Genomic DNA, 230686 nt, shown 5'->3' with positions numbered 1-230686 from the left:
TCGTCCGCGCCGGCGCGGACGGTCCGGCCGGTCTTGAGGTCGACGAACACGAGCCTGGGGAAGCCGCGCTCGCGCTGCAGGAGGGCCAGGTGGCCGGCGAACGCGTCGAGGTGGGTCAGGGCGACGCCGGGCCGCTCGCCGACGACCTCGCGCCAGCCCGCGGAGGCCGGGTCGTCCTCGGCGGCCGCGACCACGCGGAAGTGCGGGGCGCCGCGGTTGGTGCGGATGTAAAACTCGTCGCCGGCGTGATCGACGTCGTAGAGGTGCCCGGGTTCGCGGGGAGCGATCACGGTCCACGGGCCGGCCGGCGCGCGGGCGACTCGCACCTCGGCGGCGGTGGCCGAGGCGCTGCGGGCCATGAGCCATTCGCCGGAGCGGCTGCGCTCGACGTAGATGTCGAAGCGCGGGTCGGCCTCCTCGTAGATCAGGCGATCGTCGCCGCCGAGCGTGCGCCGACGCAGCGCGTACGAGCGGTAGGTGTCGTCGCGCACGGTGTACACCAGCTCGCGGCCGTCGGCGCTCCACGCCGCCGAGGTGACGCGATCGATCTGCTCGGGGCGCAGCGCGCCGCTCGCCAGGTCCTTGATATAGAGGGTGTAGTTCTCGTCGCCGACGTGGTCGAGCGAATAGGCGAGCAGGGCGTTGTCGGGGCTGAGCTCGAACACGCCGAGGTCGAGGAAATCGCGGCCGCGGGCGAGGCGCTGCAGGTCGAGGACCACCTGCGGCGATGGGCCGGGGGCCACGTCGACGCGGCGGCGGAGGTACACGGGGTGCTCGTCCTGGCGCCGTTGGTGGGACCAGTACAGCCATTCGCCGCGGCGCACCGGGGCGGTCTCGTCGTCGACATAGGCGATGGCCTCGATCTCCCGCTCGAGCGCGCGCATGAGGGCGCGGTGCGGCCGCAGGTGGGCGTCGGCGTGGCGGTTCTCGGCCGCGAGGTGGGCCCGCACGGCCGGGTCGTCGGGGCCGGCGCGCAGCCAGGCGTACTCGTCGCGCAGGGCCTCGCCGTGCAGGGTGATGACCGCGTCGTCGACCGTGCGAGCGACCGGCGCGGGCGCCGGGGCGCCGGCGAGGCCGAGGACGAGCGCGGCGGCGCGGAGCATGCCGAGACGATGCCCGCCGGTCGGGCCGGCTGTCCAGCGGCGGCGCGACGGCGCGGGGTCCAGGGCACACCCCCGACCGTTCGGGCGGACCGCTCGCTGCAGGCCGGGGCGCGCCAGGAACGCCTTCCGAACGTCCGGCAGGGACGACCTCGGGGCCAAGGGCGAGTCTTGCTCCGTATGTCGTGGAGGCGTGGTGCGAGCGAGATGCCGGGTGCGAGCGAGACCTCGGCCGGCGCTCGAGCTTCGCAACGAACGGGCGACGGGCGCCGTACGCGGCGCCTGCCGACGGCGGATGCGAGCTTATTCGCGTCGACGACCATGTTCCTCCTCGGCCGCTACGTGTGCACCGCCTGCGACTGCGCGTCACGGCGGCGATGCGGCGTGGCCCGTGAATCATCGCAGTCCATCGGCCGCGAGCACGCGTCACCGACAGCCCGCGACCGGCCCTCGTCATCCCGGACCCGGGCGTCGCGACGGGTGGGCCGCGACCGGCGATTGGGGTAGGCTCGGGGCCACGGAGGAGGCTGATGCCTTACGACCACGGAGTGGCGAGCCGGCTGCGGACGGCGGTGATGCGCGCGGGGCCGCAGGGGCTCGTGGAGGAGCGCAAGATGTTCGGCGGCGTCGCCCTGCTGCTCGACGGGAGCATCGCCTGGGGCGTGCTTCGCAGCGATCTGGTGATTCGCGTGACCGACACCGCGGCGGCGCTCGGGCGGCCGCACGCGCGGCCGTTCGACTTCACGGGTCGACCCTCGCGCGGGCTCGTGTACGTGGCGCCGCCGGGGTACGCCGAGGCGGCGGACCTCGACGCCTGGGTCGCGCTGGGGATCGCCGGGGCGCGGGCGCCGATCGCACGAAGCGACCGGCTCCGCGCGCGAGGACCCCGAGAGTCGGGGCGCGCCCGCGATGAGGCGGCGGGCCGGCGGTCTCGAGTCGTCGCTGCGGCGGCGCCCCGCGAGCCAGGGGCCCGCGAGGAATACGACCCGCCGCGGGGCGGGTTCGGGCCGCGTGCATAAGTTCGCGCTCGTCCCGTGCCTCGTCCTGCTCGCCTGTGCGGTCACCTACCCGACCGGCTGGCCCGCGCCGTCGCAGCCGTCGCAGGTGCTGCAGGCGACGCGCGGCGTGATGTACGGAGCGGCGCCGCGGAGCTGGGGCCTGCCCGACGGGGCGGCCAGGCACGCGCAGGCGGCCGGCACCCTGCTCCGCCCCGAATGTCGGCAGGGCGAGCTCGAGGCGCACGGACGCCGCCTGTCGCTGCGCCACGGCGACCTGCGCGCGAGCAAGGCGCCGGTCGGCTACGTCACGTGGATCGACGAGCGCGGGCAGGCGCTGCTGGCGGCCGACATCGTCCGCGCGCAGCAGCTCCGCCTGTACGACGGGTCCGCCGAGGCGACCCCCGAGCTGCGCCGCTCGCTGGCGCTGCTGACCGTCGCACTCGCCTGGTGGGAGCAGGCCTCCTCGCCCGACTGACATTCATATGTCCCCAGGCACATGTTCATAAAATCCGACCATCGCTCGTGGTAGTGGTGATGCGCGGGGCCCGGCGACGACAGGACCTGCGAGACATGAATTGCCCCCATCGTCCTCGGCAGATCTGCGGCCCGCGCAGCGCGCTCGCCGGCGCCCGCGATTCCATGACATGTCCTTCGAGACATGTTCCGCGCCGCTCAGCGCGGCCGGCCGTCGACGTACGCCAGGCGGAACTTGCCCGAGCTCGCGGGCAGCAGCTCGGGGCGGCGCGCCAGCTGGACGCGCGCGCCCGGGCCGAGGGCGGCGTGCAGGGCCGCGGCGACGTCGGGCAAGCATTGTTCTGAAAAATCTTCGGCGGGCAGGTAGTCGAGGCGATACGACGCCTCGCCGCGCTGGACCAGGCCATAGCTGACGATCCCGGGGGCGGCGGGGGCGAGCGCGCGGTCGACCGCGCCGGCGGTGAGGCGGCGGCCGTCGGTGGTGCGGATGCTGTCGACCGCGCGGCCCTCGAGGCTGGCGAGCGTGTCGCTCTCGCTCCACGCGCAGGTGCAGGGCGCGTCGGCCGGGCGCGCCAGGTCGCCGGTGGCGTAGCGCAGGAGCGGCATCAGCAGCTTGTCGAGGGTGGTGACGAGCAGCTCGCGGGCGTCATCGCCGGCGGCGTCGTCGCGCAGCTCGACGAGGAAGCTCTCGGGGTTGACGTGATAGCGCCCGGCCTCGCACTGGACCGCGAGGGCGCCGTACTCGGTGGCGCCGTAGGCGTCGAACACCGGGCACTCGAACACGCGCTCGAGGATCCGCCGGTGGAGCGCGCTGCACAGCTCGTACGCGGTGATGACGAAGCGCAGCCGCGGCAGCGGCAGGCGCCGGCGCAGCGCCTGGTCGGCGAACATCGCCAGGTACGACGGGTCGGCCAGCACGTAGGCCGGCGCGTGCTCGCGCAGCTCGGCGGCCATCTGCTCGAGCCGGGCCGGCGGCAGCGCGGCGATGTCGAGCCCGCCGTCGAGCGACAGCCGCGGGCCCCGGGTCCGCGAGGCCCGCGAGGCGCCGCGCAGGTGGCACTCGCTGCCGTCGCAGAACGGGGTGGTGAGCCGACAGAAGCGCTCGCCGCGGGCCGCCTCGATCGTGCGGTTGAGGGCCCAGGTGTGCGGCTGCGAGGCGTCCCAGTCGGCCAGCGAGCGCACCACCTGCTGCCGCTCGCCGGTGGTGCCCGAGGTCGACAGCCAGCGGATCTCGCCGGCCGGCATGCGCTCGGGCAAAAACTCGTCGAAGTGGGCGCGCACCGCCGCCTTGTCGAGCACGGGGAGCTCTTTCAAATTGACGGCTGCCTCGCCGGCCGCCGCCGGCAGCGTGCGGGCGTAGAACGGCAGCGCGCGCAGGCGGGGCAGCAGCGCCCGCAGCTTTTCGGCCCGCGAATGCTCGTAGTGGCGGCGCCGCGCCTGACGCTGGCGCTCGCGCAATTGCTCGAGCGTCAGGCCGGGCGCCTCGAGCAGCCCGAGCTCGGCGAACGCGAGCAGGCACTCCCGGACCAGGGCCTCGTCGACGTCGGCGTCGAGCCATTCGCCGGCGATCGCGGCGGTGCGGGCGACGTCGGCGTGCGCGGCGAATGCCCGCAGCAGCACCGCCTGCGCCGGCGACAGCGCGAACTGCCGCCCGGTGCGCGGGTCGACGAGGAGCGCCCCGTCTTCGGAGGGCGCGTCCCGCCACTGGAGGTCCGCCCGGATTCGCGGCGGGTCCGGCGGCCGTGGGGCTTCAGGGGTCAGACGTCACCGCTGCCGTCGTCGCCGCCGTTGCCGCCGGCGCGGATGTGGCTCGCGATCCGGCCGATGTCGCGGCGGAGCGCGTCAGCGGCCTTCTCGCGGCGCTTGCGGTCCTTCTCGGCCGGCTGGGCCTCGGGGCTCTGGGTCTCCTGAGTACGCGGATGTTTGATCGCCATGCTGGTCTCCTACTCCCGCCAATCGAAGGCGGGCATGCAGCGTACCCTCGCCGCGCGCGGGCCGTCAAACGCGAGCCCGCGGGCCGAATGGCGGTGTATGCACATTGTGTGCGGCGGGCCGGTCGGGATCGCGCGAATCGCTATCGAGCGACCCGCGGCGCGCCCTCGAGGAGCGACACCCACGAGGCCGTCGGCGTCACCCGGCGCAGGCGCAGACCGGCGGCCGCGAACAGCTCGGCGTATTCGCGCCGGGTCCGCTCGCGCCCGCCGTACATCACGAGCATGTGCAGATCGGCGAGGCGATCCGCCGCGGCTCGCCCGCCGGCCGGCAGCACGCGCTCGACCACGACCACCCGCCGGCCACGGCAGTTGCGCAAGATCCGCGAGGCGTCGTCGTCGTCGTAGCAATGCACCACCTCGGCCAGCAGATAGACGTCGTGCCCGGCCGGCAGCCGTTCGCGCGCGTCGGCGACGACGACCTCGCAGCGCTCGCCCCAGCCCAGCGCCTGCAGCCGCGCCCGCGTCCGCCCGGCGACGTGCGGCGCCTCGACGACGACGCCGCGGACGCCTGGCCTCTGGGACAGCAGCGCGATCAGCAGCTCGCCGCCGCCGCCGCCGACGTCGACGATCGAGCGCGCGCCGGCGAGGTCGAGCGCCGCGACCACGGCCGGGTCGCGGCGCGCGGCCCGGCGGGCCCGCAGGGCCTCGGCGGTGGCCATCGCCGCCTCGTCGGTCGCCAGGTGCCGGTGCAGCGAATGCCCGAACGCGTAATCGAACGCCGGCTTCCCGCTGGCCACCGTGTGCATCACCGCGCCCCAGGCGAGGTGCTGCTCGTGGCCGGCGAACAGGATCGCCGCCCGACGCGAGCGCGGGTGGTCGTCGAGCAGCGGCTCGGCCGCGCGAGTCATCCGCCAGCGCCCGTCGCGGCCCCGGACGAACACGCCGACGCTGGCGAGCGCCCGCAGCACCCGCACGAGCGTGGCCGGGTGGGCGCCTGTCTGTTCGGACATGTCCTCCAGCGCCATCGGCCCGGCGGCCAGCAGGTCGGCCAGGCCGAGGCGCGCGGCGACGTATAGCAGTTGCGGCACGACGTAGGCGCCGACGGTGAGGTACAGCTCGTCGTCGCCGGGCGGCGCCTGCCGCCCGGGCATCCGCCGGCTCCCCGGCGCAGCAGGGCCCGCAGGCCGTCGCGCAGGCGCAGCACGCCGTCCCCGGGGTTGCGGCTCACCGGGCATCAGCCGGCTCCCCGGCGCAGCAGGGCCCGCAGGCCGTCGCGCAGGCGCAGCACGTCGTCCTCGGTGTTGTAGAACGCCAGCGAGGCGCGCAGCGTGGCCGGCAGGGCGAGCGCCGCGTGCAGCGGGTGGGCGCAGTGGTGGCCGGCGCGGACCATCACGCCGAAGGTGTCGCTGAGCACGCGGGCCACGTACTCGCTGCCGAGCGCGCCGTCCCTCGCGGTGACGGTCAGCATCGGCGCGCGCGCGGGCGACGGCGAGTGAGCGTGCAGGCCGGGCAGCGTCGCCACCTCGGCGTCGAGCAGCTCGCGCAGCGCGTCCTCGCGGGCCTCGATCGCGTCGAGGCCGATGTCCTCGAGGTACTCGACCGCCGCGCCGAGGCCGATCGCCGCGGCGATGTCGGGGGTGCCGGCCTCGAGCCGCCAGGGCACGTCGCGCAGCTCGTAGTCGAGGTCGAGGCCGACGTGCTTGACGCAGCCGCCGCCGAGGTGGGCCGGCGCGAGCCGCTCCAGCGCGGCGTGGGTGCCGTAGAGCACGCCGCTGCCCGGCGGCGCGAACAGCTTGTGGCCCGACAGCGCGAGGTAGTCGCACTGCAGGCCCTGCACGTCGATGCCGCGGTGGGCCGCGAGCTGGGCCGCGTCGACCAGCAGCGGCAGGCCGTGACGATGCGCCAGCGCGGCCCAGGCCTGGACCGCCACGTAGACGCCGGTGACGTTGGAGCAGGCAGTGACGGCGAGGAGCCGGGTGCGCGCGTCGATCGCGGCCGCGGCCGCGGCCAGGTCGGGCACGCCCGCGGCGTCCAGCCCGACGACGCGCACGCCGCAGCGGGCTCGCCACGGCAGCAGGTTCGAGTGGTGCTCGAGCACGCTGACGACGACGTTGTCGTCGGGCCGGAGCTCGAGCCCGCCGGCGACGAGGCCGATCGCCTCGGTGGTGCCGCGCACGAACACGACCTCCGAGGCGCGCGCCCCGAGGAATCGAGCGACGCGGCGACGGCTGTCCTCGTAGGCCTCGGTGGCGCGGTCGGCCAGCGCGTGCTGACCGCGGTGGACGTTGCCGCTGTACTCCGCGAGGTAGCCGCGCACCGCCTCGATCACCGGCCGCGGCTTGAGCGTGGTCGCGGCGTTGTCGAGGTAGACGATCGGCGCGCGCCCCGAGCCCCGCTGCAGCAGCGGGAAGTCGTCGCGCAGCCGGGCCACGTCGAACAGCACGTCAGGGCACTCTACGGGGCCGGCCAGGCCCCTTCAAGCGCGCCGGCGAGCGCGCGCCCGCGCGGCCGGCGAACTCGCGCGCGCTAGTCCGCGACCGCGACGCGCACCGGCAGGTCGAGGATGTCGCGGAAGATCGGGTGGTTGCCGTAGACCGGCTTGCCCGCGAGCTCGATCGTCGGGTAGCGGGCGAGGAACTGCTGCAGCGCCGTCTCGGCCTCGAGCCGCGCGAGCGAGGCGCCGAGGCAGAAGTGCGGGCCGTGGCCGAACCACGGGCTCGAATTGGTGCGCCGGCGGATGTCGTAGACGTCGGGGTCGGCCACGAACTCGGGGTCGCGGAAGGCGCTCTGCGTGTTGAGGAACAGCGGCTGACCGCGGTGGAACTCGACGCCGTTCCAGCTGAACGGCTCCTCGACGAAGCGGGTGAGCCCGCCGCCGCGGCCGAACGCGTTGTAGCGCAGCGTCTCGTCGAGCGCCGAGCGGGCCAGCGACGGATCCTGGCGCAGGAGCGCCAGTTGGTCGGGGTGGCGCAGCAGCTCGAGGATCGCGTAGGTCGTGAGGTGGACCGTCGTGTCGGAGCCGCCGACGAGCAGACCGCCGATCAGCGACTCGAGCTCGCCGTCGGTCAGGCGATCGGCGTCGTCGCACGCGCTGATGAGGTGGGTCATCAGGTCGTCGGCCATCGGCCGCTCGCGGCGGTCGGCGATCACGGCCCGCACGATCTCGCGGCCGCGCGAGATCGCCGGCATGTACGAGGCGAACACCTCCGGCGGCAGCCCGGGGAAGATGGTGGCGATCAGCGCGTCGGCGAAGGCCAGGAACTCGGCCTCGGCGCCCGGCGGGATGTTGAGCATCGCCGCGATCACGCGCACCGGATAGGTCTGGGCGAAGTCGCGGAACACGTTGATGACGCCGCGCTCCGGCAGGCGGCCGATCACCTCGGCGATGATCTGGGCGACGCGGGGCCGGTGCGCCTCGAGCTGGCGCGGCCCGAACAGCGGGGTGACGAGCTTGCGCACCCGCGCGTGGGACTCCGGCCGCATCATGAACAGGTCGTTCTCCCGGATGGCGACGTAGTCCGGGTAGGCCGCGCGCAGCTCGGGCGAGAAGCCGCCGCCGAGGGTCGGATCGGTGCCGAGCCGCGGGTCGCGGATCAGCGCCATGACGTCGCGGTAACGGAACAGGATGTGGCCCTTGACCTGCTCCCACGCGTAGATCGGCGCCTCCTCGCGGAATCGACGGAAGGTCGGGTACGGATCCTCGACGAACGCGGGGTCGAACGGATCGAACTTCAACTCGGACGTGGCGCTCGCTTCCAACATTGGCCCCCAGGTAGCACACATCCGGCGGAGAATCGACGGACTCCGGCGATCACGGCGGCGCCCGAGAGCGCACGCGCGGCCCGGCTCGCGCGAGCCCACGCCGCGCGCAGCAACCGCTGCGCGCGCGCGAGCCCCGGTGCGCGGCCACGAAGCGGCCACGAAATCAGCGCCCCGGTACACCCCCCATTGTCGCGGCGGGGAGCTGTGTCGATTGGGACCGAGGCGGACCCCGAGCCGGATGACTCACATGTCCCCGAGGACATGTGATTGCGCGCGCAAAGCCGCGGCCGTTCGCCCCCAAGCGCCCGTTCGCCGCTCGCGCACGAGGGGCCGCCCCGACATCCGCGTGCCCGGGCGGGTGCCTCGTGTCGCCGTTCGCCCCGGCGGGCGGGTCAATCCCACCAGCAGAACACGAGGTCACCGACGCGCTCGGGTCGCCAGTGGCGCGCCTGCTCGAGCTCCTGCCCGCTGAGCCGGCGCTCCCAGTCCTGCGGCGTCAGCCGGGTCTCGAGCCGGGCCGCCCCGGCGAGCTCGTGCGGGCCGAAGAACGCGGCGGCCAGCGCAGGCGCGTCGACGAACCGATAATCGAGGCGCTGGTCCCATTCGGCGAATGCGAGCAGCGGCTGGATCGCGTGCAGCAGCAGCCACAGCGGCCGGCCCTCGTGATCGACGCGAGCCCGGTAGTACGCGGCGCTCGCGTGCGGGCCCTCGCACGGTCCGAGCGTGGTGCGTGGCACCGCGCGCGCCATCGCGTGGCAGGCGCTGCGGAACCCGGCCAGGTCCCAGCGCGGGTCGAAGCGGCCGCCGCCGAAGCCGGTCAGTCCCGGGCGCACCAGCTCCAGCGCGCCCGCGGCGGCCCCCCTGCCCTCGTGCCCGCGCGACCTCGCCATCGCCGGTCCAGCATAGCCGCGGTCACGCGCCGTCGCACTTGCCGTCGTGGTCGCCGTCGACCCCGCCGCTCTGCCAGCAATCGAGCCAGGCGTCGAGGAACAGCCGGCGCTCGGCCACGAACGCGCGCATGTCGTCGACCTGATCGAGGTGCTGGTCGAACGTGAACGGCTTGTTCGGGTCGTCGGCCGCGGCCTCGGCGATCTGCGCGGCCCAGGTGTCGAGGCGGCCCTGCAGCACCTCGACGTCGTAGCCGGTCGCCACGGCGAACGCGATCGCGTCGATGTAGCGGGAGAACCACACCGGGTCGGCGGTGGCGATGGCGTAGAACGGCCGGCCGTGGTCGCCCTCCTTGATGTAGGTGTACGGGTCGGTGTCGGGCTCGAGGCGCGTGAAGGTGTCGTCGAGGTCCCACGGGATGACGACGAAGCCGGAGTTCGGGTCGTTGTAGAGGTACTGGTTGAGCCCTCCGCCCCAGGCGCCGTCGCGGTCGGGGATCACGGCCTCGGTCGCCCACTCGAGCAGCGCCTGCTCGAGGTTCATCACCGCCAGCAGGTCATCGACCGTCTCGGCGGCCTCGAGCTGCTCGACGTCGGCCTGGCTCGGGTCCTCCTCGTTGGTCTTCTTGTTCCAGCCCGAGCCGCCGCCGCGGCGCTTGTAGAGGTTGCCGTCCGGATCTTCGAAGGTCCGCTCGAGGAACTCGCTGTCGACCTTCTCGATGTTGGTGAAGAGGCCGTAGTAGGCGCCGTTGACGACGACGCGGGCGTTGTTGGCGCAGGGGGCCGCGAGGCCGACGTCGCGCAGGATCGCCAGCGCCAGGCGGTCGCGCAAGAAGCTGCGGTTGTACTCGGCGGCGTCGAACAGCACGTGCTTGAGGCCCTCGAACCGGCCCTGCTGGTCGTAGGTGTTGAACGAGACCTCGAATTGCATCTTCTTCTGATCGTGCCAGTGCGAGGAGTTGCCGCGCAGCCGCACCGAGGCGCTCGTGATCACGGTGTCGTCGACCTTGAACGCCAGCAGCGGGTGCTCCTGGATGTCGTCCTCGTCGGCGATCGCCCACTCCTGCTCGATCTCCGCCAGCTCGGACGGATCGATCTCGAGCTCCACCGTCGGGAAGCGGTCCTGCGCGTAGAATTCGGGGCAGCCCTTCGGCTGCCACGCCGGCTCGCCGCCGGTCGTCGGCTCGGGCCCACCCGTGGTCCCGGGCGGCTCGCCGCCGGTCGTCTCGCCCGCGCTGCCGGTGGCCGCCGAGCCCGTCGCGCTGCCGGTCGAAAGCGGCTCGTCGCCGGCGGTCGAGGTCGACGTGACCTCCGGGGCGCTGGTGGTGCCGGGTGCGTCCTCGGTGGTCCCCGCTCCGGCCTGCGGATCGGGACAGCCGGCGAGGAGCGAGGCGACGAACAGGGCGGACACGCGGCGCATGCCGACAGGCTGACCCTGCCACCGCGAGCGACAAGGGAGCGGCGTCACGAACGCGCCCCGCGGGCCCCGAACGCGGCTCCGCGCCCGCCGCCGCGGTGTGATGATTGGCCGGCGAATGCCACGAGCGCGCGGGCGCGCGGACGATGGGCTCGATCGATCCGGCCGGGTTGTCGCCAGCGAGTCGCGTCGCCGGGCCATCGCCGGCGCGACGTCCCGGCCGCCCCGACGAGCGACGACGGAGGCTACGCCGCGGGGGCGAGGCGGGCGGCGGGGGTGCGCGCGGCGATCAGGTCGGCGAGGAAATCGGCGAACGGGATGCCGGCGGCGGCGAGCGCGTTGCGGAAGCCGGAGCCGGAGCCGAGGTCGGGGTTGGCGTTGACGTCGATGATCTGGATCGCCTCGCCGGCCAAACGGAGGTCGAACCGGCAGTAGCCGGTCATCCCGAGCAGCGTGGCCGCGCGCGTGCACACCGCGAGCAGCTCGGCGTGCATGGCGGGGTCGAGGTCGGCGACGATCCGGCTCACGGTCGCCTGCGCCTCGGTCGAGGCGTTGTCCCACTTGGCGGTCCAGCCGACCACCCGCCGCTCGGGCGCCAGCGCCGGCGAGAACACGATCTGTCCCGGCGGCAAGGCGACGAGGCCGCGCGGACCGGCGTGGTAGAGCGCGAGGTTGTACTCGGGGCCGTCGACGAAGGTCTCGACCAGCGCGGGCTGGTCGTGGCGGGCCCACACCTGGCGCGCGCGGGCCAGCGCCGCCTCGGCGTCGCCGCACACGCTGCCGGCGTCGACGCCGACGCCCCCGCCCTCGCGCGCCGGCTTGACGATGACCCGGCCCGAGGCGGCGCGGGCGACGAGCTCGCGGATGTCCTCCAGGACATGTTCTTCCGAGCAGCCGGGCGCGACGGCGAAGCCGGCCGGGGTCGGCACGCCGGTCTGGCGCAGGAACTGCTTGACGAACGGCTTGTCCTGGCAGAGCGCGAGGGTCACCGGGTCGCAGCCGCAGCAGGGGATCCCCAGCATGTCGAGGCCGAGCGCCAGGTGGGCCTCGAACTGCGTGCGGCCGACGGCGCCCTCGCACAGGTTGAACACCACGTCGGGCGCGGCGGCGCGGACGGCCGCGAGCGCCGCCGGCACCGAGTCGGCGACCGGCACCAGCGTGCAGGCGTGCTCCGGCGCGAGCGCGGCCTGGACCTCGCGCGCGGTGGCGGCCAGCTCGGGCGCGCCGAGGAGCGCGACGGGCGGATCGAAGAGAGGGGCGACGTGATAGGTGATGGCGATCCGCATCGGGGCTCCGGCGAGGTCGGGGAACTCGCTAATGCTCGGGGGGGGACGATTGCAGGCGGTCGAGGCCGGACCAGCGCTGGGTGGCCGCGCCGATGATGCGGCCGATCAATTGCTCGTAGCTCCAGCCGTGGCCACGAGCGATGATGACGAGGTCGCTGCTGACCGGGTGCAGCCCCGGCAGCGGGTTGACCTCGATGAAGTTGGGGTCGCCGCGGCGGTCGCAGCGGATGTCGATGCGCGACAGGTCGCGGCAGCCGAACACGCGGTGGACGTCGAGCGCGAGCCCGCGGATGGCGGCCAGCCGGGCCTCGTCGAGCCGGCCCGACTGCAGCAGCTCGTCGGTCATGACGTAGCGGACCTGGTTGAGGTAGTCGCGCTTGACCTCGAGCGAATAGACGAAGTCCTGCCCGTCGGGCACCCGCGGGGTCACCTGCATCACGCCGACGACCTCGGCCGCGGCGCCGTTGCCGACCACGCCGACGGTGAACTCGTCGCCCGACAGGAACTCCTCGATCAGCACGGCCTGGCGGTAGTCGCGTTGCAGCCGGGCCACGCGCTCGCGCAGGGCCGCCTCGTCGTGGCAGACCGAGTTCTTGCGGATGCCCATCGACGAGCCCTCCGCGACCGGCTTGACGAACAGCGGATAGGCGAGCTCGACCAATCCGAGGGTCTCGTCGGCGCCGACGATCTGGAACGGGGCGGTGCGGATGCCGTGGGCCGCGGCGAAGATCTTGGCGACCCCCTTGTCGAGCGCCAGCGCCAGCGCGAACGGGCCCGAGCCGGTGTTGGGGATCCCCAGCACCTCGAGCACCGCCGGGATCTGCGACTCGCGCCCGCGGCCGCCCACGCCCTCGGCGAAGTTGAACACGCCGTCGAGGCGCCGCCCCGGCTCCGCCAAAGCGGCCAGGAGCGGCTCGCCCCACCCGAGCCGCTCGACCTCGTGGCCGAGCCCGCGCAGGGCCCGGTCGATGGCGTCGACGGTCTCGACCGAGTCGAACTCCTCGAAGCGATCGATCGGCTCGCCGGGCGAGGGACCGAGCTCGGGTTTGAGGTTGAAGGTCAAACCCAGCCGCATGCGACCTCCGACCGGTCCGCAGGATCCACGGAGACAGGGTCCACGTAGAAAGGAGGGACGGACAAGAAAGGAGGGACGGACAAGAAAGGAGGGACCGACCGACGAATGGTCGCTACGCTGCGACCGGCGGCAGGGGGAGGTTTTGCGGAGGATGCACCCGGAGGTTCCAATGTGACTTCTCGGCTCGCAACCATAGCCACTTCGCCGCCAGGGGAAAGAAAAAACTTCGCCAGGACCGCCGGACGCGGCCGGAACGGGGACCGCCCGTCGACGCCGCGGCGAGTCCCAGGCCCGCGGTCCGAGGTCCGAACCCCTCGCCGCTCCGGTGCGGGTTCGCGCGTATTGCGACACTGCCCGCCGCCGCTTGGCGGGGCACGCGCTGTTGCAATTGCGTACACCGTCGCGAGCGATCGACACGACGTTCTGCGGGCGAATCAATCCGGCTCCGCGGGCGTGCGGCCGCAGTATCGCCGCACCAGCCCGAGCAGGAGATCGAGGTCGATCGGCTTGCGCACGAACGCGGCCACGTCGGCGGGCGCGGCCGCCGGGGACGAGGCCGACATCACCACCACCGGCAGCGCGAGCAGCCGGTCCTGCGCCCGCAAGCGGGCGAGGACCTGCCAGCCGTCGACCACCGGCATCATCAGGTCGAGCAGGATCAGGCAGGGCTCGCGCTCGGCTTCGTGGAGGTAGGCCAGCGCCTGCTCGCCGTTCTCGGCCCCGTGGACGTCGTAGCCCTCGCCGCGCAGCAGCTCGGCCACCACGTCGCGGATGTCGGCGTCGTCCTCGACCAGCAAGATCGGCGGCATCGCGTTCAACGATGTTCGCAGTGGTTCGCGGCGACAAGCCGGTCGAGGCCGCTGCGCACATTGCGACCAGTCCGGGCCCAGCGGCGGGGCGAGGCTGTCGACGACGGCTCCGCTGCGCCTGGTCGCAGCGACCGGCGCGAGCCCTTCGAACACCACACGCTCGAAGCACCATGAGCGCCCTCGATGCCGCCACTTGCGCCGATGACGCCGGACTCGTCTACGTGACCGACGCGCAGCCGGGCATCTCTCGCCGCCGCGCAGGCACCGGCTTCGCCTACCGCGACGCGAAGGGCCGCCCGCTCCGCGACGCCGAGACGCTGGCCCGGATCCGCCGCCTGGCGATCCCGCCGGCCTGGACGGAGGTGTGGATCTGCCCCGACCCGCGCGGACACATCCAGGCGGTCGGCCGCGACGCCCGCGGCCGCAAGCAATACCGCTACCACCCGCGCTGGCGAGAGGTCCGCGACAGCACCAAGTACGAGCGCATGCTGGCGTTCGCGGCGGCGCTGCCGGCGATCCGCGCCCGGGTCGACCGCGACCTCCGCCGCCCCCAGCTCGACCGCGTCAAGGTGCTCGCCACCGTGGTGCGCCTGCTCGACACCACCCACATCCGCATCGGCAACCCCGAATACGCGCACAGCAACGATTCGTACGGGCTGACGACGATGCGCGACCGCCACGTGAAGATCCACGGCAAGCACATCGAATTCCGCTTCCGCGGCAAGAGCGGCAAGCAGCACGTGGTCGCCGTCGACGACGCCCGCCTGGCCAAGATCGTCCGCAGCTGCCGCGACGTGCCCGGGCAGGAGCTGTTCCAGTTCTACGACCACGCCGGCACCCACCACGCGATCGGCTCGGCCGACGTCAACGCCTACCTGCGCGCCTGCTCCGGCAGCGAGTTCAGCGCCAAGGACTTCCGCACGTTCGCCGGCACCGTGCTGGCCGCCGAGGAGCTGTGGCGCGACCCGAGGCCGGAGCAGAAGTACCGGCGCAAGCAGGCGGTCACGCGGGCGATCGAGCGGGTCGCCGGCTGCCTCGGCAACACCGCGACGGTGTGCCGCAAGTGTTACGTCCACCCCTCGGTGCTCGACGCCTACGAGGACGGCGCGGCGCTGCCGACCACGTTGCGCGGACCGCGGACCTACCAGGCGCTGCGCCCCGAGGAGCGCCGCGCGGTCGCCCTGCTGCTCGAGCGCCAGCGAACCGCCGGCCAGCGCACGCTGTCGGCCCGGCTGGCGGCCTCGCTCAAGCAGCGGCGGGCGGCCCGGCACGAGCCGGAGCTGCGCCGGGCCGCCTGATCGGGCCTGCCCCAGGGTCATGCTCGGAAGGGCATGTCCCCCAGGTCATGCCCTTGCGGACATGTCCCCAGAGTCCTGCTCGCTCAGCGGTCGGCCTGCCCGGCCTTGCGCCGCTGCGCCGCCGCCTGCATGCACATCAGCAGCGCCTCGCGCAGGGTCGAGAGCGTGGGGACCCGGCCGAGCTCGACGCCGAGCGAGATGATCGAGGAGGCGACGTCGGGGCGGACGCCGACGACGATCCCGCGGGCGCCGAGCAGCTGGACGGCGCGGACCAGGCCGATGATGTGGTGGGCGGTGCCGGTGTCGACGACCTCGACGCCGGTGAGGTCGATGATGGCGAAGCGGGCGCGCAGGCGGCCGATCGCGTCGAGCAGCAGCTCCTGCATGCGCAGGGCCTGGCCGGTGTCGATCGTGCCGAACAGCGGCATCAGCACCACGCCCTCCCAGACCTCGATGATCGGCGTCGAGAGCTGGCGGATCGCCTCCTGCTGGGCGGCGATGACCTCGAGCTTGTCGCGCAGGCTGGCCTCGGTGCGCTTGCGGGCGGTGGCGTCGAAGAAGAAGCCGCGCCGCAGCGGTGAGTCGCCGCGGCCCTTGTGGACGGCGCGGATGCTGTGCAGCCACATCTCCTCGCCGCCTTCGGCCGTGACGCGGAACTCGAGCTCGCGCGCCTCGCCGCCGGCGGCCGACAGGTGCAGCGCCAGCGCCTCGCGGTCGGCCGGGTGGGTGATGCCGGCCAAGAACCCGGGGTCGCCGGTGAAGCGGTCGCTGCCGTGGCCGAGCAGCCCGGCGATCTGCGAGCCGATGTAGGTCAGGCGCCCGGCGGAGACGTCGGCCTCCCACGGGACCGCGCCGGCGCTCTCGACGAGCTGGCGCAGGCGTTCCTCGCTCTCGCGCAGGCCCTGCTCGACCTGCTTGCGCTCGCGGTTCTCGCGGGCGAGGTCGCCGTACAGCGACGACACCGCCAGCGAGATCGCCGCCTGCGTCAGCAGCAGCTCGAGCACCGCGGTGCGCTGCGGGGTGAAGGCGCCGCTCATCCAGTTGTTCTCGAGGTAGAGCAAGCCGACCAGCGCGCCGGAGCGGACGACCGGGACGCACAGGACGCTGCGCACCTGGCCGCGCGCGAGGTGGGGGTCGGCGGCGAACAGCGGGCTGTTGCGGGCGTCGGTCAGCAGCACCTGCTCGCGCGTGCGGCGGACGTACTGCACGATCGACAGCGCCAGCTCGTCGTCGACGACGACCGGACGCGCCGGCAGGGTGACCTCGACGCCCTGCTCGCCGGTGCGGGCGCCGGCGGCGATCACCAGCCGCTCGCGCTCGAGCAGCAACAGGTGGCCGTTCTGCGCCCCGGCGTGCTCGAGCACGATGTGCATCAGGCTGCTGAGCAGCTTGTCCTGCATCAGCTCGCCCGACAGCGCCTGCGTCGCCTTGACCACCGCGAGCGCGTCGACCGACAGCCACTGCGAGCCGGGCGGGGTGATCGGGCCGAGCTCGGGCACCCGCGTGGCCAGCTGCGTCAGCTTGGCGGTCGCGCCCCAGCGGGCGTAGAGGCTGCGGGCGCGCTCGAAGTAGGCGACGGCGGCGACGCCGAGCCCGAGCGCGCGCGCCAGCTCGCCGGCGCGCTCGCAGGCGATCGCCTCGACCGCGAGGAACGAGTCCTGCGCGGCCACCCGGGCCGCCGCCTCGAGCCGCGGCAGGGCCTCGGCCGAGCGGCCCTCGAGCCGCAGCAGCTCGGCGCCCAGCAGCTCGGCGCGGGCGCGGAAGTTGGCCGGGCAGCGCGCCGCCAGCCGCTCGCTGAGGGCCGCCTGCACCCGCACCCGCTCGAGCATCTCGGCGCGGCGCAGCGGCTCGCGGTCGGCCACGGCGGCCGCCACGAGGGCGCAGTAGAAGTCGCCGTCGGCCCCGAGGAAGGTGCCGAGCAGGCCGCTGCCCTTGGTCGCGGCGAACCGCTCGGCGGCCTGCAGCGCGCCGCCGAGGTCGCCGAGCAGGTAGAGCCGCTGCATGCGCAAGAAGTGGTGGGTGCCGAGCGCGGAGCCGACGATTTTGGGGCCGGGCTCGACGGCGTCGTCGGCGTCGACCCGGGCGCCGCGCAGGCGCGGCAGCTGGGCCAGCACGACGTCGACGGTCATGACCGCGATCTCGTGCTGCATCTGCACGTAGCTGCTGCGGTGGCGGGCCCACTGCTCCTCGACCTGGGCCAGCGCGTCGCCGCGGCAGAGGAGCAGCGTGTCCTGGCCGAGCAGCGCGAACGCGCCGTAGGCCGAGAGGTCGCCGGCCTCGACGCCGGCCTGCTGCCCGGCGCGCAGGTGGGCGAGGATCTGCGGCAGCGGCTCGTGCCACGGGCCGGTGAACCAGCCGTAGATCGTGCGCACCTTGGCGTGCACGCCGGCGTCGGCGATGTGCTCGAGCCGGCGCAGGGTCATGCGCGCGATCCGGCCCGACATGTCGTGCTCGCCGAGCACCGTCACCAGCAGCAGCGCGAACGAGGCGTAGCCGACCACCGAGTCGCGCGTCTCGCCGTGGACCAGCGACAGCTCGACGAGGCGCAGGATGATGATCGAGAACAGGACGATGTCGAGGTAGAAGCTGGACGGCAGCAGGCTGACCAGCACCTGGGCGGCGACCCGCCGCGCCGGGTCGGCGACCGAGGTCGCGTGCTCGAGCGCCTCGATGTCGAGCGCCGAGAAGCGGGCCACCGCCGCCTCGATCATCGGCCCGAACGCGGCCAGGCGCGCCTCGGGGGTGCCCGGGATGTCGACGCCGAGCTCGCGCAGCGCCTTCTGGCCGACGTCGAGGCTCTCCTGCATGCGCCCGACCGAGTAATAGAGGCTGATCTGCAGCGTGAAGATCTCGGCCCGCTCGAGCGGCCCGCGGGCGTGCGACAGCGCGGCCGCGAACAGCTGCTCGGCCGCGTCGTTGTCGTTGCACAGATATGCGCATTCGGACAGGTCGCGGTGGAGGTCGAAGGTCAGCTGGAAGTGGGCGTCCCAGGCGTCCGCGGGCAAGAGGGCCAGCGCGGCCCGCAAGTAGACGAGCGCCGAGGCGTAGGCGTTGGCCTGCTTGGCCCGCCGGCCGGCCTGGAGGTCGAGGCGCGCCAGGTCGAAGCGGGCCGCGGGATCGGTGAGCAGCGGGGCGGCGGCGTTGAGGTGGTTGACGACCGCGAACAGCCGCTCGGGCGCGACGGCGGCGCCGATCGGGCCGCGCAGCTCGCGACCGATCCGCAGGTGGACGCCGGCGCGCTCGGCCTCGGGCGTCAGGCTGTAGGCGGCCTGCTGCACGCGGTCGTGCGAGAACTTGAGCTGCCCGCCGCGCGCGACCACCAGCCCGTCGGCCAGCGCCGGCGCGAGGTCGGCCAGCACCGCGGGCTCGTCGCGGCCGAGCAGCGCGGCCAGGGTCGCCGGCGCGATCTCGGCGCCGGCGCACGCCAGCAGGCTGAGGGCCCGCTGCGCCGCCGCCGGCAGCCCGCGCAGCCGCTCGAGCATCAGCGCGACGATGTTGTCGGTGTAGCCCTTGGCCTCGATCGCGGGCAGGTCCCAGCGCCACGCGCCGACGTCGGGGTCGAGGTACAGCAGCCCCTCGGCGGCCAGCATGGTCAAGAACTGGCCGACGAAGAACGGGTTGCCGGCCGTCTTGGCGTGCAGGAGCGCGGCGAGTTGGTCGGCCGCCTCCGGGCCGCAGCGCAGGGTGTCGACCAGCAGCGCGGCGACGTGCTGCGGCGGCAGCGGAGCGACCGCGAGGTCGGACACCCGCACGTCGGCGCTTTGGATCTCGAGCAGCGCGGCGGTCCACGGGTGCGACGGGCCGATCTCGCCGTCGCGATAGGCGCACACGACCAGCACGTGCTGCACGTCGGGGTGGGTCAGGATGTGCTGGAGGAGCCGGATGCTGGCGGCGTCGGCCCACTGCAGATCGTCGAGGAACAGGATCAGCGGCTGGTCGGGCTGGGCGAACACGCCGATGAACTGGCGCAGCACCCGGTTGAAGCGGTTCTGCGCCTCGAGCAGCGGCTGCGGCGGGACCGGCGGCTGCGGCCCGATCACGAGCTCCATCTGCGGGATGATGTCGATGATCAGCTGGCCGAGGTTGCCGAGCTCGGCCTGCAGGCGCTGGCGCCAGGTCGCCAGGTGCTCCTCGCTGGCCGCCAGCAGCTTGCGCGCGAGCTCGCCGAACGCCTTGACCAGCGTGGCGTAGGGGACGTCGCGGTCGTACTGGTCGAACTTGCCGGCGACGAAGACGCCGGGCTGGCCGGTGTGGCGCCGCTCGAGCCCGTGGACGAGCGCCGACTTGCCGATGCCGGAGGGCCCGCGCACCAGCGCCAGCTCGGGCGCGCCGCGCTGGGCCACCCGCTCGCGCGCCGCCTCGAGCGCCTGCAGCTCGGCGTCGCGGCCGTAGAGGCGCTGGGAGATCCGCAGCTGCTCGGGCACGTCGCGCAGGCCGAGCGTGAAGCGCTGCTCGCCGCCGCCGCGGGCCGCCGCGGCGAGCCAGCGGTCGAGGTCGGCGACGAGGCCCGCCGCGCTCTGGTAGCGCTCGTCGGCGGCCTTGGCCAGCAGCTTGAGCGCGATGTCCGACAGCGGCGCCGGCACCTCGGGGCGCAGCTCGACCGGCGCGCGCGGAGCCTGGGCGACGTGGGCGTGCGTCCACCCGAGCAGGTCGACCGCGGTGAACGGCGCCGCGCCGATCAGCAGCTGGTAGAACAGCGCCCCGAGCGAATAGAGGTCGGCGCGGTGGTCGGCGGCGTGCAGCGTCGGCTGCAGCAGTTCGGGGGCCGCGTAGGCGAGCTCGTCGGGTCGATGCGCGGCCAGCCAGTCGGCGCCTTCGTCCGCGCCGTCGAGCTCGACCACGTCGTCGCCGTCGAGATGGATCCGCCGCGGCGCGAGGTGGCGGTGGACGCGGCCCTGGCGGTGCATCGCGTGCACCGCGGCGGCGACGCTGCGGAGCAGGACGGCGGAGCGCTCCGGGGCGAGCGGGCGAGCAACGAGCTCCAGCAGGGTCGTGGACAAGGACGATCCTTTCGCGTCGGCGAACGCGGGCGCGATCATCGAACAATTGCGGCGAGTCCGACAAGGGTCGAGCGAGCGCAAGAGCGCTCCCTCGCCGAGCCGATCGTCGGCGCCGCGTCGCGAGTGAAACGAGGACGAGCCGCCCGTGCGAGGATGTGCGCGCGCCGCGGACGCGGCCACGCACGTGCTCGGTGGCGCGAAGCGAGCGACGTGAATGACCGAGCACACCGGCGCGGCCCGAGGTCACGCCGATTTCAGCGGCGGCGGCGTCCATTCGCGGTGCGCGACGTCCGACGGCTCACTCGCCGTCGCGGCGCAGCGCCAGCGACTCGCCGGCCACGGTGGCGCCGCCCTCGAGGCACAGCATCCGCACGTGCCCGCTGGCGACGACGCGCTGGTCGTCGTCGCGGATCTCCACGCGCCACACCTGCGTGCGCCGCCCGCGGTGCAGCGGCGTCGCGCGGGCGCGCAGCGTGCCGCCTCGCGTGCCGTGCAAGAAGGACGTCGCGTTCTCGAGGCCGACCGTCGACTGCCCGCGCCGCATCGCCGACAGCGCCGCCCCCGAGCTCGCCAGGCTCTCGACGATCGTCGCGTACACGCCCCCGTGGACGAGCCCGTACGGCTGCAGCAGCCCCGGCGTGACCGGCACCTCGGCCTCGACCGCGTCGTCGCCGACGCCGGTGAACACCAGCCCGATCAGGCGGTCGAACGCGCTGCGGTGGTCGTTGAGGATCGCCACGATCGCCGCCGGATCGGCGGCGGCCGCGACCAGCGCTGCCAGGGCCGGGCCGGCGTCGGTCATCCCCGCCACATTACCCGCGCCACCCTGCGGCTTCAAGGCCGCGCCTGCACCGACGTGTCGACCGTACACCGACACTGGCACATTCGACATGTCCTCCAAAGCATGACCGATCGGGCATGCTCCGGCGGCCAGGCTCAGCCGCGGGCGAACCCGGCCCGCGGGCGGTCGGTGCCGAGGGTCTCGGGGCTGATCGGCGCGCCGATGGCGGCCAGCGCCGCGCGGTGCTCGGCCGGCGGGACCTTGAGCAGGGTGCGCTCGAACTCCTTGAGGCGGGCGAAGCTCGGCAGGGCCAGCACTCGCTCGACCAGGCCGGCCAGGCGGGGCCAGCGCTCGGGGTCGGGCTTGACCTTCGCCAGCCCGGCGTTGCGCAGGAAGCTGGCGACGGCGATGTCGGCGATCGACAGCTCGCCGCAGAAGTAACCCTCGGCCGGGGCCTGCGCCTCGAGGTAGTCGAACACCTGCGGCACGTCGTCGCGCATCGTCCTCTCGATCAGCGCGGTGTCGGGCTGCTGGCCGAACACCGCCGGGCGCACGATCACCTGGGCGAACAGCCGCCAGATGAACACGTCGCCCATGCGCGTGTCGGCGAACTCCTCGAGCCAGCGCGCCCGGGCCCGCAGCGCCGGGGTGCGCGGGAGGAGCGGCGGCGTCGGGTGGACCTCGTCGAGGTACTCGCAGATCACGGTCGAGTCGGTCAGGGTCAGGTCGCCGTCGACGAGCACGGGGATCCGCCGCAGCGGGCTGACGGCGGTGAAGCCGTCGCCGCCGAGGAACGGGATGATCGGGTCGATCGTGTAGGCCACGCCCTTGAGGTCGAGCGCGACCAGCACCTTGCGGACGTAGGGCGAGACGTAATTGCCGACGACGTGGACGGGGGGCTTCACCCGGCGATCCGAGCACCGCGGCGCGAGGCTGTCAACAACGGCGCGGCGACGTACCTGTCTTCGGGGCCATCTCGCCACGCGCGCGGATCTTCGACGCGCGGGGCGGCGCGGAACCTGTCCTCGGGGACACCTCGTCGCGCCCGCCGGCCGTCGACCCGGGGTGCGGCGCCGGACCTGGCGCCCCCGTCCTCCCACGGGCCCGCCGCCTCGTGGCGCGGCGGCGAGCCCGTCCTCGGGGATACCTCGCCGCCCTCGCAACCCACCGCGGGTCCGCCGTTCCGAGGCGCGATCCGGGTCTGTCCTCCGGGACATCTCGCCGCGCCCCGTGGGACGGCTCACGCGGCCGCGCACCCCGCACCGCGGCGGACATCGGTGACGATGGGTCGTGCTCGAAGACCCGCCCCCGCCCACCCTGGCGCAGCTCCGCGCCGCGCTCGCCAGCCCGGAGGCGACCGTGCGCAGCGCCGGCCTGCTGCGGCCCCGTTGCTCCGCCGTGACCTGCTCGGGACCGGTTGCGGCTGGCGTCGCAGCCGGCTCCGAGTGAAGGGACCACCACGCGCCGCCGGCGCGCGCCTCCGGTGCTGCGTAGTCCATGCGCTGCAAGGGGCGAGCCGGGGCACAGCTCCGTCACGGCGAAGCGCTGCTCTCGATCGTGTGCTGGGCCGCTCACTTCGACGCCGAAATGGTGGATCTGCGGGATGTTCGGGTGGCGCAGCGCCGACAGGATCTTCGCCGCGCGGCGGAAGCGGATCGTGTCGTCGTCGCTCGGCTTCGCGTCGCGGAGCACCTTGAGCGCGACCTCCCGCGACAGCTCGCGGTCCGAGGCGCGGTAGACGATCGCGCTCGCGCCGACGCCGAGCACCTCGAGGCGATCGTAGCAGCCGCCGAACAGCTGTCTGGAGCGGGGCGTCAGGGGGTGCGCGGCCAGGATCGCCTCGAGGCCGCGCCGCAGGTGATCGGCGGACGGAAGACGATCGGCCACGTCCGGCTCGAGCGCGGCGAGGAGCAGCCGCGACAAGTCCTGGGGCGCGTCGCTGTCGGGCAGGACCGCCTGGATCGGCCGCAAGTCGTTCGGGTCGGGCAAGGTCCGGGTGCAGAGCTGGTACAGCGTGGCGCCGAGCGAGTAGACGTCCAGGCGCGGCTCGGCAGGCCGCAGACCGGCCTCGGGCGGCAGATACGGGGGCGTGCCGATCTTGGGGCCGAGCTGGGTCTTGTGGCGCTCGGGGACTTGCGAGGCGAAGCGCGCGTCCTGGGCCTCGTGGAACGGAGTGCCCACGCTGGCGAGCCCGAGATCGATCAACTTGGCGACCGCTCGATCGGCGCCGGTCACCATCATGATGTTGTCGGGCTTGATGTCGCGGTGGATGACGCCGAGGTTGTGCAGCGCGTGCAGTGCGCCCGCGATCTGGGCGCCGAGCTCGGCGACCTCGCGCCACGGCGGGAGCCCGCGGGCGAGCCGCCGCGACCACGTCTCGCCCTCGAGGTGCTCGAGCGCCACGTACGGCTGAGCATCGGGCGTGTGGCCGAACGCGACAGGCCGCACGATGTGCGGGTGCTGGATGTTGCTGAGGATCTCGGCCTCGACCTCGAAGCGCCGCCGCGACTCCGGCCCCGTCCGGTGCAGGATCTCGAGCGCCACGTAGCACCTGCGCGTCAGATCCTTGGCCAGGAACACATGGACCATGCCGCCCTTCGCCAACCGCTCGACGATGCGGTAGCGGCCGTCGATCACCTCGCCGATGTAGTCGGCACCGACCTGCTTGTGGATGGGCCACGTAGGGGCCGCCCTCGACACCGGCGTTGGGGAGCTGTCCATCACGACTCAGGTTGCCACATGCGCCTCACTCCAGGTTGGTCTTAACCAACCTGAATATACCATCATGTACGTTTGGCCATGTCGGCGGGGCAGCCTTCGGAGCAAGAGAAGAATGCCGTCGACTTGAACATGCCTGAAAGGGTAGCTTTCCTCTCGAACCGAACGACTGCATGCAGGGCAGGCCCCTTCGTGGGAGACGATGTGCATGCAGTGAGGGGCCGAACCGTGGCTGCTGCCACGCCGACATCGCCCACCCTTCGCGCGGCGAAGAGGCCCGCGAAACCGCACGTGAGGTCACTGCGCCGTGTAGCCGCCGTCCATCGCATAGACCCCGCCGGTGATGAACGAGGCGCGATCGGACAGCAGGAACGCCACCAGCTCGGCGACCTCCGCGCGCTCGGCCATGCGACCCATCGGATGTACCGCCGCGAACGCGGCCCGGACCTCCTCCGGGGATTCGGCGATCCGCGGGGTGTTCACATAACCCGGGGCCACCGCGTTGACGCGCACGCCCCGGGTCGCGTACTCGAGCGCCGCGCTGCGCGTCAGGCCGATCACCCCGTGCTTGGCCGCGGTGTACGGCCCGAGGCCCGCCAGCCCGACCACGCCGTTGGCGGACGACAAATTGACGATCGCCCCGCCGCCGCTCTGCACGATCGCCGGCAGCTGGTACTTCATGCCGAAGAAGGTCCCGCCGAGGTCGGTGTCGATCACCTCGCGCCAGTCCTCGATCGTCGTGTCCGCGATCGTCACCCCGGCGGGCCCGGTGACGCCGGCGTTGTTGACCGCGAGGTGCAGCCCGCCGAATCGCTCGACCGCGGCCTGCACCGCCGCGCGCACGGCCTCGGGGTCGCGCACGTCGGCCTCGACGGCGACCGCCCGCTGCCCCGACGGATCGAGGCGCGAGGCCAGCTTCAGCACCCCCTCCAGGCGCCGCCCTGCGGCCACCACCGCGGCTCCCAGCGCATACAACTTCTCGGCGATGGCCTCTCCCAGCCCCGTGGCGGCCCCGGTGACGATTGCGACCTTTCCCGTGAATTCCGTCATGACCCCGCGAGCGTACGGCACCTGCATACGAATGCAACCCACCGCTCGGCCCGCTCGCACGATGCGAGATTCCCGGGCAAAGTCACCGGAAAAAGCAATGCTCGGACTGTCCCCGCTCGTCCTCTCCTGACCCATGCGAATGCCACCAGGGCCAGATCGGTCGACCGATGCGAGATTCGCTCGGCCCGGGTCACAGGAAAAGCCGGTCGAACCGCCGCGCCGCCGGGCGCGGCTGCAGGTGATGGGATTCGCGCTGGCCGGTTCGCGCGAGGCCCCGCGCGCCTCACTGGCAGCTCGACGGCAGCTCGACCGGCTGCGCCGCCAGCTTGACCGCCGCGAGCGCGTTGGCCCGCTCGACCGCGGCCGCGGCCAGCGAGTTGCACTTCGACGCCGCGTCGAGCAGGCGCGCGTTGTCGGGGGCCGGCGCGCGCGTGGCAGCCTCGACGAGGTCCTGGCAGCAGCGCAGATAATCGATGCGGATCCCGCGGCCGCCGGGGGCCTTGGCCGGCTCGCCCGCCTGTCCCGAACGCCAGCCGAGGGCGATCTTGCCGAGGTCGCCGCGGTTGTGCGGCGAGGCCCCGCGGAAGCGGGGGATCGGCGGCGGCGTCTTCGACCCGGTCGCCAGCGCCGTCAGCATCCCGTCGCGCGCGGCCACCAGGATCTCGTGCGCCCCGTCGCCGTCGACGTCGGCCACCAGCGCCGGGGCCTCGATCGCCCCGCCGAGGCGCGCCAGCTCGCGCCGGCCGCCGTCGGCCGTGAACGCGAGCAGGAGCCCCTTCTCGGTGCCGACGATCGCGTCGAGCTGGCCGTCGTCGCCGAGGTCCATCACCACCGCGCTGGCCGACACCCGGCCCTCGTACGCGCGATAGGCCCGGCTCGCGGCGCCGACGAGCACCACCCCGTCCGTGTCGCCCCACCACGCTGTCGGGGCCACGATCACCCCCGGCTTGCCCGCCAGCGGCACCGGCGTGGCGAACAGGCCCTCGATGCCCGCGCCGTCCATCTGCACCAGCGTGGCCCAGCGCGGCTCGCCGGTCGCGCCGTCGTGCACGCTGAGGTCCCCGTAGGCCCAAGCGGCCAGCACCTCCGGCTTTCCGTCGAGGTCGAAGTCGGCGATCGTCGGCGACGCGTGGATCCCCGAGTCGCGCGATTGTTGCCACAACACCTCGCCGGTCTTGCCGCGGTAGGCCGCGAGGATCGCGTCGCGGGCCCCGGCGACCACGTCGTCGTGGCCGTCGCCGTCGAGGTCGGCGATCGCCGCCGCGGCGATGTAGCCGCGCGCCCCGAATTCGTTGGTGCCGCTCTGCTTCTGCCACAGCGGCGCGCCGGTCTTGCCATTCAGCGCCCGCAGCGTCCCCGACTCGTCGCCGACCACCACGTCGAGCGCGCCGTCGCCGTCGAGGTCGGCCAGCGCCGGGGCCGGCCGCACCTTGCCGCTCGCCTTCGCCGTCCACAATGGCTCGCCGTCGAGCGTCGCGGCGACGATCTGTGAATTGTCGGTCGTGAAATAGATCGTGTCGCCGTCGATCGCCACGCCGCCAACGTCGCGGTCGCCGCTGCCGGGCGTGGCGATCAGCCGGTTCTGCGCGCCGGTCTTCGCGTCGAGCACGTACACGCCGTCGGTCTTGTCGTTGTTGCCCTCGAGCGATTTGCCGTGGGTGCCGATCACGATCTGCCCGTTCACCAGCGCCATCGTCGTGCGGAACGTCGTCTGGCCGACCTCCGTCCGCCACAGCGAGCGCAGCGCCTCGCCCTCGACGCGGCGCACCGGCGGCGTCTGCCGCTGCTCCCGCGGGATCGTCGGCGTCACCACGAACTCGCCGGCCGGCTCGGCGGGCCGCGGCGGCTCGGGCGGCGGTTCGGGCCGGACCTGCTCCTCGACCGGCGGCGGCGCTGCCGGCCGCTCCGCCGGCTTGTCCTTGGCCGGCTCGCTCCGCGTGCAGCCCGCGAATGCGACGAGGAGGCCGAGGGTGGCGATCGAGCGGGCGGGCGTCATGGTGATGCCACGATACGACGCCGCCGAGCCCGGCGGAACACGGACACCCGCGCGCGCGAGTCGGCCGATTTCGCCCCGGCAGATGCACGGGCTGCGGCTCCGGATCATGCTGCGGGGGTGGCCCCCGACGATCCCGACCTGCGTCCGGGCGGCCGGCGCTTCGCCGCGCTGGTGGCCGGCGTCGCCGTGGCGGCGCTGGTGCTGCGATACGCCCTCGCCCTCGTCGGCGCGGGCGACCGCCTCGGGCCGGCGCGGGCCACCGCGCGCTACTTCGGCGAGTTCACCGTCCTCAGCAACTGCCTGGTCGCCCTGACGACCGGGCTCGCGGCCGTCGCCTCGCAGCGCCCGCTCGCTCGCCTGCTCGCGCGCCCGGCCGCCCGCGGCGGCGTCGCGCTCTACCTCATCGTCACCAGCGGCGCCTACTTCCTGGTCTTGCGCCAGCTGTGGCGCCCGCGCGGGCTGCAGTGGTGGGCCGACGCCGGCCTGCACTACGCCGTGCCGCTGCTCTACCTGGTCTGGTGGACATGTTCGATCGACCATGGCCACCTCAGCCGGCGCCACCTGCTGCTGTGGCTGCTGTTCCCGCTGGCGTATCTGGTGTGGGCAATCGCCCGCGGCGCCTGGGCCGGCGAATCCCCGTACCCGTTCCTCGACGTCGGCGCGCTCGGCGTCGCCGCGGTCGCGACCTACGCCGTCGCCGCGCTCGCCGTGTTCGTGGTGCTCGGGCTGGCGGTGCTGCGGATCGATCGCGCCTTCGGCCGCCGCGAGGGCCCCGTCACCCCGCGCGTGGCCAGGCCGCATTGAGGGGCGGACGCGCGCTCGCGCTCCGCTATCCTCCGCGCATGCGCTCGCCCCGGATCGCGTGCCTCGTCCCCGCCGCCACCGACCTCGCCGCGTGCCTGGGCCTCGACGTCGTCGGCGTCTCGCACGAATGCGACCACGCGATCGCCCGCGGCCTGCCGGTGCTGACGCGCAGCCGGATCGCCGCCATGCACCCGCAAGGGCCCGGGCCGGCGGAGATCGATCTGCAAGTCAGCGCCGCGGTGGCCGCGGGCGAGCCGCTGTACGCCGTCGACCGCGAGGCGCTGGCGCGCCTTTCGCCGGACCTCGTGCTGTCGCAGGCGATCTGCGACGTCTGTGCCGCCCGCGCCGAAGCCTGCGATCTGCCCGCGGGGGCCCGCCTGGTCGAGCTCGCCGCCACCAGCCTCACCGGCCTCGCCGACGACGTCCGCGCCGTGGCCGAGGCCGCCGGCGTGCCCGAGCGCGGCGAGGCCTGCCTCGCCGACATCGCCGCGCACCACGCCGCGCTGGTCCGTCCGCTCGACCGCCCGCGCACCCTCGCCCTCGAATGGGGCTCCCCGCCGTTCCTCGGCGGCCACTGGGTGCCCGAGCTGGTCGCCCTCGGCGGCGGCGAGCACCTGCTCTCCGGGACAGGTCAGCCCTCGCGCCGCGCCGGCTGGGACGAGATCGCGGCGGCCGATCCGGACCTCGTCGTGTTCATGCCGTGCGGCTACGACCTCGCCGCGGCCGCGGCCGAGGCCGAGGAGCTGTGCCGCCGGACGCCGCTCGGCCGGCTCCGCTGCGCCCGCGACGGCCAGCTGTGGGCGGTCGACGCCGTGCGCCTGTTCAGCCGCTGCACGCCGCAGAGCGTCATCCACGGCGCCGCCCTGCTCGCGGCGCTGCTCCGGGGGGACCAGCCCCCGATCGCGTGGGCCTGTCGCATCGAATCGACGACCGCGCTCTCGTGAATCGCAACACCCGCCTTTTTCTTGTTCATCGCGAGCGCGCTCGCGGTAGCGTGCCGGCGATGCGCACTGCAGCCATTCTCGTCAGCATCTCCCTCGCCCTCGCCTGCGGCGCGGACGCCGGCAAGGCGGCCCCCGGCGGCGAAAAGAAGGCCGAGGCGCCCAAGGCGCCCGAGGTCAAGGCGCCCGAGGTCAAGGCGCCGGAGACCAAGACCGCCGACGCCGAGCCCGCGGCGCTGCACCTCGACGTAAGCCACGACAAGTCGGGCGTGCTGGCGCGCGCGGCCTCGACGCTCGAGACCTCCGAGGCGGTGACCAGCCCCGCGCTCAAGGAGCACCTCGCCGAGCTGTCGCACCACGCCGAGAAGGGGCCGACCAACGAGGCCCTGTGCGCGCACATGGCCAAGCTGCTGGCCGACAAGGCCCCGCCGAAGGTCGACTGCATCCACGCGCTCGAGCACCAGCGGGTCCACGTCGGCCCGGAGATCTTCGCCGAGGTCGCGCAGTGCGTCACCGAGGCGCAGACGCTCGAGGCGCTGCTGCGCTGCGAGGACGCCGAGAAGGAGGCCGAGCGCGAGCTGCACGTCAAGAAGCGCGGCAGCGGCATCGAGGCCGAGACCTGCACCAAGCTGTTCACGCACTTCGAGAAGCTGGCGATGGCCGACGCCGGCGACCAGGCGAAGGCGGTCGAGGAGATCCTCGAGGAGGTGCGCGGCGACATCCTCGAGGCGTGCGCCGAGCAGGGCACGCGGGCCGAGGTCGAGTGCGCCCTCAATGCCAAGGACATGAAGGAGCTCGGCGCCTGCCAGTCCTCGCTCATGTGATTCGCCGGGCCGCCGACGCGGCCCGCCGGCCCTCGATCGTGTGATTCACCCGACCGCCTGCGCCGGCTCGCCGGCCCCGGCGGTTTGCGATCACGTGATTCGCCCGACCGCCTGCGCGGCCGGCTCGACGGCCGCGAGCAGTCCGCGAGCTCGTGATTCGTCCCCCCCGCCGCGCCGCTCACCGGCCGCGAGGTCCTCGATCTCGTGATTCGTCGCCGCGCCTACGCGGCCGACTCCTCGGCGGTCGCGGGCGCGCGGCCCTGGAGCTCGTCGTGCAGCGTCTCGAGGTCGGGCGCGACCGGCTTCGGGCGGGCGAAGATGGCGAAGATCTTCAACAGCGCCTCGCCCCAGCCCATCGTCCGGTAGGGATAACCCATGCGCTCGCAGAAGGCGCGCACGTGCGGGCTCATCCGCTTGTAGTACACGTGCGAATAGTTGGGGAACAGGTGGTGCTCGATCTGGTACTGCAGGCCCGAGCACACGAACCCGCCGAGCAGCCCCGTGCGGAAGTTGATCGTCGTGCAGGTCTGCAGCGCCAGAAAGTCCTTGGGCCACTCGCCGCGGCGGACGCACCCGGCCTCGTGCGGGTAGTGGGCCGGGGCCAGCACCGCGAACAGCGGGTAGCCGAGGAACGCGATCCGCACCATCGACGCCAGCAGCGCGTCGGAGAACGGGACGAACAGGCTCGGCACCCCGACCCACGCCACCCAGTAGAGCGACATCGCCAGCAGGTCGTACCAGTGGGCCCGCCGCCGCCGCGCCGGGTCGAGCAGCGCCTTCGTCAGGTAGACCCAGCTCGACTTCTGGCGCAGGAACACGTGGATCCAGAGGATCACCGGGAAGAAGTACTTCTGGACGTGGCGGTAGTAGAACCGCGCCGGCCCGCTCGCCTTCTTCATCTCCGCCTCGGTGGTCACGAACCACGGCATGAAGTCGTGATCGTCGTCGATCCCCATCACGTTCGGCGCCGCGTGGTGAATCGTGATATGCGCGTTGCGCCAGTACGAGAGGGACAGGTTGGCGAACAGCGGGTAGCCGAGGTACGACAGCAGGTCGTTGACCCACTTCTTGTCGCTCGTGCCGTTGTGCGTCGACGTATGCGTGTTGGTGACGACCCCCAGCATGCCGTAGGTCGAGATCGCCATGCCCAGCCACGCCCACAGCTGCGATTCGCACGCCAAGAACATCACGTAGCCAGTGATGCAGACGGCGAAGCTGAACAAGAGCTCGGCGATGACCGCGCCGGTGGCCTTGCGGTGCCACCCTCGAACAGCGAACTCGGCCCGAAGCGCCGCGAATTCTTCGAGATCCATGCAAGAACACAGGTACCCCGCCCGGCGCGCCAACGGAAGCGAAGAAGCGTGAGCTTACGAGCGCGCATCGGCTCGCCCACGCACGCGCCGAGGGCCGGCAAACGGTTCGGATCGATCCGCGGCGACCGATCGCCACGGTCGCGTCCGTCGCCGCTGCAGCGCCGGCGCGCGCCGGCGCGCGCGACGACGGGCAATGACCGTATTATGACAGATCTCCTCGCCGGGGGGCGCGCGCGCCGCTCGGGGCGGGCGTGGCCGCAAGAGCACGCGCCGCGACGTCGCCCCGGACCCCCGCGCTCGCCGACCGGGACCTGTATGAACATTCGCCGCGGCGCAGGACGCAATGCATCGACCTGCGAATGCACGCCCTCCCGGGGGCGCGGGCGAGCGATCAGGGCCGGCGCGATTCGTCGTCGCGGTCGCGACGAATCATCGGAGTCGCCGGCGCCGACGATCGCCCGCGCGCCGCGGCCCTCGGGTTCGCCGCAGGTCGCGGCGCCTCGGCCAGGACGAGGCCGTCGACCGCGCGGCCGGCCGGGGCCCACGGCTCCGCTCGGTCGCGTCCGCCGGGCCTCTGAACATCTGCGACAGTCCCTGCTCCACCCACATCAGCACCTGAACTGCGTTTCGCCGGAAAAGATGCTCCGCGATCGCGGAGCGCGGCTCGCATCAATGATTCGAATTCGGTAAAACCTTGCGAACATGGACCTGCCGTCGGACTCGTCCGAGACCACCGAGACGACCGCGGACGGGTCCTTCGACGGACCGCAGGACCCACCGCCGGGCCCGGGCGAATGCATCGGTCCGTACCGTTTGGTGCGCTACCTCGGGGCCGGCGGCATGGGCCTGGTCTACGAGGCGATCGACGACGAGCTCGGCGATCGGGTGGCGATCAAGACGCTGAGCCGGCTCGACCCGTGGCGGCTGTTCCGGCTCAAGCAGGAGTTTCGCACCCTCGCGGGCATCCGCCACGACAACCTGGTCCGCCACGAGGCGCTGGTGGTGGCCGACGGGACGTGGTTCCTCGCGATGGAGTACGTCGCCGGCGTCCGCCTCACCGACGCCGTGGAGGCCGAGCCGTCGCGCCTGCGCCCGGTCCTGGCCCAGCTCGCCGCCGGCGTGCGGGCGCTGCACGCCGCCGGCGTGGTCCACCGCGACCTCAAGCCGGCCAACGTGCTCGTCGAGCCCGGCGGCCGCGTCGTCATCCTCGACTTCGGCCTGGCCCAGAGCGCCGCCGCCGGCGCGACCCCGGCCCGCCGCGGCCTCGCCGGCACCCCCGGCTACATCGCCCCCGAGCTGGCCGAGGGCGCCGCGCCCTCGCCCGCCAGCGACTGGTTCGCCGTCGGCGTGATCCTGTTCCGGCTGCTCACCGGCGAGCTCCCCGGCGCCCGCCGCCGGCCTTCGGCCTGCGTCCCCGCCGTCCCGCCCGACCTCGACGCCCTGTGCGCGGCCCTGCTCGCACCTGACCCGAAGGACAGGCCCGACGGGGCCGCGATCGTCGCCCGCCTCGGCGTCGCCGCCCCGGTCGACGACGCGCTGGCCCCGGTGCCGCTGTTCGGGCGCGACGACGAGCGCCGGGCGCTGTTCGCCGCGATCGCGACGACCGTCGCCGGCGTCCCCGGCTTCGTGCGCGTCAGCGGGGCCTCGGGCGTGGGCAAGACCCGCCTGGTGCGCGAGGTCCTCGAATCGCTCGAGCGCGCCGGGGCGGCGTGGGTGCTCGCCGGGCGCTGCTACGAATGCGAGTCGGTGCCCTACGGCGGCTTCGACGCGGCGATCGACGCGCTGATGCGCCGGCTCAAGGCCGCGGGCCGCTGGCGCGAGGACGACGTGGTGGCCGCCGCGACCGCGTTCCCGGTGCTGTCGGCGCTGTTGCGCGACCCGCAGCCGGGTGACGACGGCGGCGATCGCAGCGCGGCGTTCGCCGCCGTGCGGGCCCTGCTCGCCGCCGCGGCCGAGGGGCGCCCGGTCGTCCTGTTCGTCGACGACCTGCACCACGCCGGCGCCGACACGGCCGGGCTGATGCTCGACCTGCTGCTGCCGCGCGCCGACGGCCTGGTGCTGACGATCGTCGCCACCTGCCGCAGCGACCGCGAGGCCGACAGCGCGTGCCTGCGCGAGCTCCACGCCCGCGCCGGCGCCCGCGGCCAGGCGATCGCCGAGCGCCCCGTCGCCGTCGCCGCGCTCGCCCCCGCCGCCTGCGAGGCGCTGCTGCGCCACCACCTCGGCGGGCGGGCCGAGGGGCGGATCGCCGACCTGGTCCGAGAGTCAGGTGGCAACCCGTTCTTGATCGAGGCGCTGGCCCGCGACGCGCACGCGGGCCCCGCCCCGGCGATCGCCGAGTGGGTCCGGCGGCGCACGCAGGGCCTGCCCGAGGAGGCCGCGCGGCTCCTGGCCGCGGTGGCGCTGTCCGGCCAGCCGCTGCCGCAGGGGGTGCTGCTGCAGGCCGCGCGGGTGAAGAGCCCCGGGGCCGCGCTCGGGGCCTTGCGGGCGCTGTCGCTGATCCGCATGCAGGGCACGCGGCGGTGGGACATCGTCGAGCCGACGCACGACCGGATCGGCGAGGGCGTGGTCGGCGGGCTGGCGCCGGCGCTGCGGGTCCAGCTGCACGGGGCCATCGCCGACGCGCTCGAGCGCGAGCGCTGCGGCACCCCCGAGCTGCGGGCCCGCCACTGGTACGGCGCCGGCGAGCTCGGGCTGGCCTGCGGCGCCGCCGAGGAGGCCGCCGCCGAGGCCGAGCAGGCGCTGGCGTTCGAACGCGCGGGCGCGCTGCTCGGCGACGCCGCCGGCTGGATCGCCGCGCTCGACCGCTCGCGCGCCGCCGACCTGCGCCGCCGCCAGGGCCAGGTGCTGGTCCGCGCCGGCCGCTGCGCCGCCGGGGCCGAGGCGTTCCTGGCCAGCGCCGAACATGTCCCCGAGGACAGCCGCCCCGAGGTCCTCCGCCAGGCCGCCGACGCGTGGATGGCCGCCGGATACATCGACCGCGGGCTCGACCTGCTCCGGCCGATGCTGCGCGCCGAGGGCGTGTGGTGGCCGCGCTCGCCGCTCCTGGCCGTGCTCGCCTTGCTGTGGGCGTACGTGCGGCTGCGGCTGCGCGGCATCGAGGTCCGCGGCGAGGCCGCCCCGACCGCGGCGCAATTGCGGCGCGTCGATCTGTGCTGGTCGGTCGGCATGGGCCTCACCAACACCATGCCGGCCGACGGCATGCTGTTCGCGGTGCGGGCCGTGCTGGCCGCGCTGCAGGCCGGCGAGCCGCGCCGGGTCGGCCGCGGGCTGGCGGTGCTCGGCGCCTTCCACCGCCTGATCGGCCGCGCCGAGGTCGGCGCCCGCTTCGTCCAGCGGGCCCGCGAGATCGCCGAGGCCCGCGACGACCCGCAGCTGCTCGGCCTCACCTACGTGTGCTCGGCCGCCGACGCGATGATCACCGGCGACTGGCGCGAGTGCGTCGCCCGCACCGCCGAGGGCCTCGACGCGCTGTCGGCCCCGCGCGCCGGCATGACCTGGGAGCGCGTGCTCGGGGCCTGCTTCGAGCTCACCGCCCTCGACCAGCTCGGCCGCTTCGTCGACGTCGAGCGCCGCGCCGGCGAGCACCTGCGCGACGCCGAGGCCCGCGGCGACCTCTACGGCCTGGTCGTGTTCAGCCAGTTCTTCGCCCAGGCCCGCGTCGCCGCCGGCGACCTCGCGGCCGCCCGCCACTACGCCCGCGACAGCGTGCGCCGCTGGACGCGGCGCAACTACACCCTGCAGCACTCTACGCCCTGCGCGTCGAGGTCTGCTGCGACCTCTACGACGGCGAGGTCCACCGCGCCGAGGCCCGGCTGCGCGAGCGGTGGAGCAGCATCGTCGGGGCCGGCCTCTTGCGCAACCCGATCTCGCGGATCGACGCGCTGCTCTTGCGGGCCCGCTGCGCCCTCGCGCGAGGCGATCGCGCCGGCGCGCTGCGAACGGCGCGTCGCCTCGGCTGCGAGTCGCGCCCCGACGCGGCCCTGCACGCGCGGTGGATCCGGGCCCGCGCCGCGCCCTCGCGCGAGGGCGCCGACGCCGAGCTCGCGGCCGCCGCGGCCGGATTTCGGGCCGCGGGCATGACCCTCGCCGCGTGGTCGATCGAACATCGCCGGGCCGGCGCCGACGAGACGCGGCGCGCCCCGGCCGAGCGGGCCCTCCGGGAGCTGGGTGTTTCCGACCCCGATCGCTGGCAACGGGTGTTCCTGCCGTGACTGCGATAGCATCGCCGCCCGTGGGCGCGCTTCTGGGGCTCGATACGGGGCGGAAGGAGCTCCTCCCCGCCCGCTGCCTGGTCGGCCGCTCGCGCGCGTGCGACCTGATCCTCGCGGCCCGCGACGTCTCGAGCCAGCACGCCGTCCTGCAATGGACCGGCGCGGTGTGGGAGCTGCAGGACCTGGGCAGCCGCAACGGCACCACCGTCGGCGAGCACAAGCTGGCTTTCGGCGAGCGCGTGCCGCTGCGGCGCGGCCACCAGATCCGCTTCGGCCGCCAGTCGGGCGCGTTCGAGTTCGTCGACGACGCCCCGCCGCGGCCGATGGCGGTCCACCTCGACAGCGGACGGATCCGCGTCGCCGAGGCCGGCCTGCTGGCGCTGCCCGACGACGACCCGCCCGAGCTGCTGCTGTACCCCGACGGGCCCGACCGCTGGATCGGCGAGCGCCACGGCGAGCTCGCGGAGGTGGGCGACCGCGCCGTCGTCCTGGTCCGCGGCGAGATGTGGCGCGTCCACCTGCCGACCGGCGGCTCGGGCACCTGGGAGGAGCACGAAGCCGACGTCACCGTCGCCGACCTCCTGCTGCGGTTTTCGCACAGCTCGAACGAGGAGTACGTCGAGCTGGTCGCGTTCGTCGGCGACCGGCGCATCGATCTCCAGGCGCGCGCGCATCACTACCCGCTGCTGCTCCTCGCGCGCGCGCGGCTGGCCGACCAGCAGCGGGGCGTGCCCGAGCCGGAGCAGGGGTGGATGCAGCAGGACCGGCTGCTGGCGATGCTGAAGATCGAGCCGGGGCACCTCAACATCAGCATCCATCGCAGCCGCGCGCAGCTCGGCCAGGCGGGGGTGGCCGACGCGGCCAGGCTGGTCGAGCGGCGCAAGGGCACGCGGCAGCTGCGGCTGGGGGTCCCGCGGGTCGAGATCGTCCGGGTCTGACGCGGGGGCCGCCGTAACGTCCTGGTAATGTACAGCCCGCTGGGGGTCGTGCGAGGTTTGACCGGCGAATCGGGGGCGGTCGATGAGCTCACCCTATATTTCCGCGCGCGGTCGACTCTCGGGGACCCGGATCGCGGCGAGAGCGGCGATATCCGTAGACGAAGCCGCTCTCGTCGTTCGTCCGGGCTCCCCGGGTCGTATTGCCACTTCGCAGTGGCTCGACCGTCTGATTCGCACCACCCTGGCCGGGCGGCTGACCGAGGCCGCGCTGCTGCGCTTCGGGGCCGACAGCTATTATTTGCCGTCGCGCCGCGAGCTGGCGCTCATCTTGCGCGAGAGCCAGGCCGACCGCAAGGCGCACATGCTCGAGCGCTACGACTGCGACGACTTCGCCTACGCGATCAAGGGCGAGATGACGGCCCACGCCTACGACACCGGCGAGCTGCGCTACGGCCTGTGCGTCGGGCTCGCGTGGGGCCGCTTCGACTGGCGGCCGACCGAGGCGCACGCGGTCAACTGGGCCATCACCAGCGACGAGGCGGTGTGGTTCATCGAGCCGCAGACCGACGACATCTACCCGTTCGAGCGCTGCCTCGGCGGGATCCGGCTGCTCCTCGTGTGAGCGGCGGACGCAGGGGGCCGCAAGCGAAGACCGGGGTTCTGTCGACATTCGCTGTAATCGCGCGGTAACTGCCGCGCCGGCGTCAGCGCGTAGGATCGCCCGCGGAGAGCCATGCCGCCCACCGACCTCCGCGACGTCGACCTCAAGTCCTTGCTGCGCGAGCTGGACCGGCGCTTTGTGGGCGACGGCCCGCCGATCGACCTCAGCGGGGTGTCGTCGCGGGCGCTGACCGAGGCGCTGCTGCGGCGGATGGTCTCGGTGCACGGCTCGAGCGACCTCGTCAACGTGCCCGCGCGCGCCGAGGAGCTGCCGCCGCGGCTCGGCGTGGTGTTCGGCAACCTCGACCTCGACCCGCAGAACGCCGCCGACTACCTGCGGGAGCTGCGGGCCGACGAGGAGGGCGTGGCGATCCTGTTCGACCGCGCCGAGCTCGGCGAAATCGTCGACGACCATTACCTGCTGCGCACGAAGCCGCTGCGCGAGCACTTCGACCTGTGCGACCCCCGCTTCGCCCGCGAGCCGTGCTTGCCGGGCGCGCGCGGCTCGGGCTTTCTGGTCGCGCGGTACCCCCGGCGCCGGCGCAGCCGCTGGCTGGTGACCGCCTCGCACTGCATCGCCCCGCAGCAGATCGCCAGCACCGTCGTCACCTTCGCCTTCGGCCTCGAATCGGTGCAGGACGGCCGGGTGCGGATCCCCGCCGACGAGGTCTACGAGCTGCGGGCCGAGCTCGTGCGCTGCGCCGACGACGACCCGGCCGACTGGGCGATCTTCGAGCTCGACCGCGAGGTCGTGGGCCGCACGATCCGCCCGCTGGCGACCGAGCCGATCGCCGCCCTGCGGCCGGTCCACATCGCCGGTCACCCGCTCGGTCTGCCGCGCAAGCTGGCCGGCAACGCGGTCGTGCGCGACAACTCGGCCGCCGATCACTTCAAGGCCAACCTCGACGCCTACGGCGGCAACTCCGGCTCGCCGATCTTCGACGCCGAGACGCACGCGATCGTCGGCCTGCTGGTGTCCGGCCAGGAGGACCTGATGCCGTCGCTCGGCTGCAAGCTCGATCAATGCATGCTCGACCAGTGCCCCGGCGAGACCTGTACGCGCGCGGCCCTGTTCGCCGATTACGTCCCGTATCCCGAATCGTAAGGAGGATATTTCGTGTTGTTGTATCTGCTCACCGACTTCGCCCGCGACGTCTCCGGCGTCCGCGACCGCTTCGCCAACGACCCCGCCGCGGTGCTCGACGACTACAACGTCAAGCCCGCCGACTACAAGGCGCTGCTCGAGCTGCCCGAGGGCATCGTCACCCTGCTGCCCGTCGGGGTCGTCGACGCCATCCGCGCGATCAAGGACGTCCCGCCGCCGAGCCTCTTGTGGCCGGGGCCGACCCTGTCGATCCGCGGCGTCAAGCCCGATATCGTCGCCGCCGGCGCGCCCGTCACCCTGGCGATCACGATCGAGGTCGACCCGCCCGACGAGTTCTCCGGCGGCCCGCCGTTCACGGTCGAGGTCTATTTCCGCAAGGAGCACACCGTCGTCCGCGGCGCGCCGGTCCTGCCGATCCCCGTGCCCAAGCCGCCGGTCGACGAGGTCACCTTCGACTGCCTGGCCGGCTTCGAGGAGGCCGGCGAGTATCAGGTCGACGTCGCCGTCGCCCGCCTGACGCCGCGGCCGTTCCGCAAGGTCGCCCGCTACTTCGGCACCCTCAAGGTGCGCGAGGGCTGAACGTGCCGCCCGCCCCGCACGAGGTCCTCGCCGCCGTCGCGCCGCACCTCCCCGCCGCCCTGGTCGAGCCGGCCCGGCTGCAGGCGATCGCCGGGTGGTCGCGGCGGCTGCCGCCGGCCTTCAACTGGCTCGGCTTCGAGTGCCGGCTGGCCGAGGCCGACCCGCGCATCGACTTCGCCGGCTGCTGCGAGGCGTGGGACGGCGGCCGCGCGCGCCTGCTCGACGCCCTCGCCCGCGACCCCGCGCTGTCCGGCCCCGGGCCGGCGGCGCTGGTGCGCGCGTGGCCGGTCGAACATGTCCTCCAGGACAGCCCGTCGGTGTGGCTCGAGTTCGACTTCGTCGGCGACGGACCGCCGGCCGCGTTCGCGTTCCTCTGCCTCGACCCGGCCTGCGCCAACACCTTCCGCGCCCACCGCGGCGCCGAGCGGCCGCCGCTGGACCGGCTGATCGCGGCCGCCGAGCGCGGCGCGACCTTGCTCTTGGGGCATGCCCCATCGGCCATGTGCATCGATTCGCTGCGGCGCGCCGTCCTCGCCCTGCCCGCCTCCGGCCGGGCGCTGCACGTCGCCGCCACCCCGCACCGCGGCGGCGACGATCTGCGCGTCCACTGCGCCCTGCTGGCCCGCGACGTCCCGGCCTGGCTGCGGCGGATCGGCTGGCCCGGCGACCTGGCGACCGCCGAGCGGGCGCTGGCCGTGATCGGCGACGAGTTCCGCCAGGTCGGGGTCCAGCTCGCCGTCGGCGAGGCGCTGCGCCCGGCGCTCGGCCTCGAGGCCTACGTGTCGCGCGGCCCCGAGGACTTCCCGGCCTGGCGGCAGACGTTCGCCGCCCTGGCGGCCGAGGGCGCCTGCGACCCGGCCAAGGCGCACGCCCTGCTCGGCGACTGGTGGGGCCACACCACCGTGTCGCTGCCGGGCGCACCGTGGCGCGTCGCCGTCCACCGCCAGTTCTACGTCAAGCTGGTGGTCGACGGCGCCCGCCTGCAGGCCAAGGCGTACCTGGCGATCTTCCCCCGCTATACGCTGCTGTGATCGCCGCTCGCGGCGGCCTTCGCCGCCCCGTCGCGCCTCTAAAGCAGGTAGTAGTCCGTGCACACGAACGGCGAGGACTCGACGAAGAAGCCGCTGTAGAGCTTGCCGCACGCGCGCACGTAGGTGCCGGCCGCGAACTCGACCGAGGGCGTGCTGCTGGAGGAGCGGTCGTAGGCGTAGTCCGTCTTCGGATACAGCGAGACCCAGTTCACGCCGGTCCAGGCCTGCAGCTCGACGGAGATCTCCGTCCACGCCTCGGCCGTGGCGACATGGGTGACGTTGACCCGCGCGTACGCGAGGGTACACGCGGTCTGCAGCTCGATCTCGCCGATCTTGCCGTACGTGAAGGTGCTGAGGTTGCTGACCTTCTTCTGCGTGTAGGGCCACAGGCAGAGCGCGCTGTCGGAGTCGTCGTCGGCGGCGAGCCCGAGCGGACCGTCAGGGCGGAGCGGCTCCGCCTCGGGCCCGTCGCTCTCGTCGATCGCCCCGTCCGCGACGACCTCGGCCGCGGGCGCGAGCGGCTCGTCGTCCGCCTCGTCGGCCTCCGGCTCCTCGCTCGATCCGTCCTCGTCCACCACACCGTCACAGGCGGAGGCGGACACGATGAACAAGGCGCCGAGCGCGACGCGGCCGAGGTACTCGATGTGGATGAAATGTCGCCAGTCTTGCATGATGAACACCGTTCTTCTGGATTGGGTCGCTACTCCGAAAAGGCATGTCCCCGATATTCGGGCGCCTCGCCAGCATCAGAAGAGTGTCGGCCCTGCCGTGAACAATTGCGGCTGCGATGACGAGCGGTTTCGCAGCCGAGCGAGGATCGGGCCGACGACGCATTCGGGCCGCGCAATCACCCGGCGGCCGCACCTCCAGGAAGGAGCCGCCCGCGCGATCGGGCTTGACTCGGACCCGCTCCCGGTCCCGACGGAGCCCGGACCCCTCACCTCCCGCGAAGCCGAGTTCCGACGTGGGCCCGCCGCGATGCCGTACTCATCAGGCCGCGTTCGTGGTATCCAGGCCCGCGCCCCGGGGGAGCGGCGATGATCGAAGTCCTGCATGCCATGAGCGCCGCGCAGATCGATCAGGCCCGCGCGCTGTTCCTCGAGTACCAGGCCTCGCTCGACGTCGACCTGTGCTTCCAGGGCTTCGCCGACGAGCTGGCGCGCCTGCCCGGCGCCTACGCCCCGCCGTCGGGACGGCTCCTGCTCTGCACCGTCGACGCGGCCCCGCAGGGCTGCGTCGCCCTGCAGGCGATCACGCCCGCGGACTGCGAGATGAAGCGGCTGTTCGTGCGGCCGGGGCAGCGCGGCCTCGGCCTCGGCCAGCGCCTCGTCGCCACGGTCATCGACGAGGCGCGCGCGCTCGGCTACCGACGCATGTACCTCGATACGCTGCCCTCGATGACCCGGGCGATCGCGATGTACGAGGCGCTCGGCTTCGAGGACGTCCCGCCCTATCGCCACAATCCGGTGCCGGGCACTCGCTATTTGGCCCTCGCGCTGTGACTGGCGCGACAGCCCGGTGCCCTGCGACCCGCGAGGCGTGCAGGCGATCGGTCCTGGGCCTCCGCTCGCCCCGCCGCCCCATGTTCGCGGGCAGCGCCCCGGTATGCCTCCCCGCCGACAGCTCGCCCGCCCGCGCTGAGCCCGCTGCACCATGCGCACGGTGAGCGGTGAGGCGACGCCGCCGCCGCTCGCTCGACCTTGCCGCCCGGGCTCCCTCTTGCACGCTGCCGGCATGGTCCAACCTTCGCTCCGCGCTCTCTGGTCCCCTCCCGCGCGCCTGGCGTACGCCGCGGCCTGGTCGCTGGTCGGGATCCCCGACACGGCCAGGGCGTCCGCTCCGCTCGCCGACGCGCTGCCGACCGAGTTCTGCGGCTCGGCCCTCCTACGGCTGGCCGAGGTCGGCGAGGCTCTCGGCTATGACCTCCATGGCGAGGGGCCCGTCTCTCGGCGACGCGAGACGCGAGCGAGCTCCGCTGCATCTGCCTGGATGACCTTGTGGTGATCGATCTCGTCGCGAACGACGCGAGCGTCAGCGTCAGCTTCACGCGCGAACTCTCGGGGTTCGCGCTCGAGCTCGCCGGCTCCTTCCCCCGACTCGGCAGCATTCACCATACATGGGTCCTCGACGGGAGCGCCGACCCGTTCACCGGCACGCTCACCTTCGCGGCCGACACGCCCGACGTCGCGGCGTTTGTCGAGTTCGATCTCGCGGGCGGCGTCCTGGCCGCAGACGGCGACGCAGCCCTCGTGAACGAGCGGTTCGCGCCCGTCCTCACCGCTTCGTCGGCCTGGAGAGACGCCCACGCGTTGACGCTCGCGCTCGCCGACCTGCGAGCGCCGGACCTCGACGTGACGATGACCGTCGCGGTGCCGACCCCGCGCTGGTGGGGCGTCAAGAAGAGCATGATCGGTCAGGCGTTCACTTGCGGAGGAGCGGCGATCACGTGCACCGCCGCCGCCGCCGGCTTCGTGCCCGCCGCGGGCAGCTGTGTCCATGCGGCAGGCGGGTGCGCCCTGGCCGTCGCGTGCTCGCTCGTGAGTTGCCTTGATTGAGGAGCTCCAGGTGCAGCCGGTACACGTCCCCTCCGCGCGCCGTCATCTCCTCGATCGGCCCCAGCGACTCGGCCTCCTCCCGACCGTGTGGTTCTGGAACGACCACGAGCGGCAGCGCCTCGTCCTGCCGATCGTGCTGTCGGTGACGCTCCCGTGGATGCCCGTGCTCTTCTACCTCGCGCTACGGCTGCCGCTCCCCTTTTTCGCGCTGCTCACCGTCGTCAACATCCTGACGCCGTACCTGGGCTTGGGGGTGATCGAACGGCACATTCGGCGCGAGCTCCGTCGTCGGGCGCGGCTCGGAGACGCGACCGACGCCCCGCACGTCCGGGCGAGCCCGGCCGAGCGGCTCCCGTCATCGGCCCGTCGGATCTACCTCGCGCTCGCCGCGTCGGGCGGCCTGGGGAGCGCCTTCGCGGTCGGTCAGGTCTGGGGCGCATTCACGGCCGCGCTGTGCGTGCTGGCGCTGACGGCCTTCCTCGCCGCGGTGTGGCGGGTGTCGCTTCGAGCGCCGGCGCTCCCTCCCCCGACGCCCCACGAGTGACGGCGAACGCGGGATACCCCGCCGTCTCCTGCTGCCGGCGCATGGACGACACTCCAGCACGATCGATCGCGCCCGCCTTCGCCCGGAATCACCGCACGCGATCGCGAGCGAACGGCGCACGGCGAATCGAGCCGACGGTCTCCACATTCACGCCACCCCCGGCGGCGGCGCGAATGCCCTCATCCACGCCCCCTCACGCCGGCCGCTCCTTGCGCCCGTCCGCGTGGATCGCGAACCGCCCCTCCTCGCGCGCGTGCACCGGCCCGTTGCTGCGCCACGGCCAGCCGCCGAAGCGGGTCCGCTGGTAGTCGCTGAACGCCTTCTGGATCTCCGCCTGAGAGTTCATCACGAACGGACCGTACGCGACCACCGGCTCGGCGATCGGGCGGCCCTGCAGCAGCAGCAATTCGCTCGCCTCCTCGCCGTTCACCAGCTCGGCCGCTGCCTCCGCACGCAGCTGAATGCAATGACCGACCCGCACCGCGCGCCCGCCCGCCCGCAGCTCACGGCCGCGGAAGAAGTACAGCGCGCGGTTCGTCCCCGGCTGGGCCGCGGGCAGCGTCCAGCGGGCCCCGGGCGCCAGCTTGATCGTCGCGATCGCCACGTCGGTGTCGGGCCGCGCGGCCCACGAGTTCGGCGGCGGCGCGGGCGGCTGCGCCTCGGCGAATCGGCCGGCCACCACCGTCACCTCCGTGCGTCGCCCCTCGGCGTCGACGGCCACGTGCGTCGGGATCGTCTCGCGCCACAGCATCGAGAAGTGCGGCGGCGCCAGCTTGTTCGCGCGGGGTAGGTTGAGCCAGATCTGGAACAGCTCGGCCGGGTTCGGGCCCTCGCGGTCGAGCAGCGGGAACATCTCCGAATGCACGATGCCGGCCCCGGCCGTCAGCCATTGCACGTCGCCGCCGCCGAAGCGGGCCGCCGCGCCGAGCGAATCGCTGTGGTCGATGAGCCCGCGGCGCACGATCGTCACCGTCTCGAAGCCGCGGTGCGGGTGGGCCGGGAATCCGGGCACCACGTCGCCGTGGTACATGCGCCAGCCGTCGATGCCGGCGAAGTCGTGGCCGATGTCGCGACCGGCCAAGGAGGCCGCCGGACCGAGCGCCTCGTTGCCCGCGGGATACGCGTCGTCGTGGTGGACGCAGAAGAGGAACGGATCGAGCGTCGGCCACGGCGGCTGGCCGAGCGGGATCACGCCCAGCACGGCGTCGAGGGTCGAGGTGGAGGAGAGGTCTTGCTCGCGCATCACGTCCCGAGTATGCAGCCGTGGCGCGAGAGCATAAGCCTGGACATTGGAACGAGATGTTGCCGCTCCGGCAACAATGCGCTGGAGCGCCCCGTACACCCGTCCGCAGGCGCCTGCGCGCGTGCTGCCCCGGACCCGCACCCGCAGGTTTCGCGCGCCCTGCGCGGCGCTTGTGACGGGCTCGGGCGGCGCGTACTGTGCCCGCATGCACTCCCTTACGACTCGCGGTCCTCGGCTCTGCGGCCTCGCTGGAGCCGCGCTGGGGTTGCTGGCGGCTTGCGGCGACGACGGCCGCGACACCGGCTTCGCCAGCGCCAGCGCCGGCATCACCACCGTCCCCGGGCCGACCACGGCCCCGCCGGGCACGACCACGGGCGAGGCGACCACCGGCACCAGCGACGACGGCACCGGCACCACGACGGACGCGGCGGGCACGACCGGGCCGACCACCACCGACGCCTCGAGCACGAGCACCGGTCCGGCGACGACCACCGGCGCGGCGAAGTTCGACCTCGGGGCCATGCCGGACGTCGGCATGACCGAGTGCGTGGATTGCTCGCTCACCATCGATTCGCAGCAGTCGGGCACGCTGGCGATCCTCGGCCAGAACATCTTCGCCACCGCCGAGCTCGAGGGCGAGATCGTCTACGCCCTGGGCAACGCCGGCCCCGGCCGCTTCATCGCCACCGCCGACAGCAGCCTCCCGTTCAACGAGCAGTCCGACTGCCCGATCCGCGAGTGGCTGGCCGGCAGCCCCGACCCGAACCCCAAGCTGTTCTGGTGGGGCTGGGGTCCGTCGGACGGTCCCGCCAATTGGAACTACCCCGGCGATTCGTCGGGCATCCACCTGCCGCCGCAGTACGTCGGCAACCCCGCCCAGCTCGCCGCCGACTACGACATCGTGATGTACCTCGAGGGCTCGGGCCAGTTCGACGGCGGCGAGCAGCCGACCGACGAGGAGATGCAGACGCTGCTCGAGTACGTCACCGTCCACGGCGGCGGCGCGTACATCAGCTCGGAGTTCGCGGGGTATTTGCAGCCCGCCGACTACGCGAGCATCAATCGCGTGCTGATGCCGCTCGGGGTCGAGGCGCTCCAGGTCAACCTCAATTGGGGCGACGTGAACGGCCAGATCGAGTTCACCTGCTTCCCCGCCCCGGTCGGCTGAGCCCGCTGACGGCAGCGCGCGCGACCTGCTTGGGGCGAAGCCGACGTCGGCTTGGAGCCGGCCGCGCCGCGGTGTTATCCTGCGGGTCGAGGCCTCGGTGACCGATCCCCACGACCGTCCCCCCGCCGAAGCGGTGCTGCCCCCGATGATGGACGCCGTCGCCACGCTCTTGCGCGGCGTCGGCGAGGACCCGGCCCGCGACGGCCTCGAGCGCACGCCCGAGCGCGTCGCCAAGGCGCTCCGGTTCCTCACCAGCGGCTACGACCAGTCGCTCGAGACCATCCTCAACGGCGCGATCTTCGACGTCGGCCACGACGAGATGGTGCTCGTCCGCGACATCGACCTGTTCAGCCTGTGCGAGCACCACATGCTGCCGTTCATCGGCCGCGCGCACATCGGCTACATCCCCGACCGCAAGGTCGTCGGCCTGTCGAAGCTCGCCCGCGTGGTCGAGATGTTCGCCCGCCGCCTGCAGGTCCAGGAGCGGCTGACGCGGCAGGTCGCCGAGGCCGTCCAGGAGGTGCTGCAGCCGCACGGCGTCGGCGTCGTCATCGAGGCCAGCCACATGTGCATGATCATGCGCGGGGTGCAGAAGCCGAACTCGTGGACGGTGACCTCGTCGATGGTCGGCGTGTTCCAGGACAACCTCAACACGCGCCAGGAGTTCCTCAACCTCATCCGCCACAAAGTGGTGTTCTAGCGCGGAGGGTCGCCGATGGAGATCTTCCGCGTCTACCACTTCGAGGCCGCGCACCGCCTGCCCGCCGTCCCGCCCGGCCACAAGTGCAGCCGGCTGCACGGCCACTCGTACGCGATCGACGTGCGCGTGCGCGGCCCGGTCGGGGCCGACACCGGCTGGATCATGGACCTGGGCGACCTCGACGTCGCCTGGGAGCCGCTGCACCGGGTCCTCGACCACAACTACCTCAACGAGGTCGAGGGCCTCGAGAACCCGACCAGCGAGCTGCTGGCGCGGTGGATCTGGCGCCGCCTCAAGCCGTCGCTGCCGCTCCTGTGCGAGGTCGGCGTGCGCGAGACCTGCACCTGCGGCTGCATCTACCGCGGCGAGGACGAGGACGAGCGCCGGCCGGCGACCTGAGGTCCGCGATGACCGCGAGCACCGGCGAACGCGAGCTCGTCACGATCGAGCTCTACAAGGAGGCGATGAAGTTCTCGGCCGGGCACTTCACGATCTTCTCGGCCGACCGGCGCGAGCGGATGCACGGCCACAACTTCGCGGTCCAGGTCAGCATCACCGGCGAGCCCGACGACAACGGGATGATGGGCGACTACGGCCAGTTCAAGCGCATCGTCTCGGGCCTGTGCGCCGGCCTCGACGAGTGGTTCCTCCTGCCGGGCCGCTCGCCGCACCTCAAGCTGCGCGACGACGGCGAGTGCGTGTACGCCGAATTCGCCGGCCGGACGCTCCCGTTCTTGCGCAGCGAGGTGCAGGTGCTGCCGATCCGCAACATCACCGTCGAGGAGCTGGCGCGGTACCTGTGCGCCCGCCTGGTCGACGACGGCCAGGTCCTCGCGGTCGCGCCGATCCACGCGCTCACGGTCAAGGTCTCGTCCGGCCCGGGTCAGCTCGGCGCGGCGAGCTGGCGGAGGGGCGCGTGAGCGCGGCCGCCGACGCCGTGGTCCTCACGGGCGGCAGCGCCGGCATCGGCCAGGCGATCGCGGCCCGCTCGCGCGCCGACGGCCGGCGCGTCATCAACCTGTCCCGCAGGCCATGTCCCGTCGACGGGGTGGAGAACCTCGCGGTCGACCTCGGCGACGCCGCGGCGGTCGCCGACGCGGTGGTCCGCGTGCGCGACCTCCTCGGCGCCCGCGCCCGCGTCCACCTGGTCCACAACGCCGCCTTCCCGATCGCCGACGCCGTCACCGAATTCGACGCCCGCGCCTGCGAGCAGGCCATGCGGATCAACGTCGTCACCCCGGCCGAGCTGACCGCCGGCCTGCTGCCGACCATGGCGCCCGGCTCGTCGGTGATCTTCATCGGCTCGACGCTGTCGGAGAAGGGCGTGCCCGGCCGCCTGACCTACTGCGCCAGCAAGCACGCGCTGGTCGGCCTGCTGCGCGCCACCGTGCAGGACCTGTTCGGCGCCGGCATCCACGCCGTGTGCGTGTGCCCGGGCTTCGTCGACACCCCGCTACTCGACCCGCTGCGCGCGCGCGGCCCCGAGGTCATGCGGCAGGTGCTCGGCATGATCTCGTACGGCCGCCTGCTGACCCCCGAGGAGGTCGCCGACATCGTCGCGTTCTGCCTCGAGCGGCCGTCGCTCAACGGCGCGATCATCCACGCCAACCTCGGCCAGCGCGAGAGCTGAGGCTCAGGCGCCGAACACCGGGCGGAAGATCATCGCCGCGAGGATCCCGAGGATCAGCGCCGCGAACGCGACCACGTGGAGGCGCCCTGCTCCGCGCTCGGCCGCGCTCACGACCACCACGTGGGCCGCGAGCGACAGCCCGAGCCCGAGCAAGATCCACAGCTCGGTCAACGGGATCGCCGACAGCGTCGCCAGGGCGAACCCGCCGCACCAGGCGATGAACAGCCCCGTCGAGGCGATCTGATGCGTCGCCCGGCGCCGCTCCTCGCGGGTCTTCGCCAGCAGCGACGCGCCCGAGCCGGCGATGAACAGCATCACGCCGGCGAACTTCGCCAACAACACGAGATGAACGGCAGGCGTCTCCACCCCGCGAGGATAACCGAGCGACCCCGGCGGCGCGCCCGCGACGACGGGTCGCAGCACTATGATCAATCGGCGGCGCGCCCGCCCCGCCGACGGATTTGCGAGGAGCGCGGCCCGGTTGCGACCGTGCGTCGCAGGGCCGCGACCGGTCGCCTCGTCGCGGGAATCGCGAGCCGCCCCGCCGCGGGTCGCGGTCGGACCCATCCTCGCGGGCTTGCGAGCGCACGCCGCGGCTGTGCGTCTCGAGCCCCGCACGCCAACGCATCACCGCCGGCTTGCGGGTGCGGAACTCGCTCGACCCCATCCGCAGGAGGACACGAGCTCACGCCGCGACTGCGCGTCTCGGCTCCTGCGCTCACTGCATCATCGCGGGCTTGCGAGTGCACTGATCTCGCGCTCGATCCCCATCCCCGCGAGGACGCGGGAGCGTCGCCACGACCGCCGTCTCGATTGTCGCGCTCGAGCCCATCACTCCGCGATCGCAAGCACCTCACGAATGCAGGTCCCAGTCGAGCGAGCGACCCCGCGTCAGGGATTGCGAGCGCCGACCATCACGGCGCGCCTGCGATCGCGCGCTCGATCACGCGACTGCTCGCTGGCCGAGCGTCCTGACCGTTCGGGGCCGAGGCGACAGCGAGGATGTACGACGAGCGCGCGTCATGGTTCAGCCTGGTGCCCCGTTCGCGCTGCGCTCGGGCGCATCGGACTGTGGGCCCCGGACGATCGGCGGACCGGTGACCTCGGACCGCGACCGCGAGCCCGCAGCGGGTCGCCCTTGGGTTACACTGCGGTCGTGCACGTCGGCGCGAAACCTCTCGAGGCCGCCACCTCCGTGTATCGCCAGACCACGCGCGGCCAGTGGCTCGTGTTCGTCGGCGTCGTGCTGGCGATGGTCTACAGCCCGACGAACGCGACGGTGCAGGAGCTGCAGGCCCGCGGGCTCGCCGTCGAGAGCTGGCAGATGTTCGCCGTCGGTCTGGCAGGAGCCGGGGTGTACGTCGCGTCCGCCTGGCCGCTGTGGTGGGTGCTCGACGCCCTGCCGCTCACGCCCGGGCGGCGCGCGCGACACGGGCTGCTCCGCGTGCTGCTGGGCGTCGGCTACGTCGCGCTCGACGCGGTCGTGACCCTCGCGTTCCTCGGCCTGGCGGTCGCGCTGCTGGGCGCGGACCCGGGCGTGATCGCGGCGCACATGCAGCCGGGCGAGGTCGTCGTGCGCGGGACGGCCGGCTTCGCCGTGCTGGTGCTCGCCCACGCGGTGCTGCAGCGGGCCCACGAACGGGTCGAGCGCGAGGTGCTCGCGCGCTCGCTGGCGCGAGCGAACCTGCGCGCGCTGTCGCTCGAGCTGCGCCCGCACTTCCTGTTCAACACCCTCAACGGGATCGCCGCGCTCGTCCGTGACGACCCGCGGCGCGCCGAGCGGATGCTCATCGGGCTCGGCGACCTGCTGCGGCTGACGCAGCAGGCCGGCGCGGAGGGGCAGGTGCCGCTGCGCCGCGAGCTCGAGCAGGTCGACCTCTACCTCGAGCTGCAGGCGATGCGCTTCGGTCCGCGGCTGACCGTCGTCCGCGACGTCGATCCCGCGGTCCTCGGCGCGCGGGTGCCGGGCATGCTCCTGCAACCGCTCGTCGAGAACGCGCTCGCCCACGGCATCGGCCCGCGTCCCGGTCCGGGGCGGCTCAGCCTCGGCGCCCGTCGCGAGGGCGAGACGCTGGTGCTGCGCGTCCACGACGACGGCGTCGGCCTGGCGCCGGAGCGGCGCGAGCGGACCGGCGTCGGCACCACGCGAGCGCGGCTGGCGGCGATGTTCGGCGAGGCGGCCCGCTTCACTCTGGCGCCGGCCGACGGCGGCGGCACGGCGGCCGAGCTGCGGCTCCCCTTCCAGCCCTGGCAGGCGGCATGACGGCGCTCCGGGTCATCATCGCCGACGACGAGCCGCTGGCGCGCAGCCGGCTGCGGGCGCTGCTCGCCGATCACGCGGACATCGAGGTCGCGGCCGAAGCCGAGGATGCCGACGCCGCGCTCCAGGCGATCCGCGGCGAGCGACCCGACCTCGTCCTGCTCGACATCGAGATGCCGGGGATCGACGGCGTCGCGCTGGCGCGGCGGCTCCACCTGACGCCCGCGCCGCTGATCGTGTTCGTCACCGCGTACGCCGACCACGCCGTCGACGCCTTCGAGACCGGCGCGATCGACTACTTGTTGAAGCCGTTCGACGAGGCCCGCCTGGCGACCGCGCTCAACCGCGTCCGGACGGCGCTGGCGGCCCGACGCGCGCTCGCCGGCGAGGCCGCGCCGACCTACCTCGAGCGCGTCGCCGTCACGCTCGGCAAGCGGACGATCTTCGTCGCCACCGCCAGCATCGACTGGCTGGCGGCCAGCGCCAACTACGTCGAGCTGCACGTCGGACCGGAGGTCCACCTGCTGCGCACGACCCTGAGCGCCCTCGAGGCCCAGCTCGACCCGCGCGTGTTCGTGCGGATCCACCGCTCCTACGCGGTCCGGCTCGACGCGGTCAAGGAGCTGCGCAGCGTCGGCGCCGGCGAGTACCGGCTGCTCCTCACCGGCGGCGTCGAGCTGCCGGTCAGCCAGCGCTACCGCGACCGCCTGCCGTGAGCGCAGCGGGGCATCCGCCCCCGTCCCACGCGACCGCCTGCCTTGAGCAGAACACCGACCTTCTCCCGGAGGCCGAGGCGTCGTGCCGTGAGCGTGACCTGCGCCCGTCCCACGGGCGGCCGCGTTCGTCCCGGAGACCCCGGCGTTCGTCCCACCCGGGCCGGCGCGTCGCCGCCGGTCGCGTAACTTTCGCCGCACACGAGGTCGGGCGATGTTGCAGAGATCGGCGGAGCGATTGTTCGTAGTTGCAGCGGCGCTGTCGCTGGCGTGTTCGACGAGCGACGAGTCGATCGTCGAGACCGACGCCGGTCGCGTGCGCGGCACGCTGACCGACGAGGTCCGCGTGTTCCAGGGCATTCCCTACGGCGAGCCGCCGGTCGGCGAGCTGCGCTGGCAGGCGCCGCGTCCCGCCAGCGCCTGGACCGAGGTCCGCGACGCCACGCGCCCGGGCAACCGCTGCCCGCAGGTCGGCACCGTGTACGTCGACATCGACAGCGACACCGAGGATTGTCTGTACCTCAACGTGACGACCCCGCGCGGGCCGGGCTCCCCGCGCCCGGTGATGGTGTGGATCCACGGCGACGGCGCGATCGGCTCCGGCGACCTGTTCGACGCCCGCCGGCTCGCCCGCGAGGGCGAAGTCGTGGTCGTGACGATCAACTTCCGCCTCGGCGTGTTCGGCGGGTTCGTCTACCCCGGCCTCGAGGGCTCGGGCACGTTCGGCCTGCAGGACCAGCAGCTCGCGCTGCAATGGGTCCAGCGCAACGCCGCGGCGTTCGGCGGCGACCCCGACAACGTCACGCTGTTCGGCGTCTCGTACGGCGCGACGGCGACGACCGCTCACATGACGTCGCCGACCGCCGAAGGGCTGTTCCACCGCGCGATCCTGCAGAGCGGCGAGGCGCTGATGGACGTCGTCCCGGGCGGCATGGGCCCGCAGGTACCTGCCGATCCGTGGCTGATGTGGGCCACGCGCGAGGAGCAGGAGCCGCTCGGCCTCTACGTCGCCGAGCAGCTCGGCTGCACCGATCCGGCGACGGCGCTGGCGTGCCTGCGCGGCCTGTCGGTCGCGCAGATCCTCGCGGTCCCGGCGGTCATGCACATGTTCCAGCCCTACGTCCCCGGCGACGCGATCCTCCCCGAGAACCCGGGCGAGGCGCTGCGCGCCGGCCGGTTCCGCGCGATGCCGGTGCTCGCCGGCCACACGCGCGACGAGCACCGCCTGTTCATCGGCCTGTTCCACGACGGCGCCGGCGCGCCGATCACCGCCGAACAATACCCCGACCTGCTCGCCACGGCCTTCGGCGAACAGGCCGAGGCGGTCGCGGCCGCCTACCCGCTCGCGGACTACCCCTCCGCGGGCGTGGCCTGGGCGCAGGTCTTGACCGACCGCATGTGGGCGCGGACGACCTTCGAACAGAACTCTGCGTTCGCCGAGCGCGCCCCGGTGTACTTTTATGAATTCGCCGAGGCGAGCGAGCACGACCTCCCGTTCTCCGCCGAGCTGCGCACCGGAGCGCTGCACGCCGACGACACCGAGTACCTGTTCGGCGACGGCTCGTCCTTGACGCCGGCGCGGTTGCGACTGTCGGAGCAGATGATCCACTACGCGGCGAACTTCGCCCGCACCGGCGATCCGAACGGCGAGCAGGTCCCGACCTGGGACCGCTTCACGGCGGCCAGCCCGAACGTGCTGGCGCTGGCGGCCGGCGAGGGCGGAATCCGGCCGATCGATCACCGGGACGAGCACAAGCTCGACTTCTGGGCGACGCAGCCCTGATTCGCGGTCGCGTCCAGGAGCGACGGACCGGGGGCCCGGCGAGGGGCGTGATTCAATTTCGGCACCCATTGCAGCAGCGCGTCGTCCTCGTCGGTGTTGGCTCCGTCGCGCTCTTGCGAATCGACAGGCTCATGATCTGCTGATAATCTCGCGATCGACTTGCAGGCACCGATCCCTGGTGGACAGCCGCGGGCAATCATCGCCCCGCGGCCGCCCCCCGACGCCGCGCGAATCGCAGACACACCGCGGCGCGTCGGAGGGTCGCGGACGGCGATCACCGCCCGCGACCGCGACGCTCAGAATTTCAGCGTCGCCACCGCCCCGATCTGCGCCTTGCTCACCTTTTTAAACGTAGCACGCATCAGCTCGCCGGCCGCGCAGTTCGCCAGGGCCGGGTTGCCCGCGTCGTCCTGCGGCGCCGAAGTCAGCACCGTCCCGTCCGGGCCCGCGATCGACAGCTTGATCGTCACCTTCTCGCCGCCGCGCGCGTGGACCCGGCAGCGGTCCAGCGCCGCGGCCTTGGCCGCGCGGGTGCCGTCGGCGATGTCAACCGGCTCGAGCTTCTCGGGCAAGCTGTCCCCAGGGACAGACGACGACGGCGGCTCGACCTTGGGCGGCGCGGCCGGCTTGGTCTTGCACTTGTCCGGCGAGAGCAAGCACTCGACGCTGTCCGACGCCGGCCCGGACGGGGCCGCCGGCGTCACCGGCTTGCTCGGCGCGGGCTTGTCGGCGCTCGGCGTCACCGGCTTGATCGTCGGCTTGCGCGGGCGCTTGCTCGACCCGGGCTCGGGGGTCTCGGCCGCGACGGCCGGCGCAGCGGGCTCGACCGCCTCCGGCTCGGCCTCGGGCTCCGGCTCCGGCTCGGCCGCCGACGCGACCACCATCGGCGCCTGCGAGATGTGCCGCTCGATGATCACCGGCGCCGGCGTCGGCCCGCGCGTCGCCAGGAACCCGGCGAGTCCCATCATTCCGAGCGCCACCACGCCGAGCAGCAGGTACAGCGGCATCGGCGGCGGCGCCGTGGTCGCCCGCGGACGCACCGGCGTCGGCGGGATCACCAGCGGCGCGGCCGTCAGCTCGCTGAAGCGGGGCGCTCGCGCCTGCGGCCGCTCGGCCTGAATCACGGCACCGAGCGCGCGCACGTCGATGAGCCCCGAGCCGTCGGTCGGCTCCGGCGCGGGTGCCGGTCGCTTCGCCACCGCCAGCGGCGCAGGCGCATCGGCGGCGGGGCCGGCCTCGAGCGCGCGCAAGCTGGCGAGCGAGAACAACACCGAGTTTTCGTTGCGGGCGCCCATCATGCGGCCCGCGCCTCGAACCTCACGGCCGGCGATCGACTCGCCGCACCGGCTGCACCGCGGGGTCGAGGACGCGCCCGCGGCGGACAAGATCAGGGCACCATGGTGATCGCATACGAGGGTCATGACGGCGTACCTTCCATTCGCCGCGACTCCCCGCGACGGACAGGACCGTGGGACCGCCGTCGCTGGAGCGTGCGCCGAGGAAATGAGGCTGCTTCCCCGAACGACCGCGCGGCGCGATCGATCTACGCCGCGAGGTCGACCGCCCCCGCCGTCACCGGGGCGGCAGCTGGAGCACCACGAATTCCTCGTCGTCGGGCCGCCCGTCGCCGCGGTGGCGCCCGACGCTGAACGGAAGATTATTGTCGTTGGCGACCAGCATTCGGTCCTGCGGGAGCAGCACCAGGCTCTCGATGGTGACGAACGGCATGGCGAAGCGCCCCTCGCCCACACCCACATCACCCGCGACCGCCGGCGCGAGCCCGTGCGGATCGGCGATCGCCAGCAGATCGACCTGCGTCACCGCCCGGCTCGTCGCGCCCGCGGCGCCGAGCTCGAGCGCGCGGACCGCCTTGAACCCGCCGAGCTCGCCCTCGCTGTCGTCGCGCTCGATCACGAACCCGCGCCCGCCCGCGTCGAGCTGGAAGTCGGCCGCCGCCGCCGCGCGCGGCTCCAGGCGATGGATCCACCGCCTGTCGGTATATGTCCTTTGCGACAGGTCATACTCGAAGACCCACACCTCGCCCGCGGGCGCCCCCGCGACCGGCTTCTCGAGCATCGGCAGCAGCGCCGGCGGCGAGCTCTGCAGCGCCATGCCCTCGAACCCGCCGCTGGACGCGACCTGCGGCGGCTCCGTTTGCTTCGTCACGCCGCGCGTCCAGGCGAGCCCCGCCAGCCACGGCCTCCGCTCCCACGGCCCGCGCGGGAGGTTGACCCCGTCGGCCAACAAGAACACCGTGCCGATCGCCGGCGCCCGGTCCTGTACCTGCAACAGGGTGCGAAAGTCGAAGCTCTGCACCCACGCCCGCTCGGTCACCCCGGCGGCGACGATCGCTCCGCTCACGCGCTCGGCGAACCGCGCCGCGAATGCGTCCTCCGGCGTCAACTTGGTCTCGACGCTGAATCGCACCTGCCGGGCGTTGGCCGCCCGCCGCGCCGCCTCCGGGTGGCTCGCGCCTGTCCCCGTCGCATAGTGGTCGGCGTAGGCCGCGACGAAGCGCAGCCACTGCGCCAGCGTCGGCGGCGTGTACGGATCGGCGAGCCCCTCGGCGGCGGCGAACGCGACCGCCACCGGCGACAGCGCGCGGTCGTGGGTCTGTTCGGGGCCGCGCACCAGCCCGTCGCACACGAACCGCCGCTGCAGCTCCGCGGCCGTCAGCGCCCGCACCTGCCGCGGCACCTCGCCGCCGAGCGTGTCGCGGCACTTGTGAACGTCGAGCGCCGGATCGTGCCCGAGCACCGGCACGTCGTCCGCGGTCAGCACGACGTCGGTCTCGAGCGTCGTCACCAGCTCGTCGAGCGCCGCCTCCATCGCCGGCAACGTGTTCTCCGGCCGCAGGTCGCGCGCGCCGCGATGACCCTGCAGATCGATCTTGTCGCGCCGGACAAGGCCGTCCGCGCCGATCAGCTCCGGCAGCCCGTCGCCGTCGCCGTCGAAGCTGCGCGCCGCCTGATACAGTAGATCGGGCCGGTCGGAGAGGATGCCGTCGACCCCGAGGCGCATCAGCGCGTGGATGCGCGCGACCTCGTTGACCGTCCACACCACCACCGGGAAGCCGGCCGCGCGCAGCGAATTCACGTCGAACAGCTCGCGCCCGAGCTCGACCGGCGCGTCGTCGACGACCATCGCGTGGTGCGGCGAAACCACCGGCGGCCGCGTCGCCCCGCGCTGCGCGGCGCGCCAGCCCACCGCGTTCATCAGCCGCAGCGCCGCGTTCTCCTCGTAGTCCGGGCTCTGCGGCGAGCGCAAGGGGAGCCCGGGCTGCGCGACGTCCGGCGACGCGATCGGGGGCTCCAGCAAGGCCCCGTCGGCCGACGTGTGGAGCAAGAACGGCCCGAACTCGTCGCCGAACCACAGCGTCCCGTCGGGCGCGCGCTGCATCGACTCCGGGTCGAAGTCGGCGCCGGTCAGCACCCGCGCGTCGCTGAATTGCTGGACGATGGGGAACCCGACCTTGCGCTCCGGGTCGCGCAGCTCGAAGTACCCGACCACCTCCACCGCGCCGCTGCCCCCATTCGCCGTGCGCGAATCGATCCGCAATGTATAGACCCGCAGGTGGAAATCCGCCGAGTTCTCGATCTTCCCGTAGCCGTTGTCCGCGAGCGCCAGGTACGTCCCGTCGCCGTTCGCCACCAGCGCCGAGAACCCCTGCACCGGCTGCGACCCGAACGGCGCCTGCTGCCCGTGGATCGGCGCCGGACCGAGCCGCGCGCCCGAGGGCGGCCCGGGCGCGAACGTGGCCGCCGGCAGCACCGCGCGCCCGACCAGCGTCGCCGGGGGCCCCGGGACCGGCCCGCCGCACGCGCACGCGAATGCCAGCACCAGCGCGCGCCGCATCCCTCAGCCCCGCGTCTCCTCGGCCATCCGGGCCGCGTTCCCGGCGAGCTCCGCCGCCTGCGTCCACGGCAGCCGCGACCCCACGGCCTCCTCGTCCACCGACGCCGGCGCACCGATCCTCGCCGCGAACACCTCGACCTGCGGGTGCGCGCGCCGACCGGCGACCGTCGCCTCGAAGCGCTCGCGGAACCTCGGGGTGCCCGTCATGAGCCCGCGCGATTTGGCCCGCGCCGGCGACCCCTGTCAAGCAGGCTCAGGCCGCCATCGCCGCCGTGCGCACGTGCTCCGGCGTGATCCCGAAGTGCTCGCGCACCTGCTCGATCGGCCAGGTCAACATCGCCGCCCAGTCGGCCCCGAACAGCGGCCGCGTCGCCTTGCCGAGGCGCCAGCCGCGGGTGATCGCCTCCATCCGCCGGTCGCCGTCCTCGTGGTTGAACAGCATCCCGTTGAGCAGCCCCGCCGACAGCAGCAGGTGCCCGAGCGGCGACTGCAGCTGCGCGATGTAGAACGCCTGCAGCCCGAGCTCGCCGGCCACGTCGGTGTCGAAGCCGAGCACCGTGTGCCACAGGTCGTGGCTGCGCTCGAGGTGGCGCTTCAGCTGCGCCGTGTCGTCGGAGGTGTCGAGCGCGCTGTGATAGACCCCCGTCGGGTCGAGCTTGCGCTCGTCGAGGAACCTGGCGAATTCGCGCCCCAGGCTGCCCTCCGGCAGCGCGCGCAGGTCCGCGAGCTCGAGCTGCAGCGGCGGCAGCGGGCGGGCCAGGTACGCCTTCACCTCCGGGCGGCCCAGCATGCGCCGCAGGCCGGGCGATTCGTCGACCGAATCGGCGAGGGCGAACACCAGGTCGAGGCGGTCGGTGTCGCGGACGAGGCGGACGTAGGTGCTGGCGAAGCGGAACAGGCCGACGATCTTGCGCATACGAGTCACTCCTTGCGGGGCTTGCGGAGAAGATGAGCCTTTGCTCAGATCCTCGCTACTCGCTTTTGTCCCGTGGCCACCACCGCCCGCAAGAAGCCCGTCAAACGCCGCCGCAGCCCGATTCAGAGCCGGGGCCAGGCCACCGTCGATGCCATCGTCGAGGCGGCCGCTCAGATCTTGGCGCGCAAGGGTCCGGCCGCCGCGACCACCAACGCCGTGGCCGCGCGCGCCGGCGTCAGCATCGGCACCCTCTACCAGTACTTCGCCGACCGCGAGGCGCTGCTGCAGGAGATCGGTCGTCGCCACGTCGCCGAGATGCAGGCCGTGCTCGCCGGCGCCCTCACCGGTATCGACGGCCTGGCGCTGCCGGCCGCGGTCGATCGCCTCGTCGCCGCGATCGTCGCCATGCACCGCGTGGCCCCGCGGCTGCACCAGGCGCTGCACCAGTCGCTGGCCCGCGATCACCTCGACACGATCGACGCCTTCGAGGTCGCCGTCGAGGGTATGGTCTCGCGCGCCCTCGAGACCCGCGACGAGCTCGACCTCTCGCACCCGGAGCTCACCGCCACGGTGCTGGTCCGCGGCCTCGGCGGCCTGATCCGCACCACCATCCGCCGCGAGCCCGAGCGCCTCGACGACCCCGCCCTCGCCCTCGCCATGCGCGCGATGATCCTCGGCACCCTCGGCGAGAGCCGCCGCCGCGCGTGAGCCCCGCGCATTCGAAACACGTCCCGGAAGACATGTCATTTTAGCCAGGATGATGGATGGAGGGGCCGGCACCGGCGCTCCTTGCCCTCACTTCATGAGGACATGTCGCCTTCGACATGCCGTTCCAGTCATGTCCTTATAAACATGCCTGATTCGCCATGCCCCTTAGAACACGCTACCCACCCGCGCGCCGCAGCACGAACAGCCGCGCCGCCGGGGACGCGGTCGGCCCCGGCAGCGTCGACGCCGCCTCGCGCTCGAGCGCGAACGCCGGGGCGAACAGCGCCGCGATCGCCTCGCGCGCGTACGGCGTCACCCCGGCGGCCGCCTCGGCCAGCGTCTTCACGATCAGCGCCCCGCCGGGCCGGATCAACCGGGCCATCGCCGCCGCGTGGCGCTCGGCCTCTGCGCCCGCCAGCAGGTGCAGGCACGCGCGGTCGACGGCCGCGTCGAAGCGGCCGCGCAGGCGCGTCTCGGTGATGTCGTCGCACAGCCAGATCGCCCGGCTCTCGGGCGCGCGGGCGCGGGCCTGCTCGAGCGCCGCCGCCGAGATGTCGGTAGCGACCACCGTGTGGCCGCGCGCCGCGATCGCGGTCGCCAGCGCCCCGAGCCCCGCCCCGACCTCGAGCACCGCCAGCCCCGACGCGCCCTCGTGCTCGAGCGCCGCCAGCAGGTCCGGATCGGCCTCCTCGCGCTGCCACGGCAGCTCGGCGGCCGCGTGCGTGCGATACAGCCGGTCCCAGCCCTCGGCCCCGCGCGGCGCCTGCGACAGGGTCGCGCTCGCGCGCTCGCGGACGATCGCCTCGAGCAGCTGCACCACCACCTCGGGCGGCGGCGCCCCGCCCAGCATCGGCGTGCGCGTCGCCGGCGGATCGGCGATCTCGAGCGCGCGGGCCGGGTGCGCCACGTGCAGCCCGTCCTCGACCAGCCGGGCCAGGTTGCGCTGCACCGCCGCCTCCGCGTACATCGCCGGGTTCATCGACGGCACCACCAGCACCGGCGCGCGCGTGGCCAGGGCGATCGCCGCCACCACCGACGCGTGGTCTCCGGCGGCCAGGCGCGCGATCGTCGTCGCCGCCGCCGGGCACACCAGCACCGCGTCGGCCCACTGCGCCAGCTCGATGTGCGGCACGCGGAGGACCTGGCTCTCCGGCCAGATCGCGCTCACCACCGGCGCGTGCGTCAGCGCCTCGAGCGCCTCGGCGCGGACGAACCGCAGCGCGCTGTCGGTGACCGCCGTGCGCACCTCGAAGCCGCGCGCCTGCAGCCGCTGGATCAGCGCCGGCGCGTGCATCGTCGCCGCCGCCCCGGTCAGCCCCAGCACCACCCGGGGCCCCGCGGCGCGCGTCGGCCTCGCGAGGCCCGCCGTCGGCGCCGCCTCGAGCGCGCGCGCCCGCAGCAACAGGCCGAGCAGCTCCCCGATCACCGCGGGTCGCTCGATCGGCGCGCCGGCCAGCGACTCGACGTGCGCCAGCACCTCGGCCCCCGTGTGCGGCGCCTCGAGGAACGCCAGCACCGCGCCCGCGAGGGCCGCCGAGTCGCCGGCGAGCGCGTGGCCGTCGCCCTCCGGGGACAGCACCACCATGCGCTCGCCGCATTCGTAGATTCGGACCACCGACGCGCGGCGGAGGTTCCATTCGGTCCAGCGCTCGGGGTCCGTCATCGTTCGTCCTGGTTCTGCTCGCAGCCCGACCGGGCCGCCCGGGATGCTATCATAGGATCAAGAGGCGGCACTGGCCGTCGATCCACGCGCACAATTGATGCACGCCGCAGACCGCCTCGTCGGTGATCTGCTCGCAGTCGACGATGCACTGCTCGAGCTCCGGCGGCCAGGCGCACAGCGGCGTCGCCTCGCAGGTCGGCTTGTCCTCGATCGCGCGGCAGTCGGGTACGCCGTCGGTGTCGGCGTCGGTCGTGACCGATGTCGCCGCCGTCGGGTCCATCGTCGTCCCGGTCGGCTCCGTGGCGGCCGTCGTCGTCCCGGTCGTCGTGCTCGTGCCTGTCGTCGGGCCGTCCTCGGACGTCCCGGTGGTCTCGGTCATCGTCGTCTTGTCGGTATTGCTGCAGGCCGGCGCCGCGGTCACCGAGGACACCGCGAGGATCGCCGGCACGTACAGTCTTCGTCCGATGTCGGGTCGCACGCCCGCAGCCTACCACGCCCCGTCGCGCGCGGATCGCGGGCGCTGCGGCCCCTGCCCCCCAGATCGACCGCGCTCGCTCGAGCTAAATTGCCCCCGAGCCCCTGGGGCCGCCCCGGTGTCTTCGCCCGAGTCGAAGAGGACATGGCTCCGAAGACATGTCCCCATCCACAGGTCCTTCACGACATGTCCACGAGCACCAACGTCCGCGCCGCCGAGGTCGTCCTGCCCTGCGCCGAGCTCGAGCCCACGCTCGCCTTCTTCCTCGACGCGCTGGGCTTCCGCCTCGACGCCATCGCCCCGGCCGACGCGCCGCGGACCGCCCTGCTGAGCGGCCACGGCCTGCGCCTGCGGCTGGAGCGGAGCGGCGGCGGCGCGCCGGGCCTCCTGCGGCTTCGCTGCGACGACCCTGCGCGCGTGGCCGGCGGCGCGACCGAGCTGGTCGCGCCGAACGGCACCCGCGTCGAGCTGGTGCCCGCCGAGCCGCCGCCCGGGCTGCCCCCGCTGGTGCCCGAGCTGGTGCTCACGCGCGCCGGGGACGACGCCCATCGCGGCGCCGGCCGGGCCGGCATGCGCTACCGCGACCTCATCCCCGGGCGCCTCGGCGGCCGCTTCATCGGCTCGCAGATCGGCATCGTCGCCGGCGGTCCGGTGCCCGACTACGTGCATTACCACATCGTCCGCTTCCAGCTGATTTACTGCCTGCGCGGGTGGGTGCGCGTCGTCTACGAGGATCAGGGCCCGCCGTTCGAGCTGCACCCCGGCGACTGCGTGCTGCAGCCGCCGCACATCCGTCACCGCGTGCTCGAGAGCTCGCCCGGGCTCGAGGTGCTCGAGGTCAGCAGCCCGGCCGAGCACGAGACCTTCGCCGACCACGCGCTCGCGCTGCCCACCGCCGAGCTGCGGCCCGAGCGTGACTTCGGCGGCCAGCGCTTCGTCCGTCACCAGGCCGCGAGCGCCCGCTGGGGCGATTGGCGGTTCCCCGGCTTCGCCGCGCGCGACACCGGCATCGCCGCCGCGACCGCCAAGATCGCCGACGTGCGCGTGGTCCGGCCGCACGGCGCCGACGCCACCCCCGTCGCCCAGCACGACGGCGAGCTGCTCCTGTGGTTCGTCCTCGCCGGCACCGTCACCTGGTCGGGCCCCACCGCCGAATCGCTGGCCGCCGGCGATTGCGTGGTCGTCCCGCCCGCCCTGCCGCACGCCCTCACCGCCTGCTCGCCCGACCTCGAGCTGCTCGAGGTGCGCCTGCCGGCCTGATCGGCGGTCCGCGCTCGTTCCGGGCGTCTGACGGCCTCGACCGTGAGCCGCCGCGGCCTGCGCCGGATCGCCCGCGCGCCGCCGCGGGCGCCGAGGCCCGCGAGCGACGCGGCCGCGGCTGGGCGATTCGCCGGTCGTCCGTACACTGATTGCATGCGCAACGACAACCCGAAGCTCGGCCCGCGCGAACCCGACGCCCCTTCCAACCTCGAGAAGGACCCCGACGATTGGGTCACCGGCGACGAGCGGATGACCGACGCCCAGGCGTCGTACCTGAAGACGCTGTGCGAGGAGGCCCACGAGGAGTTCGACCCGCACCTGACCAAGGCCGAGGCCTCGAAGCGGATCGACGCGCTGCAGCAGGTCACCGGCCGCGGCCGTCACGACGACGCCCCGCGCGAGCCGCCGAGGCCGCCCTCGCGCGGCCGCCCCGAGGAGGACTACAACCCCGACGACCTCGACGAATGAACCCGGGGCGAGCGCCTGAGCCCGCATGCGAGTTCGATCGCCACCCCTCACAATCGGGGCATGACCGCCGCCAAGAAGATCCGCGGGCCGCACGACCCGAAGAAGATCGACCTCAACCACGACTGGGAGCTCGACTACTGGACGCGCGAGCTCGGCGTCACCGAGCTCGAGCTGCGCGAGGCGATCCGCTCGGTCGGCACCAACGACACCGAGCGGGTCCGCAAGCACCTCATGGGCGCCAGGCCGGAGCAGATCATCACCCGCAGCGCGTGACGACCTGCCCCCTCGGACAGGCGCGCCGACCGTGATGATCGCCGGCGCGACGGCCGTCAGCGCGCCCCGGCGATCGACTCGCTGCAGTAGCGCAGCGCCTCCTGCAGCGAGCGCAGCGTGTGCAGGCGGCTGAGGTCGAGGCCGAGCTCGGCCATGGTCCGGGCGATCGGCGGGCGGATGCCGGTGATGACCGCCTGGGCGCCGAGCAGGCGCACGCTGTGGATGATGCGGATCAGGTGCTCGGCGGACGTCGGGTCGACCGTGTCGACGCCGGTGAGGTCGAGGATGGCGAAGCGCGCCCGCTTCTGCACGATCGCCTCGAGCAGCCCGTGCATGATGATCGCCGCCCGGTGCTCGTCGATCGACCCGACCAGCGGGACCGCCAGCGCGTCGTGCCCGACCTCGATGATCGGGCTCGACAGCCGCAGGATGGCCTCCTTCTGCTCCTGGATGATGCGCATCTGCGACCGCAGCAGCTCCTCGATGCGGCGCTGCTCGGTGATGTCGGAGGCGATGCAATAGGCGCCGGCGTTGTTGCCGTGGGCGTCGCGGCGCGGCAGCGTGGTCTGGCTGTAGAGCGAATCGCCGAACGCGAACTCGATGACCCGCGTCTCGCCGCGGAAGGCGGCGCTCATGGCGTCGGCGAGGTCGGGGATGGTGGCGCTGTAGGCCTCGAACACGTTGACGCCGACGTTCTGGCCCGGCTTGAGCCCGATCTGTTTCAGCAGGCCGCCCTCGGAGATCTCGCAGACCCCGCGGATGTCGACGGCGAACACGTTGGTCGGCACATTGTTGACGAGCTCGCGGAGCATCTGCGCCTGGCGCACCGTGGTCAGGTCGCGGGTGACGTCGATCGCCAGCATCGCGGCGCCGACGATCGCGCCGTCGGGCCCGCGCAGCGGGTAGAACGATAGCAGCCAGCACGCCTGCCCGTACATGCGCTCGACCCGCGAGCGCTCGCCCCGCAGGCTGCGGCGAAAGAGCTCGATCAGCTCGGCGTGCCCGGCGAACGCCGCCGTCAGCGGGGCGCCCACGGTCGCGGTCGCGGCGACCCCCATGGCTTCGAGCCCCCTGCCCTCGGTCAGCGTCAGCACCTCCCCGACGTCGATGCTGATCAGCGTCGTGCTCTCGGACTCGAGCAGCCCGGTCAGGACCTGAAACTTGAGAGCAGGATCTGCGGTCGCCATCGGGCGGCACTATATCGGAGGCGTCGCGCCGCCGCACCGGCCTCTACCGGGCGGAACGGCGCTCGGAGCCGGCGCAACGGCACGTGCGCGATCCCGGCGCCGTCGCCGATCGTGCCAGCACGAGACCGCGAGGACCCATTCCGGGCGGAACCGCGCCTCGCCGAATTCCGCCCGGGGTCTTCATCCGACGGCACTGCTCACGCCCGCGTCGCCGCTCCTCGTCAGGGGCACTCGTCGCCGTTCAGCGTGCCGTCGAGGTCGCGGTCGATGCCCACGCGGCGGCCCGAGCCCGGCGGTACGCAGGTGTAGGTGAGCTCCTGCTGGGACAGGGCGGCGCGGGCCCGCAACTGGCTGTCGGTGAGCGTCGGCTTGCCCTGCTCGTCCTGCAGGAACGCGGTGCCGTTCCACAGGTAACCGTGCCTCTTACCCGCGTAATAGCCGTGGGCCACGAGGTCGCACTCGCCTGCACTCGCGCGGGTCTTCAAGAGCGTGATGCGCGAGCTGACGGTCGTGGCGTTGGTGCTGGTCAAGGTGATCTGCTGACCGACGATGGGGGCCATGTTGGAGTCGAAGGCGAGCACGAACGCCTCGACCTGGCGGCGCTCGGTCGGGGTCTCGGACTCGAGCCCGCCGGGGTTGAAGACCGGGTCCTCGACGAAGCCGATCTGGCTGAGGAAGCCGAACACCGAGTCCATCGAGCCCTCGTGCGTGTAGCCGAAGCCGCGGATCTGGTCGCCGAGGAACGAGTCGTCCTCCTGGGGGTTGATCGACGCGTTGCGCGGCAGGCCGAACTTGCCGATCTTCGTATAGGCGTTGCGCAGGTGCGGGACCTTCATGGTCTGCACGAACTCGGTGCCGACGTACGAGCCGTCGGAGCCGAAGAAGCCGGGGCGGTCGACGCCGTACTGGGCGTTGCCCGCCGGGTCGAGCACGTGACAGAAGTTGCAGGTCATGCCGAGCGTGGCCGGCTTGTTCATGTAGAGGTCGCGGCCGGCCTGCTGGAAGGCGGTGAGCGAGTTGTCGAGGTTGCGCACGGGGTTCGGCGGGTAGGTCAGCTGCAGCGCGAAGTCGGTGAACTTCTGCATGTCGTCGGCGGGGAGCTCCTGCGTCCGGCCCATGACCTCGACGAAGGTCTTGTTGAACTGCTTGAACGCCATCACCTCGTCGAACGAACCCTGGTTCGGCTGCTCGTTGGGCGGGAAGTCCGGGCTGGTCTTGTCGCCGCGCCAGTGCATCGCGCCGTGGTTGGCCATGCCGCGCAGGCTCTGGGTCGTCATCGGCCCCTTCATCGGGTGGAAGTCGATCGGGGATTCGGGCAGGAAGATGGTCTTGAACGGCCCGGGGGCGACCGTGACGTCGCCGTCGGGGTTGCCGAGGTCCCACGCCAGGTGGTCGACGTCGCCGTACACGTGGCAGGTCGCGCACGCCGAGTCTCCGCGGCCCGAGGTGTAGGTCGCGTCATAAAGGAAGCGGCGGCCCTCGGTCACGCTCGCCGGCTCGGGGTTGTGCATCGGCAGGTGCTGAATTTCGTCGCCGTCGAAGGTGTCGAGGATCGAGACCGCGTTGTCGAAGCGGGTCATCACATACAGACGGTTGCGCGACTCGTCGAGCAGCACCGCCGTCGGTCCGCCGCCGCTGACCTGCAGCTGCTCGGCGGGGTCGGGCCAGAAGGCGCCGTTCTCGAGCGTCGCGGTGTCGATCACGCCGATCTTGTCGGACCCGAGCGCGGCGACGTAGAGGGTGTCGCCGTCGTCCGAGATCGCCATACCCTGCGGGAGCGCGAGGCTGAGCTCGGCGTCCTCGTTCGGCAGCGGCTGGAACGGCGCGTCGTAGTCGAGGTGCGGGTTCAGGTGGTGGCTCGTGACCGTGTGGCTCTGCGGGTCGAGGACGGTGATGTTGTTCTCGGCGAAGTGGCCGTTGACGTTGGTCTCGGCGAAGACGCCGGGCCCGGAGAAGCGGACCTCGTTGCGCGCGGAGGTGTTGGCGACGTAGATCTTCCCGCTGACCGGGTGGACGATCATGTTGTAGAGGATGGCGCCGACGCCGGTGTAGAAGCCCGTGGGGCCGGTGATCTGGGCCGGCGTGGTCGCGTTGGCGTCGATGACGAACACGTCCTTGTCGGGCAGGCTGAATTTGACGTTCGCGTCCCACTGGGTCCCGAGCTCGTCGACCCAGTGCTGGCCGTCGTACTTGACGATGAGCGGATTGTCGGGCGCCTCGACCCCGGCGTAGTTCTCGTTCGGGGGCGGGGTGTTGCCGGCGACCAGCACGGAGTCGATCGTGGTCGTGCGATTGCCGGAGAAGTGCGCGGCGGCGTACACCTTCGAGCCGTCGGGCGACGTCGCCAGCGCCCGGGGGGTGTCGGCGAACAGGGTGATGACCGTCATCGGCGTGCCGCCGAGCGTCGTGCCGAGGTTGGCCGCGTCGAACACCCAGACGTCCGCGCGCCCGACGCCCGGGGTCGTCAGTTGGGGGTCGAAGCCGATGTTCTGCCCGCGGTGCGCGGTGGTGATGAAGGCGCGGCTGTTCCCCGGACCGGCGAAGACGATGTCGCGCGGCTCGTCGCCGACCAGCAGGGTCCGCGTCACGCGATTGGCGGCCCCGGTGCCGACATAGACGACGCTGACACTGTCCGACACGTGATTGACGACCCACACCTCGGTGTTGCTGCGGGCCGCCACCGCGACCGGCTCGACGCCGACCGGGATCGACGTCCGGTGGTACAGGCCCCACCAGGTGACGTCGTAGACCTCGAGCCGGCCGTCCGGCGTGTTGACCGCGAATAACGTCTTCTTGTCGGGGGAGAGGGCAAGCGGACGGACCTGTCCGCTTTCGAACAGGGTGTACGAAGGGGGCGTCGCCTCCGCCGCCCCCGCCGTCCCCATCACCGCCGCGAGACCCACCGACCACGAAAATGCGCGCGCGCTTATCGAGAGCATCCCCCACCTCCAACTGGCGCCGATCAGAATTGTCAACGATCGTCCCCCCCCGGGTCCGACCTCGATTGTTGCGTGTCCGAAACGTCGGCGCCGGGCGCGGCGCCGTCGTATTAGTGTATGTTAGCAGGTCAAAGGATCCTAGGGCTACGATTAATTAATTAATTCGTGGCCGCCTCGCGCCGCTCCGAGTATCCCACCGCACCCGACCCACGCCTCGGGGTCTGAAGACCGCGCGCGAAGTCTGTATGTACAATCGCCACACCGAAGGGCGCCGCGTCCTCACAATTGAGAACCCGCCGAGCGAGGCTGCGGCGGGGCGTCGCGGGCGGGGCCCGAGCAGCGAACGGGCGTCAGGCCGGCGTCATCGCGATCGGCAGCGACTTGAAGCCGCGGACCATCATGCTCGGCAGCCACTCGAGCGGCGCGTCGCTCTCGAGCCGGAGCTCGGAGAACGTCCGCAACAGCGTTTGAATCGCAATACGCCCCTCGAGCCGCGACAGCGCCGCGCCCGGGCAAGTGTGGATACCAGAACTGAAGGACAGATGACGCGTGTCTCGGCGCTCGATGTCGAACCGGTCGGGCTCGGGGAATCGATGACCGTCGCGGTTCGCGGAGCAGAGGACGCTCAGTACATAGTCGCCCGCGGGGATCTTGCCGCCCGGGAGGTCGGTGATGTCCACGACCGCGCGACGGAAGGTCCCGAACGTCGGGCTGTCGTAGCGCATCATCTCCTCGAGCGCGCCGTCGATGAGGCGCGGCTCCTCGCGCAGCCGCTGCGCCTGGTCGGGGTGGCGCACGAGGGTGTTCACCGCGTTGGCCACCATATATAGTGTAGTCTCCTGGCTGGCCAGGAACAGGGTCACGCACATCGCCACGAGCTCGGTGTCGGTCATCCCGACGCCGTCGACGCGGGCCTCGACCAACTTGCTCAGCAGGTCCTCGGTCGAGCGGCTGCGCCGCGCGGCGATGTGCGCGTTGAAGTATTCGTAGTAGCTCATCACGCCGCGGTACGCCGACTCGACGCTCTCGGCGGTGGCGATGCCGGCCCCGAACAGCGACATGACGATCAGCGCGTCCTCCCGCAGCCGCTCGCCGTCCTCGCGGGGGACGCCCATCAGCTCGCTGAACACGATCATCGGCAGCTGCGCCGCGAAGTCGGCCACCACGTCCATGCGCCCGCGCGGGCGCACCGCGGCCAGCAGCTCGTCGACCGCCTGCTGGATCCGCGGCCGCAGCCGCTCGACCGCCTGCACCGTGAACGCCTTGGCGATCAGCGCCCGCAGCCGCGTGTGGTCCGGCGGGTCCATGAACGCGACCCAGCTCGAGACGAAGTGGTTGAACACCTCGAGCTTGTCGCGCACGCTCTCGGGCGCGCCGAGGCCGTACTGCTCGACCTTCGAGTTGGAGAACTCCGACTTGCTGTCGCGGAGCACCCGCTGGACGTCGGCGTAGCGGGTCAGCACCCAGCTCTTGAGCACGGGGTGCCAGAACACCGGGTCCTCCTCGCGCATGCGCCGGAGCGTCGGGTACGGGTCGGCGAAGAAGGCTGGGCTGAGGATGTCGTACTTGACTGCAGGCGCGGTCGGCTGGAGGGACATCGACGAGGGCTCCGGGATCGTCCTGGCGACGGAACGGCCCGGCCCGCCGCCGACGGCAAGATGCTTGAGCATACATCGCCGCGCGACGGCCGAGAACCGAAACGCGGGGCCCTTCTGCGAGTGCCGCGGTGCCTGACGCTGGCACACGATCGTTCGCGGACGTCGTGCGGATGGTGCAACGCGCGGTTTCGTGCCGACCGCGCGCCAGAGCCCGCGGACGAATGTTCGGGGCTCCAGCGGCGCGTCATCGCCGCCAGGGCGAAGGCCGACCTCGCCTGCGGGCGTGGCCCCTGCGCGCCGCGCGAATGCAGGGGTGACGACGCGAGACGCAGCGGCGCCGTGAGACAGTATGATACGCCTGTTCGGCTCAGCGACGCTCGACATGGACGGCTCTCCACGGTTCTCGCTCAAGCAACGGCTCCACGAGGGGCAGAACTCGATCATCTTCCGCGGCGTCCGCGAAGACGACGAGCAGACCCCCGTCGTGATCAAGGTGCTGAAGGGCGAGTTCCCGAGCCCCCGCGCATTGAGACAGCTGCGCCGCGAGTACGTCACCCTGCGCGAGCTCGACGTGCCCGGCGTGGTCCGGGTCTACTCGCTCGAGAGCTACGGCAACGGCCTCGCGCTGGTGATGGAGGACGACGGCGGCGTCCCGCTCAGCGACGTGATCCACGGCGAGGCGCTGCCGCTGCGGCGCGCGCTCGAGCTCGGGCTGGCGCTGGCCGACACGCTGGCCCGCCTGCACGAGCGGGCCATCATCCACAAGGACATCAAGCCGCACAACATCCTCGTCAATGCGACGACCGGCAGCGTCAAGCTGATCGACTTCGGCATCGCCACCAACCTGGCCCATGAGACAGCGCAGGTGTCGAGCCCCGAGGCGCTCGAGGGCACGCTGATGTACATGTCGCCCGAGCAGAGCGGGCGCGTCAACCGGGTCGTCGACCAGCGCACCGACCTCTACTCGCTCGGCGTCACGCTCTACGAGATGCTGACGGGCTCGGTGCCGTTCAACGCCAACGACGCGATGGAGCTGGTCCACAGCCACATCGCCCGCACGCCGGTGCCGCCGTGGGTGCGCACGCCGACGATCCCCCGCGTGGTCTCCGACATCGTCATGAAGCTCCTCGCCAAGGGGCCGGAGGACCGCTACCAGCACGCGCTCGGCCTGTCGGCCGACCTGGCCCGCTGCCTCGCGCAGCTCGACGAGGCCGGCGAGATCGAGCCGTTCGAGCTCGGCCAGCGCGACCGCGCCGACGTGCTGCGCATCCCGCAGAAGCTCTACGGCCGCGAGGCCGACATCCGCGCGCTGACCGAGGCGTTCGCCCGCGTGCAGGACGGCCGCCCCGAGCTGCTGCTGGTCGCCGGCGGCGCGGGCGTCGGCAAGTCGATGCTGGCGCACGAGGTCCACCGCGTGATCGCCCGCAGCGGCGGCCGCTTCGTCACCGGCAAGTTCGACCTGGTCCAGCGCAACATCCCGTTCAGCGCGCTCGCGTCGGCGCTGTCCGAGCTGGTCCGCCAGCTCCTCACCGAGTCGTCGCGCACGCTGGCAGAGTGGCGCACCCGCATCCAGCTGGCCGTCGGCGCCAGCGGTCAGCTGGTCGTCGACCTCGTGCCCGAGCTCGAGCGCATCATCGGCAAGCAGCCGCCGCTGCCGCCGCTGCGCCCGACCGAGTCGCAGAACCGCTTCGGCCTGGTCATGCAGAACTTCGTGCGCGCCCTGTGCCCGCGCACGTCGCCGCTGGTGATCTTCCTCGACGACCTGCAGTGGGCCGACGCCGGCACGCTGTCGCTCCTGCGCCTCGTCCTCACCGACCCCGACGGCGGCCACCTGCTGCTCGTCGGCGCCTACCGCGACGGCGAGGTCGACCTCGGCCACCCGCTGCGCGCCGCCGTCACCCAGCTGCGCAAGGACGGCGTGGCCCTCACCGAGCTCACCCTCGGCCCGCTCGACCGCGCCAGCGTGCGCGCGCTGCTGGCCGACACGCTGACCCGCGAGCGGCCCGGCGTGCCGCCCCCGCGCGAGGAGGTCGAACGGCTCGAGGGCCTCGCCGCCCTGGTGTTCGACAAGACCCACGGCAACCCGTTCTTCCTGACGCAGTTCTTGACGACGCTGCACCGCAACGGGCTCGTCCGCTTCGACGCCGCCGCCGCCGGGTGGACCTGGGACCCCGACGCCGTCGCCGCCGCGCCGATCACCGAGAACGTCGCCGAGCTGATGTCCGAGCGGCTGCGCGAGTTCCCGCCCGCCACCCAGCGCCTGCTCGCCGTCGCCGCCTGCGTCGGCCACGAGTTCGACGTCGTCACCCTGGCGCGGATCGCCGAACGCACCCCGGGCCGCGTCGCCGCCGAGCTGTGGCCGGCGCTGCAGGCCGGCCTGGTCGTGCCGCTCGACTCCAACTACCGCCTGCTCGAGGCGTTCGACGACGGCGCGGCCGAGGCGAATGAGACAGTGGAGCTGGTGGTCGCCTGCCGGTTCCTCCACGACCGCGTGCAGCAGGCCGCGCTGTCGCTCAGCACGGCGGAGGCGCTGCACGAGGCCCACCTGCGGATCGGTCGCAGCCTGCAGGCCGCCCACGTCGGCGAGCTGCGCGGCGACGCGCTGTTCGACGTGGTCCGCCACCTCAACGCCGGCGCGCCCCGCCTCACCGACCCCGGCGAGCGCCTGCAGCTGGCCCGCGCCAACCTCGAGGCCGCGCGGGCGGCCAAGCGCGCCACCGCCTACGCCGCCGGCGCCTCGTTCGCCGCCGCCGGCGTCGCCGTGCTGCCCGACGACGCCTGGGACTCGCAGTACGCGCTGACCCTCGGGCTCCACCGCGAGCAGGCCGAGTGCGACTACATGTGCGGCCGCGTCGACCGGGCCGACGCCGAGCTCGAAGACCTGATCCGCCGCGCCCGCTCGCCGCTCGAGCAGGCCGACCTGTACGCCCTGCGCGTCATGCTGCTGTCGTCGCAGGGCCGCTTCACCGAGGGCCTGGCGGCCAGCCGCGTCGGCCTCGCGCAATTCGGCGAGCTCTTGCCCGAGACGCCGGAGGCGACGATGGCGACCTTCGGCGCGGTCTACGGCGAGATCGAGGCCAGCCTGGCCGGCCGCACCGTCGAGTCGCTCGCCGACGCGCCGGCGATGCGCGACCCGGCCCACGGCGCGGTGCTCCGCCTGCTCAACGAGGCGTTCGGCGCCGGCTTCGTGGTCGACGCCCGCCTCGGCTCGGTCGTGATCCTCAAGCACGTCCTGCTGTCGCTCACCCAAGGCCCGAGCGAGCTGTCGGCCTTCGGCTACGCGACCTACGGCTACCTGCTGGCCGGCCCGCTCGGCCGCCCCGCCGACGCCCTGCGCTACGGCCGGCTCGCGCTGCAATTGCTCGAGCGCTTCACCTCGACCGAGGTCGCCAGCCGCGTCCACTTCATGGTCGGCTTCTACACCGGCCACACCCGCCCGCTGCGCGACAGCCTGCACCACCTGAACCAGGCCCGCGTGCTCGGCCTCGAGACCGGCGACTTCATGTACGCCTCGCAGGGCGCCGTGTTCCACGCGCTGGCCAACCTGCGCCGCGGCGAGGACCTGTCGGCGGTCCGCGAGGAGATCGAGCAAGGCCGGGCGCTGATGGTGCGCACGCGCGACGCGATGTCGACCGCGCAGATGGTGCTGCTCGGCGAGGTCGTCGACGCGCTGCAGCACGAGCGGTGGTTCGGCGGCCCGCTGTTCGGCGACAACCAGGCCGAGGCGGACTGGCTGCGGACCGTCGACGCCACCGGCCTCGTGATCGTGCGCTTCCTGCACCACGTCAACAAGCTGCTGGCGGCGACGCTGTTCGAGGCGTACCCCGAGGCGCTGGCGCTGAGCGCCGCGGCCCAGCCGCTGATGGCCGTCGCCGTCGGCGGCCCGTACACCGCCGACCTGCCGTTTTACAGCGCGCTGGCGCTGGCGGCCAGCCACGCCGCCGCCACCGACGAGGCCGAGCGCGCGTCGCTGATGGCCCAATTGCTCGAGCACCGCGCCGTCACCGCCCAGTGGGCCCAGCTGTGCCCCGAGAACGAGCAGCACCGCCTGCACATCATCGACGCCGAGATCGCGCGGATCCGCGGCCAGGACCTGGTCGCGCTCGACGAGTACGACCGCGCGATCGAGTGGGCCCGCCGCAGCCAGTTCATCCACCACGAGGCGATCGCCAACGAGCTGTGCGGCCGCTTCCACCAGGCCCGCGGCCGCGCCCAGATCGCCCGCGTCTACCTCGGCCAGGCCCGCTACGGCTACGAGCGCTGGGGCGCGCTCGCCAAGGTGCGCGCGCTCGACGTCAAGTACCCGCACCTGGCCGCCCGCGCCGAGAGCGTCGGCGCGACGATCACCGCCAACAGCAGCCGCGCGCTCATCACCAGCTCGCTGTCCACCACCGGCAACCAGGGCCTCGACCTCACGAGCGTGATCAAGGCCGCGCAGGCGCTGACCGCCGAGATCGCGGTCGAGCCGCTGCTCGAGAAGATCATCCAGATCATGATCGAGAACGCCGGCGCCCGCCGCGGCGTGCTCCTGCTCGAGCTCGACGGCCAGCTCAGCGTGGTCGCCGAGTCGTCGGTCGACACCGGCTCGTACACGCTGAAGCAGCCGCTGCCGCTGTCCGAGGCCGCCTCGGTGCCGGTGTCGATCGTCAACTACGTCGTCCACACCACCGACAGCGTGGTCCTCGAGGACGCGGCCCGCGCCGGCCCGTTCACCACCGACACCTACGTGGCCCGCAGCGGGATGCGCTCGATCCTCTGCACGCCGCTGGTCCACCAGACCAAGCTCACCGGCGTCCTCTACCTCGAGAACGAGCTGATCCCCTCGGTGTTCCCCGAGGCGCGCCTGCACACGCTCAAGCTCATCGCCTCGCAGGCGGCGATCTCGATCGAGAACGCCAACCTGTACGCCAACATGGAGCGGCTGGTGCAGAAGCGCACCGACGAGCTGCACCGCGTCAATCAATCGCTGACCGCCAGCAACGCCGAGCTCGACGCGTTCGCCCGCACCGTCGCCCACGACCTCAAGAACCCGCTCGGCGCGATGGTCGGCTACTCCGAGTACCTGCTCGAGCACATCGACGAGGTCGACCTCGAGGAGGTCGAGCGCGTGGTCGAGAACATCCGCCGCGCCTCGCACACCGCGACCAACATCATCGACGAGCTGCTGCTGCTGGCCGGCGTGCGCAAGCAGCAGGTCCAGTCGGCCCGCCTCGACATGGCGGCGATCATGCGCCAGGTCGAGCAGCGCATGGCCTACATGCTGCGCGAGTACGGCGGCGAGATCGCGGCGCCGGAGACGTGGCCGGCCGCGATCGGCTACGCCCCGTGGATCGAGGAGGCGTGGACGAACTACATCAGCAACGGCCTGAAGTACGGCGGCTCGCCGCCGCGCCTGCAGCTCGGCGCCGACGTGCAGGACGGCAAGGTCCGCTTCTGGGTCCGCGACAACGGCCGGGGCATCGACCAGGCGGCGCAGGAGAAGCTGTTCGCCGAGTTCTCCCGCCTCGACAACGTCCGCGCCGAAGGCCACGGCCTCGGCCTGTCGATCGTGCGCCGGATCATCGAGCGCCTCGGCGGCAGCGTCGGCGTCGAGAGCGAGCTCGGCGCCGGGAGCCTGTTCTTCTTCACGCTGCCGACCGCGTGAGCGGGGGCCCCCGGTCGCGGCCCGATCGGCGATGTGGTTTCATGCGGGAGCGCAAGTCCGAGGCACGACGCGGAGCATCGTCATGACCCACGAGAGCCCTGGCAGCGAGGTCGCCGCGCTGCAAGCACGCCTGGCCCGGCAGCTCGAGCAGAACGGCCTGCGGCTGGTGAGCACCTCCGGCGAGGTCGAGCTGGTGCGGCTGGAAGAGGCGGACGCGCCGCGGCAATTCCGGCTGATCGAGGAGAACCGCCAGCACCTGCGCGAGTGGCTCGGCTGGCTCGACGTCACGATCCAGGCCGAGAACCTGCGCGAGTTCATCGCCGACGCGCGCAGCCGGACCCGCGACGAAGGCGCGATCGAGTGGGCGATCCGCCATCGAGGCGAGCCGGTCGGGGTGATGAGCTTCCACGAGATCGCGTGGCCCGAGCGCCTGGCGTCGATCGGCTACTGGCTGGCAAAGCCGGCGACGGGCCGCGGCCTGGCGACGACGGCGCTGCGCACGGTGGTCGAGTTCGCGTTCGACACGCTGGGGCTGAAGACGCTGCGGGCCCGGATCGCGCCGGGCAACGTCCGCAGCGCGGCGGTGGTGCGCCGGCTGGGCTTCCGCGTGGTCGGCGTCATCGATCCGGGGGAAGAGCTGTACGGGCGCACGGTGGCCCACGAGGTGTTCGAGCTCGAGAATCCTGCGGGCTGAGCTTTTGGTCATGTCCTGTGGGGCATGCTGTTGTCGGCGCGGAGGTCTGGCTACAGTCGCGGTGGCTTGCGTCTCGGGCGCGCGGGGGGCCTGGCCTGGTGCTTCGCGAATTGCCGACTGCGCCTCGCTCGGGGTCCGGGGAAGGGCCGGCCCGCCGTCGTGGGCTTCGATGTGAGGATGTCCTGAAGGACAGATCATGAGCGGCAGTTCGACGGCCAGGGCTGGCCGCCGAACAACCGCCACTTCGCATCCTTTACGGCGTGTCATTCCCGGGCCGCGAGGTGCGTCCGCGACGGGCCGCGAGGTGCGTCCCGCGGGGATGCTGAACGGCATGCCGCGGCGGATCAGGCCGGCGAGGCGGCAGGCCGATCGGCATGCGTGCGCCGGCGTCAGCGTCAGCGGCCCCGGACGGCGTAGAGGAAGCGGGCGTAGCCGATTTCCGCGGCGTTCTTCATCAGCTCGATGTTGGCCCACGCGACCACCTCGGCGAACGGGCGGTCTTGAAACGGCCAGCGGGTCCGCTGCGGCGAGCGCAGGTCGTCGTCGTCGAGCGCGTCGATGGCGGCGCGCCAGCTGCCGTGGAGGCGCTCCAGCCACTCGCGCACGCCCTCGGCGTCCCCGGGCCATCGCACGTGTTCGCGCGCGAGGGTGCCGGCGCCGAACGAGTGGTCGAGCGCCATGGACCACCAGAACCCGATGTGCCAGGTCAGCCAGCCGATGCTCGGCGGGCCGATGTCATAGCCCTCGTGCTCGGGCCAGTCCGCGCTCCAGCGGCCGTCGGCGTCGCGGTGGACGTGCAGCCCCACGTGCGCCGGGCGCCACAGGCACTCCTCGGTGGCGAGCCCGTCGAGGTGGTACTGCGTCAGCATCCACGCGGTGTCGAGCTGCCGCAGCAGATAGTCGCGCGCCTCGGTGGTCATCGCCGGGATCTTCGAGAAGCGCGCGGCGGATTTCAAGGTCGTCGCCAAATCTGTCTCGAAAGACAGGCTTCCCCTCACCGGCGACCCCGAGCACGTGAGAAACCCGTCGCCGGCCCGACCTGCACCCCCGGCTCGCGCCGTCCGCCCGCGCGCGAGGCGACATCGGAGGTCCGACCAGCCACCGCCCGACCGTCAGGCGCCCGCGCCTCATGGCCCTCACCCGGCCGTCCCCGAGTCCCCGCGAGCGAAGGATGGAGCCGCGCCCGGATAGGCGAGGCCGATCCAGCCGGTCGCGGCCCGGAGGAGCCGCGGACACATCCCCGCATCCCGGGACCCGCCACGAGCGGCTGCGGACGCGAGCCTCCGCAGCCGCTCCGCTCAGGCGCGCCGCGGCAGCTCGCGGGCCAGGTGGCGATCGATGAGGCGCGCCAGCGTCTCGACCCATGGCTCGTCCATCATCGTGAAGTGATCGCCGGGCGTGCGGTACAGCGAGAACTCGCCCTCGACCAGGTCGAGCCAGTACATCCCCGCGTGCGTGTCGCGGGCGTCGCGTTGTTCGCTGGCCGCGAAGTAGACCACCTCCGCCGAGATCGGCCGGGGCTTGTAGCGCTGCTCGGCCAGGCACGTCGCCAGCACGATCTGGCGCAGCGCCTCGTCGGTCTCGAGCGCCGCCACGAAGCTCTGGTACGACGTCGACTCGCACGACGCGAACGCCTCGTGGCTGCGGAGGAAGTCGTCGATCGTCGCGATCACGTCCTCGTACACGGCGGGCATCGACGGCGCGTCGAGGATCAGCAACCGGACCGCGTGGCCGCGGGCCTCGAGCTGGCGGGCCACCTCGTAGGCCGTGATCCCGCCGGCCGAGTGCCCGCCGACGGTGTACGGCCCCTCCGGCTGCACGCGCAGGATGTCGGCCACGTAGCGCTCCGCCATCGCCGGCACCTCGTCGAGCACCGGCTCGCCGGGGTCGGTGCCCGACGCCCGCACGCCGAAGATCGCCGCCCCGCCGGCGTCGAGGTGGCGGGCCAGCGGCAGGTACGTGTAGACCGTGCCGCCGATCGGCTGGACCAGGAAGATCGGCCGCGTCCCCGGGCGGCCCGGCCGCAGCTGGACCAGCAGCGACTGGCCGCGGACCTCGTCCTGTTTGCCGAGCAGGCTGCGCAGCGCCGCCACGAAGTCGGCGAAGTTCGGGTGCTCGAGCAGCGCGTGGACCGGCGTCGTCACCCCGAAGCGCTCGCGGACGCGGGCGCGGATCTTCACCGCCGTCAGCGACGTCCCGCCGAGGTCGAAGAAGTTGTCCTCGTCGCGCACCCGCGCGACCCCCAGCGCCTCGCGCCAGATCTCCGCCACGATCGCCGCCAGCCCGTCGCGCGGCGCCTCCTCCATCCCCTCGCTCGCGCTCTCCGGCTCCTCCGGCGGCGGCGGGGCCAGCACCAGCGTCGGCGCGGCCGGGCGCAGCTCGAGCGCGTGGCGGGTGCGGGCGAACGGGTACGTCGGCAGCGGCACCTTGCGGCGGCGCTCCTCGCCGGTGAACGCCTCCCAGTCGATCGTCGCCCCTGCGCACCAGAGCTGCCCGAGCGCCAGCATCAGCGCCTCGAGCTCGCTGCGACCCGAGCGCCAGTGGGCCATCGTCGCCACCACCAGCCGGTCCGGGCCCGCGTCCGGGTGGTTGCGGATGAAGCTCGCCAGGTGGCCGCCGGGGCCGACCTCGAGGCACACGAAGTCGGGGTCGGCGTGCAGCGTCGCCACCCCGTCGGCGAAGCGGACCGTCTGGCGCAGGTGGCGGCCCCAGTAGGCCGGGTCGCGGATCTCCGCCTCGATCCACGCGCCGGTCACGCCCGAGATCATCGCGATCTGCGGCGCCGCGAACGCGACCTTGCGGGCCCGCTCGACCAGCCGCTCGACCAGCGGCTCCATCAGCTCCGAGTGCGACGCCGTGGCGATCGGCAGCCGGCGGGCCTCGATGCCCTCCGCCTGCAGCGCCGCCACGAACGGCTCGATCGCCGGGGCCGCGCCCGCGATCACGCAGTCCTCGGGCCCGTTGATCGCCGCCACCGACAGCCCCGGCGGCAAGCGGGCCGTCACCGCCAGCGGCACTGCCACCATCGCCGCCGGCGGGGCCGCGTCGCACAGCGCCCCGCGGGTGGCCACCAGCGCGACCGCGTCGGCCAGCGAGAACACCCCCGCGATCGCGGCCGCCACGTACTCGCCGAGGCTGTGGCCGAACAGCGCCGCCGGGCGCAGGCCCCAGCGCATGAGCTGCAGCGACAGCGCGTACTCGACCGCGAAGATCGACGCCATGTTGCGCGACGGCGCCAGCAGCCGCTGCTTGGCCGCCTCGAACCCGCCCGGCGGCGGGAACATCGACGTCCGGATGTCCTCGCCGAGCTCGCGCTCGAACAGCGCCGCGCACTCGTCGAGGGCCGCGCGGAACACCGGCAGGTGGGCGTACAGCTCGCGGCCCATGTCGACGTGCTGGCTGCCGCCGCCGGGGAACACGAACACCACCTGCGGCGCGCGGGCGCGCACCTGCCCGCGGACCACCTGGCCCGGGCTGCGGCCGCTCAGGGCCGCCTGCGCGCCCTCCGAGTCGCGGCAGACCACCACGCAGCGCGCCGGCGCCAGCGCGGCCCGCCGCTGCAGCGTGTACGCGACGTCGGCCAGCGGAAGCGACGGTCGCGCGCGCAGGTGGGCGGCCAGCCGCTCCGCCTGCGACGCCAGGGCCGCGCTCGTACGCGCCGACAGGGGCAGCAGCGGCCACGGTCGCCCGGGCCCGCTCGGCGCCGCCGCGGGCGCCTCCTCGAGCACCACGTGCGCGTTCGTCCCGCCGACCCCGAACGCGCTCACGCCGGCGCGCCGCGGCCCCGCGCCCGCCGGCCAGGCCACCGGCGCCGTGTTGACGAAGAACGGGCTCTCCTCGAGGTGCAGCTCCGGGTTCGGCCGGCGGAAGTGCAGCGTCGGCGGGATCTGCCCGCGCTCGAGCGCCAGCGTCGCCTTGATCAGCCCCGTCACCCCGGCCGCCGCGCTGAGGTGCCCGAGGTTGCTCTTCACCGACCCCAGCGCGCAGCTGCCGACCGGCGCCTCCGCCCCGCGGAACACCTGCGTCAGCGCGGCCACCTCGATCGGGTCGCCGAGCCGCGTCGCCGTCCCGTGGGCCTCGACCAGCGCCACGCTCGCCGGCGACACCTCGGCCGCCGCGTAGGCCCGGCGCAGCACGTCGACCTGGCCCTGCAGCCCCGGCGCCGTGTAGCCGACCTTCTCGGCCCCGTCGTTGCCGATCGCCGAGCCGCGGATCACCGCCCGGATCGCGTCGCCGTCGCGCAGCGCGTCGGCGAGGCGCTTCAGCACCACCACCCCGACCCCGCTGGCCGCCACCGTCCCGCCGGCCTCGGCGTCGAAGGGCCGGCAATGGCCGTCGGGCGACAGGATCGACCCGTCCTCGTGGACGTGGCCGAGCACCGACGCCGGCGCCACCGCGGCGCCGCCGGCCAGGGCCACGTCGCACTCGCCGGCGCGCAGGCTCTGGCTGGCCAGGTGGACCGCCACCAGCGACGTCGAGCACGCCGACAGCACCGTCACCGCCGGCCCGCGCAGCCCCAGCTTGTAGGCCACGCGCGACGTCAGGTTGTCGGGGATGTTGGCCACCCCGCGCTGGAACTCGTCGATCCCCCCGGCCGAGCCGCCGAGCGCCAGCCAGTGGCGCGGCGCGTCGCAGCCGCCGAACACGCCCACGCGCAGCGTCCCGCGGGCCGGGTCGCAGCCCGCGTCCTCGAGCGCCGCGAACGCCGCCTCGAGGAACACCCGCTGCTGCGGGTCCATCAGCCGCGCCTCCTGCGGGCTGTAGCCGAAGAACGCCGCGTCGAAGCAGAACGCGTCGTTCATGCGCCCGAACGCCGGCACGAACCCGGGCGCCGTGCGCAGCGCCGGGTCGACCCCCGCCGCCGTCAGCTCCTCCGCGTCGGCGAAGCGGATCCCCTCGACCCCCGCGAGCAGGTTCTGCCACAGCGCCTCGACGTCGTCGGCCCCCGGGAAGCGCCCCGCCATGCCGACGATGGCGATCGCCTCGCTCGCGCCCTCCGGCCGGGTCGCCGTCGTTGCAGCTGCAACCTCCGCCGTCGCCCCCGCGAGCCGGCCCGCCAGGCTGCGGATCGTCGGGTGCTGGAACAGCTCGACCATGTCGAGCCGCCGCCCGAACCGCGCCTCGATCGCCGTGCGCACCCGCGCCAGCAGCAGCGAGTGCCCGCCGAGCTCGAAGAACGGCTCGTCGATCCCGACCTGCTCGAGGTTCAGCACCTCGCGCCAGATCGCCGCCAGCGCCTGCTCCACCTGCGAGCGCGGCAGCGCGAGCGCCCGCGCCTCCGCCCGCGGGCTGCGCTCCGCCAGCGCCCGCACGTCGACCTTGCCGTTCGGCAGCGTCGGGAACGCCTCCACCACGACCACCGCCGACGGCACCATGTGCCCCGGCAGCCGCGCTCGCGCGAATTCGCGCACCGCCGCCGACAGCCTCGCCTGGGCCGCGCGCGGCACCACGTAGGCCACCAGCTCCTGGCGCGCCGCCACCACCGCCGCGTCCTGCACCTCGGGGTGGGCGCGGACCACCGCCTCGACCTCGCCGAGCTCGATGCGGAAGCCGCGGAGCTTGACCTGGCGATCGAGCCGCCCCGCGAACTCGAGCTGCCCGTCAGCCCGCCAGCGCACGCGGTCGCCGGTGCGGTACAGCCGGGCCCCGCGCACGCCGGAGAACGGATCCGGCACGAACCGCTCGGCCGTCAGCGCAGGCCGCCCGAGGTAGCCGCGGGCCACGCCGGCGCCGCCGACGTACAGCTCGCCGAACACGCCGACCGGCGCCGGGTTGCCGGCCGGGTCGAGCACGTAGACCTGCACGTCGACGAGCGGCCGGCCGATCGGCGGCGGGCCCTCGCCGGGCTCGCACGGCGCCGCGGTCGCGCACACGGTCGTCTCGGTCGGCCCGTAGGCGTTGACGAACCGCCGCCCCCGGCCCCACCGCGCCACCAGCTCGGCGCTGCAGGCCTCGCCGGCCGCGACCACGTGCACGAGGTCGGGCAGCGGGTCGTCGGCCATCGCCGCCAGCACCGACGGCGGCAGCACGCACATCGACACCCGCTGGCTGCGCAGCAGCTCGCTGAACTCGGGCCCCGGCACCGGCAGGCGCGGCGGCAGCAGGCACAGGGTCGCGCCGACGCCCCACGCCAGCAGCAGCTCGAACACGAACGCGTCGAAGCTCAGCGCCGAGAACTGCAGCACCACGCTGGCCTCCGTCAGCCCGAACAGCGCCCGCTGGGCCCGCGCCAGGTTGACCGCGCTGCGGTGCTCGACCACCACCCCCTTCGGCCGCCCCGTCGAGCCCGACGTGTAGATCACGTAGGCCGCCCGCGCGGGATCGTCGGCCACGGTCACGTCCGTTGGATCCGCATCGATCGCCGCATGATCGGCGTCGAGCCGGATCACCTCGCGCCCGGCGAACCGCTCGGCCAGCCGCGCCTGCGTCAGCACCACCCGCGCCCCGCTGTCTTCTAGCATGAACGCCAGCCGCTCCGCCGGATACGCCGGGTCGAGCGGCAGGAACGCCGCCCCCGCCTTGAGCACCGCCACCACCGCGATCACCAGCTCGAGCGAGCGCTCGACGCTGATCGCCACCAGCGACTCGGCGCCCACGCCTCGCGCCGCCAGGTGCCGCGCCAGCGCCCCGGCGCGCCGCTCGAGCTCGGCGTACGTCAGCCGCTCGTCGCCGAGAGTCACCGCGACGCGCGCCGGGTCCTGCGCCGCCGCCCGGGCCACCAGCGCGTGCATCATCTCCGGCCGGCCCGGCGCCGCCGCGGTCCGGTTCCAGCGCGTCACCACGTCGGCGCGCTCCTCCGGCCCGAGGATCGGCACCTGCGACACCCGCCCCTGCGGCCGCGCGATCGCCCCGCGCAGCAGCGCCAGCAGGTGCTCGCCCATGCGCTCGATCGTCGCGCGCTCGAACAGGTCGGCGCTGTACTCGAGCGACGCCGCCAGCTCGCCGGCCTCCTCGGACACGTACAGCGTCAGGTCGAAGATCGCCCGCGGCACGTCGGCCTCGACGCTCTCGACCTGCAGCCCGGCCAGCCGCAGCGCGCGGGCCCCCGGCGGCTGCGGCGCGAAGCCGACCTGCACGATCGGGTTGTGGCTCAGCGTGCGCTCGGGCCTCAGCTCCTGGACGATGCGGTCGAACGGCACCGCGTCGTGGTCGTAGGCCGCCAGCGTCGTCTTGCGCACCTGCGCCAGCAGCTCGAGGAAGCTCGGGTCGCCGGCGAGGTCGACGCGGATCGGCAGCGTGTTGACGAAGAACCCGACCAGCCCCTCGAGCTCGACGCGGTCGCGGGCCGCCGTCGGCATCCCGAGCACGATCACGGGCTCGCCGGTGTAGCGGTGCAGCAGCGCCGCGAACCCGGCCAGCAGCACCAGCGTCGGCGACAGCCCGGCCGGCGCGCCGATCCGCCGCAGCGCCGCGCTGACCTCCGCCCCCGGGCGCAGCGCCACCGCCCCGCCGCGGAAGCTCTGCGTGTTCGGCCGCGGCCGGTCCGTCGGCAGCGGCAAGAGCCGCGGCGCGTCGGCCAGCGTCTCGCGCCACCACGCGATCGACCGCTCCAGCCCTTGCTGCAGGCGCCCGCGCTCCCACGCCGCGTAGTCGGCGAACTGCAGCCCGAGCGGCGCGAGCGAGGCCTCCTCCCCGCGCACGTCGGCCTCGTAGAGCGCCGCCAGCTCGTCGAGCAGGAGCCGCATCGACCAGCCGTCGGTGACGATGTGGTGCAGGTCGAGCAGCAGGAAGTGCTCCTCGTCGGCGAGCTGCACGAGGCACCCGCGCACCAGCGGCCCGCGCTCGAGGTCGAACGGCCGCCGCACCTCGACCGCCAGCCTTCGCTCGAGCTCGAGCGCCCGCAGCTCGTCCGGCAGGCCGCGCAGATCGAAGCGGCGCAGCGGCACCGCGCCGCGGGCCGCGATCACCTGCCGCGCCTGCCCCTCGACCTCGAGGAACGTCGTCCGCAGCGCCTCGTGACGCGCCACCAACCCGTCGAGCCCGCGCTGCAGCGCCGCCGCGTCGAGCCGGCCGCGCAGGCGGAACCCGTGCGGGCAGTTGTAGGCCGTGCTCTCGGGCGCCAGGCGGTGGAGGAAGAACAGCCGCTCCTGCGCCAGCGACAGCGGCAGCGGCCCGTCGCGCCGCGCCGGCTCGATCGGACTCGCCTCGCTCGCCGGCGCCCGCCGGGCCCGCACCAGCGCCGCCAGCCCCGCCACCGTCGGCCCCGCGTACAGCTCCGCCAGCGCCAGCTCGACCCCGAAGGTCCGCCGCACCCGCGCCAGCACCTGCGTCGCCAGCAGCGAGTGCCCGCCGAGCGCGAAGAAGTCGTCGTGCGCGCCGACCCGCTCGACCTTCAGCACGTCTTGCCAGATCGCCGCCAGCGACACCTCGAGCTCCGAGCGCGGCGGCACCGACGTGCCCGCCGTCGCCTCGTCCTCCGGCCGCGGCAGCGCCCGCTTGTCGATCTTCCCGTTCGGCGTCAGCGGCAGCTCGCGCAGGCCCACGAACGCCGTCGGGATCATCGCCTCCGTCAGCGAGCGGCGGAGGAACGCGCGCAGCTCGATCGCCACCTCGCCGGCCGCCTCGCCCTGCGTCGGCACGAAGTAGGCCACCAGCCGGCGCTCGCCGGGCGTGTCCTCGCGGGCGATGACCACCGCCTCCTGCACCCGCGGGTGGCGGGAGATCGCCGACAGCACCTCGCCGAGCTCGACCCGGACCCCGCGGATCTTCACCTGATCGTCGCGCCGGCCGAGGTACTCGAGGGTCCCGTCGGGCCGCTGGCGGGTGATGTCGCCGGTGCGATAAAGCCGCGCCCCCGGCTCCGTGGCGAACGGATCGGGGACGAACCGCTCGGCCGTCAGGTCGGGCCGGTTCCAGTAGCCGCGGGCCAGGCCCTCGCCGCCGAGGTACAGCTCGCCGGGCACGCCGACCGGGCACAGGTTCATGTGCGGGTCGAGCACCCGCACGCGGGTGTTGGCGATCGGCCGCCCGATCGGCGGGTGCGGCACCCACTGCGAGCGCGCCTCGGGCAGCGCGAACGCGGTGACCACGTGGGTCTCCGCCGGCCCGTAGTGATTGTGCAGGGTGCAGTGGGGCAGGCGCTCGAACAACGCGATCACCGGCGCGGTCAGGTGCATCTGCTCGCCCGTCGTCGTCACCTCTTTGAGGCTGCGCAGCACCTCCGGGCGGTCGGCGAACTCCTCCGCCAGCTGCTGCAGCACCACCACCGGCAGGATGACCTTCTCGATCGCCTCGGCCTCGATCACCGCGCCGAGGCGGGCCACGTCGTGGCGGACCGCCTCCTCGATCATGTGGACCGAGCCGCCCGTGCGCCAGGCCGTGAACATCTCGTAGAAGCACACATCGAAGCCGAGCGCCGCGAACTGCAGCGTGCGCGCCCCGCCGAGCAGCGCCTCCGCGTGCCACTCGATCAGGTTGACGAGCGCCGCGTGCGGCATCCCTATCCCCTTCGGCCGGCCCGTCGAGCCCGACGTGTAGATCACGTACGCCAGGTCGCCCGGGTCGGTGCGCGGCAGCGGCACCGGGCTGGCCTCGAACGGCGCGTCGACCAGCACCGGCTGGGCCTGGCACTCGGGCAGCGCGGCCGCCAGCGCCGAGGTCGTCACCATCGCCACCGCCCCGCTGTCGGCGACGATCCATCCGACGCGCTCCGCCGGGTACGCCGGGTCGAGCGGCACGTAGGTCCCCCCGGCCATCAAGATCGCCAGCACCCCGACCGCGAGCTCGAGCGAGCGATCGAGGAACAGCCCGACCGGCACGTCGACGCCGACGCCGAGGGCCCGCAGGCGCCAGGCCAGCCGGGTCGCGCGGGCGTGCAGCTCGCGGTACGACAGGCGCACGCCGGCGCCCACCACCGCCGGCGCCTCGGGCGTGCGCGCGACCTGGGCGGCGAACAGCCCGTGCAGGCAGTCGGGCCCGACGTGGGGCGCGTCGGTGGCGTTCCACTGGTGGACGATCGTCTGCAGCTCGGCCGGCACCAGCAGCGCCAGCTTGGCGATCGGCCGCGCCGGCTCGGCCAGGCCCGCGACCAGCACCATCTCCCAGTGGCCGAGCAATCGCGCCACCGTGTCGGCCTCGAACAGGTCGCGGTCGTAGGCGGCGACCAGCAGCCCGTCGCGCAGGTCGATCGACAGCTCGAGCTCGTGGCCCACCACCCCGAGGTCGAGGGCGACCGCCGACGGCTCGGCGCACGTGCCGTGGAAGTAGACCTGGCAACCTGGCGCGCGGGTCGTCATGGCCGCGACCAGCGAGGCCAGCGCCCCGTGCTCCTGCGCCGTGGCGATGGCCGCCCGCGTGCGCTCCAGCAGCGCCTCGAAGCCCTGCGCCGGCGCGACCGTGACGCGCAGCATCCAGCGGTCGGCCACGGGCCCCAGGCGCAGCTTCCCCGCCGGCCTGGCCGCGCGTGCCTCGACCACCAGCTCCGCCTGCCCGGTGTAGCGATGCAGCACCGCCAGCAGCCCCGCCAGCGCGACCGTCTCGACGTCGACGCCGGCCCGGGTCGCCGCGGCCGTCAGCGCCGCCGGCAGGTCGTCGCCGACCCGGCGCGACACCCTGCCCCCGGTGCGGGCGGGCACCGGCGAGCGCGGGCGGTCCACCGGCAGCTCGAGCAGCGCCGGCGCGCTCGCGTGCTGGGCCTGCCACCACGCGATCGCCCCGCGCGTCTGCGGCGTCTCCAGCGACTCGGCCTGGGCGCGCAGGTGTTGCGTATAGACGCCGGTCACCTGTCCGGCCATTGGACCGGTCCCCTCGACCAGCATTTGCCATTCCTTGAGGAGGGACTCCGCGTCGCTGTCTGCATCGGCGAGCAGCGCGTGTACGACCAATACAGCCAGGTGACGGCCGGCGCGCTGGCGGATCAGGTAGATCCGCCAGGGTGGCTCGTCGCGGGGGTCGAGGCTGCTGCGGGCCGCCTCGCCGGCGCGGCGCAGCACCTCCTCCTCGCTCCAGTCGCCGCCCTCGATGCGGACCAGCCGCTGCGACGCGGCCCCGGCGATCACTTGGTACAGCCGCGGTTCGCCGTTCTCCTGGGACTGCTCGCGGAAGGTCGTCCGCAGCAGATCGTGGCGCTCCCCGAGCCGGAGCGTCGCCTGCTCGACCCGCGCCGCGTCGACGGGTCCGTCGATCCATGCGCCGGCGCAGCGGTGGTTCACCGGCGACGGCCCGAACAGCCCCAGGCGCAGCCATACCAGCGCCTGCTCGCACGAGGCCGAAATTGTGTAGCCCGCGACAGGGCCCTCCCGATGCGGTGGGCCGACGTCGACGCAGTCAACTCCCGTGTATACATCCGAGCGACGAAGGTGCACATTTCCCCCTTTATGCGCGAAGAGCACGCGCTAGAGCCCGTCCCAGCCACTTCTCTCGCGCGCGGATATGTATCGCCGAGGAAATGCCCGTAGTCGTGGAGCCAAATAAAGACTATGTCCCGTGTAGCGGGTATGAATAGATATACACCGCGGCAACTCGCCGAGTAATCCGAATTCTACCGGCCGGACAGCTGTCCGCCATTCGCTTCGCGAATGTCATTCGCCGAACCATGTATTTCGAGGTGTCGCGACGCCGGGCAACGAATTTTCGCGCCGGTGCAACGACTTCGTGCGGCGCGGGGAGATCTCCCGGGCGAATGACATGGTGAACCATTCACGGCTCCTGCAGCGAGCGGCTCGCCGCGCGATGTGCACACCCTGGTGTGTTTCTCGGACGCCGCCGACACACTACAGGAAAGGTCAGCATCGCGCGCCCTTGGATGTGCATCGGTCTGTCTCCACATTTCGCGACCGCTGCGGACGCGGACGCTCTCCGGCCGTGAGGTCGGCGACTGCTGCTTGCACTGGACCCCGATGAGGCCGCCCGGCGGCCCGACGGTACGTCGACGCCGAGGGGATCGCTCGACGAATCATACCACCCTTGCGCGTCGTGCCGACAATCGATCCAGCGCACCTCCCCGCTCGCCGACCGGACTGTCCCGCGCTCGTGCGTCGCGCGACGGCGTGGCCACGCTCGCCGACCCGGACTGTCACGACCCCGAACACGGCGCCGCACGATCGGGTCCGCTCGCCGCGCGAGACCGCCGCGGTCACCGCTGCGAATCACAGTTCGGCCCACCACCGCCCCCCGGAGCGCATCGGCGGACCGTCGGCACTCACCGACGCGGCCACCACCCTCCCCGGCGCGACCAGGCCGCGATCGACCGCACCCGCGATCGCCCGCGCCCTGCCCGCTCCCGGGGCCGTGAATCTCGAGACCCGCCGCGAGCCGACGACGCCGCCGAGCTGCGAACAGCTGTGATTGCAACCCACCGCGATCGACGAATGCCGCGCAAAGAAAAGCCTTGCCTCGTCCCGGCTCGCCGCGGGTCGATGCACCGGCACCGGGTCCGGATGAAAACACCGCGCCCGACGGCGCGAGCCCGTCCTCCCCTCCGACCACGATTCGCCGCACCGCCGCCCCCGCCGCCGCTCCTTCGCTGGCCGCGACTTTCGGCAGCACCTCGCCATCCGCCGCGATTCCCCGCACCGCCGCCCTCGCCGTCGGCCCAATCATCACCGTGCCGCTCTCCGGCCTCGGCGACGCCGATCCTCGAGCAGGCGCCGAGGCGGTCGTCTGGCGCGTCGCCCCCTCTCTCACCTTCCTCTTGTTCAAGAAACAGAGACGGGCCCGCACCTTCCGACGGTAACCGGCGGGCCCACCAGCCGCAACCGGGTCGCCCTGCCACCAATCTTCGAGGACGCCCGAATTACGGCCCGCAGCCAGCGCCTGCTCGATCCAGCGGCGGGCCGCCGTGAATCATGCCTCGCGTGCGGCGTCCCGCGGTCGATCGACCGCATGTTTCAAAAGACATCCCGTGGGCAGCCCCGCGCTGCGACAGATCGCCGCCTCGGCGAGCACCCGACGGCGAGCTGCTGCGACGGCCTACCGTCGATTCCCCTGCGCAACCGCGGGACGGTCCCGTGACCGCTCGGGTCCGCATTCGACGCCCCGGCCGGACGGTGGCCGCTCGCCGCCGCCTCGCCGCACGAGTCACGTCCTGCGGTCACCCCCGCAGTGGACGACCCGCCGCGAGCGCTCCTCGGTGCCCCGGACTCCGACGCACGCGGTCCTCCCATTGCCCTGTCGCTCGCACGCACCGGCGAGGATCACGAGCCCCTCGGTCGCGCCCTCGGTCGCCCCCGCCCCCTCACGCGTTGCGCTCGGCGATGTGGATCGCGCTGGCGACGCTGTGCGCCACCGCCTCCTGCAGCAGCGACGAGAACAGCGAGTACGCCGCCTCGTGGCCGTAATACAGCCCCACCGCGCGGCGCTCGTCGATGCGGAACCCGTGGCGCCACGCGATCGCCCCCCTGTCGGCGCGCCGGATCTCCACGTCCAGCTCCCCCTCGAACGACAGGAACGTGAACGGCGCCCCGAGCAGCGCCAGCACGCCGAGGGGCACCGCGTTGCTGTGGAGGCGCAGGTCGGTGCGGCGGATGGCGCCGTCGATCACGTAGGCCGCGTCGCCGCCGGCGCGGCAGCGTTCGGGCGAGGCCGTGACCTCGATCGGCCAGTCGGGCCGCGCCTCGCGGATCGTCGCCGCCAGCAGGTCGGGCAGCGCCGTCTGGAGGTCGCCGGTGCGGACCAGCGGTCGTCCGTTCTTGCTGCCCGCGAACCCGCCGCGGTCGACGTAGTGGATCGTGTTCCCCATGTAAAGAAGATTGGGCCCGGGGACCAGGCCGATCGGCGAGGTGGTCATCAGCCGCTCGCCGCGGAGGTCGTCGAATCGACACACGAGCAGCGACACCGGCGGGCCCGCGGCCTCGGGCAGCGCGGGCAAGGCGACGGGCGCGTCGTGAAGCGGGGACAGCTGGGTACTACAGCCCGCCGCGACGAGCGACGCGACCATGACCCCGCGTGAGAGCATGCGACGATGAACTCGACGAGCGGCCGCATATTCCCGCCCCGAGGACGATCCTCGCCGCGCGAACGAGCGCGCCGTCGACGACGCCGCGACCCCGGTCCCGCCCCGCCGCTCTGCTCGCCCGCTCCTCACCCCATTCACCGTCCGCCTTGCGCTCGCCCTGTTGAGCATCCGCCTGCCTCGTGGGGCTGTCACCCCATTGGACACTCCTCCCCTCCACCCCGAGCTCGGACGACCCGGCGGTGAGCCCCCTGCCTCGCGGCTCCCCTGCACGACGTTCGTCGTCCACTGATTTCGCCGCATGGATCATCACTCGCCTTCTCTGCGAAAGCGCCGGGCCGCCCGCCCGCCGCCATGCCACGCTCACCTCATCGGCCGTTCGCTCGCCTTCTCGGCGCGGACCGCCTGCTCCATCGCCTGCACGACATTCGCCAATCCGCGGCTCACGCCCCATCCAGTCATTCGCGTCCTTGCACCCCGCTCTCCGCCGGCTCGCGCCGACCCGTGCGCAGCGCCCCTCGGCCTCGCTGCGAAGCCGGGTCGCAGCGCCGTGCCCGTGCGTCAGCGGCGGGCCCTGATGACGCCGGGGCAGGTCGACGTCGCGCGTACATGCGGCGCGACGCCTGTCCGTCCCGCGCACGGATCCCGCAAGTCTTGCCGGCACGACTCGCTGGTGTCGCGTATCGCCGGTGATACAGTGCAGTGCATCGATTGGCTGTCGACCGGAGAATGGCGGTGATGGAGCCCATACGCGCGTTGCGCCCCCGATCTACCGAGCTCCTGCGCGGGGACCTGCGCGACGTGAGCCTCGTCTCGTTATTGCAACTGGCGCAGGTCGAGGCGATAAGCGGGTGGCTGCGCGTCGAGGGCCGCGGCGAGATCACCTTGCTCAAGGGTCATGTGGGCGGCGTCGCCTGCGGTCGGCTGAGCGGCGTCGAGGCCCTGCGCGAGCTCGCGTTCCACGACCGCGGCCGCTTCGTGCTGGCCCGCGGCGAGCCGGCCGGCGATCGCTGCGGCGACAACGTCACCTTCGCGCTGATGGACGCCTATCGCCTGCGCGACGAGTGGAAGCGGCTCGCCGACGCCGTGCTGCGGCGGGTCGACGACAGGCCGTGGAAGCCCACGGGCGGCCCGTTCGACCCGATCGTGCTCGAGCTCGACGGCCACCGCACCCTCGCGGAGCTCGTCGATCCGGCCCTCGGGATCGTCACCCTCGTGATCGACGCCGCCCTCGACGCCCTGCGCCTCGGCCTCGTCGAGCGCGTCCCCGACGCCCAGCGGCGCCCGCCCCCGCGCGCCGTGGTCGACAGCGAGGACTTCGACGACCTCGTCGACCGCGGCCGCGCGCTCGCCCGCCGCGGCGACTACGACGCCGCCGAATCGCTGCTCCGCCGCGCCCTCGCCCGCAGGCCGGACGATCGCGCGGTCCAACAGAACTTGCGGGCCCTCGCCCGGCGCCGCGCCGCGGCCGGGCCCGACGCGGAGGAATTCCGATGACCCGTTCCGAACAGATAAGCAAGCTGCTGCGCAACCTCTCCACCACCACCCCCGACATCGAGGCCGCGGCCGTCGTCGACAACGACGGCCTCCTCATCGCCTCGGCCTTGCCCGCCGACGTCGAGGACGACCGGGTCGCCGCCATGAGCGCCGCGCTCCTCGGCATGAGCGAGCGGATCGTCCGCGAATTGGCGCGCGGCGAGTTCTCGCTGGTCATGGTCCGCGGCTCGCAGGGCTTTGCGATCCTCGCCCGCACCGGCGCCGACGCCGTGCTCACCGTGCTCGCCACCGAGGCCGCCAAGCTCGGCCTCGTCTTCCTCGACATCTCGCGCGCGGCGAAGGAGATCGGCCGCCTGCTCGGGTGAGGCCGATGCACGGGGTCGAGGCCCAGCTCACCACGCTCCTGGGCGGCATGAACCGCGGCGGCGGCTACCCGCTGTCGCTCGTGTGTACCGACCAGGGCCTGCTCGTCGCCGCCGCCGGCGAGCACGCGCGCAGCGACGTCGCCGCCGGGCTCACCAGCCTGTTCGACGACATCGTCAACCGCGCCGTCCGCGACCTCGGGCTCGCGGGCGTCGACGAGCTCACCCTCGCCGCGCCCGACGCCGGCCGTGTCGTCATTCGCCCGCTGGCGCGCGACTGCGTGCCGCGGCTGTTCCTCGTCGTCTTCGTCCCCGGCGGCCGCACCTGGCGGCGCCACACCAATCACATCACCCGCAAGCTGCTGGCGCTGCTCGGCCCCTGGCTGACGCGCGCCGCGACCCCGCAGGAGCCCCCATGACCGACTCGTCCGAAGTGTACGCCGCGATCTGCCGCTTCATCGGCTTCGACGCCGACGACGCCGCGCGCCTGCGCGACCTGGCCCCGCTGTTCGCGGCCCACGGCCCCGCCCTCACCGACCGCTTCTACGCCAAGCTCGCCGCCGACCCCGAGCAGGCCGCGCTGATCGCCGGCCGCGTCGACGCGCTCAAGCAGACCCACCTGCGCTGGCTGTCCGAGCTGTTCGCCGGCGACTACGGCGAGCGCTACTTCGCCGAGCGCTGGCGGATCGGCCTCGCCCACGTCCGCGTCGGCGTCCGCCCGTGGTGGGTCGAGGCCGTCACCAGCTTCCTCCGCGGCGAGGGCCTCGCGCTGCTCGAGGCCAACCTCGACGACCCCGAGCGCCGCGCCGCCGCCGCGCGCAGCCTGCTGAAGATCCTCGACCTCGACCTCATGATCATCAACCTCGCCTACGCCGACGACCGCGTCGATCGCCTGTGCCGCTTCACCGGCATGAGCCGCAAGCTGATCGAGCGCTGCATCGCCCAGGGTCGCTGACCGGACGCGCAACCGCCAGGACGCGCCCGCAGTTGCGTTCGATCGGAGCGGCAGGGACGCATGATACACGCTCCATCGCCCGCGGGTCCGCGCCCGAATCGATACCCGCACCCGCGCCGGCCAGCGATGAGCCGCGACGTGCCGTGCTCGCCCGAGCTCTCGGCCGCGAGCGCCCCCGGCCCCGCAGGGTGCTTGCGCGTTTTGCGCAAATATATTCTCTTGCAAGCATATACTCGTTGGGCCACGCTGTTGGCGTGTCCGAGGCGTTTCAAGTCCTGGCCGAGCCGGCGCGGCGGCAGATCCTCGACCTCTTGCGCGAGCGTCCGCGCCTCGTCGGCGAGCTGACCGAGCGGCTCGGCTTGCCGCAGCCGAGCACGTCGAAGCACCTCAAGGCGCTGCGCGAGGCGGGCCTCGTGCGAGTCGGCCGCGACGGCACGCGGCGCTGGTACCGGCTGTGCCCGGAGCCGCTGCGGGCCATCGATCGATGGCTCGCCCCGTACCGCCGCATGTGGGAGAGCAGCTTCGCCGCGCTCGAGCGCCACCTCGATTCCATGCCCGACGACGACGACGACCCCCCGGCGAAGGAGCCCACATGAACGACAGCTTTCACACCATCGACGGACGTCACGTCCTCCGCATCGAGCACCGGCTGAAGCACCCGCCCGCCAAGGTCTGGCGCGCCCTCACCGAGGCCCCGCACCTCGTCGCGTGGTTCCCGGCGGCGATGGACATCGACCTGCGGGTGGGCGGCGCGATCCGCTTCACCATGGGCGACCACGTCGACACCGGCGTGGTGACCGACCTCGAGCCCCCGCGCGTGTTCGGCTTCACGTGGAGCGGCGATCACCTGCGCTGGGAGGTCCACCCCGACGGCCCGGGCAGCCTCCTCGTGCTCGTCCACACCTTCGACGACCGGGCCGGCGCGGCCAGCTTCGCCAGCGGCTGGCACGTCTGCCTCGACGCCCTCGAAGCCGCGCTGGAGGAGCGCCCGTTCGTCCCGCCCGACGACACCTGGGCCGCGCACGAGGCCTTCGTCGCCGCCTTCGGCCTGGCCGAGGGTCGCGCCGAGGCCACGCCCGACGGGTGGGTCGTCCGCTTCGAGCGGCAGTTCCGCCGCCCCGTCGAGCGGGTCTGGCCCGCCCTGCTCGCGGGCGCCGGCGCCTCGCTGGCCGTCGGCGATCCGCCCCCGGCCGCCGCGACCAGCGAAGTCGCCCCCGCCGGCCCGATCACCGAGCTCGCGCCCTCGTCTGTCCTCGAGTACAGGTGGCTGCGCGACGGTCGCCCGGTCGGCCGCGTCCGCTGGGAGTTGTCGCCCGGGCCGGGCGGCGCCCGCCTGGTCCTCACGCACACGGGGCCGCACGCGCTCGCCGAGCTGCGCCCCGCGGCCCTGGCCGCCTGGAGGGACCACATCGAGCGCCTGGCCGTCGCCACGCGCTGACGATGATATGTCCCGAGGACATGTCCGAGCGCGGCGCCACCACCTGTCCTTTCGGTCATGGCATCACCCACGGTCCCGCGGACAGACTCGCCGTGACGCGCCGCTCGGACCCGTCACCAAGCCCAGATGCGTCGCCCGAGCCACTGACGGCGGGGCGCTCGGTCCCGCGGGACATACTCGCCGTGACGGGTCCGCTCGGGCCCGTCACCGAGCCCTGACGCGACGCACGAGCACACCGACGGCCGCGGCGCTCGGTCCTCGGCGCCCGACACCGCGTGCCCGGCCGCCTCGCGCCTGGCCGCGCCCCGCAGCGACATGTCCTTCCGGACACCTCGCTGGCCGCGACGCCGCAGCGCCTGCGGTCGTCTCGCGGCCGCTCACTTGTAGCCGCGGGTGAGCAGCATCTTCGCCGAGGCGTCGAACGACGCCTGCGGCGGCACCTCGAACTCGAAGGCGTCGGCCAGGCGCGTGATCACGTTGAACGCGAACGCCACCATCAGCGCGTCGATCACCCCCTGGCGCGACACCCCGGCGGCCAGCACCGGCGCGACGTCGGCGGCCGTGAGCGACTCGCGGGCGCGGGTCACCTTCGTCAGCAGCCGCAGGGTGGCCTTGACCTTCTCGGGCAGCGCCGCGGCGTCGGGGTCGGCCAGGGCCGCCGCGACCGTCTCGTCGCCCATCACCTTCGACGCGACCGCGCCGTGGGCCCGCGTTCAAAACTCGCACTCGTTCTTCTTCGCCACCCAGGCGGCGAACAGCTCGCGCTCGCCGATCGACCACTCGGACGGCCCGCGCAGCACCTCCTGGAACAGCGCGCCCATCGGCTTGCCGAACATCTCCGGCCGGTAGCGCAGGGTGCGGACGACGTCGGGCGCCCGGTGCCCGCTGAGCACGCGGATCAGCCCCAGCATCAACTTCTCCCGCAGGCCGCGCGGCGACTCGATCGACGGGATCCGCATGTCAGCCCTCCCTCTCCGCCAGCGCCGCCACCAACGCCGCCATGCCCGCCTCGAACTGCCGCGTCGCCTCGCCGACCGCGGTCGCCACCGTGAGCTCGAAGATCGCGTCGTCGTCGAGCCCCGCCTGGCGCACCGCCGCCATCATGTCGTCGTCGACGCGGTCCGCGTTGCGCTGCACCGTCGCCACGTACTCGGCGATCGCCCCGGGCGAGCCCTCGCCCTCGTACGCGCGGCGGCGAGTCGCGCGGTCGGTGGCGCCGTCGCGGGTTAAGATCGCCTGCTGGACCGCGGTCCGCAGCGCGCTGAAACGGTCGGCCTCGTGCATACCGCGAGCATGCCACAGCCGGCCCGAGCTGGAGGAGCCGCCGCGAGGCGGCCCATGCCCTGCCGGCCCGAGCCCGCCCCGCCGCTCCGAGACCCGCTCGGGCATGCGGGGCGCGCTCGCGCCCACGGGACCTACTGAACTTCAGGACATGTACTTCGGAGCAGAACTCTGGGTCGACACCGGAGCCGCTCGAGGGGCGAGGTTCGGCGCAGCCGGGCAGGTCCGGCGCGGCCGTCGTGCGGCGCCCGTCGAGGAGCGCCGCGGGGCCGGTCCGCGCTGCCAGGACGAGGGCCCTGGACGCGGCGGTGGCTCAGCTCGTGTGCGCCGACGCCGACGCCGACACCGCGGCGGACTGACCGCCCCGACGCGGCCACTCGAGGCCGAGCTTGATGATCCGCCGCTTGAGCGCGTGCCGGGTGATGCCGAGGAGAGACGCCGCGCCGACGATGTTGCCGGCGGTGGTGAGCGCCTCGTTGCAGAGGCGGCGTTCGGCGTTCTCGAGGTTGAAGTCTTCCAAAATCATCTGTGGCAAGGTCCGTACTCCGTGACGATGTGTATATCGCAACGGGGTGTTCTCGCGCGGATCAAGCGGAGCCGCGGCGGCAACTCACGACCCCTCCAGCGCCGGTTTTACAACCGATTTGGGCCGGCGTCGCGGCCGCGAGGGCCCGCCCACGAGCGGCCTTCAGCCGGCCCTCCGCGCCCCTGCAGGCGACTTTCACGAAGATTCATCGCCGTCGCGACGGTCCGATCGCCGTCCTCGGTCGCCCGCGAGATCGGTCGAGCCCGACACCCACGAGCTTTGGCGACACGCGCGATTCTGCGCGGCGTCCATCCACGATGACTTCAAGCCCGAACCGGCGGCTCTCGAGGGTCCGACGCGGCGGTGAGAGCGGCTCGCAGGCGCGTGGCGATGTCGTCGGCATGCCTACCGCAGGGCGGTCGTCGAGGTGGTCGGAGCGGCATGCAGGGCACGCCTGCATGCGACCTCCTTCTCCATCACGCCGCGGAGCTCCGGCCGTCGAAAGCTTGCCGTGCTGCTGGCGCCGGACGTGGTGATGGCACTCAGGACAGGTCGGGTTGTCGGCGGCTCGTGTCGTGCCGGTGACCGGCAACGACGCGCGTCGGCTCTCGCTCGCAGCGCGTCCGACCCTGGATGGTGCGAGTGGCCGGCACGCCGATGACCTCGCCGCCGCCTGCGTCGATGGTGGCGCCGAGGCGCGTGGCGACGTCGAGACGGCCGCTCACCACGCCGCCGCACTGCGGGGTCCGCAACTGCCACAGCCCGGGCGCTCCGAACCTGCAGGGTCGTGCCATCGGCCCCGCTGCCGCGTGCAGCGGCCCCCGCCGGCGACGAGCACCCGCCGCAACCCGCGGCGTCGCCGGCCCGCGCGGATCTGCGCGCCAGCGAGTCACCGCCTCGCGACCGAGGCGCGAATTCTACCTGTCACGCCGGCGACGGCCTGTCTCGTCCCGGCTGCATGAGTCACGCGACCGACCCTTCCCGCGACGCCGCGCGCGAGCGCGCGCTCATCCGCGTTCAGGCCGCCAGCGGCGCCCTGTTCGCGCTCTTCCTCCTCGCCCACCTCGCCAATCAAATGTTCGCTGCCGCCGGCCCCGAGGTGTACGACGAATTGCAGGGCCAGCTGCGGGCCGCCTACCAGGCGCCGCTCGTCGAGCTCGCGTGCGTCCTCGGCCCGCTGGTGGTGCACGTCGTCGTCAGCGTGTGGCGGATGGCGCGACGGCGACGACGCGGCCAGAAGCCCGCCGGTAACCCGCGGGCCCGCTGGCAGCGGATCACCGCGATCGTGCTGCTCGTGTTCGTCTTCGGCCACACGCTCGCCACCCGCGGCGCCTCGCTGGTCTACGGCGTGTACCCCGGCTTCGACGGCGTCGCTTACACGCTGGTGTGGGCCTTCGCCTATTTCTTCCCCTACTACCTGCTGTTCTCGCTCGCCGGGCTGTATCACGGGCTCAACGGCCTCGCCCTCGCCCTGCCACGAATCGGCCTGCGCGGCCCCGCGGCCCTGCGCTCGGGCCGGGCCGTGGCAGGCGCCTGGCTGGCCGGCGCGGTGGCGCTGACGCTCGGCATGGCCGGCCTCGCCGGCGCCTTCCACGACGTCCGCGAGCGCGCCGTCGCCAGCCCGTACGCCCGCCTGCTGGTCGACCTCGGCGTCTCGAGCGGCCCGGCCGCACCGTCGCAGCCCGCGCGCTGAGACGACCTCCAACGATCGTCGCCCCGCGGTCACGGCGAAACCTGCGTGGCCCGGCGATCCAGGATCGCGAGGATGTCCGCAGAGCGACCCGGCGGCAGACGTGTCGCGCCGGGCGAGCGGGGGACGGGACCCGAGCGAGCGAATAGACATTGTCGGGGTCGACGCATGAATGCTCGACGCGCTCCGTCGCCGATCTTCGGCCGTGCGAGCGATCGGCCGGCGACGAGCGTCCTCGTCAGAATCTTCGCCGATTCGCACGAGGCTCTGCTCGCTGCCACGGATCGAGCGGCGCCGGTCCCGACCCGCCTCGCGGCGCTCCCGACGCCCGCAGCACCCGGCTCGCCGGCCCTCGTGGCGCCTCGTTCGCGGTTGCAAACTCGCCGAAGCTGCCCACAATCGCGGACGATGATTACCAAGTCCTCTCCGCTTCCCCTTCTCGCCCTGCTCGGCCTCTTTGCATGCAAGGAGGGCGGCGCCGCGGCCGACTCAGCCATTTCCGGCCTGCCCGAGAACAAGAACGTCTCCGAGCTGACCATGGCCGAGCAGGAGCAGCTCTGCGAGGGCGCCCTGGCCTACACCAGGCGCGAGATCACCGATGCCGAGGCCAATCGCGCCCTGTGCTCGCTCCAGGGCATCGTGCTCTCGTCGACGCTGCACGACGGCAGCGTCGAGGACTGCATCGCCGCCCGCGACGAGTGCCTCGCCTCGATCAAGGAGGAGCCCGTCCAGATCGAGGAAGCGAGCGAAGCCTGCCGCAAATACGATTGGTCCGACTGCACGACCACCGTCGGCGAGCTCGATGCGTGCATGGAGGAGGTCGTCACCGAGCTCAAGACATTCTACGAGGACCTCGATTGCGGCAACATCGGCCAGTTCAAGGACGAGATGCCGATGAAAGAGCCCGAGGTCGGCGAGGCCTGCAGCCGCGTGCAGAACGAGTGCCCGGGCTTCGTCCCCGGCGACCTGCTGACCCAAGCCAAGCCGCCGGAGCGCGCTCCCTGAGCGCGCTCCGCGACCACGAATCGCCGGAGCCGCTGCCGCGCGGGTGGCGAAGCAAGATCTGCCGCGAGAGCGGATCGCTCCGCGCGGTGACCCCTGCGTCTGTGGCTGAGCAGCACATGACTCCGCGCCACGCTCGTCCCATGAGGACGCGGTCGCCTTCATGAGACGGCGGGCCCGGCGCGGACCGTTCGGGCGCCGCCAGCGCCATCGCGACATGGCGCGACATTCCGGGATCTCGGGCACCATTTTCGCTTTACCATCGTTCGCGTGCAGGAACGCCTCGCGAAGGAGAGCATCGGAACTCTGCTTGCGCTCGCCGACATGCTGCCGGGCGCGCTGTACCGCTGTCGCAACGATCCCGACTGGACGATGGACTTCCTCAGCGCCGGGATCCACGAGCTCACCGGCTACTCCGTCCGGGAGGTCGTCGACGAGCGCGCCGTGTCCTACGGCACCGACATGATCGTGGCGGAGGATCAGGCGCGCGTCTGGGAGGTGGTGCAGGCCGGACTCACCGCCCGCAGCAAGTGGGAGATCGAGTACCGGATCCGCCGCCGCGACGGGCAGGTGCGCTGGGTCTGGGAGCAAGGCCACGGGGTGTTCTCGGCCGACGGCTCGCTCGAGTTCCTGGTCGGGTACATCCTCGAGATCGAGGACCGCAAGCGCGCGGAGGCGCTGCTCGGCGACCGCGAGGCGGAGCTGGCGCGCAAGAACGCGGAGCTGGAGGCCGTGTCGACCCCCGTGCTCGAGGTCGCCGACCACACCCTCGTCGTGCCGCTCATCGGCGAGCTGACGGCCAGCCGCGACGCTCGCCTGCTCGAGGTCTTGCTGCCGGCGATCGTCCAGCACAAGGCGCGCTGGCTGCTCATCGACATCACCGGCCTCACCGAGGTCGCAGCCGCCTCGGCCGCGTCGCTGGTCAAGCTCGTACGCGCGGCGTTGCTGCTCGGCGCTCGTTGCATCCTCACCGGCGTGCAGCCGCGAGTCGCCCGCGTGCTCGTCGGGCTGGATGTCTCGCTCGGCGAGCTGCGGACCGCCGGCTCGCTCAAGGACGGCCTCGCGCTACGCCAGGCGTAGGCTCGCGTCCGACCGGGGCCATTCACCGCAGTCCCGGCGCTCGCCCGGCTCCGTCGCCGCGCCGACCTGGCCGTACGAACACGCCGTCGCGCGCGCAGGGCCGCGATGGCCGCGGCCGCCCCCTCGCCCGGGGTGGCGCAACGCGCGGCGGTCGGAGAGCACGGTCCTGCGATTGGGCCCTCACGCGCGAAGCCGGCGCCCCTCGTCGCCGCCGACGTCGCAGCCCCGCGGATCGCCCTGGGAAAACTCCGCGACGAGAGCCCGCGCGCTCCCACGGCGTCGCACCGCCGAACCGAGGCGAACACCCTCTCCGCCCGGTCGAACGCCGCGATCGTCGCGAGCCGCCGCGCTCGGCGAGAATGCTGGGTCTGGCTGTACGGTTTGCTGACGATCGAGTTCACGCTCAAGCTCGCGCCCACAAACGATGCGCCGCCGCTGGAGCGCCACGCGGCGGGCGTGTGGGAGGAGACGTCATGCCAAACAGGGATCAAGACCGGCAGCGAGACGAGAGACAGACGAACCGTCAGGAACGGCGGGAGGAGCGGCAGGAGGAGCGTCGCGACGAGCGTCCGCGCGACCAGCGTGACGAGCGGCGGGAAGACGAACGACGCGGCGAGCGCCAGCAGCAGAACCGGCAAGAAGAGCGCCGCGACGAGCGGCGCGAGCGACAGTAGTCACCGCCGCACCGGAGCCGCGATCTGCGGCTCCGGCTCGCCCGCCTTCGTATCGACGATGTCCTCGCGGCTGAAGGTCGATCGCGTTGAAGACGATCGCAGTCCCACGAGGGCGCGGGGCCTCGCGCGAACGCTCGCTCAACCACCTCGCACGGGGACGCGGACCTGGCCGGTGGCGATATAGCGCTGAATCGTGCGTGTGCTGATCCGCAGGCGAGCCGCCGCTCGGCGCGTGTCGCCGCCGGCCTGCGTCAGCGCGGCCTCGACGATCTTGAGCAGCATCGCGTCGAGGCCGTCGTCGAGCGAGAGGACCAGCGGCTCGCCCGCAGGTGCGACGTGCTCGCGGGGCCCCTGGCTCGCGTAGAGGTGCTCCGGCAGGTCGTGCAGACGGACCTGCCGGCCGCCGCGCAGCAGGCAGAGGCGCTCGATGAGGTTGCGGAGCTCGCGGACGTTGCCCGGCCAGTCGTACTGCAGGAGCATCGCCCGGACCGAGCGGGTCAGCCGGGGCGGCTCGACCCGGTGTCGCGCCGTCGCCTCGGCGATGAATTGGCGGATCAGCGGCACGATCGCCGATCGTCGCTCGCGGAGCGGCGGGACGTGCAAGGTGACGCCCTCGATGCGGTAGTACAGGTCGGCCCGGAACCGTCCCGCGCGGACGTCCTGGGCGAGGGGCCGCAAGGTGGCGCACATCAGCCGCACGTCGGCCTCGAGCTTGATCGTCCCGCCGACTCGCATGAATCGTCGGTTGTCGAGGAAGCGCAGGATCTTCGCCTGCATCGGCGCCGGCATCTCGCCGATCTCGTCGAAGAACAGGGTGCCGCCGTCGGCCGCCTCGATCTTCCCGCGCGCGCGTTCGCTGGCGCCGGTGAACGCGCCCCGTTCGTGGCCGAACAACTCGCTCTCGAACAGCGACTCCGGAATCGCCGCGCAGTTGATCGGCACGAAGGGTCCGTGGCGCCGCTCCGACAGCTCGTGCGCGCGGCGGGCCAGCACCTCCTTCCCGACCCCGCTCTCGCCGATGAACGTCAGCATGACCTGCTTGTCGGCCACGGAACGGAGCACGCGATCGAGCCGCCGCATGGCGGCGGACTGCAAGATGGGAGGAAAACCGGCGACAACTTGTCGTTTCTTCGCCATGACCTCGACAAGATACGCTCCTCGCCCTCGTCTCGTCCCGCGAAAGCGGCCCAGAGGGCCACACGGGGCCCAAAGCCCAGAAAGAGACCCGTGGCACACATCCTGCAGTAACCCCCATCGCGTGACCTGCGTCCAAGCCACCAAGACGACCCCCGGCGCGGTGCTGCTGATCAGCGCGGCGGCCAGCCTGACCCACGTGGGGGCGTTGCTGCGCCGCTTCGGCTTCGCGGTGCATGAGCTCTACCGGGTGCCCACCCCCGGGCAGATGGTCGACCACCACGGCCCCGGGCTCCGGCTGGCGATCGTCGAGGAGGCGCTGTGCATCGGCGCCGGCGTCGACCCGCTCACGCTGCTCCTCGACATGCCGTCGCAGGCCTCGATCGTGATCGTGCCGCAGGCCGACTCGCGCCGGGACGAGCCCTCGACGGCCCGTTGCCGCTACCTCCCGCCCAGCTTCTCGCCGCTCGACCTGACCTTGACGATCGTCGACGCGCTGAAGTGGCGAGCCGGCGACGCGAACTGACGCGCCGCCGCGATTCAGGCGCCCGATTCAGGAGCGCCCATGATGTCAGCCGGGCGGTGCTCGACGGGCTATGTTCATAGCCCGCGATTGACCGCGCGGAGCACCGCCCGCGCGCAGGCGTTGCCGCCGCGGACCGCCCCCTCCTGCGAGCCGAAGAACACCTGCTGCGTCCAGTCGCCGGCGAGGAACAAGTTCTCGACCGGAGTGGTCTGCATGGGCCGCCGCGTCATCGCCCCCGGCAGCGGGCGGATCAGGTGGCGCTCGTGCTTGAGCACCACCTGCTTGACCACCTTCGCCGCCGCGATCTGCGGGTTCGCGGCGCCGAGATCGGCGTGGACGTGGGCGACGATCGCCGCCTCGTCCCAGTCCATCAAGGGGTCGGCGGGGCTGACGATCACCGAGATCCGGCTGCCCTGCGCGTACGGATAGGTGCGCCGCGACTGGTCCTGATACACCGCACAATTGCTGCCGGCCACCAGAATGTAGCCGTCGCGGCGCGTGACCACGCGATCGAACCACAGCTGCACCGAGATCGCCGGCGCCGTCGGCAGGTCGCGGATGTTGGCGAAGAACGGCTCGTTGCGCAGCGGCTGCGGGATCTTCGGCGCGAACACCCACGCCGGCAGGGCGACCACGTAGATGTCGGCCGTGAGCAGCTCGCCGCCGACGAGCCTGAAGCCGGCGATCCTGCCCGTGTTCGCGTCGTACTCGATCTCGTCGACCTCCACCTGCATGCGGATCTCGACCCCGCGCTGCTTCAGGTAGGCCGCGAGCGGGGCGAAGATCTGCGGGTCACGCGCGCCCCGATAGCCGCCGAGCCGCGCCCGTAGCGGCCGGATCAGCGTCTGATGCGCCCAGCCGAGCAGGTTGTAGGCCGAGAACTGCTCCGCGTCGGTGAACTGGATCGCGCGGCAGAACGGCCGCAGGACCCGCTCCAGCACCTGCTTCGAGCCGCTCGCGCGCCGCCACCAGTCGACCACCGTGAGGCGATCGAACCGGCGCAGCAGCTTCTCCGGCAGCACGGCCGGGGCCAGCAGCGGGAGCAGCGACAGCTTGGCCAGCGGCCCCAGGTACTTGTTGTTGCCCAGCCCGCCGAGCACCGTGCGCAGCGGCGCGTACACCGGGTTGGTGCCGAACAGCGCCGACGGTCCCGAGGGCGACTCGAACTTCAGATCGTCGGTCCAGTACAGCACCTCGCGCGGCGGACGGCCGATGTCGCGGAGCAGCGCCCGGAATTGTGCATATGCCCCGAGGAACAGGTGGAGCCCCTGCTCGACCCATTCGCCGTCCTGGTCGAGGAAGGTCGACGCGCGCCCGCCGAGGTACGGCAGGCTCTCGAGCACCGTGACCGGCAAACCAGCCTCGGCGAGCTTCTTGGCGCAGGCGAGGCCGGCGAGGCCGCCGCCGGCGATGACGACGCGGGGGTTTTGGCGCGGAACCATGAACCGTGGGTGTGCGCGAGGATGGCGGCGCGACAAGCCGCGGGCCGGCGATCGGCGAGGGCGCGGCGTGGTCGTCACACTCGGCGCTCGGTTCCGCGGCGGCATGTTTGCCGCGCCGCGCCGCGCGACCTCGTAAAAACCACGGTCCACGCGGCCCGAGCTCGATTTCGCGCGATTGGCGCGAACAGCGGCCCCGGCGGTTCGCGCGGCCCTCGGGCGGGCCGGCCGCGGCGCGAGCAGGGTCTGCGGCGCGACCGGCCGCCCCGCGCCGCCGCCGCGTTGCCGGTCGCGCGAGATGTTGCATGACAGCGGCGAGGACCGCCGCGATGTCCGACGCGCCCAACCTGTCCGACGACGACGAGAAGGGATGCCATCATGCGCTGCTGATCATCGACATGATCAACGGCTTCGACTTCCCCGACGGCGAGCGGCTGAGACCGCAAGCCGAGGCGGTGGCCGAGCCGATCGCCGCGCTGGCCGCTCGCGCGCGGGCGGCCGAGGTGCCGGTCATCTACGTCAACGACAACTTCGGCCGCTGGCGCTCCGACTTCCGCCGCGTCATCAAGCACGTCCGCGCCCACACCCCCGGGGCCGCGATCGCCGAGCGGCTGGCCCCGCAGGAGCGCGACTACTTCGTGCTCAAGCCGCGCCACTCCGGCTTCCTCGGCACCTCGCTCGAGGTGCTGCTGGGCCACCTGAAGACGCGCTGCCTGATCCTCACCGGCATCGCCGGCGACCTCTGCGTGCTGTTCACCGCGGTGGACGCCTACATGCGGGGCTACGAATTGCGGGCGCCGGGCGACTGCATCGCCTCGGTCGACGAGGCCAACAATCGCCGGGCGCTCGAGCTGCTCCGCGAGTCGATGCGCGTCGACACCTCGCCGGCGGAGTCGATCGACCTCCGGCGCGAATCGTAGGACGGCGCCGCCGGCGTCGAGGCGACGCGCGGCGGGCCGCTCGCGGACCTCACGGATCGATCGGGTCGCCCCAGGACGCGACGTTGCCGAAGCCGACGGAGCCGCTCTCGTCGTCGCCGACCTTGACCTCGTTGAGCAGCTCGCCGCCGAGGGCCGCGCCCTGGAGGATCGCGCCGATCTCGATGCCGGTCACGACCCACTGCGGGTCCTCGTCCTTGTAGAGCGAGGCCGGGTCGAGCGAGCCGTTCAGGCCCGGCGGCAGCAGCTCGACGCGCAGCTGGGCCGACTCGGCGTCGAACACCTGCAGCACGCCGTCGCGGTGCTCGTCGAACTCGAGCCCCTCGGTGACGAAGTCGAAGCCGACGTCGATCTCGAGGCGGTCGGCACATTCGCTCGGGATGCCCTCGCCGCCGAACTCGGGGTTGATCTCCGAGTCGATCCAGCGGACCTCGCCGGCCTCGTAGCGCAGCTCGACCGTGAGCGGCAGCGTCACGCCGCGCCACGCGTCGGACAGCGACAGCGGCTCCTCGCTGAAGGTCAGGAGGGTCGAGCGCGGGCCGAGCTTGTCGGCCAAGAACGCCTGGGCGGAGATGCCCAGCGGCGTCTCGGCGTCGACGGCGAGCACCGAGGGCGTGTCGATGCACGCCGAGCTCTCGCCGTCTACCGGGCCGGTGGTGTCGCCCGGACCCTCGGTCGGGTCGCCGGTGGTCGAGTCGCCCTCGGTGGTCGAGTCGGTCGCGACCGGCTCCTCGCCGGTCGGGTCGCCGGTCGGATCGCCCGCGGTCGAATCGGTGCCGGAGCTCTCGGTGGTCGGCTCGTCGGTCGTGCTGTCGATCGGAGTCTTGTCGGGGTTGCAGGCGAACAGCACCGCCAGCGACAGGGCCATGGGGGACAGGATGGGCTTCATCATGACGTGCATTTCAGGGGAGTGGTTAAGCAGCGAACGGTTACGAAATGACGATAGCATCCGGCCACCGGGGGACGCAAACACCAACCGGTGTGATCGACGCCTCACGGGGTCCGTGTCGGCCGAGATGCACCCGCGCGGGGAAGCGCGCCGACGTCTGCGCGTGCGATGGGCGTGCCGCGACTTCGAGGCCATACCGCGGCAGAAATGTCGTGCCCGCGAGGCTGGCCCCAGCGACCTCGCGATGCCCCCATCACGGTCGAGCCCGTCACCTCGTCGAAGCTATGTACATTGTCGTCCTGGGCCCGAACACGGCGGGGCCTCGCCGCAAAAAAATCGCAGGTGCGTCGATCGATCCTGCGGGCTCCGGGGCTGCCCGCAATCCGGGGTCACGAGGGCCGGCGAGGCTGCGCCGATCGACGAGCTCCCGGCCGCGGCTGGTCCCGACGCGCGAAGTCGACGCGGTCCACCTCGCCCGCCGGCGCCCGCGGCCGCCGCACGCGCACGAGCCCGGCGAGCGCGCTCGGGATGGGGCGCCCCGGCGAGCGAGGGACCGCGAGTGGGTCGCCGGAGCGGCCTGAGCGGCCGCCGACGCCGACGCCGGGCTCGAAACGCGCCGAGCACTTCTGCGCGACGCGGCTCGCGCAGGGCGTGGTGCTACCATTGAATCGCATGCCCCGGCGAATCGCAGGACCCCCGTTCCGTCGCTCGCTCCGGGTCCTGGTCGGGTTCGCGGCGTGGTCGGCGTATTCGGCGCCGGTGGTCGCGGCGGCCGAGCAGCCCGAGGTCGTCGAGTTCCCCTCGGCCGACCGGCAGCGCACGGAGCTCTCGGGCTACCTCTACCGGCCCGCCGGTCCGGGGCCGTTCCCCGCCGTGATCGCGCTCCACGGCTGCGGCGGGCTGTTCGCTCCCGGCTCGCGCGAGCGCTTGTCGCCGCGCCACGACGACTGGGCCGAGCGGCTCGTCCGGCAGGGGTATGTCGTGTTCTTCCCCGACAGCTTCGGCCCGCGCGGCGTGCGGAGCGTGTGCAAGATCCGCCCGCGGCCCGTCACTCTGGGTCGCCGCGCCCGCGACATCCAGGGCGCGATCGCCTGGCTCGCGCGTCGCTCGTTCGTCGACCCCGACCGCCTGGCCCTGCTCGGCTGGTCGCACGGGGCGACCTCCGTGATGAACTTCGCCGGCAAGCGGAGCGTGCGGGACGCCGACGTGCGCCTCGCGGTCGCGTTCTACCCCGGATGCCAGCGTTTTTTCGACGATCCGAAATGGCGGCCGAAGATCCCGCTGACCATTCTGATCGGCGCGGACGACGACTGGACGCCCGCCGAGCCGTGCCGCCGGCTGGCGCAGCGGTTCCCGCGGAAGATCACCCTGGTCGAGTATCCGGGCGCGGTGCACGGCTTCGACGCGCCCGACCAGCGGGTCCGCCTGGTCAAGGGCCTGGCGTTCACCGCCTCGGGCACCGGCGAGGCGCACACGGGCACCGAGCCGGAGGCGCGCCGCGAGGCGATCCGCGCCGTCAAGCTGCAGCTCGGCGAGGCGTTCGGGCGCGATTGACCGGGCTGTTCGCGCGCGTCACCGCGACCCCGGCGAGAGGCCGCGCGATCGTTCGTTGCGATGACGACACGAGCGCCGCTTCCGCGGCTCCTTGCGCGCAAATTCCGCGAGATCGATCGCAACGAGCCGACCTCGGCGAGCGTGCCTCGCTCGATTCCTCGTCGCCGAAGGCCGCGCAGGAAATTGCCCGGTGCTCACGGTCGATCGCGTCGTCGCGTCAGGGCTCGCACGCGACGGCCTGCGGCGTGACGGCGACCACGTTGGTGTTCGCGCTGATCCCGAAGTCGATCATCCCCGTCAGCGTCTTCGTGGCGAGGTCGATCTCGTAGACCCCGTCGTTGCCGGGGATGTCGCCGGTCGGCACGTAGGCCCGCGCGTCGTCGCCGCTGATGTCGACGTCGCGCGGATCGGCGCCGGCGGGCAGGGCCAGGCTGGTCGTCGTCAGCGCGCCGGTGTCGATGAAGTGCACGGTCGAGTCGTCCTCGCAGGCGACCACCACCAGCGCGCCGTCGGACGTGATGTCGATACCCCACGGGTCGTTGCCGACCGACACGCTGGCCTGCACCTCGAGCGTCGCGACGTCGAGCACGTGGACGACGTCGAGCCCGCGGTCGGTCACGTACAGGGTCGAGCCGGAGGGGTCGACCCGCAGGTCCCACAGCGAGTCGCCGAGCGGCTTGCTCGTCATCGCCTCGGTGATCGGGTCGAAGCGGATCAGGTTGCTCTCGTACCAGTCGACCAGATGCACGACCCCGGTGCACGGATCGAGGGCCGTCTTTCCGCCCTCCATCCCGGGCGGCACCGCGATCGCCTCGATCACCGAGTACGTGGCCGTGTCGATCAGCACCAGCGCGCCGCTGTCGCGCGCGCTGACGTAGGCGCGCGAGCCGTCGGCGTTGAACGACACGTCGACCGCGTACTCGCCCACGCCCGTCAGGCTGATCTGCTGCGTGAGCTGCCCGCTCGCCGTGTCGAGCACCTTGACGCCGTCGCCGACCGCGCCGACGACCCACACCTCGGCGCCGTCGGGCTTGATCATCGCGTCGTACGGGTAGCTGGCCTCGGGCAGCAGGCTGACCGGCGCGCCGACGACCTGCTGCGCCTGCGGGTCGAAGATCACCAGCGAGTTGTTGCCCGACATCCCCGCGTAACCGAACCCTTCCTCGACCGGGCCGCCGGTGTCGGTGTCGGTGGTCGTGCTCTCGCCCGTGTCGGTGCTCGTCGTGCCCGTCGTCGTGCCCGTCGTCGTCGTGTCCGTCGTACCGGTCGTCGTCGTCTCGTCCGTCGTGCCCGTCGTGCTCGTCGTGCTCGTCGTCGTGTCCGTCGTCTCGCCCGTGCTCGTCGTGCTCGCCGTGCTCGTCGTCGTGTCCGTCGTCTCGCCCGTGCTCGTCGTGCTCGTCGTGCTCGTCGTGCTCGTCGTCTCGTCGGTGGTGGACTCGGTCGCCGACACCTGCCCAGTGGTCGGGTCGGTGGTCCCGGTGGTGGTGGTGCCGGTCATCCCGGTCGTGGGGACGCCGGTCTCGGTCGGCGTGACGTCGTCGGTGGTGGTGCCGACCCCGGTGGTCGAGCCGGTCGAGGTGGACTGGCCGTCGCTGTCGGTGACGACGACCGAATCGTCGCCGCAGGCCGCCGCGAGGGCGACCGAGAGGAGGAGATTTCGTTGAATGCGCATGCCTTCCTTCAAGGCGCCCAGCATAGGGCGCCCGTCCCGGCGATGGGGAGGGTGCGGCACAGGCGTCGATCGCTGCGCGGCCTGCGAGGCATCGCCGCAAGCGTCTCGGGATCCGTCCAGCCCGAGCTGCGAAGAGCGCGCTGCGATCCCGAACACGCGGCCCGGACGCCGGCGACGTGCCGTCGAGCTCGCTGTCGGCTGCAGAGAGCGCCTGGGGCCGCGAAGACCCACGCCGTCGCCCAACGCCCCCGCCCGCGATCCCGGGCACACCGCGCTCCGCTCGCGGCTCCAGGCCGGCGATCGAACTGCACTGAAAGACATGTTTTCATGGACATGTCCAAATTACCAGATGATGAAGCGATTCGAGGCAGCACGAGGCATCGCGGACGAATGAGCCGTCGCGGCTCCGCGTACGGCTCGCCGGTCCAGCGCGCGTTCGTCGATGGGGACCGTCTTCGTCCGCGGGCCTTCGGGTCGTCATTCCCTCCGGCCGCAGGTCGGCTTAACGTCGACGTGTGCCGAGCGACCGACGTTCCGTGAGCCCCTGGATCGCCCTGCTCCTCGCGGGCGCCGCGACGACAGCCTCGGCAGCCGAGCCGCTGCACGAGCCGTTCCGCGTGATGACGTACAACGTCCGCCAGGTCAACGCCGCCGACACCGGCGCGTACACCTGGGAGAACCGCAGCCCCGGCGTGATGCAGGTGATCGCGGACAACGACCCCGACATCTTCGGCGTCCAGGAGTCGAGCAGCGAGGTCATTCAGGACGACCTCGTCGCCGCCTTCGACGCCGCCTACGATCGGTTCCAGCCGACCAACGGCAGCCCGAAGACGATCTTCTTCCGCCGCGCGCGCTTCGAGCGGCTGATCGCGCCCCCGGAGGACGGCCAGGGCATCATCACGATCCCCAACCCGTACGCCGAGGATCACGCCTGCTTCGACAACGCCAACGGGCGGACCGCCGCGTGGATCAAGCTGCGCGACCTCGTGTCCGGGCGCGGCTACCTGATCGTCAACGCCCACGTCGCCCACGGCGCCGACTGCTACCAGGCCCGCAACATCGCCGCGAACGCCCTGCACGAGTTGATCGCCGCCCAGTCCGAGGGCCTCGGCGTGGTCCTGTTCGGCGACCTCAACGCCGATCCGCAAAACCCGGGCGCCTCCGACGACGACGACATCGTCGAGCTGCTCGAGGCCCCGCAGCCCGGCTACCGGCTGGCCCGCTCGGCCCGTCACTCCGGCGACACCACCGCCGACACCGCCACCTTCAACAGCGCCTGGAAGGGCCCGAGCGACAATTTCTCGCGCCTCGACTACATCTTCACCGCGATCGCCGACGCCACCACCTATCACCAGAGCGTCGACCGGCGCGAGGTCGATGGCATCACCCCGTCCGACCACTTCGGCGTGGCGGCGACGATCCGGACCGCGCCGTTCAGCCCCGACCCGCTGCTCGACGACCGCGGCGACGGGCCCGGGGCCTCGCTCGCCTTCGCCGACGTCACCGGCGACGGCGCGGCCGACAAGCTCGTGTGGGAACTCGGCGGCGACGCCCTCTTGCGCGTCTATCCCAGCGACGGCGCCGGCCGGTTCGGCGACCCTGTCGTCGGCGGCGACGTCGACGGCGGGCTGTGGTTCGCCGACGTCGACGGGGACGGCTGCGCCGACCGCATCGATCGCGACCCTGACGACGGCGCCCTCCGGGTCGGCCGCGCCCTGTGCGACGGCAGCTTCGACGCCTCCGCGGCCCGCGGCGACGTCGTCGCCGGCGCCGGCGCGCGGCTCTACTTCGCGCGCCTCGACGCCGACGGCTGCGCCGACCGCATGGCCTGGGACCCGGGCGGCTCCGGCGGCAAGACCCGGGTCGCGCTGTCGCGCTGCGACGGCGGCTTCGAGCCCGAGCTCGTCAACGACGACCCCGGCAGCAGCACCCACGAGGACGCGCGGATGGACCTCGCCGACGTCAACGGCGACGGCCTCGCCGACAAGATCGTCTGGGACCCCGAGGCCGTCGAGGGGCGCACGCGGGTCTACGCCGGCCTCGGCGACGGCAGCTTCGCCTTGCTCGCCGAGCACACCGGCGGGACCAGCGGCGTCGCGGCCTCGCGGTTCTTCCACGCCGACGTCGACGCCGACGGCCACGCCGACAAGCTGTTCTGGCGCCACAGCTTCCGCCAGGGCCACCCGCAGCTCTACCTCGGCCGGTCCGACGGCTTCGACCCGCACCCGATGATGGTCAACGCCGGTCCCAGCGAGTCCGCCGACAACCGCTACTTCCTCGCCGACATCGACGCCAGCGGCTCGCACGACCTCATCGCCTGGGACGCCGGCGAGGGCGGCGCGACGCGGGCCTACCTCGCCCTCGTGCATGCCCCCGCCCCGCCCGACCCGCCGCCCGACGACACCACCGGCGACGCACCGGCGACGACCGGCGACGCACCGACGACCGGCGACGCGCCGACGACCGGCGACAGCACCGAGAGCGCGGGCGAAGGCGGCGAGCCGCCGACGACCGACCCGAACCCGCCGGGGACCACCGACGCCGCGAGTGGTACGGGCGGCGCCAGCGACGGCGGAGCCACTGCCGACGGCAGCGACGCTGGCTGCGCCTGCACACAGACCCGGCGACCTGGACCCATCGACGCTGCGTTGCTGCTGCTGTTCGCGCTCGGAGCACAGCGTCGACGACGTTCGCGGTAATTACCAGCGCCGACCGACGACTCCCTCGATCCGCCTCCGGCATCGCGGCTGTTGCCACGGCTCGCGAACCGAGAAGCACATCTCGAGCGCCTGGCCGACGACCCCGCGGAGGACGAACATCAGCGCGCGGTCCAATTCATCGTGGCGGATGCGCATGCTCCTGAGCGCTCGAATTCACCGCTCGCTGCGCTGTCGACGGCCCCATGGGGCGCCCCGGGCCTGCCCCTCGGGCCAGGCTCCGGCACATCGCCGGCCGACTCGCGGAACTCCACGACAAATTCGAGGCACGTCGGTTGCTGCCGGCGCCCATCGACGGACGCATCGACGAGCCGCGCGCGGATGCCCTGCTCCGGCCTCGCCGCTGCACCTCGAACATCGGACCTGAACATGAAGACCAACTCGAGCATCCACCCTGGTGCGATTCGACGCACGCTCCCTGTTGCCGTCGCCATCGTCGCGGCCGCGGCTGCCTCTGAGGCCCGGGCCGCTCCGACGCTCCAGTGGAGCACCTACTACGGCGACAGCAGCGCCGAGTTCGCGCATGATGTCACTTTCGACAGCAGCAGCTCGCTCGTCACTGTCGGCTCCACATCTTCGACGAACGGGATCGCCGGGGCCGCGAGCGGCAACGTCGCCCACGACGCGTCGTTCAACGGCGTCTGGGACGGCTTCGTCACCAAGTTCGACCTCGCCGGCAACCGGCTGTGGGGCACGTACTACGGCGGTAGCGAGTACGACGACTTGACCAGCACCGCGACCGGCGCGAACGACCGCGTCGTCGCGGTCGGCTTGACAGAATCGAGCAACGTCAACAATCAGGTCGCCACTGTCGGCGACACGACGCTCGGCGGAACGCAAGACGCATTGATCGTCGTCTTCAACGCCAACGGCTCCCGCGCGTGGGCGAGATACCTCGGGGGCAGTGGGATCGACGGGGCGACGGGTGTCTGCGTCGGCACGGATGGCGCGATCTACGTCGTCGGCGTGAGCTCGTCGACCGACCTCCCCACGACGGCCGCGTCGCACCAGGCGAACATCGCCGGCATCCGAGACGCGTTCATCGCCAAGCTCTCGAGCGCCGGCGCGCTGCAATGGGTCACCTATTACGGCGGCCCGAACCACGAGACCGTCGCCTCCGACTGTGCCGTCGACGCGTCGCACAACGTCTACGTGGTCGGCTGGACCTCCGCGAGCAGCGGAATCGCCGAAAACGGCTGGGATGAGACGTTCACGGGCGTCTACGACGCCTTCCTCGCCAAGTTCGACACCTTCGGGGCACGCGTCGAGGCGACCTACTACGGCGGCTTCCACTCCGATTCTGCCCATGCGGTCGACCTCGACCCCGACGGCAACATCTACGTCGCCGGGATGACGCAATCGCCGGACACCGACCTCGACCTGATGGACACGATCGGCACCTCCCTGCAGGGCGCCGAGGACGGCTTCGTGGTCAAGTTCGACGCGGACATGGATCGTGTGTGGGGTCGCTACTACGGCGGTGCCGGCGAGGACCGTCTCCACGACCTCGACTACCAGGACTTCGCAGTGCTGCTCAGCGGCCATACGAACTCGAGCGACAACATCTCGACCCCGGACGCGTTCTCGCCCGACCTCGACGGTCCGGTGGACGGCATGTTCGTCGGCCTCGACGCCAGCGACGGCGCCGAGTTCTATGCCACGTACCTCGGCGGCGACGGCGATGAAGGCGGCTACGGCGTCGCCGGGACGTGGGCACACGCGGCCGTCACCGGCTATACGGGCAGCACCGGCCTCGCCACGGCCGGCGCTCACGACACGACCTACAGCGGCAGCTCGGACGTGTTCTTGATGTTGATCCAACTGTTCGCGATGTAACCTGGTGGCAGGTGCACCCGGCCGCGCTCGTCGAGGTCGACGAAACCCTTCCCAAGGTCGATGCCGATGGCCACGCCGACGAGCCGTCGTCCCGTGTTCCGTCGCAGGGTTGGATTGGGCCGGTCTCCGAGCCAGTCTTGACAATCGCAATTCGCCCGCCTCACGGATCGACGCGGACGATCTCGTTGGCGCCGGCGTCGGCGTACCACAGGTCGCCCGCCGGGCCGATCGTGATCCCCATGATGCGCTTGGCCGGCGTGGCCATGCGATCGATCTCCTGGCCGTCGAGGTCGAACGCGATGATGTCGCCGGTCCCGTGTTCGGAGACCAGGAGCCGGTCCGCGAGCAGCGCGAGGCCCGACGGTTCGTCGAGGCCCTCGACCAGCACCTTCACCTCGGCGCCCTCGACCCCGGTGTACTCCGCGCCGTCCCAGTCGCCGGGGAGCGTGCCGATGTTCGTGCCGCTGGCGGTGTCGAGGCGGAAGATCCGTCCTGCCCCGGTGTCGACGACGTAGAGCATCCCGGTCGCGTGATCGAGCTCCATGTGGCCGGGGATGTTGCCCGTCCTGGTCACGGTCACGTCGACGTAGCGCGTGATGATGCCGTCGGAGTGGTCGCCGCCGCCGGGCCCGTGATCGCTCTGGAAGTCGTAGCGCACGATGTTGCCGTGGTGGCCGTCGAAGGCCCAGAACGCGTTGCCGGCCTCGTGGGCGATGCCCATGCACAGCGGGCTCTGGTGCAGCATGTCGAGGTGGCTGCCTTCCTGCTCGCCGGGCGGGAACGCCTGGCCGACCTTGGCGAAGATGTCCAGGTCGGCCGGCCACAGCGCCGGGCCCATGAAGTCATCCGGGTCCTGCGGCCCGACATTCCACTCGTTGCGCGACTCCTGGCAGGTCGCGAACGTGTTGTCGTCGGTGAACGCCGCCGACGACACGTACGCCATGAAGTGCTGCCCGTAGGCGTCGATCCGCTCCTCCGACGTCTGCTGCGCGGTGCCGGGCTCGAAGTAGATCACCACCCCGTGGCTCAGCATGTTGAACGTCCACAGCTGCTCGGGCGCGGCCGGGTTGAACTCGAGGTCGCGGACCGCGTTGAGGCCGTCCGCCGCGGTGCCGATCACGGTGAACGTCCCGCCGAACTCGGGGACCACGTGGGCCTCGCCGGTCGTGCCGCTGGTCGTCGGCTCGGTCGTCGGCTCGGTCGCCGTGCTCGTGCTCGTCGTGCCGGGCTCGCCCGTGGCCTCGGTGCCGCTCGCGTCGTCGCCCGGGTTCGGGTCGCCTCCACAGGACGCGAGCGAGAGCGAGAGGAGGAGCGAGAGCGAGAGGCGCGGCGACATCGCCGGGAGCATACACGACGCCCGCGAACGCTCGTCCCCTCGGGCCGCCGAAACCGCCGATCGAGGCCGGGGGATGCGCGGCGCCGCGGGTCGACTCCGGGCTGCGCGGGCGACGGGCCCCGCTGGGCCTGGTGCAGCGAACGCGCGCGAGCCCACAGCCGAGCCCGGTGCGCGACGAGCCCAGGGCGACCGATCGACTGTCCGAAGAGACATGTGCGGGCCGACTCGACGATCGCCATGACGTGTCCGAAAAGACATGTAGAGCATCGACCTCATCGCCATCGGCGACCTCGAGGACCCCGCGCGGGCGTGGGGAGTGGACCGCCTCGCCGCCCCTCGCGCTCGCATGCTTCCTCTCGGAAGACCGCGCCCGCGCTCATCGCGCCGCCTATTTTACCCGGAGGATATTGACCGAGAATATTTTCCGGGTATTATTCTCGCGTGGACCCGGAGCGCACCTATACCGCCTTCCTCGGCCCCCGCCGGATCGCCTCCGGCAGCGCGCGAGAGGTGCTGCAGCGCCTCGGCGAGGTCGGCGCGTGCGACGGGCCCGTCCTCGTCTTCGACGACCTCAGCGGCCACCAGGTCGAGCTCGACCCGCGGCTCGTCGCCGAGGAGCCGCCGGTGCGCGCCGGCCCTGGCCGGCCGAAGCTCGGCGTCGTCTCGCGGGAGGTCTCGCTGCTCCCGCGGCACTGGGAATGGCTCGAGCAGCAGCCGAGCGGGATCTCGGCGGCGTTGCGGCGGCTCGTCGAGGAGGCGCTCCGGCGCGACCCGGACGAGGAGCGGACCCGTCTCGCGCGGGAGGCCGCGCACCGGGTCATGACCGCGCTCGCCGGCGACCTCCCCAATTACGAAGAGGCCGCGCGGGCCCTGTTCGCGCGCGACTCGCGGCGCTTCGCGCAGCAGATCCGCCGCTGGCCCGCCGACATCCGCGACCACCTCGCTCGCCTGGTCGAGCGCGCATTCCCGTCAGGAGACGACCCATGAGCTCTTCCACGCCGGCCCGGACCCGCGCCGAGCAGAAGCGACAATACCGCGAGCAGCCGCGGCAAGCCGGGATCTACCTCATTCGCAACACCGTCAGCGGCAAGCTGCTGCTCGGCAGCAGCATGAATCTGCACGGCCCGCTGAACCGCCACCGCTTCATGCTCTCGATCGGGGCTCACCCGAATCGCGCGCTGCAGGACGACTGGCGCCGCCTCGGCCCCGACGCCTTCGAATTCACGGTCGCCGAGGTCGTGACCCCGCAGGACGAGGAGGCCGGCCCGCACGAGGACGAGCTGTGGCTGCTGGAACAGGTGTGGATCGAGCGGACCTCGCCGTTCGGCGAGCGCGGCTACAACCTCCACCCGCGGATCCGCGACGCCTGAGCGGCGCGGGGCTGCAGCGCGAGGACAGCGTCGACGCATGGCGATGACGCGAGCACGCCCGCGTCCGCCGGCCGTACGATCCGCGCGCGGCGACAGCGAGGGGTTCCTCGCCGGGCGGCGCCCGACCTGTTCGCGCGCACGATCGTGCCGGCCCGCGAGACCACTCGCGACGAGGGCCGCGATTTCAGTTGTCGCTGCCGCGCCCGTCGTGCTTGCATGACGGGCCATGCGTCGATATTTGCTGTGTTGGCCGTCCTTCGTCGTGTCCCTCGGATGGAGCGCGCTCGTCGCCTGCGACGGCGAGGACGGCGGTGATCCCACGATGGAGCTGCGCGACGGCCTCGGCGCCGAAGAACCTCCTCAATCGAAGCCGAAGCCGCCGCCGCCGACGCGCTCGCTGCCGCCGCGGCTGGCGAACCGCAAGTGGAAGCTCACCTTCAGCGACGACTTCAACGGGTGGGAGCCCGGCAAGGACCCGGATTGCTACGACAGCACCATCACCCCCGCGCGGTGCATGCAGGAGGGCTGGTACACCGGCCCCTGTGACCCGCAGTACCAGGCGCAGCTCGCCGACCTCGACAAGTGCGTGTGGATGGTCCACGACCGCTACAACCATTGGTCCTACCACGGGCCGAACGAGAACGGCGTCAACAAGCTCGATCCGGGCCTCGTCGCCGTGCAGGGCGGGAGCTTGTGGCTCGACGCGAAGATGGTGGCAAATCCGAACCTCTCGGCGCCCTGCAATGAGGCCAACCCCGACAACTGCCCGATCCTCTCCGGCGGCATCGAGAGCGCGGCGACCGGCGAGTGGGTCGGCCCCGAGTACGTGCTCGATCCCGAGTGCGACGTGAACGGCTTCTGCCAGAAGTACGGCCGCTTCGAGATCCGCGCCCGGATCCCCTTGCAGCCGGGGGCCTTCCCGGCCCACTGGCTCCTCCCCCAGCACGGCGACTACGTCGAGGACATCGAGATCGACATCATGGAGTCCGTGCACGACGGCGCGCCGCAGGTGCACAGCAGCGTCCACATGGATCCGGCCACCGCGCCCGGCGTCGACTATCGCATGCACTCGAAGCACTTCCACGTCGTCGAGCACGAGCAGCGCTACGCCGAGGAATTTCACACGTACGCCGTCGAGTGGACCCCGCAGTCCATCGCCTTCTACATCGACGATCTCGAGACCGGCCGCATGAACTACGGCGAGCCGCACCTGACGTACGTCGACGGCTCGAACCCCATCCAGTGGGTGCAGGACCACCTCAGCTACGCCCCGACGAAGCCCTTCTTCTTCATCCTCAACACCTCCGTCCTGCGCGCCCGGCTCGGCAAGAACCTCGCGAGCTTCACGCCGATGACCCACGAGATCGACTGGGTCCGCGCCTACGAGGCGTGCCCGCCCGACAGCGCCGATCCCGAGTGCAAGGTCATCGGCACCGGGTCGGCCGAGATCACCAACGACTCGTGGATGACCGTCGCCAAGTGGAAGCAGGCCCTGCGCGTCCTGGTGAAGGGCGACTTCAACGGCGACGGCGCCGACGACCTCCTGCTGCAGCCGCGCGCGCTGCCCGGCCACGCGACCTATCGCCTCACCGCCGACGGGCGCGGCCGCTTCGGCAACGAGGACAACCTCACCAACCTCTCGTGGATGAACGAGGCCAAGTGGTACGCCGGCTACCGCCAGATCCTCGCCGGCGACTTCGACGGCGACGGCGACCACGACCTGCTCCTGCGCCCCACCGGGCCGGGCCACGCCGCCTACCTGCTCACCGCGCTCGGGAACGGCTTCTTCGCCGACGAGCAGACCGTCACCAACAGCTACTGGATGAACGAGTCCAAGTGGTCGACGCAGTACCGCCAGGGCCACGTCGTCGACTTCGACGGCGACGGCCGCGACGACCTCCTGCTCGTCGGCGTGAGCAGCCCCCATCACACCTACCTCTTGCGCGGCCTGACCGGCGGCGGGTTCGCCAACGAGCAGACGCTGTCGCTGCAGTTCGGCACGGGCCTCGGCCACTGGACCGCCGACAACCACGAGACGGTGCTCGGCGACTTCAACGGCGACGGCGCGACCGACGTGCTGCTGCGCGGGCGCACCGGCGCCCAGAGCACGTTCTTGCTCAACAGCGACGGCGCCGGCGGCCACCTGCCGGTCGTCGACGTGACGAGCGCGTCCTGGATGAACGCCGCCAAGTGGGCGGACGCCTATCGCGAGGCCCGCGTCGGCGACTTCAACGGCGACGGCTTCGACGACCTGTTGCTCCGCTCGCGCCAGGTCGGCCACTCGACCTACCTCTTGGTGGCCGACGGCACCGGCGGCTTCCACCACGAGGTCACCCTCGACAACCAGTTCTGGATGACCCCGGTCCTGTGGTCGCACGAGCTGCGCGACGCCCACGTCGGCGACTTCAACGGCGACGGCGCCGACGATCTCCTGCTCCGCGGCCGCGAGTGGTACCCCGACAGCGGGCACGCGACCTACCTCCTGCCGGGCGGCGGGCCCGACGTGTTCCGCCACGCGCGCGACATCACCGACGAGCAGACCCTCAGCTATCGGCAGTGGTCGTCCCTCACCCACGAGCTGACCGTCGGCGACTGGGACGGCGACGGGACCGACGACATCCTGCTCCGCGGCCGCCAGGGCGAGGTCTTCTACGACGCGGCCATGAACCCGCAGGACATGGTCCGGATCACCGACGAGACCAGCGATCAGAGCTACGTCGTGTATCTCCCGCCGGCGCTGTTCCAGTGACGGGCTGCGCCCGTCGAGCGAGCGCGTGCGTCTCGCGGTCGACCCCGCGAAGGGCAGGATCGCCGACGGACGACGCCGAGCTCGCCCTCACGGCGCCGCCGCGAGCGCGTCGAGGCGGGCCTGCGTCTGCGCCGTGTCGGGGTGCGACGCGCCGAGCGTGCGCCGGCGGATCTCGAGCGCGCGGACCAGCAGCGAGCGCGCCGGGCCGAGCGCCCCCGCCTCTGCCCGCAGGGCCGCCAGGTGGCCGACCACCGTGGCCACGCCGAGGTGATCGGGGCCGAGGGTCGCCTCGGCCAGCGCCAGCGCTCGCTCGAGCTCGCGGCTGGCCGCCTCGCGGTCGCCGCGGCGGGCGTGGACCAGGCCGAGGGCCGTGCGCAGGCGGACCTCGATCGGGTCGCCGGTGTCGCGGCCGAGCGCGTTGAGGGCCAGCGCGCCCCAGCGCAGCGCCTCGTCGGTGCGGCTCTGGCCGTAGCCGATCGCCACCACCAGCTCGGTCCGCGCGCGCACCAGCGCCGACAGGTTGTTGCCGCGCTCGGCCGTCAGCGCCGCCGCGAACAGCGTCGCCTCGGCGGCCGCGAACTCGCCGGCGTGCGACTGCAGCGAGCCGAGCAGCACCAGCGCCTCGGCGGTGGTGAAGTCGTGGCCGAGCAGCTCGGCCTGGGTCGCCGCCTCGCGGGCGCGGGGCAGCGCGCGCTGGACCTCGCCGGCCTTGAGCAGCGCCGCGATCTCGTCGAGCCGGCCGCCGAGCGCCTGCACCTGCACCGCCACCGCCGGGTCGCTGGGCGCCACCTGCAGCGCCAGCTCCGGGCGCTCGCGGCAGGCCGACAGCGGCCGCAGCTTGACCGCCGCCTTGACCGCGTTGCCGAGCACCCCCTCGGCGTCCTCGGTGAACGCGACCACCAGCGCTCGCAGCTCGCCGAGGCCGCGGTCGAGGCACGCCAGCTCGAGGTGCACCTGCTCCTTCGCACCTGTCCCTTCCGCCTCGTTGGCAGCGCGGCAGGCCTCCTCGCGGGCCTCGGCCCACTCGCCGGCGTAGGCGTCGAGGCGGGCCGCCACCTGCGACCACGCCTCCACCGCCTCGGGCCGGCCGGTGGCCAGGAACGCCTGCCGCACCGCCGACCGCCGGCCCTCGCCCCACACCGCCGCCACCTCCGAGCCTGCATCCTTGCACAGGTCCTCGTGAACATGTTCTCCGCGCCAGGAGCCGATCGCCCCCGCCAGCAGCGCCGCCGAGCCGGCCCACAGCGCCACCGACCGGCCGCGGCGCCGCCCGGCCCGCTCGAGCGCGGCCAGCAGCGCCGCCATGTCGGGCCAGCGGCGGGCCGGATCGACCTGCAGCCCGCGCACGAGGATCCGCCGCAGCGACGCCGGCGCCCGGGCGCCCTCCGGCGACGGCGCGATCGCCCCGGCCAGCACGCGGGCGCGCAGCTCCTCCGCGGTCGCGCCGACGAACGGCCGCTGGCCCTGCAGCGCCTCCCACAGCGCCACGCAGAAGCTGAACTGGTCGCTGCGGGCCGACGCCGGCTCGCCGCGGTGCTGCTCGGGCGACATGTAGGGCAGCGAGCCGACCAGCGCCCCGGTCGCCGTCGAGATGCCCCCGAGGGCATGTCCTTGCAGCAATGTCCCGCGGGACATCGACGACGCCACCGCCTCGGCCGCCGCGTGGGCCAGGCCGAAGTCGGCCACGCGGGCGCGGCCGTCCTCGCCGACGAGCACGTTGTCGGGCTTGAAGTCGCGGTGGATGAGCCCGGCCTGGTGGGCCGCCCGCAGCCCGCGCCCGGCCTGCAGGAACACCTCGACCACCTCGCCGAAGCCGCGGGGCGCCTCGCCGAGCCACTGCGTCAGCGTGGTGCCGGCCACGAACTCCATGACCACGAACACCTGCTCGCCCCAGGTCCCGGCCTCGTAGACGGTGACCGCGTGCGGGCTGGAGATCCGCGCCATCGCCTGCGCCTCGCGCAGCAGGCGCTCGCGGCCCGAGCTGCCGACCCCGACGCGGTCGGGCCGGACCAACTTGATCGCCACCTTGCGCCCGAGCTCCGGGTCGAGGCCGGCGTAGACGACCCCCATGCCGCCGGCCCCGATCCGCTCGCCCACCACATAGCGCCCGAGCCGCAGCGCCGGCGCCGGCTCGCCGAGGAGCCGCCCGCGGACCTCCGCGAACAGGCGCTGGAACTCGAGCGGTCGCTCGCCCACGCGCGCATCAACGCCGTGATGGTTCGGCCCGGTCTCGACACCCATAGCCCGAGGACTCAAGACCATGCCTACCACCACGCACGAACCATCGGGTCTCATCGCCATCCGCGCGCTCGTCGACATGGAGCGCGAGCGACAGGACCGCGAGCGAACCGCCGCCGCCGCCCGCGAGGCCGCCGAGGCCGCTGCTCGCGAGGCCGCGGCGGCCCGGGCCCGCGCCGAAGAGGAGGCGCGGGCCCGGGCCGCCGCCGAGGCCGCCGAGGCCGCGCGCCGGGCCGAGGAGCGCCGGCAGCACGAGGAGCGGCTGCGCGCGGCCGAGATCGAGGGCCGGCTGCGCGCCAGCCAGGCGGCTCACCTGGCGCAGGTGCAGGCCGACCTCGACGCCCGCACCCGGTCGCGCTCCGGCGGCGCCGTCGGCCTGTGGACCGCCGGCGCGCTCGGCCTGGTCGGCCTGGGCCTCGCGGTGCTGCTCAAGGCCACCGCCGTGACCGCGCCCGCGCCGGTGCTCGCCCCCGCGGGCGACGACCCCTCGATCCGCGACGCCCGCCAGGCGATCGCGGACCTCCGCGCGGGCATCGAGGACATCGAGCGCCAGACCGACGCCGACCGCCGCGCCCTCCAGGACGCCCTCGCCCGCGCCGCGGCGCCGACCGTCGAGCTCCCCGCGCCCGCCGCCCCCGGGCGCCCGCGCCCGACCCCGCGCCCGACCGCCAAGCCGGGCGACAAGCCGGTGGTCGGCAAGCCCGGCGGGATCAAGATCTGCGACACCGACGACCCGCTGGCCGAGGACTGCTGAGGCGCCATGGAGACATGTCCGTCCGAACATGCTTATCGGAGCATGCGCGATCGGACATGCCCAAAAAAACATGTCCTCGCGCACTAGTCCCGCTTCGGCAGCCCCCGGGCCGACAGCTCGCGGACCCAGTCGTCGAGGCGGTCGACGGTCGACGCGCGCAGCGCCGGCGTCTCCGCCAGGCGCTCGCAGGCGGCGACGACGAGCAGCCGGGCCTTGCGCAGGCGGCCGTACATCCCGGGCTCGGACAGCCCGTACATGCGGGCCAGCTCGCCGGCGGTGGCGCCCTCGAGGTGGTAGAGCTCGAACGCGATCTGCAAATCGATCGGCAGCTCGCGCAGCGCCTGCAGCAGGATCGCCTCCTCGCGGCGGTGGGCCAGCGCGCTGGTGGGCGACGGCCCGAACCCGGCCAGCGAGTGCTCGATCGGGTCGAGGTGGTCGGCGTCGCGGCGCTTGCGGCGGAGGTGGGCCAGCAGCACCAGGCGGGCCGTGCCGAGCACGTAGGTGCGGAACGCCGACTCGCCGCGGAACCGCTCCTTGCCCTCGCACATCGCCAGGAAAGTTTGCTGGATCAGGTCGGCCGCCGCCTCCTCGCCGACCTTGTAGTAGAAGAAGCGGCACACCGCGTCGAAGTGGCGGGCGAGCAGCGAGTCCCCGGCCGCGCGATCGCCCGCGCGCCAGGCCGTGAGCAGCTCCTCGTCGCTCGTCATGATCGGCCTGCAGTATAGCGGCGCCGGCGGACGGCCGTCACGCCGGCTCGCGCGGCGGTCGAGCGGCTCGCGCTCCCCGCTTCATGCTGCCGCCGGCTCGATCCCGTACTCGCGGCGCAGGTCCTCGACCTGGCGGTCCATCACCGCCCAGAAGTCCCAGTGGTCGGTGAAGTCGACCGTCACCCGCGCGCCGCGGGCGAACGCTCGCACCACCTCGTCGATCGCGCCGGGCTTGTCGTTGTAGAAGCCGCGGGCCGGGTCGGCGAAGGCGGTCAGGCGCAGGCCGTGCTGGCCGTTGAGCAGCAGGAACACCAGCACGCTGAACGGGTCCTGGCGCTTGTAGCCGGCCTGGAACGCCAGCACGAGGCCCTCGCTCCGGTAGTCGGTGCCGTAGCCGCCGAGGATGTGCGACAGATCGTGGGACAGCAGCGATTCGGGCGCGCCGTGCTTCTCGCCCGGGAACTTGAAGGCGTTGGCCTCGTAGAAGCGCCACAGCTCCTTGCCCAGCGAGCCCTCGGGGTAGTGTGCCAGCGCCCGGTAGCGCTCGGCCACCGCGCGGTTCTCCCACAGCCCGGCGAAGCTGCCGAGGTTCTTGACGACGCCGAGGAGGCCCTGGTCCTCGTACAGCTGCCCCAGCGCCGGGCCGGCCAGGCTGCGGCGGACCACGTCGAAGCGCAGCGCCATCAGCCGCTCGGTCTGGAACTTGCGGAGCTGCGCCAGCGTCACCGACTCGACCGCGAACGCGGCCGCGAAGCGCTCGATCGCCTGCTGCTCCTCGTCCGCCACCGTGTCGCAGGTCAGCGTCAGCGTCACCATGCCGCCGATCAGCTGGGTGCGCAGCGCCGGGTCGTCGATCGCCGCCGCCAGCTCCTCGGGCGTGATCGGGCCGAGCGCGTCGAGGTCGTGGTCGGTGCGCAGCAGGTGCTGCTGGATCGCCCCCAGCGCCTCGCGGCGGATCGGCGTCAGCGGTCCGGCCGCGGTGAGTACGGTCTTCATGGCCCGGAGGCCGGCGCGGGCCTGCTCGTGCGTGGGAATCAGAAACGACATGGCGTGTTCTCCGTGCCCCCATGGTGCGCCCGCGCCGTCGCCCGCGCCTTGTCGCCGCGCGCCAACGATTTGTCGTCCCGCGTCACTCGCCCGCGCGCCCTCGATCTGCCGTCGAGGCCTTGTTCCCGTCACGCGCCCGTCCACGCGCGAGGGACTCGCCGTCACGACCCCTCGCGCTGTCGCCAGACCGACGGCACCGAGCCGGTCCAGCGGCGGAACGCGCGGGTGAACGTCGCCACCTCGGTGAAGCCGAGCAGGAACGCGATCTCCGACACCGTGCGCTGGCCCTCGCGCAGGTACCCGAACGACAGGTCGCGGCGCACCTCGTCGACCAGCGCCTGGTACGTCGTGCCCTCCGCCTGCAGCGCCCGCTGCAGCGTGCGCGTGCTGGTCGCCAGCGCCTTCGCGGTCGCCTCGAGCGACGGCAGCTCGCCGGGCAGCGCGCGGACCACGTGCGTCTTCACGCGATGGACCAGGTCGTCGCGGGCCGGCAGGCGGGCCAGGAGCTCGTCGGCGTGGCGCTCGAGCAGCGCTGCCAGCGACGGGTCGGCCCCGCGGACCGGCGCCTCGAGCAGTTCGGCGCGGAACTCGAGGCCGCTCCCGACCTCGCGGAACGCCAGCGGCGCGCCGAAGATCCGGCGGTGCGGTTCGATGTCGGCCGGCGGTCCGTGCTGGAACCCGACCCGCCGCGCCGCGAACGTCGGCCCGACCAGCGCCCGCGCCCGCAAGAACCACGTCGTCACCGCGTACTCGGCGAAGTGGCGCGGCGCGCAGGCCGTCCCGCGCAGGCGCAGCTGCAGCCGCGCCTGCCCGTCCGCGATCGTCAGCGTCAGCTCGGCGTCGTCGTGGTGGAGCCGTTGATAGCGCAGCATCCGCTCGATCGCCTGCCGCAGCGTCGGCCCCTGCGCGCACACGTAGTCGACGACGTCGAACGGCGCGTCGCACAGCAGCTCCGCCGCCCCCAGGCCGAAGCTCGGAGCGCCGCACAGCGCCGGCACCTCCTCCCACGCCCGCAGGAACAGCGCGTGGGGCACCCGCACGTGTGGGTCGACCAGCAGCGCCGGGTCGAACTCGAGCCGGCGGGCGAGCTCGTCCGGGGCGACGCCGAAGCGCGCCGCGCCGAGCACGCAGCTCCGGATCGCCTTGATGCACGCGGTGGACGGGGTCATGTCCACCGCCACTTCAGCGCCCCGGCGCGCGGCCGTCAATCGCCCGCGCCCGCCCTCTCGCGCGCCGCTCCTCGGAGCGCTGCAGGTCCGGCTCGATCGGCTCCGGCCGTCGGCCCTCGGCGCGCCGAGGCCCGCGTCCCTGGCGCGCAGCCGAGCGCGAGCGCCCGCCCCGGATCGCTCCCGGCCGCGGACCCCGCGACGCCCCATCACTCCAGGACATGCCCCGGAAGACATGCCCTGTAAGACATGCTCATTGCAGCATGTCCCTCAGAACATCCTCACACCACCGCCGCGGCACGCCTCGGCTCGCTGCGGCCACTACGCACTCGGGCCCGCGCAAGGAACCTCAGGCGCAGCGGCGGCCCGTGCCGCGGCGCGACGGGCGAAGTTCGTGGCTCACGTCGTTTGCCGCCGCAATTTGCCGACCGCGGAGGAACGAACCATGCAGAACGACAAACATCACCACCGCGGGCGCCGCCGCGGGCACCGCGGGCGGCGAGATCTGGGCGAGACGCGCGGCCTGCTGGCGCGGGCGATCGATCGCGTGCGCGCGTGGTTCGGCGACGAGGAGGCCACCTCTCGGCTGCGGCTCGACGCCAGGCGCAGCCGTCGCGACGCCCGGCTGCAGGCCCGCGCCGAGCGACGACAGCAGAAGCTGCAGCGGATCGAGGAGCTGAGGCGCAGCGGCAAGCGACGTCGGCGCGAGCGCACCCCCGAGGTGTTCCCGCACGAATTCGTGCCCTCGCCGCAGGTATGGCCGTGGCAGTTCATGGGCCGCGGCGCGCCGTGGCCCCCGAGCCCCCACGCGTATTATCAACAGGTGTTGCCGACCGGCGTGCGCGGGCGGCCCTTGCACCGGCGCGGGCGCTTCTCCGGCCACGGCCCGCGGGGCTACACGCGCCCCGACGCGCGGATCGTCGAAGACATCAACGAGGCGCTGACCTACAGCCCGCACATCGACGCCAGTGACATCGAGATCCGCGTCGACAGCGGCGACGTCGTCGTGACCGGCACCGTCGACGATCGCTACATCAAGCGGCTCGTCGAGGACCTGATCGAAGACGTCTCGGGCGTGCGCGACGTGCAGAACAACCTCCGGGTCGAAAGGCGCGACCTGCAGGGCGCCGGCGGCATGAACCGGGCCTCGGGCAGGCGCGACGACTTCGAGGCGACGCGCCGCGACATGACCGTCGGCCAGGACTTCGAGGACCTCGAGGTCAGCAACCTCAACACCGGCCAGGAGAGCTGCTCCCGCAAGGAGCGCGGCGGCAACGTCTCCGGCACGTGACAGCGTCCGCTGTTCGACCCGAACCGCCCGCGAGCGCCGAGACGGCGGCGCTGCGGTCGTCGCGCGGCTCATCGCCCGGCGCATGAAATCCCCGCAGCTCACGGCGCGGTCTCCCGGCGTATGAAGTCGAGATACGCCGCCGGCGCTTCGGCCTGCAAATAGCCGTCGTCAAGCGCAAGGCGATCGCTGAGCACCAGCAGGGCTGCCACTTGCTGGATGGAACTTTGGATGTTCCCCCGCTCCTGCATGCGCGTTCGGAGCCGCGCCAGATGCAAGGTATCAATTTTGCCTACCGCGATCTTTCCCACCACCGGATAGGATCGTTCTCCCACGCGATGCGGTAGCCTGATTGCGTGGAAGCTTCTTGCGAGGCTCGTTCTCCGCCCCCAGGAAGCGGCTCCCGGTGAGGGCCTGGTCGCGTACGGAGAGCAGCTGGCGATGCTCGTCGCGCCGCACCTTGTCGACGGCCTTGTTCATGTGCTGCATGACGTGAAACTGGACGATGACGATCTTCGACTCCGCGCTGGGGACGCATTCAGGGTCGCGCTCACGTACGGCGACCCCATGTCCATTGCGACAACTTTGATGCCCGCGAGCTGCACCGGCGACAGCGTATCGTAGAAGCCCAGGAGGCTCTCTGGCTGGGCCCTGGCAGGTATCCAAATGCCGCCACCGACGCTCCTCCGCGTGGTCATGCAGCGCGCAGGGCTTGCCACGCTCGGGGCACGGCAGCCGGACGTCGTCCTGATCGACGTGAATCAGGATCTCCCCCTCCGTGAGCCGAAGGTCGACGGACTCCACCCGCCAGGGGTCGCTGAGGCCGAGAACCTTCCCGTAGAGCTCCTCCTCGTTCATGAAGCCATGCTGCGCGAAACGCTCACGATGGCAAGTTCCCACCGGGAACTCGAAAGACCACACCCGCATGTTCGAGTGGCGCCGCCGGCCCATGACCCTGCTCATCGGGCCCAACCCGTCGCTGGCCGCTCGCGTGCGGACGTCGTCGCCATCGGCGGCATGTCCGACACCACCATCGAGTTCCCCGAGGCGCCGATGGAGACGATTGAGGCCGCCGCCGCGCTCGGCCTGCCCCCCCGCCAAGCCGGCCGCGCCCGCGCCCCGCGCGCCCACCCGTGCGCCCATGTACCCGCCGCGCCACCCGAGCATGAGGACATGTCCTCATGACCATCCTTCAAACCCGCGCCCGGCAGGCGCCGCGGCGCTCCATCGATCGTCCGATCGACTCGGGGGACCCCGACCCCAGGCGAGTCCGGGGGTGGATGGGGTCGAGCGATGCTGATATCTCTCGAGCCCATGTCCTGCCGCTTCCGACTCGGTGCACACGTCGCGTTCCTGGCGGTCTGCCTCGCGGCCTGTGGCGATGACCGCAGCAACGGCAACAGCGCCGGTAGCACTGGCGACGACACGAACGGCACGTCCGGCGGAGGGGGCGGGCAGTGCTCGGGTCCGTTCGCGTACGAGATGCAAGACATCTACGCCTGCCGCGGGCTCGAGCGGGCGGGCGGCAACGACGTCATCGTCCTGAACTCTCGCGGGCTGCTCCGCGTCGACGGCGGCGGCGCCGAGGTGTGGCAGCGCGAGCTGCCGCCGGTGGGCGCGATGGCGCTGGGAGTCAACGTCGACGCCGGTCTCGCCGCGGTGGTGTGGGAGACGACGATGGGGCTCGAGCTCCCGGAGGGGCCGAGCTTCGCCGGGGCGGCGGGCGGCTCCGCGATCGTGACCACCTTCTCGCTCGCGTCCGGAGAGCTGGTGAACGCCGTCGAGCTGCTGCGGAGCGAGGACGCCGGTGCCTCCCTTGTCGATCCCGGCATCGCCGCGGTCGGCGACGGCTTCGCGCTCGCGGTCGGGATCGGGCACGCATTCGTGTTCGCGCCGGGGACTCCCGACGAGGCCCTCATCGACATGCCGGGCTTGACGCACGTGCTGGCCCGGCTCGACGAGACGGGCGCCGTGACGTGGTCGCAGCTCGACAGCGGACAGGGCCAGCTCCACGTCGCGGGCGCGGCGGACGGCACGATCGTGACCGCAGGGCCCACGTCGTCGCGGGCCGTCGCGCTGCGCCAGTACGCGCCGGATGGCGTGCTGACGTGGGAGCGCGAGTTCGCGGCGCCGCCGGAGAGTTCGGCGCAGCCGCGAAGCCTCGCGCTGGCGCCCGACGGGACCATCGGCCTGGCGCTCTCGTTCGAGGAGGCGCTCACCGTGTACGTCGGTGACGCGTCCGAGCTGACGCTCACGGAGGCGGCCGGCAGCGCGGCGTACCTGCGGATCGCCGGCGACGGCGCCCGCAAGTGGGTCGTCCAGGGCAGTGCAGCGCCGAGCGACCTGGCGTTCGCCGACGACGGGCGGCTGTGGCTGGCGATGCGTTCGAGCGCCGACGTGACGCTCGGCGAGCTCTCCGCGGAGCGGGAGCACTCCAGCTCGTCGTGCGACGACGGATTGTACAACTGCTCGGGTACGTTCCTCGCCGCGCTCGACGCCGAGGGGGTGCCCACGACAATGCGGCAAGTCGGCGACCGCAACGGCGCCGCGGTTCTGGTCGCCGCGCCCTGCGCCGAGACCGTCGAGCTGTGCATGGCGACGGGCAGCGTCGTCCTCGAGCCCGGCGACTCCGACGACTACCTCGGAGAAGTGCTGGCGAACGTACGCCCGTAGGGCATCCCTTCATCGGCCCTCGCCCGTCGACCGCCCCGTGCAGCCGAGCGCCCTCCGCCGTGAACCGGCGAGTTCCTACTTCGCGAGAGAGCTCGCCGTGCACGTGGTCCCTGCCCCGTCTGCACGCGCCGCTGCCGTCCTCCGTACAAAAGCTGGTGCCGGAAGGGCATCCGTCGCACCTCGTGCGAGACCTGGTGAGGGACGGTCTCGATCTCTCGGAGATCTTCAAGGCATATCGACGGGAGCGCGGAGCCACGCCGTTCAACCCCCCCGATGATGACGGCGCTGCTGTGGTACGCGTATACGCAAAAATTTTGGCTCTTCAGGGTTGAGGGTGGCGCAGGTTGCGCGCGAAATCGCGCCGTGATATCGTGCGCGAAATGGCAGAGACCGAACTCTACGCCCGAATTCTCGGTATCGAGGCTCCCTGGAGAGTTGCTGCGGTGAAGCTGCAGCTCGGGCAGGGGCAGATCGTCATCGAGGTCGAGCACGACCCCGATGTGCCGACGACGTGCCCGGAGTGTGGCCAGGCTGTTCCCCGTCACGATACGCGGACTCGCCGATGGCGGCACCTCGATACGTGTCAGTATCGGACGATCATCGAAGCCGGCGTACCGCGGACGTCGTGCCCGAAGCACGGTACGCTCACGATGCGCGTCTCATGGGCGGACGGTAGCGCTCGGCTCACCGCGCTGTTCGAGGCGCTCGTGATCGACTGGCTCCGCGATGCGCCGATTGCAGTGGTCGCGGAGCGCCTCGGGCTCTCGTGGGATCAGGTCGCCGGCGTCCAGGAGCGTGCAGTACAACGCGGACTCGAGCGCCGCGAGGTCGCGCTGCCGGAGATGCTCGCCGTCGACGAGACCTCCTTCCAGCGGCGCCACGAGTACGTCACGATCGTGCATGACCCGAAGTCCGCCAGCAAGCGGGTCATCCACGTCGCCGACGGACGCGGCAAGGGGGCCCTCAAGGGCTTCCTGAGCGGCTTTTCGCGCCCAGAGAGGGCTGCGGTCTCCGTGGTCGTCATGGACATGCACGAGCCCTACATTCAAGCTGTCCGCGAGGCCATCCCCGATGGCGACGCGAAGATCGCCTTCGACAAGTACCACGTCGCCGCGCGCCTCGGTCAAGCCGTCGACCACGTGCGACGCGAGGAACACCGCGCTCTCCACGGCCTCGGCGACAACCGGCTCAAGGGCACCAAGTACCTCTGGCTGCGCAACCCCGAACGGATGAGCAAGGAGGTCTGGGACGACTTCGAGGCGCTGCGGACGAGCTCGCTGCGGACGGCCCGCGCGTGGGCGCTCAAGGAGGCGGCGATGGAGGTCTGGGAGCACACCTCGCCGAGCAACATGCGGGACCAATGGGGCATGTGGTACGATTGGGCTATCCGCTCTCGCCTGGAGCCGATGAAGGCCGCCGCGCGCATGGTCAAAAATCACCTCGGCGGCATCATCCATGCAGCCACCGAACGGATCACCAACGCCTCTGCCGAGGGCCTTAACTCGGTCATCCAGAAGCTCAAGTACGTCGCCCGCGGCTTCCGTAACCGCGACCGCTTCCGAGCTGCGATCTACTTCCACCTCGGCGGCCTCGACCTCTATCCTGCCGGGATCACGCGCTGAGTCAGCGGTATCCACCACAAACCCTGAAGAGCCAAAATTTTCGGCTCTTCAGGGTTGAGGGTGGCGCAGGTTGCGCGCGAAATCGCGCCGTGATATCGTGCGCGAAATGGCAGAGACCGAACTCTACGCCCGAATTCTCGGTATCGAGGCTCCCTGGAGAGTTGCTGCGGTGAAGCTGCAGCTCGGGCAGGGGCAGATCGTCATCGAGGTCGAGCACGACCCCGATGTGCCGACGACGTGCCCGGAGTGTGGCCAGGCTGTTCCCCGTCACGATACGCGGACTCGCCGATGGCGGCACCTCGATACGTGTCAGTATCGGACGATCATCGAAGCCGGCGTACCGCGGACGTCGTGCCCGAAGCACGGTACGCTCACGATGCGCGTCTCATGGGCGGACGGTAGCGCTCGGCTCACCGCGCTGTTCGAGGCGCTCGTGATCGACTGGCTCCGCGATGCGCCGATTGCAGTGGTCGCGGAGCGCCTCGGGCTCTCGTGGGATCAGGTCGCCGGCGTCCAGGAGCGTGCAGTACAACGCGGACTCGAGCGCCGCGAGGTCGCGCTGCCGGAGATGCTCGCCGTCGACGAGACCTCCTTCCAGCGGCGCCACGAGTACGTCACGATCGTGCATGACCCGAAGTCCGCCAGCAAGCGGGTCATCCACGTCGCCGACGGACGCGGCAAGGGGGCCCTCAAGGGCTTCCTGAGCGGCTTTTCGCGCCCAGAGAGGGCTGCGGTCTCCGTGGTCGTCATGGACATGCACGAGCCCTACATTCAAGCTGTCCGCGAGGCCATCCCCGATGGCGACGCGAAGATCGCCTTCGACAAGTACCACGTCGCCGCGCGCCTCGGTCAAGCCGTCGACCACGTGCGACGCGAGGAACACCGCGCTCTCCACGGCCTCGGCGACAACCGGCTCAAGGGCACCAAGTACCTCTGGCTGCGCAACCCCGAACGGATGAGCAAGGAGGTCTGGGACGACTTCGAGGCGCTGCGGACGAGCTCGCTGCGGACGGCCCGCGCGTGGGCGCTCAAGGAGGCGGCGATGGAGGTCTGGGAGCACACCTCGCCGAGCAACATGCGGGACCAATGGGGCATGTGGTACGATTGGGCTATCCGCTCTCGCCTGGAGCCGATGAAGGCCGCCGCGCGCATGGTCAAAAATCACCTCGGCGGCATCATCCATGCAGCCACCGAACGGATCACCAACGCCTCTGCCGAGGGCCTTAACTCGGTCATCCAGAAGCTCAAGTACGTCGCCCGCGGCTTCCGTAACCGCGACCGCTTCCGAGCTGCGATCTACTTCCACCTCGGCGGCCTCGACCTCTATCCTGCCGGGATCACGCGCTGAGTCAGCGGTATCCACCACAAACCCTGAAGAGCCAAATTTTCTCCTCGCGGAAGATCGCGATCGTTCATCGCTGGCTCAGGGGGGTCGCCAGCGAGGCGATGTTCGACCTGTTCAACGACTCGGCAAGCGCCCCTGAACAGCTTGCTTGTCGTATCCTCCTGTGCGTGCGGCTCGAGACCTTGCTCGTCTTCGTCTTTCCCGCGTTCGGTCTCGGGTGCGCTCCGCGTCCACCAGGGTCCTCGACCGATGCGACCGGCCCGCGCGTCTCCGCCACCTCGCCTGTGCATGGAGCGCAATCCGCTTCGACCACGCCTTCGTTCACGAGCCCCCAGCAACGGGTTTGCGCCGACGTTACGTGCGGAGGTCCGGGCGCTGTCGTGCAGCAATGGCACGACGGGAACGGGACCCTCTCCCGATGGGAGATCGTCGAGAGCCCTCGCTGCCCGCACCTGGCAGGGCTGTTCTATGACCGAGATGGGCAAAACCCCGTTCTCTTGCCATTGCCATTTTTCCCGCCCGGGAAGCCGGACGAGCAGCGAGCCGTGCGATCGATGCACGACGCCGAGACTCGAGGCCTCACAGCCGGGGCTCGTATCGTGTGTGAGCCGTGAGCGTGGGCTCCGGCCGTGTGAGCGGCGAGGTCGGCGCGTGCGTCGTCGGCGAACGCGCTCGCCTCGGCCTTGAGGCGCGGCGGAAGGCCCTCGCGCGCCTGCACGCGCTCGGCGGCCGTGAGGAGCTGACACAGGTGGATTGCCGCGCCGGTGCGCTGGTACGCGACCTTGCGCGCCGCGGCGGTGAGCCCGAGCAGGTCCGCCACCTGCCCTGGCTCGGCTGCCGTCTCGAGCCTCGCCTTCTGGCGGCAGACCCTCCAGCAAGAGGACACTCAGCAGCGCCTCGCCGCCAACGTCTTCCGCACGGTCACGCTCGCCGATCATGGACCCGCTGTGTAGCCCGCCGCCGATGCTCCCGCTCATGGGGCCTTCAGCGTCGAAGGACATGTCGACATAGACATGTCCTTCGTCGCTCAAGGCAGCTCGTAGGCACCGAGGTCGATCGCCGCGCCGGCGACGCGCGCGAGGCCGTCGAGGTCGAGAGGGATGGTCTCGTCGAAGTTTCCGTCGGCGTCGAGGTCGGCGACGTCGGAGGGCAGCGCGGCCGCGTCTCCGGCGTCGAGCAGCGGCGAGCTCGGCTGGAGGCGCAGATCGCCGGGCGGGTTTTCGAACTGCGGGGCGAGGTCCGTGGTCTCGCCGCAGACCAGGCTGCTCATCGGATCCTCGACACAGCCGCCCCCGACATTGCTGCGGTCGACGTACAGCGTGGCGGGCTCGACGAGGTTGCCGACGGGCGCCGCCGGTGATCACGAAGCCGTCGAGACGCGAATTGTCCGCGGCGACGACCACGTGATGGCTGTTGTCGTTACGATCGCCGGGGATCCCGATATCGCCGGACAGGGTCGTGACGTGGGCGACCCAGTCGCGCTGGTCGAGCAGCAGCTCGTCGCCGGCGAAGCCGCCGTAGATCCAGACGTTGGGGCGCAGCACGAAGCTGGCGGTGCGGTCGTCGCCGGCGGTCGGGTAGTAGGTTCCGGCCGCGACCCAGATCTCGCAGGGCTCTCCCTTGGCTTCGGCCGTATCGAGGGCGGCGCCGAGGGTCGCCTTGGCGTCGAGCCAGCTCAGACCGAGGAGCGCATCGTCGCCGTCAGGCTTGACGCGGATCATGCAGCCCTCGGGCTCTCCGGTGTCGGTGCCGGTGTCGGTGTCGGTACCGGCTTCGGTGCCGGCTTCGGTGCCGGTTTCGGTGCCCGCGTCGGAGTCGGTCCCGGTCGGGATCCCGGTCGTGCTCGTCGGCGCGATCGTGTCGCTCGTCTCCGTCGTCCTGCCGGTGCCCGTGCCGGCGCTGGTGCCGGTCTCACCGCCGGGATCGGAGCAGGCGAGCAGACAGACAGGAAGCCAACCAACGAACTCGGCCCGGCCCCCTCGGTTCCTGTTTCCCCCCCGACCCCCGGTCGCCTTCTCGAACGCCTCACGGAGCGCGAGACGCACTCCTGCGTTCTCGAGTTCGCTGCGCAGGAGCTCGCTCTCGCTCGCGCGCCCGACCTCGTACAGCGGTGCGACGAGTGACCACAACGCTGTTCTGCGCGAGATTCTTGGTAATGTGGTATACAACCGCAGCTAGCTAGTGTCCTGAGTCTCGAGTTCACGCAATTGAGTTCGACCCTGGAACGCTCCGGTTCACGTCCGCCGAGCCCTCAACCCCTCGATCGTCCTGTTGAGCGCGATGACGAAATTGGCATTGAATCACACCTCCGCCCTCTCACCATTCACACCGGACACTGCCGACCCGCTCGGGCCAAAGCACGCCAAGCTGCTCGCGTTCCTCGCCACGCGCGGCCAGGTCGCGTTCGACCTCAAGCAGGTCAAGCGTGCGCGCCAGTTGATCGCGGCCGCGCGCGCGGAGCTGCTCGGGCCCCTGCCCTCGACCACGACCGCGACCATCATCGATGGCTGGGTTCGTCGGATCACGCTGCCGTGCCGCGAGGCGCGCGCGCTATGGCCCGCGCTCGCCGCGTGTCCTCCGGCGCTGATAGGACTCGAGGAGATCGAGGTCGTGTTCGATGACGAGCTGGAGGCGTGGATCGAGGTCGCGGCACGACACCCGCTCCGTGTCACCCGGTTCTACCTGAACGCCGAGTACGTCGACCCCGAGACCGGCAGGTTCTTCGACCTCAGCGACGGCTCGGCGCGGATCGCCGCCGCCACGACCGCGCTGGCCTATGCGACCGACCTGGCGATCGAGGTCCACACCGCCGCGACGTCGTCGTTCGCCGCGCTCGACCTCCCGGAGCTCCAGACCCTGGCGGTCCTCTCGATGGGGCTCGCCTCGACCGACCACGATTCGCAGGTACTGTCGACCCTGTGGCAGGCACGCTGTCCGCAGCTCCGTCGCGTAGCATGGGAGTGCTTTGGGCCGCTCGATCCCGCCGCCGCGCTCGCCGCTCCGCGGCAGGTCACCGAGATCGGCGTCTGGGGCCCGAGCCACGCCGCCGTGCTCGCGGCGCTCGCCGCCCGGCGGCCCTCGCTCACGGCGCTCGGCGTGGCCCACCGCGACGGCGACGACGACGACGACCTCGACGACGATGCCCTGCGACGACTCGGCGAGGGCCGGCGTCTGTTCGGCCCGCGCTTCCACTACGTGGGGGGCTTCAACGCCGGGTTCCGGCTGCATTACCGGCTCGAGCGCCGCGCCGACGCCGAGGCGCAGTTCGCCACCCTGCGCGCGCGCGTCACGGACGACGCGGACCTGCACTTCCAGTACGGCAACGCCCTCGACGACGACCATGCGACGATCAACGCGTACTGTGCAGCTCTAATCGTCGATCCCGACCACGGCCCGTCGCACTACAACCTGGGCGACGTCCTGCTCCGGCTCGGTCGGCCGCGCGTGGCGATCTACCACCTCCGGCGCTATCTCGCCGTCGAGCCGGGGTTCACCCACGGCTGGCGCGACCTAGCCAGGGCGCACCGCGAGCTCGGCGAAGAGACCGAGGCGCTCGCCGCCGAGGCCAACATCCCACCGGAGTAGCCGAGCGGCTCGCTCACGACGAGTCGAACGAACCCGCCACGGTGCCGTCGGTACCCGGTGATCCCAAGGCCCGCCGCGTCGAGTGGGCCGCTCTCCATGGGCAAGAGTCCTGCCCCGATCGCCGCCCGCGACCCCAAGCCGCACGAAACCCGCTGCGAGCCCGACGACGACGCTCGCGGACATCGCCGACGCCCCGCAAGAGCTCGGTCGGGGCGGGCATGTCCTCGAGGTCACGAGCGGCGCTTGACCAGCGCCAGCCCGAGGCCGAGCACGAACAGCAGGAAGCGGCCGGCATCGCCCGGGTCGCCGCCGTTGCTGCTGCACGCGCAGCCCTTGTCGCCGTCCTCGCCGCCGGTCGCCCCGCCGCTGTCGGTGTCGCTCGAGCTGTCGCCCGTCGGATCGCCGGACGTGTCGCTGCCGCCGCCCGTGGTCGGGGCCGTGTCGCTCGAGCTCGCGCCGGTGTCGGTCTCCTCGCCGGTCGTCTGCGGCTCTTCGCCCGCGCACGGGCTCCCGGGCACCCCGTCGACCTCGCTCCACTCCGGCTCGGCGGGCGTGTCGACCCCGTGCTCGATCGCGTCGGTGCGGGCGAAGCAGGCCGGGCACAGCTCGAACGGCTCGGCCGCGTTGCCCGCGGCGTCGAACGCGGTCACCTCGAGGCAGACCTCGGTCAGCGGGTCCTTGCCGCCGAACTGCTCGGTCACGAGCGACAGCGGGATCACCTGGGCCCCGGTCGGGACGCGCACGTTCCTGCGGAAGCCGGCGTCGCCCTCGCCGTCGGGATCCCAGGCGATCGTGACCAGCGTCGGCTCGCCCGGCGGCGGGCTCATCTGGCTCAGGTGGACGTACAGCGTCAGGTCGCTGTCGCTCATGCAATCGCCGCCGCTCGACAGGAAGTCGGCGTGGTCGTACACGGCGAAGAACGACGACTCGACGATCGGCTGCGGCGCCTCGACGTCCGCTGGGCCGGCCGTATAGGTGATCGTCTCCGGCTCGCATGCGTCGCAGAAGGGCCCGGACACGACCACGGTCTGACCGGCCATCGGGGTCGGCTCCACGACCACGGCGTGGCCCGACACGAGGTCGTCGAACGGCGCCGGCACGAGGGTCGCCGGCTCGCCGTCGACGGTGACGGTGACGCCGTCGAGGCTGATCGAGAAGCCCTCGAACAGCAGGGCGGCGTTGCCGGGATAGATCGCGCCGTCGGCCGGCACCGAGCTCTCGAGGCCCGGCTCGGGCGGCGCGCAGGCCTCAGCCGGGCGCGCGACCAAAACAGAAAGGGCACACGCGCTCAGCAGCGTGGTGCCCTCGAGGAGACGACGGAGGCGGGAGGTCTTGAACATGACGGCGGCCGTACTGCAAGAGTCGAGCACCCGTTGCGATCCCGAGGAATTTCCGGCAGTTGCGGGCGGAGCACGGGGCCCTTGGTGACGTGCCGCATGGCGCCGCTGTCCCGGTCGCGACGCCCACGCCGGAGCTCGGCCGTCCGCGCGCGCACCTCCGAGGCCCCCGAGAGCGACCCCGTCGCGCGCTCGGTAGACCTGTCCGATGAGACAGACCGCTCGCCGGCGGGCGCGTCCGCGCCGACAACGTCGCCTGCTCGCGCGCCGTGGCTGGCTCATCCGAGGCCCGACCATTCGCGGGAGCTCGCCGAGCCGCGGCGCGAGCGTTGCCAGCCGTGAACGGACATGCCCGATCGGCCATGCCGCTTTCGGCATGCCCGATCGGGCATGTCCACACGGTCACGAGCGGCGCTTGACCAGCGCCAGCCCGAGGCCGAGCACGAACAGCGAGAAGCGGCCGGCGTCGCCCGGGTCGCCGCCGTCGCTGCTGCACGCGCAGCCCTTGTCGCCGCCCTCGCCGCCGGTCGCCCCGCCGCTGTCGGTGTCGCTCGCGCTGTCGCCCGTCGAATCGCCGGACGTGTCGCTGCCGCCGCCCGTGGTCGGGGCCGTGTCGCTCGAGCTCGCGTCGGTCTCGGTCTCCTCGCCGGTCGTCTGCGGCTCGACGCCCGCGCACGGGCTCCCGGGCACCCCGTCGGCCTCCGTCCAGGCCGGCTCGGCGGGCGTGTCGACGCCGTGCTCGATCGCGTCGGCGCGGGCGAAGCAGGCCGGGCACAGCTCGAACGGCTCGGCCGCGTTGCCGGCCGCGTCGATCGCCGTGATGTCGAGGCAGACCTCCGCCAGCGGGTCCTTGCCGCCGAGCCGCTCGGTCACCAGCGACAACGCCAGCACGTGCGATTCGCCGTCGACGCGCAGCGTCCGGCGGAAGCCCACCTCGCCCTCGCCGTCCGGGTCCCACGCCACCGTGAACAGCGTCGGATCGCCGGGCGCCGGGCTTTGCTGGCTCAGGTGGACGTACAGCGTCAGGTCGCTGTCGCTCATGCAATCGCCGCCGCCCGACACGAAGTCGGCGTGGTCGTAGACGGCGAAGAACGACGACTCGACGCTCGGCGCCGGCGCGGTGACGTCGGGCGGGCCGGCGGTATAGGTCAGCGTGAGCGGCTCGCAGCCGTCGCAGACGCTGCCCGACACGACGACGACCTGGCCGTCGGTCGGCGCCGGCTCGACGAACGCCGCGATCTCCGACAGCCCGTCGGCGAAGTCCGCCGGCACCAGCGCGGCCGGCTGGCCGTCGACGGTGACGGTGAGGGCGTCGATGCTGATGAAGAAGCCGTCGAACAACAGCGCCGCGTTGCCCGGATAGACGGCGCCGTCGGCCGGCAGGGTGCTGTGCAGGAACGGCTCGCCGGGGTCGCACGCCTCGGCCGGGCGCGCGACCAGAACAGAAAGGGCACACGCGCCGAGCAGCGCGGTGCCCTGGACGAGGCGACGGAGGCGGGCGGACTTCGACATCACGCCGGCCGCCCCTGCAAGGCGCGGGCGCTCGCGGCGATACGAGCAATTTTCGTCGCTTGCAGCGGAATTCGGCGACGCGGGTGACGTGCCGCATGGCGCCGCTGTCCCGGTCGCTACGCCCGCGCCGGTCCGCGCCGCGGGTCCGGGCGCCCCCATGACGGCGCCGTCGCGAACGTCCTCATGTCCGAAGGGACATCCCGCGCGGCGCTCGCCGACACCTGGGCCCGCGTCACTCGAACAGCTCGCGCAGCCGCTCGGCGAACCCGTACCAGCCCTGCTGGTAGTCGCTGCGGTCGACCGGCGCGCCGAAGCCGTCGTGCACGATCGTCAGGCGGGTGCCCGCGCCGCTGGCCAGCGGCTCGAGCAGCCAGGTCACGCGCGTGCTCGGCTGGTCGGGCTCGCCGCGCCAGTCGGTCCAGTCGGTGACCAGCTTCTCGTCCTCGACGAGCTCGACGATCCGCGTCGGGCCGCCGTCGACGCTGCGGCCCTCGACCTCGTAGCGCCAGCCGTACGAGTACGTGCGCCGCTCGAGGTCGACCTGCGCGGCCCCGCCGAGCCAGCGGTTCATCAGCGTCGGGTCGAGCAGCGCGCGGAACACCCGGGCCGGCGGCGCCTTGATGTCGATCGACACCCGCACCTCGGTGCGTCCGCCGGCGAAGTCCGGCAGCACCACGCCGTCTGTCCTTTCGGCCAGGTGATCGCGGAGGTTGCCGGCGTGCAGGCGCCACAGGTCGTCGATCACGTGGCGCGGCCGCTTGAACGGCAGCGCGCCGCGGACCGCGTGGACGACCTCGAGCGTGCTGGTCGCGGCGTCGTCGGTCGGGACGACCGACCAGCGCACCTCGGTGTCGACGCCGTGGATCTTCCAGGTGAAGGCCAGCGCGGCGCCGGGCTCGAACGCGACGAGGCGCCCTGTCGCCTCGTCCGCCCCCGGGGCGCCGAGCGTGGCGCGGCCGTGGAACGCGAAGCGCCCGCCGACGCGCGGCTCGACGGCGACGTGCTCGGCGAACCACCGCGACAGCTCGGACGGCTCGACGAGCGCGCGGAAGGCTCGCGGCGGGGGGACGGGCAGCTCGAAGCTGGCGCGGTGCTCGAATACGGGGGGATGCTCGCTCATCTCGTGCTCCTCTTGTCGCGGGTCGTCGGCGCCGGCGTGCGTGCCGGCGCGGGGGGGTCGTCGTCGGGCAGGGATTCGACCAGGTCCCGGAGGTCGCGCAGGCGCGCCGTCCAGAACACGCGGTAGGCGTCGAGCCACGCGGTCGCGTCCGCCAGGCGCGCGGGCGAGAGCGTGTACACCCGCTCCCGCCCGCGTCGCCGCTCGACCACCAGCTCCGCCTCGCGGAGGATCCGCAGGTGCCGCGAGACCGCCGGGCGCGTGACCGCGAACCCCTGCGCCAGCGCACCCGCGGTCTCCTCGGCCCCGCGCAGCCGCTCGAGCAGGCCGCGGCGCGTGCGGTCCGACAGCGCGAAGAACACGGCGTCGAGCGTGGCGGCGGTCGCTGCGGGCGTACAGGCCATGTGTAAAGGAACGGTTACACGTTTCCGGGAGCGCGTCAAGAGTTGGTTACGCGTCGCGCCTGCGGCCCGCGGGGCGCTGCCTTGGCCGCCTTCCCCCGCCGCCGCGCGACTTCTGGCTACTCTCGCCGCCGTGCCCCGCCCGCACGCCCCGCTCTGGCTCGCCGGCCTCGCCCTGTGGGCGATCGCCGCGCTGGCCGCCCCGGCCGCGGGCCTCGTCCTCGCCGCGGCCGAGTCGGGCACCCCGGTGATGCTGCCCGCGCTGCTGGCGATCGCCGCCGACAGCCTCGTCCTCGCGGCCGGCCTCACCGCCCTGGCCCTCGCCCTCGCCTACCCGCTCGCGCGCGCGGTCACGGCCCCGTGGCTGCTGCTGTTCGTCATGATCGCCCCGCTGGCCCGCGCGATCGGGGCGCTGGCGCTGGGCCTGTCCCCGGGGACAGGTGCCGTCGCGCTCGCGCGGCTCGCCGGCGACGTCCCGCTGGCCGCCCTGCTGCTGCGCGCGCGCCTGCGGACCCGCCCGCGCAGCTGGCTCGACGCCGCCGCCGACCTCGGCGCCGGCCCGTGGCGGCGCTTCGTCGCCGTCGAGTGGCCGCACCTGCGCCCCGCCTACCTGCTCGCCGCCGTCTGCCTCGCCTTGCTGGCGATGGGCGACGCGACCATCGCCGCGGTCGCCGGCGGCGGCAAGCGCTACACCCTCGGCCTCGCCCTGCGCGAGGCCGTCCTGCTCGACGCCCACCCGCGGCGGGCCGCGGCGATCGCCGCCATCTTCGCCGCCGTCGCCCTGCCGTGCGCGTGGGCCCTGGCCCGCGGGCTGCGGGCGGCGGGGCAGAGCCGCGAGGGCCGCGAGCCGCCGGCCGCCCGGGCGGGCCTGGCGATCCTCGGCCTGTGCGCCGCGCCGATCGCCGCCCTCGTGGTCCCGGCCGTGACATGGCCTTGGGGACAGGGTGACGCCCTCCTGCGGGCCCAGCTGCCCGCGACCCTCGCCACCGCCGGCGCCTCCGCCGTGCTGGCCGCCGCCCTCGGCTGCCTCACCGGCCTGGCCGCGCCCGCGCGCTGGAGCCCCGCGCTGCTGCTGCCGCTGGCGCTGCCGCCCGCGGTCTACGGGGCCGCGTGGCTGGTCGCCGCGAGGCAGCTCGGCTGGGGCCCCGGCGACGCCCTGACCTTTGTGACATTGCTTCCGGGACAGGTCGCCATCGCCCACGCCGGCGCCGTCGCGGCCTTCGCCGGGGCCGGGCGGCTGGCGGACGCCGCCCGCGATCTCGGGGCCGGCCCGGTCGCGCGGGCGCGCTGGCTGTGGTGGCCGCTGGCCTGGCCGGTCGGCGCCGCGCTGGCGCTGGTGGCCTTCGCCCACGCCGTCGGCGACGCCGGGGCGGCCGCCTTCACCTCCGGCCCCGGCGGCAGCACCCTCGCCGTCGGCCTCGAGATCCTCGGCCGCGGCGGCGACCTCGGCGCCGTCCCGCGCTGGGCCCTCGGCCTCGGCCTCGTCCCCTTGCTGGCGGCGGCGCTTGCTGCTCTCCTGCGCCGGCGATGACGCTGTCGCTGCGCGCGCTGACCAAGTCCTACGCCGGGCGCCTCGCGCTGGCGGACGTCGGCGTCGAGCTGCCCGCCGCCGCCTACACCTGCCTCATGGGCGCCTCGGGCTCGGGCAAGACCACGCTGCTGCGGATCGTCGCCGGCCTCGAGCGCCAGGACCGCGGCAGCGTGCTGCTCGACGGCCGCCCGCTCGACGGCCTGCCCGCCGAGCGCCGCCCGGTCCACACCCTGTTCCAGGACTACGCGCTGTTCCCCCACCTCGGCGCCGCCGACAACGTCGCCTTCGCCCCGCGCCTGCTCGGCCTCCGCGGCCCCGAGCTCGGCGCGCGCGTGCGGGCCCTGCTCGCGGATGTCGGTCTGGACATGTCCTTCGAGACACGCAAGCCCGCCGCCATGTCGGGCGGCGAGCAGCAGCGGCTGGCCCTCGCCCGCGCCCTGGCCGGCGAGCCGCGCTGGCTGCTGCTCGACGAGCCGCTGGCCGCCCTCGACCGCCCGCTGCGGGCCGGCCTGCGCCGCCTGCTGCGCGACGTCACCCGCCGGCGCGGCCTCGGCTGCCTGCACGTCACCCACGACCCGGAGGAGGCGCTCGCCCTGGCCGACCGCCTGCTCGTGTTCGGCGGCGGCCGCCTGCTCGCCGCCGGCGCCCCGGCCGAGCTGTACGCCGCCCCGCCGTCGCTGGCCGTCGCCCGCCTGCTCGGCGAGGTGACCCCGGAGCCGGGCGGCGACGGCTGGCTGCGCCCCGAGCACCTGCGCGTCCGCCCCATCGGCGAGGGCTCGCTCGAGGACATGTCCCCAGAGACATTTCCAGGAAAACATGTTCGAGAAGACATATCCAATGCGACATGCCATCGGCCGGACCTGTCCCGTGAGACGGTTGGCGATCGCCCGGCCGCCCGCGGCACCGTGCGGGCGATCGCCTGCCTCGGCGATCGCTGGGAGGTCGAGGTCGAGATCGCCGGGCGCGTCCATCTGTCGCGGCTCCCCCACGCGCCCGCCTGCGCCCCCGGGCAAGCGGTCGGCGCGGCGTGGGACCCGCGGTGCGTGCTGCGGTTCGCCGCGCAGGACGCCTGAGCTTGTGGCATCGTCCCGGCCATGTCGGGCTTGAGCCGCCGCTCGTTCCACCGCTTGCTCGGCGCCGGCGCGTGCGCCACCGCCTGCTCGGGCGGCGGCGCCACCCTGGCGCTCTACAACTGGGGCGACTACCTCGCGCCCGAGGTCCTCGAGCGCTTCACCGCGGCCACCGGGATCCGCACCACCCAGGACTACTACCTCGCCGAGGCCGAGCTGGTGGCCAAGCTGGCCGGCGGCGCCGCCTACGACGTCGTGTTCCCGATCGACTACGTGCTGGAGCGCATGCGCAAGCAGGCCCTGCTGGTCCCGCTCGCGCGCGACAAGCTGCCCGGGCTCGCCCACCTCGACCCGCAGTTCGGCCCGTGGATCGCCGCCGACAACCAGATCTACGCCGTCCCTTACCTGTGGGGCACCACCGGCATCGGCTACGACAGCGACCACGTCGAGGCCCCCACCTCGTGGAAGGCCCTGTTCGACCCGCGCTACGCCGGCAAGATCAGCGTCATCGACTCGAAGGGCGACGTCTTCGACCAGGCCCTGCTCGCCGCCGGCCTGGACATCAACAGCACCGACAAGCCGGCGATCCGCGAGCGCGTCTACCCGATGTTGCGGGCCCAGAAGGAGCTCCTGCGCGCCTACGACAGCAACCCCGCGCGGGCGCTCGTCTCCGGCGAGACGTGGATCGCCCAGATCGACAGCGGCGACCTGTTCCGGGCCCAGAAGCAGCGGCCGAGCCTGCGTTACGTCATCCCCGAGGAGGGCGCGGTGCTGTGGATCGACTACCTGGCGATCCCGGCCACCGCCCCGCTCCCCGGGGTCGCGGTGCGCTTCATCGAATTCCTGCTCGACCCCGAGATCGCCGCCCTCAACGCCAACGCGCTGCGCTTCGCCACCCCGAACCTCGCCGCCCTCCAGCGCGGCCTCGTCGCCGACGCCGGCGACCCCGCGCTGTATCCGTCGGCCGCGACGCGCAAGAAGCTGTTCGTGTCCGAGAACTGGTTCGGCCAGACCGAGGCCGTCGTCGACGAGCTGTGGCTCGAGCTGCGCCGCGCGTGATCCTCACGCAGGCGCCCGGCGCCTGCGGCTCGAGCCGCTGCGTCGCGCCGTTCGTGAAGGAGCAGGTACCGCGCGCCGAGCCCGTCGTCGACGCGCCGTGGCTCGACCCCCTGCGCATGAGCCTCACGGATCGCAGAAGCCCGGCTCCTGGCACTGCTGCTCGAGCTGCTGCGTCTGGCCCGCGCTGAGGTGATCGCGGCAGGCGCAGATCTTCGCGCAGCACAGCTCGCCGATCGAGCTCACCGGCACGCACGCCACCCCGGTCTGGCAGCCGGGGATGTCCGGGCACTCGGCGTCCGCGTCGCACGTCTGCGTGCAGCGCGACGTCTCGGCCACGAACCCCTGGTCGAGCAGGCAGTGCCCCCCGTCGCAGGTCGACCAGGGCGCGGGGCAATCGCTGTCGTCCGCGCACCACGGCGGCGCCTGGTCCCACATGAACAGGCAGATGCCGCCCTCGCAGTCCGGCTGCGGCGACACGGCCTTGGCCTCGATCGGCCAGTCGAAGGCGAGCTCGCACGGCGCGCCGTACTCGCTCTCGCCCGGCACGTAGCTCGTACCGTTCGACGTGCTGACGGCCGCCGTCGTGCTCGTCGCCGAGGTCGCGCTGCCGTGCGAATCGTGGGACTCCGTCGTCGCGCTGACATGGGTCGCCGAGCTCTCGGTGCCGGCTGAATCGATGGACTCCGTCGTCGCGCCGGCGCTCGTCACGATGCCGTCGGTGGACAGGCTGTCGCCGACGATCTCGGGCGTGAGGACGCAGCCGGCAAACAGCAGACTCAGGACGGGAAGGAGAGATGTGCAGTGGCTCATGCTCTGTTCAATCTCCGGCCCCTGCCCCCGTCGTCGAACAATCGCCGGGCCCATTTGCACCCCTCGTTTCACTCCCCGGAGGCCGTGTCCGGCCGCGACGGCTCCCCGCCCGGGCACAACGGCCCCGCCTTGCGCGCCAGCGCCGGCCGCTCGCGCGCCAGCCGCTCGACCTTGGCGCGGGCCGCCTCGACCTGTCCCGAAGCGCAGGTCGCCACGATCTGCGACAACCACCGCTCGTCGCGCAGCGTCCCGTCCGGGAACTCGATCGCGTGCGCGGCCAGCAGCCCCAGCGCCCGGTCCCACGCGCGCTCGCGGATCGCCCGGCGCGCCGCGCCGATGAGGCCGGCCTCGCGCGCGAGGTCGTTCGCCGCGTCGGCCGGCGTCGTCGCGTCGCCGGCGGCCGGCTCGCTCCCGCGCGGGCGCGCCGCGGTCTCCAGCAACGACATGTCCTCGGGGACAACCTCGAGCCCCGCCGCGCTGGCCCCGGACTCCGGCCTGTCCTCGCGGACAGCTTCAAGCCGCCCCTCGCCCTGCTCCGCCTCGCCCGCGCGAGCCCTGACTTTCGACCTGTCCTCCGGAACAGCCACACCGGACGCCCGCGAGCGCACCATCCGTCGCCCATCCCGGCCGCGCGGCACCCCCCCCTCGGCGAAATCGGCCGGCTCCACCGCGGCCTTCGCGCGCGTCCCTGACCTGTCCGCGCGGACAGCCCCGCCCACCTGCCCCCCGCGGCCCTGCCGGCCCGCGGCTGACGCGTCACCTCCGCCCGGCCGCCTGAGCGCTTCCTCCTCACCCTGCCGATCCCCGGCGACGTCGGCCGCGATCGCCTCGACCCGCGACCTGTCCGAACGGCCATCTTCGCCCCGGACCCGACCGCGCCCGCCAGCGCTCCCGCCCACGGCAGCGTGCGGCCGGTCCCGACCGCCGACTTCTCCCTCGCCACGGCCCTCCGTCCCCTCGCCGGCGCGCCCGACCGCGTCCGCCGCGCCCGTCGTCCCGCTCGACCCGGGCGCACCGCCGCCTCCCTCTCCGAAGCGCCCCTGCCCACCCTCGTCCTCTCCTGCGCCTCGAACTTCGTCCTCGGCCGCTCCTCGCAACCTGTCCTCGGGGACATCCGCCTCGTCCGCCGCCTCCCGTCGGTCCTGACGCGCCCCGACCGGACTGACCTCCGCCGCCCCGGCCCGCGCCCGGCCGGCCTCGAGCAGGGCTGCCCCGCCTCCGAGCACCCCGAGCAGCACGGCCGTCAGCGTCGCCACCTGCGGCGCGCTCACCACCGCCGAGACCGCGGCGAACAGCCCCCCGCCCTGGGCCGCCGGCGTCGCCGAGGCTGCCCCTGCGGACATGCCCCAAAGACCAGGAACCAGCAGGGCCGCCAGCACCCGCTCGCGCGTCGCCAGCGACGGCTCGTGGGCGCGGCGGGCCCGGCCGAGCAGCGCCTCGCGCTCGACCACCCGCTGGTCGCGCAGGCGGAGCCGGGCGCAGCTGCGGTCGAACTCCTGTCGGGCCGCGCGCAGCCGCGAATACACCGTGTTCTCTTTGATCCCGAGCACGCTGGCGATCTCGCCGGCCGTCTGCTGCTCGAGCTCGGCGAGCACGAACACCGCGCGCTTGTCGTCGTCGAGCTGGGCCAGGAACCGCTCCAGCAATTCGGCCGCCTCGCGCTCCAGCAATTGCGCGTCGTCGTCGCCGACCACGATCGGCTCGTGGGTCAACGCCTGCACCAGTCGGTCGCGCCGCGACGCCCCGCGGCGGAAGCGCCAGGCGATCCGCCGGACGATGCCGAACAGCCAGCCGCGCACGTTCGTGATCGGCGCGTCGGCGCGGCGCAGCACCACCAGGAACACCTCCTGGGCCGCGTCCTCGACGGCCGCCGGCGGGACCCCGAGCCGGCGCAGGTTCTGGTGGACGTAGGTGTAGTAAGCGCGGAAGAACGCGGCGAAGGCGGCGATCCGGTCGGGCGGGCGGGAAGGCATGGCTGGAGGTGAAATCTCCGGCAAACGCGGCGGTCGTCAGAAAAAGAACACCGCCACCGACGCCCCGAAGCGCAGGCCCACGGGCGGCACCCGGTACAGCAACGCCGGGTCGTCGGCCGCGGCGTAGCCCCGGCGCGTGAACGCCACCACCGCCTCGACGTCGGCCCCGAGCGAAAACCACCGCCGCGGCCGCCACTGCGCCCCGGGGCCCGCCACCGCGGCTGCCCACAATCCCGTACTGCGAGCATTGTTGGGGAAGCCGAAGCCCCGGGCCGTCAATGCCCCGAGCTCGAGGCCGGCGCACAAATGCAGCGACCACGCCCGCCACGACCACCGCGGGCCGCCGCGGGCCGCCGCCGCCGAAAGCTGCAGCTCGGCCCCCGCCGCCGGCGCCGCCGCGAAGCGCAGCGGCGCGGCGAAGGTGTGGTGAAACCGCAATTCGAGCCGCGCTCGCGGCCACACCACCAGCAGCCCGGCCTGCAGCCCCGGCGCCGGCCGGCTCGGCGGACCGACGGCCCCGACCGCCGCCACGAATGCGCCGACCGCCGGCGGCGCGCGAACCTCCGGCGGCGGCGTCCGCCGCAGGCCCGGCGGGATCTCCTCGTCGCGAGCCGGCCGGCTCGCCCCGCTCCCGGCCGGCTCGGCCGCCACCGCCACGATCACCGCCGTCGCCTCGGCGAGCGGCTCGCAGCGGACATTGTGGGCGTGCCGCTGCTCGACGCCGTCGGCGGTCTGCACCGACAGCGCGAGCGAATAGCCGGTGTCGTCGACCGTGATCGCGGCCGCGGCGACGACCGGACGGCGGCTCTCGGCCGGGGCCAGATGTTCGGCCGCGGCCGCGACCTCGGCGGCCGTGGGACATTTCGCCACCTCGGGCCAGCGCAGCTCGAGCCAGCCCGGATCGGCGACGAGGAGCAGCGCGAGCGCGGCGGGGGGCACGTCGCATCAGTATGCCCGCGAATGCGAGTCGGCGCTCCCCGGACGCCGGCGCGGATCCGACCGGCCGGCGCGGACCCTCCACATTGCGTCGCGGCCCCGCTCGGCGAAGCGCCCAGTCGCGAGCGTGCGCCCCCCGATGATGCGTGGCCCGACTTCGTCGATTACGAGCCCTCGCGTCGAACCATTGGGGTCACCGCTCCTCGCCGCGAGGCCCCATCTGCGGCCGGAGCACTGCGGTCAAATGGCGCGCGAATCGACGCCTTGACGCTATTTCCCGCGCAATGATAAGGCCGCTGCCATGGCCATGACCATGCGAAATTGGTGGTTCGTCCTGCCTTCACTGTCGCTCCTCGCCGCCCCCGCGTGCGGCGACAACGGCGGCTCCACGACCGGGAGCACCGGCACCGACGGGACGACCGAACCTGCCACCACCGACGGCACCGCGACCGACAGCACCAGCGAGCCGAGCAACCCGAGCAGTCCGGCCACCTCCGACACCCCGACCACCGACGGCACCACGACCACCACCGATCCGACGGTCGGCACCACCGACGCGCCCGGCACCACCACCGAGGCGCCGGGCACCACCACCGACGACACGACGACGGGCACCACCGGTCCGGTCGAACCTGGCCCGGAGGACATCCCGGAGATCCCCGACGACGGCATGCCCTCGTCGGCCCACTTCAAGAAGGTCCCGCTCGGCATGTCCGACGCCGCCCAGGGCTACTGGGAGTACACCCCGCCCGGCTACGGCGGCGGCGAGAAGTACCCGCTGATGATCTTCCTCCACGGCATCGGCGAGAACGGCAACGGCGACAGCGAGCTCGACAAGGTCCCGAACAACGGCCCGCCGAAGCTGCAGAAGAACGACCAGTGGGACACCTCGCTGCCGTTCGTCGTGCTCTCGCCGCAGCACCCCGGCGGCGGCTGCCCCGGCCCGGGCGAGGTCCACTCGTTCATCGAATTCGCGCTGACGCACTACGACATCAACCCGGCCCGCGTCTACCTCACGGGCCTGAGCTGCGGCGCCATCGGCTCGTGGAACTACCTCGGCGAATTCCTCGACGAGCAGATCGCGGCGATGGTCCCGATCGCCGGCGACGGCAAGGGCGCCTTCAACAAGGCCCAGTGCGAGCTCGGCCGCGTCCCGATCTGGGCCTTCCACGGCGACGCCGACCCGACCGTCAACGTCAGCGGCACCATCCAGCCCGTCGAGGGCCTGCAGGCCTGCGACCCCAAGCCCGACGTCGAGATGGTCATCTACCCCGGCGTCGGCCACGACTCGTGGACGAAGACCTACGACCTCTCGGCCGGCCACGACATCTACGCGTGGATGCTCGAGCGCTACAAGCAATAGTCCGCCCGTCGTTCGCCAATGATCATGGTCGCGGGGCCGTCCGGTCCCGCGACCCTCGTCCGCCCGGCTTCTGCACCAGCGGAGGCCGGCCGCGGGTCGCTGCGCGTTTTCACGCATCTGCGCCCTGGCCTCGCCATTGATATGCTCGACGGCGGTGACGGAGCCCCCGCCTCAGGTCCCCGACGTCGACGACGCCGTCGCCGACGCGCGCACGCGGGAGGTCCCGCCCGACCCGCCGATCGTGCAGGCCCGGCCCGGCCGCACGCGCTCGCACCCCCGCGTGCCCGAGGCCGAGCCGGCCATGCCGACGCGGATCCGCCACTTCACGGTGCTGCGCCAGATCGGCCAGGGCGGCATGGGCGTGGTCCTCTCGGCCTTCGACGACGAGCTCGATCGCAAGGTCGCCATCAAGCTGATGCGGCCCGCGGGCGGCGACAGCCTCGGCCGCGCCCGCCTGCAGCGCGAGGCCCAGGCCATGGCCAAGCTGGCCCACCCCAACATCGCCCGCGTCTACGAGGTCGGCGAGTTCGAGGGCCGCGTCTACATCGTCATGGAGTACATCCAGGGCGAGACCCTGCGCGCCTGGCTGCGCCGCGGCCCGCACCCGTGGCGCGACGTGGTGGCGCTCTTGCAGCAGGCCGGCCAGGGCCTCGCCGCCGCCCACGCGGCCGGGCTGGTCCACCGCGACTTCAAGCCCGACAACGTCATGGTCGCCGAGGACGGCTTCGTCCGCGTCCTCGACTTCGGCCTCGCCCGCGCCGTCGATGCCGGCGACGCGCCGTCGGGCGCCGACCCGCGCCTGTTCGCGCCGGTGACCCACAGCACCGGCTCGCTCAGCGAGCAATTGACCGAGGCCGGCACGCTGGTCGGCACGCCGCCGTACATGTCCCCCGAACAGTTCGCGCTCCAGCCGATCGGCGTCGAGAGCGATCAGTTCAGCTTCTGCGTCGTGCTCTACGAGGGCCTCTACGGCGCGCGGCCCTTCAAGGCGCGCACCGCCGACGACCTCCTGGCCCAGATCGCGGCCCTCCAGCGCAGCGAGCCCCCGCGCGGCGCCCGGGTCCCGCCGCGCCTGCGCCGGATCTTGCTGCGCGGGCTGTCGGCCCAGCCGCAGGACCGCTGGCCGTCGATGGCGGCCCTGCTCGCCGAGCTCGCGCGCGAGCCCGGCAAGCGCGCCCGCCAGTGGTTCGCCGGCGTCGGCATCGCCGCGCTCGCGGCCGGCCTCGGCTACGGCCTCACCCCGCGCGCCGCCGCCCCGCTCGACCTCTGCAAGGACGCCGCGACCCGGTTCGCCGGGATCTGGGACGACGCCCGCAAAACCGAGCTGCGCCAGGCCCTGCGCGCCACCGGGGCCGCCGGCGCCGACGACGTCGCCCGGCGCGTCGAGGCGCGGCTCGACGCCTACGTCGCCGCCTGGATCGCCATGCACACCGAGGCCTGCGAGGCCACCCACGTGCGCGGCGAACAATCGCCGCAGCTGCTCGACCGCCGCATGGAGTGCCTGAGCCTGCGCCGCACCGAGGTCGACGTGCTCGTGCAGGGCCTCCACGCCGCCGACGCCGCGATGCTCGATCGCGCGGTCCAGGCGACCATGAACCTCGGCCGCCTCGACCGCTGCGCCGACGCCGAGGCGCTGCTGGCCACCTTGCCGCCGCCCGACGATCCGGCCCAGGCGGCCCGGGTCGCCGACGTGCGGGCCAAGCTCGCCCGCGTGCGCGTGCGCGGCAACCTCGGCCAGTTCGAGGCGAGCCGTTCCCTGGCCGACGAGATCCTGCAAGAGGCGATCGCTCTCGGCTATCGCCCGCTGCACGCCGAGGTGCTGGCGCGCCACGCCCAATTGCTCGAGTACGCCGGCGACGCCGCCGGCGCCGAGAAGGCGATGCTCGACGCGTACTTCATGGCCGGCGCCGTCAAGCACGACGAGGTCCAGGCCGACGCCGCCCTCGCGCTGACCTTCATCTACGGCGTCGAACTGGCCCGCTACGACGACGCGATGCTGTGGGACCGCCACGCCGCCATGCTGCTCGAGCGGATCGGCGCGCGGCCGCTGCTGCAGATCACCCGCCACACCGGCCTCGGCGGCGTGCTCGAGCGCTGGGGCAAGTACCCCGAGGCCCGCGAGCACCTCGAGCGCGCGCTGGCCCTCGCCGAGGCCGACGAGGGCCCCGAGAGCCTCAACCTCGCGACCGTCGCCCACAACCTCGGCGGCGTCTACCTGGCCCAGGGCGACCTCGCCGCGGCCGAGCAGATCTACCAGCGCAGCCTCGACATCTACGTCGAGCTGCTCGGCCCCGAGAACCTCGCCGTCGCCGACACGCTCAACAACCTCGCCATGACCGCGCAGCAGCGCGGCGACCTGCCCGGCGCCCGCGACCGCCTGCTGCGCGCGCTCGTCATCTACGAGCGCAGCATCGGCGTCGAGCACCCGCGCCTGTCGATCCCGCTGTGCAACCTCGGCAGCGTCGCCGCCGCCCGGCGCGACTTCGCGGCCGCCCACGAACACTACGAGCGCGCCCTCGCCGTCACCGAGAAGGCGCTCGGCGCCGACGACTTCGAGGTCGCCGAGCCGCTCGGCGGCCTCGCCGAGCTCGCCGCGCTCGAGCGCCGCTGGGACGACGCCGAAGCGCTGGCCGGCCGCGCGCTGGCCCTGCACGCGCGCGTGCAGGGCCCCGCCCAGCCGGGCCAGATCCAGCCGCTGTGCGCCCTCGGCGAGGTCGCCCTGGCCCGCCGCGAATACGCCGACGCCCGCGCCCACTTCCAGCGCGCGCTCGAGATCGCCGAGGCCACCTACGGGCCGCAGGACATCGCCGCCGCGACCGCCCTCGGCGGCCTCGCCCGCGCCGCCGTCGGCGAACGCAAGCCCGAGCAGGCGCTCCCGCTGCTGGCCCGCGCGATCGCCATCCGCGCGCAGCCGCGCGGCCTCCCCCACGAATTGGCCGCGCTTTATTTCGTCGAGGCCCAGGCCCGCCAGCAGTCGCGCGACCCGACCGCCGCCGACGCGGCCCGCCGGGCCCTCGCGCAATACATCGCCGCCGGCGAACGCTTCGCCGCCGAGCGCGCCGAGGTCGAATCATGGCTGGCCGCGCAGCGCTGATGCACGACATCGACTGCGACGCGCGCGACCCCCGACGCCCCACCGGCCCTCGCGCAAGCCACCGCCGCCGGCCCACGCTTCCCGCCGAGCGCGCCGAGGTCGAATCATGGCTGGCCGCACAGCGCTGATTCACGACATCGACTACCGACATCGACAGGACCTCGCCGTGGCCTGCCATCATTGCCGGCAATCCTTGCAGCCGCCCTTCCAACCCCGCCCCGTTGCGGCAATCGCGCCCACCCGATCGTCATGACGGATCGACCGCGCATCGTTACTACCGGGACGATGGACCAGTCCGAGCGGCACGAGGGCGAGGTGCGGGCGCTGTTCGCCGCCTGGGCGCAGGCCGAGAGCGATGAAGTCGCGCTGGCCGGCCTCGCCGCGCTGCTGGCGAGCCCCGACGACAGCCCGGCCGGCGACCGTCTGCGGCGCCTCTGGCCCACGCCCGTCGCCCCGCTCCGGCCCGCGCCGAGCCGCCCGCGGGACCCCGCGCTCGAGCGGGCGCTCGCCACCGCGAGCGCCTGCGTCGGCCGCCTCGAGTCGATCGATTCCGGCAGCGTCACCGTCCTCGCCACCGCCTGGCTCGTGCGCCCCGAGTTGGCGGTGACGGTTCGCAAGCCGCTCCTGCCCTGCCTCGCGCAGCTGACCCGCGGCGAGCGCGGCCTCCAGCTCGACCTCGGCGGCGGCGCCCTCGTGGCGGTCCGCGAGGTCCTCTACATCGCGCCCGACTGCGACCTCGCGCTGGTGCGGGTGGCCCCGCAGGCGAGCTTCATCGCCCTCGCCCCCGGCGTCGCCCACGGTCACGAGCTGGCCGCGATCGACCGCGGCGACCCGCCCGCGCCGCAGGACGGCGAGGCCCGGCCCGGCGACCTGCGCCTCGTCCCCGGCCGGGTCCAGGAGGTCTCGGCGGCGCTGCTGCGCCACGACTGCCTCGGTCGACCGGGCGGCGTCCTCCTCGACCTCGCGTCCGGGCAGGCGATCGGCCTCACCCTCGGCGGCCACGAATCGGTGCCCGGCTGGCTCGTCCGCGAGCGAATCGAGCGACTGTTGCGATGACGTCGACCCGCCTCAACGCGCCGGCAGCAGCTGGGCCCGCAGCCCGGCGGCCCACTGCTCGAGCCCGGAGATCGTGCTCTCCATCTCCGACGCGCTCGCCTCGAGCCCGCGAATCGCCGCCTCGAGCTGCTGCTTGGCCCGGCGCAGGCGGCTGCGGGCCGTGTCCTCCGGCACCCCGAGGAACGCCCCGAGCTCCGGCCCGGTCATGCGCTCCCAATAATACAGCTCGAGGATCACCTGCGAGGCCACCGGTATCTTGCGCAGACCGTGCAGCAGCAGCCGCTGCTCCGCGTGCGCCGCCAGCAGCGACGTCGGGCTCGCGCCGAGGTCGACCAGCGACATCTTCTCGAGGTCGAGCTCCTCCGGCGGCCGCCGGTTCCGGCGCAGATGGTCACGTAGGACATTGTGCGCGATGGCGAACAGATACGTGCGAAACGAGGCGTCTCCGCGGAACCGGTCGCGGCCCTCGACGCAGCCGATGAAGGTGCGCTGCACGAGGTCTTCGGCCTGGTGCTCGACCTTGTTGCGAAAGAACCTGCGGACGGCGTCGAAATAGCGGTCGAACAAGATACTGCCGGCCTGGCGATCGCCCCCACGCCAGGCGGCGAGGAGCTCCTGGTCGCTCGTCATGGCGCCACTTTACCACGGAGGCCAGGCCGCGAAACCGGCTGGCTGACGGGCCCGGGCCTCGGAGACACTACCCCGGCCATGGACCCGCAGCAGGAGCACACCTGGCCGAACCTCGAACGGCTCGGCTCCGACAAGCGCGACCTCGCGGACGAGGCGATGTATCGCAGCCTCAAATCGAAGCTGTTCGACGAGGCCCATCCGCCGGTCCAGCTCGGTCGGTTCCGCGTCGTGCAGACCCTCGGCCAGGGCGGTATGGGCGTGGTCTATTCGGCCCAGGATCTGCAGCTCGATCGCCTGGTGGCGATCAAGGTCATCCGCGACGACCGCCTGCGCGAGGGCGCCAGGGACCGGGCGCGCCTTCTGCGAGAGGCGCAGATGCAGGCCAAGCTGTCCCACCCGAACGTGGTGCAGATCCACGAGGTCAGCGAAGCCGAGGGCGGACTCTTCATCGTCATGGAATTGGTGAAGGGCTTCACCCTCCGCGAATGGCTGGACCGCGAGGCGCGCCCTTTGGCGGCGATCCTCGAGCGATTCGTCGAGGCGGCCCGCGGCCTGTCGGCGGCCCATCAGGTCGGCATCGTCCACCGCGACTTCAAGCTGGCCAACGCGCTGGTCGGCGAGGACGGCCGGGTCCGGATCGCCGACTTCGGCCTCGCCGTCGCCGACCAGCGCCACCAGGAGACCGAGCCCGACCGCCCCGCCGGCCCCGCCTCCGGCCACACCAGCAAGTACGCCGGCACGCCGACGTACATGTCGCCCGAGCAGGTCCGCGGCCGCGAGTGCGACGCCCGCAGCGATCAATACTCGTTCGCCGTCGCCCTGACCGAGGCGGTGTTCCGCCGGGCCCCGCCCCCCGCGGTCGAGCGCCTGGCCGATCGGACAGGCGCCCCCCTGGCGCTGCCGGCCGATCCCCCCGCCCCGCAATGGCTGCGCCGCGCCCTCACGCGGGCCCTGTCCCTCGACCCCGCCGACCGCTTCCCGACGATGGCCGACCTGATCGACGTGCTGGTCGAGTCGCCGAAGCGCCGCCGCCGGCGCGCCCTCGCGGCCGGCCTCGTCGTCGCGTTGACGAGCGCCACCGCCCTCGGGGCCACGCTCTTCACCGCATCAGCACAGACGCAGTGCTCGCAATACAAGGACCGCCTCGCGTCGACCTGGAACGAGCGCAAGCAGACGCTGCACGACGCGTTCAAGGCCACCGGCGTGCCGTACGCCGAGAAGTCATGGCAGCGCGCGAGCAGCATGCTCGCCGAATACGTCCATGACTGGGCGGAGGTCGCCGCGAACAATTGTCAGGCCACGCAACCCGCGACGCCGACGCTGGAGCGGCTGTTCGCGCGGGGTGCGGCCTGCCTCGACCGCCAGCGCAGCGCCTTCGACACCTTGCTCGACCAGTTCGCCAAAGCCGACGCCGCCCTCGTCGCCGACGCGGATGCTGCGGTCGCCGGCCTGCCTCCGCCCGCGCGATGCCGCGTATCCGCAGACATGCGGCTCGAGGGCGCTCCCGTCGGACCTACGACCCCCAGGGTACGCGAGCTCCTCGACCGGGGCGAACTCCTGACGAACATCCAGAAGGGCCGCGACGCCGTGGCGGTGCTCGACGACGCATTGTCGGAGAGCCGCGGCACGGCCGACGCCGCCGGAGAGGCCGAGGCGCTGCTGTGCCTCGGCCGGGCCCGAGGGCGGCTGCTCGGCGACGGTCCCGGCGCGACCTACTTCCTCCATCAAGCCTACGATCGAGCGAACGCCGCCGATCACCCGTCGCTCAAGTGGGAGATCTGGAACGAGCTCGCGTGGGTCCAGGCCGTCGTCTTCGACGCGCCCGGCGAAGCGCGCACGTCCATGGACCACGCGAGGTCCGAGCCCCATCCGGATCCGCGGACCGCCGAGGCCGCGATCGCGGCCGTCGAAGGGGAGATCTTGATCGCCGAGGGCCGGGCCGAGGAGGCCGTCGAGCGGCGAAAATTCGCGCTCGCCACGTTGAGGGCACTCTACCCCGCGGATCATCCGGAGGTCGTGCTCGCCCGCAGGGCGCTCGCCGCCGGCCTCGGCGAGGCTCGACAACAGCAGCTGGCGCGCGAGCTGAACGAACAACTGCTCGCAGATCTGCGGAGAGACTACGAACCAAGCCACCCGTGGCCCGCGCGCGTCGAACTCGACCTCGGGCTCGACCTCTATGAGCTCGAGCAATATCCCGCGGCACGGGAACACTTCGAACGCGCGCGCGACACCCTGCTCGCGGCATACGGCGAGCGGCACCCCTGGGTTGCCAAGGCCGAGGTCGCGCTGGCGCGACTCGACGTGGAGGGCGGCGCGATCCCCCAGGCCATCGAGCGGCTCGACCGGGCGCTCGCCACCTTCGACGACCTCTACCCGCCGGCTCACGCCGAGCGGATCAATGCCCTCATCATCCTTGCGGACGCCCACCTGACGAGCGGGCAGACCGCCCGGGCCCTCACCGTCTACCGCGAGCTCCTCGCCATCCACGAGGCCGCTCCGGCCCACAGCACGGTGGACGAGCCCGGCGTCGTCGCCAACATCGGCGACGCCCTCTGCACCCTGGGCCGATGCCCGGAGGCGCTGCCGTACTTCGCGAGTCTGCTGGCGCACGAATCGACGGCGTCCGACCCGGCGCTGAAGGCAGCCGCACTGCGAGGATTCGGGCTCGTGCACCTGGCGAAAGGCCAACCCGAGCTGGCGGTCGCCCCCCTTCAGGAGGCCTTGAGGCTCTTCGAACAGGCGCCCGGCGACCGGAGCGGCATCCCGGCGATGCGGGTCGCGACCATGCGCGAGCTGGCCGATGCGCTGACCGCGACCGGGCGCAGCCCGGAGAAGGTCCGCGAGCTCCGCCGACGCGCCGCCGAACTCGAGTCGGCCGGGTAGATTCAGCGCAGGCGCTCGAGCTGCTCGAGCCGCTCCCGCACCACCCAACCCGGCACCCCGAGGTTGAGGCGGCGGTCGCGTGATTCGCCGTAGTTGAGGCCGATCACCGCCCCGCGGACGAGGTCGACGACCGCTCCGCCGGAGCTGCCGCCGAGCGTGGTGCAGTCGTGCTCGAGCAGCGCCGCCGACGTCGACACCACGCGGCCGAGCGAGATCCGCTTGTAGCCGCGGCCGTCGCGGTCGAACCAGCCGTCGCCGAAGCAATGCTTGTACTCGGCCTCGGGGTACCCGCCCTCGGCGTGGCTCGGGAAGCCGATCACCGCCACGGGGTGGCCGGCGACGATCGCGTCGACCACGGCGAGCCCGGCGTGCGGCGTCCGCTCCTGGGACACCTGCACGAACGCGAGGTCGTGGATCGGGTCGATGTACAGCACCCGGCGGACCGGACAGCGTCGGTCCGCCGGCGCGTCCGCCTCGGCGCACAGATCGACGCGCAGCGTCCGGGTCCCGCGCTGCAGGTCGTCGAGGAGCGATAAAATGTTGTGCCGATTGGTCACCGCGACGTCGTCGCGGACCAGCCAGGCCGTGCCGCACTGCGACAGCGGCCCGAGCTCGGGGCATTCGAGCCGGCCGACCGCGCCGAGCATCGCCTCCAATTGCGGCCTGGCCGCGCGGACCACGGCCTGCCAGGCCGGCTCGGGCGGCAGCGAGAAGGTCCCGGCGCGGACCGTCAGCGGGCACGGAAACCACTGACTCACGAGCTCCAGCGCCGACGAGTCGGCCGCGGGCGCCGCCGGCGGCTCGGCCGGCGCTGTCGACAATCCGACCTCGTGGCCCTCCAGGGTGTCCTGAGACGTCATCGTTTGCATCGCTCCCTCGGCCTCGCGCCGCGGATTGATAGTGGCACGAGCGCTCCTTTCCGTGCATCTGCACCGCCGGTCGATCATCGTCGCGTCGAGGTGACCGGTTCGGCACGTCCCGAACACTACCGCTGGGACGCGACGGGGTCGGCGATGTCCGCCGGGCCGACGCGCGACAGGAGTTGCATCGTCATGGCAGTCACATGGACCTTGAAGGACGGCTCGGGCTCGAACCTCGCCACCCAGCCGACCTCGACCGGCACCCTCGCGCTCTACTTCAACAACAGCGGCTATCCGTACTACGCTGTCGGCGAGATCGTCACCGAGGTGCTCGCCGAGGTCGACAGCACCGGTCCCGTCACGATCACGCTGTCGCCGCAGAATGAGGGCTACTCCCTCGACGAGGTCCGCAGCGACCCGCAGGAACTGCCGTCGCCGCACGGCGGCGTGATGACCTGGACCCAAAGCGGCCCCGTCACCACCCTCGCCTTCACCGCGCCCGGCACCGTCAACAACGAGTGGTCGTGGGGCTTCGGCGGCCTCACCCCGCCGCTCGGCCTGAAGATGAAGGCGCGTATTCGCCGGACCTGACCGGTCCTCGGTCGACCGCGCCGCGCGACCCGCACCTGGCTTTTCCGCCAGGTTTCGTCCGCCTCGCGCGCGCCTCGCCGAGCTCTGCTAGCATCCGCCGGTGTCCGCGCTGCCGGTCCTCGACCTCACCCCGCTCCGCCGCGACGCCGACCCGGTCGGTCGCGACGGGCTCGCGCGGGCCATCGCCGCCGCTTGCCGCGACAGCGGCTTCTTCTACCTCGTCGGCCACGGCCTCGACCCGGCCCTGCTGCCGCGCCTCGAGGCCCTGAGCCGCCGCTTCTTCGCCGCCGCCGAGGCCGACAAGCAGGCCCTGGCCATGCGCCACGGCGGCCGGGCCTGGCGCGGGTGGTTCCCGCTCGGCGGCGAGCTCACCTCGGGTCAGCCCGATCTCAAGGAGGGCCTGTACTTCGGGACAGAGCTCCCCGCCGACCACCCGCGCGTGCGCGCCGGCACCCCGCTGCACGGCGCCAACCTGTGGCCGACGTGGCTGCCGGAGCTGCGGCCGACCGTGCTCGCCGTCATGGCGCAGCTCGCCGACGTCGCCCAGGTGCTGCTCACCGGCGTCGCCCGCAGCCTCGACCTCCCGCCCGACTATTTCCGCGTCCACTACACGGGCGACCCGACGCTGCTGTTCCGGATCTTCCACTACCCGGCGACGTCGCAGACGGGCTGGGGCGTCGGCGAACACACCGACTACGGCCTGCTCACGCTGCTCGCCCAGGACGACGTCGGCGGCCTGCAGGTCAAGACCCCGCGCGGGTGGATCGACGCCCCGCCGCTGCCCGGCGCCCTCGTGTGCAACATCGGCGACATGCTCGACCGCCTCACCGGCGGCTGGTACCGCTCGACGCCCCACCGCGTGCGCAGCTCGGCCGGGCGCGATCGCCTGTCGTTCCCGTTCTTCTTCGATCCGGCGTGGGACGCCGAGATCGTGCCGCTGCCGCGCCGCGCCGCCGACATCTCCGACGACGCCGCCGAGCGCTGGGATCGCGCCAGCGTCCACACCTTTCGCGGCACCTACGGCGAGTACCTGCTGGCCAAGGTCGCCCGCGTCTTCCCCGCCCTGCACGCGGCGGTGCAAACAGGCACGTGACCAGGCGCCCGCCCCGCCGCTCGCGCGCACAGCCGGCCTCTGCCGTGCTCACATTGGCGGGAGGCGACAATGAACAATGTACAGTGGTCGCTCAGTGGTGTTTCCCTACGGTGTGAAATCGCGGAGGAAACAGCCATGCGTGCGAAGCACCACATCAACGACCCCGAGGGCGCCCGCGCCGACACCGACGCGGAGGCCCCGTTCGAGGAGTTCATCGGCCCCGGCTTCCGCTCGCGCGGCCTCTACGGCGACGTGACGTGGCCCGACCGGGAGCCGCAACCGTGGCCCTCGGCGCCGCGCGCCCGCGAGGGCGACACGCTCGCGGGCGGAGAGTCCGGCCGAGGTCGCTACGTCGGCTGCGGCCCGCGCAGCTACCGCCGCTCCGACGCGCGGATCGCCGAGGACATCAACGAGGCCCTCACCTGGCACCCGGACATCGACGCCAGCGAGGTCGAGGTCGCCGTCGAACAGGGCAACGTCACCCTGACCGGCCTCGTCTACGACCCGCAGACGCGCCGCTTGATCGTCGAGCTGGCGCTGCAGACGGCAGGGGTGGCCGAGCTCGACGATCGCCTCAGCGTCGCCGGCGGCAAGGCCTCGAGCGCGTGATCCTGTCCTCTGTCCTTGGGGACAGCCGGGATCGCACGGCTCGATCTCGCGCCGCTCGGGAACCATATCGGACCTCGCCCTCGAGAATCAGGCAGACCGGCGAATGTCGCTGATTTGCACCGCGAGCGAGCCCGAGGGGCGAGCCGGCCGGCGGCTCGACCGACGAGCCCCGCTTGGTGCCCGGGGCCGCGGCTGATACGCTGGGCCGAGCCGCATGCCTCGGAAAGTCCGCATCACCGCTGCTCCGCCGACCCGCAAGGAATTCGAGGCTGCGCTGCGAACGCTCGGCTACGCCGCGGCCGAGCCGTTCCCGTACGAGGCCTGCGGGCACCGCGGCCGCCGGCGCTGCGCCGTGTACACCATGCCGAGCGCCGACTGTCGCCACGAGCCGCGGAGCTTCGGCGACCTCGGCTGGCGGGTCTACGAGGGCTGCGAGCAGTGCTGCATGGAGGTCGGCGGGGTGCTGTTCTGCGGCGGGCTCTACGAGCACGTCCGCATCTTCCGCGGCCAGGTCGACATCACCGGCACGACCGGGGTGGGGCTGTTCGAGTTGCAGCCGGCCGACGAGCCGCTGCCGTGACGGCGACGACCGGCGCGGGGCTCCTCGTGGCTCCTCTTGCACGCCGCGTCGCGGTCGCCGCGGACACAGCCGCCGGCGCTCGCTGACGCCGGCGGCGCTCCGCGTCCCCCTCAGCGCGAACGCCGGCGGCGCAGCGTCAGCAGCAGCAGCGTCAACGCCGACAGGCCGGCCCCGCCGGCGCCGTCCTGGCGGCAGCCGCAGCCGCTCTCGTCGGTCGCGCTGCCGCCCGAGTCGCTGTCGGTGTCGCCGGCCGTCTCGGTGTCGCCGGTGGTCTCGGTGTCGCTGGCGTTCTCCGTGTCCGAGCCCGGCTGCTCGCCCGTCTCCCCCGGCCCGCCTGTCGTCGGCACCTGCCCGCTCGAGCCGTCGGAGTCGGTGTCGCCGCCGCTCGTCGAGGTCGGGTCGCCGCCGGCGAGGCAGTTCGCCTCGCAGCCGTCGCCGGGCTCGGTGTTGCCGTCGTCGCACGCCTCGCCGCCGTCGACCACCCCGTCGCCGCAGCTCGCCGCCGTGCAGTCGGTGCGGCACGCGTCGGCCTCGGTGTCGCTGTTGTTCGCGCCCTCGTCGCACTCCTCGCCGGCGCTGACGATCCCGTCGCCGCAGATCGCCGCCGGCGCGTCGACCACCCCGACCACGCACAGCGCGTCGAGCGTCCAGCCGCCCATCTCGAGGCCGCCGTCGCTGCGCAGCTCGTACTTCAGCGTCACCGCGTCGTTCATCACCGACGGCGTCAGGTCGACGTCGTGGAAGCGCCACTCGCGGTCGGTGTGGTGCGTGGTCGCGTCGTTCATGTTCGGGCTGGCATGGTTGGCCCACACCTCGACGTCGTTGGCGAAGATCCGCGCCCGGTCGAAGTGACCGTCCTCGACGTTGAGCCAGCGGCGGTACTGCAGGCGCACCTGCGAATAGCCGGTCGTGTCGATCACCGGCGACTGCGCGTAGTTGGTCTTGTCCGACTGGTACGTGCCGTTGTAGTTGCCGCCGCCGAGGTCGTTGCCGAACACGCGCGAGCCGGCGAACGCCGCCTGCGGGTCGCCCGACGCCGTCGGCGCCATCGGCTCCTGCCACATCCAGTCGTCGGCGCCCTCGCCCTGCATGCCCATCGTCAGCCCGTGCGTCCAGCCGTCGGCGGCCGGGTCGGTCTCGAAGTCGGTGCAGTAGATCTCCTCGACCGCGCCGACGAAGAACTCGTAGAACGGGTCGGCCGGGTTCTCCGGGTACTGCAGCGCGGTCGCGTCCTGGAACGTGATCTTGATCTGATACTGCACCACGCTGCCGGCCGGCTGCTGCGGGATCTGTCCGGTGATCTGGTCAGGCGCGATGTCCATCGCGATCACCCCGCCGACGTCCGGCTGCTCGCGCAGGCGCCAGGTCAGCTCGGCCGACTCGATCGCCCCGCCGCTGCACTGCCCGCCGCTGCCTTCGACCGCGACCGACACCGTGTACTCGGCCAATTGCGGCAGGGCCACCGCGGGCGCCTCGACGTCGACGCCGAGCTTGAACAGCCCGTGCTTGGCGAACGCCGCGTTGATCAGGCACTGGTTGGGCGTGCCGTTGGCGAGGTCGCCGTCGTCGTCGTCGGCCGCGAGCGCCTCGAAGTACATGCTCGGGATGTCGACCGCGCGGCGGATCGACTCGTAGTAGATGTGATCGGCCCAGGCCACCGCGCCGGGGCCCTGCTCCTCGATCAGCGCCTTGCGCAGGTCCCACAGCGCGCCGGCGATGATGAGGCCGGTGGTGTGGGGGTCGCCGGCGATGTCTTCGGGCCACACCGCCTCGCTGCCGTTCGGGTCGATGTGGCGCAGCGGCCCGGGGTCGTTGAGGAAGAAGCCGATGCCCATCGCCGGGTCGTCGACGATCGTCGCCGCCAGGTAGTCGCTGACGCCCTCCGACAGCGCGGGGTCGAAGTTGCCGACGCCCTGGATGATCGCGCGGTCATGCACCCCGTGGCCGTACTCGTGGTAGACGATGTCGGCGACCCGGCCGGTGTTGTTGCACTGGTTGCTCTGGCGGAAGAAGTTGATGTTGCCGTCGTAGTAGGCGTTGCAGCTCTCGTCGATGTTGACGGTCGCGGTGAGCTGCTGGCCGAGCCAGCCGAAGTCGGGGTCGATCTGGCGCACGTACTCGATCACGCGGTTCGAGTGGACGAACGCGCTGATCTGGGCGTCGACGAACTCGTCGTTCGGGACGCTCCACACCGCCGTCTGGTTCGGCTGCAGGTTGAGGTTGCCGGTCGCCTCGCCGCCCGCCTCGTTGTTGACCGCCACCTGCGGACCGGTCGCCCGCGCCGTCACCGTCGTCGCGTTGTTGCCGTTCCACGTCACGTCGCCGGCCTCGGTGCTGGTGACGTTCACCCCGGCCACCGTCAGCGACGCGCGGTTGGCCGGCCAGTCCTGGCGCTCGCCGCCGGGCTCGCGCAGCGGCGCGTCGTAGGCGACCTTGCCGCTGGCGAACAGCAGCGTCTGCTTGCGCGCCACCGGCTCGCCCGTGGCCGCGTCGACGTAGACGCGCCAGCGCCCGCGCGGCGCCGTCGTCGACAGCTCGACCGGCACCACCGTCGCGTAGTCGACCTTGCTCGCGCGCACCAGCGGCAGCACCACCGCCTCGTGCGCGGCCTCGAAGGTGACTGTCCCCGGGGACAGGTCGCGCTCGAGCCACGCGCTCGCGGCGGCCCGCGCCTGCGCGGCGCCGACCGAGCGGACCGCCGGCGCCGGCACGTGCGGCAGCGCCTCCGAGCCGATCATGAACAGGCGGTCGTTGCGGAAGCGGAAGCTGACCTGCCCGCCCTCGACCGCCACGCCGCGGACCCGCTGCACGAACCCGAGCGTGCGCATCCCGCCGCTCTCGACATTCGCCACCAACGCGAAGTCGGCCGCCGAGGCCCCGGGTGCCAGCAATGCGACGTGCCGGCTCAGGAACGCCCGCGCGATCCGCTCGGCCGCGACCGGCGAATTCGCGCTGCCGGGCGCCGCGATCCCGGCGCCCCAGATCCGCCTGACCACGTCGGTATCGCGGTCCCACACCGCCCACGTCTGCGGACCCATCTCGGCGACCAGCCGCGCCCACGCCCGCGCGTGCCCGGCCGGCACCCGATGCCAGGCGAGATCGCCGGCCACCCGCACGGGAGCGCCTTGCGCGACCTCCAGGACGGGCCGCCGCGCGTGTGCGGCGGGAGTCTGAACCGCGCTCGCGGTCGGGCTGACGGCCAGGATCGTGGCCGCGGTGAGGGTGGCAATTCCGTGGGCGAGTCTCATCGGTCCTCCGCGGGTGCGCCAGAGCGCACCACGCTGGCACCCTACCAAAACGCAAACCGCTGCAGGTATGTTTGTGTCTAGCGCGTGCTCACAGGGCAAGGCCCTGTCGCCGCTTGACCTCGCGAGCTGCCCCCAGCGGCTGAACGCGGCAGCGAATGGCTGCACTCGGCCGAGCTCTCGCCGTCCGCGAGCGCAGGCAGTGCTGCCATTCGTCCGAACGCGTCGACGGCAATCGGAGGACTGCGGCCGCCTGACCCTTGGCACATGCTCCGAACGACATGTTCAGCCTCTGCTCGCTCCGTCGCGCTCGCCCCGGTTCCCCGCGAACTCGACGCGACCGACACGGCTCGAGAAGGTGCATTCATTCCCGCCTCGATCCAAATGGCACGACTCTCCATGCACCGAGCCGCCGGATCGCCCGATCCTCCGCTGCGCACCGGAGCGCGCGAGCCGGCCCGCGCTCTCGCGCGCGTCTCAGCGCGAGCGCCCGGCCCATGCCGGCGCGAGCCGTGCTCCGGGCGACGGTTTCGACTATGCTGGAGCCGCATGTCCGTGATTCCTTATGGCGGCTCGTTGGAGCAGGTGTTCGCCGAGCTCGAGCGCGTCGACTTGCTCGTGCGCATCCAGGTCGCCCGGCTGCGGCACAGCAAGCGGGACGACAAGTTCGAGGGCCTCTACGTCTCCGAGCAGGAGATCGACGAGCACCTCGCGCGGCCGCTCGGCGCCCCGCGCTGGGCCGGGGAGCCCTCGCCGGTGGTCGGAGCGCAGCTCGAGCGGCTCGACGCGCTGCGGCGCGGCCTGGTCGCGCGCGCCGAGGCCACGCGAGCGGCCGGTCTGCGGCTGCGGCTCGACGAGCTCGTCGCCGCGTTCGGCCTGTCCGACTTCGACCGCGACGTCGTCCTGCTGTGCCTCGCGCCCGAGGTCGCCCCGCGCTACGAGCGGCTCTACGCCTACTTGCAGGACGACGTCACGCGCCGCCGCCCCGGCGTCGACCTCGTGCTCGAGCTGCTGCGCCCCGCGCTCGCCGACAAGCTGGCCGCGCGGGCGCGCTTCGCCGCGAGCGCGCCGTTGTTGCGCCACAACCTCGTCCAATTGTTCGACGAGCCGGCCCACCCCTGTCCGACCCTGCTCGGGCGATTCTTGCGGCTCGACCCGCGGGTCGCCGCATTCCTGCTCGACGGCGACGAGCTCGCCGCGGAGCTCGACGGTCTCGTCACGCGACTCTCGCCCCGGCCCGCGGGCTCGCCAGGCGCGGCGGGCGACGCTCGCGCGCGGCTCGCCGGCCGCTACGACCCGCGCGAGGGCCTGCTCGTCGACCTCGTCGGCCCCGCGGGCAGCGGCAAGAAGTCGTGGGCGCGGGCCCTGTGCGCCGACCTGGGGCTCGGACTCCTCGTCGTGGACGCCCCGAAGCTCCTCGGCGCCGGCCCGCCGGCAGAGGCCGCGCGGCGACTGTCGATGGTCGCGCGCGAAGCAGTCCTGCAGCAGGCGGCGATCTACTGGGAGGGGCTCGGCGAGCTCGGCGAGGACGACCACGCGGCGGCGATGGGCGCGCTGCTCGGGTCGGGCTCGCACCCGCGCGGGTTGACCTTCGTCGCCGGCCCGCGGCCGTGGGTGGTCGCCGAGCGCGTGCCGGGGCTCCGGTTCACTCGCGTCGAGCTGCCGCGGCCCGGCGACCAGGAGCGGCTCCGATTGTGGCAGCGCGAGCTCCCGGCCGCGCTGCCCGACGACGTCGCGGCCGAGCTGCCGGCCCTCGCCAGCAAGTTCCGCTTCACCGCCGGGCAGGTCCGCGCCGCCGTTGCGAACGCGCGCGAGCGGGCCCACTGGCGGGCCGGCGAGCCCGCGCTGACCGTCGCCGATCTGTACGCCGCCTGCCGGGCCCAGCACAGCAGCAAGCTCGGCGAGCTCGCGCGGCCGATCGTCCCGCACTACACGTGGAGCGACATCGTGCTCCCGCCCGACAGCCTCGCGCAGCTCCGCGAGGTGTGCGACCGCGTACGCCTGCGCGGGCGCGTCCACGAGGAGTGGGGCTGGAGCGCCAAGCTGTCGTTGGGCAAGGGCATCAACGTCGTCTTCTCGGGCCCGTCGGGGACCGGCAAGACGATGGCCGCCGAGATCCTCGCGCACGAGCTCGGCCTCGACCTCTACAAGATCGACCTCTCCGGCGTGGTCAGCAAGTACATCGGCGAGACCGAGAAGAACCTCGCCAGGATCTTCGCCGAGGCCGAGACCAGCGACGCGATCCTCTTCTTCGACGAGGCGGACTCGCTGTTCGGCAAGCGCTCCGAGGTCAAGGACGCGCACGACCGCTACGCCAACATCGAGACCAGCTACCTGCTGCAGCGCATGGAGGAGTACCAGGGGCTCACGATCCTCGCCACCAACCTGCGCAAGAACCTCGACGAGGCGTTCGTCCGCCGCATGGCGTTCGCCCTCGCGTTCTCGCTGCCCGAGGAGGCCGAGCGGCTCGACATCTGGCGGAAGGTGTGGCCGTCGGCCGTCCCGCTCGATCCGGCGCTCGACCTCGAGTTCATGGCCCGGCAATTCAAGCTGAGCGGCGGCAACATCAAGAACATCGCCGTCGCCGCGACCTTCCTGGCCGCCAGTCGGGGCGTCCCCGTGTCGACGGCGCACCTGATCCTGGGCACCCGGCGCGAGCTGCAGAAGATCGGCCGCATGTGCGTGGCGGCGGACTTCGGCAAGTACGCCGCGCTCGCCGAGTGAGCGGCGGGCGTCGCGGCGGCGCAGCGCTCGCGGTCCATCGTCGAGCGCCGCGAGCTCGGTCTCCGCGCCGTCGGTGAATCGCCGAGCCCGGGGCGGCGATTCCCGCGGGGCCACGATCGACCGCGCGACGAGACGTCCGCGCGACGCCTCGTGCGTGGGACGTCGCGGGCGAGCGCGGGTGATTCGCGCGGACGCGTCGCGCATCGGCGAGACCGCGCCACTGTCGGGAGGTGCGTCGCGCGGCGAGCCGTCGCGGCCCTTCATTCTTAAAGGACTCCGCCGCGTCGCGACTCGCCGAGACGTCGACGGACGTCCGCGCCTCGATCCGACGCGCCCTCGATCGCCGATCATGGCGCTCGCGCCGCGATCGGCGGCGGGCGGAAATGATGCGACCCGGGCCGGCGGGCCGCGTCGGCGGTGCATAAAATAAATTCAATTGACGAGGCAGGGAGCGACACATAGTATTCGAGGCGTTGCGATGGCAAGACCGCGCGCCTGCGTGCGGCCGGCGGGCCGCGGGCGATCCGCGGCGTTCGGGGTGGGCGATGATTCTGGATCTGGACAACACCATCAAAGAATTGCTCGAGACCTTCGCGCCGGCGAATTCCGAGCTGGCCGGCGCGACGATCTCCTTCGACCTGCCGGACGCCAATTGGCGGGCGCAGCTCGACGCCCTGACGGTCAATTGCTACCTGTACGACATCCGCCAGAACCTCGCGGCGGCGACGAACGAGCCGATATTGGTCCAGAGCGCCGACCAGAAGAAGCGGGCGCGGGTGCGGCCGCCGGCGCGGATCGACTGCTCCTATTGCATCACCGCGTGGAGCCCGGCGCTGACCGGCGCGGTGTACGAGGAGCACCGCCTGCTCGGCCAGGTCCTGCAGGTGTTCCTGCGCTTCCCGAAGATCCCGCAGGAGGTCCTGCAGGGCGCGCTCGTCGGGCAGATGGCGCCGTACCCCGGCATCGTCGCGTCGCAGGACGGCGTGCGCAACCTGCCCGAGTTCTGGAGCGCGCTCGACCAGAAGCTGAAGCCGTCGCTCAATTACGTGATCACCCTCGGGATGCTGCCCGAGGCGGTGCCGACGGACGCACAAATGGTCGACAAGCCGATCACGATCGAGGTCGGCGTCGATCAACCGTGAAGACCAGCGCGATTCGGCGGCCTGCGGGCCGCGGCTACCCACGGCCTGACCGGCCTGAAATGGAGAGAGGTGATGGCGAACATTGGAATCAATCTCGTAGAAGTCGATGGGCGGGCGACGCCGAGCATTCAGGGGGCGGCGACGTCGGTGGCGGGCTTCATCGTTCGCACCAAGCGCGGCGTCCCGGGCAAGGTGCGGATGGTCACCAACTTCTCCGAGTTCCTCGAGCACTTCGGCGGGTTCATGCCGAGCGCCGCAGCGCACGACAATTACTTCGGCGCCTACGCGATCAAGGGCTTCTTCGACAACGGCGGGGCGATCGCCCACGTGACCCGCGTCTTCGGCACCGGCGTCGCGGCGACCGCGACCTCGACCGACGGCGACGAGAACGACGGCCCGCTGACCGTCACCGCCGGCTACCGCGGCCAGGCGGACCCCGGCGCGTGGGGCAACAAGATCTCGGTCGACATCGTCTACCGCGCCGCCGGCCAGCCGGACGTCGCGGCCTCGTTCGACATCACCGTCAAGTACGACGGCCGCCAGGTCGAATTCTGGGACCACCTGCCGCCGGGCCCCGGCGCGGTCGCCAAGGTCAACGACGAGTTCAGCGGCTCGAAGTACATCACCATCGCCTTCGACCCCGCGGTCAACGGCGGGGTGCTCGTCGGCGAGTCGCTGACCCTGGGCAGCGGCGCCCAGGACAGCCCCGACGCGGACGCGCTGGAGGACCTGTGCATCGCGGCGCTCGGCCTCTACGACACGATCGACATCCAGCTGCTCGCCTGCCCCGACTGCACGACCGTCGACTTCGCCGTCGCGGGGACCGACTATTGCGCGCTCCGCGGCGACTGCATCTTCGTCACCGACGCCGGCGACGTCGACGTGTCCGGGGCGCAGGCGTTCACGCCCACGCTGCGCGGCAACAACATCTACGGCGCGGTGTACTGGCCGTACATCCGCGTCAACGACCCGATCGGCACCAGCCGGTGGGTCCCCGCGACCGGCCACGTGCTCGGCGTCATGGCCCGCACCGAGCGCGAGCGCGGCGTGTGGAAGGCCCCCGCCGGGGTCGCCGCCCGCGTCCAGGGCGCGCTCGACGTCCGCCACCACATCTCCGACCCCGCGCACACGACCCTCGTCAAGGGCTCGGGCGTCAACGCGGTCCGCTTCATCTCCGGCCAGGGCATCGTCGTCGACAGCGCGCGCACCCTCAGCACCAATTCGCTGTGGCAGTTCATCAACGTCCGCCTGCTGTTCAACTTCGTCAAGAGCTCGCTCAAGAACGGCCTGCGCTGGGTCGTGTACGAGCCGAACGACGAGGTCCTGTGGAACAAGGTCAAGCACAACGCGGTGACCCCGTTCCTGATGAGCCTGTGGCGCCGCGGCGCGTTCGGCCCGGGGTCGCCGGAGGACGTGTTCTCGGTCAAGTGCGACGGCGAGAACAACCCGAGCAACAACGTCCAGGCGGGCATCCTCAACGTCGAGGTGTACTTCTACCCCTCGCGCCCGGCGGAGACGTTCATCATCACGGTGGGCCAGCAAGAGGGCGGTCCGACTGCGAGCGAAGGCTAATACGAGGAGAGGAGCGAGGTCATGGCAAACGTAGCGTTCACCGAGGCGTACCGTACGCACGAATTCGTGGTCGAGATCGAGGGGATCGAGAGCCCGGGGGTCACCAAGGTCAGCGGGCTCTCCGAGGGCGAGATCGACGCGATCGATCAGCCCGACGGCGGCTCGAACGTCGTCCACAAGATCAGCTCGGGCATCGTCAAGTACGGCGATCTGACCCTCGAGCGCAACATGGACGGCACCGCGGCCGACGCGGCGTTCCAGAAGTGGTTCCAGGAGATGTTCAAGCTCGACGGCACCGGCGTCGGCTCGAAGCTGCGGCGCAACGGCTCGGTCGTCAAGCGCCAGTTCGGCAAGGAGGTCATGCGCTTCGCCTTCGAGGGCGCGTGGATCAAGTCGTCGCGGTTCTCCGACCTCGACGCGTCCACCTCCGGCCTGATGAAGCAGACGATCGTGCTGGCGATCGAGCGGATGTACCGGGTCTGAACGGCGCGACGCGCGGCGGAGGAGCGGGACCATGAGCCTACCGAGGCGAGAATTCGAGGTCGAGCTGCCGCTCGGCTGGGTGGACGACGCCGGACGGGTGCATCGCCGGTGCGTGATCCAGAAGATGCGCGGCCACGAGGAGGCGCTGTTCTACGACCCGAGCCTGTCCGCCGGTCGGCTCGTCACCGAGCTGATCAAGGGCTGCCTCGTCCGCTTCGTCGACGGCCCCGAGGCCCCGGCCCCGCTGGTGGCGCGGATGTTCTCCGCCGACCGCAACTTCCTGGTGGTGCAGATCCGCCGGGTCACCCTCGGCGACGAGGTGGCCTGCCGCTACACCTGCCGCGGCTGCGGGGCCGACATCGCGGTCACCGAGGACCTCGGCCGGCTCGCGGTCCGCCGCGCCGGCGACGGCCCGCTCCGCACCGCGCTGCGCGTCGAGCTCGCCGACGGCTACCGCGACGGCGAGGGCGTCACGCACCAGGCGCTCGAGCTCCGCCTGCCCCGCGGCGACGACGAGGAGTTCGTCGCCCAGATGACCGACGATCCGCTGCGCGCCCGCGACGCCCTGGTCCTGCGCTGCATCCAATCGTTCGGGTCCCTGCGCCGGGCGACGCTGGAGGCCTACGGCCTCAAGATCCTGCGCGACCTGACCCTCGGCGATCGCCGCGCGATCTACCGCGCGCTCGACGACGACAGCCCGGGGGTCGACTTCCGCCGCACGGTGACCTGCGGCCGCTGCGGCGATTCGTTCAAGACGACCCTCGAGGTCTCGGGTTTTTTCGACCTCGGCTAGGTGGCGGCGTTCGCCTCCGACAGGAGATCTTCTACCTGGCCTATCACCTCCACTGGCCCTACGGCGAACTGATGGCCATGGAACCGAGCGAGCGGCGCGCCTACGTGCAAATGCTCGCAGAGCGCATCGAGGCGAACAACGCCGCGATGGAAGAGTTCAACGCGCGATGGGAGAGGCGGTGAATCGTATGACGAGCACGGACGACAGCACGCACCGGCGCGCCCCGGTCGCGGCCGACCTCGACGCGCCGCTCGCCAGCGCCGGCCTGCTGCTCCTCGCTCGTCGTCGCGGCGCGGCGAAGCCGGGCCCGCGCAGGCTCGCGTGCCTGCCCTTCCTCGGCCTCGCACGCGCCGCCCGCGGCCGCGCGCCGACCGTCGAGGACGCCGCGCTCGCCTGGGCGTCCCTGCCGCTGGCGTCGCTGCTGTTGTGGGGCCTGACGCCCGCCGACGGCCCCAGGCCGCCCGCCCTCGCGCCCACCAGTCCTTCGGGACAGGTCGCAGAGACGCCGCAGGTCGGCGCGAGCGCCGGGCTGCCGCTGCGCCCCGCCACCCCGCCGGTCCCCGGTTCGTCCGCGACGCCGCACTGGTCGGCGATGCAGCGGCAGCCCTCGACCACGCCGGCGCCCTCGACCTCGCCGGCGCCCTCGATCTCGCCGGCGCTCGCGCCCGCGCCCGCGCTCGCGCCCGCGCCCGCGCCCACGGCTGCCCCTGCGCCCGCAGGACCGGCCGCGCCCCGTCCATCCTCGGACGGGCCTGCCGCGGGCCCCGGCGCCGTCCACACGCCGCCTGGGGAGCCACGGTGGGCCCTCCCGATCCCCGCGAGCGCCGGCCCCGGCGCCCTCGGCCGTGCCCCGGCCGGCGCCCCACCCCCGCGCGTCGATCACACCTGGCCGGCGCTCCCTCGACCCGCCGCCGCCCCGCCGGCGGCCCGCGCGGTCTCCTCGCGCCCCGCCTCCCTCGCGGCGGCCGATGCTCCAGCCCCCGCGGGCACCTACGGGGCCGCGCCGCCGGCCTCGTCGGCCCTCGCCGCCACGCCGCGCCCGGGCGTCGCACCCGGCGCGCCCCCGCAGTTCCTGGCGCTGCCGGCCCTCCCGTGGGCGGGCGGGGGCGCGACGGCCATGCGCGAGGCCTCCCCTGCGCTCCAGGGCGAGCCACCGCTGCGTCCCTCGCTGGCGAGCGCGCCGGTCGACCTCCCGCAGCTGCTGCGCACGATCGGTCGGGTCGTCGAGCGGACCGTCGGCGAGCAGGTCGCGCGGGTGTTCCCGCCGGCGCAGCCGCAGCCGGCCCCGGCGGCCGCGCCCGGGCCCGGCGGCGAGGTCTTCAGCGAGCAAGCGGTGCGCCGGCTGATGGTCATGATGCGGCGCATCGAGCAGTACGAACGCCTGCGCGGCGGCGACATCGCATGAGCCCGCGAATGTGAGGACGTCATGGAACAGCTGCAAGTGCTCCGCGGATTCATCGCCAACATCGACGTGATCCCGCCGCTGGTGTTTACGTTCCAGTACAACCCGCAGTCGGTCAGCGACAACAAGAAGGTCAATTACGTCGACCGCAATTCGTCGCTCTGCGGCAACGCTCCCGGCAAGTTCTACGTCGGCGGCGGCGATCGCATCATCTCGGTGTCCTTCAAGCTCCACGGCCTCGAGCAAGGGCTGAACGTCATCAACCCGAGCGGGGTCGACAACGGCATCAGCACCGAGCTCGCCAAGCTGCGGTCGTTCCTCTACCCCAAGGCCGACGCGTGGGCGACCTTCTCCGGCGGCGCCCCGGGCGGCATGAAGCTGGCCGCGCCGCCCACCTGCTACTTCGGCTTCGGCACCAAGATCCTCGAGGGCACGATCATCGAGATGCAGATCAACGAGACGCAATTCAACAGCGCCCTCGCCCCCGTGCGCGCCGACGTCACGGTCACGATCGCCGTCGACGAGTCCGACGGCAACGCCCTGTACGAGCTCGACAAGCAGCACCGCAACGTCCTGGCGGCGCTCGGCCTGCAAAACATCAGCCTGTTCTAGGAGCGCCATGCCCGTCTCGGTCACCTCCCGCTATCACCGCCTCGACGTCCTGGTCGACCCCGAGCGCGGGCCCTACGTCGCCCAGCGCCCCCCGCCCCCGCCCGGCCCCCGCCCGGCAGCGTCACCCACGTGCTGGTCGGCGAGGAGACCCTCGATCAGCTGGCGAAGCAGTACTACGGCCGCGAGGACCTGTGGTGGCGGATCGCCGACGCCAACCCGGCGCGGCATCCCGCCGACTGGCGCGCCGGCGACGCGCTCGTGATCCCCCCGCTCACCGCCGCGCTGGCCCCCACGGAGTGACGCATGGCGGACACCCTCTTCTATCAGGTCCTCGTGACCAGCGGCGGGGCGAGCTACGACCTGTCGCGCGACCTCGCCTCGTTCACCTGGGAGCAGGACGACACGCGGCCCGACCAGCTGACGCTGCTCGTGCCCGACGGCCACAAGGTGTTCAGCCACGCGCTGCAGGAGGGCATGAAGGTCGAGCTCTCGTTCGGCACCGACGTCGAGCACGCGGTCGTCTTCCGCGGCCGGATCTACGGCGTCGACATGGTCGTCCCGCGGGCCGGCGCCCCGGAGCTGACGATCCGCGCGCTCGATCGCTCGGCGGAGATGGGCACGCACCGGGTGACGCGCCGCTGGGACGAGAAGCCGCTGTCGACCGTCGTCAAGGACGTGCTCGCGCCGTACGCGTTCGCCGATCCGGCGATCGAGATCGTGCCCGACCCCGACGTCAAGGCGGTCCAGGAGGGCACGACCGACCTCAAGTTCCTGTCGCAGCTCTGCGACGAGTACGGGTGCGTCCTCTACGTCGAGCAGCGGCCGAGCGACGAGCGGGTGCATTTCGTCGGCAAGGCGCAGATCGTGCAATCGGAGCCCGAGCTGCAGCTCTATCACGGCCGCTGCGGCGTGCCCGACGTCCTCGACGAGTTCGACGCCACCGTCGACGCGCGCCGGGCCGAGATCCCCTACGTGCTCACCGGCGTCGATCGCAAGACCGGCAAGCCGCTCGACCCGATCACCGTCGAGCCGCGCTCGCCGGGCGTCGTCGACGATCCCTTCCTCGCCGAGAACCTCGCTGCGATCGCCGACCCGACCAAGCGCGCGCTGCTGCAGCAGCTCATCGACGCCGCGCCGACCGCCGCCGCCGAGCTCCGCAAGCTCCGGCTCGCGGAGGACGGCGTCGAGCACGACCGCTCCAAGCCCGCGCTCACCACCACCGCCGAGCTGCGGCTCAAGGCCGACAACTGGGTCAGCACCCACGCGCTCGGCATGTCCGCCACCGGCGCGTCCGCCGGCCTGCCCCGCCTCCGCGCCCGCACCCTCGTCGAGCTCCTCGACGTCGGCGGGCGCTTCTCCGGCCGCTGGTACGTGTCCCGCGTCAAGCACAGCGTCGGGCTGGGCGGCTACCGCACCGAATTCGACTGTCGGAGGTGAAGCGATGTTCGACGACTTGCAGCAAGCTCTCGGCGCGCAGGGGCGCGGGCAGCACCACGGAAAGTACCCGGGGACGGTCAAGGACAACGCCCCGGCCGACGCCGAGGTGCCGGGCTCGATCGTCGTCCAGGTCGCCTACTTCCAGGAGCGCGACCCCGGCAACCCCGCCGCCGTGCGGCCGATGGAGTGCATCGCTCGCCCGTGCCTCCCGCCCGGCGCGTTCATCGTCCCCGACATCGGCGCCTCGGTATGGGTCGAGTTCGTCGCCGGCGACCTCACCCACCCGATCTGGACCGGCGCGTGGTACCCCGAGCAGGCCGCGCCCGCCAACCCCGAGGGCGAGCAGCCGACCCCCGACCAGCGCCTCCTCCGCAGCGTCGCCGGTCACGTGCTCTGCCTCGACGACACCGCCGGGTCCGAGCGCGTGGTCCTGCAGGACCCCAACGAGCACGTCCTGACGATGAACAAGGACGGCGTCGAGCTGAAGTGCGGCGCCTCCGTCTCGCTGCAGCTGAAGAGCGACGCCATCGTCCTGACCTGCGGCACCAGCAAGATCACCCTCGACAATCAGGGCATCACGCTCGAGGCGGGCGGCCACCACTTCATCATGGAGGCCGGCGGCACCACCCTCAACGGCCAGTTGGTCGTGCTCAAGCCGCTGATCGACTGGCTGACCACCCACGCGCACGCGCCGAACGCCGCCGCCGTCCAGGCGCCCCAGCTCGTCGCTCCGATCTACGTCTCGCAACTGCCGGGGTGACCGCGCCGCGCGCGACCGAGGAGTCTTTCTTATGACCGCAACCATCCGAGGATTCGCCTTCCCGTTCCGCATCGACCCGGACTCCGGCAGCGTGGCCGCGCAGGCCGGCGACGACAAGCTGCGCGAGAACATCGCCCACATCCTGCTCACCGGGGTGGGCGAGCGGATCATGCGGCGCGGCTACGGCGGCGGACTGCAGCAGCTCGTCCACGACCCGAACAACGAGGTCCTGCGCGGCGTGGTGCAGCACCAGGTCGCCAAGTCGCTGGGGCGGCTGGAGCCGCGGATCATCCTGCAGGAGGTGCGCGTCGTCCAGGACGGCGAGACCCTGCTCCTGCGAATCAAATACATCGTGCGCAGCACGAGGCAAGTCCAGACCTTCTCCGTGCCCTTCGGGACGGGCGTGCTCTGACCGACGGGAGATGCACCCATGACGACCAAGCCACGACCGCGGATCGACTACACGAGCCTCGACTATGAATCGCTGCGCGCCGCGCTGCTCGGGCTGGCGCGCGAGCGCCTGCCCGAGTGGACCGACCACTCGCCCAACGACCTCGGCGTCGCCCTCGTCGAGCTGTTCGCGGCGATGGGCGACGCCCTGTTCTACTACCTCGACCGCGTCGCCGGCGAGAGCTACCTCGAGACGGCGCAGGAGCGACGCAGCGTCGTCAACCTGCTGCGCCTGATCGGCTACGAGCTGCGCCCGCCGCAGCCGGCCTACGCCGACCTCACCCTGCTCTTCCACAAGGACGCCGCCGGCCAGGTCCAGATCGCCAAGGGCGCCGGCTTCGCGACCACCGCCAAGGCCACCGGCACCCCGGTCGTCTTCCGTTATCTGCGCCCGTCGCTGACGCTCGACGTCGGCGCGCTGCCGCTGACCACCGTCGACGGCAAGCAGCACCGCGTGTTCGCCCCGCTGCCGGTGGTCCAGGTCGATCAGCTGGTGACGGGCGAGGTCCTCGGCTCCTCCGACGGCAGCCCGCGCCAGCGCCTGCCGCTCGCCCGCAAGCCGCTGATCGACGGCACGCTCGAGATCGCCGTGATGCAGCCGTTCCAGAAGATCTGGCGGCGCGTCGACACCCTGCTCGACAGCGCCGGCACCGACGAGCACTACGCCGTCCGCCGCGACGAGAACGACGTCGCGTGGATCGAGTTCGGCGACGGGGTCCGCGGCAAGCCCCCGGCGCGCGGCCGCAACAACCTGATCGCCAGCTACGCCGTCGGCGGCGGCGCCAGGGGCAACGTCCCGGCGCGCACGATCACCGACGTGTCGCCCGCGATCCCGCAGCTCGATCGGGTCTTCAACGAGGCGCCGGGCACCGGAGGGGCCGCCAGCGAGGCCGTCGCCGACGCCGTGCAGCGGGCGCCGCGGCAGTACCGCTCGATGGGCCGGGCCGTCACCGCCGCCGACTTCGAGGCCCACGCGCGCAGCTTCGGCGTCGCCAAGGCCCGCGCCCGGGCGCTCGGCAACCGCGTCGAGCTGTGGATCGCGCCGGCCGGCGGCGGCTACCCCAACGATCTGCTGAAGGACGACCTGCGCGCCTACCTCGACGGCAAGCGGATGCTCACCACCCTCCTCGACCTCCGTGACCCCGTCTACGTCCCCGTCGCCCTCGCGGCCAAGGTCGAGGTCGAGCCTTACTTCTACCGCAACGAGGTGCGCGCGCGGGTGAAGGAGGCCATCCGCGCGCTGTGGAGCTTCGACAACGTCGACTTCGCCGACACCCTGTACGTCAGCAAGGTCTACGAGGCGATCGAGTCGATCGAGGGCGTCGCCGGCGTGACCGTGACCCACTTCGGCGTCGCCGGCGGGCCCAACAACGCCGGCGGCGCGCTCAAGTTCGGCTACGGCGAGATCCCGCTGTCGACCGGCTTCGCCGACCAGGACCTCGAGGTCACCGGAGGCAAAAGCGATGTCCTTTGAGGTGCAGCAAGACCTCCACGCGCGTCGGCTCGCCGTCCGGGCCGAGCACGCGCGCGGGTACCTCGATCCGTTCCCCGGCGTCCGCGTGGTCCGCAAGCTCGACCACGCCGCCGCCGCGGCGAACGGCGGCCTCGTCCTGTTCGACGCCCACCGCCAGCTCGGCGATCCGGCCGCGCCCGCGCTGTTCTGCCGCCGCCTGCGCGGCCTGACGGCCAACGCCGCGGTCGACGGCGGCCTCGTCGAGTTCGAGCTGTGGGAGGCCCACCCGACCGAGCCGCCGCCGGACGTCCCGTCGACCTCGCCGACCCACGTGCACGTCGACATCTGGAACGGCGCCGAGCTGCGCTCGTTCCGCTTCGCCGGCGTCACCAACGCGGCGAAGTCGGTCCAGCAATTCGGGCCGTTCACGATCTTCGCCACCGACTATTTCGCCGGCGACGATCACCTCGGTCGCGCCGCCCTGTGGATCGAGCCCGGGCAGCCCAAGCGCCTGACCTTCACCCCCGACGGCCTCCCCCCGATCACCGTGTACTACGACGTCGAGGAGGAGTGGCGCGCCGACCTCGTGCTCGTCGGCGGCGCCCAGGGCCAGTACCAGGCCGACTTCACCTGGACGCGCGGCGACCAGACCGTGCTGACCGGCACGATCCGCAACCTGTTGCACGTCGACAGCGGCTCGCGGTCGGTGGCGGTCGAGCTGGCCGACGCCGCGCCCTCGCGCCCCGGCGCCCCCGCCGGGCTCGACGGCCAGTCCTATTATTATTACGCCCTCTTCCTCGACGCCCAGCCGGGCCCCGACGGCCCGCAATACGCCGCGCCCGCCGCCGTCGCCTCCGCGCTGGCGACCGGCGAGTTCGGCGAGGCCGAGCGCCTCTATCGCCAGCTCCCGGCCATTCATCGCAGCTACGACGAGCCCGACCCCGCGGTCCAGGGGCAGGGGCAACTGCGGCGATTCCTGCAGGTCTTCGGCGGCGCCCTCGACCAGGCCCGCGGCAACGCCGACGGCCTGCGGCACCGCAACGACCTGTTCCAGGTCGACACGGCGGCCCTCCCGCGGCTCGCCCGCTGGATCGGCTGGGACGTCGACCGCACCAGCGCCGGCGAGGTCCAGCGCAACGACGTGCTGTTCGCCAGCGAGATCTTCGCGCGCGTCGGCACCGCGGGCAGCCTCAAGGCCCTGATCCCCCGCGCGCTCGACTGGTCGTTCACCGTCCGCGAATTCGTCGCCAACGTGTTCTTCACCAACGCCCGCCCGACGCGCGAGTGGGACGTGTGGACCGGGAGCAGCCCCGACGGCGAGGTGTTCGGACAGGCCAGCGCCGTCGTCAACCCCAACCCGGCGCGGCTCGCCGGTCGCCCCGCGCTGGTGATCGGCGACTTCGGGCTGATGTGGATGTTCTGGCACCAGCTCGCGGCCGGCGGCCGGCGGGAGATTTGGGTCCGCTGGCCGCTGCAGGGCTTCGCGCCGCAGCGGGTGGCCGTGTTCGACGGCATCAGCGACCCGCAGATCGCCGACGAGTGCCCCGCCGTGCTCGTCGACGGCGCCAACCTCCGCCTGTTCTGGAGCTCCAACCGAGGCGGCTCGTGGGACATCTGGACCCGCACCTTGCCGAAGAACTACCAGGGCGGGCAGATAAACCCGATCGGCGCCGCAGAGCGGCTGACCGATCACGCCGCGGACGACCGCAACCCGGCCGCCGTGATCGAGCCCGGCGGGCGCCTGTGGCTGTTCTGGCAGTCGAACCGGCGCGGCCCGTGCGACATCTGGGCGCGCACGCGGGTCGACGGCGTGTGGAGCGAGCCGCGGCGGATCACCACCGCGGCCGTCGCCGACCAGATGCCCGCGGCCGCGCTCGACCAGAACGGCGCCGTCCACCTGTTCTGGAGCGCCGCCACCCGGGACGGCTGCAAGCTCTACGAATCGGTGCTCGGCGTCGACCTCCAGGGCGAAGATCAGTGGAGCGCGCCCGCCGAGGTCCCGGGCCCGCCCGGCCTCGCCTGCCGCGACGAGGCCCCCTGCGCCGTGCTGTTGCAGAACCGGCTGCGCCTCTACTGGCACTCCAACCGCCGCGGCAGCTGGCAGATCTGGACCAGCGAATTCCTCGGCGGCGCCTGGACCGACCCCGTCCAGGTCGAGCAACACATCAACGGCGCGCCGCACCCGAACAAGCACATGGTCGCCGCCAAGGAGCCGGCCGCGGTCCCGTGGAACCTCGGGCTGTTCACCGCCTGGCGGTCGCAGCACCGCGCCGAGGCGTTCGCCTCGCGGACCTTCAACACCGCCGATCCGGCGGCGATCGCCGCCCTCGGCACGCTCACCGACTGGAATCATTACACCTACGACACCGGGCGCGAGCTCGCGGACTGGTACGCGACCGACACCGTCGGGGTCCACTTCACCGTCCCGCAGGACGACCCGCTCGTGGCCGACAAGCTGCAGCGCGTCCGGGACTTCATCGAGCCGTACCGTCCGGCCACGGTGCGAATCGTCTGGTTCGCCGGCATGGACCCGGTCACCTGAGCCGAGCGCGGCCGAGAGCGACACGAAGGAGAGACAATGGGTAACTTTTCGAGAGACCCGGACGAGGTGCTGGCGGCCAACCTGGCGAAGGGCTACGTCGGCGTGCGGATCGAGCAGAACGTCCCGCTGCTCGACCGCGACGTCAACCTGCTCGGCGATCTGGTCGGCGCCAGCCTGCGCAAGATCATCCAGGGCTACGTCGGCGACGGCGTCGCCCCGGGCGACGACGGCTCGTTCCAGATCACCGCAGCGAACCCCCAGGGCACCAACTTCCAGATCGGCGCCGGAACCATGCTGGTCGGCGGCTTGCAGGCGCGGACCGGCCTCACCAGCTACGCCGCGCAGGCAGGCGCGCCGCCGCTGACCAGCCCGCCGGTCGGGCAGGTGCGCGTCGACGTCGTCTACCTCGACGTGTGGCTGCAAGAGGTCGCGACCGACGCCGACCCGGCGATCGACCTCGGCAACCTCGCCGACATCGGCATCGCCACGTCCGTCCGCCTCCAGCCGGCGTGGCGCGTCGAGGTCGCCGAGGGCACCGACGAGGTCCCGCCGGCGGCCGAGGGCCACGCGCGCTGCCCCCTCGCGCTCGTCACCCGCGACGGTCCGACGGTGGTCCAGCTCGAGGACCTGCGGGTGCGGCGGCTCAACCTCGCCGACCTCGTGCAACGGGTCGAGGCCCTCGAGGCCGACATCGCCGTGGTGAAGACCGCCCTCCAGCCGAGTTTCTCGCCGACGCGCCCGTTCGACAAGCCGAGCAGCTATCCGACCCGCACGGTCGTGCTGTACGGCAAGAACTTCGACCTCGGCAGCGTCGGCGTCAAGATCGGCAACTTCGCCCTGCCGATCGTCGGCCAGCCGCTCGCCAATGCGATCACCGTGCGGATCCTCGAGACCGCGCCGAAGGGCGACGTCGCGTTCACCGTGACCACCGCGCTGGGCGCCGTCACCAGTCCGGTCCATCGCATCTTCGGCGCCGCCGCGATCCAGATCGCCAACCCGTTCTCGCCCAACCCGGTGCCGTCCGGCCAGTCGTTCACGATCACCGGCACCTTCCTCGACGCGCCCAACGTCGAGGTCCAGGTCCAGCCGTGGAACGGCGGCACCTGGAGCGCGCTGTCCGTCAGCGGACCGACCCCCACCACGATCGCCGCCGTCGCCCCCGGCGCCGGCCAGTACAAGGTGCGGGTCCGCAGCGAGGTGTCCCCGACGTGGTTCACCAGCAACATCATGCTCACCGTCAGTTGAACGCCCATGCCGATCTTCTCCAAGGATCCACAGATCTCGCTCGCGGCCAACCTCGCCAAGTCCTACGCGGGCGTCCGCCTGATGCAGGGCGTCCCCGTGCTCGACCGCGACCTCACCCTGCAGGGCGACCTGCTCGACGCGACGCTGCGGCGGGTGCTCCATCACCACCTCGGCCAGGGCACGCCGCGGGGCCCGGCGGATCAACTCAAGATCGCGCCGCTCGTCCCTGCCGCCAACGACTTCACGATCACCGCCGGTCGACTGCTGGTCGGCGGCATCGACGTCGAGAGCGCGACGATCCAGTATTCGAGCCAGGGCCTCCCGGCGCTGACGCCGACGGGCGGGGCCGCGCGCGTCGACGTCGTCTACCTCGACGTCTGGCTGGCCGTGATCGACTGCACCGGCGACCCGTCGCTGTTCCACCCCGACGACTACGAGCTCGAGACCTCCGTCCGCCTGCTGCCGCGCTGGGTGGTGCGGGTGGCGGAGAACACCAACTCCGTGCCCGCGCCGCAGGCGGGCCACGTGCACTACTTTTTGGCCCGCCTCACGCGTCCGGCCAACACCTCGACCATCACCGCGAGCATGCTCGCCGACCAGCGGCGGACCCACCTCGACCTCGCCGGCGCGACCGGCCGGGTCGCGCTCGCCGAGGCCGCCGCCGCCGCCATGCAGTCGGCGCTGTCCCCCGCCTTCGCCGCGAGCCCGTACAGCCGCGGCTACGCCTACCCGGGGCTGTGCCTGAAGATCCGCGGCCACCACTTCCTCGCCGGCCAGGTCGCCGTCGAGCTGCGCCGCATCGACGCCGCCGCGGACGCTCCGTGGGTGTCGGCGCCGCTCGTCGGCGAGGTCGAAGCGAACGCGCTCACGGTGCGGATCCCCGCCGGCATCGCCGGCTCGCTCGCCGTCGCGGTCACGAACGGGGTCGCCCGCAGCGAGGCCCCCGCGCCGCTGTACGTCTACGGCCCGCCGACCTTCGCCACCTCCGGGCCCCAGATCACCCCGCAGACGACCGACATCGGCGCGACCGTCACCCTCCACGGCGAGTTCTTCGACATGCCCGGCGCGGTCGTCGAGCTGGCCAGGGTGACCGAGCCGGCCGTCTGGAAGGCCGCGACGATCGTCGGCGCGACGAGCGACAAGCTCTTGCTCAAGGCTCCCATGACCGGCGGCGAGCACATGGTGCGCGTCCGGACCCTGGCGAGCGACCTCCCGGCCGTCAGCCTGGAGACGCTGACGCTCTGGGAGATCTAGCCCACGACGCACCCTTCACCCACCTCGAGGCCATGATGATTTCGTCCACCACTCCCAGATCCGGCAACATCCCGCTGATCCTCCTCGGCTCGGAACGCGTGCAGAACCTCGACCCCACGCTGGAGTATCCGTACGCCTTCAGCACTTGCAATGCGCAGGGGATCCCGATCGTCGAGACGGTCAGCCTCCACGCCGAGAACTCCCAGAAATCGATCGCGCTGTGGCTCCCCACCCCGCTCCTGCCGATCGCCGAGCAACCGGAGCGCAGCTTGACGATCGTGTGGGCGTACTCCAGCTGGGGCATCGGCAACGGCACGATCCACGATCCCACGTTCCAGGTGATCCTGCGCAGCCGGCCGTCGCGCCCCGCCGGCAGCGCCATGCGCTTCACCTCGAAGGCCGAGCAGGTCTTCCAGCTCTCGACCGAGGTCGCCGCGCCCAACCCGTCGGCGTTCTTCGACCACTGGGTCACCACGATCGAGGGCATCAAGGGCGCGGGCGAGCTGGCCCCGCACGGCGAGGACTTCCAGTGCTACCTGCGGGTCAAGCTGCCCGCCCGCGCCTCGGGCAGCCCGACCTCGATCCGCTGGCAGATCCACGGCCTCGCGGTCGATCAGTGGTGACCGCAAACATTTGAGGACGGGCGGTGGTGTCGTGAGCAAGGCAGGCACTCGTATGAATCGAGCGGGCGAGCGGACCGGCAGCGCCGGCGAGCGAGCCCACGACGTGAGGACCCAAGCCGAAGCGGACCGGATCGGCGCGCACGAGGCCTTCGCCGGCAGAGCCGCGCTCTTCGGCGAGGGCGCGGCGCGGGTCGATCCGCGCCGCGCCCTGGCCCTCCAGCGCGCGCTCGGGAATCATCAATTCTCGCGGCTCGTGCCCGATCGAGCGCCGCCCGAGCGGGTCGTGTTCCGCCAGCCCGTCGAGGGCTTCGCCGGCGAGCCCGGCCGCGACGCCGAGCAGCGCGCCCTGTCCCTGCCCGAGGGCGGCGCGCCGATCCCCGCCCCGCTGCGGAGCGCGCTCGCCGGGGTCGTCGCCGTCGACCTCGAGGCCGTACGGATCCACACCGACGAGCAGGCCGCCGCGACGGCGCGCGAGCTCGGGGCCCGCGCGCTGACGGTCGAGCACGACATCTCGTTCGCCGCCGGCGAGTACGCCCCGCACACCCCCGAGGGCTTGCGGCTGCTCGTGCACGAGCTCAAGCACGTCGAGCAGCACGCGCGAGGCCTGCGTCCGGGCACCCTCCCGGGGCGGGCGATCGGCGACCCGCACGACGCGCTCGAGCAGGAGGCCGACCTCGCCGCCCAGCGCGTCGCCGCCGGCCCACTGTCACTTTCGCCCACCGCCCCGGCTCCCGCGCCCGCGCGTCCGGCCGCTCGCCCGCGTCGGGCCGTCCGCGGCGCCTCGCCCGTGATCATGCGGCAGCCCCGGGCCGACGCCGCCGGCGATCGCATCGAGGTGATCGAGGACCGCGCGAAGCACAAGCTCCGCGTCGTCCGCGTCGACAAGACGGGGCGCATCGTCGCCGGCCTCGCCGAGATCACGCCGCCGAAGGGCGAGTCGCTCGAGGCCGCCAAGGTCGAGGCCAAGCTGCACGAGACCAGCCGCCTCACCGACGCCCGCGGCACCTACAAGATCAAGCTGCCGCCGCGTTACACCGCGACCACCAACCCGAAGGAGACCGTCCAGCTCAGGCAGACGACCGCCGAGGAGCTCGCGCGCAAGGAGGCCGACCGTCAGAAGGTCGAGGCGTACCTGGCGGCCCAGGACGAGGAGTTCGGCACCAACCTCGCGTTCCTCTACGCCGCCGACCTCGCCGACGAGGACAAGGTCGCCGCGCTGATGCGGACCGAGGGGTACCAGCAGTTCGCGCAGAAGCGGGCGGAGAAGCAGTACTGGACCGAGGTCCGGCGGCTGATGGAGCTCGACCGCGAGAGCATCAAGGAGGGGTACCTGGCCGGCGGCGTCGTCCTCAGCGACCGGGAGGCCGACGACACGTGGGTCGACCGCGAGCTGGAGAAGCCGTGGGACGAGCAGAACGACCGCCCCAAGCCGCACATGTCGGCGCTGCAGCAATGGGAGGCCCGCAACCGGGCCCGCATCGAGGAGCGCCTGTACGTCCAGGGCAAGCGGGCGCAGGCGCGGGGCTTCGCCGAGGAGCAGGCGCGGATCATGGCCCACCGCGTCGAGCCCGGCGCGACCAGCTCCGCCGCCGAGAAGCAGGAGGCCCGCGAGTGGGCCGCCCTCGCCGGTCACGACCTCGCCGACGACGACGCGGTCGCGCGGCAGATCAACGCCCAGGTGCGAGCGCACCAGGGCGACCTGCTCGAGCTGGCGACGAAGGAGGCCGCGTGGGCCGCCATGCACCACGGGCAGGACAGCCCCGAGGCGCGGCGCTGGCGGACGATCCTGAACGCCCACGCCGCCGCCATGAAGGCCGGCGGATTCGACGCTCCGTGGCGGCCCAACATGGCCCAGGAGGCCCGGCAGGACGCCGAGGACGCCGCGCTCCGCCAGCAGTTCGCGCGGCTGTTCCCGGGCTTCGAGGAGGGGCTGAGCGTCAAGGAGATGCGCGAGATCTTGCGTCGCGGGCGGTCGCGGGATCAGCTGTCGTCGTGGGAGCGCGAGCACCTCGACAAACACGGCAGCTTGCCCAACGAGGTCACCGACGAGCGCGGGATCCTCCAGGGCTACAAGCTCTATTCGTACGAGCAGCTCGGCCTGAACGGCGGCGTCGGGCAGGTCACCGAGGAGATCGTCGACGTCGCCGGCAAGCGCGTCTCGATCACCAAGACCGTGACGCTCACCCCCGCCGTCGCTTTCTTCGAGGACCTCTCGCGCAGCCTGCCGTACATGAGCACGGCGATCAGCGCCCTCGAAGCCTTGACCGGTCGGAGCATGCGCCTGCGCGACGCCTACTCCGAGACGGGGCGCGAGCTGAGCGTCGGCGAGCGCCTGGAGGCGATCTTGAACGGCCTCCCGGCGGGCGGTCCGTTCGCCAAGGTGGCGCATTACGCCGGCCGCATCATGCTGGCCAAGGCCGCGCTCGAGGTCACCACGGGCATGGACCTGTCCGGCCCCGGGCTCGACGCCATCATCGCCGGCAAGCCGCGCTGGCTCACCGCCGACGAGCGGGCCCAGCGCGCCCTCCACGGCGCCGCGATGCACATCGCCTATTCGGCGCTCGGGGCGATTCAGGGCACCGTCGCCAACCGCAAAGCGATCGATCAGACCTTCCGGGCCGAGCCGCACCAATGGCGAGACCCCGGCCGGGCGCCGGACGCGTCGGAGGCCGCGGCGTTCGGCACGATGGGCCGCACCATCGTCGACAAGGCGGCGCGCCTCGGCGAAGCGCTGCTGACCAGCGGGATGCGTCCCGGCGCGCCGCAGCTCGTGTACCACGAGGGCGCGCCGCTCGTCGCCGAGATGCACGAGGGCGCCGCCCCGGCACGTCGCGCAGACGCCGGCGGCGAACCGCCGGCCGCGCGCGACCTCACCGTGGAGCGCGGGGTCGAAGGCGAGAACGGTAGACCACCCAGGGCGACGTACCGCCGGGAGCCGACGGCCGACGAGCGGGCGGAGGCCTGGCAGCAGGCGGACGCCATGGCCGCGTACTGGGAAAAGCGAGGGGTCGCGCCGCCCGAGTTCACCGCGAACATGGATCATCCGACCGCGTGGATCCACGAGACGGACGGCAGCCCCACCCAGCTCCGGCGGATCAACCTCGGCTACAACCTCGCGCCGGCCCGGGACCCCGCCGGCGTCCCGCTGGAGCACCGGGCCAACGCCGCGCTCTCGCCACGCGCCGCGACCGGCCACGAGGGCGGCCACTACGAGGCCTTCGTCGCCGACAAGGTCCATCCGCTCCACGAGGAGACGCAGGCCAGCCTGCGCGGGGCGATTCACATGCCGGCTCTCCCGCTCTCGGATCGCAGCGCGTTGATCCGCGACGCCGCCGCCCGGCTCGGCCACCACGAGCAAGGCACACCCGTCGCCGGCCGCGAGCACCTGCGGTCTCGCTGGCAGCGCCCGACTCTCGTGCTGCCGCCCGGCCTCTGGCTCGAGGCCATCGACTTCCGCTCCCTGCCGCCGCGCGGTCCGGCGCCCGCCGCGTCGGGCCCGAGGGGCATCGAGGTCCGGCACGTCGAGTCGTCCCGTCGCCGCGGCCCGCCGCCGCGCGCCGCAGCGCCCGCGGACAAGGCCGGACAGCCGTCGCGCTCCGCCGCCGAAGAAGCCCGCGATGCCTTCCGGAGGGCGGGCGAGAAGCTCGCCAATCTCGAGCAAAACCCCCCGCCGCGACAACCCACCCCCCAGCCGCAACGCTCCCGGGGCGCGTCGCCGCCACCTCCGAAGGAAGCACCCGCCCCGTCGCAGCCGCGCCAGCAGCCCGCGCGATCGGCCGACGCGCAGCGCAGCGAAGACAGACCGCCGCCGGTCAAGCTCAGCCCCAGGGAGCGGGCGGACCTGGACGCCAAGATCGTCGCGGCCTGCAAGCAGCTGCCGTACCTGTCGAAGCAGCTCGAGCTGTCGCGCAGCCGGGTCCTTTACTACATGAAGCGGATCGAGGCCGGCGAGCCGGACGCGCAGCCGTCGGTCGTCAACAACGAGCTGACCGACGGCCACCACCGGCTCATCGCCAGCCTGATCCTCAAGAAGCCGGTCGAGGTCTCCCGCCGCTCCGAGGATCCCGCGATGCGCCAGCTCAGCAAGGCGGCGCACGAGATGGCGGTGCGGATCGCGGAGGCGCTGGGGACCCCACCGCCAAAGGTGAGGCCGCTGCGACCGATCAAGAACGCGGACTTCGTGCTCGTCGATTGACGGCGCGCGCAGGGCTTGCGACGAACCGGATCGGTCGCCGGCGAGCGCCACACCTCCGCCCCTCGCACGATCGGCGAGGCCACGCCGCGGCTCGCCCGCCGACGCCGCGTCAGACCGCCGTAATTGCTGTCTCTTGAGACATGTCCATTCAAACATGTCTCCAGAGACACCATGCCGTCAAGCCGCCAGCTTGCGCTCGACCGCCGTGAGCACGCCCTTGCGCGCCTTGTGCTGCTGCTCGTAGCGGCGGACCTCCCGCAGCTCCTTGCGGTCGAGGTCGTCGAGCTGGCGGGCGATCTGGGGCACCGTGAGCTGCTCGTAGTCCGCGATCGCCAGGCCGCGGTCGGGCGAGCGGCCGGCGCGGTCCTTCGCCCGGGCCGCCTTCGTCTCGCCGTACTCGCGCCGCTGCTTGTTGACGATCCGCGCCGCCACCTCCTCCTCGCGGCCCTCGTAGCGGCCCTCCTGTTTGAACTCCCGCTTCAGCGCCTCGTACTCGCGCTCGCGCTTCGGGCTCGCACCTCGTGGCATGGCTGCGCTCCTCCTTCGCCCGACCATGAACGACCTCGCGTCCGCGACAAGCGAGCCCGGCCCGGTTCGCGCGACCGGTGCGCCACGAGCCTCGCGCCCTCCGTCGAGCCCGGCCGCCCGCGTCGACGGGCAGCGTCCGGCGTCGTCTGCCGGCAGTGTAGGGGCCCGCGCCGCGCCTGGTTCGCCGCAGGCACGTGTCCGGCGCCCGCGATGCCGACGCGAGTACATGATCGTCGGCGACACCGTGGACCTCGCCGCCCGCATCGAGCAGCTCAACAAGCCATGCCGCACCCGGATCCTCGCCTCCGAGGCCGTGGTCGCCGCGCTCGGCGACGACCCCGGCCTCGCCACCCGCTGCCGCCCGTCACGGTCCGCGGATTGGACGCGCCGATCCGCGTGTTCCGCCTCGACGCCGACGAATGACGGCAGTCGCGCCGCGCCGCTTCACGGCGCGAACGACCACAGGCGGTGCTTGGAGGGGTCGGCGTTGGCGTGCAGCAGCAACAGATCGCCGCACTTGCCGCCGCGCGCCGGCGTCAGCGTCCGGCTGCCCGCGGTGAAGTCGGGGAGCGGCAACGGCGTGTCGTCGAGGATCGCGCCGTCGAAGCCCAGCCGCACCAGCGAGACCGTCAGCGGGTCCGCGCTCTCCCCCTTGAAGTAAGGCGTCGGCCCGCGACCGATCGGCAGCACCAGCGCGTCGGGGTCGAGCAGCGCGCGGCCGAAGCCCGGCGAGCCGGAGTCGTCCTCCATCGCCACCTGCGTGTCCCAGCGCGCCTCGCCCTGCGCCAGCCCGATCGCGTGGGCCCTGACCTCGGCCGGCCACACGTACTGCATGATCGCCACCACCTGATCGCCGGGCGTGACCACCAGATCGACCAGCTCGTTGTTGCGCACCGGCTGCTCGAGCAGGTCGGTGGTCCACAGCACGCTGCCGTCGTCACCGAGCCGCCAAACCTTGAATTCGTCGTGGTCGCCGGCCTTACCGTGGGCCGCCACGATCTCGCCGTTCGGGCCGACGGCGAGGTGCAGGCCCAGGACCGGGTGGACGCTCGGCAGCTCGACCTCCCACTCGAGCGCGCCGGTGGCGAGATCGATCCGCGCCACCCACAGCTCGAACGGCGGCATGTCTGCCTCGGGGCCGCGACCGATGATCAGCGCGCTGTCGCCGAGGATCTCGAAGTCTTGCGGCCAGACCGCGTGGCCGAGATCGGCGTCGACCACGGTCGCGGGCGACCCGTCGGCGGGGATCCGCGTCATTCGCATGAGGTGCTGTGTACCCTCGATCGTGAAGCCGAACGCCACCAGCGAATCGTCCGCGGCGCGACGCAGGGCGTGCGGGTCATAGCCTTGAGGGTCGCCGGGACCGAACGACCAGCCCTCGGTGCCGCCGTCCCAATCGACCCACGCCACGCCGGCGTTGGTGTTCAGGCCGTCCCAGTTGCCGGCGCCGACGGCGATCCGGCCGTCGCTGAGCGCCACGAGGTTGTTGGTGAGAAACTGCGTGTCGGGATCGAGCTCGAACTGCACGGTCCACATCGGCGACAAACTCGGCTGGCCGTCGGGGCACAGCAGCTCGCCCGGGTCCTCCTCGGTGTCGGCCGCGGTGGTCGGCACCGCGGTGCCGTCGCCGGGCTCGCCGGGCCCCGCCGACGTGGTGGTCCCGCCGTCGCCGGACGCGCCCTCGGTGGACGCGCCGGGGTCGGCGCCGCCGCTCGACTCGACGCCGCCCTCGGTAAAGACCCCGAGGTCGCCGTGGACGTCCAGGCAGCCGGTGATAGCGAGCGCGCCGGCGACGAGGCCGAGGCGCGGGAGGATGAGTGCGGACTTGATGTCGGTCATACGCGGGTGGTTTCCCGCCGCGTCGCCGAGTCCGTGAACCTCGCCGTCGAACCCCATCGGACCCCGATCCGACCTCGCTCACGCCGCACGCGACCCCTCCTCACTCGACGATGACCTTGGCGCTCCACCCGCGGCCGAACGTCTCCGGGTGGTACATCTCCTCGGCCTTCGGCGGCGGCACCACGAACACGCCCGGCGTCGTCGCCAGCGCCACGTACGTGTACGTGTGGACGCCCTCCCACAGCATCGACGTGAACGCCTCGGCCCGCTCGTCGCGCAGGTTCTGGTGCTCGAACCACGGCCGGTTCCACCACCACCAGGGCGACCGCTTGCTCATCGCCTGCGGGTCCTCGGGCAGCGCGCCGGTCGTCATCAGCGCCGGGTTCTGCGGCTCGAGGCCGGCGGGCAGCGGATCGACCAGGGCCACGTGATAGCGCCGCGTCGGCGCGACCATCGTCAGCCGCACCCGCACCCGCGCCCCGCCCCTGATCCGCCACGTCCCGTCGGCGTCGCGCGACACGTCCTTGGGGTCGTCGATCGCCTCGTACGCGCGGTCGACGACGAACCCGTGGTCGGTCGGCGGCATCCGCATGTCGCTCGGCGCGTAGCGCATGCCGATCCGGTAGTACAGCCGGCCCTTGCCCTCCTTCTGCAGGATCAGGTCGCCCGACCCGATCTCGGCGACGTCGGCCATCGGGATGTCGATGCGCCGGCGGTCGGTCTGGCGGCCGACGAACTTCTGCTCGCCGGCGTAGCGCGGCCCGAGCCACGCGCGGGCCACGAAGTCGGGCTCGACCTTCTCGTAGGTGTTGAAGTAGCGGTCGAGCGCCACCAGCACGAACGCGTTCTCCTGCGTGCTGCTCCACCGCCCGGCCTTGCGGTGCGCCAGCAGCCCCTCGACCAGCTTGGGGATCAGGTCGCTCTTCGGCTGGTCGGCGATCAGCGCCTCGAGCATCAACGCGTCGACGCGCCGGTCCGAGTGCAGCAGCACGTGCCCGCCGTCGCTGTACGACGTGACGAAGTGGGCCGCCCCCGCGGTCTCCTCGGCCCGGTTGCGGACGATCCGCCGGATCGCCTCGAGCTCGGCGGCCGAGGCCGCGTCCACCTGCAGGGCCGAGTACAGCCACGCGACCGCCTCCATGCCCATCTTCTCGACCCCGCCGGCCTCCTTGATCAGCGCCCGCGCCTCCGCCGGGTCGCCGTGCCCGAGCTGGCGCAGGGTGTAGAGCGCGTAGGCCCGCAGCACCTGCTTCTCGACCGGCCCGTACGAGTCGGGGATCCGGTAGCGGATCGACTGCAGGTAGTTGACTGCCTTTCGGGTCATGTCCTTGGGGACAGAAAATCCCTTGGCGTCGGCGCGGGCCAGCGCGTGGGCGACGTGGATCGACAGGTACGGGTACGAGCGCTCGCCCCAGCGCCAGAAGCCCCAGCCGCCGTCGTGGTTCTGCAGCTTGCCGAGGCGCAGCAGGTCCTGGCGCACGCTGGCCTCGAGCTCCTTCGGCGGCGGCAGGCCCTCGGCGGCGAACGCGGTCAGCACGTCGCGCAGCGACGCGATCGCCATCACCCGCGACGACACCTGCTCGGCGCAGTCGAACGGGTAGCGGACCAGGTACAGCAGCGCGTCGGTCAGCCCGGCCACCGCGGTCGACGTCGTCGTCACCTCGAGCCCGCCGAACTCGCGCCACACCCCGGCCGGCGCCTGGACCGGCTGGGCCACGGCGCCGCCGTCGAGCGCGCCGTAGGTCGCGAACGCCTCGGTGGTCGCCGGCGTCCACACCGGCAGCGACAGCTCGGCCGCGTCGGCGTGCTTGCCGCTGGCGGCCGCGAACTGGAACCGCGCCGTGCCGGCCATCTCGGTGGTGGTCGGGAACCGGACCTCGACCCGGTCGCCGGCCGGCACCTGTACCTTGCGACCTGTCCCTGCGGTCAGCTTCGCATTGGCCGCGCGGACCGCCACCTCGACCGTCAGCGCCTTCTTGCCCTGGTTCTGCACCACCACCGGCAGCTCGACCTTGTCGCCGAAGTTGAGGAAGCGCGGCGGCGACGGCCGGACCATCAGCGGCCGGCTGGCGGTCACCGTCGCCTCGCCGCTGCCGAACGCGTTGACGCCGCCAGCGGCGACCGCCATCACCCGGTAGCGGGTCAGGTTGTCAGGCAGCTTGAGCCTGACCTGGGCCTTGCCCTTGCTGTCCGTCGGGACAGCCGCGGCGAACAGCGCCAGCGCGCTGAAGTCGGTCCGCAGCGCGATCGCCGAGTCCTCCTGCGCGCCGCGGTCGTCGTCGGCCTCCGCGGAGGCCTCGTCCTTCTTGGCGTTCTCGCGCTGGGTCTCCACTGGCGCCATCGGCGGCTCCGGCGCGGCCATGCCCGGGCTCGCCTTGGTCTTCCGCTTCGACACCGACACCTCGCGGTCGTGGCCGCCGTCGTCGCGCGTGCCCCCGGTCGCGCCCGTCGCCTGCAGCTTCGCCAGGTCGGGCCGCGCCAGCAGCAGCAGCTCGCGCAGGTGATGCTCGCGAACCCCCGCGTCGCGGTCGACGTAGAACGTCGCCACCGGGTCGGGCCACTTGTAGCCCGTCAGCGACAGCACCGCCTCGTCGACCACCGCCAGCGCCACCTCGCCGCCGGCGACCGGCTTGCCCTCGGCGTCCTTCAGCTCGACGTCGACGACGGTCTCCGCGCCCGGCGGCAGCTCCTCGTCGCGCGGTTTGGCCGTCAATTGCAGCGTGCGCCGGCGCGGCGGGATCCGCAGGTTGACCGCGCCCGCGGCGTAAGCGGGCCGCGGGGCCAGGCTCGGGTCGACCGTCCCGTCGTCGCGGGTCCGCGGGGCCGCGCCGACCAGGTCGACGTGGACGTGCAGGTTCGGCACCTGGCCCTCCTCGATCGGCACCCGCAATTTCGCCGCCCCGTCCTCGACCTTGAACCGCTCGCTGCGCACCAGCCCCGAGCGGCGGATCGTCAGGATCCCCTCCGCGCGCGGCCACGGTGACACCACCAGCAGCTCGGCGACGTCGCCGGCCGCGTACTCCTTCTTGTCGGCCAGCAGCCCGACCTTCTCCTGCTCGATCGTGCGGGAAGGCGGCGTGTCGCCGCCCGCGACCCACACGTCGGTGCGCGTCACGCTGGCGCGCCCGCGGTCGTCGGCGACCGTCGCCTCGAGGCGCAGCGTCCCGCCGCGCCGGGCCACGAAGTCGCAGCGCGACGCGCTCTTGCTCGAGCGGATCGGGCAGGTCTGGGTGTCGACGACCTTCTCCTTCCACTGCCCGCGCTCCTGCACCCACTCGAATTGCTGGGCCAGGATCGTCGCCGCGCGGCCCTCGACCAGCTCGCCGTCGAGGTCGGCGACCACCGCGTCGACGCTGAACGTGTCGCCCTTGTTGAAGAACGGCCGCGGCGTCTTGAGCCCGACGTAGAGGTCGGCCGGGTGGACCACCAGGCGCGTGCGGCCGGTCCACTTCTGGCGGTTCACGTCCTGCGCCGAGCCCTCGGCCGTGACCGCGTAGGCGCGCGCCGGCCGGCTCCACACGAAGTCGGCGCGGATCCGGTGCTCGCCGGCCCCGTCGGTCTTGCCGGTGAACATGACCTCGCGCCCCTGCGGCCGGGCCTCGCGGCGCCACCAATACCAGCTCTCGGTGAAGCCGAAGCTGTACTCGTCGAGTCCCGGCGGCGTGAACGTGGCCGGCTCGCTGCGCACGCGCCAGTCGACGTCCGCGCCCGCGAGCCCGCCGCCCGAGAAGTAATTGGCGCGCAGCGTCAGCTCGGCGCTCGTCCCGACCAGGTGCGGCCCCGGCGACGCCTCGACCTTCACCTCGTACTCCGGCCGGCGGAACTCCTCGATCTTGAGCGTGTGATAGTGGTTGCGCCCGCCCGCGTCGATCCGCAGCGACGCCGACCCGGTGTTGACATTGCCCGGCAGCGCCAGCGTCAGCTCGAACCCGCCGGCCGCGTTGACCGGCGCCTCGCCCTTCAGCACCTCGCTGCCGCGCGGGTCGTACAATTGATACGAGACGGTCTTGACCGCCGCCGGGCCGATGTCACCGCGCTCGCCCCCGCCGACGCTGCGGATCCACCCCTTGATTTTGGCCGTCTCGCCCGGCTTGTACAGCCCGCGGTCCTCCGCCACGTAGAATCGCAGGTCGTCGAACGGCGAATACGCGCTCCAGCCGGACGAGTCGGGCGAATAGTAGTACATGTTCTCGGGCACGAACGCGACGTCCCCGCCCTTGGTGGCGACGAGCATCTGCCCGCGATCGCCGAGCGGCAGCGTCACCAGCCCGTCGGGCGCGCTGCGGCCCGAACCGCCGCTCGGCGCGATCTTCACGTCGACCCCGGAGAGCGGCGCCCCGTCGGCCAGGTTCGTCGTCCACGCCACCATCTCGCCGTGATCGACGAACGCCGTCAGGCCGATGCGGGTCACCTGCGCCCACGCCATCACGTACTCGCGCTCCCAGCAGCTCCGCGGCTGCCGCGGCGGCTCGACGAACGCGATCACGTTGCCGAGCCCGCCCTTCAGCGCCGGCGACAGGTCGATCGCCGTCTCGACCAGCGCGTCGGGCCGGTCGTCGATCTTGACCGTCCGCGTCGCCACCAGCCGCCCCGGCGGCGGCGGGATCGGCCGCCCGTCGCGGCAATCCATGTCGCGCCGGTAATTGAGGTAGCGCCCGTAGTCCTCCGGCGTGACCGCGTACAGCCGCACCTTCAGCTTCGGCCGGTTGATCGTGAACACCGACAGCTTGGGCCCGCCGCTCGGGTCGAGCACGAGGAAGTCGCGGCTCGGCCCCTGCAGCTGCGGCTCGGCGCGCGTGGTCGTGAACTGCGACACGGCTGGCTTCTCGGACACCTGGCCGAACACGTCGCGCAGCCCGGCCTCGACGGTGACCGAATACATCGTGCGGCCCGCGGTCGCGCCGGTGACGACGATCTGGTTGCCGCTGGCGCTGATGTTCATGCCCGGGATCGACGGCTCGACGTGCACCGTCTTCGGGTCGAAGCGCTCGGCGTCGATCGCGTTGCTGAAAATGACGTGCAGCGGCATCAGCGGGCGGCATTCGTCGTACCAGCCGCACTGGGCGTCGGTGTGGACCATCGGCCCGTAGGTCGCGAACGAGAACGTGTAGCCGGTCTTCGTGCGCCGCGGGCCCTCGGCCGACGGGGTGCCCGGCCCCACGGTCACCGCGACGCCGGTCCCGCGCGGCAGCGGCTCGACCGTGCGGAACGCCACCGTGCGCCCCGGCTCGCTCGCCGCGACCTCCTGGCGCGCGCGCTCGTCGGCCTCGATCTCCGCCGCCGTCGCCAGCCGGCTCGCCCGCTTGCCGCCGGCGTCGACCGAGATGACCTCGAGGACCGCCTGCGGATCGATCTTCTGATCGAACCGCACCACCATGACCGGCTGGAGCTCGTGCGGACCGCCCTGCGGCCACGCGCAGAGCACCGTCGGCGGCGGGGTCGAGAACGTCCACTCCTTGGCCTGCGCCAGCGCCCCGCCGACGCTCGACCTCGTCTGCGTCGGCACCCGCACGCGGTAGTCGGTCGCCATCGGGAACCGCCCCTCCGGCTCGAACATCACCGTCTTCGCCCCGACATAACGCCACGTCCCCGGCGGCTGCGGCGACAGCTCGACCGGCACCTTCGATTTCGCCAGCTCGGCGTGGCTCGTCACCGCCACCATCGGCTGCGAGAACGACACCGACAGGTGCGGCGCCAGCTCGACCTCGCCCTCCGGCATCGCCCGCGTCACCGCCAGCGGGCCCGCCTCGGCCCGCTCCGGCGCCGGCGCCTCGGCCGGCGGCGGGAACGCCTGCGTCACCGTCTTGCCGGGCCGCGGCGCCGGCAGGCTCTGCTCGCGCAGCGCGAACGATCTCTTGTCACCTGTCTCTTGGGTCAGCGCGGGCAGCCGCGCCAGCAGCTTGGCCGCGCGCGCCTCGGGCAGCGGCTCGGCCCTGGCCGGCGGCTGCCCGACCGCGCCGATCGGCCGCGGCTCCTCGCTCGCGCGCAGCCGGATCTCCAGCCCCTCGGGCGCGTCCTGCGGCGCGTTCAGCAGGTCGATGTCCCGCGTCCCCGACGCCACCGCCACCGCGTCGCCGATCACCGGCACCACCACCGCCGAGCCCTTCGTCGCCGGGCAGCTCGTCAGCAGCGCGAGCGACAGGTTGGAGGCGCAGACGATGCGGAGCGGACGACCGAGGCGCACGGCGGGATTGTATGCGCCCGCAGTCGGCCCCGATACGCCCGTCGTCGGGCGATTTCGGGCGGCCCGCGGCGGCTGGGCGGCCTCGCGACGGCCCCTCGCGGCGGCGGATGTCCTCGCGCCTCACGGCGATCGCGAGCCCACCGGGCGCGGCGACGGTCTGCTCGCGCCCGCCGTCGATCGCGATGAATCATGCGACGGCTCGCCGATCTCCGCGCCGCGCCGGATCAATCGTCGGCGGCGGCGGGGACCAGCCGGCGTGCGAGCCATTGCAGGCGCGAGCGCGACAGGTGGACCCACGCGACCCGACCCGCGTGGAAGAACACCCGCCCGACCGCGGCGCCGCAGCGGAGCAGCAGGTCGCCGCCGGGGCTGGCGTGGGCCTCGGCCAGCGCCGCGGGGAGCCCGGGCGTCGCGCTCGCCAGCGCCAGCGCGCGCTCGGCCGCCTGCACGCGCGCCACCACCTCCACGCTCGACAGCGGCTTGACCAAGAAGTCGTCGGCCCCGGCCGCGAATCCGTCGAGCATGTCGGCGTGGCGGTTCCTCGCCGTCACCAGCACGGCCGCCGAAGCCTCACCGCGCGGCGCCGGGCCCGGTGAAGCGCGGCATGTCCCGTGTCCAATCGTCGGCGTACGGCTGTCCGACGACATTCGTCAAAGGAAAGGACAAGGTCTGCACATTCCTGGCGGGCGCCATTGGCCGCCGACGGCCGCGAATCACGCGTGTGCCACCGCGGCCGGCGCGGCCGGGCGGACGACGTCCGCATAATCCTTGAGCACGAACGCGTCGTGGAGTTGCACCGAGCTGCGGCCGAGCCGGGCCAGCGTCCGCAGCCACGACACGGGCACGCGATCGAACAACCACGCCGATTGCGCGAACAGCCACAGCGCCAGCGGGCTGCCGGGGATCAGCTTGCGCGCCGCGGACAGCGCGAAGGCGCGGCTGTGCATCACGTACTGTTGCAGCGTCTCCTCACAGTTGCGGAAGCCTCGCACGTGGTCGCCGCCCGCCGCCGCCAGCTCGCCGGCCAGCACGTAGGCGCCGACGATCGCCAGGCTCGTGCTGCCGCCCACCGCGGCCCCGGGCGAATAGCCGGCGTCCCCGGCCAGCGTCACCCGTCCGCGCGTCCACGTGTCCATCCGCAGCTGCGTGATCGTGTCGAAGTAGAACACCTGCGCCCGCCGGGCCTCCTCCAGCAGCCGCGGCACCTCCCAGCCCATGCCGGCGAACGCCTCGGTCAGCAGCTGCTTCTGCCGCGCGACGTCGCGGTGGTGGTATTCGAGCTCGCGCGGGCTGCGGAACAGGAACACCACGCGGGCGTCGTCCATGTGCCGCGCGCTGTAGACCCCGGCCAGTCGGTCGACCCCGCTGACGAGGATCGTGCGGTCGCGCAGATCGAGGTAGTTCGGGATCGACGCCACCGCGAGGTAGGCGCCGATGGGGTGCGAGAATTGCCGCTCCTCGCCGAACACCAGCCGGCGCACGTTCGAATGCAGCCCGTCGGCCCCGACCACCAGGTCGAAGCGCCGCGGCGCGCCGCGCTCGAACGTCACGTCGACCCCGGCGTCGTCCTGGCGCAGCGACGCGATCGAGTCGCCGTAGACGTACTCCACCTCGCCCCGGCTCGCGCCGATGAGGACCTCCGCGAGCTCGTCGCGCATGATCTCGCAGTGGCGGCGCGACACCGTTTGCAGGATCCGCTTCACGTCCACCTCGACCGCCCGCTTCACCCCGTCGCGCCGCAGCGTCAGGTGCTCCGTCCCCGTCGCGCGGGCCTCGATCTCCGCCAGCACCCCCATCTTCTCGACGATGTCCATCGCCGGCCGGAACAGGTCGACCGCGTGCCCGCCGGTCTTGCGCAGCCCCGGCGCCCGCTCCACCACCGTCGGCTGAAACCCGTACCGCTTGAGCCAGTACGCCAATACCGGCCCGGCGACGCTCGCGCCGGAGATCAGGATCTTCTGCATCACGCCTCCCTTACTTACCGATAGGTAAGCACGCGAGCCCGGCACTTTCAAGGCGACGGCGGCGTTTCCGGCGATATCCTCGTCCGGTGACGCGAGCCCGGCCCACCGACACGAAGGCGCGGATCCACGCGGTCGCCCGCGAGCTGTTCATGCAGCAGGGCGTCCAGCAGACCAGCCTGCGCCAGATCGCCGACCGGCTCGGCATCACCAAGCCCGCGCTCTACTACCACTTCGACTCGCGCGAGGCCCTGGTGGCCAGCATGTTCGAGCCGCTCGTCGCCGACATGGAGGTGCACCTCGCCGCGCTCGAGGCGGCCTCGCCGGCCGACCCGCGCGTCCTCCTCGGCGCCCACTTCGACCTGCTCACGCGCCACCGCGACCTCATCGTCATGATGGTGCGCGACCTCAGCATCCTCGCCGAGCTCGACCTCGCCGCGCGCATGTTCGCCTGGCGCCACCGCCTCACCGCCCTCCTCATCGGTCCCGCGCCGACGCTCGAGGCCCGCGTGCGCGCCGTCGTCGCCATCGGCGGCATGGCCGACACCGCCGTCGAGTTCTCCGACGTGCCGATGGAGCGCATCAAGGCCGCCGCCGTCGAGGCCGCCTGCGCCGCGCTCGGCCTGCCCCCGGCTCGCCCTGCAGCCGCCAAGGCCGCGGCTGCGAAGCGCTCCCGCCCGCGCCGCGCGACCTGAGTCGCCGCGTGACGGCGGCGTCGCGCTCGCGAGCGACGATTCGTGGGCGCCAGGCGCAGCTCGCCGCGGCGGCGCGAATCCAGCGCGACAATCGCCATTCGCGCAGACGCACCCGCGATCCGACGGGAATCCATGGACATGTCTCGAAGGACGTGTCCTCGCCCGCCGCTCCCGCGCCGCGCGACCGCGCCCGCGGCGCGATCCGACATGTCTCATCGGACATACGGATCATCCGCGCGATCCCACGCGGCGTTCGGGCTCGTGGGCCGGCGAGCCCGTCCGCGGGCCGACGTCCCCCGGGCCCGTGGGCGGCCCGTATCGCTACGGACGGCGAGTTCGGTGAGGCTTCCATGTCCCCGGTCCACAAGCTCTCGGCTATCGTGCCCGACATGTCGACGCGTCTCCGACCGCTCTCGCTGCTCCTGCTCGGCGCCCTCGCCTCGCCCGCCTGCCAGGGCGGCGAGGGATCCACCGACGGAGCGACCGGCGCCACCACGGGCACCACCCACGACACCGCGGGGCCCGCCACCCACGCGACCACCGGGGCGAGCGATCCGACCGGCGATCCCGCGGACCCCACCACGTCGACGACCGGACCGACGACGACCACGACCTCGGTCGGCACCACGGAGCCGCCGACGACCGCGAGCACGGACCCCTCCGACAGCGACACCGGCGCGCCCGGCCTCGCCTGCCCGCTCGGCGACGGCCCCGGCGTGCAGCAGCTCGCGCTCGCCCCGGCCCTGTTCAGCGCCGGCGACGACCCTTCCGACTCGCCCGCCTGCGCGATCGTCAACCCCGAGCGCGGCTTCCACGGCTTCACCAACCTGCGCAACCTCGACGGCGGCATCCTGGCGAACCACGCCGCCAGCGGGTTCTCGGTCGTCTACGGCCAGGTGCTGCTGCCCGACTACCGCGAATCCCCGCTCGACGCCGACGTGCTCGCCGAGCTCGCCGCCAGCTTCGACCTCGTGCGCGAGCACGGCATGAAGGTCGTCCCGCGCTTCCATTATTCCAACGCCGAGGGCGAGCCCGACGCCGAGCTCGAGCGGATCCTCGAACACATCGAGCAGCTCACGCCGCTGCTGCAGGAGCACGCCGACGTGATCCTCACCCTGCAGGCCGGCTTCATCGGCCTGTGGGGCGAGTGGCACGGCTCGATGCACGGCCTCGACGCGCCCGGTCCCCGCAAACAGATCCTCGACGCCCTGCTGGCCGCGTTGCCGCCCGAGCGGACCGTCACCGTGCGTCGGCCCTCGTTCAAGCAGCAGGCCTACGGCGGCCCGCTGACCGAGGACACCGCCCACGACGGCAGCGCCCTGGCCCGCGTCGGCCACGTCAACGACTGCTTCCTCGCCTCCGACGACGACTTCGGCACCTACCAGGAGCCCGGCGAGAAGGACTACGCGGTCGCCGACTCCGCGTTCGTGCCGGTCGGCGGCGAGACCTGCGCCGTGAATCCGCCGCGCTCGGAGTGCCCCTCGGCGCTCGCCGAGCTGGCCCTGCACCACTGGACGCACCTCAATACCGCCTACAAGGTGGAGGTCCTGCAGAGCTGGCAACAGGACGGCTGCTACGCCGAGATCGCCTGCCGCCTCGGCTACCGCCTCGCCGTCCCCACGCTGCGCTGGGCCGACAGCGGCGCGCCCGGCGGGGCCCTGCCGGTCGCGCTCGAGCTCGTCAACGACGGCTTCGCCGCGCCCGTCAACCCGCGCCCGCTGGTGCTCGTGTTCGACGGCCCCGCCCGCGTCGAGGTCACCGCCGACGAATTCGACGTGCGCACGCTCCAGCCCGGCGAGCCGCAGACCGTGTGCGTCGACGCCGTCCTGCCGGCCGACCTCCCGTCGGGGACCTACCGGATCGGCCTGCGCCTCGCCGACCCGGCCCCGAGCCTGGCCGACGACCCGCGCCAGGCGATCCGCCTCGCCAACGACACCGGCGTCGAATGGACCGACGGCGTCAACTGGTTCGAGGCCAGCTTCGTGGTGAACTGAAGGACAGGGCGCCGAGGACATGTCCGAAGCGCCCTGTCTTTTCAGACATGTCACCAATCACGGCAGCAGCGCCCCCGCCGTCAGGTCGAACGTGTAGGGCATCGGCGAGTCGGCGCCGTTCAGGGTGATGTTGAACTTCCAGCCGGCGATCTTCTCCTGCATGCAGGCGAACAACCCGTCGTGCTTCAGCGTGCTGCGCTGGGGGTCGAACGTGGTCTTCTTGACCTTGCCGTCGCCGTCGACCACGATCGTCGCCTTGACCCGCCCGGTCGGCGCCTCGGGGGCCTTGCCGGCCGTGTCCTTGTAGCAGGCCACGATCTCGCCGACGTGCTCCTCGACCGTGCGGTTGAAGTTGGCGACGTCGAGGTAGGGCGACTCCTCCTCCTCCGCGGCCGCCGGCGCCGCCGAATCGGTTGGCGCGGCCGTGTCGCTCGCCTGGGCGGTCGGCGGCGGGGTCGACTCCGCCTCTTTCTTGCAACCGAAATGCAGGAGCAGGGCCGAGGCGAGCGCGAGCCGGAGCGAGGGCGAGGTCATGACGGCGACCGTAACACGGCCGGCCAGGCGAGGGCAGCGTCGTCACGCGCGTTCGGGCCCGGGTCTCCTCGCCCGCAGCCAGCAGGCCCGCCTCGCAAGTGCCCCGGGAGATGCAGCTCTGACCGGAGATGCTCGACCTCGAGGCCGCGGAGCTCGCCGAGGTCGACGACAAGACAATGACCCGCGCCTGCGCGCGCTCGGGTGCACCTGCAGGGACCGCGCGACGTCGTCCAGCTCGCCGCCTCGCCGCGCTCGACGGTCGCCGCGACGACGCCCGGGCCCGGGCCCGCCTCGGCCGCGAGCTGCTCGCCGCCCCCGCCTGGCCGCCCTGGCCCACCACGAGCGCAGCTTCCTGTTCGAAGAACTCCTCGCCGGCGACTTCGACCCGAGCTCCACCGCGGCCGAGCGGGCCGAACGGGACCGCGGCTTCGCCGGGCGTGACCGATCGCGCATGTCCTACAAAACATGCCTTTCACGACATGTCCTCGTCACCATCTCCTACGAATCCGCCAGCCCCGGCGGCAGCTCGCCGGACCACAGCGGCACCCCGCGCTCGCGCAGCGCCGCCGTCAGCGCCGCGGCCTGCTCCTGCTGCCACGCGAGGCTCCCGGCGGCCGCCCAGCGCGGGTCGGCGAACTCCTGCGTCGCGCCCTCGACCCCGTGGAGCACGTCGACCCGCACCGACCCCGCGCGCTCGGCCAGCGCGTCGGCCAGCGGCGCGACCGGCCCGGGCAGCAGCGGCTGCACGACCGCGAACGTGCGCAGCCCCGCCGCCTTGCAGGCCGCCAGCGCGGCCAGCCGGGCCGGGATGCTGGCCGCGCGCGGCTCGAAGTGACGCCGCGCCGCGTCGTCGAGCGTGGGGATCGAGATCCCCGCCCACGCATTGGCGATCGCCGGCAGGACGTCGAGGTCGCGCTCGATCAGCGCCGCGCGGGTCAAGATCAGCACCCCCGCCGCCCACCGGGCGTCGCGCAGCGTCAGCAGCATCCGCCGCGTCAATTCGTGCCGGCGCTCGATCGCGTGGTACGGGTCGCTGACCACCGCGCAGAACTTGATCGGCGCCGGCGGCACCGCCTTCAGCTCCGCCGCCAGCACCTCCGGCGCGTTGACCCGCACGTCGACGTACGAGCCCCACGGCGCCGGCGCCAGGCCCAGCAGCGCCCGCGTCTCGGCCACGTGCGACTGCGCGTAGCAGAACTTGCAGCCGATCAGGCACCCGACGTACGGCGTCACCGTGTAGTAGCGGCCGCCCTCGGCGCGCTCGAGCAGGCGCTCGACCGTCACCTGTCGCACGCGCGCGCCCGGCTCGTCGCCTGTCTCTTCGGCCATCTCCGCGTCGCGGGCCAGCGCCGCCAGCACCGCCTCCTCGCGGCCCGCCGCGGCCGTCGCCACCGCGCGGCAGACCGCGACCCCGAGCGCGCGCCCGTCCGCCGAGGCGGCCGCGTCGAAGCGGTACGACAGCCCGAGCCGGCGCGTCTGCACCGCGCTGCGGCGGCCGGGGGTCAGGCGGGCGACCTCGACGTGGACCCGCGTGCCGCCTGTCTCGAAGGTCAGGCGCGGCCCGCACTCGGTGGTGACCTCGGCCAGGCGCAGCCCCGGCGCCAGCTCCTCGCCCGGGGCGAGGCCGCCGACGAGCGCGCGCAGGTGGACCTCGAGGTCGCGGGCGCCGGGCATCGCGAACTCGCCTATACCACGCCCCGGCGCCGGCCGCCGGTCACGGCCGGCCGGCGACCCCGCCGATCCGCCGCGGGTCGGCGGCGCCGTATTGGTTCCCGCTCTGCGGATACGTCATCACCGCCTGGACCGCGCCGATGTCGCTCACGTCGACGAACGCGTAGCCCAGCCGCTCCAGCGTGGCGCGCACCGAGCTGCTGAAGCCGGCCTCGATCTCGGTCTCGGCCGATCTGCTGGCCCGGTCGAGCGCGATCCGCGGTGACGCGATCGACGACCTCAGCGAGCGTCGATGGTCGATCAGGTTGAGCGTCACCTGCAGGAGCGCGCTGATGAGGCCGGTCCCGCCCGGCGAGCCGTACGCGGCCACCAGCTCGCCGTCGAGGAACACCATCATCGGCGAGATGCTCGCCCGCGGGCGCTTGCGCGGCGACAGGTCGTTCGCCCCCGGGTCGTACGGCGCGTCGTCGGCCCGCGGCGCGTCGTTGAAGCTCGTCAGCTGATTGTTGAGCATGAAGCCGAAGCCGCGGACCATCAGCCCGGTGCCCCACAGCCGCTCGATCGTGCTCGACACGCTGACCGCGTTGCCGGCCCCGTCGATCACCGTGAAGTGCGTGGTGTCGGCGCCCTCGGCCTCCGCCTCGGCCGCCAGCGTCGCCAGCGCCTGGGCGGTGCCCGGGGGCGGCGGCTCGAACGGCCTGGGATCGCCGGCCGCGACCTTGCTGCGCCGCCGGCCGGCGGCGATCAGCGCCGAGCGCGAATCGATGTAGTCGCGGTGGAGCAGCCCCATGACCGGCACGTACGCGTGGTCCGGATCGCCGAGCCACATCGCGCGGTCGGCGAACGCCAGCCGCATCGCCTCCATCATCACGCCCAGCGTGTCGGCGGCGCCGAAGCCGAGGTCGTCGCCGCCGATGTCGAAGCGCTCGAGCATCCCCAGCATCTGCAGCACCGCGATTCCGCCCGACGACGGCGGCGGCGTCGTCACCACCTCGTAGCCCCGGTAGCTGCCGAGCAGCGGCCTCCGCACCCGCACCTCGTAGCCTTCGAGGTCGGCGCAGGTCATGCGGCCCTTGCCGCCGGGGTTGTCGGAGCGCGTGGCGAGCTGGGTCGCCACGATCGCCGCGGCGATCCCCGCCGAATGATCGCAGTCGTAGAACGCGGCGACCCCGTGCTGCTGGATCAGCGCCAGCGTCCTGGCCAGGTCCGGCTGGATCAGCAGGTCGCCCTCGGCGAGCGCCCGGCCGCCCGGTCGGAACACCGCGCGCGCCTCGTCGTAGGCCGCCACGCCGCCCTCGAGCTCGAGCCGCGAAGAACCTGTCTCTTCGGCCAGGCGTGCACCGACGCGGAAGCCCTGGCCGGCGGCCGCGATCGCCGGCTCGAGCAGCTCGCCGAGGGCGCGCGTGCCGTAGGTCTGCAGCGCGTACGCCATGCCCCGGAGCGCCCCCGGCACGCCGACCGCGTAGCCGCTCGACGACTTGACGTCGGCCGAGTGATCGGTGGCGAACATCGCCGGCGTCACCGCGGCCGGCGCCGTCTCGCGGAAGTCGATCACCACCGTCTCGTCGGGCGCCCAGCCGGCCAGGTGGATCATCATGAACCCGCCGCCGCCGATCCCCGACGACTGCGGCTCGACGACGTTGAGCATGAACTGCACCGCCACCGCGGCGTCGACCGCGTTGCCGCCCGCGGCGAGGACCGAGGCGCCGACCTCGGCCGCCAGCGGCTCGGTCGTCGTCACCACGCCGCCGTGGAACGCCGGGCTCGGGCCGGCGACCGGCGCGCCCACGTCATCGGGCAGGATCGCGTCCGGCAGCGCCCCGCCCGAGTCGTCCGCCCCGACGCACCCGCTGACCGCCGCGAGCCCGATGGCGAGCGCGGCGCGGCGGCCATGCACATAGTGGCGGAGCGCACGAATCGACATACACCATCCCTCCCGCGGCCGCGCGGCGGCGAAACTGCGCGCCGGGCTCGCCCGCCGCGGGCCCGCCCAAACGTAACACGCGTCGTCGCCGTCGCCGCCGCGGACCGTGCGCCAGTTGGCACGTGCCAGCGCCGTCGCCCGTCACTTGCCGCGGCTTTGTGGCCTACCCCACGGCAAGATCGCCGGAGTCGAGGTCCATCGCCCCGACCTGCCTCGCGGTCGCGTGCGCCCGGCGACAGCGCCGTCGCTCCGACGATGCCACGAATGTCGCACGCAGGGCCACGTCTGCGCCGATTCCCGGCGGCAGCGATGCGCACGGAGATCCTGCCACCGCTCCCACCCTCGCCCCGACACGGCGCCTCGCGTCGCCCCGCGCGCTTCCGCGGACCGCAGGCTCACGACCCACTCGCCGTCCTCACGACATCGCGACCCTCCACGGCGCGACACCCCGCAAATCAAGCTCGAGGCTGCGCCACGTCCTCCGCCGGCGCGATCGAGTTCATCAGCGCCCGCGCGCGCTCGGTCAGCGCCGGTCCGGCCAGCTCGGGCGTGCCGGCGGCGAACGGCGGCGCCGGGTCGTACTCCATCATCAACTGGATCAGCCGGGCCGTCTCCTCGCCGCGCAGCTGGGCCAGCAGCACCAGGCCGAAGTCGATGCCGGCCGTGACGCCGCCGCCGGAGATCCGGTTGCGATCGACGACCACGCGCTGCTTGACCGGGATGGCCCCCAACGGCGCCAGCGCGTCGTGCAGCGCCCAGTGCGTCGTCGAGCGGTAGCCTTGCAGGAGCCCGGCGGCGCCGAGGATCAGCGCGCCCCCACAGACCGACGTGATGCTCCCGGCCCGCGCGCCGCGGTCGGCCAGGAACGCCAGCACCTCGGGGTCCTTCATCACCGCGAAGGTCCCGAAGCCGCCGGGCACGAACAGCACGTCGAGGTCGCGCGGGCAGTCGGCCAGCGTGCAGGTCGGCACGAGCTGCGCGCCCGAGTCGCTGGTGACCGGCGCCATCGTCTTGGCGACCAGATGGGTGGTGCCCGCCCAGCTCAGCACCGCCTGCGGCCCGATCAAGTCGAGCATCGTGAAGCCAGGGTACAGCAGCATGGCGATGGACAGCGGATCGATCCCGGGGATGGTCAGCGTGATGGTCATGCCGCGACGGTCGCATCCACGGCCCGGCTCGACAAGCGGCGAGAACGCCAAACACCGCTCGCTTCTCGCCACGGCGCGCGAAGCCGCGGTCCGCGACCGATCGTCGCGGCTCCCCGGCGCGCATTCATTAGACATGCCTCTCGGGACATATCCTTGAACTTCATCTACCTCGCGCCCGCCGCGGCCGTCACGGGCGGAGCACCACCTTGATGCAGCCGTCCTGCTTGTCGCGGAACATCTTGTACGCCTCGGGGCCCTGCTCGAGCGGCAGGCGGTGGGTGACGACGAACGACGGATCGAACTCGCCCGCCTCGATCTTCGCCAGCAGCGGCTGCAGGTAGCGCTGCACCGGGGTCTGGCCCATGCGGAAGGTCAGCCCCTTGTTCATCGCCGGGCCGATCGGCAGCTTGTCGACCGCGCCCACGTAGACCCCGGAGATCGACACCGTGCCGAACTTGCGACAGCACATGATCGCCTCGCGCAGCACGTAGGCGCGGTCGGTCGTCAGCATCATCGCGGCCTTCACCTTGTCCATCAGCGCGTCGACGCTGCCGAGCCCGTGGGCCTCGCAGCCGACCGCGTCGATGCAGCGGTCGGGCCCGCGGCCCCTCGTCAGGTCCATCAACTGCTCGTAGACCCGGGTCTCCTCGAAGTTGATGGTCTCGGCCTTGCCGGCCTCGGCCATGCGCAGGCGCTCGGGGACGCGGTCGATCGCCACCACCCGGCCCGCGCCCAACATCCAGGCGCTGCGGATCGCCATCTGTCCGACCGGCCCGCAGCCCCACACCGCCACCGTGTCGCCCCGCTCGATGCCGCACAGTTCCGCCGCGAAGTAGCCGGTCGGGAAGATGTCGGACAGGAACAACACCTGCTCGTCGCGGAGCCCCGACTCGATCTTGACCGGCCCGACCTCGGCGAACGGCACGCGCAGGTACTGGGCCTGGCCGCCCCAGAACCCGCCCATCATGTGCGAGTAGCCGAACAGCCCTGCCGGCGAGTGGCCCATCAGCTCGCGGGCGATGTGCGCGTTCGGGTTGCTGACGTCGCAGCCGGTGTGCTCGCCCCGCTTGCAGAAGAAGCACGAGCCGCAGGCGATCACGAACGGGACGACCACGCGGTCGCCCTTCCGCAGCCGCGTGACCGCCGACCCGACCTCGACCACCTCGCCCATCGCCTCGTGTCCGAGGACGTCGCCGGTCTTCATCGTCGGCATGACGCCATCGAACAGGTGGAGGTCGGACCCGCAGATCGCGGTCGCCGTGACCCGGACGATCGCGTCGCCCGGGTCGAGGATGGTGGGATCGGGCACCCTGTCCAGACGGACATCACGCGGGCCGTGCCAGCAGATCGCTTTCATGACTCGTTCTCCAGTGCCGGGGTCTTCCGCGGCGACCGGTCCGGCTGGAGCCGGCCGCCTCCGAGCTAACCTGAGCGCTCACGGAGCCGCCGCAAACACATCCGAAGACAACGAACTCCCGCGCCTACCCGCGCCCGGCGGCGCCGCCGCGGTCCACGCGACGGACCTGCGGACCGCGGCCGGCGGCCACCCCCGACCTCGCCCGCCGGGCGGGCTCGGCCACGCGTCGCCGCGCGACCGACCTCGGGCGGCCGCCCTCGTGGGCCTCGCCGCGCGAAGCCCCGTCGCCAACGACGACGCCTCGGGTCACGCGCGGCCATCATGCCGCCTCGTCGCGGCACGGCCCTCGCGCCGTCGCCTCGACGCCCGCCTGCAGCTCTGCGCTCGCGGTGCTCGCGACGGTCGCACGCAGGCGCCGCCGGAACGTCGCCGATCTTCGGCGACCTCTGCGCGCCTCGCGACCTCGCGGCACGCGAGGGGGCGCGCACGTCCTGCGCACTCGCAACGAAGCGGGCGCAGCTCGTGAGGGCCGCGGACGCGGCCCGCATCGTCGACGCGGCGACCTCTCGATCGCCGCGCCGCCGTCGGTCCTGTTCGGCGTCCGCGGCGGGCCGCGGACGGGGGACGGGGTGCGACGAGAACGACCTGGCGGCCGTGGCCGCCAGGTCGTCCTGAGCATCGTCACCTCGATTGGGCTAGCGAGCGAGTCCCGCGCTCGCGTGGGCGGCGTCGGACGGCCGGTTCGCGGGGCGCGGCGGCCATTCGATCGCCAGCTTGATGATGCGCCGCTTGAGCGCGTGGCGAGTGATCCCGAGCAACGCGGCGGCGCCGACGATGTTGCCGGCCGTGCTGAGCGCCTCAGTGCACAGGCGCCGCTCGGCCTTCTCGAGGTTGAAGTCGTCAAGGATGAGTTGGGCCAATGAAACCTCCGGTTCCGTACTCGCGGGAACGGGCAAGATAGTCCCGACGAGCTCCAGTTGCGAACCGCGACAACTCACGGCTGCGCGGCCCCCACGATCCGCGCGTGGAGGCCGAGATCGCGCATTGACGTGTGGCCCCGGGCCCCCTGCGAATCGACAGCGCTGTTCATATTCTCAGTCCATTGACGATTGCCCGGCTCAATGATCCGAGTGGCGCGAGGTAGGTGTCACCGCCCCGCGCGTCCACCCCCGAGCGCCGCCCGCGCCACGATCCGAAGCCCCCCGGGCCGACGCATACGTGGTGTCGAGGCCGCAACCCCGCGGCGCCGGACCTCCCGGGCGCGCGTGCGGGGCCGCGGCCGCGTATGCCTCGCCGTTCGGCGAATTTCCTATCGAGTGACCATGACCTTCGACTATCAACAGTTGAAAATTCGCCGGCCGACCATCGTCGGCGCCGGCGCTTACGTCCCCGAAGTCCGCATGTCGACCGCGCGGATCGCCGCGCTCGTCCCCGGGTGGACCCCCGAGCGGATCATCGACCGCACCGGCATCCACGAGCGGCGCTACCTGTGGGACATCGACGACGCGACCGGCAAGGCGATCGAGCCGGCGCCGGGCGAGGCGCCGGCCACCGGCGTCGACATGAGCGAGATCGCCCTGCGCAAGGCGCTGCGAATGGCCGGGCTGCGCTCCGCCAGCCTCGACGCGATCTTCGTCGTCACCTGCACCTCCGATCGCCCGAGCTTCAGCCAGGACGCGATGCTGCTGCACCGCCGGCTCGACTGCCGCGCCGACTGCTACGCGCTGGTGTTCGACAGCGGGTGCGGCGGCACGATGTACGTATTCGACATGGTGGCCAAAATGATCGCCTCCGGCGCGATCCGGACCGCCGCGATCGTCGGCAGCAACTTCACCTCGTCGATGGTCGATCGCGACCTCTACACGCAATCGGTGCCGCTGGACGGCAGCGACAAGAGCATCGGCGCCTTCCTGTCGGTCTACGTGTTCGGCGACGGCGCCGGCGCGATCGTCCTCCAGGGCGAGGACGACGAGGAGCGCGGCGTGGTCGCCTCGATGGCCGGCAACGAACACCTCGACCTCGTGCTGCGCCCCGGCGGCGGCTCGCTCCTGCCGGCCCACGCCGCCCGCACGCGGCCGGTCGACCTCGCCTACGTCGTCAACGGCGCGCTGGTGCAGCAGAGCTACCTGCGGTGCATGCAGCAGAGCCTCGAGCACGTGCTGGCGCGCGGGGGGTCCGCCGCGGACGCCGTCTCTCGCTATTATCTGCACCAGCCCAACCAGCGGCTGCTGGAGCGCTTCGCCGACGCGATCGGCCTGCGCCGCGATCAGCTGGCGGCGAACGTCTCGCGTTATGGCAACACCTCGTCCGCGGGCATGCTGATCCTGCTGGCCGAAGACCTCGAGCGCGGCACCGTCGCGCTCGGCAGCGGCGACCTGATCGCCTTCGCGGCGATCGGCGCCGGCGCCCACCTCGGGGCCCAGCTCGTGCGCCTGTGAGGCGGGCCCCCTCGCGCCCCTGCCCCGATTGAAATCACCACAGCGCGCGAGGGCCCGCGCGAATCGCCGCGGTCCGTCACCCCGGATGTTGCCGACCTCCGGGTCGCGCGCCCGACAACATCACATCCGCGTCACAGCCGCGCGGCGTCGCGGTGAATTCCGCCGCAGCGCCGCGTCGATGCGTATTTCCGGGCCCGCGTGTACGCTCGAACGGTCCCCCGTTCGCCATGCCCGCCTCGATCCTCGTCGTCGAAGATGAGCGCGATCTTCGGTCCGCGATCTGCCACGCGCTCACGCGCGAGGGCTTTCATCCCCGCACCGCCGACACGGGCGCGCAGGGCCTCTTGCTGGCCCGCAGCGAGCCGATGCCCGACCTCGTGCTGCTCGACCTGAACCTCCCGGACATGTCGGGCATCGCGGTGTGTCAGGCGCTCCGCGCCGACCCTGTCACGCGCGCGCTGCCGGTGGTGATGGTGAGCGCGCGCGCCGACGAGATCGATCGCGTGCTCGGCTTCGAGGTCGGCGCCGACGATTACGTGACCAAGCCGCTCAGCCTGCGCGAGCTGGTGCTGCGGATCCGCGCCGTGCTGCGGCGGCGGATCCAGCCGGTTTCGGCGAGCGAACGCGTCACCTGCGGCCGCGTGCGCGTCGACGCGGGCGCCCAACGGGCCTGGCTCGACGACCGCGAGCTCACCCTCACCGCCCTCGAGCTGCGCCTTTTGATCCTCCTCGTCACCCGCCACGGCCGCGTCCACACCCGCGAGGCGCTGCTGGCCGAGGTCTGGGGCCTCTCGCCCAACGTCACCACGCGCACCGTCGACACCCACGTCCTCCGCCTGCGCGGCAAGCTGGGGCCCGCGGCCGGCCAGCTGCAGACGCTGCGCGGGGTCGGCTACCGCTTCGCCGAGGACATCGACGGCCCCGCCGACCCGGAGTGATCCCGCGAGGCTCGCGGCGCGCCCGGGTCCGCGCTGAACGAGCAATGGGGGCGCCCCCGGTCGCGCCTCCTGCCGGCGCCGTCGGATCTCGCAACCGCGCGCCGCGGCTCGGTCGAGCCGCGAGCCGCGCGACGTCAATGCGTGACGAACCGGTCGCTGTCGCGGAGGCACGCCTGCAGCGCGTCCTGCAGGTTGCGGTGGCTGATGAACGGGCTGATGTCGACCCCGAGGTTGGTCATCGTCTGGGCGATCGCGGGGTTGAGGCCCGACAGCCGCACCTGCCCGCCCAGCAGCCCGACGGCGCGGATGATGCGGTAGAGCTGCTCCGCCGTGGTCGTATCGACGCTGTCGACCCCGGTCATGTCCATGATCGCGTAGCGGGCCCGCAGGCGCACCACCTCGGCCAGCAGGCGGTCCATGATCTCCGACGCCCGCTCCGAATTGATCGTGCCCACCAGCGGCAGCGTGATGATGTTGTCCCACAGCTGAATGATCGGGGTCGACAGGGCGCGGATCGCCTTCTGCTGCCTGGTGATGAGCTCGAGCTGATTGCGCGCGGTCTCCTCGGCGAGCTTGAGCGCGGTGATGTCGCGGACCACCCCGATCGCGCGGATCTTGCCCTTGTTGTCGGCGTCGGGCATCGAGTCGCCGAACACCTGCCACCAGCGGATCTCGCCCTGGCGGTTCAATACGCGGTACTCGGCGAAGATCGGCTTGCCGGTGATAAAGTGATCGGCGATCGCCTTCGACGAGGCGCTCAGGTCCTCGGGATGAATGGCGTCCCACCAGCTGCTGGCGACCTGCGGGAATTCGCCGTCGTCGTAGCCGAGGAGCTCGGGGAAGCGCTCCGAATAATGCACGGGGATGTTGCGGTGAAACGCCTGCTCGGGATCGATGGCCGGGTACTCCCAGATCCCGTCGCCCGAGACCGCTACTGCCATTGCATATCGCTCGAGAAGACGGCGGATCTCCTTCTCGTCATTCGTCATCATCGCCCCTGTCCTCCGCGCTTCACCCTATCAGCCGGGGCCGTCGGCGGAAAGTGGTATCGTCCCCGACGACGCAATCCACAAATAGGCGAAATCAGAGCGTTTTCGCCCGCCCCTCGGTGAGGCCCGGGGCCGTCCGCGCAGCTTCGAGCGGACACAACCAGGCGATTCACCGGGCTCGCGTCGGTCATCCGACCGACACCTACACGCACAGCCCAGCCGGCGCCAGCGGCGCCGATGTGAGTCTCCGTTCCCCCGCTTCTCCGCGCACCCCCTTCCACGGCTCCGGCCGGCGTGGCATAGACGAGACCCAATGATGGCTGCACCCTGGTGTAGCCATTGGGCCGGCCGTCGAGGACGGGGGGATTGATATGATCGAGACCGAAGCCTGGGTGCTCTATGAGCGATCCGGCGCCGCTTTGTCCGCGCTGGATTCCGGCGATTTTCGCCTCGAGAAGTTCTCGTTCCCCGCGCCGGCCGGCGACGAATTGCTGGTCGAGCCGCTGTTCGGCAGCTGGGAGGGCAACATGACGCATTCGCTGCAGCGGCGGCCGATCGACATCTGCAGCCAGCGCCGCGAGCGACGCGTCGTCATCGGCAACGGCAGCGTGCTGCGAGTCTTGCGGGCCGGCGCCGACGTTCGTGGGATCCACGAGGGCGATGTGGGGATTCTCTATGGCGGTCACGTGCAGGACGAGTTCGGTTACACCGTCTTGGTCCAAGGCTACGACGCGCCGGGCACGGTCGGCGTCCTGGCCAAGCGGACCAAGATCGCCGCGCGCAATTTCTTGCCGCTGCCGCTCGAATCTCGCCACCGCCTCGAGCAGTGGGCCGCCTTCTCGGTGCGGTATTTGACGGCGTGGTCGAATTATCGGGTGGCCCTCGGGGCCTATCGCCTGCAGGTCGAGGAGCACCAGGACCCCGCGCCGTTCGTGCTCGGCTGGGGCGGCGGCTCGACGCTCGCGGCCCTCGATCTGGCCCGCCGGGCCGGTTGTCGCGCCGCGATGGTGACCGGCAGCCCCCAGCGGCTCGCCGAGCTCGAGCGCGGCGAGATCGCCGGCATCGACCGTCGAGCCTTCGCCGACATCGAATTCGACGAGGCTCGCTATTCCGCCGACCCCGCCTACCGCGACGCCTACCGCGCCTCGGAGCAGGCGTTCCTCGCCACCGTGCGCGCGTGGACCGGCGGACGCGGCGCGGCGATCGTGTTCGATTATATCGGCGCCCCGGTGTTCCGCGCCAGCGTCAAGGCGCTCGGCCGCCAGGGCGTCCTGGCGACCGCCGGCTGGCTGCTGGGGATGCAGATGACGCTGAACCGCGCGATCGAGTGCATCGGCCGCCACGTCCACGTGCATTCGCACTACATCCGTCACGGCGACTCGCCGGTCGCCATGCACTACGCGGAGCGCGAGGGATGGATGCTGCAGGTCTCGGAGATCTATCCCTGGGAGGAGATCGACCGCCTGGCGCGCGACGCCGCCGCCGGGCGCCTCCGCTCTTACTTCCCGGTGTACCGCGTCAACCCGGTCTGATCGGGGTGCCGCGGGGCCAGGCGCGTGGTCCTCGTACCACGGTGATTGCGCGAAAGGAGTGACGTCATGAGCTCGGGGCAGCCCCTGGACGATTCTCGGCCCGCGTCGCATGATTCGGCCGACGCGCCGCCGCCGCTGCCGCCGGACGAGCGCCGCCGCGTCCTTTACGAATGGAACGACACCGCGATCGAGCTGTCGGGCGAGGTCTGCCTGCATCGACGGATCGCGGCCCAGGTCGCGCGCAGCCCCGAGCGAATCGCCGTCGTCGCCGAGGCCGGCAGCTGGACGTACGCCGAGCTCGACCGCCACGCCGACGCCGTCGCCGCCGAGCTTCTCCGTCGCGGCGCGCGGCGAGGGTCGCTCGTCGCCGTCTGCGCCGACCGCTCGCCCGAGCTGCTGGCCGGCCTCCTGGGCGTGCTCAAGGCCGGCGCCGCCTATGTGCCGCTCGACCCCGATCACCCGCGCGAGCGCCTCGCGTTCATGCTCGAGGACTGCGGCGCGCGCCTGATCCTGGCCCAGCGGCGCCTCGCCGAGGCCCTGCCGGCCCCCGCGGAGGCCATCATCGTCCTCGACGAGCGGCTCCCCGCCGTCGCGCCCGCGCCCGTCGACGTCACGCCCGACGACCTGATCTACGTCATGTACACCTCGGGCTCGACCGGCCGGCCCAAGGGCGTCATGAACATCCACCGCGGTGTGGTCAATCGCCTGCTCGACCTGCAGCGGACCATCCCCCTCGGCCCGGACGACCGGGTGCTGCAAAAGACCCCGTGCGGGTTCGACATCTCGGTCTACGAGTGCTTCTGGCCGCTGCTGGCCGGCGCCACCGTGGTGATGGCGCGACCCGGGGGCCACCGCGATCCGGCCTACCTGCTCGAGGCGATCCGCGCCCACGCGATCACGACGATTCACTTCGTGCCGCCGATGCTGGCCGCGTTCCTCGAGCACGTCGACCCGCGCGCGTGCGCGTCGCTGCGCCGCGTGTTGTGTAGCGGCGACGTCCTCCCGCCCGCGCTCGTGCGCGCCTGTCATGCGCGGCTGGACGTCGAGGTCTACAATTTCTACGGCCCGACCGAGGCCGCCATCGAGGTCACCGCCCATCGTTGCGAGCGCGGCGGCGATCCGGCGACGATCCCGATCGGCCGCCCGATCGCCAATTGCACGCTCTACGTGCTCGACCACCGCGGCGAGCCGGTCCCGCCCGGGGTCGCGGGCGAGCTCCACATCGGCGGCGTCCAGGTCAGCCGCGGCTACTGGGGCCGACCTGCCCTGACCGCCGAGCGCTTCGTACCCGACCCGTTCGCCGCGACGCCGGGGCAGCGCCTGTATCGCACCGGCGACCTGGCCCGCTGGCGGAGCGACGGCGTGCTCGAGTTCCTCGGGCGCCTCGACCAGCAGGTCAAGATCCGCGGCGTCCGCGTCGAGCCCGGCGAGATCGAGGCCGTCCTGCGCGAGCACCCTGCGGTCCGCGACGGCCTGGTCGTCGTCCACGACGCGGGCGGCGATCGCCGCCTCGTCGCCTATGTCGTGTTCGGCGACGAATCACCGCGCTCCACCGAAGCGGCGATCGCCGAGCTGCGCACGAGCCTGGCCGCGCGGCTGCCCGCGGCCATGGTCCCGGCCGCGCTCGTGCCGCTGCCGGCGCTCCCGCTGCTGCCCAATGGCAAGCTCGACCGCAACGCCCTGCCTCGCCCCGAAGCCCGGCATTTTACCCGATCACGCGCGCGCGTCGCCCCGCAGAGCTCGCTCGAGGCCGAACTCGCCGCGATCTGGTGCGCCGTCCTCGGCGCGGACGACTGCGGAGTGACCGATGATTTTTTGGCGATCGGCGGTCATTCGCTCCACGCCGCGCAGATCGTCGCTCGCATGAAGCGCGCGTTCGGCAGCCGGCTCTCGCTGGCGGAGTTCTTCGCCCACCCGACGATCGCCGGCCAGGCCGCGCTGCTCGCCGACCGTCGCCCCGCCGAAGACGTCGCCATCGCCCGGGCCGCCGGCGCCGGCGAGCTGTCCTTCGCCGAGGAGCGCCTGTATTTCCTGCACCAGCTCGCGCCCGAGAGCCCCGCGTATCACTGCCCGCTGGCGTTTCACATCACCGGCGCCTGCGACGAGGCGCGCCTCGACGCCGCCTTGCGCGCGCTGATCCGCCGCCACGAGATCCTCCGCACCCGCTACGTCAGCGACGGCGGGGCGCCGCGGCGCGTGATCGATGCCGGCGCTCGCCTCGACCTCGCCCGCCTCGACCTCACCCACCTCTCCCCGGTCGACCGCGCGAACGCCCTCGACGCCGCCCTCGCCGCCGAGGCCGGCCGCGCCTTCGATCTCGCCGCCGGTCCGCCGCTGCGCGCCGGCCTCGTCCGGCTCGCCGCCGACGAGCGCGTGCTGTGGCTGGTGCTGCACCACATCGTCACCGACGGCTGGACCGAGGCGTTGCTGCTGCGCGACCTCGGCCGGCTGTACGAAGATCCCGAACTCACCGTTGATGCTTCCGCCCCGAGCTACGCGGATTACGCCGCCTGGCAGCGCCGGCGAGCCGACGACCGCCACGCGGCCGCCCTGGCCCGCTGGCGAACCCGGCTCGCGGGCGCGCCCGCGCTGCTCGCCTTGCCCAGCGATCGACCCCGCGGCGCTTCACCGGCCCGTCGCGGCGCGCGCGTGGCGTTCGCCGTCCCACCGCCGGCGCTGGCCCCATTGCGCCGCCTGGCCCGGACGGCCGGCGCGACCCTGTCGCAGGCCGTCCTGGCCGTCTTCGCCGCCGTCCTGCGGCGATTCTCCGATCAGGACGACCTCGTGGTCGGCTTGACGGCCGCCGCGCGCAGCCGGGTCGAATTGGAGGAGGTGGCAGGCTTCTTCGTCAACACCCTGCCGATTCGCCTCGATCTCGCCGACGATCCCGGCCTGTCCACATTGCTCGCCCGGGTCCGCGACGCGGTGCTGGCGGCCCACGAAGACGAGGACGTCCCGTTCGAGCAGATCGTCCGGGCATTGCGAGCGCCGCGCGACCTCGGGGCTTCGCCGCTGGTGCAGGTCGCGTTCGCGCCCCAACCACCCGACGAGGCCGGCCTGCGGCTGCGCGGCTGCGCCGTCCGTCCGCTCGACCTGCACGCCGGCGGCGCGATCTTCGACCTCACCCTGCTCACCCGCGAGACCGCGGAGGGGGGCCTGGAGGCCACGCTGGAGTACGCCAGCGACCTGTTCGACCGCTGGCGCATCGAGCAGCTGGCGCGGGCGATCGAGGCCGTGCTCGCCAACCTCGACGCCCCGGCGACGCCCGTCGGCGCCCTGCCTCTCCTGTCCGCCGCCGCGATGGCGCAACAGTTCCAGCTCGCCGGCGGCCCGCGGGTGCCGCTCCCCCGGACCGGCGGGGTGCATGCATTCGTCGAGGCGCAGGTCGACCGCACGCCCGACGCCGTCGCCATCGTCGACGGCGACGAGACCCTGACCTATGCGCAATTGGACCGCCGCGCCAATCGCCTCGCGCACCGCTTGCGCGCGCTCGGCGTCGGCCGGGGCAGCCTCGTCGGCGTGGTCGCCAATCGTACGATCGCCACCTTCGTCGCCGTCCTGGCGATCCTCAAGGCCGGGGGCGCCTACGTCCCGCTCGATCCGTCCTATCCCGGGCAGCGCCTCGCCTTCATCGTCGAGGACGCCGCGCTGCGCTGGATCGTCGCCGATCCGGCCGCCGTCGCGCGCTTGCCCCCGCACACGGCGCTGCTCGTCGCGCCCGACGCCCATCCTTTCCCCGAGGACCGACCCGCTCTGGAGCTCGACGCGGACGACCTCGCCTACGTCCTCTACACCTCCGGTTCGACCGGCCGGCCGAAGGGCGTGGCCATGACGCACGGCCCGCTCGCCAACCTCGTCCACTGGCACCTGCGTGACGCCCGGCTCGGACGGCCGGCGCGGACGCTGCAGTTCGCCTCGCTCCACTTCGACGTCTCGGCCCAGGAGCTCCTCTCGACCTGGGCCGCCGGCGGCGCGCTGATCCTCGTGTCCGAGGAGACGCGCCGCGACGCCCGGGCCTTGCTGGCGCTGCTCGAGCGGCAGGCCGCCCAGCGGCTGTTTCTGCCGTTCGTGTTCCTGCAGCACCTCGCCGAGGCCGCCGCGGCGACGGGGCGCGCGCCGGCGACGCTGCTCGACGTCGTCACCGCCGGCGAGCAGCTCAAGGTCTCGCCGGCGATCCGCGAGCTCTTCGCGCGCCTGCCCCATGGTCGGCTGCACAATCATTACGGCCCGACCGAGGCGCACGTCGTCACCGCGCACGTGCTGGCAGGACCGGCCGAGGCGTGGCCGCTCCTGCCGTCGATCGGCGCGCCGATCGACAACACGCGGATCTACCTGCTCGACGCCCACCACCGCCCGGTCCCGCCGGGCGTCACCGCCGAGCTGTACATCGCCGGCGCGGCGCTCGCCCGCGGCTACCTCGGCCGGCCGGCGCTGACGGCCGAGCGGTTCGTCCCCGATCCGTTCGTCGCCGGCGAACGGATGTACCGCACCGGCGACCGCGCCCGCCGCAACAAGGACGGCGCCCTCGAGTACGTCGGGCGCGCCGATTCGCAGGTGAAGCTGCGCGGGGTGCGGATCGAGCTCGGCGAGATCGAGGCCGTCCTGGCCCAGCACCCCGCCGTCGCGGCCGCCGCCGCGGTCGTGCGCGAAGATGTCCCCGGGGACAGGCGGCTCGTCGCCTACGTCGCCGCTCGCGGCCCGCTCGACCTCGCCTCCCTGCGCGCGCACCTGCGGGCGCACCTGCCCGAGCCGATGCTCCCCGGCGAATTCGTCGAGCTGCCGCGATTGCCGCTGCTCCCCAGCGGCAAGCTCGATCGCCGCGCCCTCCCGCCACCGCAGGGGCGCGCCCCGCGGGCCGCCTCGCCGCCGGCCCCATCGCCCGGCACCGCGCTGCAGCAGCAGATCGCGGCGATCTGGCGCGACGTCTTGCAACTCGACGAGGTCGGCCTCGACGATCGCTTCTTCGACCTCGGCGGCCACTCGCTGCTGCTCGCGCGCGTGCGGGCCGACCTCGAGCGCGCGACCGGCCACACGATCGGCATCGTCGAGCTGTTCCGTCATCCGACGATCCGCAGCCTCGCCGAGCACCTCGGCGGTGCGCCGATCGACGCGAGCGCCCCCTCGTCGTCCCCACGACGAACCGGTCCGCTGGCCGCCGACGACCGCGCGATCGCCATCATCGGCATGGCGGGCCGGTTCCCCGGGGCCGCCAGCGTCGACGCGCTGTGGGAGGCCCTCGTGGCCGGGCGCGAGCTCATCACCTTCTTCACCCGCGAGCAGCTGGAGGCCGCCGGCGTCGATCCGGCCCTGCTCAAAAACCCGCGGTTCGTCCCTGCGATCGGCGTCATGCCCGACGCGATGTGCTTCGACGCCGCCTTCTTCGGCTACAGCCCGCGCGAGGCCCGGCTCATCGACCCGCAGCAGCGCGTCCTGCTCGAGGTCGCCTGGGCCGCGCTCGAGCACGCCGGCTACGCCCCGCGCGGCCTCGACGGCGCCGTCGGCGTGTTCGCCGGCTGCGACGTCCCGCGCTACTGGCTCGAGCGGATCGGCAGCCCCGGCGGTCCGCTCAGCATCGAGGAGTACGAGGTCGGCTTCGGCAACATGAGCGACACGCTGGCCACCCGCGTGTCCTACGAGCTCGGCCTGCGCGGCCCCGCCTTCACCGTGCAGACCGCCTGCTCCACCTCGTTGGTGGCGGTCCACGTCGCCTGCCAGAACCTCGTCACCGGCGAATGCGACGTCGCGCTCGCCGGCGGCGCCCTCGTCATGCCGCCCGACCGGCTCGGCCACGTCTCCGAGGGCGGCTCGGTCGTGGCCCCCGACGGGCATTGCCGGCCGTTCGACGTCGACGCGCAGGGCATCGTCGGCGGCAACGGGGTCGGCGTCGTCGTGCTCAAGCGGCTCGCCGACGCCGTCGCCGCCGGTGACACCATTCACGCGGTGATCCGCGCCACCGCGATCAACAACGACGGCGCGCGCAAGGTCGGCTTCACCGCCCCGAGCGTCGCCGGCCAGTGCGAGGTGATCGAGCGCGCCCTCGCCGTCGCCGGCGTCGACCCGGCGCAGATCGGCCTCGTCGAGGCGCACGGCACCGCCACCCGCCTCGGCGACCCGATCGAGGTCGCCGCGCTCACCCAGGCCTATCGCCGCCGCACCGCCGCGCGGGCCTCCTGCGCGCTCGGCTCGATCAAGGGCAACATCGGCCACCTCGGCGCCGCCGCCGGCGTCGCCGGCCTGATCAAGGCCGCCCTGGCGCTCGCGCGCGAGGCCATCCCCCCGACCCTGCACTTCCGCGCCGCCAACCCCGAGCTCGCCCTCGACAGCAGCCCGTTCTTCGTCAACAGCAATACGATTACATGGCCCAAGAGCCATGTACAGCGATTCGCCGCGGTCAGCTCGTTCGGGGTCGGCGGCACCAACGCGCACGCGATCCTCGGCGAGGCCCCCGCAGCGGCGCCCGGCGATCCGTCGCGGCCGGTCCAGCTGCTCGTGCTGTCGGCGCAATCGCCCGCCGCGCTGACGGCCGGCGCCGCCCGCCTCGCCGACGCCCTGGCCCACCCCGACGCCCCCGCGCTGCCCGACGTGGCTTACACCCTCGCCCGCGGCCGCACGGCGATGCGGCGCCGCCTGGCCGTGGTCGCCCGCGACGCCGAATCGGCCGCTCGGGCCCTGCGCGACGGCGATCGGGCCCGGGTGGCCGAGGGCGTCGCCGGCGATAGGCCGCCGCGGGTGGCGTTCCTGTTCCCCGGCGGCGGCACCCAGTCGGTCGGCATGGGCCGCGAGCTCTATTCGGGCGATCCGGCCTACCGCGCCGAGTTCGACGCGGCCGCCGACCGATTCGTCGCCGAGCTCGACGTCGACGTCCGCCACCTCCTCCACGCCGCCGACCCCGACGAGGCCGCCCGCGCCCTGCTGCGACCCACGCGATTCCTGCCGGCGATCTTCTGCTGCGAATACGCGCTGGCCCGGCGCATGATGGCGCTCGGCGTGGTGCCGGCCGCGGTCACCGGCCACAGCCTCGGCGAGTACACGGCCGCCGCGATCGCCGGCGTCCTCTCGCTCGCCGACGCGGCCCGCCTGCTGGCGACGCGCGCGCGCTTGCACGAATCACTCGCGGTCGAGGCCGGCCTCTTGGTCGTCGCGCTGCCCGAGGCCGCGCTCGCCCAGCGGCTCCCGCCGGGCCTCGACCTCGCCGTCGTCAACGCCGTGGACAGCTGCGTGGTCGCGGGGCGCCTCGACGCGATCGAGGCGTTCGAGGCCGAGCTCGCCCGCGACGGCGTCGAGTCTCGCCGCTTGCCCGTGGCCGGCGCCTCGCACTGCGCCCTCGTCGAGCCGCTGCTGCCGCCCCTGGTCGCGTGCGCCCGCCAGCTCTCGCTCGCCGCCCCGACGATCCCGATCGTCTCCAACGTGACCGGCGACTGGCTCGGCGACGACGACGCCCGCGATCCGCACCATTGGGGTCGACACCTGCGCGGCGCCGTGCGCTTCGCCGACGGCCTCGGCCGCCTGCTCGCCGAGAGCGACCTTTTGCTCGTCGAGGTCGGCCCCGGCCGCACCCTCGCCGGTCTGGCCCGCCGCCACCCCGACGCCGGCGCCAGGCCGATCCTCTCGACCATGGCCGCGCGCGGCGGCAATCGCACCGACGCGGAGGAATTCACCCACGCCCTCGCCCAGCTGTGGTGCCGCGGTGTCGACATTCGCTGGGACGCGCTGTTCGCCGGCGAACGCCGCCGCCGCGTGCCCCTGCCGACCTACGCGTTCGAGCGCGTCCACCACGAGCACCCGGTCGCGCCGGCGCAGCGCGGTCGTCCGCCTCGCGTGGTGCCGCCGGCCCCGGACGCGCCCATGCCGACCACCGCCCCCGGCGAGGGCGCCCTCGCCGACCCGATCGAGCACGCCCTCGCCGGCGTCTTCGCCGACGTGCTCGGCGTCCCCCCGCCGGGCCCCGGCGACAACTTCTTCGACCTCGGCGGCTCGTCCTTCCTGGCCCTGCGCGTGCGGGTCCGCGTCGAGGAGCTGCTCGGCGTCAAGCTGCCGGTGCACGCATTCGTCGAGCACCCCACGATCGGCGGACTCGCGGCATTCCTCCGCGCGCGCCTCCCCGCGCCCGCCGCCCCCGCGCCCGCGCCCCCGCGCGAGCGGCTCACCGTCAGCTTGCGTCCGGGGCCGGGCCCTCGCCTGTTCCTGATCCAGCCGATCGGCGGCACCGTCTTCACCTACATGCCGCTCGCGCAGCGGCTCGCGCCCTCGCTGCACGTCACGGGCGTGCGCGCCTCGGGCATGGAGCCGGGCGAGCCCGTGTTCGCGCGCATGGACGAGCTCGTCGCCCACCAGCTCGCCGAGGTCCGCGCCGCGCAGCCGCGCGGCCCGTACCTGCTCGGCGGCCACTCGGCGGGCGGCGTCATCGCCTTCGAGCTCGCGCGTCGGTTGATCGAGGGCGGCGAGCGCGTCGACCTGGTCGCCATGCTCGACACCGCCACGCTCGCGCTGGCGCGACGGCTCGTCGTCGCCGGCGACGACGACGTGTTCCGGATCGCCGAGCGCATGCGCAGCGACTCCTCGCGCGCCTATGAACAATTCGCGGCGACCCTGCGCGACGACCCGGTCTTCCGCGGCCTCGTGCGGGCGACCTGGAGCGCCCTCGCCACCTGCGAGCCCGCCCCGCTCGCGGCCGACGTCCTCTACGTCAAGGCCCGCGTCCAGCCCGACCCGGACGAACGCCACGCCGACCGGGCGTGGATGGAGCTGGTGGACGGCTCGTTCACCCGGGCCAGCGTCGACGCCGATCATTTCTCGATGATGGACGAGCCCGCCGTCGCCACCGTCGCGTCCTTGCTCGACGCTGCGATCGCGGCGCGTCGCAGCGGCGATCCGCCGTGACGCCTCCGACCCCCGCCGCAGTGCGATCGCCGGGCCGCGCGCCGCTCGCCGCCTTGGACGCGAGCGCCCGGGCCCGAGGTCTCCGGGACATGTCCTCGGGGTCATTGTGCGCAGCGCCACGCCCCGCCCGCGTCGGCCGCGCCGCAGGCGAGCGGCGCGCTGCCGGCCGAGGCCGTCAAGGCCGCCGGGGGCCTGTTTTGCGCGTGCGGGAAGCCCATGCCACGCCGTTTGCCGCCGCGGGCTGCGCCACTTGGCGCCGTGCATTCGTCCGCGCAAAATTCGGCGCATGGCGGACGCCTCGCACCTCGAAGCGCGACTCGAGCAACTGATCGCCGTCGTCCAGGAGCTGTCACTGGCCCGCTCACTGAACGAAGTCACGGCGCTCGTCCGCCACGCCGCGCGCGAGCTCGTCGGAGCCGACGGCGCCACCTTCGTCCTGCGCGACTGCGGCCAGTGCTTCTACGCGGACGAGGAGGCCATAAGCCCGCTGTGGAAGGGCAAGCGGTTCCCCATGGACATCTGCGCCAGCGGGTGGGTCATGAAGCACGCGCGGCCCCTCGTCATCGAGGACGTGTTCGTCGACCCGCGGATTCCGGGCGACGCCTATCGGCCGACCTTCGTCAAGAGCATGGCGATGGTGCCGATCCGTCGGGCCTGCCCGATCGGCGCCATCGGCACCTACTGGGCCCGGCACCGCGTCGCCGGCGACGACGAGCTGAGGCTCCTGCAGGCGCTGGCGGACAGCACCTCGATCGCGCTCGAGAACGTCGAGCTCTACAACGACCTCGAGCGCCGCGTCCGCGAGCGCACCGCCCAGCTCGAGGCGCTCAACGACGAGCTCGGCGCGTTCGCCTACGCCGTCTCGCACGACCTGCGCGCGCCGCTGCGGGCGATCGCCGGCTTCAGCCGCGCGCTCGACGAGGGCTACGGCGCGCAGCTCGACGCGCGCGGCCACGACTGGCTGAGCCGGGTGCGCCGCGGCGCCGCCCGCATGGACCGCATGATCGACGACATGCTCGACCTCTCGCGGGTCGGCGGCGGCGCCGACTCGCCGCGGCGCGAATCGGTCGACCTGTCCGAGCTGGCGCGCAGCGTCGCCGCCGAGCTGCAGGCCGGGCAGACCACCCACCGCGTGCGCGTCATCGTCCAGGACGGCCTCGTCGCCGTCGCCGACGCCGGCCTCCTGCGCGTGCTGCTTCAGAACTTGATCGGCAACGCCTTCAAGTTCACCCGCCCGAGCGCCGAGCCCATGGTCGAGGTCGGCGCCGGGGTCTCGCCGGCCCGCGAGCTCGTCTTTCACGTGCGGGACAACGGCGTCGGCTTCGACGGCTCGCGCACCGACGAGCTGTTCGGGCCGTTCCGCCGCCTCCACGCCGCCGGCGAGTTCCCTGGCGACGGCATCGGCCTCGCCACCGTGCAGCGGATCGTCCGGCGCCACCGCGGCCGGATCTGGGCCGAATCCGCGCCCGGCAGCGGCGCCACCTTCTTCTGGACCCTCTCGCCCGCGAGCGTCGATCCTGTCCCGCAGGACCTGCAACAAGACTCGGACGCGCGCCTCCGCGGCGGCGCCGAGGCGGCCCTGGTAGGCGCCCAGTGACTCGCTCGCTCGCGGTCATGGTCGTCGACGATGACGAGGAGGACGCCATGCTCCTCGTCTACGAGCTCGAGCGCGGCGGCTTCGACGTCCGCTGGGTCTGCGTCGACACCGCCGAGGAGATGCGCGACCAGCTCGAGCGCGGCGGCTGGGAGCTCGTGCTGTCCGACTGTGCCATGCCGCGGTTCAGCGGCCGCGAGGCGCTCGCCGAGCTCCACGCCTCCGGCCTCGACCTGCCGTTCATCGTCGTGTCCGGCGCCCTGCGCGAGGAGGACGCCGTCGACGCCCTCCGCGCCGGCGCCCACGACTTCATCGTCAAGGGTCGGCTGGCGCGGCTCCTGCCCGCGGTCGAGCGCGAGCTGCGAGAGGCCGAGCTGCGCCGGCGCCAGCGCGAGACCGAGGCGCGGCTGGCCGAGTCGGAGAAGCTGCGCGCGCTCGGGCTCATGGCCGCCGGCATCGCCCACGACCTGCGCAACATCTTCACCCCGCTGACCCTGCACACCGGTCTGCTGCGGCGGATCCTCGCCGACCACCCGGTCGCGCTGCGCTCGCTGACGAAGATCGATCACGGCCTGGCGATCGGCGTGCAGGTGATCGATCGCCTCAGCGGCTTCAGCCGGCGCGGGGGCGGCGTCGAGACCGTCACCGGCGCGCTGGCCGAGCTCGCCCGCGAGGCCGTCGAGCTGTGCCGGCACCGCTCGCCGCCGCAGGTCCGGCTGATCCTCGACGAGTCCTCGCCGACGCCGCCGATCCGGATCTGCCCCGGCGAGTTCACCTCGGCGCTGGTCAACCTGATCGGCAACGCGCTCGACGCGGTCGAGACCAGCGGCACCGTCACCGTGCGCACCGGCGCCGGCGCCGACGGGGCTTACGTCGAGGTCGTCGACGACGGCCCCGGCATCGCCAAGGAGGTGCAGGCGCGCATGCTCGAGCCCTTCTTCACCACCAAGCCGGAGGGCACCGGCCTCGGGCTCGCCATCGTCCGCGCCTTCGTCGACCGCCACGGCGGCAAGCTGTCCTTCGAGACAGCCCCGGGCGCCGGCACCTGCGTGCGCATGTGGTTCCCGACGCCCTTGCCGGCTCAGGCCGCGCCCTTGACCGGCGCCGCCGGGGCGGCCTCGGGGATCCCGTAGTAGAGCCGGGCCGCCAGCCCGCCCTCCTGGACCACGCGCTCGGCCGCCGCCCCGGCGACCAGCTCGATCTTCGCGCCCGCGGCCATCGCCAGCTCGGGCAGCTGCGCCCGCAGCTCGGCCTCCGCGAGCGGCCAGGGCACCAGCAGCAGCTCGACCTGCTTGTTCTGCAGGCACTGGAGCACCGTGGCGATCCCCAGCGCCCCGCGGCCGCCGGCCTTGGCCAGGTCGACGACCTCGTCGACCAGCGCGCTCTCGTGGGCGCGCTCGTGCTCGAGCGCGTGCGGCATCAGGAGGTCCCAGGTGGCCTGATCGCTCAGGTGCAGCGGCGTCGGCACGATCCCGATCACGGCCTTGCGCACGGTGTCGTGCATGAGGCCCTCGACCGCGTGGGCCGACGTCTCCATCCCGCCGAGCAGGATCCGCTTCGAACCTGTCTCTTCGAGCAAGTGCCCGCATTGCTCGGCGACCTGGCGGTAGAACCGGCGCGTGTGGTCGTCGATGAGCGCGTCGAAGGCGTCGCGGTTGTTGCCGCCCTTGGTGTAGCCGCCCTGACCGGCGTTGGTCGACGGCAGGTACTTCGGCGGGAAGTCGTACTCGAACACCTCGTTGTAGCGGGTGCCGCCGAGGCCCGCGCGTCCGAGCCGGGCGACGAAGAAGCGCGCCTTCTCCGAGTCGACCAGCACCACCACGTACGGCTCGTACTCGTCGAGCAGCCACAGCAGCGGGGCCACCGCCGGCCGACCGAAGTGGCACTCCGGCTGGACGATCGGGACCTGCAGCCGGAGCACCTCCTCGGCGCTCGGCGTGAAGAAGGCCGCGATCGCCTTGCACTCCGGCCGCAGCGTGCCGAAGAAGTGCTCCGCCCGCGCGACGAGCTCCGCGACGACCGGGTCCTCGTGCGCCGCCTTCAGCTCGCGCAGCGAATTCTTGACCCAGATCCGCCAGCCGGGCGTCCGCCCCTGGTTCTCGAACAGCGAGGGGTCGACCTGCGCGTAGATCGACAGCGTCTTGTCGGCCGCCGGTTGACTGAGCACGCGATTGACATCGGTAAGCTTGAGCATGCAGACCTCGTTGTTGCGAAGTCTGGGCAATCGGCGCGCTCGTGCAAACCCTCGGGCGGCCTCTGCCGCGCCTGTCGGCCGGGCTCCGGCATTCGGGCAGACGCGGCCGCCGCGACGCGAGGCGAGCGCCGGCCCGGCGCGACACGTGCGCACGATCGATTCGGCGGTGGCGACGGCTCGCCCGGCTCCTGCGAGCACCACGGTTCCGGAACGCTCATTCGCCGATCACGTCATGACCGCGCGAGCGAGCTCGACCGTAATCTCCCGCGCGGGCGCCCGGCGAATGCCGCGACCCGAGACTCTTATCGCCTGCGCCGGCGCCGGGCGAAGGCCATCCATCCTGCCACCATCACCAGCGCGTCCGGTCGCCCCCCCGAGTCGCAGGCGCAGCCCGAGCCCGGCGTCTCGTCCTGCCCGCGCTTCGCGTCGCTGTCGCTGTCCCCGGCCGTCCCCGAGGCTCCCGTCGACTCCCCCGGCGTCCCCGTCTCGCTCGTCGGGCCCCCGCCGGTCCCCGTGGTCCCCGTGGGCTCCCCGCCCGTCCCCGTGTCGCCCGTTGTCACCCCGCCCGTCCCCGCGGTGCCGCTCGTCGGCGCGCCGGTCACGTCCTCACCGCTCTCCGTCGCACTCGTCGTCTCCCCAGCGGTCCCCGTCGTCCCCGTCGTGTCCCCGTCGGTGCCCGTCGAGCTCGTCGTGTCTCCGTCGGTGTCCGACGTGCCCATCGTGTCCCCCATCTCGGCCGGCCACGGGCTGCACGCGTCGGGCTGCCAGACATCATCCTGGACGTTGCACTCGTACGCCGGGCCCGCGCACAGCTCGGCCAGCACCGGCGACGGATCGATCTGCTGCTCCCCGAGCGATCCGGCCACTTCGTCCCCCACGCATTGCGCCTCGGACAGGACCGTCTCGCCGCTCGCCAGGTTGCGCACCAGCACCTGCGTCCACACCGGCGCGAGGCTGGACAGCGTCGGATCGGCGCCGACGAACGTGGCCCCGGGCACCCCCTCGACCACCAATCGACGCGACGTCATCGCCAGCGTCGACGCCGGCACGCCCTTCGTCGTCACCGTCACGTCCAGCCGGCCCTCGCCCACCAGCGACGCGCACGCCCCCTGGTTCCACTTGATCTCGTACTTGCAGTCGTCGGTCTCGGTGCCGAACGGAATCGCGTCGTCGCAGCAGACCAGCGCGTCGAGATCGGCGATCTGCGGCGTGATCGTCACCTTCCCCTTGGGCTCGGTCGTCAGCGTGGCCAAGGGCGCCGCCGGCCCCGCGTCGGCGTGGAACTCGAACACCAGCGGCAGCAGATCGGGCCCGCACTCCTCGCCCTCCGGATCTTCGTCGGGGTTGTCGAGCGCGCCCTGCACCTTGTACGTGGCCCCGGGCACGAGCGGCGCCGCCGGGCGCCAGATCAGCACGTCGTCGATCCCGGTCGTCTCGAGCGCCCCCGCCACCGGCTGCCCGTCGCGCGTGACCGTGAACGTGATGTCGTCGAGCCACTCGGCCTCCGGCGACGGCCCCGTCTGCGCGCCCTGCAGCACCAACACGCCGTCGATCGGGATCGCCGCGGCGTTGACCGGCGCCAGCGAGGCCCATTGATCGGCGTAAAAGCACGGCCCGTTCGGCGGTCCGGGTGAGCAGGCTGCGACCTCGGCGGGCATCAGCGCCGCGACGGCCAGCGGGATCGAGGCGGACAGTGCAAATAAAGCCATGCGCATGCCTCGTCTGTATCCGAAGTCGCCGGTCCCGGGAGCCGGCGTTCTGCCATCATCGCCGGCCTCCGCGGCCCGCCGCCGCTCTCACGCCTCGGCGGGGAAGCTGACGATCTCCGCGATTTGCCCCGCGGGCGCCAGGCGCAGCAGGTTCTCGCCGCGGAACATCACCGCCCCGCCCGGCGCGGTCACGGCCCAGGGCACGCGCGCGAACCCGTGGATCAGCTGGGGTGTGCCGGCCAGGGTCGACACGGCGCCCCCGAGGTGACGCAGCCCGTTGGCGATGTAGCCGCTGAACTCCTCGCGGGTGTCGGCGCAGGCGAACGGGGTGCGCACGCGGATGTCGGGCGTGCACGCGCGCGCCAGCAGGGCCGCGCGGGCGGCCTCGTCGGCCTCGTTGCAGGCGGCGAAGTAGTCGCGCAGCGTCGCCTCGAGGTGGGCCTGATGGTGCATGTGCGCGGCGGCGACGGCCAGCTGCGACAGGCAATGTCGCCAGCCCGCCTCGTGCCCGCGGGCGATCGCCGGGCTCATCGGACCCGAGTGGCGCAGCGTCACGCGCGTGCCCTCGGCCACCGGCTCGAGCGAGATCTCCACGCGCGAGGCCCCCGGGCCGAGGCCGCTGTCCCCGCGATCGGGCGCATAGCCCCACGTGAACACCAGGCGGTGGGGCGGATCGAACTCCACCACCTCGCCCTGCGCCTCGCTGCCGTGGGGCATGACGATGCAGACCCGCCCGCCCGGTCGCGGCTCGAACGCGCTGCCGCGCGGCGCCGGCGAGCCGGGGACGTACGACATCCAGGCGAGGAAGCGCGCCTCCTCGGCCAGAAATGTCCACACCGTGGCGGGCTGCGCGTTGATGGTGACGGCGGTGGTGATCGATGAATGGGGTCCGGCGGTCATGTCGATTCCTTCGGGTCGTCGAGGGGGCGCGAAGCACAGCTGTCCAGCCGCCGCTGCTCGGCCTCGGCGAGCCGCTTGAGCTCGCCGAGCTTGTCTGCCCACATCTGTTCGAGCACCGGAGCGAGCGGTCCGAGCGCGGCGTGGTCGGCCGCGTACCACCGCTCGCGACCTGCCCGCCGCACGGTCACGAGACCGGCCGCGCGCAGGACCGAGAGGTGCTGCGACACCGCGCCGAAGCTGACGGGCATCGCCGCCGCGATGTCCCCCGCCCGCCGCTCCTCGCGCCACACGAGGCGCAAGATCTCGACGCGACGAGGCTCGGCGATGGCGGCCAGCGGCTGCACGGCCCATCATTTAGCGTCAACTAAAATGAGCGTCAAGGGGAGTCTGCGAGCGCGTAGGCGAAGGTTTTAAAGAGAGGGCGAGGCTCCCCTTGCGCACCTTGCGCAGCCCAAGATCACCTGTCTTCGGGGCCAGCTCGCCCGCCGCGATCACACGTCCCTGAAGCCATCTCGACGCCGCCGCCTCGCCAACCTCTCGTCGCCGCACGTCGAGCCCGTTCACCGGACCCGCCTGGCCATCGCTCCACACGCGACACGTCACCTGCCTCTCGGGACAGATCGGTCTCGCCGGCGCTCGTCTTTGCAACCTGCTCCGCGAAACAGGTCCGCGCCGACGCGCCCCCGGCGCCGGTCCACATGCCTCTCGGGACAGCTCGATCGCGCCGGCGCTCGGCATCGCCGGCGTGCAACCTGCTCCCCGGGACAGGTGCGGGCCGGCGCGCGCCATCGCGCCGGTTCACATGACTCTCGGGACAGCTCGATCTCGCCGGCGCTCGGCATCGTCGGCGTGCAACCTGCTCCCCGGGACAGGTGCGGGCCGGCGCGCGCCATCGCGCCGGTTCACATGACTCTCGGGACAGCTCGATCTCGCCAGCGCTCGGCATCGCCGGCGTGCAACCTGCTCCCCGGGCCGGTTCGCGCCGATGCTCCCCCCCCCGCGCCGGTCCACATGCCTCTCAGGACAGCTCGGCCTCGCCGGCGCTCGTCCTCGCTGCATGCAACCTGCTCCCCGGGACAGGTTCGGGCCGGCGCTCACCCGCGCGCCGGTCCACCTGCCGCTCGCCACAGCCGGGCCTCGCCGCCTCCTCCCGGCCTCCGCGACCTGCCTCGCAGGACAGGCACCGACGGCGCGAGGCCCGGCGCTACCGCTCGACCGGCCCGAGCGTCTCGGCGAGGAACCCGTCGATCGCCTGCTGCGCGCGGCGGGCCGCGCTCGGATCGTACAGCAGCCCGCGCTCGGGCATCTGCGCGCCGGGGACCGTGAACGCGTGCATCGCGTGGCCGTACGCGTGGAGCTGCCAGTCGGCGCCCGCCGCGGTCAGCTCGCGGGCCAGCCCCAGCACGTCCTCGGGCGGCGCGACCGGGTCCTCCCAGCCGTGCAGCACCAGGATCTTCGCCGCGATCTTCGGCTGCTCGGGGAAGCCGGGCGGCCGCAGTACCCCGTGGATCGACACCACCCCGCGGACCCCGCCGGCGTTGCTGCGCGCCGCGTCGAGCGCACACAGGCCGCCGAAGCACCAGCCGACCACCACCAGGCGGTCCGGGTCGACCAGCGGGTGCTGTCGGGCCGCGGCCACGCCGGCGATCAGGCGGTCGCGCAGCAGCGCGCGGTCGTTCAGCAGCGGGAACATCAGGCGCGAGTTGTCGCCGGTCTCCTCGCCGCGCACGCCCTTCCCGTAGACATCGAGGGCGAACGCCACGCGGCCCTCGGCCGCGAATTCCTCGGCGCGGGCGCGGATCGACCCATTCTGCCCGTCCCACGCGTGGGCCAGCACCACGCACGGGCGCGGCCGCCCGGTCGCCCCGTCGTGCGCCACGTACCCCTCGGCCACGATGTCGCCGGCGGAATAATCGACGAACTCGGTGACGATCGATCGGCTCGCTGCTGCGGTCATCGGCACCCATTGATTCGCACGCGCGGCCCGGCCCGACAAGCCCCGCGAAAGATCACGGCCCCGGCTTGTCCTCGCTCGCAGGCGTACACGTCGCCAGCGACGGCGGCCGCGCCGCTTGCAGGCGCTGCGCCGTCGCCTCCGCCGCCCGCAGCGCGCGGAGCAGGTTGCGGCCGGCGAGCTTCTCCAGCTCCTCGTCGGTCCAGCCGCGGCGGGCCAGCTCCGCCAGCAAATGGGGGTACTTCGACACGTCCTCCAGGCCGACCGGCACCGCCGACATGCCGTCGAAGTCGCTGCCGAGGCCCACGTGGTCGACGCCGGCGACCCGGCGCACGTGCTCGACGTGGTCGGCCACCTGCGCCAGGGTCGCGCGCGGCTGCGGCTCCGCGTCGATCTCCGCCAGCCGCGCGGCCCTGGCCGCCGGGTCGGCCAGCTTCGCCGCCTCCGCCCGCGCCTTTCGCCGCGCCTCACGGGCGTCCCCGGCCGCCTGCGACACGTAGGCCGGCAGGAACGTCACCATCACCACCCCCCCGTTCGCCGGGACCCGCCGCAGGATGTCGTCGGGCACGTTGCGCGGCGTGTCGGCGAGCGCCCGCGCCGACGAGTGCGAAAAGATGACCGGCGCCTCGCTCACCCGCAGCGCGTCTTCCATCGTCGCCGGCGACACGTGCGACAGGTCGACCAGCATCCCGAGGCGGTTCATCTCGCGCACCACCTCCTCGCCGAACGCGGTCAGCCCGTCGTGGCGCGGCGGCAGCACGGCGCAGTCGGCCCAGTCGGTATGCACATTGTGCGTCAGCGTCAAATAGCGGACCCCGAGCGCGTGATAGGCCCGCAAGGTCCCCAGCGAATTGGCCAGAGTGTGCCCGCCCTCGGCCCCGAGCAGCGACGCCACCCGCCCGGCCCGGAACGCCGCCTCGACCTCGTCGGCGGTCAGCGCCAGCGCCAGGTCGTCCGGGTATTGCGCGATCATCCGCCGCGCCAGATCGATCTGCTCGAGCTGCAGCCGCACCAGCTCGCCGGCCGGCCGATCGCCCGGCACGTACACCGACCAGAACTGCGCCCCGACCCGCCCCGTGCGCAGCCGCGGCAGATCGGTGTGCCCCTTGGTGGCCGCGCGCAGATCGTACGCCGCGACGTCCCCCGGCGCCTCCTTGGCTTCGCGGATCGTCCACGGCAGGTCGTTGTGCCCGTCGATCAGCGGCACGCGAGCCAGCACCGCGTGGGCCCGCTGCAGCGCCGGATCGGCCGCGATCGACGGGTCGATCGCGGACGAGGCCATCGGCGCCGCTGCCGGCACCGCTGCTGCCGGCGCCGCTGATGCCGGCACCGCCGCCTCCGTCGCCGGAGGCGACTGCCGCTCCGTGAGCGACGGCGCCGCGCGCTCGGGCTCCTGCTGCGGAGGCGCGGCGCACCCGAGCGCCACGAGGGCGAGCGTCCACGTCGACGCGCGCGCGTGCAGGAACGGCCGCAAGCTCGGAATCACCCGGGGAGTCTATCACGGGCCCGCCCGCCCCGGGCCGCTGCCGGCCGCGGCGCCGCGCTCGCCATGGGCCGCGCAACAGCGGCACGCAACAGTCGGCACGAGGTCGCCGCCGACGAGCGGCCGCGCCTCGTCATCGCCCGCCGAGCGCCGCGTTCACAGCGGCGACGGCGACGGCGACGGAGGGGGCTGCGGCGCCGGCGAGGGCGGGGCGGCTGCGGCGGCGGCATCGGATTGGGGGGCGGCTGCGGCTGCGGCGACGGCGGCTTCGGCCCCGGAGTCGGCGGATTCGGGTTCGGATTCGGGTTCGGGTTCGGATTCGGCGGAGGCGTCGGATTCGGCGTCGGCGACGGCGGAGCCGGGGACGGCTGCATCGTCGCGGCCGAGACCGCCGCGGCGGCTTCGGGCGCTGCCATGGCCACGAGCGCCAGCGCGGCGACCGAAGCCAGCGCGGACTTGAGGATGCGAGTCAGGATGCGGTCTTTCATGGTTTCAACCGTAGTCACCTCCAGACGTGCGTCCAGCGGAGCCGCGGCCATTGCTCCACTCCCCACATTCGCTGCCGGGCGCGCAACTCTCGCCGGAGCCGCCCCGTCAGCGAGGCCAGGCGTGCCCGGCTGCCACCATTGCCGCGCAACGCGGAAAACGTGGCCGCGCCGCTTGCCTCGATCACGCGCGGCCCTCTCGCCGCGCCTCGCATTGCGCCGGCGCGTCGAGCCCCGCCGCGCCGCCTGCGCGACACGGCCGGGACATCACGACGTACTGCGATTCACGGCCCGTCGATCGGGCGATGTTCCAGCGCCCGTACCTACCGGCGCGAACCGTAGAGCCGCCGCGCGTATCGAACAATTGCCGGCCCGGCCCTCCATGGTCCGGCGCCGTCGCAGCCCCGACGGACGAGCGGACCCCGAGCATCCCGTACGGCGCACGCCCGCGCCGCGAGCATGCTCGAATAGACATGTCTGATTCGACATGTCCTTTCGAACTACCCTTCGGCCAGACCCAGTCGCTCCGGCAGGTCCACCCATGAGGACGCCCAGGCCGGCTCAGAAACTCCACCCGCCGCTCGATTTCGCCCTTTCCTGCCGCTCGCGCGCCTCCCGGGTCCCGCCGCCATCTCCAGGAACATCGTTCAAGTCGGCATTCTTCACAGTTTGATGACACTAAAGTTTTAACTTGACCGTCCAGCCCGCCCGTCCAATACTCAAGTCCATGCTTGACCAAGGCGCCGTCGACCGGGTTTTTCATGCGCTCGCGGATCCGTCACGACGCGCCATGGTCGAGCGGCTCAGTCGAGGGCCGGCTTCGGTGAAGGAGCTGGCCGCGCCGCTGGCGATGAGCCTCGCGGCGGTCGTGCAGCACGTGCAGGTGCTCGAGCAGAGCGGCGTCATCCGCACCGAGAAGGTCGGGCGGGTCCGCAGCTGTCGTCTCGACCCGGCCGGGCTGAACGTCGCCGAGCGGTGGATCGTGGAGCGGCGCGCCCTGTGGGAGCGCCGCCTCGATCGCCTGGGCGACCTCCTGGCCGAGCCTGAGCCGTCGAGCGAGCAGCGAGCGCCAGACCGAAACACCACGGAGGAACAGTCATGATCACGGAGTCCGTCGTCCACAGCACCATCACGATCGAGCGTACCTACCCCGTCGCCCCCGCACGCGTGTTCGCGGCCTGGGCCGACCCCAGGCAGAAGCGGCGGTGGTTCGCCGAGGGCGAGGGCTGGAGCGTCCTCCAATTCGACCTCGACTTCCGTGAGGGCGGCCGCGAGACTGCCCGTTTTCGCAGCGAGAAGGACAACACCGAGTTCCGCAACGACGGCCACTACGAGGACATCGTCCCCAATCAGCGGATCGTCCTCGCCTACACCATGAGCGCCGGCGACAAGCGGATCTCCGCCTCCCTGAGCACCGTCGAGCTGCGCCCGCAGGGCGACGGCACCCGGCTGGTCTTCACCGAGCAGGCCGCCTTCTTCGACGGCGCCGACGGCCCGCGCATGCGCGAGCAGGGCTGGCGAGAGCTGCTCGAGCTGCTCGCCAAGGAGCTCCAGGCCGCCCGCTGAGCGCCCTGGACGTCCGCCGAGGCGCGCGCCTGCGATTCACCGCAACGGCAATCGCAGCACCTGCGCCGGTCCTTCGCACCGCGGACATCCGCCCCGGCGCCGCCCTGCGATTCACCGCAGCGGCAATCGCAGCACCTGCGCCGGTCCTTCGCACCGCGGGCATCCGCCCCGGCGCCGCCCTGCGATTCACCGCAGCGGCAATCGCAGCACCTGCGCCGGTCCTTCGCACCGCGGGCATCCGCCCCGGCGCCGCCTTGCGATTCACCGCAGCGGCAATCGCAGCACCTGCGCCGGGAACAGCCGCTCCGGCGGGAAGATCTGTCCGTCCTCGAAGCTGCGCAGCTGCGAGTTGGCGATGTAGACCAGCGAATCGCCGTCCAGCACCCCGGTGGTCGGAATCAGGAAGTCCGGGTGCCCCGCCTCGAGCACCTCGACGCGGACGATGCTGTCGAACGTCGGCGCCAGCGCCAGGCGCACGATCCGTCCCCCGCCGGCGCCGTTGTCGACCCCGACCAGCGCGCCGCGGTGGAAGTACAGCCCGTCGAAGCCGTGGGTGGCCGCCCCGCGCGGGCGCGGCAGCACGCGGAGCTGCCGGGTCGCCAGCGGGATCGCCGTCACCCCGCGCACGAAGTCGGCCACGAACAGCACGCTCCCGTCGTCGGACAGGGCGATCCCGTTGGGGTAGCCGAATTCGCCGGCGGGGGCGACCGACTCGAATTGCGCGCCCGGGCCCGGGCGCAGCATCAACACCTCGCCGGCCCCGCTGTCGGTGACGTACAGCGCGCCGTCTGGCGCGATCACCAGATCGTTGAGCAGGTGCGGGCCCGGCGACTCGCGCGGATAACGGGCCCGCGACTGCCCGGTCGACGGATCGAGCTCGTGCAGCGCCGCCTTGCCGCGGTGCTCGGCCTCGACGTAGCCCTGCATCTCCGGCAGGCCCGCGCTGGCCACCCACAAAGAGCCGCGGCGCGCGTCGAACTTCATGCCCAGCGGGCTGTACAGGCCGTTCGCCGGGTCGGCGACCGCGAGGTCGCGCGCCGCCCCCTCGCGGTCGACCGCGACGATCTTGCGCTTGTAGATGCTGCCGACGAAGAACGTGCCGGTGCCCGGGTCGTGGGCGATGCCCTCGGGGATCAGCGCGCGGTCCGCCAGCGTGAACGCGCGAGCGCTCGCCGACGCCGGCAGCCGCGCGCGCGCGGCCGCGGCCAGGCGATCGAGCTCGGGCCCCGCCAGCTTGGGGAAGTCGTGCGGCTGCGGCACCAGCAGGCTGCCCGCGGCGTCGAGCCGCTGCAGCACCGCCAGCGCCTCCTCGCCGCGCCCCGCGGCCGCGAGCAACGAGGCGCGCCGGTAGTCGATCGACTCGTCGCCGACGTCGATCGCCGCCGCCGCGTCGAGCGCGGCCAGCCCCGCCGCGAAGTCCTGGCGCCCGAACGATCCGCCGAGCTTGCCGTACGCCCCCGTCAGCGCGCCCATCTCGGCCTCCGACAGCATCACCGGCGCC

General features: G+C 72.8%; 172 protein-coding genes and 1 pseudogene (2 of these 173 only partly in view). 95 read left to right on the top strand and 78 right to left on the bottom strand.

The window, feature by feature from the left end:
- Nucleotides 1-1103 carry the 5' portion of a prolyl oligopeptidase family serine peptidase gene (locus NAEX_RS34435; RefSeq protein ID WP_096331720.1) on the bottom strand. The gene continues 1000 nt to the left of window position 1, outside the view, so the window shows 1103 of its 2103 coding nt (coding positions 1-1103); the start codon lies at nt 1101-1103; its stop codon lies beyond the left edge, outside the window.
- Nucleotides 1104-1630: 527 nt separating this feature from the next.
- On the opposite strand from NAEX_RS34435, the gene NAEX_RS34430 reads away from it, so the two are divergent.
- The gene (locus NAEX_RS34430) at nt 1631-2119 is read left to right on the top strand and encodes a TfoX/Sxy family protein (RefSeq protein WP_096331719.1); all 489 of its coding nucleotides are present in this window, start codon (nt 1631-1633) and stop codon (nt 2117-2119) included.
- Nucleotides 2112-2573 carry a hypothetical protein gene (locus NAEX_RS34425; protein ID WP_096331718.1) on the top strand — a complete coding sequence of 154 codons (462 nt, stop codon included), beginning with the start codon at nt 2112-2114 and terminating at the stop codon, nt 2571-2573. The genes NAEX_RS34430 and NAEX_RS34425 overlap by 8 nt, the downstream gene beginning before the upstream one ends.
- A 197-nt stretch (nt 2574-2770) precedes the next feature.
- On the opposite strand, the gene NAEX_RS34420 is transcribed toward NAEX_RS34425, so the two are convergent.
- From NAEX_RS34420 to NAEX_RS34380, 10 genes are all read right to left on the bottom strand, one after another.
- Nucleotides 2771-4192 carry a phenylacetate--CoA ligase family protein gene (locus tag NAEX_RS34420; protein WP_096331717.1) on the bottom strand — a complete coding sequence of 474 codons (1422 nt, stop codon included), beginning with the start codon at nt 4190-4192 and terminating at the stop codon, nt 2771-2773.
- A 137-nt stretch (nt 4193-4329) separates the two neighbouring features.
- Nucleotides 4330-4506 carry a hypothetical protein gene (locus NAEX_RS51150; protein WP_170136236.1) on the bottom strand — a complete coding sequence of 59 codons (177 nt, stop codon included), beginning with the start codon at nt 4504-4506 and terminating at the stop codon, nt 4330-4332.
- 140 nt (nt 4507-4646) lie between these two features.
- Nucleotides 4647-5657, bottom strand: coding sequence for a methyltransferase (locus NAEX_RS34415; RefSeq protein ID WP_170136235.1), 1011 nt, complete (start codon nt 5655-5657; stop codon nt 4647-4649).
- Between the two features lie 83 nt (nt 5658-5740).
- Nucleotides 5741-6949: an aminotransferase class V-fold PLP-dependent enzyme gene (locus NAEX_RS34410; protein WP_170136234.1), complete on the bottom strand. Its 1209-nt coding sequence runs from the start codon at nt 6947-6949 to the stop codon at nt 5741-5743.
- A gap of 83 nt (nt 6950-7032) precedes the next feature.
- On the bottom strand, nt 7033-8268 hold the full coding sequence (locus tag NAEX_RS34405; protein ID WP_170136233.1) for a cytochrome P450: 1236 nt from the start codon (nt 8266-8268) through the stop codon (nt 7033-7035).
- A gap of 392 nt (nt 8269-8660) precedes the next feature.
- Nucleotides 8661-9158, bottom strand: a complete 498-nt coding sequence (locus tag NAEX_RS34400) for a hypothetical protein (RefSeq protein ID WP_096331713.1) — start codon at nt 9156-9158, stop codon at nt 8661-8663.
- 22 nt (nt 9159-9180) lie between these two features.
- Nucleotides 9181-10575: a CotH kinase family protein gene (locus NAEX_RS34395; RefSeq protein ID WP_170136232.1), complete on the bottom strand. Its 1395-nt coding sequence runs from the start codon at nt 10573-10575 to the stop codon at nt 9181-9183.
- Nucleotides 10576-10817: 242 nt separating this feature from the next.
- Nucleotides 10818-11858 (bottom strand): D-alanine--D-alanine ligase family protein, encoded by a 1041-nt coding sequence (locus tag NAEX_RS34390; protein ID WP_096331711.1) that lies wholly within the window; start codon nt 11856-11858, stop codon nt 10818-10820.
- 28 nt (nt 11859-11886) lie between these two features.
- Nucleotides 11887-12933 (bottom strand): D-alanine--D-alanine ligase family protein, encoded by a 1047-nt coding sequence (locus NAEX_RS34385; protein WP_096331710.1) that lies wholly within the window; start codon nt 12931-12933, stop codon nt 11887-11889.
- Between the two features lie 434 nt (nt 12934-13367).
- Nucleotides 13368-13742 (bottom strand): response regulator, encoded by a 375-nt coding sequence (locus NAEX_RS34380; RefSeq protein WP_096333818.1) that lies wholly within the window; start codon nt 13740-13742, stop codon nt 13368-13370.
- A gap of 170 nt (nt 13743-13912) precedes the next feature.
- Between NAEX_RS34380 and NAEX_RS34375 the strand changes: the two genes are divergently transcribed.
- Nucleotides 13913-15040, top strand: a complete 1128-nt coding sequence (locus NAEX_RS34375; protein WP_177325999.1) for a DNA topoisomerase IB — start codon at nt 13913-13915, stop codon at nt 15038-15040.
- An 83-nt stretch (nt 15041-15123) separates the two neighbouring features.
- On the opposite strand, the gene NAEX_RS34370 is transcribed toward NAEX_RS34375, so the two are convergent.
- The 6 genes from NAEX_RS34370 to NAEX_RS34345 all read right to left on the bottom strand — a co-directional run bounded on the left by NAEX_RS34370 (nt 15124) and on the right by NAEX_RS34345 (nt 26585).
- Complete coding sequence (locus tag NAEX_RS34370) at nt 15124-20040, bottom strand: AAA family ATPase (protein ID WP_170136231.1); 4917 nt, start codon at nt 20038-20040, stop codon at nt 15124-15126.
- A gap of 298 nt (nt 20041-20338) precedes the next feature.
- Complete coding sequence (locus tag NAEX_RS34365; protein WP_096331707.1) at nt 20339-20842, bottom strand: PaaI family thioesterase; 504 nt, start codon at nt 20840-20842, stop codon at nt 20339-20341.
- Between the two features lie 134 nt (nt 20843-20976).
- A complete protein-coding gene (locus NAEX_RS34360; RefSeq protein WP_096331706.1) occupies nt 20977-21726 on the bottom strand; it encodes a glutathione S-transferase family protein in 750 nt (249 codons plus the stop codon).
- Nucleotides 21727-21757: 31 nt separating this feature from the next.
- On the bottom strand, nt 21758-23542 hold the full coding sequence (locus NAEX_RS34355) for a protein kinase domain-containing protein (RefSeq protein ID WP_096331705.1): 1785 nt from the start codon (nt 23540-23542) through the stop codon (nt 21758-21760).
- Between the two features lie 294 nt (nt 23543-23836).
- A complete protein-coding gene (locus NAEX_RS34350; protein WP_096333817.1) occupies nt 23837-24589 on the bottom strand; it encodes an SDR family NAD(P)-dependent oxidoreductase in 753 nt (250 codons plus the stop codon).
- Nucleotides 24590-24872: 283 nt separating this feature from the next.
- Complete coding sequence (locus tag NAEX_RS34345) at nt 24873-26585, bottom strand: FG-GAP-like repeat-containing protein (RefSeq protein WP_096331704.1); 1713 nt, start codon at nt 26583-26585, stop codon at nt 24873-24875.
- Nucleotides 26586-26702: 117 nt separating this feature from the next.
- Here NAEX_RS34345 and NAEX_RS34340 point away from each other — a divergent pair, with 117 nt between their 5' ends.
- The 3 genes from NAEX_RS34340 to NAEX_RS34330 are packed head-to-tail and all read left to right on the top strand — an operon-like array spanning nt 26703 to nt 29154.
- On the top strand, nt 26703-27389 hold the full coding sequence (locus NAEX_RS34340) for a Pr6Pr family membrane protein (RefSeq protein ID WP_096331703.1): 687 nt from the start codon (nt 26703-26705) through the stop codon (nt 27387-27389).
- Nucleotides 27390-27427: 38 nt separating this feature from the next.
- Nucleotides 27428-28333 carry an ABC transporter substrate-binding protein gene (locus NAEX_RS34335; protein WP_096331702.1) on the top strand — a complete coding sequence of 302 codons (906 nt, stop codon included), beginning with the start codon at nt 27428-27430 and terminating at the stop codon, nt 28331-28333.
- Nucleotides 28334-28392: 59 nt separating this feature from the next.
- Nucleotides 28393-29154, top strand: a complete 762-nt coding sequence (locus NAEX_RS34330) for a hypothetical protein (RefSeq protein ID WP_096331701.1) — start codon at nt 28393-28395, stop codon at nt 29152-29154.
- Nucleotides 29155-29375: 221 nt separating this feature from the next.
- Here the strand turns inward: NAEX_RS34330 and NAEX_RS34325 are convergent, their stop codons facing one another.
- Nucleotides 29376-30467 (bottom strand): acyl-CoA desaturase, encoded by a 1092-nt coding sequence (locus NAEX_RS34325; protein WP_096331700.1) that lies wholly within the window; start codon nt 30465-30467, stop codon nt 29376-29378.
- A gap of 702 nt (nt 30468-31169) precedes the next feature.
- Here NAEX_RS34325 and NAEX_RS34320 point away from each other — a divergent pair.
- The 7 genes from NAEX_RS34320 to NAEX_RS34295 all read left to right on the top strand — a co-directional run bounded on the left by NAEX_RS34320 (nt 31170) and on the right by NAEX_RS34295 (nt 38994).
- A complete protein-coding gene (locus tag NAEX_RS34320) occupies nt 31170-34550 on the top strand; it encodes a serine/threonine-protein kinase (protein WP_096331699.1) in 3381 nt (1126 codons plus the stop codon).
- On the top strand, nt 34547-34681 hold the full coding sequence (locus NAEX_RS54035; RefSeq protein WP_275937646.1) for a hypothetical protein: 135 nt from the start codon (nt 34547-34549) through the stop codon (nt 34679-34681). The genes NAEX_RS34320 and NAEX_RS54035 overlap by 4 nt, the downstream gene beginning before the upstream one ends.
- A gap of 20 nt (nt 34682-34701) precedes the next feature.
- Nucleotides 34702-35619, top strand: a complete 918-nt coding sequence (locus NAEX_RS34315; protein ID WP_170136230.1) for an FHA domain-containing protein — start codon at nt 34702-34704, stop codon at nt 35617-35619.
- Between the two features lie 82 nt (nt 35620-35701).
- On the top strand, nt 35702-36241 hold the full coding sequence (locus tag NAEX_RS48730) for a lectin MOA-related protein (RefSeq protein WP_143141029.1): 540 nt from the start codon (nt 35702-35704) through the stop codon (nt 36239-36241).
- 111 nt (nt 36242-36352) lie between these two features.
- Entirely contained in the window at nt 36353-37384 is a 1032-nt protein-coding gene (locus NAEX_RS34305; RefSeq protein ID WP_096331696.1) for a trypsin-like serine peptidase, read from the top strand.
- Nucleotides 37385-37396: 12 nt separating this feature from the next.
- Nucleotides 37397-37963 carry a hypothetical protein gene (locus NAEX_RS34300; protein WP_143141030.1) on the top strand — a complete coding sequence of 189 codons (567 nt, stop codon included), beginning with the start codon at nt 37397-37399 and terminating at the stop codon, nt 37961-37963.
- Between the two features lie 2 nt (nt 37964-37965).
- The gene (locus NAEX_RS34295) at nt 37966-38994 is read left to right on the top strand and encodes a hypothetical protein (RefSeq protein ID WP_096331694.1); all 1029 of its coding nucleotides are present in this window, start codon (nt 37966-37968) and stop codon (nt 38992-38994) included.
- 38 nt (nt 38995-39032) lie between these two features.
- Here NAEX_RS34295 and NAEX_RS34290 read toward each other — a convergent pair whose 3' ends face one another.
- A complete protein-coding gene (locus NAEX_RS34290; RefSeq protein ID WP_143141031.1) occupies nt 39033-39665 on the bottom strand; it encodes a hypothetical protein in 633 nt (210 codons plus the stop codon).
- 387 nt (nt 39666-40052) lie between these two features.
- Here NAEX_RS34290 and NAEX_RS34285 point away from each other — a divergent pair, with 387 nt between their 5' ends.
- The 4 genes from NAEX_RS34285 to NAEX_RS34270 all read left to right on the top strand — a co-directional run bounded on the left by NAEX_RS34285 (nt 40053) and on the right by NAEX_RS34270 (nt 42093).
- Complete coding sequence (locus NAEX_RS34285) at nt 40053-40496, top strand: GNAT family N-acetyltransferase (RefSeq protein ID WP_245913858.1); 444 nt, start codon at nt 40053-40055, stop codon at nt 40494-40496.
- A 232-nt stretch (nt 40497-40728) separates the two neighbouring features.
- Nucleotides 40729-40998 (top strand): hypothetical protein, encoded by a 270-nt coding sequence (locus tag NAEX_RS34280; RefSeq protein ID WP_096331691.1) that lies wholly within the window; start codon nt 40729-40731, stop codon nt 40996-40998.
- The gene (locus tag NAEX_RS34275) at nt 40995-41549 is read left to right on the top strand and encodes a hypothetical protein (RefSeq protein WP_143141032.1); all 555 of its coding nucleotides are present in this window, start codon (nt 40995-40997) and stop codon (nt 41547-41549) included. Before NAEX_RS34280 ends, NAEX_RS34275 begins: the two co-directional genes overlap by 4 nt.
- Nucleotides 41542-42093 carry a hypothetical protein gene (locus NAEX_RS34270; protein ID WP_143141033.1) on the top strand — a complete coding sequence of 184 codons (552 nt, stop codon included), beginning with the start codon at nt 41542-41544 and terminating at the stop codon, nt 42091-42093. The genes NAEX_RS34275 and NAEX_RS34270 overlap by 8 nt, the downstream gene beginning before the upstream one ends.
- 193 nt (nt 42094-42286) lie before the next feature.
- Here NAEX_RS34270 and NAEX_RS34265 read toward each other — a convergent pair whose 3' ends face one another.
- Nucleotides 42287-43336, bottom strand: a complete 1050-nt coding sequence (locus tag NAEX_RS34265) for a pirin family protein (protein ID WP_096331688.1) — start codon at nt 43334-43336, stop codon at nt 42287-42289.
- Nucleotides 43337-43541: 205 nt separating this feature from the next.
- Here NAEX_RS34265 and NAEX_RS34260 point away from each other — a divergent pair, with 205 nt between their 5' ends.
- From NAEX_RS34260 to NAEX_RS34240, 5 genes are all read left to right on the top strand, one after another.
- Entirely contained in the window at nt 43542-44504 is a 963-nt protein-coding gene (locus NAEX_RS34260) for a hypothetical protein (RefSeq protein ID WP_143141034.1), read from the top strand.
- Nucleotides 44505-44649: 145 nt separating this feature from the next.
- Nucleotides 44650-45204 carry a GTP cyclohydrolase I FolE gene (folE, locus tag NAEX_RS34255; RefSeq protein ID WP_096333816.1) on the top strand — a complete coding sequence of 185 codons (555 nt, stop codon included), beginning with the start codon at nt 44650-44652 and terminating at the stop codon, nt 45202-45204.
- Between the two features lie 15 nt (nt 45205-45219).
- The gene (gene queD / locus NAEX_RS34250; protein ID WP_096331686.1) at nt 45220-45603 is read left to right on the top strand and encodes a 6-carboxytetrahydropterin synthase QueD; all 384 of its coding nucleotides are present in this window, start codon (nt 45220-45222) and stop codon (nt 45601-45603) included.
- An 8-nt stretch (nt 45604-45611) separates the two neighbouring features.
- Entirely contained in the window at nt 45612-46124 is a 513-nt protein-coding gene (locus NAEX_RS34245; protein ID WP_096331685.1) for a 6-pyruvoyl trahydropterin synthase family protein, read from the top strand.
- On the top strand, nt 46121-46834 hold the full coding sequence (locus NAEX_RS34240; protein ID WP_170136229.1) for an SDR family NAD(P)-dependent oxidoreductase: 714 nt from the start codon (nt 46121-46123) through the stop codon (nt 46832-46834). Before NAEX_RS34245 ends, NAEX_RS34240 begins: the two co-directional genes overlap by 4 nt.
- Before the next feature lie 3 nt (nt 46835-46837).
- Here NAEX_RS34240 and NAEX_RS34235 read toward each other — a convergent pair whose 3' ends face one another.
- A complete protein-coding gene (locus NAEX_RS34235; RefSeq protein WP_143141035.1) occupies nt 46838-47200 on the bottom strand; it encodes a hypothetical protein in 363 nt (120 codons plus the stop codon).
- Between the two features lie 790 nt (nt 47201-47990).
- Here NAEX_RS34235 and NAEX_RS51145 point away from each other — a divergent pair.
- From NAEX_RS51145 to NAEX_RS34220, 3 genes are all read left to right on the top strand, one after another.
- Nucleotides 47991-49097 carry a sensor histidine kinase gene (locus NAEX_RS51145; RefSeq protein ID WP_096331682.1) on the top strand — a complete coding sequence of 369 codons (1107 nt, stop codon included), beginning with the start codon at nt 47991-47993 and terminating at the stop codon, nt 49095-49097.
- Nucleotides 49094-49810, top strand: a complete 717-nt coding sequence (locus tag NAEX_RS34225) for a LytR/AlgR family response regulator transcription factor (protein ID WP_096331681.1) — start codon at nt 49094-49096, stop codon at nt 49808-49810. The genes NAEX_RS51145 and NAEX_RS34225 overlap by 4 nt, the downstream gene beginning before the upstream one ends.
- A gap of 211 nt (nt 49811-50021) precedes the next feature.
- Nucleotides 50022-51590 carry a carboxylesterase/lipase family protein gene (locus NAEX_RS34220; RefSeq protein ID WP_096331680.1) on the top strand — a complete coding sequence of 523 codons (1569 nt, stop codon included), beginning with the start codon at nt 50022-50024 and terminating at the stop codon, nt 51588-51590.
- A 296-nt stretch (nt 51591-51886) separates the two neighbouring features.
- On the opposite strand, the gene NAEX_RS51140 is transcribed toward NAEX_RS34220, so the two are convergent.
- The 4 genes from NAEX_RS51140 to NAEX_RS34200 all read right to left on the bottom strand — a co-directional run bounded on the left by NAEX_RS51140 (nt 51887) and on the right by NAEX_RS34200 (nt 56361).
- Nucleotides 51887-52888, bottom strand: coding sequence for a hypothetical protein (locus NAEX_RS51140; RefSeq protein WP_096331679.1), 1002 nt, complete (start codon nt 52886-52888; stop codon nt 51887-51889).
- Nucleotides 52889-53162: 274 nt separating this feature from the next.
- Nucleotides 53163-55445, bottom strand: a complete 2283-nt coding sequence (locus NAEX_RS52415) for an esterase-like activity of phytase family protein (protein WP_096331678.1) — start codon at nt 55443-55445, stop codon at nt 53163-53165.
- A gap of 3 nt (nt 55446-55448) precedes the next feature.
- A complete protein-coding gene (locus tag NAEX_RS34205) occupies nt 55449-55652 on the bottom strand; it encodes a hypothetical protein (protein WP_096331677.1) in 204 nt (67 codons plus the stop codon).
- 46 nt (nt 55653-55698) lie between these two features.
- Nucleotides 55699-56361, bottom strand: a complete 663-nt coding sequence (locus tag NAEX_RS34200; RefSeq protein WP_096331676.1) for a Coq4 family protein — start codon at nt 56359-56361, stop codon at nt 55699-55701.
- A gap of 72 nt (nt 56362-56433) precedes the next feature.
- On the opposite strand from NAEX_RS34200, the gene NAEX_RS34195 reads away from it, so the two are divergent.
- Nucleotides 56434-57069 carry a TetR/AcrR family transcriptional regulator gene (locus NAEX_RS34195; protein WP_143141036.1) on the top strand — a complete coding sequence of 212 codons (636 nt, stop codon included), beginning with the start codon at nt 56434-56436 and terminating at the stop codon, nt 57067-57069.
- 175 nt (nt 57070-57244) lie between these two features.
- Here the strand turns inward: NAEX_RS34195 and NAEX_RS34190 are convergent, their stop codons facing one another.
- Entirely contained in the window at nt 57245-58732 is a 1488-nt protein-coding gene (locus tag NAEX_RS34190) for a flavoprotein (RefSeq protein WP_096331674.1), read from the bottom strand.
- Nucleotides 58733-58781: 49 nt separating this feature from the next.
- Nucleotides 58782-59210 (bottom strand): hypothetical protein, encoded by a 429-nt coding sequence (locus tag NAEX_RS34185; RefSeq protein WP_143141037.1) that lies wholly within the window; start codon nt 59208-59210, stop codon nt 58782-58784.
- 183 nt (nt 59211-59393) lie between these two features.
- Between NAEX_RS34185 and NAEX_RS34180 the strand changes: the two genes are divergently transcribed.
- The 3 genes and pseudogenes from NAEX_RS34180 (at nt 59394) to NAEX_RS34170 (ending at nt 61208) form a co-directional block, all read left to right on the top strand.
- Nucleotides 59394-60467, top strand: a complete 1074-nt coding sequence (locus NAEX_RS34180) for a cupin domain-containing protein (RefSeq protein WP_096331672.1) — start codon at nt 59394-59396, stop codon at nt 60465-60467.
- 153 nt (nt 60468-60620) lie between these two features.
- A pseudogene (locus NAEX_RS34175) lies at nt 60621-60848 on the top strand (DUF3072 domain-containing protein); the annotation flags it as partial.
- Between the two features lie 147 nt (nt 60849-60995).
- Nucleotides 60996-61208 carry a DUF3606 domain-containing protein gene (locus NAEX_RS34170; RefSeq protein WP_096331670.1) on the top strand — a complete coding sequence of 71 codons (213 nt, stop codon included), beginning with the start codon at nt 60996-60998 and terminating at the stop codon, nt 61206-61208.
- Between the two features lie 56 nt (nt 61209-61264).
- Here the strand turns inward: NAEX_RS34170 and NAEX_RS34165 are convergent, their stop codons facing one another.
- The 3 genes from NAEX_RS34165 to NAEX_RS34155 form a co-directional block, all read right to left on the bottom strand.
- The gene (locus NAEX_RS34165; protein ID WP_096331669.1) at nt 61265-62395 is read right to left on the bottom strand and encodes an STAS domain-containing protein; all 1131 of its coding nucleotides are present in this window, start codon (nt 62393-62395) and stop codon (nt 61265-61267) included.
- Nucleotides 62396-62616: 221 nt separating this feature from the next.
- Nucleotides 62617-65334, bottom strand: a complete 2718-nt coding sequence (locus NAEX_RS34160) for a YncE family protein (RefSeq protein ID WP_245913857.1) — start codon at nt 65332-65334, stop codon at nt 62617-62619.
- Nucleotides 65335-65684: 350 nt separating this feature from the next.
- Complete coding sequence (locus tag NAEX_RS34155) at nt 65685-66932, bottom strand: cytochrome P450 (protein WP_170136228.1); 1248 nt, start codon at nt 66930-66932, stop codon at nt 65685-65687.
- Between the two features lie 382 nt (nt 66933-67314).
- On the opposite strand from NAEX_RS34155, the gene NAEX_RS34150 reads away from it, so the two are divergent.
- Both NAEX_RS34150 and NAEX_RS34145 read left to right on the top strand, forming a co-directional pair.
- Nucleotides 67315-72576, top strand: coding sequence for an ATP-binding sensor histidine kinase (locus tag NAEX_RS34150; protein WP_170136227.1), 5262 nt, complete (start codon nt 67315-67317; stop codon nt 72574-72576).
- Nucleotides 72577-72658: 82 nt separating this feature from the next.
- Nucleotides 72659-73270, top strand: coding sequence for a GNAT family N-acetyltransferase (locus tag NAEX_RS34145; RefSeq protein ID WP_170136226.1), 612 nt, complete (start codon nt 72659-72661; stop codon nt 73268-73270).
- A gap of 395 nt (nt 73271-73665) precedes the next feature.
- Here NAEX_RS34145 and NAEX_RS34140 read toward each other — a convergent pair whose 3' ends face one another.
- From NAEX_RS34140 to NAEX_RS34125, 3 genes are all read right to left on the bottom strand, one after another.
- The gene (locus tag NAEX_RS34140) at nt 73666-74190 is read right to left on the bottom strand and encodes a DinB family protein (RefSeq protein WP_096333814.1); all 525 of its coding nucleotides are present in this window, start codon (nt 74188-74190) and stop codon (nt 73666-73668) included.
- Between the two features lie 378 nt (nt 74191-74568).
- Complete coding sequence (locus NAEX_RS34135) at nt 74569-84420, bottom strand: non-ribosomal peptide synthetase/type I polyketide synthase (RefSeq protein WP_170136225.1); 9852 nt, start codon at nt 84418-84420, stop codon at nt 74569-74571.
- Nucleotides 84421-86444: 2024 nt separating this feature from the next.
- On the bottom strand, nt 86445-87164 hold the full coding sequence (locus NAEX_RS34125; RefSeq protein ID WP_143141038.1) for a hypothetical protein: 720 nt from the start codon (nt 87162-87164) through the stop codon (nt 86445-86447).
- A gap of 735 nt (nt 87165-87899) precedes the next feature.
- Here NAEX_RS34125 and NAEX_RS34120 point away from each other — a divergent pair.
- The 6 genes from NAEX_RS34120 to NAEX_RS34095 all read left to right on the top strand — a co-directional run bounded on the left by NAEX_RS34120 (nt 87900) and on the right by NAEX_RS34095 (nt 91413).
- Complete coding sequence (locus NAEX_RS34120; RefSeq protein WP_170136224.1) at nt 87900-88658, top strand: DUF4388 domain-containing protein; 759 nt, start codon at nt 87900-87902, stop codon at nt 88656-88658.
- Nucleotides 88655-89023: a roadblock/LC7 domain-containing protein gene (locus NAEX_RS34115; protein ID WP_096331661.1), complete on the top strand. Its 369-nt coding sequence runs from the start codon at nt 88655-88657 to the stop codon at nt 89021-89023. The genes NAEX_RS34120 and NAEX_RS34115 overlap by 4 nt, the downstream gene beginning before the upstream one ends.
- A 5-nt stretch (nt 89024-89028) precedes the next feature.
- Nucleotides 89029-89439, top strand: coding sequence for a hypothetical protein (locus NAEX_RS34110; RefSeq protein WP_096331660.1), 411 nt, complete (start codon nt 89029-89031; stop codon nt 89437-89439).
- Nucleotides 89436-89975: a protoglobin domain-containing protein gene (locus tag NAEX_RS34105; protein WP_096331659.1), complete on the top strand. Its 540-nt coding sequence runs from the start codon at nt 89436-89438 to the stop codon at nt 89973-89975. Before NAEX_RS34110 ends, NAEX_RS34105 begins: the two co-directional genes overlap by 4 nt.
- A 254-nt stretch (nt 89976-90229) precedes the next feature.
- On the top strand, nt 90230-90571 hold the full coding sequence (locus NAEX_RS34100; RefSeq protein WP_096331658.1) for an ArsR/SmtB family transcription factor: 342 nt from the start codon (nt 90230-90232) through the stop codon (nt 90569-90571).
- Complete coding sequence (locus tag NAEX_RS34095) at nt 90568-91413, top strand: SRPBCC family protein (protein WP_096331657.1); 846 nt, start codon at nt 90568-90570, stop codon at nt 91411-91413. Before NAEX_RS34100 ends, NAEX_RS34095 begins: the two co-directional genes overlap by 4 nt.
- A 377-nt stretch (nt 91414-91790) precedes the next feature.
- Here the strand turns inward: NAEX_RS34095 and NAEX_RS34090 are convergent, their stop codons facing one another.
- The 4 genes from NAEX_RS34090 to NAEX_RS34075 all read right to left on the bottom strand — a co-directional run bounded on the left by NAEX_RS34090 (nt 91791) and on the right by NAEX_RS34075 (nt 93220).
- Nucleotides 91791-92093 (bottom strand): carboxymuconolactone decarboxylase family protein, encoded by a 303-nt coding sequence (locus NAEX_RS34090; RefSeq protein ID WP_096331656.1) that lies wholly within the window; start codon nt 92091-92093, stop codon nt 91791-91793.
- 33 nt (nt 92094-92126) lie between these two features.
- A complete protein-coding gene (locus tag NAEX_RS34085) occupies nt 92127-92372 on the bottom strand; it encodes a carboxymuconolactone decarboxylase family protein (protein WP_096331655.1) in 246 nt (81 codons plus the stop codon).
- A 1-nt stretch (nt 92373) separates the two neighbouring features.
- A complete protein-coding gene (locus NAEX_RS34080) occupies nt 92374-92697 on the bottom strand; it encodes a carboxymuconolactone decarboxylase family protein (RefSeq protein WP_096331654.1) in 324 nt (107 codons plus the stop codon).
- A gap of 310 nt (nt 92698-93007) precedes the next feature.
- On the bottom strand, nt 93008-93220 hold the full coding sequence (locus NAEX_RS34075; protein ID WP_096331653.1) for a helix-turn-helix domain-containing protein: 213 nt from the start codon (nt 93218-93220) through the stop codon (nt 93008-93010).
- A 958-nt stretch (nt 93221-94178) separates the two neighbouring features.
- Between NAEX_RS34075 and NAEX_RS34065 the strand changes: the two genes are divergently transcribed.
- The 4 genes from NAEX_RS34065 (at nt 94179) to NAEX_RS48715 (ending at nt 97666) form a co-directional block, all read left to right on the top strand.
- On the top strand, nt 94179-94913 hold the full coding sequence (locus tag NAEX_RS34065) for a succinate dehydrogenase/fumarate reductase transmembrane subunit (protein ID WP_096331651.1): 735 nt from the start codon (nt 94179-94181) through the stop codon (nt 94911-94913).
- Nucleotides 94914-95318: 405 nt separating this feature from the next.
- Nucleotides 95319-95915: a hypothetical protein gene (locus NAEX_RS34060; protein ID WP_096331650.1), complete on the top strand. Its 597-nt coding sequence runs from the start codon at nt 95319-95321 to the stop codon at nt 95913-95915.
- Nucleotides 95916-96182: 267 nt separating this feature from the next.
- Entirely contained in the window at nt 96183-96992 is an 810-nt protein-coding gene (locus NAEX_RS34055) for a PAS domain-containing protein (protein WP_143141039.1), read from the top strand.
- Nucleotides 96993-97465: 473 nt separating this feature from the next.
- Nucleotides 97466-97666: a hypothetical protein gene (locus NAEX_RS48715; protein ID WP_143141040.1), complete on the top strand. Its 201-nt coding sequence runs from the start codon at nt 97466-97468 to the stop codon at nt 97664-97666.
- Between the two features lie 138 nt (nt 97667-97804).
- On the opposite strand, the gene NAEX_RS34050 is transcribed toward NAEX_RS48715, so the two are convergent.
- A complete protein-coding gene (locus tag NAEX_RS34050) occupies nt 97805-98761 on the bottom strand; it encodes a sigma-54 interaction domain-containing protein (RefSeq protein ID WP_170136223.1) in 957 nt (318 codons plus the stop codon).
- A 163-nt stretch (nt 98762-98924) separates the two neighbouring features.
- Here NAEX_RS34050 and NAEX_RS34045 point away from each other — a divergent pair, with 163 nt between their 5' ends.
- Entirely contained in the window at nt 98925-99326 is a 402-nt protein-coding gene (locus tag NAEX_RS34045; RefSeq protein WP_096331647.1) for a hypothetical protein, read from the top strand.
- A 74-nt stretch (nt 99327-99400) separates the two neighbouring features.
- Here NAEX_RS34045 and NAEX_RS34040 read toward each other — a convergent pair whose 3' ends face one another.
- The gene (locus NAEX_RS34040; RefSeq protein ID WP_170136222.1) at nt 99401-100768 is read right to left on the bottom strand and encodes a hydroxysqualene dehydroxylase; all 1368 of its coding nucleotides are present in this window, start codon (nt 100766-100768) and stop codon (nt 99401-99403) included.
- A gap of 326 nt (nt 100769-101094) precedes the next feature.
- Between NAEX_RS34040 and NAEX_RS34035 the strand changes: the two genes are divergently transcribed.
- Complete coding sequence (locus NAEX_RS34035; protein WP_096331645.1) at nt 101095-101685, top strand: cysteine hydrolase family protein; 591 nt, start codon at nt 101095-101097, stop codon at nt 101683-101685.
- 49 nt (nt 101686-101734) lie between these two features.
- Here the strand turns inward: NAEX_RS34035 and NAEX_RS34030 are convergent, their stop codons facing one another.
- A complete protein-coding gene (locus tag NAEX_RS34030; RefSeq protein WP_143141042.1) occupies nt 101735-102595 on the bottom strand; it encodes a hypothetical protein in 861 nt (286 codons plus the stop codon).
- A gap of 669 nt (nt 102596-103264) precedes the next feature.
- Between NAEX_RS34030 and NAEX_RS34025 the strand changes: the two genes are divergently transcribed.
- A complete protein-coding gene (locus tag NAEX_RS34025) occupies nt 103265-104146 on the top strand; it encodes a dienelactone hydrolase family protein (RefSeq protein WP_096331643.1) in 882 nt (293 codons plus the stop codon).
- A gap of 217 nt (nt 104147-104363) precedes the next feature.
- Here the strand turns inward: NAEX_RS34025 and NAEX_RS34020 are convergent, their stop codons facing one another.
- Complete coding sequence (locus NAEX_RS34020; RefSeq protein WP_143141043.1) at nt 104364-105830, bottom strand: YncE family protein; 1467 nt, start codon at nt 105828-105830, stop codon at nt 104364-104366.
- Between the two features lie 524 nt (nt 105831-106354).
- Here NAEX_RS34020 and NAEX_RS34015 point away from each other — a divergent pair.
- Both NAEX_RS34015 and NAEX_RS34010 read left to right on the top strand, forming a co-directional pair.
- Nucleotides 106355-108517 (top strand): FG-GAP-like repeat-containing protein, encoded by a 2163-nt coding sequence (locus NAEX_RS34015; protein ID WP_096331641.1) that lies wholly within the window; start codon nt 106355-106357, stop codon nt 108515-108517.
- Between the two features lie 387 nt (nt 108518-108904).
- Nucleotides 108905-110371 (top strand): SBBP repeat-containing protein, encoded by a 1467-nt coding sequence (locus tag NAEX_RS34010; protein ID WP_170136221.1) that lies wholly within the window; start codon nt 108905-108907, stop codon nt 110369-110371.
- A 160-nt stretch (nt 110372-110531) separates the two neighbouring features.
- Here the strand turns inward: NAEX_RS34010 and NAEX_RS34005 are convergent, their stop codons facing one another.
- A complete protein-coding gene (locus NAEX_RS34005; RefSeq protein WP_143141044.1) occupies nt 110532-111707 on the bottom strand; it encodes an NHL repeat-containing protein in 1176 nt (391 codons plus the stop codon).
- A gap of 441 nt (nt 111708-112148) precedes the next feature.
- Here NAEX_RS34005 and NAEX_RS34000 point away from each other — a divergent pair, with 441 nt between their 5' ends.
- The 3 genes from NAEX_RS34000 (at nt 112149) to NAEX_RS33990 (ending at nt 115826) form a co-directional block, all read left to right on the top strand.
- On the top strand, nt 112149-112694 hold the full coding sequence (locus tag NAEX_RS34000; RefSeq protein WP_096331638.1) for a DUF2239 family protein: 546 nt from the start codon (nt 112149-112151) through the stop codon (nt 112692-112694).
- Complete coding sequence (locus tag NAEX_RS33995; RefSeq protein WP_096331637.1) at nt 112691-113077, top strand: GIY-YIG nuclease family protein; 387 nt, start codon at nt 112691-112693, stop codon at nt 113075-113077. Before NAEX_RS34000 ends, NAEX_RS33995 begins: the two co-directional genes overlap by 4 nt.
- A gap of 262 nt (nt 113078-113339) precedes the next feature.
- Entirely contained in the window at nt 113340-115826 is a 2487-nt protein-coding gene (locus NAEX_RS33990; protein ID WP_170136220.1) for an FG-GAP-like repeat-containing protein, read from the top strand.
- A gap of 87 nt (nt 115827-115913) precedes the next feature.
- Here NAEX_RS33990 and NAEX_RS33985 read toward each other — a convergent pair whose 3' ends face one another.
- Complete coding sequence (locus tag NAEX_RS33985; RefSeq protein WP_177326003.1) at nt 115914-118022, bottom strand: serine/threonine-protein kinase; 2109 nt, start codon at nt 118020-118022, stop codon at nt 115914-115916.
- A 64-nt stretch (nt 118023-118086) separates the two neighbouring features.
- On the opposite strand from NAEX_RS33985, the gene NAEX_RS33980 reads away from it, so the two are divergent.
- A complete protein-coding gene (locus tag NAEX_RS33980; RefSeq protein ID WP_143141045.1) occupies nt 118087-118818 on the top strand; it encodes a hypothetical protein in 732 nt (243 codons plus the stop codon).
- Between the two features lie 83 nt (nt 118819-118901).
- Here NAEX_RS33980 and NAEX_RS33975 read toward each other — a convergent pair whose 3' ends face one another.
- From NAEX_RS33975 to NAEX_RS33965, 3 genes are all read right to left on the bottom strand, one after another.
- The gene (locus NAEX_RS33975; protein ID WP_096331633.1) at nt 118902-119525 is read right to left on the bottom strand and encodes an RNA polymerase sigma factor; all 624 of its coding nucleotides are present in this window, start codon (nt 119523-119525) and stop codon (nt 118902-118904) included.
- Between the two features lie 81 nt (nt 119526-119606).
- Nucleotides 119607-120572: a glycoside hydrolase family protein gene (locus tag NAEX_RS33970; RefSeq protein WP_096331632.1), complete on the bottom strand. Its 966-nt coding sequence runs from the start codon at nt 120570-120572 to the stop codon at nt 119607-119609.
- A 161-nt stretch (nt 120573-120733) separates the two neighbouring features.
- Nucleotides 120734-121741, bottom strand: a complete 1008-nt coding sequence (locus tag NAEX_RS33965; protein ID WP_170136219.1) for an AraC family transcriptional regulator — start codon at nt 121739-121741, stop codon at nt 120734-120736.
- A 442-nt stretch (nt 121742-122183) separates the two neighbouring features.
- Here NAEX_RS33965 and NAEX_RS52410 point away from each other — a divergent pair, with 442 nt between their 5' ends.
- Nucleotides 122184-123029, top strand: a complete 846-nt coding sequence (locus tag NAEX_RS52410; protein WP_211302524.1) for a BON domain-containing protein — start codon at nt 122184-122186, stop codon at nt 123027-123029.
- Between the two features lie 98 nt (nt 123030-123127).
- Here NAEX_RS52410 and NAEX_RS48710 read toward each other — a convergent pair whose 3' ends face one another.
- Both NAEX_RS48710 and NAEX_RS54750 read right to left on the bottom strand, forming a co-directional pair.
- A complete protein-coding gene (locus NAEX_RS48710) occupies nt 123128-123340 on the bottom strand; it encodes a hypothetical protein (RefSeq protein ID WP_143141046.1) in 213 nt (70 codons plus the stop codon).
- On the bottom strand, nt 123309-123830 hold the full coding sequence (locus NAEX_RS54750; protein WP_420814170.1) for a transposase: 522 nt from the start codon (nt 123828-123830) through the stop codon (nt 123309-123311). Before NAEX_RS54750 ends, NAEX_RS48710 begins: the two co-directional genes overlap by 32 nt.
- Between NAEX_RS54750 and NAEX_RS53275 the strand changes: the two genes are divergently transcribed.
- The 4 genes from NAEX_RS53275 (at nt 123717) to NAEX_RS33940 (ending at nt 128669) form a co-directional block, all read left to right on the top strand.
- Nucleotides 123717-124211, top strand: coding sequence for a hypothetical protein (locus NAEX_RS53275; protein ID WP_245913856.1), 495 nt, complete (start codon nt 123717-123719; stop codon nt 124209-124211). The two genes, NAEX_RS54750 and NAEX_RS53275, sit on opposite strands and share 114 nt — an antisense overlap.
- A 129-nt stretch (nt 124212-124340) precedes the next feature.
- Nucleotides 124341-125699 carry a hypothetical protein gene (locus tag NAEX_RS33950; protein ID WP_096331629.1) on the top strand — a complete coding sequence of 453 codons (1359 nt, stop codon included), beginning with the start codon at nt 124341-124343 and terminating at the stop codon, nt 125697-125699.
- A 380-nt stretch (nt 125700-126079) separates the two neighbouring features.
- Nucleotides 126080-127321, top strand: coding sequence for an ISL3 family transposase (locus NAEX_RS33945; RefSeq protein ID WP_096326274.1), 1242 nt, complete (start codon nt 126080-126082; stop codon nt 127319-127321).
- A gap of 106 nt (nt 127322-127427) precedes the next feature.
- On the top strand, nt 127428-128669 hold the full coding sequence (locus tag NAEX_RS33940; RefSeq protein ID WP_096326274.1) for an ISL3 family transposase: 1242 nt from the start codon (nt 127428-127430) through the stop codon (nt 128667-128669).
- Between the two features lie 1024 nt (nt 128670-129693).
- Here NAEX_RS33940 and NAEX_RS33930 read toward each other — a convergent pair.
- The gene (locus NAEX_RS33930; RefSeq protein WP_096331627.1) at nt 129694-129936 is read right to left on the bottom strand and encodes a choice-of-anchor Q domain-containing protein; all 243 of its coding nucleotides are present in this window, start codon (nt 129934-129936) and stop codon (nt 129694-129696) included.
- Between the two features lie 28 nt (nt 129937-129964).
- Between NAEX_RS33930 and NAEX_RS54030 the strand changes: the two genes are divergently transcribed.
- Both NAEX_RS54030 and NAEX_RS33925 read left to right on the top strand, forming a co-directional pair.
- Nucleotides 129965-130789, top strand: a complete 825-nt coding sequence (locus tag NAEX_RS54030) for a hypothetical protein (protein ID WP_143825685.1) — start codon at nt 129965-129967, stop codon at nt 130787-130789.
- Between the two features lie 157 nt (nt 130790-130946).
- Nucleotides 130947-132251, top strand: a complete 1305-nt coding sequence (locus tag NAEX_RS33925) for a hypothetical protein (protein ID WP_143825684.1) — start codon at nt 130947-130949, stop codon at nt 132249-132251.
- Nucleotides 132252-132481: 230 nt separating this feature from the next.
- Here NAEX_RS33925 and NAEX_RS33920 read toward each other — a convergent pair whose 3' ends face one another.
- From NAEX_RS33920 to NAEX_RS33905, 4 genes are all read right to left on the bottom strand, one after another.
- Nucleotides 132482-133591 carry an MYXO-CTERM sorting domain-containing protein gene (locus tag NAEX_RS33920; RefSeq protein ID WP_096331625.1) on the bottom strand — a complete coding sequence of 370 codons (1110 nt, stop codon included), beginning with the start codon at nt 133589-133591 and terminating at the stop codon, nt 132482-132484.
- 399 nt (nt 133592-133990) lie between these two features.
- The gene (locus NAEX_RS33915; RefSeq protein WP_096331624.1) at nt 133991-135100 is read right to left on the bottom strand and encodes a hypothetical protein; all 1110 of its coding nucleotides are present in this window, start codon (nt 135098-135100) and stop codon (nt 133991-133993) included.
- A 232-nt stretch (nt 135101-135332) separates the two neighbouring features.
- Complete coding sequence (locus NAEX_RS33910; RefSeq protein WP_096331623.1) at nt 135333-136220, bottom strand: SRPBCC family protein; 888 nt, start codon at nt 136218-136220, stop codon at nt 135333-135335.
- Nucleotides 136217-136621 carry an ArsR/SmtB family transcription factor gene (locus tag NAEX_RS33905; protein WP_096331622.1) on the bottom strand — a complete coding sequence of 135 codons (405 nt, stop codon included), beginning with the start codon at nt 136619-136621 and terminating at the stop codon, nt 136217-136219. Before NAEX_RS33905 ends, NAEX_RS33910 begins: the two co-directional genes overlap by 4 nt.
- Before the next feature lie 130 nt (nt 136622-136751).
- On the opposite strand from NAEX_RS33905, the gene NAEX_RS33900 reads away from it, so the two are divergent.
- Genes NAEX_RS33900 through NAEX_RS33890 form a run of 3 tightly spaced genes read left to right on the top strand, consistent with a single transcriptional unit; the run spans nt 136752 to nt 140278 of the window.
- Nucleotides 136752-138149, top strand: a complete 1398-nt coding sequence (locus tag NAEX_RS33900; RefSeq protein ID WP_096331621.1) for a hypothetical protein — start codon at nt 136752-136754, stop codon at nt 138147-138149.
- Nucleotides 138146-139222 (top strand): ABC transporter ATP-binding protein, encoded by a 1077-nt coding sequence (locus NAEX_RS33895; RefSeq protein ID WP_096331620.1) that lies wholly within the window; start codon nt 138146-138148, stop codon nt 139220-139222. Before NAEX_RS33900 ends, NAEX_RS33895 begins: the two co-directional genes overlap by 4 nt.
- Nucleotides 139223-139243: 21 nt before the next feature.
- Complete coding sequence (locus tag NAEX_RS33890; protein ID WP_096331619.1) at nt 139244-140278, top strand: ABC transporter substrate-binding protein; 1035 nt, start codon at nt 139244-139246, stop codon at nt 140276-140278.
- A gap of 123 nt (nt 140279-140401) precedes the next feature.
- Here NAEX_RS33890 and NAEX_RS33885 read toward each other — a convergent pair whose 3' ends face one another.
- The 3 genes from NAEX_RS33885 to NAEX_RS33875 all read right to left on the bottom strand — a co-directional run bounded on the left by NAEX_RS33885 (nt 140402) and on the right by NAEX_RS33875 (nt 144000).
- A complete protein-coding gene (locus tag NAEX_RS33885) occupies nt 140402-141088 on the bottom strand; it encodes a hypothetical protein (protein WP_096331618.1) in 687 nt (228 codons plus the stop codon).
- Between the two features lie 68 nt (nt 141089-141156).
- Entirely contained in the window at nt 141157-143061 is a 1905-nt protein-coding gene (locus NAEX_RS33880) for a sigma-70 family RNA polymerase sigma factor (protein ID WP_096331617.1), read from the bottom strand.
- A gap of 36 nt (nt 143062-143097) precedes the next feature.
- A complete protein-coding gene (locus NAEX_RS33875; protein WP_096331616.1) occupies nt 143098-144000 on the bottom strand; it encodes a hypothetical protein in 903 nt (300 codons plus the stop codon).
- A gap of 298 nt (nt 144001-144298) precedes the next feature.
- On the opposite strand from NAEX_RS33875, the gene NAEX_RS53265 reads away from it, so the two are divergent.
- From NAEX_RS53265 to NAEX_RS33860, 3 genes are all read left to right on the top strand, one after another.
- Complete coding sequence (locus NAEX_RS53265) at nt 144299-145360, top strand: carboxylesterase family protein (protein ID WP_245913855.1); 1062 nt, start codon at nt 144299-144301, stop codon at nt 145358-145360.
- A 154-nt stretch (nt 145361-145514) separates the two neighbouring features.
- Nucleotides 145515-148454 carry a serine/threonine-protein kinase gene (locus tag NAEX_RS33865; protein ID WP_096331615.1) on the top strand — a complete coding sequence of 980 codons (2940 nt, stop codon included), beginning with the start codon at nt 145515-145517 and terminating at the stop codon, nt 148452-148454.
- A gap of 285 nt (nt 148455-148739) precedes the next feature.
- Complete coding sequence (locus NAEX_RS33860; RefSeq protein WP_096331614.1) at nt 148740-149510, top strand: hypothetical protein; 771 nt, start codon at nt 148740-148742, stop codon at nt 149508-149510.
- A gap of 12 nt (nt 149511-149522) precedes the next feature.
- On the opposite strand, the gene NAEX_RS33855 is transcribed toward NAEX_RS33860, so the two are convergent.
- Nucleotides 149523-150077 (bottom strand): RNA polymerase sigma factor, encoded by a 555-nt coding sequence (locus NAEX_RS33855; protein WP_245913854.1) that lies wholly within the window; start codon nt 150075-150077, stop codon nt 149523-149525.
- On the opposite strand from NAEX_RS33855, the gene NAEX_RS33850 reads away from it, so the two are divergent.
- Entirely contained in the window at nt 150021-153023 is a 3003-nt protein-coding gene (locus NAEX_RS33850; RefSeq protein WP_143825682.1) for a serine/threonine-protein kinase, read from the top strand. The genes NAEX_RS33855 and NAEX_RS33850 overlap by 57 nt on opposite strands.
- A 2-nt stretch (nt 153024-153025) precedes the next feature.
- On the opposite strand, the gene NAEX_RS33845 is transcribed toward NAEX_RS33850, so the two are convergent.
- Nucleotides 153026-153883, bottom strand: coding sequence for a trypsin-like serine peptidase (locus NAEX_RS33845; RefSeq protein WP_170136218.1), 858 nt, complete (start codon nt 153881-153883; stop codon nt 153026-153028).
- A 192-nt stretch (nt 153884-154075) separates the two neighbouring features.
- Here NAEX_RS33845 and NAEX_RS33840 point away from each other — a divergent pair, with 192 nt between their 5' ends.
- The 4 genes from NAEX_RS33840 to NAEX_RS33825 all read left to right on the top strand — a co-directional run bounded on the left by NAEX_RS33840 (nt 154076) and on the right by NAEX_RS33825 (nt 156756).
- Complete coding sequence (locus tag NAEX_RS33840; RefSeq protein ID WP_143825680.1) at nt 154076-154474, top strand: hypothetical protein; 399 nt, start codon at nt 154076-154078, stop codon at nt 154472-154474.
- A 100-nt stretch (nt 154475-154574) separates the two neighbouring features.
- A complete protein-coding gene (locus tag NAEX_RS33835; RefSeq protein WP_096331609.1) occupies nt 154575-155567 on the top strand; it encodes an isopenicillin N synthase family dioxygenase in 993 nt (330 codons plus the stop codon).
- A 135-nt stretch (nt 155568-155702) separates the two neighbouring features.
- Complete coding sequence (locus NAEX_RS33830) at nt 155703-156176, top strand: BON domain-containing protein (RefSeq protein WP_096331608.1); 474 nt, start codon at nt 155703-155705, stop codon at nt 156174-156176.
- A 214-nt stretch (nt 156177-156390) separates the two neighbouring features.
- On the top strand, nt 156391-156756 hold the full coding sequence (locus NAEX_RS33825; protein ID WP_096331607.1) for a hypothetical protein: 366 nt from the start codon (nt 156391-156393) through the stop codon (nt 156754-156756).
- Between the two features lie 110 nt (nt 156757-156866).
- Here NAEX_RS33825 and NAEX_RS52405 read toward each other — a convergent pair whose 3' ends face one another.
- On the bottom strand, nt 156867-160004 hold the full coding sequence (locus tag NAEX_RS52405; protein ID WP_143825679.1) for a M36 family metallopeptidase: 3138 nt from the start codon (nt 160002-160004) through the stop codon (nt 156867-156869).
- Nucleotides 160005-160550: 546 nt separating this feature from the next.
- Here NAEX_RS52405 and NAEX_RS33815 point away from each other — a divergent pair.
- The 17 genes from NAEX_RS33815 (at nt 160551) to NAEX_RS52400 (ending at nt 182688) form a co-directional block, all read left to right on the top strand.
- Nucleotides 160551-162725: an AAA family ATPase gene (locus tag NAEX_RS33815; RefSeq protein ID WP_096331606.1), complete on the top strand. Its 2175-nt coding sequence runs from the start codon at nt 160551-160553 to the stop codon at nt 162723-162725.
- A gap of 545 nt (nt 162726-163270) precedes the next feature.
- The gene (locus NAEX_RS33810; RefSeq protein WP_096331605.1) at nt 163271-163867 is read left to right on the top strand and encodes a Pvc16 family protein; all 597 of its coding nucleotides are present in this window, start codon (nt 163271-163273) and stop codon (nt 163865-163867) included.
- A 72-nt stretch (nt 163868-163939) separates the two neighbouring features.
- Nucleotides 163940-165439 carry a phage tail sheath C-terminal domain-containing protein gene (locus NAEX_RS33805; RefSeq protein WP_096331604.1) on the top strand — a complete coding sequence of 500 codons (1500 nt, stop codon included), beginning with the start codon at nt 163940-163942 and terminating at the stop codon, nt 165437-165439.
- Between the two features lie 21 nt (nt 165440-165460).
- Nucleotides 165461-165922, top strand: a complete 462-nt coding sequence (locus NAEX_RS33800; RefSeq protein WP_096331603.1) for a phage tail protein — start codon at nt 165461-165463, stop codon at nt 165920-165922.
- Nucleotides 165923-165953: 31 nt separating this feature from the next.
- The gene (locus NAEX_RS33795) at nt 165954-166715 is read left to right on the top strand and encodes a T4 family baseplate hub assembly chaperone (RefSeq protein ID WP_096331602.1); all 762 of its coding nucleotides are present in this window, start codon (nt 165954-165956) and stop codon (nt 166713-166715) included.
- 187 nt (nt 166716-166902) lie between these two features.
- The gene (locus tag NAEX_RS33790; protein WP_096331601.1) at nt 166903-168120 is read left to right on the top strand and encodes a hypothetical protein; all 1218 of its coding nucleotides are present in this window, start codon (nt 166903-166905) and stop codon (nt 168118-168120) included.
- Between the two features lie 21 nt (nt 168121-168141).
- Complete coding sequence (locus tag NAEX_RS33785) at nt 168142-168729, top strand: CIS tube protein (protein WP_096331600.1); 588 nt, start codon at nt 168142-168144, stop codon at nt 168727-168729.
- Between the two features lie 129 nt (nt 168730-168858).
- Complete coding sequence (locus NAEX_RS51115) at nt 168859-169029, top strand: LysM peptidoglycan-binding domain-containing protein (protein ID WP_170136217.1); 171 nt, start codon at nt 168859-168861, stop codon at nt 169027-169029.
- A gap of 3 nt (nt 169030-169032) precedes the next feature.
- Nucleotides 169033-170166 carry a phage late control D family protein gene (locus tag NAEX_RS33780; RefSeq protein ID WP_096331599.1) on the top strand — a complete coding sequence of 378 codons (1134 nt, stop codon included), beginning with the start codon at nt 169033-169035 and terminating at the stop codon, nt 170164-170166.
- A 4-nt stretch (nt 170167-170170) separates the two neighbouring features.
- On the top strand, nt 170171-170926 hold the full coding sequence (locus NAEX_RS33775; RefSeq protein ID WP_096331598.1) for a phage baseplate assembly protein V: 756 nt from the start codon (nt 170171-170173) through the stop codon (nt 170924-170926).
- A gap of 31 nt (nt 170927-170957) precedes the next feature.
- Entirely contained in the window at nt 170958-171338 is a 381-nt protein-coding gene (locus tag NAEX_RS33770) for a GPW/gp25 family protein (RefSeq protein ID WP_096331597.1), read from the top strand.
- An 18-nt stretch (nt 171339-171356) separates the two neighbouring features.
- On the top strand, nt 171357-172850 hold the full coding sequence (locus tag NAEX_RS33765) for a baseplate J/gp47 family protein (RefSeq protein ID WP_096331596.1): 1494 nt from the start codon (nt 171357-171359) through the stop codon (nt 172848-172850).
- A complete protein-coding gene (locus tag NAEX_RS33760; RefSeq protein ID WP_143141161.1) occupies nt 172840-175371 on the top strand; it encodes a hypothetical protein in 2532 nt (843 codons plus the stop codon). The genes NAEX_RS33765 and NAEX_RS33760 overlap by 11 nt, the downstream gene beginning before the upstream one ends.
- A 36-nt stretch (nt 175372-175407) precedes the next feature.
- Nucleotides 175408-176616 carry a hypothetical protein gene (locus tag NAEX_RS33755; protein ID WP_143141160.1) on the top strand — a complete coding sequence of 403 codons (1209 nt, stop codon included), beginning with the start codon at nt 175408-175410 and terminating at the stop codon, nt 176614-176616.
- A gap of 6 nt (nt 176617-176622) precedes the next feature.
- Nucleotides 176623-177870 carry a hypothetical protein gene (locus NAEX_RS33750; RefSeq protein WP_096331593.1) on the top strand — a complete coding sequence of 416 codons (1248 nt, stop codon included), beginning with the start codon at nt 176623-176625 and terminating at the stop codon, nt 177868-177870.
- A 32-nt stretch (nt 177871-177902) separates the two neighbouring features.
- Complete coding sequence (locus NAEX_RS33745; RefSeq protein ID WP_096331592.1) at nt 177903-178493, top strand: hypothetical protein; 591 nt, start codon at nt 177903-177905, stop codon at nt 178491-178493.
- Nucleotides 178494-178596: 103 nt separating this feature from the next.
- The gene (locus NAEX_RS52400; protein ID WP_211302523.1) at nt 178597-182688 is read left to right on the top strand and encodes an eCIS core domain-containing protein; all 4092 of its coding nucleotides are present in this window, start codon (nt 178597-178599) and stop codon (nt 182686-182688) included.
- A gap of 177 nt (nt 182689-182865) precedes the next feature.
- Here NAEX_RS52400 and NAEX_RS33735 read toward each other — a convergent pair whose 3' ends face one another.
- From NAEX_RS33735 to NAEX_RS33715, 5 genes are all read right to left on the bottom strand, one after another.
- Nucleotides 182866-183216 (bottom strand): hypothetical protein, encoded by a 351-nt coding sequence (locus tag NAEX_RS33735; protein ID WP_096331591.1) that lies wholly within the window; start codon nt 183214-183216, stop codon nt 182866-182868.
- A 444-nt stretch (nt 183217-183660) separates the two neighbouring features.
- The gene (locus NAEX_RS33730) at nt 183661-185055 is read right to left on the bottom strand and encodes a hypothetical protein (RefSeq protein WP_096331590.1); all 1395 of its coding nucleotides are present in this window, start codon (nt 185053-185055) and stop codon (nt 183661-183663) included.
- 100 nt (nt 185056-185155) lie between these two features.
- Entirely contained in the window at nt 185156-191239 is a 6084-nt protein-coding gene (locus tag NAEX_RS33725; RefSeq protein ID WP_096331589.1) for an Ig-like domain-containing alpha-2-macroglobulin family protein, read from the bottom strand.
- Between the two features lie 224 nt (nt 191240-191463).
- Complete coding sequence (locus NAEX_RS33720) at nt 191464-191796, bottom strand: response regulator transcription factor (protein ID WP_096331588.1); 333 nt, start codon at nt 191794-191796, stop codon at nt 191464-191466.
- Between the two features lie 156 nt (nt 191797-191952).
- Nucleotides 191953-193203: an FAD-dependent monooxygenase gene (locus NAEX_RS33715; protein WP_096331587.1), complete on the bottom strand. Its 1251-nt coding sequence runs from the start codon at nt 193201-193203 to the stop codon at nt 191953-191955.
- 86 nt (nt 193204-193289) lie between these two features.
- Here NAEX_RS33715 and NAEX_RS33710 point away from each other — a divergent pair, with 86 nt between their 5' ends.
- Together NAEX_RS33710 and NAEX_RS33705 are read left to right on the top strand one after the other, a co-directional pair.
- On the top strand, nt 193290-193895 hold the full coding sequence (locus NAEX_RS33710) for a TetR/AcrR family transcriptional regulator (RefSeq protein ID WP_096331586.1): 606 nt from the start codon (nt 193290-193292) through the stop codon (nt 193893-193895).
- A 389-nt stretch (nt 193896-194284) separates the two neighbouring features.
- Complete coding sequence (locus tag NAEX_RS33705) at nt 194285-195889, top strand: DUF4832 domain-containing protein (protein WP_170136216.1); 1605 nt, start codon at nt 194285-194287, stop codon at nt 195887-195889.
- A gap of 57 nt (nt 195890-195946) precedes the next feature.
- Here NAEX_RS33705 and NAEX_RS33700 read toward each other — a convergent pair whose 3' ends face one another.
- From NAEX_RS33700 to NAEX_RS33675, 6 genes are all read right to left on the bottom strand, one after another.
- The gene (locus NAEX_RS33700) at nt 195947-196423 is read right to left on the bottom strand and encodes an AgmX/PglI C-terminal domain-containing protein (RefSeq protein ID WP_096331584.1); all 477 of its coding nucleotides are present in this window, start codon (nt 196421-196423) and stop codon (nt 195947-195949) included.
- A gap of 498 nt (nt 196424-196921) precedes the next feature.
- Nucleotides 196922-198097, bottom strand: a complete 1176-nt coding sequence (locus NAEX_RS33695) for an SPL family radical SAM protein (RefSeq protein WP_096331583.1) — start codon at nt 198095-198097, stop codon at nt 196922-196924.
- A 40-nt stretch (nt 198098-198137) separates the two neighbouring features.
- Nucleotides 198138-200018, bottom strand: a complete 1881-nt coding sequence (gene ggt, locus NAEX_RS33690) for a gamma-glutamyltransferase (RefSeq protein ID WP_096331582.1) — start codon at nt 200016-200018, stop codon at nt 198138-198140.
- 455 nt (nt 200019-200473) lie between these two features.
- Nucleotides 200474-201166 carry a DJ-1/PfpI family protein gene (locus NAEX_RS33685; protein ID WP_096331581.1) on the bottom strand — a complete coding sequence of 231 codons (693 nt, stop codon included), beginning with the start codon at nt 201164-201166 and terminating at the stop codon, nt 200474-200476.
- A 187-nt stretch (nt 201167-201353) separates the two neighbouring features.
- The gene (locus NAEX_RS33680; protein WP_096331580.1) at nt 201354-202523 is read right to left on the bottom strand and encodes a zinc-dependent alcohol dehydrogenase; all 1170 of its coding nucleotides are present in this window, start codon (nt 202521-202523) and stop codon (nt 201354-201356) included.
- A gap of 695 nt (nt 202524-203218) precedes the next feature.
- Complete coding sequence (locus NAEX_RS33675; protein WP_211302522.1) at nt 203219-203443, bottom strand: helix-turn-helix domain-containing protein; 225 nt, start codon at nt 203441-203443, stop codon at nt 203219-203221.
- 402 nt (nt 203444-203845) lie between these two features.
- Here NAEX_RS33675 and NAEX_RS33670 point away from each other — a divergent pair, with 402 nt between their 5' ends.
- Both NAEX_RS33670 and NAEX_RS33665 read left to right on the top strand, forming a co-directional pair.
- Nucleotides 203846-204961, top strand: a complete 1116-nt coding sequence (locus tag NAEX_RS33670; protein WP_245913853.1) for a 3-oxoacyl-ACP synthase III family protein — start codon at nt 203846-203848, stop codon at nt 204959-204961.
- 227 nt (nt 204962-205188) lie between these two features.
- Entirely contained in the window at nt 205189-205899 is a 711-nt protein-coding gene (locus NAEX_RS33665; protein ID WP_096331578.1) for a response regulator transcription factor, read from the top strand.
- Nucleotides 205900-206033: 134 nt separating this feature from the next.
- Here the strand turns inward: NAEX_RS33665 and NAEX_RS33660 are convergent, their stop codons facing one another.
- Complete coding sequence (locus NAEX_RS33660) at nt 206034-206840, bottom strand: PAS domain-containing protein (protein ID WP_177326021.1); 807 nt, start codon at nt 206838-206840, stop codon at nt 206034-206036.
- Between the two features lie 419 nt (nt 206841-207259).
- Between NAEX_RS33660 and NAEX_RS33655 the strand changes: the two genes are divergently transcribed.
- The 4 genes from NAEX_RS33655 (at nt 207260) to NAEX_RS33640 (ending at nt 220027) form a co-directional block, all read left to right on the top strand.
- The gene (locus NAEX_RS33655) at nt 207260-208420 is read left to right on the top strand and encodes an MDR/zinc-dependent alcohol dehydrogenase-like family protein (RefSeq protein ID WP_096331576.1); all 1161 of its coding nucleotides are present in this window, start codon (nt 207260-207262) and stop codon (nt 208418-208420) included.
- Nucleotides 208421-208486: 66 nt separating this feature from the next.
- Nucleotides 208487-217300 (top strand): hybrid non-ribosomal peptide synthetase/type I polyketide synthase, encoded by an 8814-nt coding sequence (locus tag NAEX_RS33650; protein WP_096331575.1) that lies wholly within the window; start codon nt 208487-208489, stop codon nt 217298-217300.
- A 286-nt stretch (nt 217301-217586) separates the two neighbouring features.
- On the top strand, nt 217587-218897 hold the full coding sequence (locus NAEX_RS33645) for a sensor histidine kinase (RefSeq protein ID WP_096331574.1): 1311 nt from the start codon (nt 217587-217589) through the stop codon (nt 218895-218897).
- Nucleotides 218894-220027: a sensor histidine kinase gene (locus NAEX_RS33640; protein WP_143141158.1), complete on the top strand. Its 1134-nt coding sequence runs from the start codon at nt 218894-218896 to the stop codon at nt 220025-220027. Before NAEX_RS33645 ends, NAEX_RS33640 begins: the two co-directional genes overlap by 4 nt.
- Here NAEX_RS33640 and NAEX_RS33635 read toward each other — a convergent pair.
- The 6 genes from NAEX_RS33635 to NAEX_RS33610 form a co-directional block, all read right to left on the bottom strand.
- Entirely contained in the window at nt 219976-221088 is a 1113-nt protein-coding gene (locus NAEX_RS33635) for a baeRF10 domain-containing protein (RefSeq protein WP_096331572.1), read from the bottom strand. The two genes, NAEX_RS33640 and NAEX_RS33635, sit on opposite strands and share 52 nt — an antisense overlap.
- 302 nt (nt 221089-221390) lie before the next feature.
- On the bottom strand, nt 221391-222797 hold the full coding sequence (locus tag NAEX_RS33630; RefSeq protein WP_143141157.1) for a hypothetical protein: 1407 nt from the start codon (nt 222795-222797) through the stop codon (nt 221391-221393).
- Nucleotides 222798-222884: 87 nt separating this feature from the next.
- A complete protein-coding gene (locus NAEX_RS33625; RefSeq protein WP_096331570.1) occupies nt 222885-223697 on the bottom strand; it encodes an SRPBCC family protein in 813 nt (270 codons plus the stop codon).
- Nucleotides 223694-224041: an ArsR/SmtB family transcription factor gene (locus NAEX_RS33620; RefSeq protein WP_096331569.1), complete on the bottom strand. Its 348-nt coding sequence runs from the start codon at nt 224039-224041 to the stop codon at nt 223694-223696. The genes NAEX_RS33625 and NAEX_RS33620 overlap by 4 nt, the downstream gene beginning before the upstream one ends.
- Nucleotides 224042-224901: 860 nt before the next feature.
- Nucleotides 224902-225654: a dienelactone hydrolase family protein gene (locus tag NAEX_RS33615; protein WP_096331568.1), complete on the bottom strand. Its 753-nt coding sequence runs from the start codon at nt 225652-225654 to the stop codon at nt 224902-224904.
- A gap of 52 nt (nt 225655-225706) precedes the next feature.
- The gene (locus NAEX_RS33610) at nt 225707-226933 is read right to left on the bottom strand and encodes a dipeptidase (RefSeq protein ID WP_096333810.1); all 1227 of its coding nucleotides are present in this window, start codon (nt 226931-226933) and stop codon (nt 225707-225709) included.
- A gap of 1413 nt (nt 226934-228346) precedes the next feature.
- On the opposite strand from NAEX_RS33610, the gene NAEX_RS33600 reads away from it, so the two are divergent.
- Complete coding sequence (locus NAEX_RS33600; RefSeq protein WP_096331567.1) at nt 228347-228721, top strand: ArsR/SmtB family transcription factor; 375 nt, start codon at nt 228347-228349, stop codon at nt 228719-228721.
- On the top strand, nt 228718-229185 hold the full coding sequence (locus NAEX_RS33595) for an SRPBCC family protein (protein ID WP_096331566.1): 468 nt from the start codon (nt 228718-228720) through the stop codon (nt 229183-229185). Before NAEX_RS33600 ends, NAEX_RS33595 begins: the two co-directional genes overlap by 4 nt.
- Nucleotides 229186-229446: 261 nt before the next feature.
- On the opposite strand, the gene NAEX_RS33590 is transcribed toward NAEX_RS33595, so the two are convergent.
- On the bottom strand, nt 229447-230686 hold the 3' portion of the coding sequence (locus NAEX_RS33590) for an SMP-30/gluconolactonase/LRE family protein (RefSeq protein ID WP_096331565.1). The gene runs 80 nt beyond the window's last position; 1240 of the gene's 1320 nt are visible here — the last part of the coding sequence; the start codon falls outside the window, past its right edge; it ends in the stop codon at nt 229447-229449.

It is taken from the genome of Nannocystis exedens, from assembly GCF_002343915.1.
In the GTDB taxonomy this organism is placed as follows: Bacteria; Myxococcota_A; Polyangia; order Nannocystales; family Nannocystaceae; genus Nannocystis; species Nannocystis exedens.
Note: the sequence above shows the minus strand (reverse complement) of the source record. Positions and strands in the feature narration are given on the sequence as shown.

Bases quoted from the DNA above. Each gene is read 5' to 3' on its own strand.
- NAEX_RS34090 (WP_096331656.1), bottom strand. From the start codon at position 92,093: ATGGGCGACGAGACGGTCGCGGCGGCCCTGGCCGACCCCGACGCCGCG.
- NAEX_RS33670 (WP_245913853.1), top strand. From the start codon at position 203,846: ATGACCTTCGACTATCAACAGTTGAAAATTCGCCGGCCGACCATCGTC.
- NAEX_RS34035 (WP_096331645.1), top strand. From the start codon at position 101,095: ATGTCCGACGCGCCCAACCTGTCCGACGACGACGAGAAGGGATGCCAT.
- NAEX_RS34385 (WP_096331710.1), bottom strand. From the start codon at position 12,933: ATGCGGCTGGGTTTGACCTTCAACCTCAAACCCGAGCTCGGTCCCTCG.
- NAEX_RS33800 (WP_096331603.1), top strand. From the start codon at position 165,461: ATGGCAAACGTAGCGTTCACCGAGGCGTACCGTACGCACGAATTCGTG.
- NAEX_RS33600 (WP_096331567.1), top strand. From the start codon at position 228,347: ATGCTTGACCAAGGCGCCGTCGACCGGGTTTTTCATGCGCTCGCGGAT.
- NAEX_RS34115 (WP_096331661.1), top strand. From the start codon at position 88,655: ATGACCCGTTCCGAACAGATAAGCAAGCTGCTGCGCAACCTCTCCACC.
- ggt (WP_096331582.1), bottom strand. From the start codon at position 200,018: ATGTCGATTCGTGCGCTCCGCCACTATGTGCATGGCCGCCGCGCCGCG.
- NAEX_RS34335 (WP_096331702.1), top strand. From the start codon at position 27,428: ATGCGCTCGCCCCGGATCGCGTGCCTCGTCCCCGCCGCCACCGACCTC.
- NAEX_RS34280 (WP_096331691.1), top strand. From the start codon at position 40,729: ATGGTCCAACCTTCGCTCCGCGCTCTCTGGTCCCCTCCCGCGCGCCTG.
- NAEX_RS33755 (WP_143141160.1), top strand. From the start codon at position 175,408: ATGGGTAACTTTTCGAGAGACCCGGACGAGGTGCTGGCGGCCAACCTG.
- NAEX_RS33700 (WP_096331584.1), bottom strand. From the start codon at position 196,423: ATGACCTCGCCCTCGCTCCGGCTCGCGCTCGCCTCGGCCCTGCTCCTG.
- NAEX_RS33765 (WP_096331596.1), top strand. From the start codon at position 171,357: ATGACGACCAAGCCACGACCGCGGATCGACTACACGAGCCTCGACTAT.
- NAEX_RS34205 (WP_096331677.1), bottom strand. From the start codon at position 55,652: ATGACGGGCACCCCGAGGTTCCGCGAGCGCTTCGAGGCGACGGTCGCC.
- NAEX_RS33845 (WP_170136218.1), bottom strand. From the start codon at position 153,883: ATGACGTCTCAGGACACCCTGGAGGGCCACGAGGTCGGATTGTCGACA.
- NAEX_RS34415 (WP_170136235.1), bottom strand. From the start codon at position 5,657: ATGCCCGGGCGGCAGGCGCCGCCCGGCGACGACGAGCTGTACCTCACC.
- NAEX_RS34355 (WP_096331705.1), bottom strand. From the start codon at position 23,542: ATGGACAGCTCCCCAACGCCGGTGTCGAGGGCGGCCCCTACGTGGCCC.
- NAEX_RS34380 (WP_096333818.1), bottom strand. From the start codon at position 13,742: ATGCCGCCGATCTTGCTGGTCGAGGACGACGCCGACATCCGCGACGTG.
- NAEX_RS48730 (WP_143141029.1), top strand. From the start codon at position 35,702: ATGAGCTCACCCTATATTTCCGCGCGCGGTCGACTCTCGGGGACCCGG.
- NAEX_RS34430 (WP_096331719.1), top strand. From the start codon at position 1,631: ATGCCTTACGACCACGGAGTGGCGAGCCGGCTGCGGACGGCGGTGATG.
- NAEX_RS33610 (WP_096333810.1), bottom strand. From the start codon at position 226,933: ATGGCCTCGTCCGCGATCGACCCGTCGATCGCGGCCGATCCGGCGCTG.
- NAEX_RS34010 (WP_170136221.1), top strand. From the start codon at position 108,905: ATGAAGACCAACTCGAGCATCCACCCTGGTGCGATTCGACGCACGCTC.
- NAEX_RS33975 (WP_096331633.1), bottom strand. From the start codon at position 119,525: ATGACGAGCGACGAGGAGCTGCTCACGGCCTGGCGCGCGGGCGATCGC.
- NAEX_RS33715 (WP_096331587.1), bottom strand. From the start codon at position 193,203: ATGCAGAAGATCCTGATCTCCGGCGCGAGCGTCGCCGGGCCGGTATTG.
- NAEX_RS33685 (WP_096331581.1), bottom strand. From the start codon at position 201,166: ATGACCATCACGCTGACCATCCCCGGGATCGATCCGCTGTCCATCGCC.
- NAEX_RS33705 (WP_170136216.1), top strand. From the start codon at position 194,285: ATGTCGACGCGTCTCCGACCGCTCTCGCTGCTCCTGCTCGGCGCCCTC.
- NAEX_RS34075 (WP_096331653.1), bottom strand. From the start codon at position 93,220: ATGATTTTGGAAGACTTCAACCTCGAGAACGCCGAACGCCGCCTCTGC.
- NAEX_RS34160 (WP_245913857.1), bottom strand. From the start codon at position 65,334: ATGCTCTCGATAAGCGCGCGCGCATTTTCGTGGTCGGTGGGTCTCGCG.
- NAEX_RS34225 (WP_096331681.1), top strand. From the start codon at position 49,094: ATGACGGCGCTCCGGGTCATCATCGCCGACGACGAGCCGCTGGCGCGC.
- NAEX_RS33665 (WP_096331578.1), top strand. From the start codon at position 205,189: ATGCCCGCCTCGATCCTCGTCGTCGAAGATGAGCGCGATCTTCGGTCC.
- NAEX_RS33775 (WP_096331598.1), top strand. From the start codon at position 170,171: ATGTTCGACGACTTGCAGCAAGCTCTCGGCGCGCAGGGGCGCGGGCAG.
- NAEX_RS34030 (WP_143141042.1), bottom strand. From the start codon at position 102,595: ATGATGAAGCCCATCCTGTCCCCCATGGCCCTGTCGCTGGCGGTGCTG.
- NAEX_RS33735 (WP_096331591.1), bottom strand. From the start codon at position 183,216: ATGCCACGAGGTGCGAGCCCGAAGCGCGAGCGCGAGTACGAGGCGCTG.
- NAEX_RS54035 (WP_275937646.1), top strand. From the start codon at position 34,547: ATGACCCTCGCCGCGTGGTCGATCGAACATCGCCGGGCCGGCGCCGAC.
- NAEX_RS33910 (WP_096331623.1), bottom strand. From the start codon at position 136,220: ATGAGCGAGCATCCCCCCGTATTCGAGCACCGCGCCAGCTTCGAGCTG.
- NAEX_RS34105 (WP_096331659.1), top strand. From the start codon at position 89,436: ATGACCGACTCGTCCGAAGTGTACGCCGCGATCTGCCGCTTCATCGGC.
- NAEX_RS34170 (WP_096331670.1), top strand. From the start codon at position 60,996: ATGACCGCCGCCAAGAAGATCCGCGGGCCGCACGACCCGAAGAAGATC.
- NAEX_RS33980 (WP_143141045.1), top strand. From the start codon at position 118,087: ATGCCTACCACCACGCACGAACCATCGGGTCTCATCGCCATCCGCGCG.
- NAEX_RS33785 (WP_096331600.1), top strand. From the start codon at position 168,142: ATGGAACAGCTGCAAGTGCTCCGCGGATTCATCGCCAACATCGACGTG.
- NAEX_RS34190 (WP_096331674.1), bottom strand. From the start codon at position 58,732: ATGACGGACCCCGAGCGCTGGACCGAATGGAACCTCCGCCGCGCGTCG.
- NAEX_RS34040 (WP_170136222.1), bottom strand. From the start codon at position 100,768: ATGGTTCCGCGCCAAAACCCCCGCGTCGTCATCGCCGGCGGCGGCCTC.
- NAEX_RS34350 (WP_096333817.1), bottom strand. From the start codon at position 24,589: ATGACGGAATTCACGGGAAAGGTCGCAATCGTCACCGGGGCCGCCACG.
- NAEX_RS34375 (WP_177325999.1), top strand. From the start codon at position 13,913: ATGAGCGCCCTCGATGCCGCCACTTGCGCCGATGACGCCGGACTCGTC.
- NAEX_RS34065 (WP_096331651.1), top strand. From the start codon at position 94,179: ATGAGTCACGCGACCGACCCTTCCCGCGACGCCGCGCGCGAGCGCGCG.
- NAEX_RS34265 (WP_096331688.1), bottom strand. From the start codon at position 43,336: ATGCGCGAGCAAGACCTCTCCTCCACCTCGACCCTCGACGCCGTGCTG.
- NAEX_RS33825 (WP_096331607.1), top strand. From the start codon at position 156,391: ATGCCTCGGAAAGTCCGCATCACCGCTGCTCCGCCGACCCGCAAGGAA.
- NAEX_RS34305 (WP_096331696.1), top strand. From the start codon at position 36,353: ATGCCGCCCACCGACCTCCGCGACGTCGACCTCAAGTCCTTGCTGCGC.
- NAEX_RS34325 (WP_096331700.1), bottom strand. From the start codon at position 30,467: ATGGATCTCGAAGAATTCGCGGCGCTTCGGGCCGAGTTCGCTGTTCGA.
- NAEX_RS34085 (WP_096331655.1), bottom strand. From the start codon at position 92,372: ATGCGGATCCCGTCGATCGAGTCGCCGCGCGGCCTGCGGGAGAAGTTG.
- NAEX_RS34005 (WP_143141044.1), bottom strand. From the start codon at position 111,707: ATGTCGCCGCGCCTCTCGCTCTCGCTCCTCCTCTCGCTCTCGCTCGCG.
- NAEX_RS34245 (WP_096331685.1), top strand. From the start codon at position 45,612: ATGACCGCGAGCACCGGCGAACGCGAGCTCGTCACGATCGAGCTCTAC.
- NAEX_RS34260 (WP_143141034.1), top strand. From the start codon at position 43,542: ATGCACTCCCTTACGACTCGCGGTCCTCGGCTCTGCGGCCTCGCTGGA.
- queD (WP_096331686.1), top strand. From the start codon at position 45,220: ATGGAGATCTTCCGCGTCTACCACTTCGAGGCCGCGCACCGCCTGCCC.
- NAEX_RS34330 (WP_096331701.1), top strand. From the start codon at position 28,393: ATGCGCACTGCAGCCATTCTCGTCAGCATCTCCCTCGCCCTCGCCTGC.
- NAEX_RS34220 (WP_096331680.1), top strand. From the start codon at position 50,022: ATGTTGCAGAGATCGGCGGAGCGATTGTTCGTAGTTGCAGCGGCGCTG.
- NAEX_RS33860 (WP_096331614.1), top strand. From the start codon at position 148,740: ATGGACCAGTCCGAGCGGCACGAGGGCGAGGTGCGGGCGCTGTTCGCC.
- NAEX_RS33885 (WP_096331618.1), bottom strand. From the start codon at position 141,088: ATGAGCCACTGCACATCTCTCCTTCCCGTCCTGAGTCTGCTGTTTGCC.
- NAEX_RS33695 (WP_096331583.1), bottom strand. From the start codon at position 198,097: ATGCCCGGCGCCCGCGACCTCGAGGTCCACCTGCGCGCGCTCGTCGGC.
- NAEX_RS34080 (WP_096331654.1), bottom strand. From the start codon at position 92,697: ATGCACGAGGCCGACCGTTTCAGCGCGCTGCGGACCGCGGTCCAGCAG.
- NAEX_RS33950 (WP_096331629.1), top strand. From the start codon at position 124,341: ATGTCCTGCCGCTTCCGACTCGGTGCACACGTCGCGTTCCTGGCGGTC.
- NAEX_RS33660 (WP_177326021.1), bottom strand. From the start codon at position 206,840: ATGGCAGTAGCGGTCTCGGGCGACGGGATCTGGGAGTACCCGGCCATC.
- NAEX_RS33770 (WP_096331597.1), top strand. From the start codon at position 170,958: ATGACCGCAACCATCCGAGGATTCGCCTTCCCGTTCCGCATCGACCCG.
- NAEX_RS34290 (WP_143141031.1), bottom strand. From the start codon at position 39,665: ATGCAAGACTGGCGACATTTCATCCACATCGAGTACCTCGGCCGCGTC.
- NAEX_RS33840 (WP_143825680.1), top strand. From the start codon at position 154,076: ATGGCAGTCACATGGACCTTGAAGGACGGCTCGGGCTCGAACCTCGCC.
- NAEX_RS33815 (WP_096331606.1), top strand. From the start codon at position 160,551: ATGTCCGTGATTCCTTATGGCGGCTCGTTGGAGCAGGTGTTCGCCGAG.
- NAEX_RS34140 (WP_096333814.1), bottom strand. From the start codon at position 74,190: ATGACCACCGAGGCGCGCGACTATCTGCTGCGGCAGCTCGACACCGCG.
- NAEX_RS34400 (WP_096331713.1), bottom strand. From the start codon at position 9,158: ATGGCGAGGTCGCGCGGGCACGAGGGCAGGGGGGCCGCCGCGGGCGCG.
- NAEX_RS33750 (WP_096331593.1), top strand. From the start codon at position 176,623: ATGCCGATCTTCTCCAAGGATCCACAGATCTCGCTCGCGGCCAACCTC.
- NAEX_RS34155 (WP_170136228.1), bottom strand. From the start codon at position 66,932: ATGTCCCTCCAGCCGACCGCGCCTGCAGTCAAGTACGACATCCTCAGC.
- NAEX_RS34365 (WP_096331707.1), bottom strand. From the start codon at position 20,842: ATGACCGACGCCGGCCCGGCCCTGGCAGCGCTGGTCGCGGCCGCCGCC.
- NAEX_RS33650 (WP_096331575.1), top strand. From the start codon at position 208,487: ATGAGCTCGGGGCAGCCCCTGGACGATTCTCGGCCCGCGTCGCATGAT.
- NAEX_RS33745 (WP_096331592.1), top strand. From the start codon at position 177,903: ATGATGATTTCGTCCACCACTCCCAGATCCGGCAACATCCCGCTGATC.
- NAEX_RS33930 (WP_096331627.1), bottom strand. From the start codon at position 129,936: ATGAGCAGCCTGGTCTGCGGCGAGACCACGGACCTCGCCCCGCAGTTC.
- NAEX_RS34025 (WP_096331643.1), top strand. From the start codon at position 103,265: ATGCCCCGGCGAATCGCAGGACCCCCGTTCCGTCGCTCGCTCCGGGTC.
- NAEX_RS33635 (WP_096331572.1), bottom strand. From the start codon at position 221,088: ATGCTCAAGCTTACCGATGTCAATCGCGTGCTCAGTCAACCGGCGGCC.
- folE (WP_096333816.1), top strand. From the start codon at position 44,650: ATGATGGACGCCGTCGCCACGCTCTTGCGCGGCGTCGGCGAGGACCCG.
- NAEX_RS34180 (WP_096331672.1), top strand. From the start codon at position 59,394: ATGTCCACGAGCACCAACGTCCGCGCCGCCGAGGTCGTCCTGCCCTGC.
- NAEX_RS33945 (WP_096326274.1), top strand. From the start codon at position 126,080: ATGGCAGAGACCGAACTCTACGCCCGAATTCTCGGTATCGAGGCTCCC.
- NAEX_RS34165 (WP_096331669.1), bottom strand. From the start codon at position 62,395: ATGGCGACCGCAGATCCTGCTCTCAAGTTTCAGGTCCTGACCGGGCTG.
- NAEX_RS33905 (WP_096331622.1), bottom strand. From the start codon at position 136,621: ATGGCCTGTACGCCCGCAGCGACCGCCGCCACGCTCGACGCCGTGTTC.
- NAEX_RS33780 (WP_096331599.1), top strand. From the start codon at position 169,033: ATGGCGGACACCCTCTTCTATCAGGTCCTCGTGACCAGCGGCGGGGCG.
- NAEX_RS33810 (WP_096331605.1), top strand. From the start codon at position 163,271: ATGATTCTGGATCTGGACAACACCATCAAAGAATTGCTCGAGACCTTC.
- NAEX_RS33730 (WP_096331590.1), bottom strand. From the start codon at position 185,055: ATGACCGACATCAAGTCCGCACTCATCCTCCCGCGCCTCGGCCTCGTC.
- NAEX_RS33655 (WP_096331576.1), top strand. From the start codon at position 207,260: ATGATCGAGACCGAAGCCTGGGTGCTCTATGAGCGATCCGGCGCCGCT.
- NAEX_RS34200 (WP_096331676.1), bottom strand. From the start codon at position 56,361: ATGCGCAAGATCGTCGGCCTGTTCCGCTTCGCCAGCACCTACGTCCGC.
- NAEX_RS33995 (WP_096331637.1), top strand. From the start codon at position 112,691: ATGAGCTCTTCCACGCCGGCCCGGACCCGCGCCGAGCAGAAGCGACAA.
- NAEX_RS33970 (WP_096331632.1), bottom strand. From the start codon at position 120,572: ATGTCGTTTCTGATTCCCACGCACGAGCAGGCCCGCGCCGGCCTCCGG.
- NAEX_RS33615 (WP_096331568.1), bottom strand. From the start codon at position 225,654: ATGACCGCAGCAGCGAGCCGATCGATCGTCACCGAGTTCGTCGATTAT.
- NAEX_RS33795 (WP_096331602.1), top strand. From the start codon at position 165,954: ATGAGCCTACCGAGGCGAGAATTCGAGGTCGAGCTGCCGCTCGGCTGG.
- NAEX_RS33805 (WP_096331604.1), top strand. From the start codon at position 163,940: ATGGCGAACATTGGAATCAATCTCGTAGAAGTCGATGGGCGGGCGACG.
- NAEX_RS34390 (WP_096331711.1), bottom strand. From the start codon at position 11,858: ATGCGGATCGCCATCACCTATCACGTCGCCCCTCTCTTCGATCCGCCC.
- NAEX_RS52405 (WP_143825679.1), bottom strand. From the start codon at position 160,004: ATGAGACTCGCCCACGGAATTGCCACCCTCACCGCGGCCACGATCCTG.
- NAEX_RS34395 (WP_170136232.1), bottom strand. From the start codon at position 10,575: ATGCGCCGCGTGTCCGCCCTGTTCGTCGCCTCGCTCCTCGCCGGCTGT.
- NAEX_RS33645 (WP_096331574.1), top strand. From the start codon at position 217,587: ATGGCGGACGCCTCGCACCTCGAAGCGCGACTCGAGCAACTGATCGCC.
- NAEX_RS34095 (WP_096331657.1), top strand. From the start codon at position 90,568: ATGAACGACAGCTTTCACACCATCGACGGACGTCACGTCCTCCGCATC.
- NAEX_RS33595 (WP_096331566.1), top strand. From the start codon at position 228,718: ATGATCACGGAGTCCGTCGTCCACAGCACCATCACGATCGAGCGTACC.
- NAEX_RS34145 (WP_170136226.1), top strand. From the start codon at position 72,659: ATGACCCACGAGAGCCCTGGCAGCGAGGTCGCCGCGCTGCAAGCACGC.
- NAEX_RS33630 (WP_143141157.1), bottom strand. From the start codon at position 222,797: ATGGCTTTATTTGCACTGTCCGCCTCGATCCCGCTGGCCGTCGCGGCG.
- NAEX_RS53265 (WP_245913855.1), top strand. From the start codon at position 144,299: ATGGCCATGACCATGCGAAATTGGTGGTTCGTCCTGCCTTCACTGTCG.
- NAEX_RS48715 (WP_143141040.1), top strand. From the start codon at position 97,466: ATGCCAAACAGGGATCAAGACCGGCAGCGAGACGAGAGACAGACGAAC.
- NAEX_RS34150 (WP_170136227.1), top strand. From the start codon at position 67,315: ATGGACGGCTCTCCACGGTTCTCGCTCAAGCAACGGCTCCACGAGGGG.
- NAEX_RS33625 (WP_096331570.1), bottom strand. From the start codon at position 223,697: ATGACCGCCGGACCCCATTCATCGATCACCACCGCCGTCACCATCAAC.
- NAEX_RS33790 (WP_096331601.1), top strand. From the start codon at position 166,903: ATGACGAGCACGGACGACAGCACGCACCGGCGCGCCCCGGTCGCGGCC.
- NAEX_RS33940 (WP_096326274.1), top strand. From the start codon at position 127,428: ATGGCAGAGACCGAACTCTACGCCCGAATTCTCGGTATCGAGGCTCCC.
- NAEX_RS33925 (WP_143825684.1), top strand. From the start codon at position 130,947: ATGACGAAATTGGCATTGAATCACACCTCCGCCCTCTCACCATTCACA.
- NAEX_RS33830 (WP_096331608.1), top strand. From the start codon at position 155,703: ATGCGTGCGAAGCACCACATCAACGACCCCGAGGGCGCCCGCGCCGAC.
- NAEX_RS51140 (WP_096331679.1), bottom strand. From the start codon at position 52,888: ATGATGGGCGCCCGCAACGAAAACTCGGTGTTGTTCTCGCTCGCCAGC.
- NAEX_RS33895 (WP_096331620.1), top strand. From the start codon at position 138,146: ATGACGCTGTCGCTGCGCGCGCTGACCAAGTCCTACGCCGGGCGCCTC.
- NAEX_RS52415 (WP_096331678.1), bottom strand. From the start codon at position 55,445: ATGCGGCGCGCGCTGGTGCTGGCATTCGCGTGCGCGTGCGGCGGGCCG.
- NAEX_RS34285 (WP_245913858.1), top strand. From the start codon at position 40,053: ATGAGCGCCGCGCAGATCGATCAGGCCCGCGCGCTGTTCCTCGAGTAC.
- NAEX_RS34060 (WP_096331650.1), top strand. From the start codon at position 95,319: ATGATTACCAAGTCCTCTCCGCTTCCCCTTCTCGCCCTGCTCGGCCTC.
- NAEX_RS33760 (WP_143141161.1), top strand. From the start codon at position 172,840: ATGTCCTTTGAGGTGCAGCAAGACCTCCACGCGCGTCGGCTCGCCGTC.
- NAEX_RS34345 (WP_096331704.1), bottom strand. From the start codon at position 26,585: ATGACGCCCGCCCGCTCGATCGCCACCCTCGGCCTCCTCGTCGCATTC.
- NAEX_RS34405 (WP_170136233.1), bottom strand. From the start codon at position 8,268: ATGTTGGAAGCGAGCGCCACGTCCGAGTTGAAGTTCGATCCGTTCGAC.
- NAEX_RS52410 (WP_211302524.1), top strand. From the start codon at position 122,184: ATGCAGAACGACAAACATCACCACCGCGGGCGCCGCCGCGGGCACCGC.
- NAEX_RS34110 (WP_096331660.1), top strand. From the start codon at position 89,029: ATGCACGGGGTCGAGGCCCAGCTCACCACGCTCCTGGGCGGCATGAAC.
- NAEX_RS51150 (WP_170136236.1), bottom strand. From the start codon at position 4,506: ATGGCGATCAAACATCCGCGTACTCAGGAGACCCAGAGCCCCGAGGCC.
- NAEX_RS33965 (WP_170136219.1), bottom strand. From the start codon at position 121,741: ATGACCCCGTCCACCGCGTGCATCAAGGCGATCCGGAGCTGCGTGCTC.
- NAEX_RS34120 (WP_170136224.1), top strand. From the start codon at position 87,900: ATGGAGCCCATACGCGCGTTGCGCCCCCGATCTACCGAGCTCCTGCGC.
- NAEX_RS33680 (WP_096331580.1), bottom strand. From the start codon at position 202,523: ATGAAAGCGATCTGCTGGCACGGCCCGCGTGATGTCCGTCTGGACAGG.
- NAEX_RS34320 (WP_096331699.1), top strand. From the start codon at position 31,170: ATGGACCTGCCGTCGGACTCGTCCGAGACCACCGAGACGACCGCGGAC.
- NAEX_RS33920 (WP_096331625.1), bottom strand. From the start codon at position 133,591: ATGTTCAAGACCTCCCGCCTCCGTCGTCTCCTCGAGGGCACCACGCTG.
- NAEX_RS33890 (WP_096331619.1), top strand. From the start codon at position 139,244: ATGTCGGGCTTGAGCCGCCGCTCGTTCCACCGCTTGCTCGGCGCCGGC.
- NAEX_RS33880 (WP_096331617.1), bottom strand. From the start codon at position 143,061: ATGCCTTCCCGCCCGCCCGACCGGATCGCCGCCTTCGCCGCGTTCTTC.
- NAEX_RS34125 (WP_143141038.1), bottom strand. From the start codon at position 87,164: ATGCTCTCACGCGGGGTCATGGTCGCGTCGCTCGTCGCGGCGGGCTGT.
- NAEX_RS33915 (WP_096331624.1), bottom strand. From the start codon at position 135,100: ATGTCGAAGTCCGCCCGCCTCCGTCGCCTCGTCCAGGGCACCGCGCTG.